Raw genomic sequence first — 230,686 nt, forward strand, 5'->3', positions numbered from 1 at the left:
ATGACCGATTTGTCCGTCCATCTGCCTGAAACGTCGCGCCGTTCGGTGCTCCGCGCCCTCGCCGGACTGCCGCTGCTGCCGGTCGCCGGCATCGGCGCCGGCGAGCTGCTGTTCGCCTCGGGCGCCGAGGCCGCCGCCGCCAAGGGCGCGCCGGTCGCCGTCGAGTTCGTCGGCATGGCCGCCCCCACCGCCGCCGCGGCGCAGGCGAAGACCACGGTCGAGTCCAGCATGGTCGTGACCTGGGCCGACGGCTCCAAGCAGAGCTTCGCGCTCGGCTACCAGCCGCTGTTCATCACCGGCGACATGGTTCCGGACGGCAAGGGCGGCACGATCCTGGCCGGCGGCTATGTCGACATCAACGGCAAGCCGATCGTGGACGCCTCGCTGGCGACCCCGGCGCAGTTCTTCTCCGACTGCCCGGACGGCTGCAACCTGCTGGCCCCGGTCCCCGGCGCCAAGGTGGCCGGCGTCACCGGCAACACGCTGTTTGCCGTCGTCCAGTTCGAATACACCACCCGCGATTCCAAGGACGCCTCGATGTACGGCAAGCTGCCGTCGCCGATCGCCGTCCTGACGCTGGACCAGAACAAGGAGACCGGCGCGCTCAAGCTGGTGCAGTACCACAATGTCGACACCAGCGGCGTGCACGGCCTGTGGATCACCTGCGGCGCCAGCCTGTCGCCCTGGAACACCCACCTGTCGAGCGAGGAGTACGAGCCGGACGCGGCGGCGCTCGACGACCAGTTCCGCGCCTACAGCAAGAACCTGTTCGGCGACGAGACCAAGGCCAACCCGTACCACTACGGCCACCTGCCGGAAGTGACGGTGAACGCCGACGGCACCGGCAGCATCAGGAAGCACTATTGCCTGGGCCGCATCTCGCACGAGCTGGTGCAGGTGATGCCGGACGAGCGCACCGTGCTGATGGGTGACGACGCCACCAACGGCGGCCTGTTCATGTTCATCGCCGACAAGGCCAAGGACCTCTCCGCCGGCACCCTCTATGCCGCGAAGATGGAGCAGGAAGCCGGCAAGGACCTCGACAAGGGCGGCGCCTTCGGCCTGAAGTGGGTCAAGCTGGGCCACGCCACCAGCGCCGAGATCGAGAAGCTGGCCGACAGCCTGAAGGCCGCCGACATCGTCGAGGTGAAGAAGGAGGATCCGAAGGACCCGTCCTTCACCCTCATCCCCTTCAGCGGCAAGACCCAGTGGGTCAAGTTCAAGCCGGGCATGGAGAAGGCCGCCGCCTTCCTGGAGACCCACCGCTACGCCCCCACCGTCGGCGCCACGCTGGCGCTCACCAAGCTGGAAGGCGTGACCGTCAACGCCAAGGACAAGACCGCCTACATGGCGGTGTCCTACATCTACAAGTCGATGAGCGACGGCAAGAGCGGCATCAAGGTCGACGCCATCAACGCCGGCGCCGTCTACCAGCTGCCGATGAAGGCCGGCCAGACCGACACGGCCGGCGCCGCCATCGCCAGCGAGTGGGTCCCGGTGCATTTCAGCCCGGTCCCCGCCCTGGTCGGCCGCGACCTCGCCAACCCGGACGCGCTGGGTAACACCGCCGACGCCGACCGGATCGCCAACCCGGACAACCTGAAATTCTCCGAAAAGCTGCGCACCCTGTTCATCGGCGAGGACAGCGGCAACCACGTCAACAATTTCCTGTGGGCCTACAACGCCGACACCAGGCAGCTGGCCCGCCTGCTGTCCTGCCCGGCAGGTGCAGAGTCGACCGGCCTGCAGGCGGTCGACGACGTCAACGGCTTCTCCTATATCATGAGCAACTTCCAGCACCCCGGCGACTGGGAGAAGGGCCTGCACGACAAGGTCAAGGACAGCGTCGCCAGCCTGATCGACGACGCCTACCGCAACCGCCGCAGCGGCGGCGTGGGCTACATCCACGGGCTGCCGCAGGCGGTCTGAGAAACACGGCCCGACAGGGTCCCTTCGGGGGCTGGACGGACAGGGAAGAGCGCGGCCGGGCAACCGGCCGCGTTTTTTCATGCCCGCATCGAAAGAAGTAACACTACCGCCAAATCGTGCAGTGGCGTTTTTCTTGGAAGAGGTAATCACCAATCGACCTAGGACCAATCGGTGATCTTAACACCTCGTTAACTGGCGGGATGGCTCAATAAGCTCATCAGAACGGGCAATAGCCTCCACCTCGAATACAGGGATCGCCACCATGTCCAAGATCGAATGCGCCGCCAGCATCTTCGCTTCTGCTTCCCTGCACCTGGATATGGTCGATGAGTTCATCGCGATCACCCAATCGAAGCTGGACGGCAGCACCAGCGATTTCACCCGCGACAGCCTGACCGACCTGCTCGCCGGCCTGACCGAGCAGCGCGAGACCTACCGCTCCGTCCTGGCCGCCGCCGAACCCGCCATCACCGCGCTCGCCGCCTGATCCGGCCGCTCCTGCCGCTCCTGCCGCCGCCCTCTCCCTTCCGCGAAAGACCGCCATCATGACCGCCCCGATCGCCGCTCCGATTGCCCAGGACGTCCTCGCCTCCGCCACCTTGCACCTGGACGTGCTGGAGGAGTTCATCGCAGTCGTCCGCCGCCGGCTGGCTTCGACCACCGACATTTTCGCCCGCGACAGCCTGACCGACCTGCTGCTGAACCTGACCGAACAGCGCGACGGCTATCAGGCCTTCCTGCCCCTCGCCGCCGCCGAACCGGTGTGAGGGCTCAGAAAGCCTTCAGCTTCTTCCAGGCGAACACCACCATGCGGGCGAGCAGCCAGCCGTGGGTGAAGCGGGAGATCTGGGTTTCGCCATAGCTGCGGTCGGCGTAGCGCACCGGCACCTCGACGATCTTCAGGTTCTGCTTGGCGGCACCGAAGATCAGGTCGAAATCGCCGAACGGGTCGAAATCGCCGAAGTAATGGCGGTTGGCGACGATGGTCTCGTAATCCTTGCGCCACAGCACCTTGGTGCCGCACAGCGTGTCGGTGAAGCGCTGATTCAGCAGGAAGGAGAAGATGCGCGCGAAGGCCCGGTTGGCCAGGAAGTTCAGGAAGCGCATCGCCTCCGGCGCCATCGGGTAGACCAGCCGCGTGCCGTTCACGAACTCGCCGCGCCCCGACACCATGGCCTGATAGAATTTTCCCATCGTCTCAGGCGGCACCGTCAGGTCGGCGTCGAGGATGATCAGGATGTCGCCGCGCGCCACATTGAAGCCGGCGCGCACCGCGTCGCCCTTGCCCTTGCCGGGCTGCTTCATGACCTTGATGTCCCAGTCGGGATAGGCGTCGCGGACGCGCAGGCACTCCTCGTAGGTATTGTCCTGGCTGTTGCCCTCGACATAGATCACCTCGACGTCGGGAGCGAAGCGGGGCAGCCGGCGGATGGCGTTCTCGATGTTGCCGCGCTCGTTGCGGCAGGGGATCAGCACGGTGACCGAGGCCGGCTTGCCGTCGACCGTCACCGCCTCGACGGTGGGCTGCGGCCGGGCGACGACATAGTTGCGCACGCACAGCCGGCGGATGCCGGGCAGGGGGGCGATGTAGCGGTTGACCAGCGTGCCCAGACCGAACAGCCGCTTCGGGATCAGCTGGCGCCATTCGCGGCGCACCGGCTCCCAGCCGGCCAGATCCAGCAGGTTGACGATGTCGCTGGTCGACAGCCAGTTCTGCTTGCCCTGCGGCATGCGCATCCCGAGATTCTCCGCCGCCCACAGGATCGGCTCCCAGACGCGCGAATGGTAACTGACGATGATGCGGGTCTTCGGATCGGCGACCCGGCGCAGCAGGCGCAGCGTCTCCTCGATGTCGTCCAGGAAGCCGATGGTGCCCGACAGCAGGATGTGGCTGAACGGGCCCTCGATGCTGTCGATGGTCGCCGGATCCTCGGCGTCGGCGGCGATCAGCTCCAGCTGCGGATGGCGGCCCTTGGCCTCGGCGATGGTCGCCGGGCTGAGGTCGATGCCGACGCCGCGCGCCGGCTTCAGCGCTGCCAGCGTGTCGCCGACGCCGCAACCGATCTCCAGCACCGTAGCCCCTTCCGGAATCAGGAAGCGCAGATAGGCGCGGTCGGCGTCATGGAAGGCGCGGTTGCGCTCGGCCCAGCGGTCGCGCAGGGGGGCCATGGCGTCGAACAGCGAACGGATGCGCTGCTGGCGCGGGGAGAGGCCGCGCGTCCCGGCAGCGGTGTCCGGCATGAGGGCGCCATCCGCGGCGGCAGTCACGGTGACGGGCTGGGAAAGCGTCGAGGTCGGCTGGTCGGTCATCGCGAAAAATCCGTGGGAAAGGCCTCAGCCCCGCCGGGAGCGGTCTGAAGGGACGTCTGGTCGGCCGTCTGGGCCGGTGTCTGGGCAGTTGTCTGGACGGCGGTCTCGTTGCGCAGCAGCAGCCAGAAGACGCCGCCGGGCAGCGACAGGACGGCAATCGACAGTCCGATCAGCAGCGAGACCAGAAGGGCCGCGTCGGCATTGAAACCGAGCAGCGCGAAACCGGCGACCATCGCGCCCTCGCGCACGCCCCAGCCGCCGAGCGAGACGGGCAAGGCCGCGGCGACGATGGCGGCCGGCACGATGGCCAGCCCGTCGAGCCAGCCGACCGGCAGCCCGACGGAACGGGCGAACAGGATGGTGGCGCCGATGGTGGCGAGGTGGACGCCGATGCTGTGGCCCAGCGCCGCCCAGGCGGCCGGGTTGCCGCCCATGGCGCGCAACTGCGCCACGGCGGTCCACACCGTCCGCCCCAGCGCTCCGTCGCGCAGGCGCTTGGGAACCGGCAGCCGGTCGCGCGGGATGCGCCCGGCCAGCAGCAACAACCCCATGGCGACGGCCAGGACCAGCGCCCCGGCCAGCACGGTGGCGGCGACGGCGGGCGGCGCCACCGCGGCCAGATGCGGCAGCCCGACCAGCCCGATCAGCACCACCCCCAGCAGAGCCATCAGCCGGTCGACCAGCAGGGCCAGCATCACCGGACCGGCGGGATGGCCGAGCCTCCAGGTGAACCAGCCGCGCAGCAGGTCGGCCCCGACCGACCCCGGCAGGATCTGGCCGAGGAAGCCGCTGGCCATCTGCAGGCGGAAGGCGGTCCAGCGGGTCAGCGAGAATCCGGCGGCGCGGCCGACCGACCGCCACCGCTGCGAGGCGAAAGGCAGGGTCATCGCCTTCACGGCGAATCCGGCGGCGAACAGCAGGGGATCGGCGGCCGACAGGCGCGCGGCGATGCCGGTCCAATCGGCCCCGGCGGCGAGCGCTCCCAGCACCGCGACCGTCACCGCCAGCTTGACCAGCACCGGCCACCGCCGTCCGGCTGGCTTCCCCGGATTGGGCAGGCCTGGGCTGGGCTGGGCCGGACCGGGGGCAGAGCCGGAACCGGGCTTCGCCGATTGGGCGAAGGGGGTGTCGAGAAGAGCCTGGGCCATCATCCCCGCATGGAAATCCGGGTGCCGCGGGACAGCGGCGCCGAACGGGCCGTTGTAACGGCTCATGCCCGGCTTGTCACCCGGTCAGGCGGGAGAGAGGGGCAGGCGGGAGACGGCGTCAGCCGGCCGTGCGCCCGGCCGCCCCTTCCTTGAGGATCGACATGACAGTATCGACCAGCTTGCCGGCATTCTCCTGGACATAGCCCGGTTCGCTTCGTAAGCGTTGCGAGCGCACCCTTTAACGATCCGCCGCGATTACCGCATGGATCTGTTGCGGCGGGCCTTGAAGTGTTCGCGCAGGTCGAGGATGGCCTTAGCGAGGGCGGGGACGTCGGCGTCGGCGATGGGTGCTGTGCTGATCAGAAGAGGATGCAGGGCCTGGAACGTGGCGTGCTCTGGTTTGTCTGGGTTGGCCATGCTCTTCCAGGCGCGCGGCGCTAGCCGGGTTGCCATCAGGAAGCCGAGGGACCAGAAGATCGGGTCCAAGCCCCCGGCATGGTGTGTTGGCAACTGCGGCCGGTACAGATACGGAAACTGCGCCATCGTCTCCGATAGGCGGTTGTGGTGATGCGCCACAGCCTGGATGGCCAGGTACTCCCGGGTCTCCTCCGTGGCGAGCAAGGCGCGCTCGCCCAGAAGTTGGCCGAGCCAAAGCTGAGGATCGATGAACTTCGGCCCGATCAGAACAGCGGTCAGGTAGCCGTCGAGCCCGTCAAGGCACGACACCGGAGCCGCCCGGCCGCGAGCCCGCAGATAGGCTTCAAGTTCGTCAGCACTCAGCATCGGTTTGGCCGCCATCGTGGTGGCGTTTGCGCCAGACTTGCTCATGCCGCCCGGACCTCGACAGCGAGCGCGGTTTCCCGCTCCGCCTTCCACGCCCAGGGCAGCAGGCGGTCGAGGTCGTTGACCTTCACCGCGCCGGATACGATGCGCTCCAGCGCGTCGGCAAGGTAGGTGAACGGGTCGAGGCCCATCAACTTTGCGCTGTTGATCAGAGAGGCCAGGATCGCCCAATCCCGGCCACCCGCTGCCGAGCCGGCGAATAATGCGTTCTTCCGGCTCAATCCGATCGGGCGCATGGTGCGTTCCACGGCATTCGTATCGACATCGATGCGACCATCGTCGAGGAAGGCGATCAGCCCATCCCAGTGGCCCAGCGTGTAGGCGATCGCCTTGGCCAAGCTCGACTGGCCGGAGATTTCGCTCCGCACCTCCATCAGCCGGGCCTTCAGCGCCGCCATGATCGGCCGGGCTTCGGCCTGCCGAACCAGCCGGCGGGTGTCCGCTGCGGTGCCGCGGATACGCTCCTCGATGGCATAGACCGCGCCGATGCGGGCGATCACGTCACGCGCCACGTCCGATTTGGTGGTCTTGAACACCGCCACGAACTTGCGACGTGCATGCGCCAGGCAGAAGACGAGGCGGATACCAGCTCGCTTACGGCGGCGGACCAGCGCCTTGTAGGCGGCGTAGCCGTCGACCTGGAGAATGCCATCAAAGCCCGCCAACTGCTCCTGAACAGCGGCCGTATCCCGCCCCTCGGCGTAGACGTAGCCAACCGCCGGCATGGCGGGGCCTTGCCAGGGACGGTCGTCCACCGCCTGAGCCCACAACTGGCAGACCTTGGTCCGCCCGCGTCCCGGATCGAGCCGGGGGAGCGGCGTCTCGTCACAGTACACCCGCTGCTGAGAGCGGATGTAGAGTAGCAGCCGATCATACAGCGGCCTCAGCCACCAGGCGGCTCGGCGAACCCAGAACACAAGCGTGCTCCGGTCCAACACGATGCCTTGGCCGGCAAACATCTGCGCCTGTCGGTACAGCGGCAGGTGCCAAGCAAACTTCGCCACCACGACGTGGGCGACCAGCGCGGTGGTCGCCATGCCGCCGTCGACCACCCGCGGTTTGGCCGTGGCCTGGACCACGGTGCCGGTGCAGCACCGGCAAGCATACTTCGGCCGGACGGTGCGCAGAACGCGCACAATGGCCGGGATCACATCCAGCGCTTCGGCGACGTCCTCACCGATCCGGTGCATCGCCCCCGCACAGCATGGGCACGCGGTGTTGTCTGGCTCGATGGTTGTTTCCACCCGCGGCAGATGCCGGGGCAGTGCTCCGACATTGCGGGTCGCTGGGCTGCGAGGCTGCTGTTTCGCCTTTCCGGCTGTCCGGTCTGCATTGTCGTTGGCAACAGGAGCGGGCTCAACGGTGAGGTCGCCGAGGTCAAGGAGACCTTGTTCAGGGTCGATCACCGACGCCTTTTCCGATTTTGCCCCGAAAATCAGCGCCGTCAGCGTCTCCACCCGCGCCTGCAACGCCGCGTTCCTGGCCTGTAGATCGCGGATGATCCGGACCAGTTCGGCAGGGTCTGTGGGGAGCGGGTTGGGAGGCTGGACCATGGTCTGGAGTATACCGCAGAGAAGCGGCAGAACCCAGGCGTTTCAATGCTTTCAGCCCATCCAGCGAGGCGTTTTGATCGACGGTGGCGAGGCTGTGCACCACTCCAATCCATCGAGCAGCAGCGTGAACTGAACAGCACTCAGACGGACCATGCCGTCCCGGATCGGAGGCCAGGAAAATCCCCCATCCTCCAGCCACTTTGTTGCGAGAATAACCCCGGTGCCGTCCCAGACCAGGAGCTTGAGCCGATCCTTGCGCTTGGAACGGAAGACGAAGACGTCACCACAATAGGGATCGGCCTTCAGCGCCTCGGCCACCAGGGCGACCAGGCCGTGAACGCCCTTGCGGAAATCGACCGGCTGCGTCGCCACCACGACCTTGAGGTCGGGGCGCAGAGGAATCATCCCCGCCCCCGCGCCGCTGCAACAACCGCCGCCGCAAGGCCGGGATCAACCGCGCCGTGGAACACGAGCCGTCCGCTTCGCAAGTCCATCTCGATCCGGCCCGGCACCGTCTCCCGGGCTGTCGGACGTCGATCTTCTGAATGAGGAGGGGGCTCCTCGGCAACTGTGACAGGGACGAACAGCGGCGTCTCCACCGGAGCCGCTTGCGGGACGATGCCCGCCTCCCGACGCCAGACCGTGAGCAGACCGCGGTTCACCCCGTTGCGCCGCGCCACCTCGGAGATGTTGGCATCCGGCGCCGCGCTCTCAGCCACGATGCGCGCCTTCTCCTCCGCCGTATACGAGCGCCGCTGCCGCCGCCCCGTGATCACCTCAATCCGCCGATATGGCCTGCCTTCATCCATGGCTTCAAGTCTGGGATGAAGCCTGACGCCTTCTCCCATCGTGCCCTCCGTCTCCCGTGAACCCGCGCGCAATCTCGGCTACGGATGACGCTTCGGGAAGAAGGGTGCGCTCGTAGCGCTTACGTTCGCTTCTCGACTGGATCATCAGCCAGGGCTGGGCGCTCGTCCCCTGCTGGGGATCGAAGAAGCCGAGCCGAGCCTTGGATTGCTGGTATTCTGGGTGGTACCGGCTGTCCGTCCGCATCGCCGCGCCAAACGCGCCGTCGTCCACCGCCACCTGGGATGCCGCGGCATCGGGGCCGTTCAGCATGTCGACCAGACCGGCCTTGACCTCGTCGGCCGACATCTTCCCCAGCTTCTCGAAGGCCCGGTTGTCCAGCCAGATCTCCACCTGCTTGTCGTCGGTTCCCTGGGATCCCGGAAGGAACAGCGTGATCAGGGAGGATTTGTCCCAACCTTCCGGCGGTACCGACGCTTGCGACTGACGCTCGGCCTCCCAGTCCTTTACCTCCTGGGACTTCTCCGGCATGGCGCGCCCTCTCGACTCCATCTGCCGCTCGGCGACCTTGCCGATCTCGCCGGACAGCATGAGATTGCCGCCGTTGCCGTCCGGGTCAAAACCGAACTGGCCGCACAGCGATTTGATGGTGTCACGCGTAAAGTCCATTCGCGCCGAGTGATACTCCATGACCTTCTCGATACGCGCGCTCGTTGCCCTCAGATCCGTGAAGCTTAGCTCCCCCACGATCTTCAGCTGCACCGGCGGCTCGGCCGGCCCGGCGGCGGACACGCTCATCTTCGAAACCGCCTGTGCCGACAGCGATACCGTATCGGTCGCCGGCTTCTTCGCGGCAGGGACCGGCGACGCGGTCGAGGGGGATGCAGGAGGGGAGGATGGGGCAGGAGGAGACGCGGCAGCTGATACCGATTTCAGCTTCGTCAGCAACGAGAGCGGTGACATGGCGCCCTCCTGCACAATCTTCGCAACCATGCCACCCTCCCCCGAAAGGATACATCCGAGGAAGGATAACGCTTACAACGGCTAACAGAACATTAATTTCTGCAATCATAGGTAAGGGTCGCCGCAGCCGAACGGCGCCCCGCTTCCATGATGTCGTTCATGCTCACCCCATGCCGGCGGCGGCCAGCATGGCGCTGTCCGGCGGCAGCGCCGCGGCGGCGCGGGCAGGCGGAGCAGCGGGGCTCAGCGCCCGGCCTTCCAGCCGGCCGTTCAGGATGTAGTGCCGCATCGCCGCCGTCAGGTCGCCCCCAGTGGCCGCCGCCACGTCGGCATTGGCCGCCAGATAGGCCGAGGCGTTGAAGCCGGTGCTCCGCCCCTCGGCCCTGCCGCTGCCCAGGTAATGCAGATCGGCCCTGGTTGTGTCGGTGCCGAAGGCGGCGGCGAGGTCGGGGTTGGCCGCCAGATAGGAGAGCGGGTTGAAGCTGACCGTCCGCCCCTCCGCCCGGCCGCTGCCGATGTAATGCATCGCCGCCGCCGTCCGGTCGGTGCCGAGCACTGCCGTCAGGTCGCCGTAGGAGGCGATGTAGGCCAGCGGATCGAAACTCACGCTCCGCCCCTCAGCCCGGCCGCTGCCGATGTAATGGGCCGCCGCGGCATCGCCGTTGGTGCCGAAGACCCCCGACAGGTCGGCGTAGGAGGCGATGTAGGCCAGCGGGTCGAAGCTCACCGTCCGCCCCTCAGCCCGGCCACTGGCGGCGTAATGCGCCGCACCGGCGGCGGCGTTGGTGCCGAAGACCCCCGACAGGTCGGCGTAGGAGGCGATGTAGGCCAGCGGCGAGAAGGCCAGCCCAGCCGCGGCCGCGGGGGCGCCGCCCGTGCCGGTCGCCGGAGCGGTCCCGCTTCCCGATCCCCCACCGGTGCCGGGGCTGGGGATCCCCGGCACCGTCAGCGGCGCGAAGCCCATCCGCCCCCAATCCAGGTCATGGATCCCCAGCGCTGACGCGGCACCGCTGCCCAGCCGGAAATCGCCGGCCGCCGGGTTGGCGAACAGCCCGGACGACACCGTGTCGCCGCCGTTCAGCCCGCGGATTCCCTGTACGAGGTTGCCGCTGACGGTGTAGGAGCCGGGGGTCCAGAACTCCCAATAGTCGGTTCCGGTGGACGAGGAGATGACGTTGCCGGTCACCCGGTTGTTGCTGAGCAGCCCGATGGTGCCGGCGCTCGGCACCCACTCCAGCCGGATGAAGCGTTCGCGCGGGTTGGACAGGGTGGCGAAGTTGTTGGTGACGGTGTTGGAATCGCCGCCATGGATGAAGACGCTGGCCCAGCCGGTGTTCTGGATGAAGTTGTCCTGGACGGTGACGCCGTTGGCCATGTCGTCCAGATAGATGCCGAAGCTCTTCTGGCGGTCGAGCCAGCCCGACCCGTCGGTCGCCAGCCCGCCGACGTTGCGGATGTCGTTGCCGCGGATGGTCGTGCGGGTGTCGACGTTGGACCGGCCCAGCATCTCGATGGCGCCGCCGTCGGCGGTCTCGGTCATCGTGTTGTAGAGGCGGTTGTATTCCACCACCGTGTCGGTGTTGACGGTGGCGCCGTCCCAGTTCTTGATCGAGATGCCGTAGCGCGCGCTGTTGCGGATGTCGTTGCCAGAGATCAGCGTGCCGCTGGTGCCGTAGAGCTGGATGCCGGCGACGTCCTTCAACACCTCGCCGATGCCGTCCATGCTGTTGGCGCTGATGCGGTTGCCGTTGCTGCCGTAGGTGACCTTGATGCCGCCGGCCCCCAGATGCTCCATCCGGTTGGCTTCGATGGCGTTGGCCGACGATCCGGTCAGCGTCATCCCGGTGCCGACATTGACGAAGCGGTTGCCGGCGATGCTGTTGCCAGACGCATTGGTCAGCGTCAGGGCCGAGCCGTCCCAGCTGGTGTCGGCGAAGGTCAGCCCCTGGAGGGTGACGCCGCTCGCTCCGTTCAGCGACAGCAGCGTGCCCAGCCGCGCCACCATGGCACCCTGGCTCAGCAGGGCGCCGGGATCCTGCGGCTTCACCACCAGCCGGCCGGTCTCGGCGCTCCAGGCGAATTCGCCGGCGTCGCGGATGAAGGCGTCGTCGTTCAGCAGGCGGTAGGTGCCGCCGCTGCGCAGGGCGTATTTCGCTCCTTGCGTGAAGTTGACGGTCCGGCTGCCGGCATCGATGGAGGCGACGCCAAGGATGTTGTCGGACAGCCGCTCGGTGTCGAAGGTCTGGACCATGGTGCCGGGCTGCACCCCGGCGGCCAGCACCGCCGCCATCGCCCCGTCGCCGGCGCCGATGCGCAGGCTGGTCCTGCTGGCGCCGCCGGCCGCCGCCTCCAGCACCGACCAACCGGATTTGGCGTCGCCGGCGTTCCAGTCGCCGGTCTGCGCCACCTTCTGCCGCACCCCGCCGATGGAGAGATCGAGACCGGTCGCGGAGGTCGCCGCGGCATAGAGCCCGCCGCCGATGGCGGTGAAGCCGCCGACCCGCTCGCCGCCGCTGAACACCGGCGTCTCGCCCGGAAAGGCCATGATGCGCACGCCGTTGTCGGCCGCGGTCAGCGTCACCGTGCGCGCCATGGCATAGCTGCCGCCGCGCACATAGGTGTCGCGGATGCCGGTCGCCCGCATCGCGCTCTGCGCGCGTTCCAGCGTGGCGAAGGGACCGTCGGTGCCGTCGGCGTTGGGTGCCGCCAAACGCCCCGACCAGGAATCGTTGCCGTTGGTCGCGACGTAGAAAGCCTGCTGAGTGTCTGTCATTGCCGGATTGCCTTGCCGATACCGGGCAATCTCACGGCAGAAACACTTAATAAGGAGGTAGTCCTATCCTTTCGGAGATACCCTTTCGTACGAAAACGCAGTGTTCATTTCGTGACAAATGGTCGCGCCGCCGCAGTTGTCACTTGCCCTATCCTTCGCGTTGTTTCGGCAGCACTCCACTCAACCCGGTCAGCGCAGATCGACCCTCCGCTCCTCCCGCAACACCGTTTCATCGCCATGGCGCAGCGTCACCGTCACCCGGTAGGGGCCGGTCGCCCAGGGGCCGCTGGCAGGCTTCTTCACCTCCGCGCCGAAGAACAGCACGGCCAGCGGACGCGGCACCGCACCCTCGTTGCGGAACAGGCGACGGCCGTCGGGGCCGGTCACCTCCAGCGTCACCCGGTCGCCCTGGCGTCCGCCCATCAGTTCCGTCCACACCCCCAGCACCGGCGTGTCCGCCGGCAGCGGCCTGCCGCCATAACCACCATTCCGGGCCACCTCCGCCTTCGGTGCCTCGGGTGCCAGACCGGCGCCGAGCACGGCGCTCGGCCGGTAGGCGAGCGTCCGGCGCGCCTCGTCACTCCACAGCGTGCCCGACGGCACCGGCGCGGTGCCCTGATCGGTGCTGCAGGCCGGCGCCTCCGCGGTCCCGACCTCCTTGCCGGTATAGGGGTCGAGGGTGCGGCCGTCATGGCGGATGCCGAAATCGACATGGGGGAATTCGGTGTTGCCGGACAGCCCGACCTGGGCCAGCGGCGTGCCTGCCTCCACCCGGTCGCCCGGCCTGACCACGATACTGCCGCGTTTCAGGTGGCTGTACTGGGTCTCCCAGCCATTGCCATGGTCGACCACCACCGCGTTGCCGGCCTCGCGCCCGGCCGGCGCGCCGCCGCTCTGGCGAATGCTGACGTCGTCCATCCCGTCGCGCACGCGCGTCACCGTTCCGGGCGCGGCAGCCACCACCGCCACCCCGCGCCGCATCGCCTCCAGATCGGGCAGCCGGAAATCGGTCCCCTTGTGGCCGTCATAGGTCAGCCGCCCGCAGGCGAAGTCCCGCATCCCCGGCCCCGGATCGGCATCGACGTAATTCTGGACGAAGCAGTCCGCCCCGATCCGGCAGCGCACCGGCACCTCCAGCGCCGGAGCCCCGGCGGAAAGGGCGGCGGGAGAATCGGCGAAGGCCGTAGATGGCAGGAAGGCCAGGGCGGCGAGACCCCAGCGGTAATGGACCGGCACCCTCATCCAAACCCCTCGCACCATACAGCTCCAGCTTGCTTGATCGTCCCCAACAGGTGGGATGCCTGAGGACATGGGCCAATCTCTGCCGGCTTTCCATTGCAATGTACATTGCAAAGAGCAATAATTTTGCTATGCACACGATCAGATACACCGCAGCCGCCTTGAAGGCTTTGCGCCGGATGCCGCGCAACGTCGCGGATCTGATCCGTCAAAAAGTGCAGGACGTGGCGGCAGACCCAGCGACAGCCCGAAACGTGAAGAAGCTCAAGGGCCGCGACGGCTACCGGCTGCGCGTCGGAGACTGGCGGGTCGTCTACGACATCGAGGATGGGGTTCTGGTGTTGATCGTGATCGATGTTGGACCGAGAGGAGGCATTTATGACTAGTCCGGCGCAGATCATCCGCGACGGCAACGGCAAAGCCGCCTTCGCCGTGCTGCCGATTGCCGAATATGAACGCCTGCTGGAGGCCGCCGACGAAGCCGCCGCGATCCAGGCTTACGATGCCTACCGGAATTCCTCTCCGGAAACCTTTCCCGACGAGGTCGCGGAACGGCTGCTAGGAGGAGAGCATCCAGTGAAAGTGTTCCGCGACCACCGCGGCCTGACGCAGACGCAGCTCGCCGAAGCCGCCGGCCTCAAGCAGTCCTACGTCTCGCAGATCGAAGCCGGCACGCGGAATGGCTCGGTGGACGCCTTGAAGCGGATCGCCGAAGCCCTGCGTGTGGAGTTGGACGACCTGACCTGATCTCCATGCGCCCTCTATGCGCCGTCGCATAAGGGGCACCACGCCCGAAATCCGCCCCGTCCTTATCATCCGAAGGCCACATCGTCAGCCCGCATACTCCGCCCCGCATCTTCATCGACGACGGCAGCAGGACGGGACCGACAGCATGGCGAACAGCACCTATACCGGCCGGGGCGAGACGGTCGTCGTCATCGACAGCGGATGGTCGCCGACCTGGGAATCCGCCGCGCGCATCGTCTATCAGCACGACTACGCCAACAACGACGCCGATGCCCGCAACCCCAACGCCGACACCCATGGCGCCCTGGTGACCTCCAGCATCCTGTCGCAGGCGCCAGACCTCAACATCGTCGCGCTGAAGGTGATCCCGGACAACACCTCCACCGCGTCGGGGGCGGCGATCGAGCAGGCTCTGCAATGGGTGGTCGCCCATGCGTCCGACTACAACGTCGTCGGCGTCAACCTGTCGCTGGCCGGCGGCTCCGCCACGTCGGAGATGACGACCCTGCTGTCGGACGAGCTGGCGAGCCTCGCCGCCAAGCGGGTGCTGGTGTCGGCCGCCGCCGGCAATGCCGGGCAGAACGGGACGGCGACCGACGTGTCCTATTTCGCCGCCGACCACAACACGATCTGCGTCAGCGCATCAGGCGGCGACGGCACCATGCCGGGCTGGGCCCAGCGCAATCCGGGCATCACCGACCTGTGCGCCGACGGCACCGACATCCGGCTGACCGATCTGGCCGGGCGGACGGTGACGGCCAACGGCTCCTCCTTCTCCGCACCCTCGGTGACCGCCGCAGTGGCGCTCGCCCAGCAGGAGGCCATCGCGTTGCGCGGCAGCGCCCTGACCCAGGACGAGTTCCTGTCGCTGGCGAAGCAGACCGGCACGCCGGTCGCCGGCACCGGCTACACCGACCTCAACACCCAGGCGCTGCTGGCGAAGATCGGCCAACTCTATGGTACGACGGCGACGCCGACGGTGCCGGACCCCACCCCCGGCCCCGGCCCCGGTGCCCCCGCCACCACCACGGCCGCCATCCTGGTCAACGCCAAGGGCACCGCGGCGGCCGGCGTGAACGCCCACTTCACCCTGCTGGTCGACGGCCATGCGGTCGGCAGCGCCACGGTGGGCGCCGCGGCCAAGAACTACGCCTTCACCGCCACGGTGTCGGCCGACAGCGCCCACAAGGTGCAGATCCAGTACGACAATGACGGCTTCGCCGGCGGCCAGGACCGCAACCTGTTCGTCAACAGCGTCAGCGTCAATGGCCACGGCTATGCCGCCACCGATGCCGCGGTGACCTACGACAAGGGCGCGCTCGACGGGCACGACGTGGTCAAGGGTCAGAGCGGCCTGTGGTGGAACGGCACGCTGGTGGTCGCCGCCGACAAGAGCCTGTTCGGGGTGCAGGCCCCCGCGCAGGCGCAGGTGGCGGAGCTTCAGGCCAGCGACCTGCTGGGTCACGCCGTGTCGGCCAATGCGGCCACATACGGGACGGACGCGCACGAGACGGCGGATGTCGCCGGCTGGACGCCGGACCTGCTCCCGGCCTTCCAGTATGCCGACCATGGCCTGCACGCTTGGCACGACGCGCACGACATGGCGCATGGGATGGCGGCGTAACGGGACCCGTACAGGAGCAGCGTTCCTCTCACCGAGGGGGCGCTGCTCCTCCGGGAGGAGAGATTACCGCTCGTGCATGGCCTCCTGGGCGCTGCGCGAGAGGGGGGAGAGCAGGTAGTCGGCGATGCGGCGGCGGCCGGTCTTGATCTCGGCGCTGACCGTCATGCCCGGCTGCAACCGCGTCTGCTTGCCGTCGACGTCCAGCGTGTCGCGGTCCAGCGCGATGCGGGCGGCATAGACCGACCCGGCCTCCGGCGTCTTCGCCGCGCTCTTGTCCGTCCCCTTGTCGGCCTGCTGCTGCTGTTGCACGGCGTCGCTGGACAGCGAGGCGACGCGGCCGGGAATCAGTCCGTATTTGGTGAAGGAAAAGGCCTCCACCTTCACCTCGGCAACCTGACCGGTCTGGACGAAGCCGATGTCCTTGTTGGGGATGAACGCCTCGACCTCCAGCCGGCTGTCCTCCGGCACGATAACCATCACCGGCTGGGCGGTGGTCACGACACCGCCCACCGTGTGGACGGCCAGCTGCTGGACATAGCCGTCCACCGGGGCGGTCAGCCGCAGGAGGTCGACCTGCTGCTCGGCCTTGGCAAGCTCCTGCTCCAGCGAGGCGGCCTTGCGCTCGGCCTCGGCGAGGTTGGTGTAGAGCTGGCGGCGGAACTCGGCCTCGGTCTGGCGGCGCTGCTCGGCGGTGGCGGCGATGGAGGCGTCGGCCTCCGTCAGCTTGATCTTCTGGACCAGAAGCTCCTGCTCCTGCCCGACCAGATCCTGCTGGAGCTGGAGATACTGGAAGCGGGACGAGGTGCCGCGCTTCGACAGGTCGTACAGCGCCTCCGCCCGCTCGCGGATCAGCGGCAGGGTGGCGTTCAGCTTGGCGATGGTCTGCACCACGGTGGCGCGGTCGGCCTCGCGCCGGGCCTGCTCGCGGTCGAGCGCGGCCAGCTTGGCGCGCTGCTCGGCGATCTGGCTGGCGAGAAGCTGGCCCTGCATCCGCGCCAGTTCGGGCGACAGACCGGCCGGGGCGGCGAATTCGGCGTCGGGGTTGCCGTTCACCACCTCCAGCGCCGCCCGCAGCCGCGCCGCCTCGGCCTTCGCCGCCGACAGGTCGGAGCGGATGCGGTCGCGGTCGGCGGCGGCCTCGGTCGGGTCGAGTTCAATCAGGGTCTGGCCGGCCTTGACCAGCTGGCCGTCCTCCACGGCGATGGCGCGGACGACGCCGGTCTGCATCGGCTGGATGGTCTTGGTCCGGCCGCTCGGCACCACCCGGCCCTGCGCCACCGCCACCACGTCGACATGGCCGAACCATGCCCAGGCGCAGGCCGCGGTGAAGGCCAGCATGATGACCGCGGTGAAGGTGCGCGCGGTGGGAGAGGGCGGCCGTTCCAGGATCTCCAGCGCGTCGGGCAGGAAATCCATCTCGTCGCGGCGCCGCTTCTGCGGCCGGCCCTGGAATTTGGTCGGTGGACGCGGCCCACCGGGGGTGCCCGGCGCGTTGGCCGGCGGCCTGACGCCCGGAGGGGTGGCAGGAGTGGGAGTACCGGGGGTGGTCTTCACCGCGGCGGTCGTCTTGCTCATGGCGTTCATTCCCCCTTAGCCCGCAGCCCGCTGTTCGATCAGCCCGTCCGTGGGCGGAGCGCTGCCCGGCAGCTGCCCCATCTGGCCGCGGAACAGCGTGGCGTACCGCCCGCCGCGGCGCAGAAGCTCGTCGGGCGCGCCGTCCTCGACGATGCGGCCGCGCTCCACCGTGACGATGCGGTCGGCGATGGCGACGGTCGACAGGCGGTGGGCGATGATCAGCACGGTGCGGCCGGCGCAGATGCGGCGCATGTTGGCCTGGATGATCCGTTCGGATTCATGGTCGAGGGCCGAGGTCGCCTCGTCGAAGATCAGGATGCGCGGGTTGGTGACCAGCGCGCGGGCGATGGCGATGCGCTGCCGCTGCCCGCCCGACAGGCTGGCGCCGCGCTCCCCCACCACCGTGTCGTAGCCGTCGGGCAGCTCGACGACGAAGTCGTGGGCTCCGGCCAGCTTCGCCGCGGCGACGACGCGGGCCATGTCCATGGTCGGGTCGGTCAGCGCGATGTTCTCGCGGATGGTGCCCGAGAACAGGACATTGTCCTGCAGCACCACGCCGATCTGCCGGCGCAGCCACACCGCGTCGGCGGTGGAGAGGTCGGTGCCGTCGACCATCACCCGCCCGCGCTCCGGCACATGGAAGCGCTGGAGCAGCTTGGCCAGCGTGCTCTTGCCCGAACCGGACGTGCCGACGATGCCGACCACCTGCCCCGCCGGGACATGCAGCGACACGTCGCTCAGCGTCTCCGGCCCGTCATGGCGGTAGCGGAAGGTGACGTGATCGAAGCTGAGGTCGCCCTTGATCGCCGGCATGGCGGCGCGGCCGGCGCTCTGCAACGGCTCGGGCGCCGTGTTCAGGATGTCGCCGATGCGGTGCATCGACAGCCGCACCTGCTGGAAGTCCTGCCACAGCTGGGCGATGCGCAGCACCGGCTGGACGACGCGGCCGGCGAACATGTTGAAGGCCACCAGCTCGCCCACCGTCAGACTGCCCTCGATCACCAGCTTCGCCCCCAGCCACAGCACCAGCATGGTCGAGATCTTGGAGACGAACTGCACCGACTGGCTGGCGACGTTGTTCAGGTTGCCGGCGCGGAAGCCGGCCCGGACATAGCCCGACAGCTGGTCCTCCCAGCGGCGCTGCATGCGCGGCTCGACCGCCATCGCCTTGACCGTCTCGATGCTCGACACCGTCTCGACCAGGAAGCTGTGGTTCTCGGCGCCGCGGGCGAACTTCTCGTCCAGCCGGCGGCGCAGGATCGGCGTCGCCACCAAGCTGATGGCGACATAGACGGGGAAGGAGGCCGCGACGATCGCCGTCAGCATCGGGCTGTAGACCAGCATGACGCCCAGGAACACCACGGTGAACAGCAGGTCCAGCACCAGCGTGATGGTGGAGCTGGTCATGAAGTTGCGGATCGTCTCCAGCTCGCGCACGCGGGCGACGCTGTCGCCGACCCGGCGCGACGCGAAATAGCCCATGGGGAGCGACAGCAGCCGCTGGTACAGCTTGGCCCCCAGCTCCACGTCCAGCCGGTTGGCGGTGTGGGCGAAGGTGTAGGTGCGCAGGCCCCCCAGCACCGCCTCGAACAGGATGACGGCCAGCATGCCGGCCATCAGCACGTCGAGCGTGCCCAGGCTGCGATGCACCACCACTTTGTCGACCACCACCTGGAAGAACAGCGGCGTCACCAGCGCGAACAGCTGGATGAAGAAGGAGGCGAGCAGCACCTCGCCCAGGATGCCACGGTATTTCCAGGCGACCGCGCCGAACCAGCGGGCGTCGAAACGCGGCTGGCCCATGCCCATCGTGCCCTTGCGGCCGAGGCAGATCAGCCGGCCGGTCCACAAAGGCTCGAAGCCCTCACGGTCGAGGATGCGGGTCTGGTTGGTCGCCGCGTCATGCACCAGCACACGGTCGCCGCCGGCCTTGGCCAGCACCAGGAATCCGCCGTCGGGGCCGGGGACCAGCGCCGGCAGCGGCGTGCGCTCCAGCCGCTCCCACTTGGTCTTCACCACGCGGGCCTTGGCGCCCAGCCGGTGGGCCTGGCGGACCAGCCCGGTCAGGTCGGGGGATTCGCCGCCGCAGGCATGGCGCACGCCGTCATAGTCGGCTGGAATGCCGAGGATGCGCAGCGCCGACACCAGCCCGGCGATGCCGGGATCGAGACGGGGGCCAGGATTGGGGCCGGAATTGGGGCCGGGGCTTGGACCTGTTTGGGCGCCAGGGGGAGGGGAGGAGGTGTCCCGCACCGGATCGGCCGGCGATCCGTCTCGCATCTGTTCCATGAAGGCTTCCCGGTTCCGAAACTCTAAGGGGTGGCGCCGAACGGCTGCGGCCAACCGAAGGTGAGCATCGGGTCCCCGCGCGGCCACCCGAACGATGGGGTACCCCGCATCGTTGGTGTTCGAAGGGAGGGAGCCGAAGGGCCACCGGGCGCTCTTCCGTGGTTTCCCCTATGGTCCACCTCGCCAGTCTGCTTTTTCTAGACCCGGTGCGGTGCTTGGGAGTAGGCATGCAGGACAGCCGGGCCAGCGGGACCGGCGCCGTTTTCCCTACGCCGGAAAAAGCCGCCTTGTCGCCGATCCCCCAGCTCCTGCGCCTTCTGATCCTGCTGCTGACGCCCTTCTGGCTGTCGCTGGCGGTGGAGGGGCTGGGCCTGTACGGGTCGATGCCGTCGCTGCTGTCCAGCTGGCGCCGCCCCGCGGACGTGGACACCGCCACGGCGCAGCCGACCGGCTGGCGGGAACGCGCCTATCTGGCCGCCAATCCCGACGTCGCCGCCGCCGTCCGCAGCGGACAGCTCTCCAGCGGCTACGCCCACTATGTCCAGCAGGGCCGCGCGGAAGGCCGCCGCGGCGGCTTCGTGGAGCAGGTCAGGAAGCCGGCGGAGGCGCAGCCCGCCGCAAGCCAGCCGGCTCCCGTCCAGGCTGCTCCCAACCAGGAAACTCCGGCCCAACCGGCTCCGTCTCCCGCCTCCGTCCCGGCTGCCCCGCTGCCGGCGGCAAAGCCCGAACCGCAGGACGCCGCCCCCGCCCCGCGGACGGAGCCGGCGGTGGAAATCCTGCGCCCCGGCGTCAAGCCGGTCCCCGACGCGCCCGCCCGCCCGAATCCGATCCAGACCGTGGCAAGCACCGCGGCTCCCCGCCATGTGGAGCGCATCCGCACCGCCAACGGCGGCGACGGGCTGCGCGTCGTGATGGATTTCGACCAGGAACCGCGCTTCGAAACGCCGGTGCGCCGCCCCGACGGCCGGCTGGAGATGACGCTTCCCGGTACGCAGTGGCAGGCCCCGGCGGCGGGCCGCCTGCCGGCGACGGCGCTGGGCTACCGGGCGGAGCGCACCGGCAGCGGCACCCGCCTGCTGTTCAGCGACGAGGATGGCGGAAGCGACGGCAAGGGGGATGGCAAGGGGGATGGCAGGGGGGACGCCAAGGGCGAAGCGGTCCGGCTTCTCGCCGTCTCCACCCTGGCCCCCGAGAAGGACCGCGGCCACCGTCTGGTGATCGATCTGATGCTGCCCTCCATGGCGCCCTCCACGGCGAAGCCCGACCGCAAGAGCCGCTGAAACACCCGCTGGGCCAAGCTGTGCCGGCGGCGCTTGGCCGCGGCCATACCCCCATCGTCTTCGGGGTTGTGCTGTTTGGCCGGATCGGTTAGCTGTCTGTCAGTCGTCAGTCACACTGGCCGTAAGCGTTCAACGTCAACCAACGCACTCAACGATCCCCAGCGGTCGGAGTGCGTTCGCTTGTTCGGAACGCGCGTCGACCGCGGACCAGTGTGGAGCACACCATGCGTCCCCAGCCGACATACGATCCGGCACGCGGCCAGCCGCAAAATCCCTCGCACGACACATCGCCGGACCGGTCCCAGGCCCGCCTGTTCGTCCTGGCCGCCATCCTGTTCGTCTCCTATCTCTGCGTCGCCATCTCCCTTCCGGTGACGCCGCTGTTCGTGACCCAGACCCTGGGACTGGGCAATTTCTGGGCCGGGCTGGGCGTCGGCAGCGCCTTCCTCGCCACCATCCTCACCCGCAGCTTCGCCGGCAATTTCGTGGACGGCGGCGGCGCCAAGCCGGCGGTCGCCCGCGGACTGGCGCTCTACATCGCCGGCGGGCTGGTCTCGCTCGGCGCCGGCCTGCTGCCGCACCTGCCTTGGGCCGGACCCTGGACGGCATTCGCCGTGCTGGTGGCGGGACGCCTGCTGATCGGGCTGGGCGAGAGCCTCGTCGGCGTCGGCGTGATCGCCTGGGGGATCGGCATCGTCGGACCGCAGCGCTCGGGCAAGGTGCTGGCCCTGGTCGGGGCGGCGCTGTATGGCGCCTTCGCGGCGGGCGGGCCGCTGGGCCTCCTGCTGCTGGACGGCATCGGCTTCGCCGGCACCATGGCGGTCGGCGCCCTGCTGCCGGCGCTGGGGCTGCTGGCGATCCGCCCGATGGCGGGGGTCGCGGCCCATCCCGGCGCGAAGCGCCCGCCCTTCCGCAGCGTGCTCGGCCGGATCTGGCTGCACGGCGCCGTCGTCAGCCTGCAAGGCATCGGCTTTGCCGCCATCGGCGCCTTCTTCACCCTGCACTTCGTCCATGAATCCTGGCCGTTCGCCGGGCTCGGCCTAACCGCCTTCGGGGTCGGATTCGTGCTTGTCCGCTTCGCCTTCGGCCATCTGCCGGACCGCATCGGCGGCCTGCCGGTGGCGATGGGGTCGCTGGCGGTCGAGGCGGTCGGCCAGTTGCTGGTCTGGAGCGCCGGTGACCCCACGCTTGCCCTGGCCGGCGCCTTCCTGACCGGGCTCGGCTGCTCCCTGGTCTTTCCCGCCATGGGCCGGGAGGTGGTGCATCTGGTGCAGCCGCATCTGCGGGCGACGGCGCTCGGCGCCTTCGCCGCCTTCCAGGACGTGGCTTATGGCCTGACCGGCCCGGTGGCCGGACTGCTCGCCGACCGGGCCGGTTACGGCAGCATCTTCCTGCTGGGCGGAGCCGCGGCGGCGGTCGGCTTCCTGACCGCGCTCCATATGCGCCGGACCCTGGTCGCCGCCAGCCCCCCGCCGGTTTGACGGCGATCTCGGGGCCGCTTCAGCAAGCCGGATCGGATCGCGCGAAACCAAAGAAGCCTTGAAGCGTAAGAGGCCGGAACTTCCAGCGCATCACATCGAAAACGGGAAATTCCGGCAGCGCTTCGCCGTGCTGCCATGGCATGATCGCCCGCTTCCGCAGCCCCTTCCGCCGGACCGTGACGCCCTCCATGAAGATCCTGTTCATCCACCCCGCCTTTCCCGGCCAGTTCAAGGCCCTGGCGCCGAGCCTGGTGCAGCGCGGGCACACGGTCCATGCCCTGAGCCGGACGATGGAGGTGCCGCCCGGCTGGGGTGGGGTCACCGTGGTTCCCTACGCACCGTCACGGGCACCGGCTTTCGGCGTCCATCCCTGGGCCGCTGACTTCGAAATCAACACGATCCATGGCGAGGCCCTGTTCCAACGGGCGCTGACGATGACGGCGGAGGGCTATGTTCCCGACGTGATCGTCGCCCATCCCGCCTGGGGCGACAGCCTGTTCGTGAAGGACGTCTGGCCGCAAGCCCGGCTGGGCATCTATTGCGAATATTATTACCGGGCGGAGGGCGCGGATGTCGGCTTCGATCCCGAATTCCCGGTGCGCGATGCCGGCGATCCATGCCGCCTGCGCCTGAAGAACGCCGCGAACCTGCTGCAGTTCGAGACCGCCGACGCCGGACTGTCTCCCACCCGCTGGCAGGCCGACGGCTTTCCCAGCCTCTTCCGCGACCGCATCACCGTGGTGCATGACGGCATCGACACCGAGGCGGTGGCCCCGAACCCCGACGCCTGCGCCACCCTGAACGGCACGCTCACGCTGACGCGGACGGACGAGGTCGTGACCTTCGTCAACCGGACCCTGGAGCCCTATCGCGGGTATCACAGCTTCATGCGCGCCCTGCCGCGGCTGCTGGCCCGGCGTCCCCGGGCCCATGTGCTGATCGTCGGCGGGGCCGGGGTCACCTATGGGGCGCCGCCGCCGTCGGGAAGCTGGCGGGATGTCTTCATCGAGGAGGTGCGCGGCTCCATTCCGGAGGCCGACTGGTCACGGGTGTTCTTCCTGGGCAACATTCCCTACGACCATTTCGTTCCGCTGCTCCAGCTTTCCTCCGTCCACGTCTACCTGTCCTACCCCTTCGTGCTGAGCTGGAGCGTGATGGAGGCGATGAGCGCGGGCGCCGCCGTGGTCGCCGGCGATACCGCTCCGGTTCGCGAGGTCATCGAGCATGACCGGACGGGATGGCTGGTGGACTTCTTTGACCATCGGGCACTGGCCGACAGCGTGGCCGATCTGCTGGCGGACCGGGCGGCGCGCGACCGGCTGGGCGCCGAGGCCCGCGCCTTCATCCACGCCAACCACGATCTGCACACCGTCTGCCTGCCACGCCAGTTCGCCTGGATCGATGAGTTGGCGGACGGACGGGGCTAAGGGGGCCTGCCATATATTCATGAAATCATTATATAGAATAATGGGCATAAACCTTGCTTTGTGCCGGCTTCCTCCCGCCCGGATGCGGGGACCGAGGCATTCGCGCCACCCCATCGGCTGAGGCGGCGGCTTTCAAAAAAGAAGGGCGGCTTGCCGCCGCCCCCATGGTTCCAACACGATAATTCCAACCGACATCCACCCGATGTCCGCCGGCGGCCATGGGCTGCCGGCGGACAGGCGGGAGGGGGTTTACGCCGGAAGCTCCGTCCGCTGCCGGGTGGAGAGCCCGCCGTCGCCCGCCGCCAGCAGGCCGGACGCCGTGCCCGACGAGGCATCGTGGAAGCCGCCGTCGATGCCCTGTGCCTGCGACCCGGTCATCCCAGCCGCCAGCATGGTGACGGCGATGGGCGCCTCTCCGTTGGCAGCCGCCATGGCCTCCGCCGCGGTGGAGGTGCTGCGCTTGATGTAGGCCAGTTCGACCGCGGCATCGCTGGTGCCGAACTCCGAGGCGATCTCCGGATGGCTCGCCAGATAGGCCGTCGGGTTGAAGGCGGTCAGCGACCGGTTCTCGGCATAGCCGTTCTGGACATAGTGGATCTCCGCCGCCTGGACGTCGGGACCGAAGGCCTGGATCAGGTCCGGGTTGCTGGCGATGTAGCGCAGCGCGTCGAAGCCCTGGGCCGGCCGGCCCTCGGCCTGGCCATGCTCGATGTAATGGCGGGCGGCGGCGTCCGCATTGGTGCCGAAGGCGACCGCCAAGTCACGGTTGGCCGCGAGGTAATTGTAGCCGTCGAAGGTCGCGGTCCGCCCCTCGGCATAGCCGCTCTCGATGTAATGCCGGGTGCCGGCATCGGCGTTGGCGCCGAAGGCCGCCGACAGGTCCGGGTAGGAGGCGATGTAGGCGAGCCCGCTGAAGTTGGGGTGCCGCCCCTCGGCCTGGCCGTGCTCGATGTAGTGGCGGGCGGCGGCATCCGTGTTGGTGCCGAAGGCGGAAATCAGCTCGGGGTAGGAAGCGGTGTAGGCCAGCGGGTTGAAGGTCACCGTCCGCCCCTCCGCCTGCCCGACCTGGAGGTAATGCTGGGTCGCGGCGTCGGTGTTGGTGCCGAAGGCGGCGATCAGATCCGGGTAGGAGGCGATGTAGGCGAGGGCGTTGAAGCCGGCCGGCAGCCCGCCGGCGGCCGGCGGGGTGGTGGAGGCGGGATCGGCCGCGGGCACCACCTGCAGGGCGATGCTCTGCGCCGCGACACCGCCATGGCCGTCGGCGACGATGTAGGCGAAGGACCCGGCATCGCCGGCCGCACCGGTGGCCAGGAAGGTCAGCCCCGGCAGGTCGGCCGCCGTCAGGGTCTGGTTCGCCGTCACGGTGCTGCCGTCGGCCATCCGCACGATGCCGCCGCCGGGCAGGCCGGCCACCGTCACCGTCAGCGCGTCGCCGTCGATGTCGGCGGGGGCCGCGATGCCGAGCGACACCGCCGTCCGGTCCTGGGCGCTCACCGTCTTGTCGGCCTGCACCGTCGGAGCATGGTTGACGGCCGGCTCCACCACCGGATCCACGACCGGATCCGGCGAGGAGGTAACGGGCGGCGGCGGGGGAGGGGGCGGCGGGGGCGGCGAGACGATCGGTGCGGCCTCCACCGTCAGGGCGACGCTCTGGGCCGCCGAGCCGCCATGGCCGTCGGCAACGCTGTAGGAGAAGGCCCCGGCGTCGCCGACCGTACCGGAGGCGGTGAAGGTCAATGCTGCGAGCTGGGCGGTGGTCAGGCTCTGGTTCGCCGTCACCGCCGTGCCGTCGGCCAGCCGGATGATGCCGCCGGCCGGCAGGCCGGTGACCGTCACGGTCAGGGCGTCGTTGTTGGCGTCGGTCGGGGCGGCGATGCCAAGCCCGACCGTGCCGCCGGCCTGGGCCGTCATCGTCTTGTCGGCCTGCGCCACCGGGGCGGCGTTCACCGTCAGGGCGACGGTCTGGGCCGCCGTGCCGCCATGGCCGTCGGCGACGCTGTAGGCGAAGGACCCGGCATCGCCGACCGTGCCGGCGGCGGCGGTGAAGGTCAGGGCCGTCAGCTGGGCGGCGGTAAGGCTCTGGTTCGCCGTCACCGCCGTGCCGTCGGCGAGCGCCAGCGTGCCGCCGGTCGGCAGGCCGGTCACCGTCACGGTCAGGGTGTCGTTGTTGGCGTCGGTCGGGGCGGCGATGCCCAAGGCGACCGGCGTACCGGCCTGGGCCGTCACCGTCTTGTCGGCTTCGGTCACCGGGGCGGCGTTCACCGTCAGCGCCACGGTCTGGCCGGCGGTGCCGCCATGGCCGTCGGAGACGGTGTAGGCGAAGGAGCCGGCATCGCCGGCCGTGCCGGCGGCGGCGGTGAAGGTCAGGGCCGACAGCTGGGCAAGCGTCAGGCTCTGGTTGGCGGTGACGGCCGTGCCGTCGGCCAGCTGGATGGCGCCGCCGGCCGGCAGGCCGGTGACCGTCACGGTCAGGGTGTCGCCGTCGGCGTCGGTCGGGGCGGCGATGCCGAGAGCGACCGGAGCGCCGGCCTGGGCCATCACCGTCTTGCCGGCCTCCGCCACCGGGGCGTTGTTGGCTTGAACGATGGTGACGCTGCCGCCGCTGCCGACCTGGAACTGGCTGGCCGCGAAGCTGCCGGTCAGCGTCACCGCCAGATCGCTGCCGACCCGCAGGGTGGTGGAAGCGGCGCCCGTCTCGACCTGCATGGTGCTCAGATCGGCGCCCGTCATCACCAGCCGGTCGCCGACGGCGGCATCGGCGATGGTGACGGCGCCGGTGGTCCCGGCGGCGATGCGGATGACGTCGTCGCCGCCATTGCCGGTGACGGTCGCCCCCGCCCCGACGGTCAGGTCGTCGGCGCCGGCGGTGCCGGTCAGGGCGACCCGGCCGAAGCCGGTGGCGCCGGACAGATCCACCGAGGCTCCGGTGCCGGACGCGGTCACGGCGAGCGCATTGCCGTTGCCGGTCAGCGCCAGCCCGGCCAGCTGCGAGGCGGCGAGCGTCAGGGTGGCGCCGCTGCCGGTCACGTCGATGGCCTCGATGCCCGACATCGCCACCCCGGACAGGTCGGCGCTGCCGGCGATGCGCAGGGTGTCGGACGCCGCACTGCCGGCGATGACCTCGAAGCCGGCCGCCTGGGCGCCGGTCAGGGTGACGTCATGCGCCTTGCTGCCGGTCAGCTCCAGCCGCTCCACCCCGGTCAGCGTCATCCCCGTCAGGTCGATCGCGGGGGAGGCGACGGCGGTGTAATATTCCAGGTCGTAGCCGTTGTAGCTGCTCAGGTCGTCGGAGTGGATCTCCAGCGTGTCGGTGCCCTCGCCGCCGTCGAAGCTGACGGTGCCGGCATCGTACTGGCTGACCACGATGTAGCGGTCGTTGCCGGCCTCGCCGAAGATCTGGTCGGCCTGGGCCTGGCCGTAGCTGCCGGCGCTGACGATGCCGGCGAGGATGGTGTCGTCGCCATCGCCGCCATGGATGGTGTCGCGTTCCCAGTCGCCCTTCAGCAGGTCGTTGCCGTCCCCGCCATAGATCAGGTCGGCACCGCCGCCGCCGGCCACCGTGTCGTTGCCGGCGTCGCCGTGCAGCTCGTCATTGTCGGCGCGGCCATAGATCAGGTCGTTGCCACCGCCGCCGAAGACGGTGTCGTTGCCGTCGCCGGCCTCCAGCGTGTCGTTGCCGGCCCCGCCATGCTCCAGGTCGTCGCCGCCATGGCCCCAGAACCAGACGGCGGTGTCGCCGGCGGTCAGGCTGTCGGCATGCTCCGACCCGACCCAGCGCTGGATGTCGACGAAGGTGTCGCCCGCCGCTTCGCCGGTGTTGTTGGCGCCGTCGGTCAGGTCCAGCGTGACGCCGGTGGTGGCGTTCTCGTAGGTGACGATGGTGAAGCCGTTGCCGCCGACATAATGGTCGGCGCCCAGCCCGCCGTTCAGCGTGTCGCCGGCCGACTGGCCGCTGTTGCCACCGCCGACCAGCGTGTCGTCGCCCAGCCCGCCGATCAGGCTGTCGTTGCCGGTGCCGCCGACGATGCTGTCGTTGCCGGCCCCGCCATTGATGGTGTTGCCGGTGTCGTCGCCGATCAGCGTGTCGTCGCCGTCGCTCGGCGTGCCGGTGTAGGCCAGCCGGTGGACCCAGGCGTCGGTGTCGGAGACGGGCAGGGCCGCGGCGACGGGCCCGGTGGTCACGTCGAGATCCCAGGAGGCGCCGAGCGACGGATGGCCGACCGGATGGCTGGCGGCGGCGACGCGGGCACCGGTCGCCTGGGCGAGCGCCTGGACGAACCGGCCGCCGTCGGCGCCGGTGTCGCAGGCATGGATCAGGATCTCGGTGTCCGGGGCCTGCGGCCAGGTCCGTCCATCCGCCTCACGGCCTGACAGCGCCGCGATGTCGAGCCGGCCGGCGCCCAGCCGGACCGCGCCCGGCTCGCCATGGGCCAGCAGATGGATGGCGGCGGGACGGTCGGCGAGTGCGGCGGCGAGAGCCGCCCCGCCATCCTCATCGGCCGCGACCCGGACGATCCGGACATCGGGCCGGCAACGGTCGAGCAGCAGATCGAGATCGTCGAGGCTGGCGTCCGCAATCAGTACGTCGCGCACGGATGGTCCTCCTTGATGGCGGCAGGGCAGAAAAGCTGGCAGAGGAGCTGGGACAGGGCAGTCCATCGGCCGTCGGTCCAAACCGCATTCGGTGATGATTATTGAGGCCAATCGGCCGTATTCACCCAAATGTGAGGAGGAAGACGCCGCTAACAACTCAATAAAGCGGAGTATCTCCGGCAAGAATGGGGGAGACTTGCAGTTAAATAAAAAGAAGGCAGGCTCATGCGCATGCGGGGATTTCGTCTTTTCTCCATACCACCCAGAGATATTCCAAAAAATCCGCCTTCTGATAGGGAACCTTTTTTCCCACACGAAAAAGTGGTATGTCGGTCCCGGCCGGAGGCTTGGCCCGGAACCGCCACAAGGCGGACCGTGACAAAGGGAATCGAAATAAAGAGGGGGCCGCGACAAGGCTCCAAAGTTCAGCGGCGCAATGTCCGGCCCCAACCCCATCGGGGGTTGCGCAGACAAAGATCCCCGCAGCACATCGCCGGTCCTGGACGCCGGTCTGCAACCCGGATTGTTGGCTTCTGCCGGGATGTCGGTATGGTGAGCGGCAAGACGGGCAGAGGCAGGCGATGCACAGCTGGTATTTCGTCGGTGACAGTCATGTTCAGGCTTTTGAGACTGCCGCCACGCTCGGTCTGCTCCGCCGCCCGTCCCGGTTCCTCATCGTCCCCGGCGCCACGGCCGTCGGCCTGCGCAATCCTGAAAGCCACACCCAGGCCATCGCCCATTTCCGGGAGGCGCTGCTGCCCGCCCTGCCGGACGTCGTGCCGGTCATCCAACTCGGCGAGGTCGATTGCGGCTTCGTCATCTGGTGGCGGGCGCAAACGCTGGGCGAATCGGTGGAAGCACAGTTGGCCGCGTCCATAGAGGCTTATGCCTGTTTCATCGACACGCTGATCGATGCCGGCTACAGACGGGTCGTGGTGACCGGAGCCGTCCCTCCCACCATTCCCGATGGACATCGCCAAGGTGCCGTGGCGCGCGCCCGCCACACGGTGACCGCAAGCCTGCGCGACCGCACCGAGCTGACGATGCGCTACAACCGGCTGCTTGCGGCGGAAGCGGCCCGGCGGCGAATTCCCTATACCGACATTTCCGCCCATGTCCTCGATGCCGGAATCGGCCTGATCGCCGACGCCTACCGCAGCCCCAACCCGCGCGACCACCATCTGCATCCGATCCGGGGTGCCCACGCCTGGGCCGAGGCGATCAATGGCCTGGAGAATGACCAGGAGGCCCGGCTGGACAGGCAGCCGGCAGAGTGCTGACGTCCTTCTGACGGCAGGCCATTCTCAGACCGCGCCGCGCCGTGACGGCGAACGGGTTTCCACCACCGCGAAGGCGATCAGCAACCGCCGCTCGCAGGGGGCCGCAACCGGCTCCACCCCATGGAACGAGCGGTCGGACGGCGCATAGACCAGCAGATGGTTGGGACGGTATGGAGCCTGGGCCACCAGCTCGAAATCCGCGCGCGGGTAGCGGTCCATCCCCCGTCCGCGGAAATCGGGATCGCGGGGCCGGTACAGCGCCGTACCCAGAGAGGATGCCTGCGGGTTGGGCGGGCCGCTGTCCGCCGGCATGTAGAGCAGCATCGAGAACATCGTCGCCTCGATGTCCGTGTGCGGCAGCATGGCGTGGCCGGTATGGTCCTCGATGATGCGCATGTTCGGCACCGGCGGCGCATCGACCCAGCCCAGCTTGTCGCGGACCTGGGGAAAGCGCTCGGCCATCGACGCGACGATGGCGGGGTTGAACAGGCAGTCGCGCACGTCCCGCCACACCGCCGCCTGCTCCCCGTCGCAGCGGGACAGCCAGCTTTCGGTCAGCGGCACCTGATGGCGCGCCGGCAGATCGCCGGCTTGAAGGATGCCGAAGGCAGCGGGCTCCGGCCATTGGGCGCAGGCCCGGGCGTAGAGGTCGGCGGGCAGGAAGTCCGGCACGACCAGATGGGGGAAAGGGTCGGTGCTGATCGCCGTATTGGACAAGCGGTTCAGAGCGTGCAATGCGGCGGTGGTCATTCATCCTCCCGATACTACCGGAGGAACAATAGCAACCCACGCCTAGTCGGGCAACGGGCCGGGCAACGCGCCTGCTCCGTACTCCTCATGCACGGACGGCGAGGGCCTGCTGGCTTTCAGCCCTGCCGCGCCTCCCCGCAAGGGGCGGCAAAAAACACATAAGAATGCTTATGGAAAAATATGTTTCCGCCGGTCCGCGCCCGTTCATTCCCCGCCGCGCTCGACCACCGCCTGTCCACGGGAAATGTCGGTGACCAGCCGGACAAAGGCATCGGACCGGTCCTGGGGAAGCGTGACCAGAAGCTGGACCCCGTCGGCGGTGAAGCCGGTGGTCTCCACCCGCGCGCCGGGGAAGTTGCCGAGGCTGGAGCGGATGCGCGCCTCCTCGGCGAAGCCGCAGGCGACGGACAGGGTGGCATAGGCGACGATGGGCTCGCGCTCCGCCGCCTTCAGGCAGCTTGCCGCCGTGCCGCCATAGGCGCGCACCAGCCCGCCCGCCCCCAGCAGGATGCCGCCGAACCAGCGGCTGACCACCACCGCCACCCGGTCCATCCCCTGCCCTTCGATGGCCTGGAGGATCGGCCGACCTGCCGTCCCGCCCGGTTCGCCGTCGTCGCTGAAGCGATAGACGTCGCCGACCCGCAGAGCCCAGCAATTGTGCCCGGCATCCGGCATGCTGGACGCGGCGATGAAGCGGCGCGCCTCCTCCTCGCTGCCGGCCGGTGCGGCCTGGGCCAGGAAGCGGCTCTTCTTGATGTCCTGTTCGAACCGTTCGGTCCTGATAAGGGTGAACATCGCCGGCCTACAGCACGAAGTCGAAGGCGGAGAAGCTGTAGTTGGCGATGTTGACCTGGATGCGGAAATCGACCGTCCGGTCGCCGTTCACATCGCCCTCGATCAGCGTCACCGAACCGGACGCCTGATAGCGCAGTTGGCCCGCCGCGCTGAAGGCGGCGGTGCCGATGAAGGTGAAGGCGTCGTTCGCGGTGGTGCCGGCGATGGCGTCGATCTCCGACAGGTCGATGCGGTCGCCCTCGGCGCCGGCGGTGGCATAGCTCGCCAGCCCCTTCAACGCCTCCGCCGCCACGACGGCGCCATTGAAATTGACGATCACGTCGGGGGCGGCCAGGGTGGATTCGTTCGGGTTGCGGATGGAGAAGACATCCGCCCCGGCACCGCCGTCCAGCAGGTCGGCGGCATAGCCGCCGATCAGCGTGTCGGTGCCGTTGCCGCCCAGCAGCACGTCCTCGTAGCCGGTGACGGTGTCGTTGGGATTGACCGAGATCTCGTGGCTGCGGTCGGAATAGACGTCGCCGAACAGCACGTCGTCGCCGCTGCCGCCGCGCAGCACGTCGCTGCCCAGCCCGCCATAGAGCGTGTCGTTGCCGGCGCCGCCGTCCAGCCAGTCATTGCCGGCCCCGGCGTCGAGCCAGTCGTTGCCGTCCTCGCCCAGCAGGGTGTCGTTGCCGACGACGTCGATCACGTCGCCGCGCATCAGGTCGTCCCCCGCACCGCCGAACATCAGGTCGTTGCCGGCCCCGCCCTCCAGCTGGTCGGCGCCGTCGCCGCCCAGCAGGACGTCGTTGCCGGCATTGCCGAACAGCGTGTCGTTGCCGGCCAGTCCGGCGATGGTGTCGTTCCCGCCGCCGCCGCCGATGGCGTCGTTCTGAAGCCCGCCCACCAGATAGTCGTTGCCGGTGGTGGCCGCGGCCGAGACGGTCAGCCCGCTCAGCGAAGGCTGGGAGAAGCTCACCAGGGACCCCAGCGGATAGACCCCGTCGGTGGCCTGCAACAGCTCGATGCCGGTCAGCGTGTCGGTGCCGTCGGGACCGCTGACCTGCAGGGTGCCGCTGCCGTCGAAGGACAGGCTGTAGGAGGCGAGCGCGCCGGTCAGCACGAAGCTGTCGATCCCGGCAAGCCCGTCCACCGCGTCGCTGATCGGGTTGCCCAGCGCGTCGTAGGCGGCGCTGCCGCCCAGCGTGTCGTTGCCGGTCGTGCCGGTCACCGCCACCGGCGCACCCTGCGGGATCAGCAGGTCCGCCGCCCAAGCCGGGGCGGCGGCGGCCATGGCCAGCCCTTCGGCGGCAGCCGTCACGGACCGGCCGGGCGTCACCCGCAGCGGCCGGCCCTCGCTGCGGCCGAAGGAGAGGTAATGGAGCTTGGCCGCGGTGGCGTCGCCGCCGGTGGCCGCCGCCACATCGGTGTTGGCCGCCAGATAGGCGGCGGCGTCGAAGGTGACGCCGCGTCCCTCGCCCCGGCCGAAGCGGGCATAATGGACCACCGCCGCCGCCGGATCGATGCCGACGGCGGCCAGCACGTCCGGGTTGGAGGCGAGATAGCCGTAGGGGTCGAAGCCGGCCGTCCGCCCTTCGCGGGCGCCATAGGCCAGGTAATGCCGGATGGCAGCCCCGGCATCGAGGCCGACCGCCGCCAGCACGTCCGGATTGGCGCCCAGATAGCCCAGCGCGTCGAAGCCGCCCAGGCTGCGCCCCTCGTTCCGGCCGTTCCAGGCGTAATGGGCCGCCGCGGCGATCGCGTTGTCGCCGAAGGTGGCGGCAAGGTCGCGGTTGGCCGCCAGATAGCTGCGCGCATCGAAGGCAAAGGCCGCCGGGGGGGCGGTGCGGCCGTCGACGGTCAGCAGCTCGACATCGGTCAGGGTATCCGTGGCGAGGCTCGACACCACGGCATAGCGCCGGCTGTCCAGCGCCACCACCACCGGCGTCTCCGCGCGGTAGCTGCCACCCTGTGCGGCATAGCGGCGCGGGTCGGCGGTGTAGATGGCGCGGTCGGTGCCGGCACCGCCGTCGAAGCTGCGCCCGCCGGGGATTCCCAGATAGACGCTGTCGTTGCCGTCCGCCCCGACGAAGCCGTCGATCTGCTGGAAGATGCGGGCGCCGAGCCGGTCGAGCGTCCCGCCGGTCAGGGCGACATCCAGCCCTTCGATGCGATAACGCAAGAGCCCGGCCGCATCGCGGTCGGTCAGGCCGGTGAAGCGGACGGACGCCGCCGCCCCGCTGCCGGCGGAGGCATAGTCGAGCGTGGCGGCATGCGCCCGGCCGGCGACCGTGCGGGTGACGGTCTGGCTGCCGGCACCGGCGGCGATGGAGGAGGCATCCGGCACGGTGGTGAAGGCATCGGCGACGAAACCGTTCGCCAGCCGGGCCTCATCCAGATCGAGGGCGAAGCCCTGCCCCGCCACCAGCCGTGCCATGCACGCTCCCCCAAACCCCTACCGCAGGACGGCACCGGCCGCCGGGTCAGGGCCGATCACGCAACGCCAACCGGATGACGCGATCAGATGACGCGATCAGATGACCTGGAGATAGGCCGGGTCGAGCGCGCCGTGACGGAACGGGATCCAGTCCTTGTGGTCGGCGCGGTACTGCAGGCCGTAGGGGTTCTTGAAGAAGATCTTCTGCAGCGGCTGGCCGCCTTCGGCGCGGGTGCGCTCCAGGTCGATCAGCGCCGACGAGGCGAACACCTTTTCCCACAGCTCGGTGTTGTCCACCTCGCGGCCGGCGTTCTTCACGTAATCGCGCGCGGTGTCGCTGAGCTGCCAAGCCTCTTCGACCATCGCGTAATAGTCCACAGTACCCTCGGCCATGGCCTTCGAACTCCAACCAGCGTTGCACAGAGTTTCCGCTCACATAGCGCATTTTCGGCGGCAAAGGAACCACCTGCGCGCCGCAGCGGCCGGGCATGGCCGGACCCGGCCGGCGATGCCCCGATCAGGATGTTACGGGCGGTCCGCCGCCGCTCCGTCGATGGCCTGCCCGTTCATCCGCGGTGCCGGCAGCGCGGCGGGCAGCGGGACCGCCCGGTTCTTGCGCAGCGGGGCGGCCAGCTTTTCCCAGGACCGGGTCCGCAGCAGCCGGCCGGCGACCCCCAGCCCGACAGCCAGCAGGCCGGTCAGGCTGATCGCCGCCCCGACCGGTCCGCCGACCAGGAGGCCGGCCAGCCCGGCGACCCCGGCCAGCAGGGCGCGCAGGCCGATGGTCAGCGCCACCGTCCCGGTCCCCGGCGCCAGCCGCGGCAGCAGCACCAGCAGAAGCCCGCAATCGACCGCCGTACGCAGGCTCCAGGCCACGGCGGCGCCGACCGCGCCATAGCGCTCGGCCAGCAGCCACAGCACGCCGAGATAGACCGGCAGCTCGGCCAGTTGCAGGCGCGCCGTCACGTCGACGCGGCCGACGCTCTGGATCAGCGTGTTGGGCACATAGGCGGTGGCGTTGAAGAAGACGCCCAGCATCAGGATCGACAGCACCGAGGCGCTGTTGGCGGCGAAGGCCGGCCCCAGCCACAGCTCCAGCGCCGTCTCGCCGCCGACGATGGTGGCGGCCTGCATCGCCAGGAACACCGCGAGCGTCAGGTGGCCGCCGGCATCCAGGATACGGCCCAGTGCCGGCGGATCGCGCCGGAACAGGCTGGAGGCCAGCGGGAACAGCGCCAGCGACAGGGCGCCGGGGATCACCATCAGCCGCGACAGCAGCTCGAACGGGGTGGTGTAGAAGGCGACCATCGCCGCCGGCACCAGGCTGAGCAGGATGAAGCGGTCGGCATAGAGCATCGCCGGGCCGACCAGATTGTTCAGCATCATCCAGGCGCTCATGGTGAACAGCCCGCGCAGGGCGGGGCGGCCCCAGCGGGCGGGGCGCAGCAGATCCGGCACTTGGCCCACCGCCAGCACGCCATAGCCGACCAGCCCGATGAAGCGCCCGACCGCGATGGCGGCGATCACCGGCACCAGGCTCTGGCTGAAGGGCAGCACGAAGAGCGGGCTCAGGTAGTTTAGCACCCCCACCGTCATCCGCACCAGGCTGATCGGGCGGAAGCGCTGGTGCGCCTCCAGCACGCCGCGCAGACCGGCGGAGATCAGCGCGATGGGCACGATGGCCGCCGCCACCAGCAGGCTGAGCCGGATCTCGTCCGGCGAGGTGCCGGTCTCCAGCTGGAAGCGGTCGGCCAGCAGCCCGGCGCCCAGCGCCACCGCCCCGCCGGTCAGGATGCCGATGGCGCCCATCAGGGCGATGGCCGGCCCGGCGATCCCTGCCGTATTCGCCAAGCCCTGCCCTGCCTCCTCAAGCGTCTCCCCGGGCCCGCCCGCATGGCCGATCCGGTCGGCGACGACCTGCACCAGCGACCGTCCCAGCCCGAGGTCCAGCACGCCCAGATAGCCGAGCAGCGCCCAGATCAGGGTCAGCGCGCCGAAGCGCTCCATCCCGACGGCGGAGATGAGCAACGGAATCGACAGCAGGGCCGCCGCCATGGGCAGCCCCTCGCCGAGCAGATTCCAGAGCGTGTTGCGAAGCAAATTCGGAGGTCCGTACGCGAAACACTGTGAAGAGGCGTTCGGGACGACCCGACCCCGGTCATCCGGCTCTCCAGCCGTTCGACCTAGGTCTATGCCCTCCTGACGACGCCATTGTTATCGGTCCATCCTGTCCAAAACGCTAACGGAATCGCTTGGGCGAAACGGTTAGGACCCTGAACGGCCGCCCGTGTTCCGGGCTGGACACCCGTCAGGACAGGACCCGTTCCAGCGCCGCGGCGACCCGGTCGACGTCGCCGTCGGCCATGGTCGGGAACAGCGGCAGCGACAGCGTCTGGGCGTAATGGCTCATGGCGCCGGGCAGGGCGAGGTCGCCGTAGCGGCGGCGCCAGTAGGGTTGGCGATGGACCGGGATATAGTGCACCTGGGTGCCGACGCCCAGGGCGCGCAGGGCCGCCATCACGGCCGAACGGGTCCGCCCGGCCGCTGCGAAATCGATGCGCGCGGCGCACAGGTGCCAGGCCGGCCGGCACCAGGGCACCAGGGCCGGCGGCCGCACCAGCGGAGCCAGCGGCGCCAGCCGTTCGGCATAGAGCGCCATCAGCCGCGCCCGCCGTTCGACGAAACGGTCGAGCCGGCCGAGCTGGCTCAGCACCAGTGCGGCATGGATGTCGGACAGGCGGTGGTTGAAGCCCGGCTCCGCCATCTCATAGTACCAGGGGTTGGCGTTTCCCTCCGCGTCCAGGGCGGCGTCGGGATCGGCGAAGCCCTCCCCCGGATCGGGCGTGCGCATCATGCCGTGGTTGCACAGGCGCCGCACCCGCGCCATCAGCGCCGGGTCGCTGCCGGTGACCGCCCCGCCCTCGCCGGCCGCGATGGTCTTGACCGGATGGAAAGAGAAGACGGTCAGCGATCCCGCCTCCACCTCCGGCCGGCCGGCGCCGACCGGCACCTCACGGCCGCCGGACAGATCCGCCGTGCCGATGGCATGGGCGGCATCCTCGACCAGCGCCAGCCCCTCCGCCTGCGCGAACGCCGCCAGCCCATCCATCGGGGCGGTCTGTCCGGCATAATGGACGGGGGCGAGGGCGCGGACGCGCCAGCCGGCCTTGGCCGCGCGGTCGATGGCGGCCTCGGCCTCGGCGACGCCCATCAGGCCGCTGTCGGGATCGACGTCGGCGAAGGCGACCTCGGCGCCGGCATGGCGGGCGGCCGATGCGGTGGCGAGGAAGGTGTTGGACGGCACCACCACCGCGTCGCCCGGCCCGATGCCCAGCGCCGCATAGGCCAGCCGCAGCGCCGCGGTGCCGTTGGCGCAGGCCACCGCGTCCGCCGCCCCCACCCTCGCGGCGAGCGCCCGCTCGAAAGCGCCGACCGCCGGCCCCTGGGTCAGCCAGTCGCCGCGCAGCACCGCCGCCACCGCGGCGATGTCCTCCTCATCCACCGACTGGCGGCCATAGGGAAGGAAGGGCAGGTCCCCTGTCGAGGGGCTCGCCATCAGGGCGCTTCCGCCAGCAGGGTGCGCAGCCGCTCGCCATCGAGCCAGTCGTCGTTGCCGTCGCTGGCATACCGGAAGCCGTCGGCCACCGGGCGGGCGTTCAGCCGCTCGTACGGCGCATGCTGCCAGAAGGTGAAGGCCGGCTCGATGACATAGCGGTCGGCCAGCTCGTAGGTCTGGCGGGAATCGTCCTCGGTGATCATCACCTCGTGCAGCTTCTCGCCCGGCCGGATGCCGACGATCCTCTGCGGCAGGTCCGGCGCCATGGCGCGGGCGAGGTCGGCGATGCGCAGGCTGGGGATCTTCGGCACGAAAATCTCGCCGCCCTGCATCATGGCGAAGCAGGACAGCACGAAATCGACGCCGTGCTGCAATGTGATCCAAAAGCGGGTCATCCGTTCGTCGGTGACCGGCAGATGGTCTGCCCCCTCGGCGATCATCTTGCGGAACAGCGGCACGACGCTGCCGCGCGACCCCACCACATTGCCGTAGCGCACCACCGCGAAGCGGGTGTCGAGCGCGCCCGACAGGTTGTTGGCGGCGATGAAGATCTTGTCCGACGCCAGTTTGCTGGCGCCATAGAGGTTGATCGGGTTGGCCGCCTTGTCGGTCGACAGCGCGACAACGCGCCGCACCCCCATCGACAGCGCCGCCCGCACCACGTTCTCCGCCCCATAGACGTTGGTGTGGATGCATTCCATCGGATTGTATTCGGCGGCCGGCACATGCTTCAGCGCCGCGGCATGGACGCAGAAATCGACGCCGCGCATCGCCAGCTCCAGCCGCTCGCGGTCGCGCACGTCGCCGATGAAATAGCGCAGCGTCGGCGCCCACTCCGCCGGCATGCGCTGCTGCATCTCGTACTGCTTGAACTCGTCGCGGGAGAAGATGATGACCCGGCGCGGCTTGGCATGGCGCATCACCGTCTCGACGAAGCGGCGCCCGAAGGAGCCGGTTCCCCCCGTCACCAGGACCGACCGGCCGTCCAGCATGCGCAAGCCCGCCTCGAGCCCGGTGCCCGACATGTCGGACCCATCCGCAGGGATCCCCGGCTTCGTCGCGCCCGCCTTGCTGGAATGTGTCGTCACCGCCGGTTCCGTCCTTTAAAGCCACATCGCTCGAAGCCGCCGCACCCGGTGCCCACCGGCCCGATCCGGGACGGGTGCTGCGTCGGGATCGAAATGAACCCCGACCGTAACCGGCGCTTTCTGACAATCGGGTTAATTCACTCCGCCCCCCGGTGCAAGGTCCGTCGGCATCCGTCCCGCCTGCACATCCTCCAGCAGGCGGGCTTGCGCCGGCAGGCAGACGGTGGCGAGGTCGAACCGCTCCACCGCCGTCCTCCTTGCGGCGGCCGACAGGGCGGCGCGCAGTTCCGGGTCGTCGAGCGCCGTCTCCACCCGGTCGGCGAGCGCCATGGGATCGTGGAAACCGGTCAGCAGCCCGTTCACCCCATCCTCGATCACCTCGGCGACCGGCGGCGTGTCGGACCCGACGATGACGGCGCCGCAGGCCATCGCCTCCAGCATCGACCAGGACAGGACGAAGGGGAAGGTCAGGTAGATGTGGGCGCGCGAGATGCGCAGGACCGACAGGTAGCTGTCATAGGGCAGCTTGCCCAGCACATGCAGACGCGAGGATTCCGGCCTGGGCGCGCCGGCGGCGTCCAGCATCGTCTCCCGCCACATCGTCTCGCGCCAGGTGCCGCCGCCTTCCGGCGGCGCGCCGTAGCTGACCTCGTCGCCGCCCACCATCAGGATGTGCAGCTTCGGCCGGCGCCGCAGCAACTCCGCCGCCGCCCGCATGAAGGTGGGAAAGCCGCGGTAGGGTTCCAGGTTGCGGGCGACATAGGTCACCACCTCGTCCTCGCGCGACAGGGTGCGGCCGTCGGGCAGGGTGACGGTGGCGGCCGGATCCGGCCGGCAGACCGCGGTGTCGACCCCGTCATGGATCACCGAGATGCGCGGGCGGAAGGCCTCGGGATGCTGCTGCCGCTGCCACCGGGTCGGGCTGACGCCCCAGTCCATCGCGTCCAGCCCGGTCAGCAGGGAGGTGTTCTTGGTGCGGATGCGGCAGCGCGTCTCCAGCGTCACCGGCCGCTCCGGGTCGAAGCCGACATCCGACCCGTCGGCCCGATAGAAGAACTCGCAATAGAGCAGCAGCCGGGCGTCCGGGAACAGGTCCTTCAGGAACAGGGCCTCGCCCCAGCCGGGATGGGCGCAGATCACGTCGGGGGTGAAGCCCTCCTTCTGCAGGGCCAGCCCGGCACGCACGGCGCCCTGCCCATGCAGGACCTGCCCCTCGAACATGCGGATATAGGGGTGGGTGTTTTCCCCCGGCTCGCGCGTCGGCCGGTAAAGCGCCATCTGCACGCCGCCCGGCAGTTCGCGCCGGACCTTGCCGATGAAGGCGACCCGGTGGGCCGGATCCGCCGCGAAATGACGGACGAGATGCTTGTACTGGCCAGGGGTGTTCTGATGGACGAACAGGATCCGCATGGAAAGACAATGCCCGGAAAACGGAGGAATGGGGCGACAGCCTGCAACCATCCGTCACCGCTGTCGATGGCTAAGACCATCCGCTTCATCGGGGTGCCGGGCGCAGGCGTTCGCATCAAGCCCCGGAAGGACCCGTTTCCCCCCTGCCGCCTTGCGCCTATAAGGTCCTCTTGTCCGCCGGCCCTGCCCGGCCCATCGCGCGACGGAGCGCCGACGCCCCTTGCCCTCGTCCCAACACTCTTCCTCCCTGCCCTCCTCGCCCTGGCGTTTCCTGTGGATGTTCGTGCGCGACGGCTTCCTCGGCCGCGCCATCCTGCTGAACCTCGCCGCCGCCGGCGGGATCGGACTGATGGGGCTGGAGCCGGTGGCGATGCGCGGTCTGGTCGATGCGCTCACTGGGATATCGGGGGCGGGGATATCAGGGGCTGGACTATCGGGAAACCACCCCTCCGGCTCCCCCGCCTGGACGGCGGAGGTGATGCGCTGGTTCCTGCTGCTGGGCGGGCTGTGGATCGCGTCGGCCCTGTTCAACCGCCTGCGCGAGCTGGTCGACCTGCACACCTCGCCGGCCTTGCGCCATGCCATCCAGGTCCGGCTGTTCGACCACCTGATCGACCATTCACCGCGCTACTTCCAGGACAATTTCGCCGGCAACCTGGGCCAGAAGGTCAAGCAGGCCGGGCAGAGCGCCATCCAGATCCTGGAGATCCTGACCAACGACATCATCCGCATCGTCATCATCCTGGCCATCGGCCTGACGCTGCTGGCCTCGGCCCAGCCCCTGTTCGCCGGGCTGCTGGTCGGCTGGACCGTGGCGCATCTGGCTCTGTCAGCCCTGCTGGCGAGACGCTGCCTGCGGCTGTCGCACGCCTTCTCCGAGGAGGTATCGTCGACCACCGGCCGCATGGTCGACATCATCGCCAATGCCGAGCTGGTGCGCGCCTTCGCCCGCCGCCGCCAGGAGCTGGCCGGCCTGTCCGACGCGCTGACCGGCGAGATCGACCGGTCGAAGGAACTGCGCTGGTTCCTGAACAAAATGTGGTTCTGGCTGTTCAACGCCCTGCTGGTCTTCCAGATCGTCCTGATCGGCCTCGCCGTGTCGGAGGCGATGGCCGGCCGCATGAGCATCGGCGAGTTCGCCATGATCTTCTCGCTGGCCAGCATCGTCGGCACCAATGTGTGGGGCCTGTCGACGCGCATGCTGGGCTTCTTCGAACAGCTGGGTGTCCTGTCCGGCGCCCTGGATCTGATCGTCCGCCCGCACGAAATCCCGGATCCGTCGGGCCGCCCCGACCTGACCGTCGGCGACGGCGCCATCCGCTTCGAAGACGTCCGGTTCGCCCATCCCGGTTCCGATCCCGAGACAGGGGGAGCCGTCTTCGACGGCCTGTCCCTGACCATCCGGCCGGGAGAACGGGTGGCGCTGGTCGGCCCGTCGGGGGCGGGCAAGAGCACGCTGGTCCGCCTGCTGCGCCGGCAGTTCCCGTTGCAGGGGGGCCGCATCCTGATCGATGGGCAGGACATCGCCGCGGTCAGCCTCGCCTCGCTCAACCGCGCGGTGGCCGAGGTGCCGCAGCTGCCCAGCCTGTTCCATCGCTCCATCCGCGACAACATCGCCTATGGCAGCGAGGGGGCCAGCGACGAGGCGATCCGCGCGGCATCCGCCCGCGCCCATTGCGACCGCTTCATCGAGGGGCGCGCCGCCGGTTACGACACGGTGGTGGGGGAACGCGGCATCCAGCTGTCGGGCGGCGAGCGCCAGCGGGTCGCCATCGCCCGCGCCTTCCTGAAGGACGCGCCGGTCCTGGTGCTGGACGAGGCGACCTCCTCGCTCGACTCCGAGACGGAGCATCTGATCCAGGACGCGCTGCTCGGCCTGTTCGAGGGCCGCACGGTGATCGCCATCGCCCACCGGCTGTCGACCGTCACCGGCATGGACCGCATCCTCTATATGGAGAAGGGCCGGATCCTGGAGGACGGCGACCACGCCACCCTGCTGCGCCGCGACGGTCCCTATGCCCGGCTGTGGCGCCGTCAGGTCGGCGGCTTCCTGCCGGACGATGCCGGCTCCATCACCGATATGGAGGAGGCGCGATGAGACGGATCCTGAACCGGTTACGCCCGTCGCTGCAGATTGCCGCCAGCCTGTTCATCCTCGCCGCGGAGGCCGCCGCCATGTCGCCTGCCAATTCACCCTTGCCCTTCTTCCAGCGGATCGAGCGCGTCGGCCTGCTCTGCGCGGTGGATGCCGAGGGCGGCCCGGCCATGGATGTCGGGGATGATGCGCTGTGCGGCCGCGCCGCCGCGGTGCTGTCGGGCCTGCTGGCCTCCGGTCCGGCGGTCACGGCGCTCGCCCCCAACGATGCCCGCATCGCCGAGCCGGGCACCCTGCTGGTGCTGGTCCATGCCACGCTGCGGCATGAGGAGGGGCGCCGTCTGCTGGCGCTCGCCGCGACCCTTCAGCGCAGCGGGGCCGCCGGCGACGCCCCGTTCTTCATGATGCCGCCCCAGGCATTGGCCCTGTCCGGCAGCCTCGATGAAAGCCGTCTGGATGCAACGCTCCGCCGTCTGCTGACCCCGTTGGGCGGAGCGCTGCGCGCCAATCCCTGAGCGGTTGGGGTGCTGCGGAGTTTGGAGTCTTGTCGCAGGGGGGTGAGGCTGCCGTTCCAGTCCGGAATATTTGCAAGCCGTCAGTCCGGCGCAGACGGGAATCCAGCCATATCAAGCACTTGACAGGAAACTTGGATCCCCGCCTCCGCGGGGGTGGCGACTGCACGGATAGGGTGCAGACGCGGATCGGGCGCTGAACGCGTCTTGCGTCAGCGCCCGATCCACGGAATTCATCCGCAAAATCACCGGCAAAGCTGGGCGAACTTGCGTTCCGGGATCGGCGGCGGTGAGGGATGAAGCATCAACCCCTGCTCTTCCACATCGACCCGCGCGTCCGGGTAAACCGCAAGCGCCAGTTGGAGCGCCTCGATGAACCGCTTCCTGAAATCGCGCAGGCGGCTGTATCCGGCGCCGAACTGCTCGAACACCGCCGGCCAGGTGATCGGGGTGGAGCGGTTCAGGCTGTGCAGCCGGTAGGCCAGCCAGATATAGATGTCGATGCTGGTGCTGTTGTTCTGGATGTGGCGCAGCGCCGGTTCCCAGATCGGCACCGGGTGGGCCTTCAGCTCGCGGAAGAAGGCCTCGGACAGCAGGACGCGGTCTTCCCACAGCGACCCCTGGCCCGGTTCCGCCCCGGCATTGGTCGAGAAATGGATGCCGCCCTTGACGATCGACCCTTTTTCGAAGCCGATGCTGTGGGCATCCTCCCAGGCGAAGGTCAGGTTGCAGGCGGCGATGCGCGAGGCCTGCTCGCGGATGTCGCGGTAGGTCTGGCCGCCCACCGACAGGCCCATACGGTCGAGCCATTCGTGCATGCTGCGGCCCAGTTCGACCTCGCGGCTGTCGGTCTGGATCGCCCGGGTTTGCAGGTATAGCAGGATCATCCGCGCGCGGCTGCCGTACGGAACACCGTAAAGCTTAAAGCCACCGTTGCGGATCGGCAGTCGTCCAGGCTCGATCAGCAAGCGGATCTTATGTCCGCGACGCTCCCACGGCTGGTCATCGGGAAGACGACGATGCGGAAGAGCCGTCAGCGCAAAACCCGAATAGGTGATGCCAAGCTCCTGCCGCTCCTCTTCGAGGACGGCAGCAGCCACATCGACTAGCGAACGCTGATCCGGATCCGTCTGGAGCGCCTTCGCCTGGTCGCGTCCCAGCTGGGTAATCAGGGTGTGTATCTGTCCCATATCGAGCTGACCTTGGCACGACTTTGCGGTCAACGCTATATCACGGTCGGTTAGTGCCAGCAATTTGGAGTCTTGTCGCTCAAACTATTTGTACGGTTATTTGATTCAGTTAATAGTTTGCGCGACAAGACTCCAGTAGAGAATCGCGAGTCGCGCGACAAAACTCCAGAACTCCCGCGACAAGACTCCAGCGGATAGTCCGTGTTGCCTGTGGATTTTTCGGCAGACGCGACAAGACTCCAGCCGGGACATTTCGATTCGACCCCGAATCGCTTCCGATTCGCTTATTTCCGAGTCGTGGAGGCGAATCTGCCACGACTCGCCGGTGATTCGCCCCCTGCGCCGATGTTGTCGGCAGCCGGATTTGGAGTTCTGTCGCGCCCCACCCCGCCCAGCTTTGCCCCGATTGCCCGCCAGATCCGCCTCCCGCCGCCTCCCGCCTTTGTCCGCGGGGGCCGGACGGCAGGGGAGCTGGGAGGGGGGCGCGACAAGACTCCAACCTTGACCCTGGCCTCGACGCCGACCGGTCGTTGCCGGAGGGCAGGGTGTTTGGAGTCTTGTCTCGCCCCCCTCCCGGAAGAGGCGCTCCGGTCGGGTGGGTCTCGGAGGGGTGCTTGTGAAGGGCGGAAAGCGCGGTCTATAACGAACCGCCATGGCGCCGGCCCGCAGGTTTTGCCCCTGTGCGGCTGCCGGCGCCCGACCACATGCTCACACAACAGATGGCGGCAGGATGAACGGCAATTCCGCGCAGAAGATCGTCCCGGTGCTGCTGTCCGGCGGTACGGGGTCCCGTTTGTGGCCCTTGTCGCGCGAACTGTATCCCAAGCAGTTTCTGCCGCTCTGCTCCGACCGGACGATGCTCCAGGACACCGCTTTGCGGGTCAGCGCGCAGCTTGGCTCCCCGGCTGCTGCTGCCGCAGAGGCCGTCTTCGCGGCTCCCCTGGTGATCTGCAACCAGGAACACCGCTTCCTCGCCGCCGAGCAGCTGCGCCAGTCGCGCTGCACGCCGCGCGGCATCATTCTGGAGCCGGCCGGCCGCAACACCGCCGCCGCCTGCGCGCTTGCCGCCCTGGCGGTCGCGGCGGACGATCCGGACGCCCTGCTGCTGATCCTGCCGGCCGACCACGAGATCCGCGACGCCGAGGCCTTCCGCCGCGCCGTCGGCATTGCCGCCCGCGCCGCCCAGGCCGGCCGGCTGGTCACCTTCGGCATCACCCCGACCCGGCCGGAGACCGGCTACGGCTATATCCGCCGCGGCCATTCGATGGACGAGGCCGACGGCGCCTACAATGTCGCCGCCTTCGTCGAGAAGCCGTCGCTGGAGGTGGCCGAGCGCTACCTCGCCGAAGGCACCTATGCCTGGAACAGCGGCATGTTCCTGTTCCCGGCCTCCCGCCTGCTGGCCGAGCTGGAGCGCCACGCCCCGGCGGTGCTGGCCGCCTGCCGCGAGGCGCTGGAGCAGGGCTCCAAGGATCTCGACTTCTTCCGTCTGGACGCTGCGGCCTTCGCCAAGGCGCCCAGCATCTCCATCGACTATGCGGTGATGGAGCGCACCGACCGCGCCGCCGTCGTCCCCTGCGAGATCGGCTGGACCGACGTCGGTGCCTGGTCGGCGCTGTGGGACGTCGGCAACAAGGACGGCGAGGGCAACGTCATCGTCGGCGACGTGCTGCTGGAGGGGGCCCGCGACTGCTACGTCCGCAGCGAGAACCACCTGACCGCGGTGGTCGGGGTGGAGAACGCCGTGGTGGTGGTGGTTGACGACGCCGTGCTGGTCGCCGACCGCTCCCAGGCGCAGGACGTCAAGCGCATCGTCGACCGGCTGAAGGCCGAGGGGCGCAGCGAGTCCGTCAGCCACCGCCGGGTCCACCGCCCCTGGGGGTCCTACCAGTCGCTGCACACCGGCGACCGCTTCCAGGTGAAGAGCCTGACCATCGCCCCCGGCTCGCGCCTGTCGCTCCAGAAGCACCATCACCGTGCCGAGCACTGGGTGGTGGTCAACGGCACCGCGCTCGTCACCCGCGGCGAGGAGCAGGTGATGGTCTACGAGAACCAGTCGATCTACATCCCGATCGGCACGGTCCACCGGCTGGAGAACCCCGGCAAGGTGCCGCTGACCATCATCGAGGTGCAGTCCGGCTCCTATCTGGGCGAGGACGACATCGTCCGGCTCGAGGACGTCTACGGCCGCAACTGAGCGGCAACGGCCGTTGCCGCCGGAGGGCCGCGACTGCGGCCCCGCGGGCACATGCCCGCGATAGCCAAGCGGGCGAACGCCCGCGCCGGCGATTGAGGTCAATGATGACAAGCGACGCCTCCGCGCAAGCGGAGGCGTCGCTTGTGTCTCTTTGCGGTTGCGGACATTGGCGGCTTGGTCCGGGTCGCCGACTTCCGGTAGAAAGGGGGCGCGAGGGTGCTGCAGCGGCGCCCCGCCTTCTGCTGCCGGGACCATCATGACCATCGATCCGCCGCCGGACGACCGCATCCCCGAACTCTATGCCGACGGGGTCTTCGACATCGGCTTCGGCAACGGCATGGTCCGCATCGACCTGTTCAGCCTGTCGGCCCTGCGCAAGGACGGCAACGGCCAGCCGCTGCCCGCCATCCGCCAGCGGGTGGTGATGAGCCTGCCGGGCTTCCTCGCCAGCCTCTCCGCGCTGGAGGGCATGCGCCAGCGGCTGGAGGCCGCCGGCGTGCTGCCGCCCAATTCCGGCGCCGGGCCGGCTTCCCCTCTCGCTCCGTCCGCCGCTCATGCCTTCCAGAGCCCGGTGCAGGCCCCGGTCCAGCCGGCCTTCCCCTCCCAGGCCCCCTCCCAGGCGGCACCGGCCGCTCCACCCACCCGGCCCCGCTCGCCGAATTTCGGCTGACCGATGCCGGACGCCAGCACGACCGTCACGCCTCCGCCTCCCGGCCGCGAGGCCGCGCCGAACCACGACGAGAGCACCGCGCTGCGCTGCCTGACGCTGGTGGCGCGCCATCACGGCCTGTCGGCCTCGCCGTCCGCCCTGCGCGCCCGTGTCGCCACCGGAGGACCGGACGGCGAGCCGTCCACCGCCGATCTGCTGCGCATCGCCGCCGCCACCGGCTTCAAGGCGACCGCCCGCCGGCTGGACTGGAAGGGCTTGCAGTCCCTCCCCCCCGTCTTCCCGCTGCTGGCGCGGCTGTCCAACGGCAACACCGTCATCCTGGTCGGGCTGTCCCGTCCTGCGAACTCCACCGAGGGGCCGGCGGAGGAACCGATGGTCGGCGTCGTCGATCCGCTGGCCGACCGGCTGGACGTGATCGACGTGCCACGCGACCGCTTCCTGGAGCGCTGGAGCGGCGAGCTGGTCTTCCTCAAGCCGCGCCACGGCCTCGCCGACCCGCGCCAGCCCTTCGGCCTGCGCTGGTTCGTGCCGGAGATCCTGCGCCAGAAATCCGCCTTCCGCGACGTGGTGGTCGCGGCCCTGGTGCTGCACGCGCTTGCCCTTGTCGTCCCGGTCTATTTCCAGATCGTGATCGACAAGGTGCTGGTGAACGAGACCGTCGCCACCTTGCAGGTGCTGACCATCGGCGTGCTGGGCGCCCTGCTGTTCGAGGCGGGCTTCCGCTTCCTGCGCCAGTTCATCCTGCTGGCGGCGGCCAACCGCATCGACATCCGCCTGCTGAACCGCACCTTCGGCCATCTGCTCGACCTGCCGATCACCTTCTTCGACGGGCATTCGGCCGGCGTCACCGTACGCCACATGCAGCAGGTGGAGCGCATCCGCGAGTTCCTGACCGGCAACCTGCTGTCGACCGTGCTCGACAGCTTGGTGCTGCTGGTCTTCCTGCCGGTGCTGTTCTTCTATTCGGTCAAGCTGACGCTGGTGGCCCTGCTGTTCGCCGGCCTGATCGCCGGCGTGGTGGTGGCATTGGTGCCGGTCTATCGCAGCCGCTTGCATGACCTCTACAACGCCGATGCCGAGCGGCAGGCCATGCTGGTGGAAACCATCCACGGCATGCGCACCGTCAAATCCTCCGCACTCGAACCGCAGCAGCGCCGCAGCTGGGACCGCAAGGCCGCCCGCGCGGTGACCAGCCATTACCGGGTCGGCCGCATCTCCATCGCCGCCCGCACGGTGACGGAGTTCCTGGAGAAGGCGATGATGGTTGCGGTGGTCGCCGTCGGCGCCTTCGACGTCTTCGACCGCCAGCTGTCGTTCGGCGCGCTGATCGCCTTCCAGATGCTGTCGGGCCGGGTGGTGACGCCGCTGGTCCAGATCGTCTCGCTGATCCACCAGTATCAGGAAACAGCACTCTCGGTGCGCATGCTGGGCGAGGTGATGAACCACCCGGCCGAGCCCAGGCGCGAGGGCAGCGGCGCCTGCCCCGCCCTGATCGGTCGCATCGAGATCGAAGGGCTGGGGTTCCGCTACGACCGCAACCGGCCAGCGGCGCTCGATGGCGTCACCTTGACCGTGCCGGCCGGTTCCGTCGTCGGGCTGGTCGGGCGCAGCGGCTCGGGCAAGAGCACGCTGATGCGGCTGCTCCAGGGCTTTTACCCGGTGCAGGAGGGCAGCATCCGCTACGACGGGCTCGACATCCGCGAGCTGGATCTGGCCCATCTGCGCCGCTCCATCGGCGTGGTGCTTCAGGAGAATTTCCTGTTCCGCGGCACCATCCGCGACAACATCGCCATGACCATGCCGGAGGCCAGCCGCGAGGAGATCGTGGAGGCCGCCCGGCTGGCCGGCGCCGACGAGTTCATCCACCGCCTGCCCGACGGCTACGACACGCTGGTGGAGGAGGGGGCGAGCAACCTGTCCGGCGGCCAGAAGCAGCGCATCGCCATCGCCCGCGCCCTGCTGCCCCAGCCGCGCCTGCTGATCCTGGACGAGGCGACCTCGGCGCTCGACCCCGACAGCGAGGCCATCGTCATGGCCAATTTGCGGCGCATCGCCCATGGCCGCACCGTGCTGATCGTCACCCACCGGCTGTCCACCCTGACCGGCTGCGACACCATCGCCGTGCTGGAGCAGGGGCGCCTGCTCGACCTCGCCCCCCATCCCCTCCTGCTCGACCGCTGCGCCGAATACCGGCATCTGTGGCAGCAGCAGAACCGGGGGCGCTGAACCATGCCCGACACGCAGATGCCCGAAGCAGGGGTGCCCGAAATCGACCGCCGGGACGCAGCACGGGCGGAGACCGGCCGCGAGGTCGTTCCGGCCAAACCCGCCCCCCCATCCTCTCCGTCGCGCCGCCGTGCCGCCCTGCCCGCCCCGTCGGCGCCGCCGCCGGGCTTCGCGCTGGACTATCTGCCGGACGGGGCGGCCATCGAGCATGCGCCGCTGCCGCGGGCGGCGCGCTCCACCCTCTATGTGCTGGCCGGACTGCTGGTGGCGCTGGTGCTGTGGGCCGGCTTCGCCCAGGTCGACCGCATCGTCACCGCCGGCGGCCGGCTGCTGACCACGGCGCCGCTGGTGGTGGCCCAGCCGCTGGAGACCGCGGTGGTGCGCGGCGTCGACGTGCAGGTCGGCGACCGTGTGCGGGCCGGCGACCGGCTGGCGACGCTCGACCCCACCTTCGCCGCGGCGGATCTGGCCGACCTGACCGCCAAGCTCGCCAGCGTCGAGGCGCAGATCGGCCGACTGCGCGCCGAGCTGGACGGCGGCGACTTCCTCCCCGCCGCCGGCAATCCCGATGCGGCCGTGCAGGCCGCCATCCTCGAGCGCCGCCGCGCCGAATACCGCTCCCGCCTCGCCTCGCTCGACGAGAAGGCCGGGCAGCTGGACAGCGCCATCGCCGCCGGCCGCCGTGCCCAGGCCGGGCTTGCCGAGCGCCTCGCCGTGGTGGGCGAGGTCGAGGACATCCGCCGCCAGCTTCAGGAACGCCAGACCGGGTCCCGCCTGACCTGGCTGGAGGCGCGGGTCGAGCGGCTGCGCATGCGCGACGAGCTGACCGCCCTTCAGGACCGCGAGCAGGCGAGCGCGCACGAGCTGCGCGGCGTCCAGGCCGACCGCGCCGCCTTCGTCGACGAATGGCGGCGCAAGACGGCGGAGGAACTGGTGGAGCAGAGCCGCCAGCGGGCCACGCTGGTCGAGCAGATCGCCAAGGCCGAGCGCCGCCGCTCGCTGGTCACCCTGACCGCCCCGGTCGATGCGGTGGTGCTGGAGGTGGCCAAGCGTTCCGTCGGCTCCGTCATCCGCGAGGCCGAGCCGCTGGTCACCCTGGTGCCCGCCGACGTGCCGCTGGAGGTGGAGGCGGAAATCCCGTCGCGCGACATCGGCCTGGTCCGCGTCGGCGACTTTGTGCGGGTGAAGCTGGACGCCTTCCCCTTCCAGCGCCACGGCACCCTGCCCGGGGAGATCCGGACCATCAGCGCCGACGCCTTCACCCACGACCCCTCAGGCGCCCAGGGCGCCGCCGCCATCAACCCGGACGGCCCCCGCCCGGCCGCCGGCGCCGTCTTCCGCACCCGCATCCGCCTGACCGACACCCGGCTGGAGGGGGTGCCCGCCGGCACGCTGCTCAGCCCCGGCATGGTCGCCTCGGCCGAGATCCGCGTCGGCACCCGCTCGGTCCTGTCCTACTTCCTCTACCCTGTCATCCGCGCGCTGGACGAAAGCATCCGCGAGCCGTAACGGGCCGGGTCCGTCCCCAGCCCCTTCCCTGCTGCGTCAAAGTTTCCAAGTGGCGCCTGCCCGGCGGATGGGGTACCCACCCACCAGCCCCTTCAGCGACAGGTCTGGTGATGCAGCGGATAGGTCCGTTCCTCTTTGCCGTTCTGGCAACCCTCTCGGCATTCTTTCTGGTCTGGAGCCTGCCGCCCTTCCAGACCGCCGACGAGCCCGCCCACATCTACCGGGCCAACATGATCACCCATGGCTACTGGGTGGCCGCCAAGGTTCAGACCGACGGGCGGATCGCGGCGGGCGGCCCGTCCGACGTCGCGATCATCGAGGCCTATTTCCCCTTCCACCACGTCCCCTTCAAACCGGACGAGAGGGCCAACCTGGAGGATTTCGCCAAGTCCTTCACCGCCCGCTGGGACGGCCGGGTCTTCAACGTCGCGGCGGAGAACACCGCCCCCTACCCCCCCTTCTTCTACCTGCCGCAGGCCGCCGCCATCGCGGTCGGCAAGGCCATCGACCTGCCGGTGGTGCAGACGCTCTATCTGGCGCGGGCGGCCAACGCGCTGACCTGCATCGCCGTCGGCTTCTTCGCCCTGCTGCTGGCCGGCCGGGCGCATCTGCCGCTGTTCGCCGTGCTGCTGCTGCCGATGTCGGTCTCGCTCTACGCCTCGATGAGCCAGGACGGGCTGGTCATCACCGTCACCGCCCTCGGCATCGCCTTCCTGGCCCGGGCGCTGTCCGAAGGCCGGCCGCTGCGCAGCGCGGAGGTCTGGGCCAGTGCGGTCTGCTTCGCCCTGGTGGGCATGACCAAGCAGCCCTATGCCCTGCTCTGCCTGATGCCGCTGGCGGTCCCGGCCGAGCGGGCGGCGGTGAAGCGTCTCGCGGTCGCCGCCTCGCTGGCCGCCGCCGTCGGCTGGGCGGTGTGGATGGCGCTTGCCGTGCAGACGCCGCTGATCCGCCAGGACGCGCCGACCGACGCCATGGGCCAGCTCCGCTTCCTGCTCGACAACCCGCTTGCCGTTTTCACCATCGCGGTGAAGACCTTCCAGGTCTGGGGCAACGAGTATTACCAGCAGTTCGTCGGCATCCTCGGCTGGGTCGATACAAGGCTGCCCAAGCCCTATTACAGCGCCGCCTATCTGGTTCTGCTGCTGTCCTTCCTGCCGCTGCTGCTCGGCCGCCGGGCGGCGGACTGGTATTCCGGCGCGCCGGCGCGGGCCTCGGCGGTGACCGCGGCCGTCGTGCTGGCGACCGGGGCGCTGCTGTTCGGGGCGCTCTACATGGTGTGGACGCCGGTCGGCCAGCTGTGGGTCGACGGCGTGCAGGGGCGTTACTTCCTGCCGCTGGCGGTCCTGCTGCCGCTGGCCTTCGCCAGCGGCCGGCAGGAACCGGCTGGCGGCTGGTCTGCCGGCGGCTGGTCTGCCGGCCACTGGTCTGCCGGCATGACGGGCGTGCTGGAGCGCGGCCTGACCTGGATGGTCTGGCTCTTCCCGATCGTCAGCATCCTGGTGGTCCAGCGGACGGTCATCCTGCGCTACTACCTCGACTAGCGCCCCCCGCTCTCCATCCGGCTGCCCATCGGGGTGGAGCGGGGCGTTGGAGGCCGTTCGAATGATGTCGCCCGTTCGGCGGAAAAGCCCGCAGTGCAGCATGGGCGGGCGACTATCTTCCGACTCTGCCCCATCGACCCCAATCGAAGACGAAGAGCGGACATGACCACGAGCGACAACGCGACCGTGCTGGTGACCGGCGGCGCCGGCTATATCGGCTCCCATGTGGTGCTGGCCCTGCGCGACCAGGGACGCGCCGTCGTGGTGCTGGACGATCTGTCCACCGGCCGGCGTTCGGCCCTGCCCGATGGGGTGCCGCTGGTCGAGGGCGACGTCGGCGACAAGCCCCTGCTGGCCGACACCTTCGCCCGCCACGGCATCGGCACCGTGATGCATTTCGCCGGCAGCATCGTCGTGCCGGAGTCGGTGGAGCGGCCGCTCGCCTACTACCGCAACAACACGGTGAAGAGCCACGCCCTGGTGGAGGCCTGCGTCGAGGCCGGGATCGGCCGCTTCATCTTCTCCTCCACCGCCGCCGTCTACGGCATGCCGGAGCGGCTGCCCATCGACGAACAGACGCCGACCAGCCCGATCAACCCCTACGGCTCCTCCAAGCTGATGACGGAGTGGATGCTGCGCGACACCGCAGCGGCGCATGATCTGAGATATGTGGCGCTGCGCTATTTCAACGTCGCCGGCGCCGATCCGCAGGGCCGCTCCGGCCAGGTGTCGAAGGTCGCCACCCACCTGATCAAGATCGCCGCCCAGACCGTCACCGGCCAGCGGGCGGAGCTGCAGATCTTCGGCGACGATTACGACACGGCGGACGGCACCTGCGTGCGCGACTACATCCATGTCAGCGACCTCGCCGACGCCCATGTCGCCGCACTCCGCCATCTGGAGGCGGGCGGCGCGTCGGAGGTGATGAACTGCGGCTACGGCCGCGGCTATTCGGTGCGCGAGGTTCTGGCGATGGTGGAGCGGGTAACCGGCAAGCCGCTGCCCATGCGCATCGGTCCGCGCCGCGCCGGCGATCCGCCGGCCCTGGTGGCGGGCGTCGAGCGCATCGGCCGTACCCTGGATTGGACCCCGCGCCATGCCGACCTGGAAACTATCGTCGCCTCGGCGCTTTCCTGGGAGGAACGGCTCATGAGCCCCTCTCCCTCCCGCTAACGCGCAAACGAAGTTTGCGCTGACGCGACAGGCGGACCTCCGGTCCGCTGAAAGCGGGGTTAGGGGGGATGCACTGCGTGCTTTCCCGATAATCCGCCTATTTCAGATTATGCGTCACTGAGCCAGTCCTCGGACATCAGACCATCGACGCGTCGGAATTCACCCAGGTTGCCGGTAATGACGGTCAGGCCCCGGCTGCGCGCGTGCCCTGCGATCATCAAGTCGTACGGGCCGATGATCGTTCCGCGTCGTTCCAGATCCGTGCGGATCTCGCCATAATGCCCCGCTGCAGTCTCGTCGAACGGCAGCACCTCCAACCGGCCAACCAAGCGCTCGACCTCGTGACGCTGCTCCACCGGTCGTGCCGATTTGGCCGCGCCATGCAGCAGCTCAGCCAACGTGACGGTGGAGATGCAGAGCGCGCCCGCTTCCGCGTTGAACCGCTCGCGCAGGCCAGGAGGCCGGTCACGCAGCACGCGGATGCACAGGTTGGTGTCCAGCATGTACCGCAGCATCACAGCGCTTCGCGCTCCTGCATTGCCGGCTGGTCCCGATCCGGAAACGCAACCCCAGGAGAGTCGAAGAAGTCGTCCCATGCACGGTCGGCGGGGACGATGATGCGCCGGTCGCCTTCGCGGACGATCAGCACTTCGCGCACATCTCCAGGGAAGGCGACATCCTTCGGCAGGCGAACCGCTTGGGTCCGGTTGGACTGGAACAAGGTCGTGCGGACGGCCATGGCGCCCTCGCAGTCTTCAGGAAATCCAGACCGTATATCCCAAACACGTATATGTCAATTGTATATCCAAAAGCGGGTGTCCGGCTGCCCCTCGCCTCCTCAGGCGAAGAACCGCCCGCGGAAATAGGCGATGGTGCGGTCCAGCCCCTCGTCCAGCGGCACGGCCGGCTCCCAGTCCAGCAGGGCGCGGGCCTTGGCGATGTCGGGGCGGCGCTGCTTGGGGTCGTCCTGCGGCAGCGGCATATGTTCGATCGTCGAGGCCGAGCGGGTCAGGCGGATCACCTTCTCCGCCAACTCCAGCATGGTGAACTCGCCGGGATTGCCCAGGTTGATCGGGCCGGTGACGCCGGCCGGCGTGGCCATGAAGCGCAGGAAGCCTTCGATCAGGTCGTCGGCATAGCAGAAGGACCGCGTCTGCTGGCCGTCGCCGTAGATGGTGATCGGTTCGCCCTTCAGCGCCTGGATGATGAAGTTCGACACCACGCGCCCGTCGTTGGGGTGCATGCGCGGGCCGTAGGTGTTGAAGATGCGGATCACCTTGATGTCCAGCCTGTGCTGGCGGTGATAGTCGAAGAACAGCGTCTCGGCGCAGCGCTTGCCCTCGTCGTAGCAGGCGCGCGGGCCGATGGTGTTCACGTTGCCCCAATACTCCTCGGGCTGCGGATGCACCGCCGGGTCGCCGTAGACCTCCGAGGTCGAGGCCTGCATGATCCGCGCCCCCACCCGCTTGGCCAGCCCCAGCATGTTGATGGCGCCGTGCACGCTGGTCTTGGTCGTCTGGACGGGGTCGTGCTGGTAATGGATCGGCGAGGCCGGGCAGGCGAGATTGTAGATCTCGTCGACCTCGACATAGAGCGGAAACGTCACGTCGTGGCGCATCAGCTCGAAATGCGGGTTGTCCAGCAGGTGCAGGACGTTGTCGCGGCTGCCGGTGAAGAAGTTGTCGACGCACAGCACGTCGTTGCCGGCCGCCAGCAGCCGCTCGCACAGGTGCGAGCCCAGGAAGCCGGCGCCCCCGGTGACGAGCACGCGCTTGCGGTTTGTCAGGGCCTGCATGGCGTCCATCCTGTCTTGGCTGTGGGTGCGGGGAGCCGCCTGATGCTAGCCCAGCAGCCCGAGCAGATAGCGCCCGTAGTCGTTCTTCTTCAGCGGCTCGGCCAGACGGCGGACCTGCTCGGCGTCGATCCAGCCGGAGGTGTAGGCGATCTCCTCCGGGCAGGCGATCTGCAGGCCCTGGCGGTGTTGGATGGTGCGGACGAACTCCGCCGCCTCCAGCAGGCTGTCGTGGGTGCCGGTGTCGAACCAGCCATAGCCGCGGCCCATCTGCTCGACCGACAGTTTGCCGAGATCGAGATAGGCGGCGTTGACCGAGGTGATCTCCAGCTCGCCGCGCGCCGACGGCTTCACCGCGGCGGCGATGTCCAGCACGTCGTTGTCGTAGAAGTAAAGCCCGGTCACCGCCCATTTGGAACGCGGGGCGACCGGCTTCTCCTCGATGCTCAGCGCCCGGCCTTGCGCGTCGAACTCCACCACGCCGTAGCGCTCGGGATCGCGCACGGCATAGGCGAAGACGCTGGCGCCCTCGGTCTTCTCGCCGGCGGCGCGCAGGATGTTGGTCAGGCCGTGGCCGTAGAAGATGTTGTCGCCGAGAACCAGCGCGCAACTGTCGTTGCCGACAAACTCGCGGCCGATGATGAAGGCCTGGGCCAGCCCGTCGGGCGAGGGCTGGATCGCGTAGGTCAGGTTCAGGCCCCACTGCGACCCGTCGCCCAGAACCGTCTGGAACAGCGGCTGGTCGTGCGGCGTGGTGATGATCAGGATGTCGCGGATGCCCGCCAGCATCAGCGTGCTGAGCGGGAAATAGATCATCGGCTTGTCGTAGATCGGCAGCAGCTGCTTGCTGATCGCCCGCGTCACCGGGTAGAGGCGGGTGCCGGACCCGCCGGCCAGGATGATGCCCTTCATGGTCTTCGTCCTCACGCCTGCGGCGGGTTGGTGAACAGCTCGTCGATCACGCGGTCGACGCTCTCCTGCCACGGCGGGCAGGCGACGCCGAGACGCTCCCTGGCGCGGGAGCAGTCCAGCCGCGAATTGGCCGGGCGGCGCGCCGGGGTCGGGTAGTCGGCCGTGCCGATGGCGGTCAGCCGCGGCCGCTTGCCGGTGCGCTCTTCCAGCCGCCGGAAGATGTGCTCGGCGAAATCGTGCCAGGTGGTATAGCCGCTGCCGGTCAGATGGTAGGTGCCCCAGGTCGCGGCGCCCGTCTTCTCTATCGTCCCGGCGATCTGCACGATGGCGGCGGCGAGGTCGGCGGCGGCGGTGGGCGAGCCGTGCTGGTCGGCGACCACCCGCATCTCCTCGCGCTCCTTGCCGAAGCGCAGCATCGTCTTGACGAAGTTGTTGCCGTAGGCGCTGTAGACCCAGGAGGTGCGCAGGATGACGTGTTCAGCCGTCGCCGCCCGCACCGCCTCCTCGCCCGCCGCCTTGCTGGCGCCATAGACGCCCAGCGGGTTGATCGGGTCGTCCTCGGTGTAGATACCGTCCTTCGTCCCGTCGAACACATAGTCGGTCGAGACATGGATGAAGGGGATGCCGCGCGCGGCGCAGGCCTCCGCCATGGCGCCCGGCCCGTCGCGGTTGATGGCGAAGGACAGGTCGACCTCGCTCTCGGCCTTGTCGACGGCGGTGTGGGCGGTGGCGTTGACCAGCAGGTCCGGCGCGTGGGCGGCGACCGCCTTGTCCACGTCGCCCGGCCGGGTCACGTCGAATTCGGGATAGGGCAGGCCGACCACATCGGTGCCCGGCGCCCAGTTGGCGCGCATCAGCTCGAAGCCGAGCTGGCCGTTGCTGCCGAGGATGAGAACTTTCACGACGCAGCTCCCTCATCGGTCAGGCCGAGCCGCTCGCCCTGGTAGGAGCCGTTGAGGATGGCCTGCCACCACCCGCGGTTCTCCAGATACCAGGCGACCGTCTTGCGCAGCCCGCTCTCGAAGGTCTCCTGCGGGGTCCAGCCCAGCTCGCGCTCGATCTTGCCGGCGTCGATGGCATAGCGCTTGTCATGGCCGGGGCGGTCGGTGACGAAGCTGATCAGGCGGTCGTGCGGAGCGCCGGCCGGGTCCATCTCGTCGAGATGCGCGCAGATGGCGCGGACGACCTCCAGGTTGGTGCGCTCGTTGTGGCCGCCGATGTTGTAGCTCTCGCCGACCCGGCCCTTCTCCAGAACCAGCCGCAGGGCGCGGGCATGGTCCTCGACATAGAGCCAGTCGCGGATGTTGTCGCCCTTGCCGTAGACCGGCAGCTTCTCGCCCGCCAGACCCTTCAGGATCATCAGCGGGATCAGCTTCTCCGGGAAATGGTAGGGGCCGTAATTGTTGGAGCAGTTGGTCAGCACCACCGGAAGCCCGTAGGTCTCGTGCCAGGCGCGGACCAGATGGTCGCTCGACGCCTTGCTGGCCGAATAGGGCGAGTTGGGGCTGTAGGCGGTGGTCTCGGTGAAGAAGCCGTCGTCGCCCAGCGTGCCGAACACCTCGTCGGTCGAGATGTGGTGGAAGCGGAAGGCCTCTTTGCGGTCGGCCGGCAGGGCCGACCAGTAGCCGCGCGCCGCTTCCAAGAGGCGGAAGGTGCCGACCACGTTGGTCTGGATGAACTCGCCCGGCCCGTCGATCGAGCGGTCGACATGGGATTCGGCGGCCAGATGCATCACCGCGTCGGGCTGATGGGTGTCGAACACCCGCCTCAGCTCGGCGGCGTCGCAGATGTCGACCTTCTCGAAGGCGTAGCGCGGGTTGCCCTCGGCGCCCGGCAGGGAGGACAGGTTGGCCGCGTAGGTCAGCTTGTCGACATTGACGACGAAGGCGTCGGTTTCGGCGAGAAGCTGGCGGACCACCGCCGAGCCGATGAAACCGGCGCCGCCGGTGACGAGAATGCGCGTCATCAAACCACCTTACCGCCGAAAATCGGGGCCGCCCGCGGCCCCCGTTGTGCAAAAGCTTTGAGTGCCCCGAACCCGGAGCCGCCAACCGGGACCCGCCGTCAGAACAGGTCGGTCAGCTGCGCCAGGGTCGGATGCTTGTGGTCCTTGTCCGACAGCCGCGCCTTGTCCGCCGACACCGGCCAGTCGATGCCGAGATCCGGATCGTTCCACAGCAGGCCGCGGTCATGCTCGGGCGAATAATAGTTGGTCACCTTGTAGATGACCTCGGTGTCCGGCTCCAGCGTGCAGAAGCCGTGGGCGAAGCCGACCGGCACCAGGATCTGGTTCCACTCCGCCGTGCTGATCACCGCGCTGACATGCCGGCCGAAGGTAGGGGAGCCCTTCCGGATGTCGACCGCCACGTCCAGGATGGCGCCGCGCACCACCCGCACCAGCTTGTCCTGGGCGAAGGGCGGCAGCTGGAAATGCAGGCCGCGGATGGTGCCGACCTCGGCCGACAGCGACTGGTTGTCCTGGACGAAGTCGTAGTGCAGCCCGGCCGCCTCGAACGTCTTCTTGGTGTAGGTTTCCGAGAAGAAGCCGCGATGGTCGCCGAACTTCTTCGGACGGATGATCTTTACGTCGGGAATGTCGAGGGAGACGACGTCCATGGCTCAGATGCTTTCCTTCAGGCGTTCTTTGCGCAGCTCGGGGCAGGATTTGCGCAGCCAGGGCTTGACCGTGCGCGGCGGGAAGGCCAGCCCGAAATTCTCGGCGTCCAGCGTCAGGTTCGGGTTGTAATAGGGGTCTTCCAGCAGGCTGTCGCCCCAGCGTTCCTGCATGTAGGCGACCTCGCCCATGAAGCGCTTGACTTTGTCGGGGGCGGTGTCCGGCCCGCGCGAGGCCGATTCCAGATGGTACAGCTCGGCGAACGGCGTCCAGACGACCAGATAGCCCTTCTCGCGGATGCGCAGGCAGAAATCGACGTCGTTGAAGGCGACTGCCAGCTTCTCGGAGTTCAGCCCGCCGACCTCGTCGAAGATCTCCTTGCGCAGGATCAGGCAGGCGGCGGTGACGCAGGACAGGTCCTGGGTCAGCTGGGCCCGGCTGAAATAGCCGTAGGCGTCGCGGGTCAGACCCTTGTGGACATGGCCGGCCACGCCGCAGATGCCGGTGACGACGCCGGCATGCTGGATGGTGCCGTCGGCGTAATAGAGCTTGGCGCCGACGGCGCCGACCTCCGGCCGAAGGGCATGGGAGACCATCTCGGCCAGCCAGCCCGGCTCCATCACCTCGATGTCGTTGTTGATCAGGCCCAGCACCTCGCCGGTCGCCTCGGCGGCGGCGAAGTTGTTGATCGAGGAGTAGTTGAAGGGCGCCTTGTAGGTCAGCACCCGCACCCGCGGCTCGTCCTTCAGCGTGTCGAAATAGGCGAAGGTCGCCGTTTCCTCGCTGTTGTTGTCGACAATCAGGATCTCAAGGTCCGGATAGTCGGTGCGGTGCAGCAGCCCGTCGACGCAGCCCTTCAGCAGATCCACCTTGTCGCGCGTCGGCACGATCAGCGACACCCGCGGCAGCTTCGCCGGCAGGGCGTAGCGGATGCGGGTGAAGCGGGCGGTCGACGGCGAGGTCTCCACCGTGGCGTCGACGCCGCGGCGCTGGAAATGCTCGGTCAGCGCCTTGTGGGCGGCGGCGGTGGCGCGCGGCAGCTCGACCGTGGAGAAGGCCGCGGATTCGGGGAAGACGCGCCAGTGGTAGAGGATCGCCGGGATGTGGCGGATGCGCGCCGGTTCCGTCGCCTCGACCGCGCGCAGCGTCAGGTCATAGTCCTGGCTGCCCTCGAAGCCCAGGCGGAAGCGCCCGGCCTGCTCGATCAGCGAGCGGCGGAAGACGCCCAGGTGGTTGACCATGTTCTGGCCGTGCAGCAGGTCCAGATTGAAGCCGGACTTGAAATGCGGGTCGTAGCGCTCGCCGTCCGCATCGATCTTGTCCTCGTCGGAATAGAGGATGTCGGTGTCGGGATGCAGCGCCAGCTCGGCGGCGACCGCATAGAGGGCGTGCGGCGGCAGCCGGTCGTCATGGTCCATCAGCGCCACGAAATCGCCGGTCGCCAGATCCAGCGCGCTGTTGCTGGCGGCGGAGATGTGGCCGTTGGTCTCGCGCCGGACCAGCTTGATCCGGTTGTCGCGCGTCTTGTACTCGGCCAGCACCGTCTGCACATGCGGGGCGGTGGAGGCGTCGTCGGCGATGCACAGCTCCCAGTCCGGATAGAACTGGGCCAGCACGGAGTCCAGCGCCTCGCGCAGGTAGGTCTCCGGCGTGTTGTAGACCGGCATGACGACGGAGAAGCGCGGGCGCGCCGGCAGGCGGGCGATGTCGGCCTTGATCGCCGTCGCGTCCTCCGGCGTCAGGGTGTCGTACATCCGCACCCACGACTTGTAGTCGGCCGACCAGCGGTTCGGCTGCAGTTCCTGCAGGACGCGCTGCTTGGTCGCCTGCCAGCCATGGCGGCGCAGATAGTCCAGCACGCGCGCCGGCTGGTTCTGCCGGACATAGTCGAGCAGGATGTTGGTCTTGCCGATCTCGCGGATCGTGAAGTCGGCGATCTCGAAGGACACCGGCCGGGTGGCCGGGTCGAAGCGCAGGGCCTTGACCGTCTGCGGCAGCAGGGCCAGCTGGCGGAACTCGCCCACCGTGTCGACCGGCAGGCGGATCATCGTCCGCTCGTCGAAGCCGTTGCCGTCGTCGACATAGATCACCGGCACCAGCGGGGCCGAGGCGCGGACCACCCGGTAGGAGATCACGCACCAGTGGCCAGGCAGCCGGCCGCGGTCCGACCGCAGCAGGAAGGCGGGGTCGCTGCCGGTCGCCTCGTAGCCGCCCTGCGGGCTCGGCGCCACGTCGTGCAGCGGCTCCAGCGTGATGCTGTGCAGGCGGCGGCGGTAGAAGCGCCCGGCCTTCTGGGTCAGGCGGCCCAGCTTGCGCACCGGCGCCGACAGCTTCCAGGAGGTCGAGTTGACCAGGCTGTGGATGTGCTGGTCACGGCTGGCCACCACGCCGTGCAGATGGGCGATGGCCTGTTCGCGGGCGACCAGTTCGCGGGCATGGGCGGCGAGGTTGCGCTCGCGGTCGGCCAGCTCGTGCTCGCGCTCGGCCAGCTCCTGCGCCATTTCGGCGAGCGCATCGCCCTGGCGGCGGATTTCGGCCTGATGGTCGCCGAGCCAGCCCTGGATGACGCCGATGTCGCGGTCGCGCGTCGCGATCATGCCCTTCAGGTCTTCGCTGTGGGCGATCTGGTCGTCCAGCACCTTGCGGACCATCGCCACCTCGGTGCGCAGGTGCTTCTCCTGCTCTTCCAGGCGCTGGATGGTCTCGGCCTCGATGGCGGCGTCGCCCAGCCGGTCGAACCAGTTGCGGACGGCCCGCAGCCCCTCGCCGCCGGCCTTCTGCACGGCGAACAGCTCGCGCACCGCGTCCGGCAGATCTTCGCCGACGCCCAGCACGCCAAGGCCGTTGGAATGCTGGAAGCTGAAGGACGGTCGGTCCCGGGTGATCTCGTCCCACAGGCGCCAGACGCCGAAATCGTCCTTGCGCACATTGATGTCGTGGAACAGCACCACGCCGCGGCGGCTCATCTTCGGCAGCCACGTCTCGAAATCGTGGCGCACCGCCTCGTAGGTGTGCAGCCCGTCGATGTGCAGCAAATCGACGCTGCCGTCGGCGAAATGGAGCAGCGCGTCGTCGAAGGTCATCCGCAGCAGGCGGGAGAAGCCGGCATAGCGCGGGTCATGGTAGGCGGCGAGTTTGTTGTAGATGTCGTCGCCGTAGAAGCCGGCCTGCGGGTCGCCGGCCCAGGTGTCGACGGCGTAGCAGGAGGTCGGCAGCCCGACATGGCGGACCGCCTGGCAGAAGGCGGCATAGGAGTTGCCGGTGTGCGTTCCCAGCTCCACCAGGCTGTCCGGGCGGAGCGCCTCGACGATCCAGAAGGCGAAGGGGACATGGCCGAGCCAGGAGGCCGGCGCCGTGACGAGATCCGGGGTCAGGAGCGTGATCGGCCGGCAGATGCGACGGAGAGCGTCCGATCCCTGGTCCTTCAAAAACGAATCCACCTGTGCCTCTTCTTCTGCCTGGCTTCGCGGCGGGGTGCGGTCCATCGGGACACCGTTTCAGGCCCGGCGGACGGTCCCGTCACAGCCGCCGACACACATACGCTGACACCAAGCCGGAATGCAAGCCGCTGTCCGGAACCCGCTTTGCGGTGCCCAACAATGCCCGGAACTGCGGTTTTCCTGCCTCAGTCCGGGGGGTATTCGCGGCCTGTCGCTATTTTGTCGCGGGGGTCGGTTGGGAGGTTGGCTGGGGGGCCGACGCCCCTTCCGCTTCCAGGGTGATCGCCAGCATCGGCATGCCGACCAGCCCGCGCACGACGTGGCTGGCATGGACCTTGAAGAACAGCGCGTCCTCGACCCAATGGTGCTGGACGTGGTCCTCCTGCGTGCCCTCGGCGAGGGCCACGGTGATGGAGAAGTCGCCGCTGGGCAGGTAGGGCATCTGGAAGCGGAAGCGGGCGGCGAAGTCCTGGCCGGCCGGGATGGTGACGGGGTCGAGCTGGTAGCTGAGGAAGGTGTTGTCGCCGAACAGGTTCTGGCCCAGCTTGTCCTTCACGTAGAAGCCGACGATGGGGCGGTAGACCTGCTGGTCGGCCCGGCAATCCACCTTCAGCACGATGACCTCGCCGCCCTCCAGCACGCTGAGCGGCTGCTCCTCGGCATCCAGGATCGAGACGTTGGCGATGGTGGCGCCGCGGTTGCCGAACCAGGGGCCGCTGTCGTTGAAGTCGAACAGCTCGATGGCGTTGCGGAGCTGCGAGCCCTTCAGCAGCTCGGCGCGGGCGTCCTCCACCGGCTCCTCGCGCCTGGCCTGGGGCAGCGCCTGGCGCGCCCCGCCGATGCGGAAGCCGCGCGAGGTGTCCTGGTCGCTGTAGAGCGCCGCCAGATAGTCGTGGCAGACCTCTTTGGCCGGGCCGATGGCCCGCACCGACCCGTTGTCCAGCCACACCACCCGGTCGCAGAGGTTCACCACCTGTCCGGTGTCGTGCGACACGAAGAACAGGGTGCCGCGCTCCTTGAAGCGGTGGATGAAGCGCATGCATTTCTGGGTGAAGGACGCGTCGCCGACCGCCAGGATCTCGTCGACGATCATGATGTCGGCATCGACATGTGCCGCCACCGCGAAGGCGAGGCGGGCGTACATGCCGCTGGAATAGAGCTTCACCGGCTGTTCGATGAAGTCGCCGATGCCCGCGAACTCGGCGATGGACTCATAGCGCTCGGCGATCTGCGCGTTCGACAGGCCCAGCACCGAGGCGGCGAGATAGACGTTCTCGCGGCCGGTGAATTCCGGGTTGAAGCCGGCGCCCAGCTCCAGCAGCGCCGCGATGCGCCCGTCGACCGCGATGCGGCCGGAGGTCGGCGTCAGCGTGCCGCAGAGCAGCTGGAGAAAGGTCGACTTGCCCGAACCGTTGCGGCCGATCAGCCCGACCGTCTCGCCGCGGCGGACCTCCAGGTCGACGCCGCGCAGCGCCCAGTACTCGTCGTAATATTTGCGCCGGCCGCGCACCAGCATCTGCTTCAGCCGGTCCTGCGGGCGCTTGAAGATGGCGTAGGCCTTGCCCAGCCCCTCGGCGCGGATGACGACAGGGGTATCGGCGGCCGTGGCGGAGGTATCGGTCTCAGACGACATCGGCGAACCCCCGGCGGGTCTTCATGAACCAGAGATAGCCGAGCCACGCCACCGCCCAGGCGCCCAGCGTCGCCAGACCCCAGTCGACCGGCGACGGGACGCGGCCCCAGAACAGCAGGTCCTTCGACTGCTCCAGGATCGCGGTCATCGGATTGAGGTGCAGGATGGCGCGGAAGCGCTCGGGGATCGCGGTCATCGGATAGAAGATCGGGCTGAGGAACATCAGCACCGTGACGGCCACCCCCACCACCTGCCGCAGGTCGCGCAGGAACACGCCGGCGGCGGCGAAGAACCAGCTGAGACCCAGCGTGGTCAGACACAAGGGCACCAGCACCAGCGGCAGCAGCAGCGCTGTCGGCGGCGGCAGCCCGGCCACCATCAGATGGAACACCACCAGGATGACGAAGCCGATGCCGGCGTTGAACAATGCGACCGCCAGCGACACCAGCGGCAGGATCTCCAGGGGGAAGACCACCTTCTTGATGTAGCTGACATTCTCCAGCAAGAGGCCGGGCGCCCGGCTCAGGCATTCGCCCAGCACGTTGAACAGGATCAGGCCGGAGAACAGCAGCAGGGCGAATTCGGTGTTGCTTCCCCCCGTCGCGCCCCAGCGCGCCTGGAACACCACCGAGAAGACGAAGGTGTAGACCGCCAGCATCAGGATCGGGTTCAGCACCGCCCAGACGATGCCCAGCACGGACCCGCGGTACCGGGCGTCGATCTCCCGCCGGGCCAGCCGCAGGATCAGCGACCTGTGATGCCAGGCGGTCTGGAAAAGGGCAAAGGGACCGGCGCCGAAACCCGCTACCGTAGGGTTTCCCGACTGAGAGTTAAACAATTTAGAGTATTCCCCGTCTGCGGCCGGCCGACCATAACCCCCGCTCCGGCGGCGTTCAAGCGAAAGCATCGGCCCGGCCGGAGGGGTGGCGGAAGGGCATGGAAGAGGCGGTCCGTTCCCAAAAAGAGCGGCTGGGGGAACGGACCTTCGGTTTTCCTCGTTTACCCGAAAGATCGGAGAGGTAGTGAAACAGTCCAGGAATTTTCGTTATCACGAAGGAAAATAATAAAATAAACATTCGAGTGATTCGTGCTGTACGGGCTAATGCCACAGATAAAGCAGGACGTTCCCGCCCTATGCGTATCAGTAAATGACGAGTATAGATCAAACGTGACTTCTCTATTGTGAAGATAGAGACATGCCTTCTCATGTGGTTTCCACGTAGACTCCGGTCCACCATTGAGGATTGCATCCGTATATTTGTAAGCCCATGGGGTTAAATCCGGATTAGAGCTAAAAAAGCTTATCCGGCAGGACCATAACTAGCCTTGAGAGAGGGCGCTTGGCCGATTTTCAGGAAAGACGCACCGATTGCCGAGGTCGCGGGGAAGACGGATCGCCCGGAGACGCGGTGATGCAAAAGGAGGCTGTTGTGTTTTGGAATGGAAAGACCCTGGCAGCCGATCATTGTGCCACGTCGTTAAGGCATCATTTCGGTGACGGTGCGGTTCATCGTCTTCAAAAAGAGATCGGGTTCGTTGGGAAACGGCTTCTCCGACTTCCAAGCACCGAAAGATCGGCCTTCTTCGATCCCTGGTTCACCGAGGAGAACGCCCGCCATCTGCGGTCGGTCGCCCGATCCGTCCGTGGGATGGCGTCCGATGCGCCGGCCCTGGCGCCAGCTTTTGCGTCTGCCCCCCGCATCGTCTTCCTGCACGGCGTGATGCCGCGCAGCGGCACCAACTATCTCCAGAGCCTGCTGGAACTGCATCCCGACGTGCTGGTCAATCCCTATGGCATCCGCGAGCTTCCGTTCCTGAACACGCTGGAGGATGCGCGGACCTACGAGGGGCGCTTCCTGCGTCTCTACCGGCGCAACCGGGAGTCGTTCAGCGATCTGGAAACCTTCTGCTATATGGTGAACGGCTTCCTGCGCCGGATCGAAGCCGACTTCCCGGCCGGCAAGACGGTGGTGATCAAGTCGCCCCACACCCGGATGATGCGCTATTTCCCCTACCTGTTCCCGGCGGAGCGCTGCCTGATCGTGCTGCGCGACGGCCGCCGCGCCGTGCAGTCCACCATCGACACCTGGCCGCTGCGCTTCCTGGGCCGGACCTTCGCCGATGTCTGCCGGGAATGGAGCTTCGGCACCGAGGCGGCGCTGGAGGCGCAGAGCCGGATGAGCGCCGACGCCTGCCGGCTGGTCCGTTTCGAGGACGCGGTGGCCGCCCCCGACGGCACGGCCCGCGACCTCATGCGCTTCCTGGATTTGGACGAGGGCCGCTATCCGTTCGAGCGGATCGGCGACCTTCCCATTTTGGGATCGTCCCGCGCCTCGCGCAGCAACGGCGAGGTCAGCTGGACCCCCGTCACCAAACCCGAAGGCTTCGACCCGTCGAAGCGCCCGATCCAATGGTCGCGCAAGCGTCGGACCGTGTTCGACGCCGTGGCCGGAGACATGCAGAAGAAGGCCGGCTATGCTGCTTGACCCACTGTTCGACACCCGCCCCGCGGCAAGGGATCTCCCCCAGCCCGCTTCCGGTCTTGAGGACGTGCTGCCTGCCATCCTGACCACGCCGGCCCGCCTCACCCACCTGCAAAGGCTGGAGGCGGAGAGCATCCACATCATGCGCGAGGTGGCGGCCCAGTTCCACAAGCCGGTCATGCTCTATTCGGTGGGCAAGGACAGCTCGGTCCTGCTGCATCTGGCGATGAAGGCCTTTTATCCGTCGAAGCCGCCCTTCCCGCTGCTGCATGTCGACACGACCTGGAAATTCCGGGAGATGATCGCGTTCCGCGACCGCATGGCGCAGGATCTCGGGTTGGACCTGACGGTCCACATCAACCGGGACGGCGTGCGCCAGGGCATCGGCCCGGTCAGCCATGGTTCGGCCGTCCACACCGACGTGATGAAGACGCAGGCGCTCAAACAGGCGCTCGATGCCCATGGCTTCGACGCCGCCTTCGGCGGGGCGCGCCGCGACGAGGAGAAGAGCCGCGCCAAGGAGCGCATCTTCTCCTTCCGGACATCCTCCCACCGCTGGGAACCGAAGAACCAGCGGCCGGAGCTGTGGAGCCTCTACCAGGGCCGCATCCACAAGGGCGAGAGCATCCGCGTGTTCCCGCTGTCGAACTGGACCGAGCTGGACATCTGGCAATACATCCACCAGGAGGCCATCCCGGTGGTGCCGCTCTATTTCGCCAAGCCGCGCCCGGTGGTGGAGCGCGACGGCACGCTGATCATGGTCGACGACGACCGGCTGCCGCTGAGGCCCGGCGAGGTGCCGGAGATGGCCTGGGTGCGCTTCCGCACGCTCGGCTGCTATCCGCTGACCGGGGCCGTGCGCAGCACCGCCGCCACCCTGCCCGAGATCATCCGCGAGATGCTGCTGTCCACCGGTTCGGAACGGCAGGGCCGGGTGATCGATCAGGACGCCGCCGCCTCGATGGAAGCGAAGAAGCAGGAAGGCTATTTCTGATGCTGACGGATCTCGATCCCGCCACCGCTCCTGCGGATGCCGCCCCCTCTGAGGCCGCCCCCTCCGATGCCGCCAATGAGGTGCAGGAGTATCTCGCCCGCCAGAACGGCAAGGACCTGCTGCGCTTCATCACCTGCGGCTCGGTAGACGACGGCAAGTCGACGCTGATCGGCCGGCTGCTCTACGACTGCAAATGCCTCTTTGAGGACCAGCTGGCCAGCCTGGAGGCGGACTCCGGCCGCTTCGGCACCACCGGCGCCGGCCAGCTCGACCTTGCCCTGCTGGTCGACGGGCTGGCGGCGGAGCGCGAGCAGGGCATCACCATCGATGTCGCCTACCGCTTCTTCACCACCGAGCGCCGCAAGTTCATCGTCGCCGACACGCCGGGCCACGAGCAGTACACCCGCAACATGGTCACCGGCGCGTCCACCGCCGACGCCGCGGTTCTGCTGGTCGACGTGCGCAAGGGGGTGCTGACCCAGACCCGGCGCCACAGCACCATCGTCTCGCTCTTGGGCGTCCGCCATGTCGTGCTGGCGGTCAACAAGATGGACGCGGTCGGCTGGAGCCGCGAGACCTTCGAGCGGATCGCCGCCGACTACCGCGTCTTCGCCCAGCGCATCGGCATCGACGAGGTCACCTGCATCCCGGTCTCGGCGCTCACCGGCGACAACGTTACCAAACCATCGGAGCATATGGGCTGGTACGGCGGCCCCACCCTGCTCGGCCATCTGGAGAGCGTCGACGCCGCGGCGGAGGAAAAGCTCGGCTCCTTCCGCATGGCGGTGCAGTGGGTCAACCGGCCCAACCAGGATTTCCGCGGCTTCTGCGGCACGGTGGCCGGCGGCGCGCTGCGCACCGGCGACGAGGTCGCCATCCTGCCCGGCGGGCGGACCAGCCGGGTGGCGCGGATCGTCACCATGGACGGCGATCTTGGGACGGCGCTGCCCGGACAGGCGGTCACGCTGGTGCTGGCCGACGAGGTCGATGCCAGCCGCGGCGACATGATCGTCGCCGCCGCCGGCCGGCCGGAGGTGGCCGACCAGTTCGCGGCGCATGTGGTGTGGATGGACGAGCAGCCGCTGCTGCCCGGCCGCTCCTACCTGCTGCGGGCCGGCACGGCGACGGTCGGCGCCCAGGTGACCGAGCTGAAGCACACCATCAACGTCAACACCCAGGAGCATGCCGCCGCCAAGCATCTGGACCTCAACGACGTCGGTTTCTGCAATCTGGCGCTCGACCGGCCGATCCCGTTCGACGCCTATGCCGACAGCCGCGAGACCGGCAGCTTCATCCTGATCGACCGGTTGACCAACGCCACCGCCGGCTGCGGCATGATCCGCTTCCCGCTGCGCCGGGCCTCCAACATCCACCGCCACGCCTCGAAGCTGGACAAGGCGGCACGGGCGGGGAACTTGCAGAAGCCCTGCGTGCTCTGGTTCACCGGCCTGTCCGGCTCCGGCAAATCCAGCGTTGCCGACCGGCTGGAGCAGGAGCTGCACCGTCTCGGCCGCCGCACCATGATCCTCGACGGCGACAATGTCCGCCACGGGCTGAACCGCGATCTGGGCTTCACCGACGAGGACCGGGTGGAGAACATCCGCCGCGTCGCCGAGGTGTCGAAGCTGATGGTGGACGCCGGGCTGATCGTGCTGGTCAGCTTCATCTCCCCCTTCCGCGAGGAGCGCCGGATGGCGCGCTCCCTGGTGGAGGACGGCGAGTTCGTCGAGATCTTCATGGACACCCCGCTGGAGGTCTGCGAGGCCCGCGACCCCAAGGGGCTCTACAGGAAGGCCCGCGCCGGCCAGCTCCCGCACTTCACCGGCATCGACAGCGCCTACGAGCCGCCGGACGCGCCGGAGATCACGCTGAAGGGCGCCGAACACGGCACCGACGCGATGGTCGCCCAGGTGATCGGGGAACTGCGGCGGCGCGAGGTGATCTGAGGGGGAGAAGAGAGGATGGGTTTCGCTCCTGCTCGTCCTACAAGACAGTTTGCTTTCTAAAAGATCCACAAATATTGTATGAGGAGAAGCACAAAAAATAGGGTATTTTGAGCCATCAATGGCGGAGCCAACTTGGGCAAGCTGACGACCTTCGGAAAGTTGCGGGTGGTCGTCCAGGGGCGCGACCACAATCCGCCCCACTTCCACGTCAAAGGGCCCGACGTCAACGCCTTGGTCGGTATCGATCCCGTCATCGTCATCCGCGGCAAGGTGCCGTCCGACCTGTGGCCTGAAATCCGGACCTGGGCCGTCATGCACCGTGCCGAACTGATCGCCGCCTGGAATACCCTCAACCCGCACAGCCCCACCACCTGAAAGGGAGGTTCCATGTCAGAAGGCTTCGTTATCGGGACCGACCCCCGCCCCGTCCCGCTGATTGCTGCGGTCGAGGCCGGCCCCGGAACCATCCTGACTGTCGATTGGGTCGGTGGGGGCGGGGTGTCCGTCGATCTGGCTGGCTGGATCGCCTTGCACAAGATTGACGCTCTGCGCGTGCCCACCATCTTCGCAAAGCCCGAGATCGGTGAAGACGGCGACACTATCCAATGGGCCGGGGACGAGGACCTGTCGATCGACAGTGTGCATCTGGAGTTGCTGGCCGAACAGCAAGCCGTCTTCGGCGCGGCCGAACTGTCGGAGTGGCAGGACCGGCATGGTCTGTCCAACACTGAGGCGGCCGATCTGTTCGCGCTGCATGTCAACACCTGGATCAACTATCGCACCGGTGTCAGTTCGGTTCCTCGGGCGCTGCTGATCGCCTGCCGCGCCATCGACCGAGACCCCCTGCCTCTGGCCGCCTTCCTGCGCCCTCGCCGCCCCGGTCGCCCGCCGGCGGCGGCTGAGTGAAGCACCATCACTCTGGATAACTTTTCATCGACACAAGCCGTCAACCCGCCCCCGCCACCATCTCCCGTGCCCGCCGCAGGTCGGCGACGAAGTCGCGATAGGCCTGCTCCGCCCCCTCGCCCGCCGGCAGGCGCAGCAGGTAGGACGGGTGGACGGTGACCAGCCCCTCCCAGTCGCCGAACCCCATCGGCCCGCGCTCCCGCAGGACCGAGACGCTGCGCCCGGTCAGCGCGAGCGCCGCGGTGGCGCCCAGAGTCACCACCAGACGCGGGCGGACGAAGCCCAGCTCCTTCATCAGCCACCAGCGGTAATGCTTCACCTCGCCGGCGGTCGGCGACTGGTGCAGGCGGCGCTTGCCGCGGGCGACGAACTTGAAATGCTTCACCGCGTTGGTCAGGTAGGCGGCGCCGCGCTCGATCCCGGCCTCCTCCAGCGCGCGGGTAAGCAGCTGCCCGGCCGGGCCGACGAAGGGCCGGCCCTCCACATCCTCGTGGTCGCCGGGCTGCTCGCCGACGATGGCGATGGCGGCCCCCACCGGCCCCTCGCCCAGCACGGCTTGCGTCGCCCCCGGCACCAGGGGATCCGCCGCCCGGATGATGCGGTTCAGCTCGGCCAGCGTCGCCGGCTCCTGCCGGGCCATGGCGGCGACGGCCTTGTCGGGGTTGCGGCGCCGGGGCGCCGCGGCCTCCGCCTCGATCATCGCCTGGACGCGGGCGGGGGCGGAGCGGATCATTCCGGGAATGGCCGCGGCTTCCGGCAGGTTGGCCCAGTATTTCCGCGGCATCTCCGCCCGCATCGCCGTCGGGTTCACCCGCGCGGGATTGAAGGTGCTCTCGTAATAGCGCTGCCAGCCCTCGGCGAAGCGGTCGTCGCGGTCGAGCCCCTCCGGCCTCAAAGCCGCCGGCCCGACCGTCAGCGAGCGCCGGTCCCACTGCAGCGAACCGACCGGCGTCAGGATCGTCCAGACCAGGCTCTCGAACCGTTCGACAAAGAAGGGGGCGGTCGCCTCGACGATGAAATTGTCGGGCTCGAACCACGCGACGTAGCGCTCCCCGCCATCGGGATCCCGAACTTCGCGGAAGCGCAGGAAGGCGTGCATCTTGTGCAGGTCGCGCCGCACCGCCTTGTCCAGCATCGCCAGCCGATGGACCAGCGGGTCGGCATGGTGGTCGAGGATGTCGCGCTCCCCCCGCACCACCCGGCAGACCAGCCGGTGCAACAGGCCATAACGCTCCGGATCGCGGTGGCAGACCACGCTTTCGATCAGCGCCCCCACCGGCCGGGGCAGCGGAACCGGCGGCGCATCGGCCGGCAACGGGGCGGCATCGCCGAACAGCGACGGCGCCGCCCCGCCGCTCCACACCACCCCGTCCGGATCGGCGCCGAGCGCGACCAGCCCGCGCAGGGCGCGGCGGAAGCCGTCCAGATCGGCGCCGTCCTTCAACTCCACATGCCGCATGGCTCGGCCCCTCAGAACAGGCTGAGCTGCTTGGGCGGCGCCACCAGCCGCTGCCGCAGGTCGGCGCGGTCGGTCAGCCCGCCCGGATGGTGGTCGGCGGCGATCAGGAAGGCGCGCGCCCGCTTCAGCCCCGACGACAGCCGGGCCACATCCTCCAGCCGCAGGGTGGTGTGGCGGCGCGCCTCGACGATCTTGTCGACCGCCCGCGCCCCCAGCCCCGGCACGCGCAGCAGCATCTCGCGGTCGGCGCTGTTCACGTCGACCGGAAAGCGCTCGCGGTTCTTCAGGGCCCAGGCCAGCTTGGGGTCGACGCCCAGATCCAGCATCCCGCCCTCGCCCCCGGCGGCGATCTCGTCCACCGTGAAGCCGTAATAGCGCAGCAGCCAGTCGGCCTGGTACAGCCGGTTCTCGCGCTGGAGCGGCGGCGGCTTGGCCGGCAAAGCGGAACTCGCCTCCGGGATCGGGCTGAAGGCGGAATAATAGACCCGGCGCAGCCCATAGCGGCGATAGAGCGTGTCGCTGGTCTCCAGCACCGACAGGTCGGTGGAGGCGTCGGCGCCGACGATCATCTGGGTGCTCTGACCTGCGGGGGAGAAGCGGCGCTTTTCCTCCTTGGCCTCCAGGATGCGTTCGCCGACCTGCCCCATCACCGCCTTGATCGAGGTGCCGTCCTTCTCCGGCGCGAACTCCTTCAGGCTGCGGTCCGACGACAGTTCCAGGTTGATCGACAGCCGGTCGGCCCACAGCCCGGCCTGCTCGATCAGCCAGGGGCTGGCCTCCGGAATCGTCTTCAGATGGATGTAGCCGGCGAAGCCATGGTCGCGCCGCAGCGTGCGCGCCACCAGCATCAGCTGCTCCATCGTGTGGTCGGGCGAGCGGATGATGCCGGAGGACAGGAACAGCCCTTCGATGCAGTTGCGCTTGTAGAAGCCCAGCGTCAGCTGCACCACCTCGTCGACGCTGAACCGCGCGCGCCGCACGTTGGAGGAGCGGCGGTTGATGCAGTAGGCGCAGTCGAACAGGCAATAGTTGGTCAGCAGGATCTTGAGCAGCGAGACGCAGCGCCCGTCCGGCGTATAGGCGTGGCAGATGCCGGCCCCGGTGGTCGAACCGATGCCGTCCGGCCCGCCCGTCCGCCGCTTCGCCCCCGACGACGCGCAGGAGGCGTCGTATTTCGCCGCATCCGCCAGGATTTCGAGTTTGTCGAGCAGCGCGTCATCCACCGCGATGGCTTCCCTCTTCCTTTCAGGATGTTCGCAATATGTTCTTATCTAAGGAAAAGGCAAGCGGGGTGTCTTGAAAGCGGGCCGGAACGGGGCCACGTGCTCTACAACCGGATCCGGGCCCCTCTGGCGACTTAGACGTGGTCGCGATGTCGGATCTCTTCACCTGCTTTTGCGCCGACGGGCGTGACCGCACTTGGAGGGACTGATGCCCTTACCCCTGAGACAGGGCCCCCGGCATTCCCTGCTCCCGGCCTTATCCCCAACGCGCCGCCCCTCCGGCGCGCCGCACGGCTGTGCCGCCGCTCCTGGCGGTCGCCCTCTGGGCGGCCGGCTCCGTGCGCCTGCGGGGCGTCGGCGCCGGGCCCAGGGCCGAGACCCTGACTCCTTCCCCCGCCTCATTCCCAACCTTTTGATGAAGACGAGCATCGCCATGGACCACACCGAACGCCAGATCATCGACGACTTGTTCGCCAAGCTGCATCAGGCCGAGGCGCAATCCGGCCCGCGCGATCCCGAGGCCGAGGCGCTGATCCGCGAGCGGATCGCCCGCCAGCCGGCCGCCCCCTACCTGATGGCGCAGGCCATCGTGATGATGGAGCAGGCGCTCGCCGCCTCCCAGGGCCGCAACGAGGAGCTGGAGCGCCAGCTGCGCGAGCGACCGGCCGCCCCCGCGGGCCCGGCCCAGCCCGGCGGCGGCGGCCTGTTCGGCAGCCTGTTCGGCGGCAGCAGCCGTCCTGCTCCGCAGCCCTCATATCCGGCGTCTGCCCCGGCCGCAGCCGCTCCGGCCGCTGCCATGCCGGCCGGCTCGCCCTGGGGCCGTCCGCCGGCAGCATCAGGCACGCCCGCCTATGGCGACCCGCGCGTCGCCGGCTATGCCCAGCAGCCGCGGGCCGGCGGCGGCTTCATGGCCGGCGCCATGCAGACGGCGGCCGGCGTCGCCGGCGGCATGCTGATCGGCAGCGCGCTCTCCAGCATGTTCTCCGGCGGCGAGGCGGTGGCGGCCGAAGCCGCCGGTGCCGCCACCGATGCGGCCACCGCCGCCACCGATCATGTCGAACAGACGGTCGAGGACAGCGGCTGGGGCGATTTCGGCGGCGAAGAGGAGTTGTAAGTCCATCCCTGATGGCGGCGCTCCGTTGAACTTGACGCCGCCTCAGGGGAACAAATTCCTATAGAATGGCGTAGGACTCACCGTTGCGGAGCCGACGCCATGCCTTCCCCTCCCCTCTGTTCAGGATCGCCTGCGCCAAGGCATGGCAGGGGGCATGGCAGGGGGGCCTCCCCGACCGATGGAACGCCGCCGTCCGCCCTGTTCCACAGCGTTCCATCCGGCCCCGCCGCTGGCCCCATCTCGGACCCCGGTGCCGGCCCGCCGGATGGAACGGCAGCGCTTGGCGTGTTTCACGCTGTTCCAGCCGTCTTTCCCGTCGGCCCCGTCGATGGAACGCCGCCGCCCGGCACGTTCCACGCTGTTGCAACCGCCGTCCGCTGCGCCCCGCCCTCAGGCCTTCACGATGCGGTCGGCGAAGCCCTCGACGGCGCGCATGGCGTTGCGGGTGTCGACCACCAGCGGGCAGTGGGCGGCGAGGCCCTGCCAGTCGATGCCGTCATGGTCGGTGACGATCACCGCCGCGTCGAAGCCGGCGAGCCGTTCCGCCGTCCACTCGACGGACCGGCGGCCGGCGAGTGCGGCATGCTCGCGGGTGACCGGCAGCACGGGGATGAAGGGGTCGTGGTACTCGACCGCCGCCCCGCGCTCCAGCAGCATCTCCATCAGCCGCAGCCCTGGCGATTCCCGGCTGTCGTCGACATTCTTCTTGTAGGCCATGCCGACCAGCAGGATGCGCGACCGGCTGAGCCCGATCCCGGCCTGCCGGTCGAGCGCCAGGGCCAGCCGATCCACCACATGGCGCGGCATCATCGTGTTGACCTCGCCCGCCAGCTCGATGAAGCGGGTGGAGATCTGGTACTCGCGCGCCTTCCAGGTCAGGTAGAAGGGGTCGATCGGGATGCAGTGGCCGCCCAGGCCGGGGCCGGGATAGAAGGGCATGAAGCCGAAGGGCTTGGTCTTCGCCGCCTCGATCACCTCCCAGATGTCGATGCCCATCGGTTCGAAGACGATCTTCAGCTCGTTCACCAGGGCGATGTTGACCGAGCGGAAGATGTTCTCGGTCAGCTTGGTCGCCTCCGCCGCCCGAGTGCCCGACACCGGCACCACCTGCGGCACCACCTGCTCGTAGAGCGCCACCGCCAGCCGGCGCGCGCCCTCGTCGTCGCCGCCGACCACCTTGGGGATGGTGCTGGTGGTGAAGGTGATGTTGCCGGGATCCTCGCGCTCGGGCGAATAGGCCAGGAAGAAGTCGCGGCCGCTGGCCAGCCCGGTCTCCTCCAGGATCGGCCGCATCACCTCGTCGGTGGTGCCGGGCCAGGTGGTCGATTCCAGGATCACCAGCTGGCCGCGGCGCAGCCGGTCGCGGATCAGCCGGGTGGAGGCCTCGACGAAGCTCAGGTCCGGCTCGCGCTGCGGCGACAGCGGGGTGGGGACGCAGACGATCACGGCATCGCAGGCGGCGAACGCGTCGGCATCGGTCGTCGCCCGGAACCGCCCGGTCGCCGACGCCTGGGCGACACGGCTGTCGGCGATCTGCCGGATGTAGGAGCGTCCGCCGTTCAGCGCCGCCGCCTTGGCCGGGTCGATGTCGAAGCCGGTGACCGTGAAGCCGGCCCCGGTCAGCGCCAGGGCCAGCGGCAGTCCGACATAGCCGAGCCCGACCACCGCCACCCGCGCGCTGCGGCCGCGATAGGCGCTTTCCAGGGACTGGATGTCGGGTGCCTGCATGTCGGGCTGGGTGTCCGCTGTGCTCATCGTGCCGTTCCGTTCGAAAGGACTGGACCGCCCGGACAGGTGTCCCGCCTGCGGTCGCCGAATGTGTGACGGGCGGGATGGCTTTGCGCAACCCCCCCTTCCGCCGGCAAGACCCGTCCATGGGGGCCTGGGGTCGGAAACTCTGGCGCCGGGACCGGCAAGGGTGCCAACCTCCCCGGACACCGCTCGTCCGAAACTTGCCGTCCAAAACCCGATCTGCCATGACAGCCCGGCACCCGCCCCTTCTTCCGCAACAGATCGCCCCGGTGGACGACCGCCAGTCGGCGTTGACCGCCCTCCATCTGGGCGGCGACCCGGCGGCCCTCTTCGGCTATTTCATGGCGCTGCGCGAGGAGAGCGACCGGGCGCTCGCCGGCCTGCCGCCGGCCGGCGGCAAGCCCTATCCCTATGGCCGCTGCGAGGAGATCACCCGCGACCTCTTCGCCCGCCTGTCGCTGCGTCTGGCCCAGCCGGCCGGCCCGGTGGAGCGCGCGCTGCGCGCCTTCGTCGAGGGGGGCGGCGTTCTGCAAAGCGTCTGGGGCGTCCTGCGCGGGCAGTATTTCCAGAACGCGCTCCAGATCGGTGCGCTCTATGTCGACGTGTCGAACGACACGGTGGTGGTCACCAAGCCGAAGGTGGAGATCCTGCCCATCGCGGAGTCCGGTCTGGTGCCGGTGCGCGACCTCGATCATTTCCGGCAGACGGCGGAGCGTTACTGGGGGGCGACGCTCTACGCCAACCATCTGGCACCGACGCTGGCCCCGCTGCTGCCGGTGCTGTCGGTCAGTCCCGGCCGGCTGGCGCCCGGCCTGCAATCGGCCTGCGACTACATGATCGCGCTGATGTGCCGCGACCGGTTCGAGCAGGCCGAACGCTGGCTGGAGACCGGCCCCGCCCCGCCCGCGGACCTCGCCGCCGCCTGTCTTGCCGCCATCCCCGCCGACCTGCGCCCGCTGACCGGCCAGCCCCGGTTGGAGGCGGTCGCCGCTTGCCGCCGCGCCCGGGAGGCCGCCTGCTGGGCCGATCCCGACTGGCGCACTGCCCGCGTGCTCGACTATCTGCGGCTCATGCGCGGGCCGGGAGGTTAACCCTCTTCCCGGCCCTCATCCTCTCACAGCCGGTCCGTGCTGAAGGTGTCGCAGGCTTCCAGCCGGCCGCTTTCCATGCCGGTGCGGAACCAGCGGACGCGCTGGGCGGAACTGCCATGGGTGAAGCTGTCGGGGCTGACGGTGCCGCGCGCCTGACGTTGCAGGCGGTCGTCGCCGATGGCACTGGCGGCGGTCAGCGCCTCCTCGACGTCGCCGGGTTCCAGCATCCTGCGGTCGCGGTTGGCGTGGTTGCCCCAGATGCCGGCGAAGCAGTCGGCCTGCAACTCCAGCCGCACCGACAGGGCGTTGGCCTCGGCCTGGCCGCCCGCCCGCTGCTGGGCCGCCTGCACCTTGTCGGAGATGCCCAGCAGGTTCTGCACATGGTGGCCGACCTCATGGGCGATGACATAGGCCTGGGCGAAGTCGCCCGGGGCCTGGAAGCGGTCGCGCAGCTCGCGGTAGAAGCCGAGGTCGATGTAGAGCTTGCGGTCCATCGGGCAGTAGAAGGGCCCCATCGCCGCCTGCGCCCGGCCGCAGCCCGACGACACCGTGCCGGTGAACAGCACCAGCGTCGGGTCCTGGTACTGGCGCCCCATCTGCTGGAACAGGCCCTGCCAGGTGTCCTCGGTGTCGGCCAGCACGACTGAGACGAAGCGCTTCAGCTCGTCGTCAGCCTGGCTGCGCGGAGCGGCTTCGCCGATCTGGGTGCGGTCTGCGGTGGTCCGGTCTCCCTGCTCGCCGCCGCCCAGCAGCACCGTGGGATCGACCCCCAGCACCATCGAGACCAGCAGCACCACGATGACGCCGCCGACGCCCAGCCCGCCCGGGCCGATGCGGATACCCCCGCCCCCACCGCCGAACCCGCCGCCGCCCGGGCTTCCCTGTCCGCGGCGGTCCTCGACATTCTCGCTTTCCCGTCCGCCCTGCCACCGCATCGCCACCCTCCTTCGGCCGCCCGTCCCGATCGTCAGGTCCGGTTGAGACGAAACCATCAAGGGCTTCCCGCGTTCCCTGCGGGTCCGGCGGTAAGACGGGGAACCGGTGCGGAACGGCTTGAAAATCCGACCCCGCTCCCCATCTGGAGAAAAGCCGAAGACCGTCTGGGCAGAACCGCTCGGGCTGTGCCGCCCCCACCTTTTCCGCCCTGGCGGGAGAGAGCCTTCGTGGGGGCGCCGGCCGTTTGGAACATGCCCATACCGGGGCCTGTTTTGCTTTATCGGAGCCTCCTGCAGCGGTGTTGCGCCGCGGCGGCTCCCGTTCACGACGCCACACAAACAAGAGCCGGCCGGCACCGAAATCCATCGGTCCGCCCATCCGGCCTGGAGGATTTTCATGACGACCCCGATCGTTTCCGCCCTTTCGCAGACCGCCGGCCATTTTGCCGCCCAGCCCGCCTTTGCGCCGGTCCAGCGGGCCTCCACCCGCCTCACCGCTGGCCAATTCGCCGCAGTTGAGAGCAAAAAGCCCGATTTTCGCTCCAGTCCTGAGCCGTCCGGCTTGACCCGGGGCGAACTGCGGCAGATTGTGCTCGACATCCTGGGCTGATCCTATCGGCCCGGGCTCGTCCCTTTCTACCCATCCACGACCACAGGAGATCACCATAGCCAAGCTCTACGACGCGGACCCCGTCCGCGAAGGCCCGCGCCTCAACCGTGAAATCACCGCCCGTATGGTCCGCCTCGTCGGCGCCGACGGCGAGATGGTCGGCGTGGTGCCGCTCCGCCAAGCGCTGGAAGCCGCCGCGGATGCCGACCTCGACCTCGTCGAAGTGGCGCCCCAGGCGGATCCGCCTGTCTGCAAGATCCTCGATTACGGCAAGTTCCGTTTCGAGGAGCAGAAGAAGGCCAACGAGGCGCGGAAGAAGCAGAAGATCATCGAGCTGAAGGAAATCAAGCTTCGGCCGAACATCGACGATCACGATTATGACGTGAAGATGCGTTCCGCCATCCGCTTCATCGAGGAAGGCGACAAGGTCAAGATGACCATGCGCTTCCGCGGTCGCGAGATGGCGCACCAGGATCTCGGTCTGAACGTGCTCGTCCGCGTGCGTGACCAGCTCCAGGACATCGCCAAGGTCGAGCAGATGCCCCGGGTCGAAGGCCGCATGATGGTCATGGTGCTGGCCCCGCGCTGAGCTTGTGCCAAAGGGATCTCGCGGGGCGGTCCGCCGCCCCGCCCCTTTCTCGCGCCCGTCTCTTTCTCCCAATGTGTCTTCCGACGGCCGCTTTTCCGTACCGGCTGTAAATTCCCCCGCGAATTTCTTCGCCCTCAAATCGCGCCGGATGAATCCCGGAACATCCCGCGTGATGCGGCGGAATAATACCAGACTATTCGCATTGGGTTATTGACCCCGTCGGCATCGAACGGGAATCATCGGACTTCCCGTGTCTCACTCCCCCTGTGTTCCGGAAAGTCGTTGTTATGAAGGACGAACGTGTCGAGCCCGCCTGGGAGCCCATCTCCGGCGAACGGCAGTTCCGCCTGCTGGTCCAGAGCGTGGTCGACTATGCGATCTTCATGCTCGACCCCACCGGCGTCGTCCGCAGCTGGAATGCGGGGGCGGCCCGGATGAAGGGCTATGCCGCCGACGAGATCATCGGCCGGCATTTCTCCAGCTTCTACACGCCGGAGGACCGCGCCGCCGACATGCCGCAGCGCGCACTCGCCACCGCCCTGTCGGAGGGCAGGTTCGAGGCGGAGGGCTGGCGCCTGCGCAAGGACGGCACCCGCTTCTGGGCCAGCGTCGTCATCGACCCGATCCGTGACGAGACCGGGACCTTGCGCGGCTTCGCCAAGATCACCCGCGACATCACCGAGCGCCGCAAGGCCCAGCAGGCGCTGGATGAGGCGCGCGAGGCCCTGGCCCAGGCGCAGAAGATGGAGGCGGTCGGCCAGCTGACCGGCGGCGTCGCCCATGACTTCAACAACCTGCTGCAGGCGATCAGCAGCAGCCTGGAACTGATCGACCAGCGGCTGTCGGCCGGGCGCAGCGACATCGCCCCCTTCACCGCCACCGCCCGCGCCGCGGTGGACCGGGCCGCCACCCTGACCCGTCGCCTGCTGGCCTTCGCCCGGCGCCAGCCGCTGAGGCCGGAGCGCGTCGATTTGAACGCGCTGGTGGCCGGTTTGTGGGACCTGCTGGGCCGCTCGGTGGGCGAGCAGATCCGGTTGGAGCGGCAGCTGGGGGAGCCGCTGTGGCCGGTCCATGCCGACGTGAACCAGATCGAAAACGCCCTGCTGAACCTGGTGATCAACGCCCGCGACGCCATGCCGGACGGCGGATGCGTGACGGTGGAAACCGCCAACGCCGCGTTCGCACCGGCCGACCTCGTCAACGATCCCGGGGTGGAGGCCGGCGACTATGCGGTGCTGACCGTGCGCGACAGCGGGACCGGCATGCCGCCCGACGTGCTGGCCCGCGCCTTCGAGCCTTTCTTCACCACCAAGCCGATCGGCCAGGGCACCGGCCTGGGGCTGAGCCAGCTCTATGGCTTCGCCCGCCAGTCCGGGGGCTTCGTCCGCATCGACAGCGCGGTCGGCCGCGGCACCGCGGTGCATCTCCACCTGCCGCGCGATCATGCCGCCGCCGCCGCTTGCACCGGGCGAGCGGAGCCCGCCGCCGTGCCTGCGCTGCCGCCCGGCCGGACCGGCCGGGGCACCGTGCTGGTGGTGGAGGACGAGGAACTGGTCCGCATGCTGCTGGTGGAGGTGCTGGAGAGCGACGGCTACACCACGCTGGAAGCCGCCGACGGCACCTCGGCGCTTGCCCAGCTGACAAAAGCCCAAGCGGGAACCAAAGGCGTGGCCGGGGCAAATCCGCCGGTCGACCTGCTGGTGACCGATGTCGGGCTGCCCGGCCTGAACGGCCGTCAGCTGGCGGAGGCGGCGCAGGCGCACTATCCCGATCTGAAGGTCCTGTTCCTGACCGGCTATGCCTTTCAAGCCCTGGACGACAGGCACGGCGACGGCGAGGATGGGCTTGGCCATAACATGCGCATGCTGGCCAAGCCTGTGGCGGTCGACGCCTTCCGCGCCATGGTGCGGAAGCTTCTGTCCGATGGCCTTTCCGACAGCCCTTCCGACGGCCCGGCCGGCGGATGACGCCCGTTGCCCTGTCCCATCCTGCCCCGCCTTTCCCCCGGCATCTAGGGAGACCTGAGACGATGCACCCGCTCGCCCGCGTCTCGACGCTGCTGCTCTCCCTGACCGTTCTCACGGTTCTGGTCGCGGTCCTGCTGACGCCCTTGCCGGCCTTGGCCAAGCGCTCGGCGAAAAAGACCTCCGGTCCGGTCGCCGCGGAGATCCTGATGGACGCCGGCAGCGGCAAAGTCATCCAGGGGCGCAATGCCGACACCCTGACCTATCCGGCATCACTGACGAAGATGATGACGCTGATGCTGACCTTCGAGGCGCTGGAGCGCGGCTCGCTGCGGCTGGACCAGAGCCTCGTGGTGTCGCAGCATGCCGCGTCGATGCCGCCGTCGCGGCTGTGGCTGGCCCCCGGCAGCACCATCACGGTGGAGCAGGCGATCCTGGCGCTGGTCACCCGCTCGGCCAACGACGTCGCGGTGGTGCTGGGCGAGGCGCTGGGCGGCAGCGAGACGGCCTTCGCCGCCAAGATGACCGCCCGTGCCCACGCGCTCGGCATGCGCCGCACGGTCTTCCGCAACGCATCGGGCCTGCCCGACCGGCTGCAGCGGACGACGGCGCGCGACATGGCGATCCTGTCCCGCGCGCTGATCCGCGGCCACGCCCGCCATTACGCCTATTTCCAGCGCCGCAGCTTCGACTGGCAGGGCGACACGGTCTATGGCCACAACCGCCTGATGGCGCGCTACCCCGGCATGGACGGCATCAAGACCGGCTATATCGCCGCCTCTGGCTTCAACCTCGCCGCCTCGGCGGTGCGGGACGGCCGCCGCCTGATCGCGGTGGTGATGGGCGGCCACAGCGCCAACTCCCGCGACGACCGGGTTGCCGACCTGCTGGATGCCGGCTTCAAGCGCCCGACCAGCCCGGCCAGGCCGGCGCCCGTGCAGCCGGATCTTCTGATCACCAAGAACAGCGCCTCGATCGCCCAGCGCAGCACGGCGGTGAGCGTGGGCGCCCCCGCGGTGAAGCCGCCCCCCGCTGCGAAATCCACCGGCGGCCCTTCCACCGGTGGTCCCTGGTCTATCCAGGTCGGCGCCTTCGCCAGCCAAGCCGCCGCACAGAGCATCGCCCGCGCCACGGCCAAGCGCCTGGGCGCCCTTGCCGCCGGCACCAGCCCTGCGGTCGTGCGTTCCGGCGGCCTTTACAAGGCCCGGCTGACCGGCTTTGCCGCGACGAAGGCCGATGCGGCCTGCACCGCCCTGAAGACGGCCGGGAAGGGCTGCTTCGCGCTTCAGGACCGGTGAGGCTCCGCCTGCGACGTCAGCACCCGACGTCAGCACCCATGGCGGCGCGGGGGTCCTGCAGTGCCGTCCTGATATGACCGATCAGGGCCGATGGCGGGATGGGTTTGGACAGGATGCGGATGCCGGGCTCGCGCCCCAGATCCTGCAGCACCGCCTTCTCGGCATAGCCGGTGACGATCAGGACCGGCAGTCCGGGGCGGCGGCGGCGGACGAGGCGGGTCAGGTCGGCACCGGTCATGCCGGGCATGGCGAAATCGGTGACCAGCACGCCGATGCCCTCGTCCGCTTCCAGCAAAGCCAGGGCCTCCTCGCCGCTGGCGGCCTCCGACACCATGAGGCCGGCCTCGTCCAGCACCGCCGCATTCGCCATGCGCACCAGGGCGTCGTCCTCGACCAGCAGGATGCGCAGGGCGGCGGACGGCACAGGCAGGGGTTCGGTTCCGGTCGAGGCCGCCGGGCTGCCGGGCGCGTCCACCCTGCTTCCCGGCCTGATTTCTGCCCTGATTTCTGCCGGGCTTTCCGCCGGAGCGTGGGGCAGGTACAGCGTCACCGCGGTGCCCAGGCCGGGATGGCTTTCCAGCCGGATGCCGCCGCCGGACTGGGCGGTCAGGCCATGCACCATGCTCAGCCCCAGCCCGCTGCCCTGCCCGACCGGTTTGGTGGTGAAGAAGGGATCGCAGGCCCGCGCCAGAACGTCGGGCGGCATGCCGGCCCCGCTGTCGCGCACGGTCACGGCGACATAGCCGCCGGGCGCCAGGGCGGGGGAAGCCTCCTCGCACGCCATCCCCGCCTGTAGGCTGGCGATGGGCAGGCTGCTGACGGTGACGGTCAGGGTGCCGCCGTCCGGCATGGCGTCGCGGGCGTTGATGGCAAGGTTTAGCAGGGCGATGTCGAACTGATGGGGATCGACCAGCGCCGGCGGCACATCGGCGTCGCGGTCGATGCGGATGCGGATGGCGCCGCCCAGCGTGCGTTCCAGCAGCGTCGCCATCCCCCCCACCTGGGCGCCGAGATCGACCGGCGCCGGTGCCAGCCGTTGGCGGCGGGCGAAGGCCAGCAGATGCTGGGTCAGGGTGGCGCCGCGGTCGACCGCCTGGCTCGCGACCTCCAGGGCCCGGCGGCTCTCCGCCCCGCGCAGCTCGCCGCCCGCCTCCAGCATGTGCAGGCTGGAGCGCACCGCCTGAAGCAGATTGTTGAAGTCGTGGGCGACGCCGCCGGTCAGCTGGCCCAACGCCTCCATCTTCTGCAATTGGCGGACATGCTCCTCCGCCTCGTCGCGGGCCTCCACCGCCTGCCGCCGCTCGCCGAGCGCGCGGTTGGCGGTCTCGTAGGCCAGGAACTGGCGGGCCATCGCCCACAGCATCAGGGCGAGCGCCACCGCACTGACCAGCCCGGCGGCGGCGATGACGACCGCCTGACTCTCCCAGCGCGCCAGAATCTCCCCGCGCGTCCGGCTGACCGCGACGACCAGCGGGTAGTTGCGAAGCTGCTGGACCGACAGGATGCGGTCCTCGCCGTCGATCGAACTTTTCAGGGTGGTCGCGGCGATGCCGGACTGGGAGAGCTGACTGTCGATGATCGGGTCGGTGGCGACGGTCCCGATCCTGTCCGGCGTCGGTGGGAAGCGCGCCAGCAGCATGCCATCGCGCCACCACAGGCTGAAGCCGCTGCCCGGCGTCACATGGAGGCTGCGGTAGAACTGCTCGAAATAGGACAGGCGGATGACCCCGACGACCAGCCCGGCCAGCCTGCCGTCCGGGTCGTTCACGCGCCGCGCGATGTAGAGCGTCCATTCCCGGGTGACCAGGCTCTGCGTCGGCCGGCTGAGATAGGCGCGTCCCGGATCGGCATCCTTGAGCGCCAGATAATAGTCGCGCTGGGACAGGTCGAGCACCGGGGCCGGGAACTGGCGGGTGAAATTGACCAGGGTGCCGTCGGCGGCGATCAGGCTCAGTGCCTCCATCTGCGGCAGGCTCGACGCCTTGGCCTTCAGGATTTCGTAGACCTGCCGGTCCGTCCGCAGCTGGCTGAAGGCTTCGGGGCTGCGCCGGTTCTCAAGCGGGATCTGCTCGGCGATCCCGCTGACGGTCAGGTCGATCCCTTCGATGGTGCGCGCCGTCTGCTCGGCCAGCGAGGCGTTGAGCGTGCGCAGGCCCAGCATCGCCTCGGTCACCGTCTCGCCATGCAGCCGGTCCAGGACCATCGCGGTGCCGCCGCACAGCACCGCCAGCAGGCCAATGCCGAGCGCCCCGATTCGCTGGAGCGGGCGGTTTTCCTTCAGAAGCCGCAGCATGACGCCCGCTTCCGGTCCGCCTTTGCCGCCGCTCCCCCACTCATCTCCGAGCCTGCTCCCTCTATCGTCGCCATGGCGATCCGATCCTCCTGCAGGCCACCCTGTGGCGCCTGCCGGAGTTACGGAAGGTTTCGACACTGCATGAGTTTGACTATAAGCCCCGTGGCCCGCCGGGCAACCGGTTACAGGTCATAGCGCGCGTCCGCCCGCTGCGGCGCTTCGTCCCGGCCGGGGTTTTCAGCGCAGCCAGGGTTTCAGTGCCGGTCGTGCAGGCAGTGGGCGTGATCGGCCAGCACCTCGATCACGTGGCAGCTGCGCACCTGATCCTGGGCGCAACCCTCCACCATCCGCCGCACCTCGTCGCGCAGAGCTTCCAGTCGGGCGATCCGGGACTCGATCTCGGCCAGATGGGTGCGGGCCAGCAGGTCGGCTTCCCGGCAGGGCTGGCCCGGATCGTCGGCCATGGCCAGCAGCTGGCGGATCGCCTCCACCTCGAACCCCAGCTCGCGGGCATGGCGGATGAAGCGCAGGCGGCGGACCGACCCGCCGTCGTACGTGCGGCGGTTGCTGCCGGTGCGCGGCGCTTCCGGCAGCAGGCCGATGCTCTCGTAGTAGCGGATGGTCGGGATCTTCACGCCGGTCTGCTTGGCGAGCGCCCCGATGGTCAGGGGCGATGGCGGGGTGGCGGGCAGGCTGGACATGGTCGGCATTTCCCTCTTGATCCTCCAGTCACTGGAGGATCTAGGCTTTGGAAGAGCTGCCGGCAACGGCCATGATCGAGGAGCTTCTTCCATGCACGGACCGATTTCCGACTCCATTCCCGATCCCCTGGCCGATCCTCTGGCCGGAACGCAGGCCGGCACCGCCCTGCGCACCAGCCGCTACCGGGTTTCCGGCATGGATTGCGGCTCCTGCGCCGCCAAGATCGAAACGGCGCTGCGCCGGGTGCCGGGGATCCATGAGGTGCGGGTGTCGGTGCCCGCTGGGACGGTGACCGTCTCGCATGAGAGCATGCTGGGCGCCGATGCGGTGGTCCGTCCGCTGACGACCCTCGGTTACGGCGCCACCCCTGCCGATCCGGTGGTGGAGGCCGGACCGTCAAACTGCGGCGGGGGCTGCTGCGGGGCCGAGGCCCAACCGCATTCTCACGCTCACTCCCACTCCCATGATCATTCCCACAGCCATTCCCACGGCCACGACGATGCGTCCGAAGCGCCCTGGTGGCGGGGCCGCAAGGCTCGGCTGACCCTGGCGGCCGGTGCGGCCCTGGCCGCCGCGACGGCGCTGGGACTGCTGGTGCCGGCGGCGGAGCCCTGGGCCTTTCCGCTGGCGCTGCTGGTCGGGCTGGTTCCGGTCGCCCGCCGCGCCCTGGCGGCGGCACGGGCCGGAACCCCCTTTTCCATCGAGATGCTGATGACGGTCGCCGCCATCGGCGCGCTTTTGATCGGCGCGGTGGAGGAGGCGGCGACGGTTCTGGTCCTCTTCCTGGTCGGCGAACTGCTGGAGGGGGTGGCGGCTGGTCGGGCGCGGGCCGGCATCCGTGGCCTGACCGCGCTGGTTCCTGACACGGCGTTGCTGGAACAGGACGGCGGCGCCCCGCACTCCGTTCCCGCCGCCGGGCTGGCAGTCGGCTCGGTCATCCTGGTGCGGCCGGGCGACCGGGTGGCGGCCGACGGCATTGTGCTGTCCGGCCGCAGCGCGGTCGACGAGTCTCCCGTCACCGGCGAAAGCGTGCCGAAGCCGAAGGCCGAAGGCGACGAGGTCTTCGCCGGCACCATCAACGCTGACGGCGCGCTGCGCGTCCGCGTCACCGCCGCGGCGCGCGACAACACCATCGCCCGCATCGTCCAACTGGTGGAGGAGGCGCAGGCGAGCAAGGCTCCGACCGAGCGGTTGATCGACCGCTTCGCCCGCTTCTACACGCCGGGCATCGTGGGGGTGGCGGCGCTGGTCGCCGTGGTGCCGCCGCTGCTTTCCGGCGGCGATTGGACGGAGTGGATCTACCGCGCCCTGGCGGTGCTGCTGATCGGCTGCCCTTGCGCGCTGGTGATCTCCACCCCGGCGGCCATCGCCGCCGGCCTGTCGAACGGCGCGCGGCGCGGGCTGCTGCTGAAGGGCGGTGCCGTGCTGGAGGCGTTGGGCCGCATCACCACCGTCGCCTTCGACAAGACCGGCACCCTGACGGAAGGCAAGCCCCGCGTCACCGACCTGATCCCCTTGCTGGGCAGCGAGGCGGAGTTGCTGACCGATGCCGCGGCGCTGGAGGCCGGATCGAGCCATCCGCTGGCCCGCGCCATTTTGGCCGCGGCGGCCGAGCGCGGCATCGCCCCGCCGGCGGCCGGCGAGGTCACCGCCCTTCCCGGTGCCGGCCTGACTGGCAAAGTGGATGGCCGCCTGGTCGCCCTGTTGTCGCCCCAGGCCGTGGCATCGTCGCTGAGCGCGGTACAGGCGGATCGGGCCGCCGCCTTCGCCGAGGCGGGCAAGACGGTCTCGGTCCTGCTGGTGGACGGCATCCCCGCCGGATTGATCGCCATGCGCGACGAGCCGCGCCCCGATGCCCGCAGCGGGATCGCGGCGCTGGAGCGCGCCGGCATCCGCTCGCTGATGGTGACCGGCGACAATGCCCGCACCGCCGGGGCGGTCGCCGGGATGCTGGGCATGGCGGCGCATGCCGAACTGCTGCCGGACGACAAGCTGCGCATCGTCCGCGATCTCCAGGCCAGGGGGCAGCGGGTGGCGAAGGTCGGCGACGGCATCAACGACGCCCCGGCGCTCGCCGCCGCCGATGTCGGCATCGCGATGGGCGGCGGCACCGACGTGGCGCTGGAGACGGCCGATGCCGCCATCCTGCACGGCCGGGTCGGCGACGTGGCGGCGCTGGTGGCGCTGTCGCGCCGCACCATGGCCAACATACGTCAAAACATCGCACTGGCTCTGGGCTTGAAGGCGGTCTTCCTGCTTACCACCGTGCTTGGTGTCACCGGGCTGTGGCCCGCGATCCTGGCGGACACCGGCGCCACCGTGCTGGTCACCGCCAACGCCCTGCGCCTTCTGTCCGTCCGCCCGTGAGCGTGATGGACAAGGCATTGATTCTGTTAGGAGAGGTTCTATGAACATGACACGGCGGACGATGATGCGGGGGGCGGCGCTCGCCGTCCTGGCGCTCGGCCTCGGGTCCGTGGGGCTGCCGGGCATGGTCCGCGCCGCCGTCCCGACCGGCAACGCGGCGGTGGAGGTCTGGAAGGCGGCGAGCTGCGAATGCTGCGAAGGCTGGGTGCGGCACATGCGCGCGGCCGGCTTCGACGTCACCGTCCACACCGTCGACGACGTGACGCCGATGAAGCGGATGGCCGGCGTGCCGGACGATCTCGCCTCCTGCCACACGGCGCGGGTCGGCGGCTATGTGCTGGAAGGCCATGTGCCGGCCGCGGACGTGACGCGGCTGCTGGCCGAACGGCCGCAGGCCCGCGGGCTGGCGGTCCCCGGCATGCCGCAGGACGCCCCCGGCATGGATATGGCCAGCGGCCAGCCCTATCAGGTCATGCTGTTCGGTGCCGCCGGCGGCCCGCAGGTCTTCGCCCGCCACTGATCGCCTTGCCGGACCGGGGTGGCGGGCGAAGCGCCATCCCGGCCGGGGAAGAGCTTGTCTTTGACTCTATCCCCTCCAGGGGGATAGGATCTGAACATGAGCAAGCACCACTCCCATCCCGACATCGTCAAGCGCCTGAAGCGTGCCGACGGTCACCTGCGCGGCATCATCGAGATGATCGAGGCCGAACGCCCCTGCCTGGACATCGCGCAGCAGCTCCACGCGGTGGAAAGCGCCGTGCGCGAGGCCAAGAAGGTGCTGATCCACGACCATCTCGACCATTGCCTGGACGCCGCGGTCGATGCCGGACCGGAGGAGTCCCGCCGCTCCGTCGCCGAGTTCAAGGCGATCACCAAATACCTCTAAGGGGGCTGGAATGCCGGATTTCGCTGCCCTGTTGCAGCAGGGAACCGGGCAGGCCTGGCTGTTCGTTCCCAGCGCCATCCTGCTGGGCGCCCTGCATGGGCTGGAGCCCGGCCATTCGAAGACCATGATGGCCGCCTTCATCGTCGCCATCCGCGGCACGGTGTTGCAGGCGGTCCTGCTGGGGCTGGCGGCGACGGCTTCGCACACGCTGGTGGTGTGGGTGGTGGCGCTAGCCGGACTGCAACTGGGCCAGGGCTGGGACGCTGCGACGACCGAACCCTATTTCCAGGTCGCCTCGGCGGTGCTGATCGTCGGGGTGGCGTTGTGGATGATGGCGCGGACATGGCAGGAGCAGCATTCCCATCACCATCATGACGGCCATCACCACGATCATGAGCACGACCATGATCGCGGCCATCATCATGGTCACCACCACCATCATGACGACGAGCCGGAGGATGCGCACGCGCGGACGCATGCCGAGGAAATCCGCCGCCGCTTTGACGGCCGGCCGGTCACCACCGGCCAGATCGTCCTGTTCGGCCTGACCGGCGGCCTGATCCCCTGCCCCGCCGCCATCACCGTCCTGCTGCTGTGCCTGCAATTGAAGGAGGTCGCCCTGGGCGGTGTGCTGGTGCTGTGCTTCAGCATCGGGCTGGCGCTGACCCTGATGTCGGCCGGCGTGGTCGCGGCGCTGGGGATGCGCCATGCCGAGCGCCGCTGGTCCGGCGCCTTCGGCCGCATCGCCCGCCAAGCCCCCTATGTCTCCGGCGCTTTGATCCTGGCGGTCGGGCTTTACGTCGGTCTGCACGGGCTGTCGGGGCTGGGATACCATCTCGCCGGCTCGCCCTCCCTTTCCTCCGTCGTCCAGCGGGCGGGATAGGCCGGACAGATCATGCTCTCGGCGGCAAAGAGATGGGCGTGTGCGATCAAGCGCGACGTGCTGGCGATCTATCTGGCGGCGCGCGACCCGCGCATCCCCTGGGGCGTCCGGGCCCTGGCGATGGCGGTCGCCGCCTATGCGCTGAGCCCGATCGACCTGATCCCCGACTTCATCCCGGTGCTGGGCTATCTGGACGACCTGCTGATCGTGCCGCTCGGCATCCTGCTGGTCGTCCAACTGATCCCGCCGGAGCTTCTGGCCGAACACCGGGCCGCTGCGGCGCGCCGGTCCGCCCGGCCGGTCAGCGTCGCCGCCGCTGGGGTCATGGTCGCCCTCTGGCTGGCGGCGGGCATCCTGCTGTGGCGGTGGCTGTCGCCGTCGTTCGAAGGCTGGCTGGCCTAGCCGTTACGCTCTCACGCCATCCTCGTCAGGATCCCGGCCACGACAGCGTCGAGGTCGCCACCGCGGTAGAGCGTTCCCTCGATGCCCGCCCGCTGTGCCGCCTGCACGTCGGTGTCGCGGTCGCCGATCAGGAAGCTGCCCTTCGGCTCCACCGGCCATTCGGCCATCGCCTGCAGCAGCATCCCCGGCTCCGGCTTGCGGCAGTTGCAGTCGGTGCGGTAGGGCGGCTCGCCATGATCGGGATGGTGCGGGCAGTGATAGAAGGCGTCGACATGGGCGCCAACGGCGCGCAACTCCTGCTGCATCCAGCGATGCAGGGTGCGGACATGCTCCTCGCTGTACAGGCCACGGGCGACCCCGCCTTGGTTGGTGACGACGAAGACCAGGAAGCCGGCGTCGTTCAGCCGCTTCACCGCCTCCCTGGCTCCCGGCATCCAGGTGATCTGGTCGGGACGGTGGGCGAAGCCGATGTCTTCGTTCAGCACGCCGTCGCGGTCGAAGAAGGCAGCCTTGCGGCGTCCGGCATTCCGTGCTTGGGGGGATGTGTCGGGCATGATGGCGGCGGGGCTCTTAAGGGGCGGTGGGGTTGAGAAGCCGCTTGGGCAGCATCGTTGTCAACCCGGATGCCACTTTCCCAAACAAATGGCATGTCTTCATGAAAACATGTGGTGAGACCATGCTATTGTCTTATCCCCGTTCGATGCGACGGACGCAGCCGAGCAGCAATTCCTCCAGATTGAGCGGCGGCATGTCGATGTGGATGGCTTCGAAGCCGCGGTTCCGCGCCCGGACCATCAGGTCGTGATTGGCCGCGGCGATGGACAGTAGGACAGGGCGGACGGCACTGCGCATCGCGGTCAGCCGGTCGAAGACGGATGGCCACGGCCCTCCGGCTTCCCGGCGCTCCGGTCCGGTCTCCCCCAGCACGATCAAGTCGGGAACAATGGGACTGGACAAGGCGGCAGGAGACTGCGCCAGCAGAGCCAGCCCTTCCTCCATCGTGCCGCCCGCCACGACCTCCCAGCCCAGCGTCTCCAGGTAAAGCCGCAGCCCCTCGCGCAGCAACGGATTGCGGTCGGCGACCAGGACCCAGCGCACCCGGCCTCCGGTCGCCCAGTGCTGCGGCGATGGGCCGGCATGATCCATTCGGCCGTCATCGATCATGGACGCGGTCATGGGGGCGTGCTCCGGTTCGAAGGCTCCTGTCTGCGGCAGGGATTCTGTCCGGTGACTTTTGAGGAAAATTTCGGGGATCGCATCCTCCACATGACGGAGGAGGCGTTCGGATGATGGTCATATGCAACCGATGGCGCTTGAGCGCGCGACGTTGTCTACGGGAAATTGATCGGAAACGGAGGATTTCCCTGTAGTGGACGCTGCTGACCAGCTGATCGAGGACATCTACGACGCGGTGACCTTCCCGGAGCGCTGGGGAGGCGTCCTGAAGCGGCTCTGCGCCTTGACCGATGCGACGCACGGCTTCCTGTTCACCGCCGCCCCCCGCCATGACAGCCTGACCGCCGCGTTGTGGGCCCGCCACAACATCACGGACAGGCAACTGGCCGACTACACCACGCATTTCCGCCACCGCGATGTCTGGGCGAACGCCGCGGCGGCGCGCGGTCTGCTGAACCGCTGCGCCGTCCGCCGCGGCGAGGAGCTGGTGCCGGATGCGGTTCTGCGGCGCTCGGCCTTCTTCAACGAGCTGCTGCGGGATCACGGCATGGGCCGGCTGTGCGCACTCACCCTGTCCGACGGCGGCGAGCTTTCGTCGGTGCAGCCGGTGCTGAGTCTCCATCGGCCCCCCGACGCTTCCCCCTTTCCCGACGAGACGGTCCGGCTCCTTCAGGACTGCGCCCCGCATCTCCAGCGGGCGATGCGGCTGCGCGTCCGGTTGCTGGCAGGCCGGGACGGCCGGGAGGAGGCCCGCTGGAGCGGCCGCGCCATCGACCGGCTGCCGATGGGGGTCGCCCTGCTCGATGCCGCCGGGCGGGTCGCCGGCCTGAACCGGGCCGGGCAGGCGATGATCGATGGGCGGGACGGCCTGCGGCTTGTGCAGGGGCGGTTGCAGGCCGAACAGGGGGGCGAGGCGCGCCGGCTTGCCCATCTGCTGGAGGCTGCGGTGTCGTCGGGCGGAAAGGGGGCGTCGGCGCGCCGGGGGGATGCGGCCGATCTCCGGGTGTCGCGTCCCTCCGGCCGGGCGCCCTATCTGCTGAGCGTTCTGCCGTTGTCGCCCGAGGCTGCTGGGCCGTTCGACGATGCGGATGGTGGGGGCGGCGGTGCGCGCATCCGGGCGATGGTCTACATCGTCGATCCGGCCGCGGTGGCGCCGGGGCTGGGGAGGCGGCTGGGCGCCCTGTTCGGCCTGACGGCGGTGGAGGCCGGCCTCGTCGCCGACCTGCTGGCCGACCTGACCCCGGCCGAGGTCGGCGAGCGTCGCGGCGTGGCGATCAGCACGGTGCGCAGCCAGCTGCGCAGCGTCTTCGCCAAGACCGGAACCACCCGCCAGAGCGAGCTGATGAATCTGGTGAACCGCTGTCTTATGCTGCCGGAAGAGCCGTGATTGCCGCAGCCGTGACGGTCAAGGCAGTGCCGACATCACCAGGAGGCCGAGATAGATGCCGATGAACAGGCCCAGCACGATGCCGTAATCGGCCTCCGTCATCGGGTTGGAATCAGGGTCGAACTGCCGCATGAATACGCCTTCTGCGCCGTTGGTCCTGCCTGAATAACAATGGACAGCGGCGGAGCGTTGCGACATCGGCGTGGCATAGGGCGCGCGCCACGGGAGGCGGGCCATTCCGGGACCGGATCCCTGCGAACCGGTCCCGTCTGCGATAAGGGCGGCGATAAGGATCGTCTTGCGCCCGCTTCAGGTGGAGCTTTCCGCCTGCCCGGTGATGGCGGGCTTCGCCGGCATCTCCTCGGCAAGGGCGCGGTAGGCCAGCCCGCCCGCAAGGCCGCCGGCCAGCGGGGCGAGCCAGAACAGCCAGAGCTGCTGAAGCGCCCACCCGCCGACAACCAGGGCCGGACCGGTGCTGCGCGCCGGGTTCACCGAGGTGTTGGTGACCGGGATGCTGATCAGGTGGATCAGAACGAGCGCCATGCCGATGGCCAGCGGCGCGAAGCCGGCAGGCGCCCGCCGGTCGGTGGACCCCAGGATCACCAGCACGAAGAAGAAGGTCAGCACCAGTTCGATCGCCAGGGCCGAGGTGATGCTGTACTGGCCGGGCGAATGCGCGTCGTACCCGTTGGCGGCGAGGCCGTTGACGGCCAGGCTGTAATCGGCCTTCCCGGTGGCGATGACATAGAGGACCAGGGCCGCCGCGAAGGCGCCGACCAGCTGGGCCAGCACATAGGGCAGGATGTCCTTGGCCGGGAACCGCCCGCCGGCCCACAGCCCGAACGTGACCGCCGGGTTCAGGTGGCAGCCGGAGATGTGGCCGATGGAATAGGCCATGGTCAGGACGGTGAGGCCGAAGGCGAGCGACACGCCGAGCAATCCGATCCCGACCTGCGGAAAGGCGGCGGCGAGGACGGCACTGCCGCAGCCGCCGAAGACCAGCCAGAATGTCCCGAGAAACTCAGCGGAGCTGCGCCTAATCATACCCATGCCAACCTCCCACTGCTGTCAGGGTTGCCGAAGGCCGGCGGATGCCGGTGCGCAGACGAGGATAAATCCACTCCCACGGGAGAGAGTTCGCGCGTTCGGGCAGGGGGATGTGGCAGAAGAACAGGGTGGGTGGACCAACCGGATCGGGATATCGCCCACGGGTCCGATGCCCTGCCGAACCTTCATCCCATGGAGCCCTTGAATGGACGGGGCACGTCTCCTTGCCGGAATGCAAGCCGGCCCTTTCCCCCACCCTGCGACAACGCTTTGTTTAAGCTTGATTCCCTATAGAATTGATTGCCAGGATATGCAGCATGTTCTCTGGCCGTTCGACCGATCCCGGGCGATCGATGGGGGGAGTTCGCAATGGCGGAGCAGGGTGAGCGCGACATGGACGGCGAGGCATCCGCCGATCCCAGGCCGGGCGCTTTCCCCCTGTGGCCGGGCGACGGCAGCGTGTGCGGCATGGATGGAGCCGGCGTGCTGGACGCGCTGTTCTCCACCAACGCCGCCCCCATCCTGCTGATCGATCCCGGACGCGACGGCGCCATCGTCGATGCCAACCCGCGGGCCGCCGTCTTTTACGGCCACAGCCGGGACCGGCTGCGCAGCCTTCATGTCTGGGACATCAACCAGCTCGGGCGGGCGATCCTGCCGGCGATGCGCGAGATCGCGTCCTGGGAGGGCGGCCATTACCCGCAGCGTTTCCACCATCGTCTGGCCGACGGGTCGGTGCGCGATGTCCAGGTCTATGCCGGCCCCATCCACCTCGGCGGGCGCAAGCTTCTGCTGTGCATCATCCACGACATCACCGCCGTGATCGAGGCCGAGCAGTTCAATCGCCTGCTGCTGGAGAACGTGCAGGTCGGGGTGTGCGGAATCGACCGCTCGGGTGCCGTCACCTTCGTCAATCCCACCGCCACCCGCGCCTTCGGCTTCCGCCACGAAAGCGAGCTGATTCGCAGCCATATCGGACGCTTCCTGTTTCCTGCTTCTTCCCGCGCCGCAGCCGATGGGAGGGGTACGCCCCATCCGGTGTTCCGGGTTGCGGAGGCCGGAGAGCCGGTGCGCGACATCGAGACGGTGCTGTACCGCGGCGACGGCACGTCCTTTCCCGTACGCCTGACCGCCAGCCCGATCCGCAACAATGACGGGATCGTCGGCGTGGTCATCAGCTTCTTCGACCTGACGGAGGAGCGCGAGCGGGAAGCCCAGGCGAGCGATCTCGCCAATGCTCTTCCGGGTGCGGTGTTCCAGGCTGAACTCCATCCCGGCGGAGGCTTGCGCGCGACCTATTTCAGCACCGCCGCAGCCTCCCTGTTCGGCGTGCGGCCGGATGCCGACCTGACTGCCGCGCGGACTCTGGCGCCTGTGATGGCGATGAAGGGGTGGGCGCGGGTCCGGCACGGCCTGCGGCAGGCCGGCCGGGCGGGCCGGGTCTGGGAAGGCGAGATGGAGATCGCCGGCGGACGCTGGGTGCTGGGCCGCGCCCAGCCGCGCCGCCGGAGCGACGGCACCGTGCTGTTCAACGGAGTGCTGCTGGACATCACCGACCGCAAGGGCCTGGAGGCGGAGTTGCAACAGGCGGCGATGCACGATCCGCTGACCGGGGTGTGGAACCGCCGGCGCTTCCAGCAGGCGGTGGGCGAGGCCGCGGCCAGGCTCGAGCGGTACGGGCGCCCCTATATCCTGTCGTTGATGGACATCGACCATTTCAAGCGCTTCAACGACACGCATGGGCATCAGGCGGGCGACGATGCCCTGCGCGTGGTCGCCGCCACCTTGTCGGACCGGCTGCGCCGCTCGGACGCGTTGGCGCGCTGGGGGGGCGAGGAATTCGCCCTGCTGCTGACCGAGACCGACCTGCCCTCCGCCCTGGGCGTTCTCGAAGCTCTGCGGCAGAGGGTGAGCGCGCAGCGGATGGCGTGCGGCAGGGCGGTCACCATCAGCATCGGCGTCGGCCAGGCCAGGGCCGGCGAGGATATCGACAGCCTGCTCCAGCGCGTCGATGCCGCGCTGTACAAGGCGAAAGCCGCCGGCAGAAACCGCGTCGAACAAGCCTGAGCGGCGGGATCGGTCTGTCCTGCCGGGGCATGCCGTGGAGCGGACGGACCGGGCTTCGCTGACCGTCCAAGGGGAAAATCCACGTCACCCCCTTGTTCTGGAAAGCTTTTCCAAAAACATATGGCGCCTGCCCACGCGGTAAGATAATCATCCGTTTAAAGGAATTATGTCCTTTGAACGGATGAAGGTCCAATGGGACGAATGCCCTCCCGCCATTCGCCTCCCCCCTGACCGTCTTATCGGAGTCCCGACGCCATGCTGCTGCACGCATTGCTCAAACACGTCGAAGCCGAAGGGCTGGGAACCGAAGGAGGGTCCCTGTTCCTTGGCCGGGCGCCGCAGGACACCGCCACCGGATCGGTCTTCCTGCCGAGGGGCGGGACCCGCCGCGACTATGCGCAAGGCCTTCGCCGGCTGTCCTTCCAGGTCCGCACCCATGATCCCGACTATCTCGCCGGGGAGGCCCGCGCCCTGGCGATCGCCGACGCCCTGACCCTGCGGGCGGTCCCCGCCGGTGGCTGTTTCGTCATCTCGTGCCTGCCCCAGCACGAGCCGCTGATGCCCCACGACGAGGCGGCAAGCACCTTCACCTTCATCGTCAACTACCGCGCCGACTGGCGTGTCGCCTGATTAGGAGATTGTACCTATGGCTATCACCACCGAAGACATCGCCCTCGGCATCTGCGACATCACCTTCGACGGCATCGATCTCGGCTCGACCAAGGGCGGCGTCGAAGTGACCGTCAAGACCACGAACTATCAGGTCAAGGCCGACCAGATGGGCGAGACCCCCATCAAGGACGTCATCACCGGCACCGAGGTGTCGGTCAAGGTGCCGATGCTGGAAACCAACCTGACCAAGCTGCTGGCGGTGATGCCGCAGGCGGTCGGCGTCGGCGCGGCCGGTGCCGAGGTCGGGGTCGAGATCCGCTCCGGCGTCAACATCGACCTGCTTGCCATCGCCGCCCCGCTGAAGCTGCACCCCACCGCCCTGCCCGCCTCCACCACCAAGGACGATTTCGTCGCCTTCAAGGCCGCGCCGCTGCCCAACTTCACCTTCAAGTACGAGAACGGCGGCGAGCGCGTCTACGAGGTCACCTTCAGCTGCTATCCGGACGGCACCGCCGGCAACCGCATCGCCGCCTTCGGCGCCCCCGTCGCCGCCTGACCGCGATGGTCAACGGCCGCGGGGGCTTTCGTCCCCGTGGCCGCCCTCGCGGACCTTGCCTGCCACCAGCGACCGGGACCCTCCATGCCCCAGCCCACCATCCTGAACCTTGATGAGTTCCGCATTTCCCGCAGCGTCGTCATCGGCGGGCGCGAGCGCATCCTGAAGAACATGACCGTCGAACAGTTCCTGCAAGCCGGGGACATCGAGCGGAAGCTTGAGGAGGCCGGCAGCGAGCGGGCGCAGATCCCGATCCTGGTCGATGTGATCGCCGGCCATCTCGAGGACACCCCGCGCGAGGAGATCCTCGGCCTCGATCTGGGTCAGCTTCTGGTCCTGCTGGCCTTCATCCGCGGGATCGATCCGGCGGGAGACGGCCAACCGGAGGAACGCCAGCCGGGGGAGCCGCGGGCGGGCAAGCGGGGGAGCCGTCGGGCCCGCTGAGCAGGCTCGACTTCGCCTACTGCTTCGCCCGCGTCAGCCGCTTCTACGGCATCGACCCGTTGCGCCTGCTGGCGCTGCCGGTGCGGATGTTCTGGACCCTGTTCAACGAGATCGACCGGCTGCGCGCGGAAGAGATGGCCGACTGGCTGCCCGTGCATCTGACGGCGGCCGGCGTCGGCGCCCGCGAACTGCACGACCGGCTGCGCCAGCGGGTCGGCACGCCGTTCGCCTTCGCCGACCGGCCCGATGGCGGCCGGGCGGATGGGGAGCCGGGCCTGACCGAGAAGGCCAGAACCAGACTGCGTGCCCGCTTCGGCTAACAGAAAGGGAAGACCATGGCTGAAAACGCCGCCGGCCCAGTCGAAAAACTGGTGATCGAAAGCCAGAATTTCACGATCTCCATCAAACGCCTGGATGGAACCATCAGTAATCTTACGGTGCAAACCGATTCCCAAATGGATAATTTGCATCGGCAAATCGATGAGATGCATAAGGCTGCTGAAGAGCTGATTACACCGCACGAAGTGGCCGGCCGTATCGCAGCATCCTACAGCGCGGCGGGACCTCTTGCCCAAGAGCAGACCGATGCGAAGGCTGCGCAGGGCGCTCCGTCGGACGCACCCGCGCAGAAGACAGACGAGGCCGCCAAGAAGTACAATCAGGTGATGGGCTCTGCCTCGCGTCCGCTTGGCGAACGTGTGAAGGCCAGCTTCGGCGACGGCGTGCAAAGCCTGCTCGGCGGTTGGAGCGACGGCGTGCTGAGCGTCGTGACCGGTAAGCAGCAAATCGGTCCCGCCTTTCAGAAGCTGTTCACCACCATGCGGAACCAGCTGCGGGATTTCCTCGTGAAGTCGATTGCGGAGCAGACCGGCGCCGGGCTGCTCAACGTGCTGGGCTTCAAGACCAGCATCCCCGAAAGCGGCAAATCCGCTGCGAAGGCCGGCGATCCGTCGGCATCCGCCCAAACGGACAAGAAGGACGAAGCCAAAGCATCCTCCGACACGTCCGCGAATGGAAATGGGGCAGCTGGTGGCGGATCGGCCGGCACCGGCAACGGACTTTTCAATTTCATAGACTCTCTCTTCACCTCCGACAGCCTGCTCGGCACCATCTGGTCGAAGGTATCCTCGCTTTTCAAATCGGATGGGCTGCTCGGCGGCCTGATGTCCAGCATCTCCGGCCTCTTTTCCTCACTGCTCAAACCCGAAGGGCCGCTGGGCGGCATCCTATCGGGCGTCGCCAGCTTCATTTCGGCGCTCTTCCACACCGGCGGCATCGTCGGTGAAACCGGCCGGCCGGGGCGGATGGTGTCCGCCGGGCTGTTCGCCGGCGCTCCCCGCTTCCACACCGGCGGTCTGGTGGCGGGCGAGGTCCCGATCATCGCCCGCAAGGGCGAGGCCGTCTTTACGCCGGAACAAATGACGAACGCTGACCGCCTGATCCAGGCGGCGCAGGATGGCGGCCCTGCGGTGACCCAGTCGGTGACGGTGAATGTCGCCGGCGGCTCCACCGGCGACCGCGAGCAGGACAAGGCGCTCGCCGAGCGGATCGGCGCGTCGGTCAAGGAGCAGCTGCGCGCGATGATGGGCAACGAGCTGCGCCAGCAGATGCGGCCCGGCGGCATGCTGAACAACATGAGCTACGGAGGCTGAACGATGGCCGGCGAAACCACGAGCCAGAACACCACGAGCCAGAACGGCGTCCCGGTCTTCCTGCCGCCCTGTCCGCCGGTGACCGGCAGCACCATCGAGCCGGAGGTGAAGGTGCTGACCGCCGGTTTCGGCGACGGCTACACCCAGCGGGCGCCCGACGGCATCCACAACATCCGCGACCAGTATTCGCTGAGCTGGGAGTATCTCGACACCGATCAGGCGCGGGCGATCGAGGAGTTCCTGCGGGCCCGGCGGGGTGCGGAAAGCTTCCTGTGGAAGCCGCCCGGCGAACCCGACCGCCGGCGCTGGATCTGCAGCAAATGGAAGCGCACCCGCACCCATTACCTGTTCTCCAGCATCTCCGCGACCTTCGTCGAGGTCTTCGACCTCTGACCCCGCGCGGCCGCTTCGCTCCCTTCGACGGCGGGGGCGGCGCCCATCCAAGGAATCCCCATGAGCCAGACCAACATCCCCAAATGGGATGAACGGCCGGCGCTTGCCGCCGCCGCCCAGTCGCCCGATCCCGGTGCCTATGTGACGCTGTTCACGCTGGACCTGACCATGTATCCCGGCGGCACGATCCATCACTTCACGCCCTCGGGCAGCGGCGGCGAGCCGGTCCTGTTCGGCGGCATCGCCTATGTCCCGGTCGAGATGGAGACCGAAGGGTTCGAATGGACGGCGACCGGGGCGCTGCCGACGCCGCGCCTGCGCATCGCCAACATCAACCGCCAAATCTCGGCGCTGATCTACCAGTTCTCCGACCTGCTCGGCGCCAAGGTCAGGCGGCTGCGCACCTTCGACCGCTATCTCGACGGCCGGGTGGGGGCCGACCCGCTCGCCTTCTTTCCGCCCGACCTCTACCGGATCGAGCGCAAGAGCGCCCACACCGCCACCCATGTCGAGTTCGAGCTGTCGGCGGCCATCGACCAGGAGGGGGCGATGCTCCCCGGCCGGCAGGTGCTGCGCGACGGCTGCACCCGCCGCTACCGCCATTGGACCGGATCGGGATGGTCGGCCGAAGAGGTCGATTGCCCCTATTCCGGCGGCCTCTGCTTCACCGCGACCGGCGAGCCCACCGATCCGGCGAGGGATGCCTGCGGCAAGCGGCTGGCCGACTGCCGCCTGCGCTATCCCAACTCGACCGATCTCCTGCCTTTCGGCGGCTTTCCCGGCGTCTCCCGGATCCGGGTCTGATGCGGGTGCCCCTCCCCTCACACTCAGAGGAGCCAGCAGCGCATGTTCACCGCTGACGCGATCCTCGCGATGAAGCGCCACGCCCTGGCCGACTATCCGCGCGAGAGCTGCGGTCTGGTGGTTGCCGGCACCTACCGGCCCCTGTCCAACCGCGCCGCCGATCCGGCGGCCCATTTCCGCATCGACGATGCCGACTACCTCGCCCATGCCGGCGCCATCGACGCCATCGTCCACAGCCATCCGGATGGGCCGCTCCACCCGTCGGCCGCCGACATGCGCGGCCAGATCGACAGCGCGGTCCCCTGGGCGATCCTGGCCACCGACGGCGAGCGCTGCTCCGATCCGATCCTCTGGGGCGACGGCGTGCCGGCGCCCGATCTGATCGGCCGCGAGTTCCTCCATGGCGTGACTGACTGCTACGCCCTGGTGCGCGACTGGTTCCAGCTGGAGCGGGGCATCCGGCTGCCGGATTTTCCCCGCGACGACGAGTGGTGGCACGCCGGCAAGAACCTCTATCTCGACCATTTCGCCGATGCCGGCTTCTCGGTGGTCCGTTCCGGCGAGGCGACGGCCGGCGACGTCGCGCTGATGACCGTGCTGTCGCCGGTGCCCAACCATGCCGGCGTCGTCCTCGACGGCGGCCTGCTGCTGCACCACCTGCCGCGCCGCCTGTCGCGCCGCGAACCGTTCGGCCCCTGGCACCGGCAGATCGTCCACATCCTGCGTCACAAGGATCTCGCTCATGGCTAGGATCCATCTGCACGGCGCGCTCGGCCGCCAATTCGGGCGCCTTGCCGACTATCAGGTCCGCGACGCCGCCGAGGCGATCCGGGCGCTCGCCGCCAACCATCCCGATTTCGAGAAGGTCTTCCGCGAAGGCTCCTACCGGCTGGTCCGCGGCCCGCGCTCGCGCGGCGGTGTCGACCTGACCCTCGACACCCTGGCGCTCGGGCTGGGCAGCGCCGACCTGCACATCATCCCGGTTCCGGCCGGCGCCAAGAGCGGCGGCGCCGGCAAGGCGATCATGGGCGCGCTGATCATGGTCGTGGCGATCTATGCCGCGCCTGCTGTTGTCGGCGCGCTCGGCCCGACCCAGGGACTTGGTGCGGCAGCAATCTCAGCGGGCAGTTTCTCCGTCTCCTACGGCTCAATCGCCCTGTTCGGCGCATCGATGATGCTGTCCGGCATCAGCCAGATGCTGTCGCCGACCCCCAAGGCCAACCTGCCCGACAGCAAGCAGAGCTACCTGTTCTCCGGCCCGGTCAACGTCACCGAACAGGGCGGGTCGGTTCCCCTGGTCTATGGCCGCTGCTGGGTCGGCTCGACCGTCATCTCCTCCGGCATGGATACGGAGCAGGTCGGAACCGTCCAGCCCCAGCCGGCGGTATCGGCCGTCACCGCCGCTTCGGCTGAAGGTCCGGCAGGCGGCATCCAGGGGGCCAAGGGCGGCAAGTCCGGCCGCGGCGGTTCCGGCGCCACGGAGGACGCCAACAGCCTGCAATCCGCCGCGACCGCCCGGGTGATCGACCTGCTGGGCGAAGGCGAGATCGTCGGGCTGGTGAATGAGGGGAAGAGCATCTATTTCGACGGCACGCCGCTGATCGCCTCCGACGGGACGGAGAACTTCAAGGGCGTGAGCTGGAAGCTGCTCAAGGGACTGCCCTCCCAGGACGCCGTCGAGGGCTTCACCGACAGCGAGACCTCCGTCGCGGTCGGCGTCGAGGTGAAGAAGGACAGCCCGGTCGTCCGCACCATCCACAGCGACGAGATCGACACCGCGCGCATCGTGCTGCGTTGGAACGCGCTGACCGAGCAGGACACGTCCAGTGGCGATCTGCACGGGTCTTCGGTGGAGCTGACCATCGAGGGACGGGCGGCCAATGGCAGCTGGACGCACCTGCTTGGCGACACGGTGAGCGGCAAGACCACCAGCGCCTATGAACGGTCCTACAAGGTCGGGCTGCGCCGGCTGGGCAAGGCGCCCTACGACATCCGCGTCACCCGCGTCACCCCCGATGCGACCCGCGCCTCGGTCCAGAACAGCTTCTCCTGGTCCCATTATGCCGAGATCGTCGAGTCCAAGTTCGGTTTCGACAATTCGGCGCTGGTCGCGCTGACGGTCAAGGCCGAGCAGTTCGGAAACTCGATTCCCGAGCGGGCCTATGACGTCAAGGGCCTGAAGATCCGGGTTCCATCCAACTATGACCCCGAGACGCGGACCTATTCCGGCCGGTGGGACGGCAGCTTCAAAACCGCCTGGAGCGACAACCCGGCCTGGGTGCTCTACGACCTGCTGACCAACAGGCGCTACGGCCTGGGCCAGTCGATCTCCGAAGCGGCGGTCGACCACTGGTCGCTCTACACCATCGGCGTCTATTGCGACCAGCCGGTCAAGTCGGGCCGGCTGGACGCCAGCCGCCGCGACATCATGGAGCCGCGCTTCACCTTCAACGGGGTGATCTCCGGCCGGACCGAAGCCTACCGCGTCCTCCAGTCCATCGCCTCGACCTTCCGCGGCCTGATCTTCTGGTCGGCCGGCGGCGTGCTGGCCCGCGCCGACATGCCGGCCGATCCGATCAAGCTGGTCACCCCGGCCAACGTCATCGGCGGCAGCTTCACCTATTCCGGCACGGCGCTGAAGGCCCGCCACACCGCGGCGCTGATCACCTTCAACGACCCCGACGACGGCTACCGCCCGACGGTCGAGGTCGTCGAGAATGCCGGGATGATCCAGCGCTACGGCTGGCGGCCGATCGAGGCGACGGCCTATGGCTGCACCCGGCGCAGCCAGGCCCGCCGCCTCGGCCTGTGGATGCTCGACAGCGAGCAGCACGAGACCGAGACCGTCACCTACCGCTGCTCCTTCGACCATCTCGACGTCATGCCGGGCGACGTGGTGAAGCTGGCCGACCCGAACTGGGCGCTGGTGCGCACCGGCGGGCGGCTGGTCGCCTACGACCCGGAGCGGCAGGTCGTCACGCTCGACGACACGGTGACACTGGAAGCCAACCAAAGCCACGTGCTGGCGCTCACCCTGCCGGACGGGCGGCTGGTCGACTGCCCAGTCCGCCGCCCGGTGCAGTCCACCGAGGAGCACACCACCGGCCAGCTCGCCATCGATGCGGCTCCGCTCGGCGGCGCGGTGCCGCAGCCGCATGCGGTGTGGATCCTGACCGCCACCAACCTTGCCCCGCGCCTGTTCCGGGTGCGCGCCGTCACCGAGAAATCGCCCGGCGTCTACGAGGTCACTGCCCTTCTGCACGAGCCCGGCAAATATGCCCGTGTCGAGGAGGGCGTGCAGATCGAGCCGGTGGCGACCCAGAGCGCCGCCAACGCCATCCCCTCCCCCGCCAACCTCGCGGCGGTGGAAAGTGCCTATTGGGTCAACGGCCTGCCGCAGGCCCGGCTGACCGTCAGCTGGACGCCCAGCGACGATGCCCGCATCTCCGGCTACCGCGCCGACGTGATGACGCCGGGCGGCCAGTGGCAGGAATGGAAGGTCACCCGCGCCGGCAGCTTCGACATCGAGCCGGCGGCGGAGGGCGTCTACACCCTCCGCATCACGGCATTTGCCTACGACAACCGCCGCTCGGCGCCGGCGGAAATCCGGGCCACGGTGCGCGGCAAGGGCACGCCGCCCGGCCAGCCGGCCGGGCTGGTCGCCAAAGGCGGGCTGCGCCAGATCGCCCTGTCCTGGGTCAATCCGCCCGACACCGACCTCTCCCACATCGAGGTGCTGGAGGGGGCGGCGAACGATCTGTCGGCCGCCGCCGTCATCAGCACGGTCAAGGGCAACGCCTTCGTGCGCGCCGGGTTGGGCGGGCTGGTCACGCGCTACTACTGGGTGCGCGCCGTCGATCTCGGCGGCAATGTCAGCGACGTCAATTCCAACATCGGTACCGGCGCCACCACCGAGCAGATTTCCCACGACGACCTCGCCGACAAGCTGGTCTCGGAATCGAAGCTCGCTCCCTTCATGGCCGAGCGCATCACCGGGATCGAGAAGATCGCCGAGACGGTCACGTCCGGTCTGGTGCGCGTCAACGACAGCTATGGCCGCATCCGTAGCGAGATCGGCAGGCGCGAGGCCGACGTCGCGGAGGTGAAGGCGGATGTCAGGCAGGTCCAGGACGACACGCAGTCGCTGGCGAGCCGGGTCACCACCGTTGCCGCCGAGTTCGACGGGCAGATCGCCACCGTCAAGGAGGAGCTGACGGCGCTGGTGACGGCGGACGAGGCGACGGCGACGCGCATCGACACGGTGGTCGCGACCTGGGACGGAAATCTGGCCGGCGTGCAGGCGAAGCTGACCGCGACGGCGAACGATACCCGGACCAACGCCGAGCGCATCGACAGCGTCGTCGCCGGCTACGACAAGAGCTTGGCCGGCTATGACAGCCGCATCACCGCCAACGCGACCGCGACTGGCGCGCTCACCACGCGCCTCGATACCATCGGTGCATCGGTCGACGGCGTGAAGGCGGGGCTGACCAGCGAGCAGACTGCCCGTGCCGACGCCGTCGGTGCTCTCGCCAGCCGGATCGACAGCGCGTATGCGCATATCGACGGTGTGTCGGGGGCGTTTCAAAGCCAAGTCAACATTGCGGTCGACAAGGCAAAAGCCGCTGCCGACAGGGTGGACGAGCTGAACACCACCGTCGGCAAGAACACGACCAGCATCAGTCAGCACACGGCGTCGATCAACGGGCTGTCGGGGCAGTGGACGGTCAAGATCGACAACAACGGCGCCATCAGCGGGTTCGGCCTTTCCTCGGACCCGGCCGATGAGAGCGGGGTGCGATCCGAGTTCTATGTGCGGGCCGACCGTTTCCTGATCGGCATTACCGGCCCTGGGGGCAGCATCGACCATCCCTTCGTCATCGGTCGGGTGGATGGGGTGCCCCGCATCTCCATGTCCGCCGCCTTCATCCAGGACGCCTCGATCAACAGCGCGAAAATCCAGGATGCCTCGATCAATAGCGCGAAGATCAGAGATGCAACGATCTCCAGCGCGCACATCCAGGATCTGACGATCCGGGGCCAGAAGATCGAGGACTTCGCCACCGGCAACATGACCGGCGTCACCGGGGCGGTCCAGTTCCGGGAAGGCATCCCGATCACCATCGCCACCACCGGCAAGCCGGTGGCGTTGATCGCCACCGTCACCGGCGTGCCCCCGCGCAGCGGCGGTGGCGAAAACTCAACCTTTGATCCGGGTTTCGACGCCCGCGCCCGCGCGCTGGTGATCGGCACGGCACCCGGCGTGAACACCTATCGGGCCTGCGACATCCTCGGCACCTACCTGCCGCCCAACGGGCAGGTCGAATGCACCATCATCGCCATCGAACTGCGGAAGTAGCCCATGCCCAGCATCGCCGACCCCTTGCCGCCGTTGACCGGAATGCTCGGTCTGTTCGACCCTTCCTACGCCGCCTTCACCGTCTATGACGGCGAGGGTCGCATCCATGGTGCCGGCACCTGCGCCGCCGACGTGGTCGAGATGCAGACCGGCGGCCGCCCCGGTCTCGCCGTGATCGCCGCGGAAGCGCATCACCTGAGCGATTATATCGACCTGTCGGGCGAGGCTCCGGCGGTGCGTCGCCGCCCCACCATCGCCGGTCTCGACCAACTGCCGGATGGGGCGGTGGTGGAGGTGCGCTGCCTCATCACCGGCTCGACGAAAAGCTACACCGTCGACGACGGCTCCTTCCAATACGACGACCTGCCCGGGACCTATCGGGTGACGGTGCGCCGCTTTCCCTACATGGACTTCGTCACGGAGATCCGGCTGTGAAAGTCATCAACACCCGCACCCGCGACGAGATCGCGAAGCTGCGCCAGCAGGCCTACCTCGCCGCATGGCCGGCGGCCCGGCAGCTGGAAGCCCAGCAGGACATGCTGAACGGCGACCCCGTCAAATGGGAGCGCATGCGCGCCGACTTCTCGGCGATCCGCGCGCTCTACCCCTATTCCGACACGACCCCCAGCGAGGAGAACTGACATGGCCGGCTGGTATCGCCAAGGCACCGTTGCCCTGACCCCCGGATCGGCCGCCGTCGCCGGCGCCGGCACCATGTGGATGGGCGTCGTGCGTCCTGGCTCCGCCTTCACCACCGACGGCAGGACGCTCTACGAGATCCGCGAGGTCGCCAACGACCGCACGCTGACCCTCGACCGCCCCTGGGAGGGCGAGACGGCGGCGGCGTCCGCCTATGCCGTCATCGCCGCGTCGGCGACCCTGTCCAACGCCGAACTGGCCGGCGAGATCGCAGCGATGGTCGCGAAATGGGCGGTGCGCGAGGACCAGTATGACGACTGGCTAGGCGGCTCCCCGAACGGCGGCCCGAATGCCGACGGCAAGTACCCGCTGACCGACAGCAAGGGTGTCACCCGTCTGGTCGAAAGCCCGGCCCGCCTGCTCCAGCTCCTCGACGACGGGGTGGTGGAGCATGCCGCGCAGATCATTGCCGCCATCGAGGATGACGTGGCGATGGCACGGCAGGCCGCCACTGCCGCCACGGCGGCGATGACGGCCGTCGGCGCCGACCGGCAGGCCGTAGCGCAAGCCGCCGCGACCGTCGCTGCGCAGACCGGCGAAAGCACCGCCGCCGCCGCGACCGCGACCGCCCAGGCGGCCATCGCCGTCCACCATGCCGATGAAGCCGCCAACAGCGCCGCCGCTGCCGCCGGGCTGGAGGCGTCCGCCACCGCGGCGCTTGCCACCGTGGAAACCGCACGCGACATCGTGCTGGCGGCGCGGACCGAAGCCGGCACGGCGGCGACCGGCGCCCTGTCCGCCAGAACGACGGCCGAGGCGGCGCGCGACACCGCGACCGCTGCGCGGGATGCTGCCCAACAGGCGCGCGACGCGGCGGTGACGGCGCGGACGCAGGCACAGGACTGGGCGGTGAAGACCGATGCCCCGGTCTCCGGCAGCCTGAAATCAGCGCTGTCCTACGCCCTGGACGCAGCCTCCCAGGCTTCCGTCGCCACCGGCAAGGCGATGGAGGCCGCCGGCAGTGCCGCTGCCGCCGCCGCGAGCGCTGCCGCTCTCGACACTGCGGCAACCGCTGCGCAGGCCGCCGCCGGCGATGCCGCGACCGGCGCCCAGACCGCGACCGCCAAGGCTGCCGCTGCTGCCATCTCCGCTGACACCGCCCGTTCGGCCGCACAGCAGGCGGAAACCGCCGGGTCCGGCAGCGCCACGGCCAGAGCCGCGGCGGAGGCGGCCCGCGACAGCGCGGCCATTGCCATGACGGCGGCGCAGGTCGCGGCCTCCCAGGCCGGCCAGTCGCAGACCAACGCCGCCAACAGTGCGCAGACCTCGGCAACGGCGGCGGCGGACGCGATCTCGGCAAAGTCCGATGCCACCGCCGCCCGCGATCTGGCCGTGGCCGCCCGCACGGAGGCCCAGGGTGCCCGCGATCTGGCCCAGGCCTTCGCCCAGGGTGCCGTCGGCTATCAGCCCAGCCCGGGTGTCTATTCCGCTTTCCATTGGTCTGAGCAGGCCAAGGGCCATGCCCAGACCGCCGCGACCATCGTCGGCGGCTCCAATTTCGGCATCGTCGGCGACGGCACCTCGCAGCGCTTCGCCGCGGAGAACCCCGGATCGCTGCTGAACCTCGTGCAGGCTCCGGGCGGCAAGCTCACCTTCAACCCGGGCAACCGCGCGGTCTCCTTCGGCTTCGATGCCACGACGGCGCCGGTGGCGGCATCCGGCAACATCACCGCCGGCACGGTGCAGGGAGCGCTGGAGGAGATCGACCACCGGCTGTCCACCCTGTCGCAGGACAACATCGCCAACGGCGGCGGCTCGGTGCGGGTGACGGAGGACGGAGCGGTCGAGATCGTCCCGGCCGCCGGCCGGCCGGCGACCTACAAGGGTGGCGAGCTGCACAGCTCCGTCACCGCCTACGGCAAGGTGGAGACGGATACCGCCATCGCCACCATGATCGCTGCCGGGCAGGCGGCCGGTGCGGCCAAGCTGACGACGCCCCGCACCATCGCTTTGTCGGGCGGGGCGACCGGCACGGCGACCGCGTTCGACGGCACCCAGAACATCGCCATCCCGGTGACGGCGGTGGCGGCGTCGGCGCTGACCGGCACCATCGACATCGCCCGTCTGCCGACAGGGGCGCTGGAACGCCTGTATCCGGTCGCCAGCGATGCCGAGCGCTTCGCTTTGACCACCGCCCAGGTGCAGAAGGGCGACACGGTGCAGGTCGGCGGCACCGGCGGCCTGATGTATCTGGTCGTCGACGAAAGCAATCTCGGCAACGCAACGGGCTACCGGGCCTACACAGCGGCACGCGCTTCGGCGGTGGACTGGTCCGGGGTGGAGAGCAAGCCGGCTCTGCTGACCGCCCTCGCTTCGCTCGACGCTGGCAGCGGCGTCCTGGTGCAGACCGGGGCGGGCGCCGCCGCCAAGCGGGCCGTCGGCGTCGCCAGCGGCACGGACATTCCCGACAGGGCGGCAGCGGATGGGCGCTATGCGCAGCTTGCCGCCGATCCCACCTTCAGCTCGACTCTCAGCATCCAGAACTCTGCGCGGGCCGAGGCTCTCCATGTGGGAAATACCGGCGGATCGAAGTACACCTTCGTCGGATGGCATGACGCCAGCGGCTTCGGTCGGATTGGCGCTTACGGTTCCGGCGCATGGCAGAATTTCGCCATCTCGGAGGGAGGGTCGCTGACCGCCGTCGGCACGACCGCGATGCCGACCGGCGGGGCCAAGCTGAACGTCGCCGGCGGCATCCAGGTGGACAACAAGGATGTCTGGCACGCGGGCAACCTCGTTCCGGGCAACTATGCCACGATTGCCTCGGCCAACACTTTTAACGGCAAGCAGACGATACTCGGAACCGGCGCGAATTTGCCGTCCAACACCGGCATCGCGTCGGCCATCGGCAACACCGCCGGTTTCGAGATTCAGTCGCAGGGCACCGGCACCCCCGCCGGGGCCGCGTTCATGTCCTTCCACCGCCCCGGCAACTATGCGGTGCATGTCGGTCTCGACACCGACAACGAGCTCAAGATCGGCGGCTGGTCGATGGGCGGGGTCGCCCATAAGGTCTGGCATGCGGGCAACCTGCCCGTGACGATCTCCGGCAACGCCGTCGATTTCAAGGCCAATCCCACAGTCAACGGTGCTCCACTCGTCACCAACAGCGGTACCAACACCGTCACCAAGTCGGCCGTCACGGTTCTCCCCGCCACCGGCAGCCTCGACGTTCCCGCCAAATCCATCCTGGGGGTCTACAGCCAGTTCGTCGGCCAGGCTTTCAACGTCGATTACAACACCGAGGCCAACTACACCCAGGAGAACGCCGCCACCGGCACCGATCAGGTCGGCGGGGCTTTCCAGCTTTACAACACAGCCGGCGCTCAGATCGACAGCGCCACCAAGCTGCTGATCCACGCCGATGGCGCCAACGGCTCGACCGAGATCATCGATGAGCGCGGCATCACGCCGTTCGGCACCCATTGCGGCTACATTCCCAAGGACTCGTCGTTCCTGGCGAGCAAGTCCTTCAAGCTGGCGTTTGGCGCTTCGCAGAACTTCACGATGGAAGGCTGGGTTCGGATCAATCCGCAGGCATCAGGTGGGGGCGACTCCCATATTCTCGACTGCTCCGATACCTCTGCGGACAGCGAACAGCGCCTGCGCATTGGCTACATCGTCGCTCAGACCAGATTTTATTTCGTTGTGAACGGAATCCAGGTCAACGCCAGCACGACATCGACCTATGACGCTTGGCATCACGTCGCCGTTGTCCGCTACAATGGAACGATGACCTTGTACGTGGACGGCGTGTCGGTCGGGTCCACCACGACGGCCTTCACGTTCCCGGATGCCCGCCTGCTGATCGGGCAGAAGAGCGGTTCGACCGCGCATGGTCTGGATGGCTGGATCGACCAGCTGCGCGTCTCCAAGGTTGCTCGCTACACCGCCGGCTTCACGGTGCCGAGCACCGCCTTCTCCACCGATGCCGACACCGTGCATCTGTTCTCCTTCGACGACGGCCATGGCGGGCAGGTGCTGAAGGATCGGGCCAACAGCGGTCATGAAGTCGGCGTTATTGGAAACGCCACCATCTCCAACGTTTGGGCGAAGTTCGGCACGACTTCCCTGCGCCTGCCTGGAGATAATGGCGTCCGGGTTGCGCAGTCAAAGGGACACTCCGACTTCAGCCTGGGGTCCAACGATTTCACTATTGACGGCTTGGGGCGGTTTGATGCCATAGGGCAGCAGACTTTGATCAATATGGGCACACCCAGCGCACATATTGGGCTGTTGCTCCGTAGTCTTGCCGATGGGACGTTGCGCTTCTACCTGTCGTCCAATGCTTCCTCTTGGGATTTGGCAAGCGGTGTCTTGGTCGGTACTTACGCGATCAACACTCCCTTCCATTGGGCGATCACCCGCAGCGGCTCGAACATTTATCTGTTCAAGGACGGCGTGCTGCAAAACACGGTTGTCGTCAACACCTCCAGCATCACCACCCTGACCCAGGCAGTGATCGGCGGGCTCACCGCTGCCGCGTCCGGTGACAACATGACCGGCTACATCGACGAGGTTCGCATCAAGCGCGGCGAGGCTGTGTGGACCTCCAACTTCACCGTGCCTACCTCTGCCTATACTGCCGATGACCGCACAATCCTGTTGCTGCACTTCGAAGGGGCCGACGGCGACAAAGTAACTTTGGACAGCAGCGGGGCGAGCTACAGCACCAATGTCTTCGGCGACACGACGCCGCCGAATATGCTATATAATGGGTCGCCCAGCCTCTCGGCCACCAATACGCGGGGCGGACACGCCACATCCATTGCCCTGTCCGGAGCCCCGCAGTGCTTCTACATTCCATTCGCTACGCCCACCTCGGGTCATCCGATCTACTTCGGAGCCAACGCCAAGCTGTGCATTGAAGCGTGGGTGTACTTGCCCAGCATCCCCAGCGGGACCGCTTATGAACTCTTCTCGTTGATCAGCGCGTCCAGCACCGTCGCCAATATGCGCTGCTACGTCAACTCGGGCAGCGGAACTGTGTACGCCGTCATCTCCGGCACGCCTGCTACAAACAGTTCGACAGCGGTGTTGGCAGGATGGAACCATATCGCACTTATCCGCGACGGCCGGGGCTGGGCCATCGCTGTGAACGGCTCAGTTGGCTCGTTCTCCAACCCGCACCTCAATCCCACCTATGTCAGCGAGGGCTATAATTTCAACTTCGGGGTGTTCAACAGCGGCGGCAGCCTTATCAATTACTGGATCGGCGCTTTCGATGCCATCCGCGTCACCAACGGCCAGCCCCGCTACACCGCCAACTTCACCCCGGCAACGTTGGTCGCCGACGACATGACCACGCTGATGTGGGAGTTCAACGGCGCGGTCGGCCAGAAATGGGTCAAGGAACTGTCTGGCAACAGCGCGCTGATCTCCGCCGCCAACAACGCCCGTACGGTGAAGGATGGGGTCTACATCGCCCCGACCGTCGTTTCGGGAAACAGCTCCCTGTCGGTCTCGACCGCCCAGACCAAGTTCGGGTCCGGCAGCCTGTGCGGCAACGGCTCCAACGGCAACAAGCAGATGCTGTCGAACGCCCCCTGGATGTCCGGGGCGAACGCGCTGACCATCGAGGCGTGGGTCTACCCCACCACCTCGACCACCAACATCATCGCGCAGAAGTGGGACGGCACCAACGAAACCTGGCAACTCTGGCTGGAGTCCGGCACCAATTACCCGGTGTTCCGCTGGAACAACATGGCGAACAACTGCAAGGAGTTGACCGCCATCGCGTTCAACACCTGGACCCATCTGATGGTCACGGTGGGGGCTGACGGCGTCGTCACCCATTACATCAACGGCGTCAAGAAGACCACGGTGAGCGGGCCGGTCGTGCGGACCGACACGTCCGGCGCCCTCTATCTTGGCGGCGCCTACGACGGCACCGGCAATTTCGTCGGCTACATCGACGAGATGCGGCTGTCCTCCACGCTGCGGCAGACCGCCACCTTCAGCCCGGCGACCATCCCCTACGGCGCGAGCTACGTCACCGGCCCCTTCTATGTGGCGACGCTCGACAGCAGCCGCATCGACGTGTCGGATTGGAGCACGATCCACTCGGCGACGATCACGCAGACCACCCCGCCCGGCACCAGCATCAAGTGGCTGGTCAGCTTCGACGGCCGGGCGACGTGGCGGAAGTGGGACGGATCGGCCTGGGTTGTCGTGCCCCTCAACAGCGGGGCCAGCATCGACACCAACGGCAACGATTATCTGACCCTGCAGAATGCCCTCAAAAACCTGAATGTGGAGAGCTACGGCACCATCGACTTCGCCTTCTCGCTGAAGACGGCCAATCCGAACTTTTCGCCCAGCGTCGATGCGGTGACTCTGGCCCGCGACGAGTACGAGCTCGGGGCCGCCAAGATCGACTACACGATCAAGCGCAACGGTGCGGCCGGGGCCGAAATCCACCGCATCACCAACCTGAAGCCCTACCCGGTCAACGTCGTCTACGACTACGTCGCCTGACGCGGGCGGTCCCGGGGCCATCCCCGGGACCCTGGCCCCGATCCGGTGGAGCGCTGTCGCCCTGACGGTCCCGGCAGCGCTCCGCCGGATCCGTTCCCACCCTGTCTCCCCACCTATCGCCCGGGAGTCCCGATCCATGCCCGATCCGATCTGCAAGGCCGCCATCGACCTTGTGAAGCATTTCGAAGGCCTGTCGCTCGACGCCTATCTCTGCCCGGCCGGCATTCCGACCATCGGTTACGGCCACACCGCCGGGGTGACGCTCGGGCAGAGCATCACTGCCGCAAGGGCCGAAACGCTGCTGTCCCGCGACCTCGCCGCCGCGGCGGCCGTGGTCGACAGGCTGGTGACTGTGCCGCTGAATGGCGGGCAGCGCGGCGCGCTCGCCAGCTTCGTCTTCAATCTGGGACGGGGGAACTTCCAATCCTCGACCCTGCTGAAGCGGCTCAACATGGGGGACCATGAGGGGGCCGCCGGCGAGTTCGGCCGCTGGGTCTACGCCACCGTCAATGGCAGGAAAACGCAGCTTCCAGGTCTGGTGAAGCGCCGGGAGGCCGAGGCACTGCTGTTCCGCCGCAATCTTTTCCTGACCAGGATCGCCGCGGCCGATCCGATGCCGCAGGCCCTCAAGGAGCCCGCATGATCCCGTGCTTTTCCCTCGTCGCCGGTCCTGCCGCCAAGCCGGGGTGCAGAAGGCTGACCGCCCGCTACGCGCTCTCCGGCTTTCGCACCATCCCCTGATCCCGGGCGCGATCCAACAGGTTCTTCACCGACGACCGGCTCCAGCGCAGACCGCCGCGCGGCGTGCGCTGTCCCATGCTTTGCAGCCGGCGCGCGATGCCATCGAGTGTGATGCCGGGCTCGGCCCGCGCCAGCCCCGCCACCATCAGCACGAGGTCGTTGCTGTCTACCCGCTTGGGCGCCGCATCGAGAAGGTTCTGACGAACCAGCCCCGCTGCGGCCAGCCGGCGGATGGCGCGGATCAGGCTGTTGGGAGTCCATGGCTTGCGATCCCACGGCCGGGTCCGCCCCTGCGCCTTCAATGCCCGCACGACCTGATCCCATGGTGCCGTCGGGCGCAGAGCCTCGACGGTCGGCAGGAACTCCTGGGCGTGTGCGACGACCAGCTCGTCGCGAGCGGCCTCACGGCCCTGCCGTGCCTTTTCCAGTGCCGCCGGGTCCCGTCGGCGCAGGCCGGGATTGCCGGGCTCCTTCCCCCTGGCCACCGCGGCCCTGAGCCCGGCGATCGAGCGCTCGCGGATCAATGCCCGTTCCAACTCGGCCGCGGCACCGAGAACCTGCAGGGCAAAGCGCCCCTGCGGGCTGGTGGTGTCGATCGGGTCGCTCAGCGACTTGAAGGCGACGCCGCGCTGCCCCAGCCCGTCGATCACCTCCAGCAGATGGAACAGCGAGCGTGCGAGCCGGTCGATGCGCGCCACCACCAGCGTGTCACCTTTCCTCAGGCTGGCGAGCGCCTTGGCCAGCACCGGCCGGTCACGGTCGCCACCCGAGGCATGCTCCTCGAAGATGACCGTGCAGCCGGCCTGCCGCAGGGCGAGCAGCTGGGAGTCGGTGGATTGGTCTTCGGTGGAGACGCGGGCGTAAGCGACGAGGGCCATCGGGATGTCCTGGGCATTCTGGGCGGAGACGCACCTGTCGGGCTCTTTGTACAGAGTATCAGTCGATTTCATCCACCCGGATGAACATGGATGCAGGATGCGAAGGTGGAAAACTGCCCCGGATTGCGGCCCCGGAATCCCTCTTCCGGTTCCGGCATTTGGTGCGCGACAAAAGGCCAGGATCGCCGGCGGGGGCGGGGCGACGCCAGCGTGAGCACCGACATCCCGAGCGTTGATTGCGTCGCGCGGAAGCGCTTGGAATCGCCCGTTTCCGATACCGGGTGTATTGGACAGGTTCCCGAATTTTCATTATCAAATATCGATAACTGACTGTTATATAAAGATATGAAGGATTTGCGCCTTTCCGACCCCCTCCTCCTTCTCGGTCCCTTGGAGCGAGCAGCCAAGGCTGTCGGGCGGCTGGCCCAGGCAACCACCGGCAGTCCGGTTCTGGCCGCCTGGCTGCATCGGTCGCGGGTCGAGGCTGTTGCCGACATCGCCGACAGTCAGGGGCGCCGCGTCGATCCCAACCGACTGCGCACTCTGCTGGCTCAGGTGCCGACACGTGCTCTGCGCGACTGGGGGGCCACCATGCTGGCCCTCGACCTGATGCGGCAGATGCTCTCCGACCCCAGCCCGCCGGCATTCGCTCCGACCAGTATGGACGGGGCGCTCGCCCGGATGGAGGAAGCCCATGCCACAGTTGGACCGGCGGTGCTGGTCGCGTGCGGAGTTGGCTTCTTCGCCCATCTGGAAGCCGGCGGCGACCGCAGCGGAGCCTGTCTGGCTGTTTCCCGTTTCCTCGCCGCTCAAGGGATGACGCCGCTGCCGCTGCCCTGCCTGAACGGGGTCGAGGCGATCCGCCGCGCCGAACCGGACGGGATGTGGCTGGTCGCCTTCCTCGACGGCATCGCCCGGCAAGCGGAACAGGGGGAGGATGGTCTCACCGCTCTGCTGCATCGCTGGCGCGGCTGGCGCCGGCGCGTCGGCGACCGGCGCAGCGACGCCCGTATCCGCCGGGCCGTCGATGCGGTGGCGGCGGAAGGGGTGATCGGCCCGGCCCGGTTGGCCGCCCGGCTGCGTTGCGCCACCAGTGCCGCTACCGACCTGCTGGAGGAATTGCAGCGGCTGGAGATCGCCGTGGAGATCACACGCCGGCGCACCCACCGTGTCTTCGTGGCGGAGGATCTGGCGGCGATGCTGGGGGAGGTGGCGCCGCGGTCCGCGGTGGCGGCGGCCGGAGCCGTTCCTGGGATCGCGCCCGTGGCTCCCGCCGAACCGGACCGGTGGGTGGAACCGGCCGAAGGCGTCGACGATGCGCTTGCGAACCTGGAGCGTATCCTGAAGCGGCAGGATCCATTGCTGGCGCGTTATGGCCGGATCGCGGGGGCATCAGGCGAGGAGTAGGGGGGACGGCACGGTATTCAAACCGGCAAAATCCCCACCTCCCCTCTCCCGTTCCCTGTTGTGGGGGAGCCAGATTGCGCTGGACAGCTTGCATGAACCGTTGGCAATCAGCAGCTGTGGTTATGCGATACCCGCCTCGTTTCCCTGCTGCGGCGCTCTCTGAAGGGAACGGAGGTGGTGGGGCGGGATGCCGATCCCTCTGCCGTGTCGACATCCGCTCTGGTGGATGACTGTGTGGCACGGGTTCCGGTCGGTGACCTGCCGCGGTATCTGCGGCGCCGACCGGAGGATTTTGCCGGCCAACGCCCCTATCTGGTCGCTGATCCACAGCGGGTTGCCGCCTTGCGGGCCCGTCACCGCGATGTCCAGCTGTGTATCGGCCTCTCCTGGCGCTCGGTTGCCAGTGCAGAACGCTCGCTCGGTCTGGAGCAGCTTTTGGCGGCCCTCGCTCCAGGGGGGGCGGCAGCCGGAGGGCGGCTCATCAGCTTGCAATACGGTGTCGACGACCAAGAGCGGCGCATCGCCGGCCTTTTTCATGAAACAAGCGTTGACCCATCGGGCGATCTCGATGGCTTTGCCTCCCTGGTGGCGGCGATGAATTTGGTCATCACCATCGACAACACCACGGCGCACATGGCCGGTGGGCTTGGTGTTCCAGGCTGGGTGCTGCTGCCGTTCATGCCGGCGTGGTTCTGGGGGGTGGCTGCGGCCACATCCCCCTGGTACCCGAGTTTGCGGCTTTTCCGCCAGACGACGCCCGGGGATTGGAGGGGCGTGCTGGGCGAGGTGGGCCGGGCGTTACGGTCCGTGGGAGGAACGCCATGAGGACGGGGCGTCAGGCATGAGCGGGAAATTGCCTGACGCCGTGAGCACAGCGGAACCACTCCGCTCCGTCCCGACGCTCAATGGCCGCGTCCGATCTCAGGTCCTGAGCGCCACCAGCTGACGCAGGGCCTGTTCGGCGGCGGCGAACACGCTGTCCCAGTCGCCCGGGGTGGTCTGGCGGAACAGACGCATCGACGGGTACCAGGGGGTGGTGTCCGCCCACTCGCCCTTGCCGTCGCCATAGACCCAGTAGGGCATGAACTGCAGCAGGTTCCAAACCGGGCGGCCCAGCGAGCCGGCCAGATGGGCCACCGAACTGTCGGTCATGATCACCAGATCGAGCCGTTCCAGCACCGCCGCGGTATCGGCGAAATCGTTGAAATGCTGCCCCAGCGGCGTGATCAGGGTGGAGGTGCCGAGCGTCTCCAGCTCCGTCTCCGGCGGGCCCTTCTGGATGCTGTAGAGCCGCACATTCGGCACGTTGAGGAAGCGAAGGAAACGGCTGAGCGTGGTGGCGCGGCGCGCGTTGTCCTTGAAGGTGACGCGGCCGGACCAGATGATGCCGACCTTGATCGTGCCGTCCGGGCCGGGAACCAGCCGGGCGGCCTTCTCGCGTGCCTCGGCCGGAACAGTCAGGCGGGTGGGCGGCGGCACCGTGTCGATGGTCGTGCCCAGCCGGTGCGGCAGGCTCATCAGCGGGCAATGGACGTCATAGTGTGGATAAGGAGTGCCGGCGCGCACGAAGCCGTCGATGCCCTCCAGCCCGGACAGCAGGCGGTGCAGCTCCGGATGGCATTCCAGCAGGACCCGGCCGCCGCGCGCCTTGACCATCGGCGCATAGCGCGCGGTCAGCAGCACGTCGCCGAACCCCTGTTCGGTGGTCAGCAGGATGGTCTTGCCGTCGAGCGGCCCGCCATCCCACATTGTGCCGTCGGCGATGCGGTTCTGGTAGCTGGGCAGCGACAGGCGGGAATCGTAATCGCGGAAGCCTTCGGCATAGCGGCCGACCTGAAGCAGCGTCAGGGCGCGGTCCCACAGCAGCCCCGGGTCGTTGGGCCGGGCACGCAGGGCGACGTCCAGGATCTCCAGCGCGCGGTTGAACCGGCAGCCGTGCCGCAGCGCCACCACCAGGTTGGACAGCAGGTTGGCGTTGCCGCCCGACAGCACCACCGCATGCTCCTGTGCGGCGATGGCATCGGCATATTGCTCCACGTCGCCCAGCACGTTGCCGAGATTGGTCCAGGCGCCGACATGGCGCTGATCGATCTCCAGCGCGCGCCGCTGGCAGGCAATCGCCGCCTCCGGCTTGCCGGCCTGCCGCAGTAGGGCGCCCAGCGCGCTCCATACGTTGGGATCCCGCGGCTTCTGCTCCAGCATCCCTTCCAGCATCTTGATGCTGAGTCCGTGGGAGCCCTGGCTGGCTGCCGGAGTTGGGGCCGGAGTTGGGGCCGGCACCGGTGCGGGAGCCGGCGCCGATGATACCGGAACCGACGATATCGGATGCGGCGAGGCCTGAAGGGGCAAGGCTGCCTGGGAGGACGGCGCCGGGGCGGCCTGGGTGATGTTTGCCTTCATCTCTCGTCGTCGCTGGTGGTCTGCAGTCGGTTTGGAGCAGGAGCAGAGCGCGGGTAGGGCATAGACGGCTACTCATGGAGAGTCAAACCGTCCCTTCGGCTGCACTTGTGTGCTTCTTGAGGCCGCCCGGCGCTCATGCGGGAGGCTTAGCGCCGCCGCAGATCCTGAAGGTCGATGTCGTCTATCCGGAAGCCAGCCTGCCGAAGCGCCTTCAGCACGATCACCTTCTGGGCGGTGCCTTCGCGCGCGGCGGCCTGGCGCAGCTCCTCAACCAGATAATCGGGCAGCATCGCCTGCCACGGCCGGGTCGGCGCCGGACGGACGATGGTGGGCGCTGGAGCCGGCTGGGGCGCGGGCTGAACGGCGGGCTGGACAGCGGCCTGGGAGGTGGGCTGGGAGACGGTCGACGGCGATGCCGGCGGCTCCGTCTCGGTCGGCAGGAAGCCCTTGCTCAATCCGTACTGGCGGATCGGATCGATGTCGTTCGCGCCCAGTCCGCCGACCCCGATCCCGCCCAATGGAGGACGAGCCGGCTTGGCGGCAGGCTTAACGGTCGGCTTGGCGGGGCTGTCGGTCGACATGGGCACTCCGGTCAGGGCGATGCCGGCTCCAAGAGGGCCGGCCGAATAAGCCATGAAGCATTATCATGACTTGGTGTCCTGTCTTCGCGACATATGGCGGGTGGCCCCTGTGCCATGACGGAAAGCCGACCGGCGTGGCGCGGGGAGCACAGGGGGATAGCAAGGCATCATTCCAACACAAAAAATCATGACATAAAAACATGAGAACAAGTGCGGTCTCGGAGACTCCAAGAGGGGGCGGGCCGGCCATCGGTGGAAGAGGGATGGTCTTTCCGTCTGGAGCGGAGGCATCGCCGGCGAAAAAGCCGGGCGGGAAGGCCTATATGAATGGCTATTATGAAAACGAATCATGAAATGATGTACTGTGAGCTTGGCAATGTGGGGCCGGGCTGTGCCGGTTGTCCGGCATGCCCGCGGCAGTGGGACCGCGAGAAAGGCAGATGCCGTTGCCCGCATTGGCGGGGGTATCCGGTAAGACGCGATTGTCCTGCCCCGTCCGGCCGTTCCTCGGTCAGAATTGAATCTTCGCAGGGGTGGGCGATCATGATTTGGCGGATAGCGCCTTTCCGGGCGCCAGCGTTATCGAGATTCCATGAAATGATGAAAAGCCATGCTTTGGTCGGTTGAGTTGTTGTGCTTCTCCGGTCGCGTCGACGCGACCTCGCTTCAGCCTCATGCCTTCATCAACTTTCACCCTGACAAGAAGTCATGCCTAAAAATCATGATATGATAAACGGCAAGGAGATGCCGATCCTGCCCGCCCCGCTGCCGGGGTGATGGTGCCCCTTGCATCTGCCGGAGGGGAAGCCAAGCCAATCTCTCCGCTGATCCGCACCGGAACCGCCCACCGGTTTGAGGCCCCGCTCCCGATGCGCCCAATCCGCAAAAACGCAGCCCCGCCTTACCCTCAGGTCGCCGGTTATGCGATAAAAATCATTTCATGAAATATCTAAACAAATACATGATATGATCTCACGTCCTGAAACCGCGACTGCGCTCCCCCCACACCCTCCGGAAGCCGCCCGGTCCGCCTCACCCCCGCGGGATCAGTGGATTGGCCGGGGAGCTTTCCAGGAAGGCGACGAACTCGTCGGTCAGGGCGCGGACGTTCAGGTCGGCGTTGCTGTCGGGATTGACCTCGCCCGGACCGTGGCCGGTATAAGTCATCTCCTTCAGGAGGGAGCGCTCGATCAGTTCGGTGCGGAAGGCCGGGACGCCATGTTCGTCCAGCAGGCCGCGGGCATGGCGGTCGACGCGGGATTCGATGGCCGCCTGGGTGCGGACGATCACCACGCTGGAGGCCGGGGTGTGCTTCAGCACGCCGACGGAATCCGCCACCACCTTGAAGGTGCGCACCGTCTCCTTCACGTCCATGAAGGACTGCTGGGTCGGGATCAGCACCCCGTCGCTGACCGAGAAGGCGTAGAGCATGGTCAGGTTGCCGAAGCCGGCAAGGTCGATCAGCGTGTAGTCGAAGCTCGGCGCGTTCTCCTGCACCGTCTGGCGGACGTTCGATTCCGTGATCTCGTCCAGCACCCGCACCCCGGCATCGTTCCGCCGCCGCGCCCATTCGGCCAGATGCCGGTTGGGGTCGCAGTCGAGCAGAAGCACGCTTGCCTCGCGCCGGCGCAGTTCGGAGGTGAGCGCCATGACCAGACTGGTCTTGCCGACGCCGCCCTTGGTGGAGGCGAAACTGATGATCCGAGCCATGCGGTGGTTCCCGGTTGCAGAGGGGGAAAGCGGGGTGACCCGAGCGGGAGCTTTGCGGATTTACACGCAAGAACAGGAAAGATGGAAGTGGTTTCACGTCATGAAGAAGAAGCATGAAATCATGATATTTAAATATAAAATGGCTTTACGGTGGGCGGAAGGGATGCCGGGATGGCGGTTCTTCCCTGCCCCGGCGCTTGTCAGCCCCGGCGTCGCCATGGCATAGCCACCCGGCCCAGCCGTTGCGCCTCCCAGCCGGCGGCAAGCTGTGCCGTGCCCGGATCGACCGCTGCCTGCCTGCGGGTTCCGTGTCCAGCCCGCTCATCCCTCCGTCTCAGCCATTCCGTCGCCAGGATCCGCCGCATGACAGACGCCAGCTTTCTCCAGGTCCGGACCGATGCCGAAGCGGGGCGCCCCTGGCACGCCATGGAAGAGCTGCGGCGCATCCTGCAGCGGGATCCCGGGAATGCTGACGCGGTCAGGCTGTCGAAAACGGTCCTGACCGACATCTTTGCAAAGGGGAGCGACGCCTACCGGCATGGCCGGCTTGAGGTGGCGGTCTGGTGTTTCGTCCTTCTCTCGGAGTATGGCGCGCCGCGCGACACCCTTCGCACCAACTGCGAAGCCATGATTTCCATGATCCTTCAGCGCGCCACGGAGAATGCGAATGCCGGGCGGGCCGGCGACGCCAGGCGCGCCTGCCGGCTGCTGCTGGTCCTCGATCCGGCAATCGCCCAGGCGCATCTGCTCGTCGGGCAGTTCGAGCGCGGCGCCGACGGCGACGGGGCGGGGGCGGTCATGTCGATCGCCCGGGGCTTGCTGCTCGCCCCGGGGACGGCCCATGCCGGCCAGTTGCGCGACATCGCCATCCCGGCCGGCATCCGCGCCCTTGCCGAGTGGCTTGGCCGTGACCGGCCGGCGGCTCCGCTCCTGGGCGCGCTCGGCTGGCTGTGCCCGCCCGGTCAGGCGGAGGCTCTGACCCGTTGCCGCGGGATGACGTTTCAGGCGGAGGCGTGGCAGGGCGCCGGCCGAACGGAGGCACGCCGGCAGGCGGCCGCGGCCGCGATGCATTGGCTGGGAGACCTGCAGCAGGAGCGGCAGGGCTACCGCGACGCCCTGGAGGCCCACAGTCGAGGCTTCGACCTGTGGAACAGCCCGGCCGGACTGGAGCGCAAGGCGCAGGCCCAGCAGTATCTCGTCATCGAGGGGCTGCTGGAGAGCCTGAAGGGCTTCGCCTACGCCTATATCTACGACATGGACCGGCAGGCCGCGGCCCGTGCCTCCTTCGACAGCCTGTCGGCAACGATGGAGCGCCTGCTGGAGGCGCCCCGCATCGACAGCTGGACCCGCACGCAGCGCTGGACGACCCTGCTTGGCATGCGGTCGCTCGTCGGCTATGCGGCGGCGCTCGGACGCAACCCCACTCTTCCGCTGTCCGGCAATCCCTTTGCCGAAGACACGGCCACCAAAGACATGGCCGCCGAAGACATTGCAGGGGGACCGGCCGTCCCGGCGGAAGCAGCATCCCGGCGGGTCTTCGACTGTTGCACCTTCTTCAACGAGGCCGAGATCCTGGAGGTCCGGCTGGCCGAACTCTACGACGTGGTCGAGCGCTTCGTCGTGGTGGAGGCGTCCCACACCCATTCCGGCGAGCCCAAGGCGCTGACCTTCGGCGACCATCGCGAGCGGTTCCGGCCCTACATGGACAAGATCCGCTACGTGGTGGTGGACGAGCTTGTCGGCACCTTCTCCTGGCAGCGGGAAGCCTACCAGCGCGATGCCATCCTGCGCGGGCTGGACGGCTGCCGCGACGACGACATGGTCATCGTCTCCGACGTCGACGAGATCCTGCGGCGCGAGGTGGTGGAGCGGCTGCGCGGCGGCGGGCCGGCCTTCGACACCGTCTTCACCACTGAACTCGACCTGTTCTTCTACCGGCTGAACTATCGCTTCTCCCGCGACTGGCGTGCCGCCGGGGCCGCGCCCTTCCGCTTCATCCGGCAGATCGGCCCCAACGCCGTGCGCTACCTCGCCAAGCAGAACATCGGCCACCTCATCCGCGACGCCGGTTGGCATTTCAGCTGGATGGGCGATGTGTCGCGCTTCGCCGCCAAGCTGAACGCCTACGCCCATCAGGAGCATGCCCAGTCCTTCGGCGAAGGCAACATGGCGGATGTCGCCAGCTTCCTCGACGGCGGCGGCATCCTGCCCGAAGGCGCCCCCGGCGCCCGTGAAGGGTATGAGGTCGTGCCGCTCGACCGTCATCCCCGGCTGGTGCGCGACAGCCTCGACCGCTTCCGGGAGACAGGCTGGATCCGCTAAGACGGGCCGGCGCCGCCCGGCCTTATCCGGGCTTGACGTCGGCGGTGGTGCCGGCCCGGCGCTTCAGCCGGTGCATCGCCTGCTGGCCGCCGCCGGTGGCACGGACCGAATAGAAATAGGCGCTGTCGTCGGTCCAATAGCGGCCCTCGCCATCGACCATCACCGTGCTGCTGTGGATGTCGGCCGGATAGACGGTCAGGCGCGGTGCCGCCTCCGTCGTGAAGCCGGCCAGATGCACGGCGGCGAGCGCCGCCTGGTCGAGGAACCAGACCGGCAGGCCGCGATCCAGGAAATGGCGGATATAGCGCCGGGTCAGGTCGAGGAAACGCAGCGCCCCCATGGTCGGCCGGATGTGCAGCACGTCGGCGTAGAGCAGGCTCCAGATGTCCAGCCGCTTCAGCGCATGGCTCATCATCCCCAGGTCCGAGTGGGCGGAGGCCGCCAGCAGCGGGTTCAGGTCGCGGATCGCCATCAGGTCGACGTCCAGCATCAGCACCGGCCGCCTCCAGCGGGACAGCAGGTCGGGCAGCACCAGGAAACGGCTGCAGGCGTAATAGGTCTTGGCGTTGTCGCCCAGCGGCGTCAGGTCGATGGTCTCGCGCAGGACGATGAAGCGCCCGGCGCCATGGGCAGCGGCCAGGGACGCCACCGTCGCCTCGGCCTCCGCGTCGGGATTGATCAGGTGCAGGGCGATGGCGCAGTCCAGACCGCTGTCCTCGACGATGGACCGCACCATGGTCGGCAGGAACTTGCGCGCATAGACCGCGTCGCAGGATGCGTAGACCACCAGCGGCCGGTCGGCGCTTCCCGCCCCTTCGGCCAGCGTGGCGCGGATGCCGGCCGGCGGCGGCCCGTCACGCAGGGACGCCAGGAAGGCCGGGGCGGTGCGGGTGACGGCATCGCGTCCGCCATGGCGCTCCGCCGCCCGGAGGAACAGGGCGTCGGCCTCTTCCAGCCGGTGCTGTTCGGCGCACAGGCAGGCCAGCCGGCTCAGCGTGAAGGAGACTTCCGGATACAGCTCCAGCGCCCTGCGGTAGGCACGTTCGGCGCGCAGCCCCTGCCCGTCGCGGCGCAGCGCGTTGCCCAGCGCCACCAGCCCGACGCAGTCGTCGCGGCCCTGGAAGCGGTCCACGTCGTCGGCTTTTCCTAAATGGGTCAGAAGCTGCCACAGGTTGGAGCGCCGGGTCTGGTCGGCGGGCGTCAGCCGCCAGGAGGCGAGCGCATGGCCGGCCGCCTCCGCCATGTCCTGTCCGACCAGCAGTCGGGCGAGCGCGTCATGGGCCACCGCCATTCCGACTCCGCCCTTTTCCGCGTCACGTTCCAGCACCCGGCGGTAGAGCGCCATGGCGGTTTCGGGTCCGCCCGTCCGCTCGGCGTCGCGGGCCGCCTGCAGGTCGGCGAATGCGGTGGAGGGAGGGACAGAGGGCATCGGGATCGGCCTCGCAGGCTGGGGCGGGTTTCATCCCATGACGCCCCGTCCCTGACAAGCTGCCGGCGCATCCCTGCTATCTTCTCTCGAGTCGCGGTCTGCGAAGCCCGAATGCGCCATCCCGGGAGGATAGCCGATGCTCTAAATACGGGTCTGTAACCGTCCTGCGAAAATATTAAGGCGGTACCAAGCCAAAACATGGCCGTTCGAGGAGAACGCGCTTGAACAGCTCGCTGAATATCATCAAATGTCTGTATGGACCCAGGAAAGGGTTCCAGCCGAAACTGTGCCACGCCGGTCGCTCCGGCGTGGCACTTTTATATTCGCACCGCCGAAACGACGGTGGGACCGTGACCGGAGTGTGAGCCGTGAGCATTGCCGACGGCCTTAAGATCGCTTTCGACGTCCATCTGTCCGGAAATCTGGAGCGGGCGGATGAGTATTACCAAGCCATCCTGCGCGTCAGCCCGGGCCACCCGATGGCGGCGACGCTGCTGGGGCTGATCCGGTCCCAGCGGACGATGGTCCGCCAAAGCAAGCACAAGACGCTGGCCCTGCTGCGCGGCCGGGGCTTCCGACCCGCCACGGTGATCGATGTCGGGGCCCAGACCGGCACGCCGCCGCTCTACGAGGTCTTCCCCGACGCCCACCATGTGCTGATCGAGCCGGTGGCGGAGAACGAACCGGCGCTGCAACGGCTGTGCGCGGAGCTGCGCAGCGCCGAATACCGCATCGCCGCCGTTGCCAGCCGGGATGGCATGGTCCTGCTGGAGGTGTCCGACGACCGGCTCTACTCCTCCGTCGTTCCGGAGGGTGCGGACGCCCCGCCGGGCCTGCGCAGCGTGCCCGGTGTCTCGCTCGACACCCTGTGTGCCGAAGGCCGCTATGCTGGGCCGATGCTGGTGAAGGTCGATGTCGATGGTCTGGAACTGGAGGTGCTGGCCGGCGCCGTCACCCTGATGCGGCCGGACGCCGTCTTCGTGATCGAGGCGACGGTGGCCGGCAATGATGCCCGCCTGCCTCGCATCATCGACGCAATGGCACCTTACGGTTTCCAGGTCTGGGACATCGTCGATCCCCTCTATCGCCCCGGTGACGAGCGGATGTGGCAGGTGGATGTGGTGATGGTCCACCGCGACGGCCCCTACGCCGCGCTCTGATCCTTAGAACACCTTGCTCTGTCGAATGCCTCGCGGTCTGACGGAGTGATGCCCATCTGCCGGGTATCATGGAAAATCATCTGCTGTGCTTTGCGCGGCTGGCCCATGCTGTGGCGCGCCGCGCGCTTCCCGTACTTCTGAGCAAGTACGCCCGCCCTACCTATCGGCCTTCCAGCCTGTTTGCCGCTCTGCTCGTGAAGGAGCATCTCCGCCTGAACTATCGCGGCTTGGAGGACCTGCTGCGGATCTCAGGCCAACTTCGTTGCCTGTTCGGCTTCCTGAGCGTCCCCGACCACTCCACCTTCTGGTGGTTCGCTCGCCGCTGGCTCAGCGCCGAACTGGTGGCGTCGGCTTTGGCGGAGACCGTGCGCCGGGTCAAACGCGATGGCCAGCGGTGCCAAGTTGCCCTGGACAGCACAGGGCTCTGGCTCAGCCATACCTCACGGTATTTCGAGTGGCGGGCCAATCGCGAGCGCGGTCAGCGTGGATGGCTGAAGTGGGCGTTGGCGATGTGGGTGGGCCCGCAGATGCTCTTGGCGCAACGGGTTCGTCCAGGACCAGCGGGCGATTTCCCCGATCTGGTCCCGCTGGCGACTGACGCCTCTGCGGTGATGGCCTTCGACGAGGTGATCGCGGATGCCGGATACGACAGCGAGGCCAATCATCGCTTCTGCCGCGAGACATTGGGCGTCCATTCCCTCATCCCGGCGAAGAAGCGGCGCTCGATCAAGGTCATCGCAACCACCCCATACCGGCAGGAGATGCACCGACTGCTCAATGACCCAGGGGATGCTGCCAGCAAGCGCGCTTACCGGCAGCGCTGGAAGGTCGAAATAGTCCTTCCGCAAATGACAAAAACGCCCGCGCTCGCCGTCCGGGCTGAGCGGGATGACGTAGCGGATTTCCACCTCACATCCGGTAACGACGATGCGGTCGATCAGCAACTCCACGAGTTGGCGGCGCCGCGCGAAATCAGCGTCAGCCAAGCCGGACTGCATCCGCTGGCAGAAATCGGCTGCCGAAGCGGCCCAGCCAGCGAGCTTCATGTGACGGCCGGCTTGAGCGTCCAACTGTTCTGCTTGGGTGCGCAAACCTTGCATTCGCTCATCCGCCACCTGACGCCGGCGTTGATATTCCGGCAGAGGGATCACGCCGAGCAGATACGCGTCCGTCAGGCGCTCCATCTGCTGCTCAAGCCCACACTGACCTTTACGTAGCTGTTCGCGTCGGGCTTGCAGTTCCTGGGGCAGCCAGCCTCCGCCATGCGCCCGGCTGAGGGCTTGGGCAATCTGCTCAGGGGCGGTAAGGAGTGCACAGAGATCCTTCCAAACCAAATCATCGAGCTGCTGAGCCGGAGCGTAGCGTGCTGAACAAGAGGTTTCTCGCCCGCTGGTGATCGCATCGCCTTTGCCACGGCAGACATAGTAATTGTATCCTGGGTGAACGGTGCGGCACACACACCCTGACTGACAGACGCCACAGCTTACCAACGCCCGCAGCAGATACTCATGTCGGGTGTTATGACGCCGTGCAAATGCTTGGTTTTGATCAAGTTTATCCCGAGCCTGCTTGAACTGTTCCTCACTGATCAAAGCCGGGATGTTCGCCACCGGCATCCACTGTTCTGCTGGCGTCGGGATCGACGAATCCGAAGGGCGGCCGATGGGGTGAGTGGCCGACCGACGGCTGCGGGGTGGACGGCTGCGCCACCGCCCGGCGAAGACTTGGCCGGTATAGCTGGGGTTGGTCAGAATGCCGCGCAGGGTGGTTGGGGACCAATGCGGCCGGCCAGTCTGAACCGCTCCGGGTTTGTTGGAGGCTCCATTTCTTGAGAAGATGGAGTCATCATGACGAAGCAGAGATCAGCGAAATACGCCCCTGAAGTCCGCGAGCGCGCGGTTCGGATGGTGTTCGAGCATGAGGGGGATCACGCCTCGCAGTGGGCTGCGATCGGCTCGATCGCGTCCAAGATCGGCTGCACGGCGGAGACACTGCGGGGCTGGGTCCGGCAGGCCGAGCGCGACCAGGGCAAGCGGCCCGGCCCAACGACGGACGAGCAGGAGCGGATCAAGGCGTTGGAGCGTGAGGTGCGGGAACTGCGCCAGGCGAACGAGATCCTGCGCAAGGCGTCGGCGTATTTCGCCCAGGCGGAGCTCGACCGCCCGTTCCGGAAATGATCACCTTCATCGACGCGCACCGCGCCGTCCACGGGGTCGAGCCGATCTGCAAGGTGCTGCCGATCGCCCCGTCCACCTATCGCGCCCATGCCGCCCGGCGGGCCGATCCGGCCAAGGCGCCGGCCCGCTCGCGAAGTGACGCGGAGCTGAGGGAGGCTATCCGGCGGGTCTGGGACGCGAACTTTCAGGTCTACGGGGTACGGAAAGTGTGGCGACAGTTGCGGCGGGAGGGCACCGACGTGGCGCGCTGCACGGTGGCCCGGCTGATGAAGCACATGGGTCTGAAGGGGGCGACACGCGGCAAGGCGGTGCGCACCACGATCAGCGACCGCGCCACACCATGCCCAGCCGACCGGGTGAACCGCCAGTTCCAGGCGCCGCGCCCGAATGCCTTGTGGGTGGCCGACTTCACGTACGTGGCCACATGGCAAGGCTTCGTCTACGTCGCCTTCGTCATCGACACCTTCGCCCGCAAGATCGTGGGCTGGCGGGTGTCGCGCACCGCCCACGCCGGCTTTGTCCTGGATGCCCTGGAGCAGGCGCTTCACGACCGCCGGCCAGCCAAGGGCAGCGGCCTCATCCATCACTCCGACCGCGGGTCGCAATATGTCGCTGTCCGGTACACCGAGCGTCTCACCGACGCCGGCGTCGAGCCATCCGTGGGCAGCGTCGGCGACAGCTATGACAACGCCTTGGCCGAGACCATCAACGGCCTCTACAAGACCGAACTGATCCGGCGCCGAGGACCGTGGCGCACCCTGGAAGCCGTCGAGTTCGCCACCCTGGAATGGATCGATTGGTTCAACAACCGGCGCCTTCTCGAACCCATCGGCAACATTCCGCCTGCCGAGGCCGAAGCGCGCTACTATGCTCAAACCGAGGCCGTCGCTATCGCGGCGTGACTCAAACCAAATGGCCTCCGACAAACCCGGAGCGGTTCACCTGCACCGTGTCCTCTTGGATCGGCTGGGCTATGCCAACGCGATCAACTGGGAGCGAGCCGCCGTGGACAGCGCCGCAGTCCCGGCAAAAAGGGGGGCGAAGCGACCGGGCCGAACCCGACGGACCGTGGCAAGCCGGGTTCCAAGCGCCACATCCTCGTTGATGCCAACGGCATCCCGCTGGCCGTGAGGATTTCTCCAGCCAACCGGCATGACAGCAAGCTCCTGGAGACGTTGGTCGATGCCGTGCCGGCAATCCGCCAATGTGCGGGCCGGCCACGGCGCCGACCAGCCAAACTGCACGCCGACAAGGGCTACGACTTCGCCCACTGCCGGCAGGCGCTACGCCGGCGGGGGATCATTCCACGCATCGCCCGGCGTGGCATCGAGAGCAGTGAGCGCCTTGGCCGACACCGATGGGTGGTCGAGCGGACGCTCGCCTGGTTTGCCCGCTTCCGCCGCATCGCCGTCCGCTATGAACGGCGCGCCGATATCTTCACCGCCTTCCACCACATCGCTGCCAGCCTCATCTGCTGGAGATTCGTCCAGAGATGGTTCTGTTAGGCGCTCTTATTCGGCAGCGCGCTCACGCAGGGCCTGCTCCAGCCGGTCCATGGCGTTGTTCCAGGAGCCGGGCCGGTCCTGGCGGAACAGGCGCATGGTGGGGTACCAGGGGCTGTCGTCGCGGTCGAGCATCCAGCGCCAGTCGGGGGCGAAGGGGACCATGACCCAGACCGGGACGCCGAGGGCGCCGGCGAGATGGGCGACTGAGGTGTCGACGCAGACGACGAGGTCGAGGCCGGCCATGATGGCGGCGGTGTCGGCGAAGTCGCGGATGTCGGGCGACAGGTTCAGCAGGGGGAAGCCGCCGGGCGGGTTGGCCGCCTGCCCTTCGGTCGGTCCTTTCTGGATGGAGACGAGGCTGATGCCGGGAATGGCGGCCAGCCGCGCGAAGGGAGCCAGCCCGATGGAGCGGTTCTTGTCGTTGCCGTGGGTCGGCGATCCCGCCCAGACGATGCCGACCTTCAGACCGCTCAAGCCTGCCAGCCGCTCGCCCCAGCGCGCCGCCAACTCCGGCTCCGCCGACAGGTAGGGAACGCGGGACGGCACGGTTTCCAGTCGGGTGTCGAACAGCGCCGGCAGGCTCAGCACTGGGATCTGGACGTCGAAGTCGGGCAGCGGCCCGCCGGTCTCCACCGGGATGGTGCCGGGCAGGCTGCGCAGCACCGGCAGCAATGCCCGCTGACATTCCAGATAGACCGGCTGTCCCCCCGTTCCTCCCCCGGCTGTTTGGGCCAGCAGCGGCAGATAGCGCACGAACTGCAGCACGTCGCCGAAGCCCTGTTCCCAATAAACCAGCAGCCGCCGGCCCTTCAGCGGCGAGCCGTCCCAGCGCGGCCTGTCGAAGCTGCGCTGGGGTGAGGGCAGGCGGCCATGCTTCCAGCGCCATTCATAGCCCCGCCAGCCCTTGACGAAATCGCCCAGCAGCAGCCGGACCAGGGATTCGTTCCAATGGGCGCCGGCGAAATCCGGATCCAGCCGGGTCGCCCGCCGGAAGGCCAGCAGCGCCTCCCAGAAGATGCCCTTATCCTTTAACGTGGAGCCCAGGTTGCTGTAGGCCCCGGCATAGTGAGGATCCAGCACGATGGCGCGACGGAAGCGTGCCGCTGCCTCGTCCACCCGGTGGTCCATGCGCAGCATGGCGCCGTGGTTGTTGGCGATCTCCGCATTGTCGGGCGCCAGGACAAAGGCGCGGGCGAAAACGTCGCAGGCTTCCTCCGGCCGTTTCAGCCGCTCCAGTTGGACGCCAAGCTCGTTGAGCAGGGCCGGCTGGTCGGGTTTCAGCCGGATCGCGGCGCGATAGGCCCTTACCCCCTCCTCCAGTTGGCCGAGGCGGACCAGCAGCGCCCCCAGGTTAATCCAGCCGTTCAGCGAGTTCGGCGCCAAGCTCAGGGCGCGACGGAGCAGGGCCAACGCTTCCCCATCGCGGCCGGCGTCTGCACGCAGCAGTCCCAGATTGTTGACGGCGGGGGCGAACTGGGGGGCGACGGCGACGATCTCGCCATACAGCCGGGCGGCCTCCCCGGCCTGGCCGCTCTGCTGGAAGCCGAGAGCCGTGGCGAAGGCTTGCTGGATATTCATGAAGGACAGCATTGCCCCGGTTGAGGAACTGGTTTTGGACAGCATCGGGAACCGGCGTGATCAGTAGCAGAGATGGCCAGTGCTGGAAAGGACTGGCGCCGGCCGGACGGAGGTGGGGTGGCAGGGGGGCCGGTTGACCGCTTGCATTGCCGCCGTTCACCGCCCATCAATGGCGCTCGTCGAACGGGGAATGTGGCGCGCGGCATGGCACGGCTTCTGCTGATCAATTACGAATTTCCGCCGCTGGGTGGCGGAGCGGCCAATGCCACCGACAACACCGCGCGCGAACTGGCAGCATTGGGCGAGGAGGTGCTGGTGCTGACCTCCGCCTTCGGCAACCTGCCGCGGGTGGAGCGCCGGGCCGACGGGGTGGAGATCCACCGCATCTCCACCCTGCGCCGCCGCCGCGACCGCAGTTCGGTGGTGGAGATGCTGGCCTTCCTCGCCAGTTCACTGGTGATGGCGCCGTGGATCGCTGCCCGCTGGCGCCCGGACGCCACCATTGCCTATTTCGGCCTGCCCTGCGGCCCGGCGGCCTGGATGGTGAAAGCACTGTCCGGCGTGCCCTATGCGGTCAGCCTGCGCGGCGGCGACGTGCCGGGCTTCCAGTATGACGGCATCTCGCTCTATCACCGGCTGGCCGGGCCGGTGATCGGCTGGCTGTGGCGCCGGTCCTCGGCCGTCGTCGCCAACAGCGAGGGGCTGGCCGACCTCGCCCGCCGCTTCGCCCCTGACCAGCCGATCGCCATCATCCCCAACGGCGTCGATGCCGCCCGCTTCTTCCCCGCCGATACGACAAGTGCCGGCGACCGCCTGTCGCTGCTGTTCGTCGGCCGGGTGGTGCGCCAGAAGGGGTTAGACGTGCTGTTCGAGGCGCTCGCCAACCTGTCGCCGACTCTGCGTGACCGCATCGGCCTGACCATCGTCGGCGATGGCCCTGCCCGGTCGGAGCTGGAGGCGCAGGCCGCCCGGCTCGGGCTGTCGGAACGCATCGCCTTTCGCGGCTGGCTCGGGCGCGACGAGCTTCCCGCCGCGTATCGCGCCGCCGACGCCTTCGTCTTTCCATCGCGCGACGAGGGCATGCCCAACGTGGTGCTGGAGGCGATGGCCGCCGGCCTGCCCGTGGTGGCGACCCGCATCGCCGGCAACCGCGATCTGGTGGTGGAGGAGGAGACCGGCCTGATGCTGGATGCCGACGACACCCCGGCGCTCGCCGCCGCGCTCGCCCGTCTGGCCGGAGACCCGGCCCTGCGCCGTCGGCTGGGCGAGGGCGGGCGCCGCCGGGTGGTCGAGCATTTCTCCTGGCGCGCCGTCGCCGCCGCTTACCGCGATCTGTCGCTCGCCGGTCACGCCGCGGCGGGACATGTTCGGTCGGCGCAGGCGGACTGAGCGGCGTCGCTTGACGTGCTGTTGACATCCGATGGCTTTCGGGAGCGTATGGCGGCGCGGCAGAGCGGATCGGACAGCAAGGGATCGGACAGCGTGGCGGAACCGGTGAAGACGGCGGAAGGCAGGGGCGGCACCCCGGCCGGACCATCCGCCCTGGCCTTCGATTTTGGCGAGAACTGGGACCATTACTCGCGCACGGTGCTGGACGAGCCGCGGCTGGTGGCGGCCATCGACAGCCTGAAGGGGCTGGTCGGGACCGACCGGCTGAAGGACGCCAGCTTCTGCGACGTCGGCTCCGGCTCCGGCCTGTTCACCATCGCCGCCGGCAAACTGGGCGTCTCCCGTGCGCTGGGCTTCGACGTCAACCCCACCGGGGTCGAGGTCGCCCGCCGCAACCTGGGCCGCTTCGCGCCGGATTTGACCGACCGCATCGAGTTCCGCCGCGGGTCTGCGCTGGACAGCAGCTTCGCCAGCTCGCTCGGCCGCTTCGACGTGGTCTATGCCTGGGGCTCGCTGCACCACACCGGCTCCATGTGGCCGGCGATCGAGACGGTAGCGCCGCTGGTGGCGCCGGGCGGCACCTTCGTGCTGGCGCTTTACAACCGTCACTGGACCTCGCCGATCTGGACCCTGATCAAGATCGTCTACAATCTGTCGCCGGGCTTCCTGCGGAAAGTCTGGGATTGGACTCTGGGCTCGCTGATGTTCCTGGCGACCTGGGCGATCACCGGGGCCAACCCGCTGCGCAAGGAGCGCGGCATGGAGTTCTGGGTGGACGTGACCGACTGGCTCGGCGGTTACCCCTATGAATATGCCAGTGCCGACGAGGTGCGGGCGCGGATGGACGCGCTCGGCTTCGACATGCTGGAGGTCCGTCCGCCGCGCGTGCCGACGGGCTGCAACGAATTCATCCTGCGCCGGAGGCCCGCATGAGCGACGACGCATTCAAGTCCGCCACTCCCCTCTCCACTCCCTTGCCGGCGGCGGCGGCTGACCATCCCGGCGGCGTCGATTACGACGACAGCTGGGAGCGTCGCTGGAACGACATGCGCAAATACGGCCCGACCGGCCGGCATCTGCGCCGCATCGTCACCGAGATGGTGCGCCCGCTGAATTACGACAGCTTGGCTGACGTCGGCTGCGGCCAGGGCTCGCTGCTCGCCACGCTGATGCCGCTGAAGCCGCAGGCCAGCTACACCGGCCTCGACTTTGCCGCCAAGGCCATCGACGTCGCCCGCCGCAGGGCGCCCAATGCCGAGTTCGGCCTGCTCGACGTCGCCGCCGGCCATCTCGACCGCCGCTTCGATCTGGTGGTCTGCACCGACGTGGTCGAGCATATCGAGGACGATGTCGCGGCACTCCGCAACCTTGCCGCCATGACCGGCCGCTACCTGCTGGTCTCCACCCTGCAAGGGCGGATGCGCGACTTCGAGCGCACGGTCGGCCACCACCGCAACTATGCCCGCGGCGAGTTGCAGGCCAAGATCAAGTCGGTCGGGCTGGAGATCGAGCGGGTGGTGGAGTGGGGCTTCCCCTTCTTCTCGCCACTCTACCGCAACGTCCTGGGCGCCGCCAGCGGCCAGGGCACGGAAGGCGACTACGGCCCCGGCCGCCGACTCATTGCCGAGGCGCTGTACCACATCTTCCGCCTGAACTCCTGGTCGCACGGCGACTACATCTACGTGCTGGCTCGCCGGCCGGGGTCGTGAGTTCCCTGCCTCTCCCCCATGCGCCCGGCGGGTCTTCGCTCCGCCGGGCGCATGGGGGAGAGCATGATCTTCTTTCATCACGTCATGATTTCATGAAAAGGTGTCTTTAAATGCGTCCCCGCCTGAAGGCCCTGGTCAGCGCGCTGCTGGTCGCCCTGCTGCTATGGCGGGTCGATGTGGCGGAGGTCGGGCGGGTGCTGGCGGTGGCCTCGCCGGGGCTGATGGCGCTCGCCGGCCTGCTGTTCTTCCTGATGCATGTGCTGAACGCGCTGAAGCTGCGGGTGCTGCTGCCGGAGCTGCGGGCCGGGCGGCTGCTTGCCTACACGCTGGTGGCGCAGCTCTATGCGCTGGTGCTGCCGGGCCAGCTGGCGGGGGAGGCGGTGAAGGCCTACCGGCTCAGCCGTGACGAAGGGCAGGGAGAGATCGGCGGCGGCCGCATCGTCTCGGCGGTGGCCTTCGACAAGGTGACGGGAATCGCCGGGCTGCTGCTGTTGACCGGCGGAGGGCTGGCGGTGCAGTCGGCGCGCTTCGGCGACGGGCTGCTGGTGGCGGTGGTGCTGGTGCTGGCCGGGCTGGCCGCGGCGACCGCCTTTCTGGCCTGGTCGCCGGCGCGCACGCTGCTCCTGGCTCTGCTGGGCTGGCGCGCCGGGCCGAAGCGCGAGGCCTGGCTCCTCGGCCCGCTGCGCCGCTTTCTGGAGGCTTGGCGCGACCAGACACGCCGGCCGGGGCGGGCATTGCTGTCTGTCGCCGTCGGGATCGCGGTGCAGGTGGCGGCGGTCGCCGGCAGCCAGTCGCTCGGTCTGGCGGTCGGCATCGACCAGCCCTTTTCGGTGTGGAGCGCGGTGATCGGGGTGATGTCGGTGATCGTGCTGATGCCGATCACCGTTGCCGGCATCGGCCTGCGCGAGGCGTCGCTGGTCGGGCTGCTCGATCTGGTCGGGGTGCCGCACGCCCAGTCGCTGGCGCTAGGCTTCGGCATCCTCGCCTTCCAGGCGATGGTCGCCTTGCTGGGTGCCGTCATTGACCTGACGGTCTTGCGAGAGCAGCGGACATAACTTTAACCTGAATGCCACTTCTTCCCCTGGCTCTTCGGGCTTGCGATCCAGCCGCTCGGTTGGCGATGTCGGAAGGGCGGAGAAGAAGGCCTCCCAACCTCAGGCTTTGAGCAATGGTTTTTCCGAAGATCCTAAGTTACTCTTTTTGCAGGAACCACCATACGTCGCCTCTCCCCCGCCCGAAGGATTCTTCGATGTGTCCGATGTCCTCTGCATGATGCTTTATAAATTGTGGTGGTAGGTTGAGAAAACTCTTTATAAATTTCCTGTTCTGGCTGAGAGAATGACGAAGATTATTAAAAACGTTGTCTGTGTTGCGACGCTCAAGGACATCCAGGTCTGGATTCACGCGTCATACGCTATTCCCCGGCATATCAAGGCTGAACGTTACGTTGTTGTCACGCCCGAAAAATATACTCGCATCTTCAAAGCGGTGGGAAACCCCCGCTTCGAAGTCATCGCGGAGACTGTCGTGGCTCCCAACATCGATCTGGAATATGTCGCCAAGCGAATGCCGGAGGGGAACCGGTCTCGGGCCGGCTGGTATTATCAGCAAATCCTGAAAATCAGCAGCCTGTTGCACCTGCCGTCTGCTCCGGACGATGTACTGCTTATCTGGGATGCTGACACGATCCCCTTATGCGATCTGAATTTTATTCAGGACGATAATCTTATCTATTTCAAGGGAAGAGAAAAACACCACCTTCCCTATTTTCAAGCCATTCGAAAGCTGACCGGTTTAGAGAAGCGCGTAAATTTCAGCTTCATTGCCCAGTGCTTTCCCATTTTCCGGGAGTGGCTCGACGAGTTTGTTGCAGTCGTCGAGAACAGGCACGAGGAACGCTGGTGCGACGCGATCTTGTCCGCGACCGACCTGTCTGAAGTCTCAGGCTTCAGCGAATACGAAACGATGGGAACCTTCCTCGCCAACACTCGGCCTGAACGCATCTATGTCAACCACATGGCTTGGGAGCGCTTCGGCAATCGGATCTGCCCGGTCGAGCGGGCGCGTCCAGATGTTCTGGGAACGGGATGTGCTTTCGTGTCTTATGAATCCTGGGCGCCTGCCCAGCACCCCGCGGACAGGCGGGAATTGCCGATGCCGAAGGATGAGCAGGGTTTTATCGACCTGTTCTTCAACAGGATGACGGGTTCTCGAGGTGTGATCCAGATCGGCGCCAACGATGGGATGATGGAGGATCCGCTTCACCGATATCTGTCCGACGAACGGCACAACGCCGTTTCCGCAGTCCTGATCGAGCCGCTGGGCTATTACTTCGACAATTTGGCCAGACTTCATGCTACCCGGCCGAATACGCTGATGCTGAAAATGGCGGCGGGCATGAGCGAGGCGGAACGGAAATTCTACCATATTCTCCCGGAAGTTGCCGATGAAATGAATGGTGATGGGCCGTCGAACAATTGGGCACACGGACAGGGCAGCTTTTTTCGTGAAAGCGTTGAATTCTGGATCCGGCAGAACCAATTCCGGGGCGAGGTCTATCAGGCGAACATTGGCCGCTATCTTGCCGCTATCCACGAAACCGTCGTCAATGTCATGCCGCTGCGTTCCCTTGCGTTGGGCGGGATCGACAACCTGCTACTCGTGATAGACGTGCAGGGGGCGGAACTCGATGTCCTTCTGGGCGTGGATTGGCGCAAGCGTCCGAACTGGCTGATCTTCGAACAGGATATCGCAGTGGTCGGGTTGATCGAGGAGCTTCTTACCGCTCTTGGCTACGTCTACATCTGTGGCACCAGCAATCCTGTTTGGGGGCTGGCGGAGGCTCCGGTCCAATTCGTGAGGTGATCTGGAACGCCTACCAGACAGGTATCCTCCCTCCTCTCGGCGATGGACGCGGGGTTGCCGAAAGCGTGGCGCCCGATTGTGTGCCCTTCCCCGATCTTCCGCCCAATTAGCCGTTGCGCTCGCCGGATCCTGCGGCCATACCATGGCCCGGCATCGCACCCACAGATGACAGCAGCCTCCGGACCCGTTCGATGACCCTCCTGCTTGCCCCCGGATCCGCCACCACGGACACCGGCACGGTTTCCGTCTCGGTCCTGATTCCGGTCTATAACGAGGAGGACAACATCGCCCCCCTGTGCGGCCGGCTGATCCCGGCGCTCGACGGGCTGGGGCGTAGCTTCGAGGTCATCTTCGTCAATGACGGCTCCACCGACGGGACGGAGGCGGAGTTGCAACGGGTGGCGTCCGACAGCCGCATCCGCGTCATCAATTTCCGCCGCAACGTCGGCCAGACCGCGGCGATGATGGCCGGCATCGACCATGCCCGCGGCGACGTCATCGTGCCGATGGACGGCGATCTCCAGAACGACCCGCAGGACATCGCCGGGCTGCTCGCCAAACTGGACGAGGGCTACGACGTGGTGTCGGGCTGGCGCGCCGACCGGCAGGACGGTTTCCTGCTGCGCACGCTGCCGAGCCGGATGGCCAACAAGCTGATCTCCACCATCTCCGGGGTGAAGCTGAACGACTATGGCTGCACGCTGAAGGCCTACCGGCGCCAGATGCTCCAGGGCTACCGGCTCTATGGCGAGATGCACCGCTTCGTGCCGATCTACGCCCGCTGGCAGGGCGCCAAGCTGACCGAGATGCCGGTGCGCCATCACCCGCGCCGCCACGGCCAGTCGAAATACGGGCTGGAGCGGGTGCTGAAGGTCGTGCTCGACCTCGTGGTCGTGAAGTTCCTGACCCAGTACGAGACCAAGCCGATCTACATCTTCGGTTTCGCCGGCCTGATGTTCATGGGTCTGTCGGTGCTGGCCGGCATCTATGCCATCTACCTGAAGCTGGTCGACGGCATCTCCTTCATCCTGACGCCGCTGCCGCTCCTGGTGACGATGGGGCTGGTCACCGGCGTGATGTGCATCCTGATGGGGCTGCTGGCCGAACTGCTGGTCCGCATCTATTTCGAGAGCCAGGGCAAGAGCCACTATTCGATTAAGACCATGCTGAACTTCGACGGGCCGCCCCCGCCGGACCGTAGCCTCCGGGACTGATCGGTCCCGATAAAGAAAAGGCCCCGCACCGGGAACGGTGCGGGGCCTTTTCGCATCAGGGCGTCGCCGCCACCCCGCCGGGCGGCGTCAGTTCCTTCAGCCCGCCGTCATGGCCCAGCACGAACAGCCGCACCCGCTGGCCGGTCAGTTCGGCCGGAACCGCCAGGCTGAAGCCGCTGTCGGTCATCCGCCCGTCCTTCAGCACGGCGGCGACGTCGGGCCGGGTACCGCCGGTCGGGGATGTTGCCACGATGCGGTCGCCGACACCCAGCAGGACGAAGGCGGCCGGCGCCGGCACCGCCGTATCGACCGCCCAGCCGAGTGCGGCCAGCGAGCCGGAGGGAAGCTGCGTGAAGCGGTCGAGCGAGCCGAGCAGACCGCCGTTGCGCGGCGATGTTTCCAGCCGCAGCCGTGCCGACGCCTCATCCAGCTTGCCGGCTTGCAGCAGCGTCGCCAGCATCGCCCGCTCCGGCCGGCTGGCGTCATCGGCCAGGATCGTCTGCACGAAATCGGCCTTCAGGTCGTAGGCGGCGTGGAGGAAGGGCGCGATGTCGCGCGGCGAGGCCGAGGGGCAGACCAGCGGCTGGTTCCAGTCCATCCCGTCCGGCCTGCGGATGGCGTGCAGATAGGTACCGACGCAGCGTTCCGCCGCCGCGTCGCGTTCCGCCACCATGCGGTTGAGGCCGGCGACGCTCCAATGCCGCCAGAAAGCGTCCGTCCCGGCGCCATGGCCGCCGGCGAGCGCCGCCACCAGCACCAGACCGGCAAACGCTCCTGCCCCCGCCCCCGCCCTCGTGCGGCGGCCGAACAGGAGAGTCCAGCCGGCCACCGCGGCGGGGAAGGCCAGCAGCACCGGATAGGCGTAGCGTGGGATGGTGCCGCAGCGCATGGCGTTGGCGATGCCCTCGCCGCACAGCCCGGCCCGGCCCAGAGCGGTGGTCATGGTGACGATCACCGCCCCGGCGATCAGCCCGGAAATGGCGAGGGCGGCATTGCGCTTCTCCCGTCCGGCGCGGCCCAGCAGCAGGCCCGCTGCCGGGATGAGGCAGAGCGCCAGGGCCACTGCGCCCGCCGTCAGCGACAGCGGTGCTCCCACCGCCTCCACCGGCAGGCCGGCGGCGGTGGCGAAGGCGCCCAGCAGGAAGGCCCAGAAGCCGCTGTGCCAGGGCAGCACCAGAGGCTGGCCGGTGTGGTTGGCGTAGGAGCCGTGGAAGGTCATCCACAGCATCGCCGCGGTCAGCAGCAGTCCGCCGCCGACCGCCACCAGCGTCCGGCCGTCCAGGCGATCGCGCCATTCCTCCTGGCGCAGGGCCAGCACCGCCCCGGCCCCGGCAGCCCCCAGGGCATAGCTGGCGCCGAACACCCCGGTGGAGCCGAAGGCCAACAGTAACAGCGTCGCCATCACCAGCCGCCCGCGGGCCAGCGTGTGGAGGAACAGGAACAGGCAGGTGAAGAAGATCGGCTGGGCCAGCCCCATGTGCTGGTAATAGAAATACTCGTTGTTCAGCGTGCCGGTCAGGAACAGCCCGGCCGCCACCACCGGCACCCCATCCCAGGCCGAGCGCACGCAGTCCCGCAGCAGCACCAGGGCGTAAGCGGCGAGCATGGCGGCGAAGGCCAGCCAGCCGACCAGCCGGAAGGCGAGGAAATCGACGCCGATGGCCTGCCACAGCCCGTGGGTCAGCAGCTTGAAGACGGGCGCGACATGGTCGCTGTCCTTGGCGAAGATCGACTGGACGGTCAGCGGCTGCTGCACGCCCTGGGCGGTGCCGAAGAAATAGCCCCAGTCGTCCCAATAGGGCAGGCCGGTGCTGGCATGCATGTTCATGCCGAACTGATAGGCGACGATCAGCGCCCCCAGCCCCAGCAGCAGCCCGACCAGGATGCGGGCGGGCGACGAACCGCGGCCGGCGGGGACATCGGAGCGGGCAGCATCGTGCATGTCCGCTCCCCCGTGCGTCCGGGAGAGCGAACGGTCCAGACTGTCTAGGCTCATGCGGCGTTTTCCATCGGTGCCGGGGTCGGTGCCGGGGCCGGGCGGTCCAGCGCAGTGGCGAGCGCGGTCCAGGCCCACAGCAGGCCGCGGTGGTCGGCCTGCCCGCTGCGGTGCTCGTCCCAGCGCGCCGCCAGCCACTTGCCGTCCACCCCGATGCGCGCCGCGGTCTCCAGCGGCGGCTGGGGCAGGTGGCGCAGCCAGCGGCTCAAGGGGATGCCGAAGCCTTTCTTGGGCCGCGACAGGATCGCCGGCGGCAGCAGCGGGGCCATCGCCTTCTTCAGGATCCATTTGCGGGTGCCGGCCCGGATGCCGTTCGGTTGCAGCTTCACGCCGGCCGGCAGGCGGCTGACGAAGGCGACGAGGTCGCGGTCGAGGAAGGGCGAGCGCGTCTCCAGCGAACAGAACATGCTGGCGCGGTCGGCCTTGATCAGCAAATTCTCGCCCAGATAGAAGCGGCCGTAGAACTCGATGGAGCGGTCGACGTCGTGCCGGCTGGCGCCCGAGCGCCACAGGGCGTCGGCCTCGTCATACAGCTCGTCGGCGGTCAGCTCGGCGCCGAACAGCCGCGACACCTCCTCCACCGACGCCGGACCCAGCCAGGCCGGCATCCAGTGCGCCGGCCGGTGGCCCAGCCCGCGCAGCGCCCGGCGCAGCTTGAAGTCGAAGCTCATGTTGCGGTCCGAGCGCGGCAGTCGGTGGGCCACCGCCTCCGCCAGCCGGTGCAGCGGGCGGGGGACGGCATGGTGATAGAGCCGCGCCGTGCGCAGCGCGTCGAAGGTGTCGTACCCCGCGAACAGCTCGTCGCCGCCGTCGCCGGTCAGCGCCACCGTCACCCGTTCGCGGGCGAAGCGCGACAGCAGATGCGTCGGCAGGATGGAGGGATCGGCGATGGGATCGTCCAGCCGGCCCAGCAGCTCCGGCAGCATTCCCGCCGCGGTGTCGAGGTTCAGCGTGCGGCAGGCATGGTCGGTGCCGTAATGGCGTGCGGCGTCGGCCGCATAGCCGCTCTCGTCGAAGCTCGGCTCGTCGAAGCCGATGGTGAAGGTCTTCATGGTGGCCGGGTCGCGGTGGTGGGCCGCGAGCGCCACAATGGCGGCACTGTCGATGCCGCCGGACAGGAAGAAGCCGACCGGCACGTCGCTCAGCATGCGGCGTTCCACCGCGCGGTCCAGCAGCTCGCGCAGCTCCTCGGCCCACTGGTCGGGACCGCCCGGCGGCTGGTCGTCCACCACCATGCGGTATTCCCAATAGCGGCTGGCCGACAGCCGGCGGCTGGCCAGGTCGTAGACCATGCTGCAGCCGCCCGGCAGCTTGCGCACCGCGGCATGGGCGGTCAGCGGCGCCGGGATGAAGCCGTAGGCGAAATATTTGACCAGCGCGGTGCGGTCGAGCGTGTCCGGCACCGACGGGTGCGACAGCACCGCGGTGGCCTCCGACGCGAAGACCAGCCCGTCCGCCGTCTCGGCATAGAACAGCGGCTTCTTGCCGAAGCGGTCGCGGCCGAACACCAGCCGGCCCCGGCGGCGGTCGTACAGGCAGAAGGCGAACATGCCGTTCAGCCGCTCCAGCATGTCCAGGCCCCATTCCCGATAGCCGTGCAGCAGCACCTCGGTGTCGGAATGGTCGGTGACGAAACGGTGCCCGGCCTGCTCCAGCGCGCGGCGCAGTTCCGGCGCGTTGTAGATCTCGCCGTTGTAGACGATGACCAGATCGCCCTCCGCCGTCGCCATCGGCTGATGGCCGCCCTCGATGTCGATGATGGCGAGGCGGCGGAAGCCCAGATGCACGGCCAAGGCGCCGCCGGTGTCGATATGGACGCCGTCGTCGTCGGGACCGCGGTGGCGGATGATGCTGGTCATGACGGCGAGGTCGCGCTCGCCGCCGGGTCCGGCGAAGCCGGCGAAACCGCACATGGGGCTGCTCTCCCGAAGGGACTGCCGAGGGTGGCGACGGGGGCTAGGTGTAGCGCCTCGGTCGGCCGGGGGCCATGACGAAATACCGAGGTCGAAAGGTCCAACCGGGAATCGGCAACGCTGCGGGGCTAACAGTAAGCATCCGGTGAGTGCCGCTGTCAGGCCACTTTCGTCTGCTCGCGGATTGCCTTCCAGTTCCAGGGCAGCAGTTCGTGCAGGCGGGTTTGGGGGATGTCGTTGATGCGGGCCAGCACGTTGGCGAGCCACACCTGCGGGTCAACGTCGTTGAGCTTGGCCGTGGTGATCAGGCCATACATGATCGCCGCCCGCTGCCCGCCGCGATCGGAGCCGCAGAACAGCCACGCTTTCCGGCCCAAAGCGATCCCACGCAGGCCGCGTTCGGCGGCGTTGTTCGTCAGGCATAGCCTGCCGTCGCCGAGGAACCGAGTGAAGCCGTCCCATCGGGTCAACATGTAGTCCATCGCCTTGGCCACGGGGGCATGGCGGGAGAGCCGGGCGCGCTCCGTCCGCATCCAATCCTCCAGCGCGGCTACCAGGGCGACGCCGTGCTCCTGGCGGGCCGCCAGCCGCTCGGCCGCCGGCTTGCCGTTCAGGGCGCGCTCGAGATCAAAGATGGCGTCGATGCGCTTCACGGCTTCCAGTGCCAGCGGTGAGAGCGGCGGGGCGTCCTTGCCGCGCCTGGTGTTCGCGGCGATGTCGGCCAGCTTGAAGAAGCCCCGCCGGGCATGCGCCCAGCACAGCACGTCGCGGATCGGCCCCGGCTTGCGGTCGGGTTCGTACAGCCGGTTGTAGCCGGCGAACGCATCGGCCTGCAGCCAGCCCGTGAAGCCGGCCAGGTGCCGTTCGGGATGCTCGCCCTTGCGATCTCGCGAATAGTGGAACAGTGCTGCCGGTGGGGCTTGGCCGGCAAACGGCCGGTCATCACGCACATACACCCACAGCCGCCCGGTGTCGGTCTTGCCCTTGGCCAGCACCGGCACCGGCGTGTCGTCTCCATGCAGGCGATCCGCCGCCATCACATGCGCGGCGATCAGGTCGTGCAGCGGCTTCAGCACCGCGGCGGCGGTGCCCACCTGGTCGGCCAGGGTGGACAGGCTGAGCGGCACACCCTCCCGCGCGAAGCGTTCGGCCTGCCGGTTCAACGGCTGATGCTGGCCGAACTTCTCGAACAGGAGGGTGGCCAGCAGGTGGGGGCCGGCCCAGCCCCGCGGGGTGGTGTGGAAAGGCGCCGGCGGCTGGCTGATCGTCTCGCAGGCCCGGCAGGAGAACCGCTCGCGCACCGTCTGGATCACCTTCCATTGGCGCGGGATCACCTCCAGCGTCTCGGTGATCGTCTCGCCCAGCTTGCACAGCTTGTCCGAGCCGCAGCACGGGCAGCTCACCGGAGCCGCCACAACGACGCGCTCGCGCGGCAGGTGGTCGGGAAAGGGCTGGCGCGACGGCCGCTTGCGGGTGAAGGCCGCCACCGCGGTGGTTTTGGCAGCGGCCTGCTCGGCCGCCAACTCGTCCTCGCTGGCCGTTGCTTCCAGCTCTTCGAGCTGGAACTCCAACTGATCCAGCAGGCGCGCCTTACGCTCGGAGCGCGTGCCATAGAGTTCGCGCCGGAGTTTCTCGATTTCCAGCTTCAGGCCGGCGATCAGCGCCTCGGTATTCGACGCTATCGCCTTGGCCCGCGCCGCTTCGGCTTCGGCCGCGTCCGCCCGCGCCTCGGCCTGCGCCAAGGCGGCGCGCAGGCTGGCAATGTCGTCGGGCAAGGCGTCCATAGGGCCGGATTATACCCTGAAACCCGTATCAATCCTTGCTCTTCCTGCCGGATGACGGCGGGCTGATTCACTGTGCCGCAGCCTATCCGGCCGAGCGTGGCCTCCAGGTTTGCTGGGGATTGCGCCAGTCGATTGCGTCGAGCAGATACGCGAGCTGAGACGCGGAAATGGCCACGGCTCCGTCAGCCGGACTGGGCCAAATAAAGCGGCCTCGCTCAAGCCTCTTCGCGTACAGCGACATGCCGAGCCCATCGTGCCACAGGCACTTCACCATGTCGCCGCGACGCCCACGGAAGACGTATAGATCGCCGGCATGAGGGTCCCGGCCAAGCCCTTCCTGGACCTTCAGCGCCAGCGAGTTCATTCCACAACGCATGTCGGTGACCCCGCCGGCCAGCCAGACCCGCACGCCTGACGGCACCGGGATCATGCTGACCGTCCCGACAACGCGGCGATCACCGTTCCGACCAGAGCCGGATCGGCCGGGCCGGTGATCCGCAGGCGGGCCGCAGCGAACTCAACCTCGATGATGCCGTCGGGCGGAGTGCAGGAGGCTGGGGTCGGTTCCGGCGCGTCCTCCAGCGACGGCTCATCGGTGGCGACGGTGATCGGCATGAAGGCCGGCAGCCGGGGTTGCGGACCGAAGAACTGGCGGCGCCAGCGGTACAGCAGGCTGACGTCCACGCCTTGGCGTCGGGCAACCTCAGTCGCTTTGACGCCGGGCTGGAACGCTTCTTCGACCAGCCGCAGCTTCTCCTCATCAGTGAACTGCCGCCGCTTCTCCAGACCCGTAATCACCTCGACGCGTTGGATAGTCATAGGGACTGCCATAGGGATAGCCATAGGGACAGGCCCCATGATTCAGCTTCCCCGCTCGGTCACAAGGCGGCGCTCGGCGGAGGGGTACCCTCATCAGTGAACTGCCGCCGCTTCTCCAGGCCCGTAATCACCTCGACGCGTTGGATAGTCATAGGGACTGCCATAGGGATAGCCATAGGGACAGGCCCCATGATTCAGCTTCCCAGGGCCGTCACAAGGCGGCACTCGGCGGAGGGGTACGGCTAACAAGAGCACCGTCTGGCAATGCGGGCAGCTCTCGGCCAAGCGGCGCTCGGTGCGATCGGGATCGGACGCGAGCGGCCGCGCGACGCCGGGACGTGATGGCCGTGCTTTACGGCACCGCTTCGCATTGCCGGCCTTGCCCTCAGGGCCATCCTGCGAGGGCGGGATGTGCGAGTTCGCCGAGGTCCTCTTCGGCTTGGCGACCAAGGCTTCCAGTTCGGAGATCCGCCCTGCCATGCGCTCGATCAGCGTCGCCTGTTCGACCAGCAGGGCGTCCTTCTCGGCGTCACTCAGGCGATAGCGTGGCGGAACCGTAATGGAGACGTTGACTCATGTCCGCCCTCTCAAACGCAACACCGGTTTGCTGGCCACCCCCAATACGCAAAATGCCAACGGCCGAGGCCCGGTCAGCCAGTCCGGTGAGCAGTTAGCATTGATCGGCGTTTGGTGTACCCTATGCTTGACCACCAGTTGCGACACCATCAGTTCGCTTCGGATCGTTTCCAGCGCCACCTTCGTCTTGAACTCTGTCGAATACCGTTTCCGTTTCCCCGTCATCGGGTTCGTCCTTCATCCTAGGCTAACCAAGCTTCTGCGACTGACCGGGAAACGGTGACTAAACTCACTTTCCACATGCTACATATATTGTTTGCACCTATAGAAGTGTTAATTAGTTCTAATTTTTCAGAAAGTGCAATAGAATTTCTCCTTCTTTCGATATTTCAGCACGGAATGGTTTGCCAAATCTGGCAATATTTTCTAAAGTCTCATTAAAATTTTTTAGAGTAGAAGCGCTTGCAATAAATTGCTTTGGGTGCACCAAACTTGCTGGTGCCTTTGGGTGGGTTGCTGCTGAAATGTCCTGCAATTTTTTGCTTTTCATAATTCCATTTTGATTTGCATAAATAATGCAATTTTGAGAGTACCAATATTGAACATCATTATCATTCCATATTTCAGGCCTAATGATGTCAAATGCTCTATACCCCCGCTTCATAAATTTCTCATACCAATATTCTGGCCATTGTTCATTTACATGATGCTCGCCTCCTTGATAGGGAGTGGCAGCTGAGAATAAAATAGTGTCTCCATGAAGACAAAGCATATCAATAAAAGAGTCTGATTTGTTTTCATAGAGATGTTCTGCCACTTCCAATGAAACGACAAGATCAAATCTGCGATTCACTTTTGCCAAAACGTTTAGATCATGGCTAATGAACCGTTCTTCTTCAATCATGAGCTTGTCCCTGGGGACATAATCTCCATCAATCCCAGTTATGTCGAAAACACCGTTTTCTTTGAAGCATCGAAGAAACGTACCTACTCCACACCCAATATCTATAACAGAATTTATCTCAAAAAGCTCTTTGACAATTGGCACGATGCGACAAGCTGACTTATATGATCCGTTCATTTGCTCATCATAAAAATTTCTGTCATAATTTCCAATACTCATTCTTCTTCCCTCCTTAGATTGACATTAAAGATATTCAATTATAAACAAGATTGATGCAGGCGTAAACGAAAATCCATAATCGTCCATTTTCAAATGGAAATTCACCTTCTGAATCTCCATAAGCGTTTCAATTTTATATATTCAGGATTGTAATCTTAAGTCGCTGTCCTCCAAATATGTTTCTTTAAAAATCCATTGTAGGAGGTTTTTATCTGATCTCAACTGTTGTTGATGATAAAAAAATCCATCAAGCACACCGCGCTGAATTTCCGATTGCACAGAATCCTCTGGTGCAGGGGAAAAGCGTGGAGCAAGCGCATGAGGGTTATCTGGTAGTTTTCCATATTTCCTTGTTGCCACATAAGAAAATGTAACTCCTTCGCTAAAATGACGTTTATATATATAAGGAATAGTCAAGCGCTCAGAGCTGACCCAATGGTTAACAGCTGCTAATGGTGAGTAAATAATACGTCCACCTTTTTGGGAAACAGCTTGTGACAAAGCTGTTTCTCCATCTCCACGATATTGCAAAAAATTCTGCGGCAAGGAGTCAGGGTGGAAGCCGCCAAGTTCTTCAACTTCTTTGCGGACGATAGAGTAATTGCAACCAAACGCTAGCTCTGCTGGAATCTGAAGCCATTGGTCGCCAAGATCAATAATGCTATAGCTAGCCAGATACCATGCGTCTGGAATTTGAGGAATTTTCTCCTTGAGAGTTTCAACCCAGGCGGGTGGAGTGTGCTCATACTCTGGCCGGCATGGGCCGGTAGCCAAAGTTGCCCCCGCACTCTTAAATGCACCGGCAATTCCATTCAGCCATGTAGGTTCACATCGGATATCATCATCACCGAATATCACCACATCTCCTTTCGCAGCTCGTAATCCTGTATGACGGGCTGCATGAAGGCCAGGCGCGGCTTGGTGAGTATAAGAAAATTTATCAAATTTTGAGGAAAATCCCTCGGCAACTTGCCGTGTTTGGTCTGTTGACCCGTTATCTACCACAATAACTTCAAATTCATCAGCATTGAAAGACTGATTCAAGATTGAGTCTAAAGCGCGAACAAGAAGATGTTGGCGATTGTATGTGGGAATAACAATTGAGAAAAACATCTTGTTCTCTGCATTCTTTCTTTATTGGTCTAGCTTGAGTTCCTGCGTTTTCCATAGTTTGATAATGCAGGAAAGGAAAATCCCCCTATGCTATATCTATATAGCTTTTGCGACACCTATTATATTCCATGAATTTTCGTCAGCAGGTTCTTTGTAGTCTGGAAAGCCGCTCAATTTGATCAATTTCAGTCCGGCGTAACCAAGGGCCAGATCAATCTCTTGCGGGAAGAAAAAGCGCATAACGTGTTCCTCATCCTGCTCATCAATAATATGCCCATTCTGGATACATAGCACTCCAAAATGTACATGACAGCGATGGTGTTGGGTGTCGACACGAGTTTCTGTAGTGCGAATGATACGAGTACCATTCTGATGCACTGTACGCACTCGTTGTCCTGGCTTGTCCGTGAGTACAGCCAAACCATTCCAAACATCAAAAATAAATAGACCACCAGGCTTAAGGTGTGATCGAACCGTAGAGAGTGTTGCCATCAGATCAGTATTCTCGTGCTGATACCCTAATACAGCAAACATCATCAAAACAGCGTCAAATCTTTCGTTAAGATTTAGGTTGCGAACGTCGCCATGGTGGAAAGTTGGAGAAATTGTGTCACCAGTCTCTTTTATTTTTTCTGCCTTCTCATAAGCCAAGGCTAACATGTCATGCGAACGGTCCACACCCGTTAACGTGTGACCACGTAGAGCCAAGGGAAAAACGTGATTCCCAGTTCCACAACCAAGATCAAGAAGGTGAATCGGGCCGCAGAATCCGTTCTCTTTCAAAATACTTTCGATAAGATCACATTCATTTTCATAGTCTTTGTCCCGATACAGAGCATCATAGGCCGCTGCATAACCCGCTCCGAAAACGCCATTACTCATGACATCACCTCACGCACTGCATTGCAGACTTTGTCGATTTGGATTTCCGTCAGCGGCAGGCCTGAAGGCAGATAGAGGCCGCGCCGGGCCAAGCGTTCAGTTTGCGGATAGTGTTCATCCACGAATAGGCCGCGGTCGTGGAAGACCGGCTGCTCATGCATGCCGAGAAAGAAGGGGCGCGTGTCGACGCCGCGCTCACGCAGGCGCCGAGCAAACTCGACGGCGTCGAAGGGCACATCATCGTCCAGTACCACGCCATACATCCAGTAGACGTTACGGACATCTGGCCGTTCCACCGGCAAGGCAAGGCCGGGCAGGTCGCCAAGGCGTTCAGCATAGAGTGCTGCCATACGCCGCTTGCGTGCCAGATGATCCTCGATCCGCTCGACCTGCGACACGCCGATGGCCGCCTGCACATTGGTCATGCGGTAGTTGTGGCCGAGCTCGGTATGCAGGAAGCGGCGGTCACGGCGGAAGCACAGGTTGCGCAGCGAGCGCATGCGTTCGGCAAGCGCCGCGTCGGCGGTCACCACCATGCCGCCCTCGCCGGTGGTGATGATCTTGTTGGCATAGAAGCTGAAGCAGCCCAGCGTGCCCATGCCGCCGGCCCGGCGGCCGCGGTACTCCGCTCCATGCGCCTCGGCTGCGTCCTCGACGACCGCAAGGCCATGGCGTTCGGCCAGTTCCAGCAGCGGAGCCATGTCCACTGGATGGCCGTACATGTGCACCGGCATGATGGCACGGGTGCGTGGCGTGATCCTGGCCGCGACCTGTACCATGTCCATGCACCAAGTGTCTGGTTCGCAATCGACCAGCACCGGTACGCAGCCCGCTTCGATCACTGCGAGAACACAGGAAATGATGGTCAGGCTGGGCAGGATAACTTCAGAACCGGGCTCCAGCCGAAGGGCTTCCATAGCAACCTGCAGCGCTACCGTACCATTGCATACGGCTACGCCATGCTCCACGCCGCAGTATTCAGCCCAGCGGCGTTCGAATTCAGGAATGAAGCGGCCGTCAGAAGATACCCAGCCTGTGCTGACGGCTTCCTGTACATAAGCGCATGCGCGCTCGTCCAAGAGCGGTTCTGAAACCGGAATCATGTGGTTGAACGCTCCTTTGGGAGGGCTGCCTGTCATCGGGTGATGGCGATCAGAGCCGTACGACGCGTGCTTGGTCGCGGCCGATACCAGCGAAACGGGTTTTGTCGGCCTCACCGGCATAAGGACCTTGCTTGACCTCGATCATCTCGACCTCATCCAGGATCTCGAATCCATGTCCGCCGGTGGCCAGCAGGATCACGTCGCCCGGGCCGAGCTCGCGGCTTTCGAGATAGGAACCGGCCTGAGTGTAGAAATCCACGCGTAGCCGGCCCCGGCGCAAGAACAGCACCTCCTGGGTGTATTGGACCTCGCGAGGCACCGGATTGTGGATATGAGGAGGGATAGCGTGGCCGGCGGGGTGGCGCATGTAGGCCAACTGCTGCGACAGATGGCTCGGCGTGAAGAAATGGACACCTGGCTCCTGGAAGCTGCTCCGTACGATCAGGGCAAGCTGTTCGCCGTTGAACTCGATTCGCTCGATCATGATTTTTGAGTACCCAACATAGACGCTTCCAGGATTGGCGCATCCTTCCTTTGTCGAGGCGCCCAACACAAGTCATATTTTGTGGGCGTGCTTGCCTACCGGAGGAGGTTTGCAGTTTGGTGGCGCCGTGGGCAGGGAACGGGAGATGTGGTCAAAAACCGGCATCGGGATAGCGTGGGGCGCGACCGTCGCGCAGCCTGGCACTGGCCTCCTCGATGACGGACGCTACCTGGGCGACGAAGGCGTGCCAATTGCAGGATGCCAGCCGCTTACGACCCCGCTCGCCCAGTTCACTGCCGAAGGCCTCGTCCTGCCAAAGCCGCAACATGGCATCACACAACTGCTCTGCAGAACGCGGGTTGACGAGTAGTCCCGCATCCCCCGTCTGTTCACGCAGGCCTGGAATGTCGGAGGTGATGACAGGGCGCCCGTAATTCCATGCCTCCAGAGCAGGGATGTTGCTCGGGCCGAAGAAGGTCGGCATGACCAGGCCGGCCGACAGGGCGTAGAGCGCAGGCATGTCCTTATCGGGAACCCATCCCAGATAATGGATCTGGTCACGCACGCCCTGTTGCTCTGCGAACTCCATCGTTTCTTTGAAGGTGACTGCGCGGACGTAGTCCATATAGGTACCGCACAGCACCAGAGGGATTTTTTCCCCGGTCTGCTCCTTGAGCCGGCACAGCGCTTGGATAATCAGGTGATGATTTTTATGGCGCCAAAACTGGGCCGGGTAGAAAAAATAGCGGGAAGGAAGATTATATGCGGCGGCTGTCCGGCGCAATTCCTCTTCGCTCGGCATGGTCCCTGTCCGTACCGGGGGATAAAGCGGCAGGATGCGGATGCGATCCTCCCTGATCACATCGCCATAGAACCTCAGCACGTCCTGCTTGCCGTGTTCGGACTCCACTAAGATCAGCGTGGCATAGCGGCAGGCGTTCCGATACAGATAATCGCGATAAGCGACTTGGCCGTAGGCGCTCACCTCGGGAAATTCTGGCTGCAGGCGATGCTGGAGATCGTGGATTGGCATCACGAAAGGCATCAGGGCTGAAAAGGCTGTAACGCTTGGCTGAAGCTGAAACAGCCAATCGACCTTTGCTTGGCGGAATTGCAGGGCCGCTGGCCGGTCTAGATAAATAACGTTGGAATCCAGTTCCGGCAGGACTGGCGGGCCCTGATTGAGGTAAGTCTCCAGCGGCCCCTGCTGGAAAGAAGACTCTCCCAATGATTGTAGCGGGAGACCGCCATAGGTCATGTTGCCGGTCGCAACCAAGTTATGGAGATTGTCTTCCGGGCGGTTGAGGCAGACAAGATGGTCGGCAGAGTTTTTGGCCAATGCAGCCAGGGCGTCCAGAAGGACCATCTCATACTGGAACGCTCCGCCAGCATACCAAGGCATGGAGCGATAGATCCCGACCCGCATGGAACTTCTCCGCTTTCATCGAGCGCACCCGCGCCCGGCCAGTGCCGAATACCAGCTCGTTATCTCAGGCTCAATCTCTTCTGCAAACTTTACGCCCTTGCCCGCACCCAGGCCTGGTACAGCCCGCCGAAGATCATCGTATGCTCCGCCTCCAACCGGTCCCGGTGCCCGAGCGAGGTCATCGCCGGGTCTTCGGGGAAGCGCTTGCGGTAAAGCGCCGCCACGGCAGGATCGGCCTGCCGCACCATCTCATACTGGACGCTCCGCTGGCATACCAAGATATGGAGCGGCAGGTCCCGACCCCTATGGAACTTCTTCACATAGAACGGCTCCATGTCATCTGGCCCCTCCGCACCTGCACCCGATGCGGTCGTTTGACGGTTATCGGGCATAACGCCTGCGGTGCAGTGCCTCCATCGCCGTCGCCGGAGGTCAGCCGTCCAGCCGGGTCCAGCGGTCTGGTACCAAGTCGCGGGTGTCATGCGGATAGGCGCCGAACCAGCGTTGCGGGGCACAGACAATCTGTCCCGGCTTTTCGCCCAGCCAAGCACCCCACCAACTGAAGCTGCTGTTGGCGATGATGTGATGACGGCACAGTGTCATCAAACGAAGATCCTCTACCGGAGCATCCTGGTTCTGTGTGACGAGATAGGCTGGGAAATCCAGCTTCAGCTTGGTACGTGTCCAGTCAGGGTCGTCGGTGAACACGAAAAACTCCGGTTTTTCCACCCGTGCCGCGACATAGGCTACCGCAGCCCGGTAATATTCAAGCGAACACACCCCGTGCAGGATGTTGACTTTCGGGTCGCAGATGTAGTCACCGCGGCGCACATGCAGGCTGACTGCGTTGCGGGCGGCAATCGCCCGTGCAACCTCCAGATTGGCGCCAGTCAGCGGCTGCTTCGGGGTGAACTCCAGCCGGATCAGCGGCGCCACGTCGTCGAAATGTCGTTCCGATTGCCAATAGCCGGCGAAATAGCCGGCCGATGACACTTGGACGACGTCGGGGCTGTAATGGAAATGCGGTTCCCGGACAACCGGTTGACTCCACCAGGGTTCGTCGGGGCTGTGCGGTCGGGTGATGACGCGGTGCGCCTCTTCATCGGTGACGAAGGTTTCTTCGGTCAGGAAATGATGAAGCTCGTAGCGGCGCTTGCGCTCGACCCGGTAGGCTGACACATCTAGGCGCAAGGGCACGCCGCGCCGTGTCGACAGAGCGCGGCCAAACGCGTACTGGAACATTTGGTTCCCGAGCCCGTCGGACAGGCGGACGATGATCATCGGGCGCTCCTCGGCACCGTCAGTGAGCGCGCATTGGCGCGCAAATGGTGATGGTTGATCTCGGTGCCGTCTGTAACGGTCTGTTTCCCAGTCATACGTCGTTCTACCCCCGAGCCCGCACCCAGGCCTGGTACAGCCCGCCGAAGATCATCGTATGTTCCGCCTCCAACCGGTCCCAGCGCCCGAGAGAGGTCATCGCCGGGTCTTCGGGGAAGCGCTTGCGGTAAAGTGCGGCCACCGCCGGATCAGCTAGGCGGAAGCCCAGGAACTCCAGCTTCAGTGCGGCAAGCGCGTCGGCCAGCCAGGGCAGGGTGACGTGCAGTTCGTGGACATGCATCAGCAGGTCGCGGCAGGCGCTGGTGCCGTAAAAATCCGGGGAATGGATAACGGCGCGCGCCGGATGACCCTCCGGCAGGGCCAGGATGTCGCGGCGGACATGGCGGATGCCGTCCAGGGTCGGCGGGTGGCCGCGCTCGGCGATGAACTGGCGGGCAGCCAGGATGGGGCGGCGGGCGGCGGCGCTGTAGAAGCCGATCTCCATCACGCCATGCGGACTCATCATTCCGCGCAGCACGCGCAGGCCCGCCATCGGGTCTTCCATATGGTGCAGGACGCCGACGCTGTGAATCACGTCGAAGCGGCGGCCCAGCGCCCCCAGCTCCAGCAGGTCGGCCTGGGCGAACTCGATGGATTTCAGGCCCAGGCGCCGGCTCTGGCGTGTGGCGTAGGCAAGGCTGCGGCGGCTGAGGTCGACCGCCAGCACCCGTGCATTCTTCAGGGTGGAGGCCGCCCACACCGCCTCCCGCCCGGTGCCGCAGCCGGCGACCAGCACCTCCGGCGCCTCCCAGCCCGGCGCGTTCCAGGCGGGGGCTGCTGGCAGGGCGGCATGCGGGAACAGGGCATGCAGGAAGCGGGACAGCGGCATCGGCTCCGGCAGCAGCCCGGTGTTCATCCAGCGCGGATAGGGATTCTCCTCGTACTGGACGCGCACGCCGACCGACACCGGATGGCTGATCGGGGTCAGTTCCGGCAGCTCCGCCTGGATCGCCGCCTCGGCCAGCGGTTCGGCGACCTGCCGGTTCAGCAGCCGGGCGATCTCCTCGGGCCAGGACAGCGCCTGCAGGGCCTCCGCCCGCTCCCAGCGGTAGAGCGGACGGTAGGCGCCGAGCAGCGCGACCAGCACCGCCGGCGGCTGTTCGCCGCTCGCAAGCGCCGCCTCCGCCGCGCGGAGCAGCACCGCCAGGACCTGGAACTCGCCGTCGGTCTCGGCGAAGACATATTCGTTGAGGAAGCACTGCTCGGCGATGGCGGCGCACAGGGTGCGCCAGGACGGCCGGTCGGGCAGGCCGGGGCCGGTCAGCGCCAGCAGCAGAACCCGGCGCAGCCGGGTCAGCGCCCGTTCCAGCGCCAGATCGCAGACCGGCGCGGTGCGCAGATGGGCCAGCAGCAGCGCATCTTCCGCCAGCCCGGCGAGCGAACCGTCGGCCAGCAAGGCGCGGCTGGCATCGTCCAGGGCCGGACCGTCATTCTCCGGCAGGGCGGCGAGGGTCCTGATGACGGGCGAGCCCATCAGCACGCCGGCGATGGCGCGCGCCAGCCCGGCGCCCTCCACCTCCGGCCGGCCGAGCGCCGCCAGCAGGTCGGCGCGCAGGCCCTCGTCAACGCCATTGGCGGGCTGCGGTGGCGTGGCGTCGCGCAGCGCCTCGACAAAGGCGATCCAGTTGCGCGGCATGTCGGGGGCGAGACGGATCGCCTTGCGCACATAGGGCAGGGCCTGGTCGCGCCATCCCCCCTGCAGGAACAGGGCTGCGATGCCGAAGCACAGCTCCGCGTCCTCCGGTGCCGTGCGGGCGATGCCGAAGGCCTCCGCCTCCGCCTCGGCGGTGCGGCCGGCGGCGACCAGCAGCGACAACAGGGCGCGGCGCAGCGCCAGGGGCAGCGGCTGGCTGGCTGGCCGGCCGGCGGTGGCGCGGCGCAGCTCCTCGATGGCGGCATCGGGGTTGCCGGTCTCCTGGTGCAGGCGGGCGAGGTTGTTGTGGACCTCCGGCAGATCGGGAGCGAGGCGCAGCGCCTCGCGGTAGGCGTCCAGCGCCCCGGCGGTGTCGCCGCCGGTCTGCAGGGCGGCGCCCAGATTGGCCAGCAGCGGCGTCCGGCCGGGGTCGTCCGGGTTGGCGATGCGGGCCAGCCCGTCGCGGCAGACGGTGGCCGCCTCCTGCCAATGGCCGGCGACGCGCAGGCTGTCGGCCAGCCGCAGCCGGGCGTCGGAATGGCCGGGATCGGCCGCCAGCACCCGGTGGAAGGCGGCAATCGCCGATTCCAGATGGCCGGCGCGGTGGTGCAAGGTGCCGATCAGGTGCAGGGTCCCCGCCAGACGCGGACGCAGCGCCACCGCCTGTTCGGCCTGCTCCAGCGCCTCCTCGTCGCGGCCCAGCCGGGCCAGCAGCGAGGCGTGGTTGCCCAGGATCTCCGGCAGGACCGGCCGGTGGGAAAGTGCCCGGCGGAACAGTGCCTCGGCTTCATCCGCCCGGCCTTCCAGCATGCGGATCAGCGCCAGGGTGCCCAGCGTCTCGGCCCGCGCTTGACGCACGGCCTGTGCCGGCTGCGTGACCGCGTCGGCAAGGCGCAGCGCCGTGTCGCAGGCCGCCGCCGCTTCGGCCAGCTGGCCGCGGCGCAGCCGGGCGAGCGCCTGGGCGCGGTGGGCCTGGATGGCCGCCGTTCCGGCCCTCGGCTCCCCGCTCCCCGTCCGCCGCAGAGCCTCGGCCGCCGCGGCATAGCCGTCGTCGGCACGGCCGGCGGCGATGAATGCCAGGGCAAGCACGCTCCAGCCGTCTGCCCTGTCGGCTTGCATCCGCACCGCCGCCTCGGCCCACGCCACGGCGTCGGCCGGCCGGGCCAGGATGCGGGCGGCTTCGGTCATCGACAGCAGCCCGGCGGCATCGCGCGGCGGGTTGCCGCACAGCGCGCGATAGGGCCCCTCCGCCTCCTCCGGCCGGCCGGTCCGGCACAGCTCCAGAACCTGCGACAGGCGCTGTTCCACGGCGAGACGATCCGGGGCGCTCTGCTCGGTCGGAAGGCTGACGGTCTCGGTGGCGGTTTCGGCGGCGGTCATGGAACAGGACCCTTCGGTTGGAGGGGAAGAGGGCTGTCGGGTCTCAATAGGCCTGGTAGGATTTTTCCTCGACCAGCTCGGAACCGAGCAGGCGGTTCAGGTCGCGCTTCAGCGCCGCGCGGCGGTCGTTGGTGTGGTAGACCTGCCGGGCCAGCTCGACGAAGCGCGGGCCGAAATCCTTCGCGCGCTCGCAGTCGCGGATCTCGTCCTCGACCTCCCACAGGGTGGTGTTGACCGCGCGCAGGTTGTCGATCAGCGTTGCCACCTCCGACCGCGTGGTATCGGCCTGCGCCGTCACGGCGATCAGCGCCTCGCGCTCACGCCGGACATTGGCCAGCTTGTCGGCGTCGGTGATACGCTCCGCCTTGATGTCGAGGATGGTGATCTTGTCCAGCAGTTCGCCCCAGGAAACGGGCGCCAGGATCGGCATGTCGGAAGGTCCTGTCCGGGTGTGGGTGGAATGAGCGGCATGGCTGCGCAGGGCCTGCTCGAGCCGGTCCATGGCGTTGTTCCAGGAGCCGGGCCGGTCCTGGCGGAACAGGCGCATGGTGGGGTACCAGGGGCTGTCGTCGCGGTCGAGCATCCAGCGCCAGTCGGGGGCGAAGGGGACCATGACCCAGACCGGGACGCCGAGGGCGCCGGCGAGATGGGCGACGGAGGTGTCGACGCAGACGACGAGGTCGAGGCCGGCCATGATGGCGGCGGTGTCGGCGAAGTCGCGGATGTCGGGCGACAGGTTCAGCAGGGGGAAGCCGCCGGGCGGGTTGGCCGCCTGCCCTTCGGTCGGTCCTTTCTGGATGGAGACGAGGCTGATGCCGGGAATGGCGGCCAGCCGCGCGAAGGGAGCCAGCCCGATGGAGCGGTTCTTGTCGTTGCCGTGGGTCGGCGATCCCGCCCAGACGATGCCGACCTTCAGACCGCTCAAGCCTGCCAGCCGCTCGCCCCAGCGCGCCGCCAACTCCGGCTCCGCCGACAGGTAGGGAACGCGGTGGGGAATGGTGTCCATCTGGGTGCCGAACACCTCGCCCAAGCTCAGCATCGGCAGATGCAGATCGAAGGCGTCGGTGGGCAGTTGGCCGCTGACAAAGCGCTCCACGCCGGGCAACCCGGCCATCACCCGCTCCAGCGCAGCCGGCAATCCCAGGATGACCCGGCCGCCGCGAGCGGCCACCAGGGGGATGTAGCGGCAGAACTGTAAAGCGTCGCCCAGCCCCTGTTCGCCGTGCAGCAGGATGCGGCGGCCGTCCAGTGGCTCGCCCGCCCAGCGCGGCTTGGGCATGACGGCTTGGGTCGGGGCATCCTTGCAGCGCAGCCGCCACTCATACTCGCGCCAGCCCTCTTCGAAGCGGCCGGCGACCAGCAGGGCCATACCGAGATTGCGGCGCGCGTCCGGGCTGGCCGGATCGATGGCGACGGCGCGACGGAAACCGGCGATGGCCTCATCTGGCCGATTCTGGTTCAGTCGGGAGTTGCCATGGTTGGCATAGGCGCCGGCGAAGCCCGGGTCGACAGCGACGGCGCGGGCATGGGCGTCCGCTGCCACCTCCAGCCGTCGCTGTTCCTGCAGGGCCAGGCCCAGGCTGCTGTAGCCGGCGGCGAAATACGGGTCGAGCGCCACGGCGCGGCGGTGCCACGCCGCCGCCGCTTCCGCTCCGGATCCCGTCTTATCCAGCCCGCGCAACGCGATGCCCAGGTTGTTGCAGACCGCGATGTGGGCGGGGTCGAGGGCGAGGGCGCGGGCATAGGCGGCGATGGCATCCGGCAGGGCGTCGCATTCCTGCAGGACGTTAGCCAGCCCGGCATGGCCCTCGACCCTGCCGGGGGCGAGCTTGACCGCCCGGCGACAGGCGTGTTCGGCATCGGTCAGACGGGCCAGCCCGCGCTGCAACCCGCCCAGATTTTCATAGGCTGCGGCGAAGTCCGGGCGCAGGGCGATGGCGTGGCGATAGGTTGCCACCGCCCCGGCCGCATGCCCCTGGTCGCGCAGCAGGTTGCCCAGGTTCAGCCGGGTTTCCGCCATGGCCGGATCGATCCGCAGGGCGCGGGCGATCAGGCGGAGCGCCGCCGCCCACTGGCCGGCGCGCCGGGCGACCAGTCCCAGCAGATGCAGGGCGTCGGGCTGGTCTGGCGCGATCTCCAGAATACGGCGGTAGATCCGCGCTGCCGCGGCCAGCTGACCGCCCTGATGATGCCGCACCGCTGCGGCGAGCGCGTCCTGAATGGTCGCCATGCTCGATCGGTCGTCCCTGGCCCTTGGATGTCATATGTGGCGGCTGTCCGGCGGCGCCTGTCGCCGCAAGGGAATAGCGGGTGTTCCCGAATTCTCCAAGCGCATCCTCGCTGCGGCGACAAACGAAATACAGGCCGTGTTATCAACTTGTAACAACGGGGCCGTCATTGCCGAAGCCAGGGCTTGACCGGTCATCGGCGACGAAGTTGTGCAGGTTGCACAAGTCTTCGTCGCCTTTCATTCGATTCGGGGATGTCGCCTCCTTCTTGTGGCCAAGCTCCAGCCTGGAAGCCAACTGAATAGTGGGTGCCACCAACTTTGCACAGCCTGTGGCGATTTCGCCATACCAGGTATTTTCCAAGTCATTGCAAAGACTTGGAGAAGGTTGGCTCGACCTTTCAGGAGCCCCCTTCAGGGGGGGCGCGCGACACCGGCCGCTTTGGCTTACCCACTTCGGTAGAAACGGATTGCCATAGGCGCAGTCCTTCGGATAACAAGGGCACAGTGTGTTAGTCCGCGCTAGGACTGAGTCTGTCTGCCTGCAGGCAGTGTGACGCACGCTTTAGAATGGTTCATCCGCCGGCGAACCAAACCTGAAGGGGATTACTAATGGCTGGAACCTATCCCGTAGGCGTAACTACGGGTGCAACCGTATCCTTGGGTACTTATGATGCAATCATCGGCAACTCCGGCAACGATGTCCTGACGTTCGGAACTGACGGTGGCACGGTATCGATTTCGTTGCTTGAAACCGTGATTGGTAACATCGGGACCGATTTCATCACCTTGACTGCCGGTTCCACCCTCCAGGTTTCGCTGCTGGAAACCCTGGTGGGCAGCAACACCACCGACGTGGTGTCGATCGGCACGTCCGGTACCACCATGCTGGTGAGCCTGCTTGAGACGATCACCGGCGGCGTGGGCACCGACGTGATCACGGTCGGCACGTCCGGTGCCACCATGCTGGTGAGCCTGCTTGAGACGGTCACCGGCGGCGTGGGCACTGACGTCATCACCCTGGCCACTGGTGGCAGCACCGTCACGGTCGGCGCGATCGAGACCCTGACCGGCACGACCGCCCTCGACGTGGTCACGCTGGGCACGACCGGCAGCACCCTGCTGATCAACGCGGTTGACACGATCACCGGCGGTGTCGGCACCGATGTCGTCACCCTGGGCACGGCCGGTAACACCCTGCTGATCGGCGGCATCGAAGCACTGACCGGCAGTGTCGGCACCGATGTCGTCACGCTGGGCTCGGCCGGCAACACCCTGCTGATTTCGGCTCTGGAGACCTTGACGGGCGGTGTCGGCACCGACGTCGTCACGCTGGGCATCGGCGGCAACACCCTGTTGATCAGGGGCATCGAAGCACTGACCGGCGGTGTCGGCACCGACGTCATCACCCTGGCCTCTGGTGGCAGCACCGTCACGGTCGGCGCGATCGAGACCCTGACCGGCACGACCGCCCTCGACGTGGTCACGCTGGGCACGACCGGCAGCACCCTGCTGGTCAACGCGATCGATACGATCACCGGCGGTGTCGGCACCGACGTCGTCACCCTGGCCTCTGGTGGCAGCACCGTCACGGTCGGCGCGATCGAGACCCTGACCGGCACGACCGCCCTCGACGTGGTCACGCTGGGCACGACCGGCAGCACCCTGCTGATCAACGCGGTCGACACGATCACCGGCGGTGTCGGCACCGACGTCGTCACGCTGGGCACGGCCGGCAACACGATTCTCGCCGGCGCGCTCGAGACCCTGACCGGCGGTGTCGGCACCGACGTGGTCACGCTGGCCTCGGCCGGCAACACGGTCCTGGTTTCGGACCTTGAGATCCTGGTCGGCGGTGTCGGCACCGACGTGGTCACGCTGGGCACGGCTGGCAACACGCTGACCGTCCGTGGCATCGAGTTCCTGACCGGTGGCGTCGGCACCGACGTCGTCACGCTGGGCAACACCGCCAACACGCTGACCGTCGGCGGTATCGAGACCCTCACGGGCGGTACGGCCACCGACGTCGTCACGCTGGGCACCGCGGGTAACACCCTGCTGATCACCCTGGTCGAGACCCTGACCGGCGGTGTCGGCACCGACGTCGTTACCCTCGGCTCGGCTGGCGGCACCATCCTCACCGGCCTGCTGGAGACGATCACCGGCGGCGCCGGTTCCGACCTCGTCTACCTCGGCGCCACGGGCAACACCGTCCTGGTTTCGGGCGTCGAGATCCTGGTCGGTGACACGGCTTCCGACGTGGTCACCCTGGGCACGGCCGGCAACACGCTGACCGTCCGTGGCATCGAGTTCCTGACCGGTGGCGTCGGCACCGACGTCGTCACGCTGGGCGACACCGCCAACACGCTGACCGTCGGCGGCATCGAGACCCTGACGGGTGGTGCGTCTACCGACGTCGTCACGCTGGGCACCGCGGGCAACACCCTGCGCGTCACCCTGGTCGAGACCCTGACCGGCGGTGTCGGCACCGACGTCGTTACCCTCGGCTCGGCTGGCGGCACCATCCTCACCGGCCTGCTGGAGACGATCACCGGCGGCGCCGGTTCCGACCTCGTCTACCTCGGCACCACGGGCAACACCGTCCTGGTTTCGGGCGTCGAAATCCTGGTCGGCGGTGTCGGCACCGACGTCGTCACCCTGGGCACGGCCGGCAACACGGTGCTGCTGCGCGGCATCGAGGTGCTGACCGGCGGTGTCGGCACCGACGTCGTCACGCTGGGCGACACCAGCAACACGCTGACCGTCAGCGGCCTCGAGACCCTGACCGGCGGCACGGCTTCCGACGTGGTCACGCTGGGCACGACCGGCAGCACCCTGCTGGTTTCGGGTCTGGAGACCCTGACCGGTGGCGTGGGCACCGACGTCATCACCATCGGTTCGGCCGGCGGCACGATCCTCGCCAGCCTGCTGGAGACGATCACCGGCGGTGCGGCGACCGACGCCATCACCATCGGCACCGCAGGCGGCACCCTGCTGGTTTCGGGTCTGGAGACCCTGACCGGCAGCACGGCGGTCGATGCCATCATCCTGGGCACCTCCGGCAACACCTTGCTGACCTCGGGCATCGAGTTCCTGCAGGGCGGCGCGGGCAGCGACCTGGTCTTCCTCGGCTCGGCTGGCAGCACCTTCCAGACGGTCGCCCTTGAGTTCCTGATCGGCGGTGCGGGCTCCGACGTCGTCACGCTGGGCTCGGCCGGCAGCACCACCACGGTCCGTGGTCTGGAGAGCCTGACGGGCGACGTCGGCACCGACGTCATCACCATCGGCGACACCGGCACCACCATGGTGGTTTCGGGCATCGAGACGCTGGCTGGCGGTGCGGCGACCGACGCCATCACGCTGGGCACGGCGGGCAACACCCTGCTGGTTTCGGGTCTGGAGACCCTGACCGGTGGCGTGGGCACCGACGTCATCACCATCGGTTCGGCCGGCGGCACGATCCTCGCCAGCCTGCTGGATACGATCACCGGCGGCACGGGTTCGGAACTGGTGTTCCTGGGCACGGGCGGGTCGACGGTCTCGGTGTCGGGCATCGACATCCTGATCGGCGGCGTGGGCACCGATGTCGTCACGCTGGGCAGCTCCGGCAACACGGTCCTGCTGCGCGGCATCGAGTCGCTGACCGGTAACGCTGGCACCGACATCCTGACGCTGGGCAACACGGCCAACACCGCGACGGTTTCGCTGTTCGAGACGATCATCGGCGGCACCGCCTCCGACGTCATCACCTTGGGCACCAGCGGCAACACCGTCTTCGTCTCGGCCGTCGAGACGCTGACCGGCAATGTCGGCACCGATGTCATCACCCTCGCCTCGGTTCTCGGCAACACCACGCTGGTGTCCGGCATCGAGACGCTGACCGGTCAGGCCGGTAACGACGTCGTCACCCTGGGCACCGCCGGCAACACCGTCCTGGTGTCGCTGCTGGAAACCCTGACCGGTGGCGTCGGCACCGACGTCGTCACGCTCGGCACCGTGGGCGGCACCCTGCTGGCCTCGGGCATCGAGACGATCACCGGCGCTTCGGGTACGGACCTCGTCTTCCTGGGCTCGGCCGGCAACACGGTCCTGGCTTCCGGTCTGGAGTTCCTGATCGGCGGCGCGGGCAGCGATACGGTCACCCTGGGCACCTCGGGCAACACGGTCATCGTCCGTGGTCTGGAGAGCCTGACGGGCGACGTCGGCACCGACGTCATCACCATCGGCGACACCGGCACCACCATGGTGGTTTCGGGCATCGAGACGCTGGCTGGCGGTGCGGCGACCGACGCCATCACGCTGGGCACGGCGGGCAACACCCTGCTGGTTTCGGGTCTGGAGACCCTGACCGGTGGCGTGGGCACCGACGTCATCACCATCGGTTCGGCCGGCGGCACGATCCTCGCCAGCCTGCTGGATACGATCACTGGCGGCACGGGTTCGGAACTGGTGTTCCTGGGCTCGGGCGGGTCGACGGTCTCGGTGTCGGGCATCGACATCCTGATCGGCGGCGTGGGCACCGACGTCGTCACGCTGGGCAGCTCCGGCAACACGGTCCTGCTGCGCGGCATCGAGTCGCTGACCGGCAACGCCGGCACCGACGTCCTGACGCTGGGCAACACGGCCAACACCGCGACGGTTTCGCTGTTCGAGACGATCATCGGCGGCACCGCCTCCGATGCCATCACGATCGGCACCACGGGTGGCACCCTGCTGGTTTCGGGTCTGGAGATTCTGACCGGTAGTGCGCTCTCCGATGTCGTCACGCTGGGCTCGGCCGGCAGCACCCTCGCGGTGACGCTGCTCGAGACGCTGAGCGGCGGCACGGGCACCGATGTCGTCACGCTGGCCGGCACAGGCGGCAACACCCTGCTGGTTTCGGCTCTGGAGACGGTCACCGGTTCCTCGGCCACCGACCTGATCACCATCGGCACGGCCGGCAGCACGCTGCTCGCCAACCTGCTGGAGACGGTCACCGGCGGTTCGGGCACCGACGTGATCTTCCTGGGCTCGGCCGGCAACACGATGCTGGCTTCGGGCATCGAGATCCTGGTCGGCGGCACCAACACCGACATCGTCACGCTGGGCACGGCCGGCAACACCCTGATCCTGCGTGGCCTGGAGACCCTGACCGGCTCCGTCGGCACCGACGTCGTCACCATCGGCGACACCGGCACCACCATGCTGGTTTCGGGCATCGAGACCCTGGCCGGCGGCGCAGGCCTCGACCTGATCTCGCTGGGCACGGCGGGCAGCACCCTGCTGGCTTCGGGTCTGGAGACCCTGACCGGTGGCGTGGGCACCGACGTCGTCACGCTGGGCACCGTGGGCAACACCCTGGTGGTCAACGCGCTGGAGACCATCACCGGCGGCACGGGTTCCGACCTCGTGTTCCTGGGGTCGGGCGGTTCGACGCTGCTGGCGTCCGGCCTCGAGATCCTGGTCGGCGGCACGGGTGTGGATGTCGTCACGCTGGGCACAGCCGGCAACACGGTGCTGCTGCGCGGCATCGAGACGCTGACGGGCTCTGCCGGTACCGACGTCATCACGCTGGGCAACACGGCCAACTCGCTGATCGTCGGCGGCATCGAGACGCTGATCGGTGGCCTCGCCTCCGACATCGTCACGTTGAGCACGGCGGGCAACACCCTGCTGGTGAGCGGCATCGAGACGCTGACCGGTGGCGTGGGCACCGACGTGGTGACCATCGGCACGGCCGGCGGCACGCTGGTGGCGACCAACATCGAGACGCTGATCGGCGGCACGGGCCTTGAGGTGATCTTCACCAGCACGGCTGGTTCGACCCTCATGGTCTCGGGTGCGGACTACGTGATCGGCTCTGCCGGCACCGACGTCCTGACCCTGGGCTCGGCCGGCAACACCACCATCATCCGCGGCATCGAGACGCTGATCGGCGGTGCGGGTTCCGATCTGGTGATCCTGGGTGACACCGGCAACACGCTGACCGTCGATGTCATCGGTGCTGCTACCAACGGCCTCGAGATCCTCGTTGGCGGCGCTGCCACCGACGTGGTGACCATCGGCACCTCGGGCACGACCCTGCTGACCCGCGGCATCGAGACGCTGATCGGCGGCGTGGGCACCGACGTCATCACCCTGGGTGACACGGTGAACACCATCACCGTGACGGGCATCGAGACCCTGACCGGCGGTGCGAACACCGACGTCGTCTTCACCGGTTCGGCCGGTGTGACGATGACGGTCTCGGGCGTCGAGTTCCTGGTCGGCGGCACCGGTTCGGATGTCGTGACCCTGGGCTCCTCGGGCAACACGGTCATCACCCGCGGCATCGACACCCTGTCGGGCGGTGCGGGCAGCGACCTGGTGTTCCTGGGCGACACCGGCGTCACCATGACGCTGGGTTCGAGCATCGAGATCCTGGTCGGCGGCGCGGCCACCGACGTCATCACTCTCGGCACCTCGGGCAGCACCCTGCTGACCCGTGCGGTCGAGACGCTGATCGGCGGCGTGGGCACCGACGTCATCACCCTGGGCGACACCCCGAACACGGTCACCGTGACGGGCATCGACACCCTGGTCGGTGGCGCCAACACCGACATCGTCTTCACCGGTTCGGCCGGCGTGACGATGACGGCCTCGGGCGTCGAGTTCCTGGTCGGCGGCGCCGGCTCGGATGTCGTGACCCTGGGTGCGACGGGCAACACCGTCATCACCCGCGGCATCGACACCATGATCGGTGGTGCCGGTAGCGACCTGGTGATCCTGGGCGACACGGGCGTCACCATGCGGGCCGAGAGCGGGATCGAGATCCTGGTCGGCGGCGCCGGTTCCGACCTCGTCAGCCTTGGCGATGGCGGCAACACGGTCCTGCTGCGTGGCATCGAGACCCTGACCGGCGGCACCGGCAACGACGTGATCACGCTGGGCAACACCGGTGTGACGATGTCGGTCTCGGGCATCGAGACGCTGATCGGCGGTTCGGGCACCGACGCCATCACGGTGACCGGCGGTTCGGGCATCCGCTTCCAGGCCGGCACGGGCGACAGCCTGAGCCTGGCTTCGGGCAGCGGCACCGACACGGTGGTGTACTCGTCCTTCACCGACATCTCGGCGTTGGGCGCGAACACCGGCTTCGTCTCGGTCTCGAACTTCCAGTCGGGCACCGACAAGGTGGAGCTGACCGGTACGGCCCGGACCACTGCGGACAAGAACGGCGATGCCTCGCTCTCGACGGCCTCTGCTGCGACCAACGGCGTGAACATCGGCTCCAACGAGCTGGTGAGCCTGACCTCGGTCGTCAGCGGCAGCCTGACGGACGCTTCGCTGGCCAGCTTCCGCTCGGCCCTGGGGACGCTGACGAACTCGTCGGCTGGTGCAAGCACGCTGGTTCTGGCCAACAACGGCACCAGCTCCGGCCTGTACCAGGTGGTCGACACCAACGGCGACGGCCAGGTGGCTGCCACCGAGGTCCGGCTGCTCGGCGTGTACAACGGCACGGTCCTCTCGCTCTCCGACATCAACCTCGGTTGATGACGGGGGCGTGAGCCCAAGCACGCTAAAGGGAGGGGGCGCCCGTAAGGGCGCCCCTTTCTCTTTGTGCAACTGATGCTTCAATAAGCATCAGACAGGCTCTAAGGTCGGCCATGGGGCCGCACAGGTGACGGCGACCCGGTTTCGCCTCCACTCTGTTCCGGCTCCCGATGGCTTCGATCCAAGATGCTTTCACCCATGCCCAGCAGCTTCATGCCGCCGGGCACTTCGCCGAGGCGGCGGTGCTCGCGCGGGCAGTGCTGCGGCTGGCGCCCGATCATGCCGTTGCCCGGCATATGCTGGGCACCGCCTTGTGCGCCTCCGGCCAAGGCGAGGAGGGGCTGAGCCACATCGGCTCGGCCATGCTTCTCGATCCTGCCCAGCCGGTCTACACGGTGAACCAAGCCATCCTGCTTCAGTCCCTTGGCCGCAGAGCCGATGCGGCGACGGCGTTCCATCGCGCCTTGCGGCTGCGGCCGGCCGATGCCCGGCTGCTCGACGGGTTGGGAAGCTGTCTGGCCGACCAGGGCGACAACCCGCAAGCCCTCATTCCCTTCAAGCACCGGCTGGCGCTGGAACCCGGCATGGCGGAGGCTTACCGCAAGGTTGCCATCGTTGCCCAACGTGCCGGTCGGCTGGATGAGGCCCGGCGGGCTTACCGCCGGGCTTGGCAGCTGGGTGGAGGAGACGGGCTTCTGGTGCGCGAGGCGCTGAGCTTGCCGGTCATTCCCAGCTCAGCCGCGGAAATCGAGGAAAGTCGCGCCCATTGTGCCGAAGTGCTGCGGCTGGCGCGCGAGCACGGCCTGTGCATCACCGACCCGTTGCGCGAGGTCGGCATCACGTCCTTTTTTCTGTCCTATCATGGGCTCGACAATCGCGCCTTGAACAGCGAGCTGGCCGCCTTGTATCGGGAGGCTTGCCCCTCCTTGCTCTACACCGCCGCGCATTGCCGGGAGCCGCATTATCGGCAGTCCGGCGAAGCGGAGGAAAGGGCCGGTCGGCGGCGGCGCATCGGCTTCATCTCCGACTATTTCCACAACCACACCATCGGGATGCTGAACGAGGGGCTGATCGAGCGGCTGTCGCGCGAGCGGTTCGAGGTGGTGCTGTTCTTCACGCCGGGGCCGGAGGACGAGCTACGACTTCATCTGCGTATGGTGGCGGACCGAACTGTCGATATTCCGGGGGATCTCGATGCCGCGCGGCGGATCATCGCCGATGTGCAACTGGATGTCCTTTACTACACCGATATCGGCATGTCGCCCTTCACCTACTTCCTCGCCTTTGCCCGGCTGGCGCCGCGGCAATGCCTGACCTGGGGGCATCCGGATACCACTGGCATTCCCACCTTGGACTGCTTCTTGAGCTGCGATGCGATGGAGCCGGAGGATGGTGAGGCGCATTACAGCGAACGTCTGATCCGTCTGCCCGGCCCGACTGTCTGCTATCGGCGCCCGCGGCTCGACGAGCCGCACAAGACCCGCATTGACTTTGGCCTGCCCGCCGAGAGCCGTCTCTACCTCTGTCCGCAGAGCCTGTTCAAGATTCATCCTGACTATGACGACGCCCTGATCGCCATTCTGCGGCGGGACCGTGATGGCATCCTCGTCTTCGTCGATCCGCGTAGCCAAGGCGCTGCTTTGGTGCGGCGGCTGGGCGCCAAGGGACCCGATGTGGCCGGCCGCATCCACCTGCTGCCGGGGCTGGGGACCGCGGATTTCATCGCACTGACCGCCGACGCCGATGTCATGCTCGATCCGTTCCATTACAGCGGTGGCAAGACAAGCTTGGAGGCTCTGGCCTTCGGCACGCCGGTGGTGACCTGGCCCGGCGCCTTCATGCGCGGACGCCATACCCTGGGTTTCTACACGCTGATGGGGCTTAACGACTGCGTGGCGAGCGATCCGGCCGATTATGTTGACCGGGCGGTCCGGCTCGGCACCGATTCGCGGCTGCGCGCCCAAGTCCGGCAGCGCATCCTTGAGCGAAGCGCCGTCCTGTTCGACGACGGGACGTCGATCCGGGCGATCGAACGTTTTTTTGAGACATCCTGACTGGAGCGCGGCCAAGCCGTTTGGGGGGATCAGTGTGCGGGCAAGGCCGACAGGCGGTCGGCCATCCGCAGGACGCCCTGAGCCAGCCGGACGATGGCGGGGGAGCCGATGAACAGCTCGCGCAGGGCCGCCCCTTCGCCGAAGCGCAGGACAAAGCCGTTCGGGTTGAAGACCACAGCGACCTTGGCCGTCTCCGACAGGACATGCTGGGTGCGGCCCTGGAACACGGCATCCAGGATCGACCGCGCAAGCTCGCGGGCGTCCTCGACGTCCAGGGAGGCTATCTCCGGCCCCAGCCGGCTTTCGTTGAACAGGAAGACACCCTCCAACCGCAAGGCGCCTTCGCCGTCCGCCGCTTCGCCTTCATGCAAGGCGATGTGGGACAGGAACTTGCCGTCCGGGAACAGGACGGTGCGGTCGTCCACCTCGATGTTGATGACGAGCTTGCTCCTGGCCGACATGGGACGGGCTTTCTTCGGAAGGCTGTTCCGGACGGGTGAGGGTCTCGGAAAGCGAATTGGGACGGGGGCTCAGGCGACCGACCGGCGTGCCATTTCGGCATCCGCCAGTCCGGTGACCACCTGGGCCATGCGGCGTTCGGCACGCCATCCCAGCATCCGTTCCGCCTTGGCGGAGTTGCCCACGCTGAAGGCGATGTCCGAGGGGCGGAGCAGGTCCGGATTGCCGCTGACATGACGGCGCCAGTCCAGGCCGAAATAGGAGAAGGCCTGGGCGACGAACTCCTCCAGCCGGTTCGCTTCGCCGGTGGCGATCACGAAATCATGGGGGTCATCCAGAGCCAGCATGCGGGCCATGGCGTCGACATATTCCGAGGCCCAGCCCCAGTCGCGGGCGATCGACAGCGTCCCCAGTTCCAGGACGTCGGTCTTTCCCTCGGCGATGTCGGCGGCCCCGCGGATGATCTTCTGCGTGACGTAACGGGTGGGCCGCAACGGCGATTCATGATTGAACAGGATGCCGGAGCAGGCGAACAGGCCGTAGGCCTCGCGGTAGTTGGCGACCGCCCAGAAGGCGGCGGCCTTGCCGACGCCATAGGGGCTGCGCGGATGGAAGGGGGTGGATTCGTCCGCCGGCGCCTCGGTGTTGCCGAAACATTCGCTGGAGCAGGCGCTGTAGAAGCGGGTGTCCAGCTTCAGGAAGCGGATCGCTTCCAGAATGTTGATGGTGCTGGAGATGGTGCTGTTCAGCGTCTCGACCGGCTGGTCGAAGGACAGCCCGACCGAGGCCTGGCTGGCGAGATTGTAGATCTCGGCCGGCCGGACACGGGCGATGACCTCGACCACGCTGCGGAAGTCGGTCAGTACGGAGGAGTGGAGGATCACCCGGCCGAAGATGCCGAGCCGCCGCAGGTTGGCGAAGCCCGCCATCTCCCGGTCGCGCGAGGTGCCGTGGACCGCATAGCCCTTGTCCAGCAGAAGCTGGGAGAGATAGGCACCATCCTGGCCCGAAACGCCGAAGATCAGTGCGGTCTTCGGCTCGCTTCGGGTCACTCCTCCAATGGTCATCGGACGGCGCCTACATCGATTGCCGGGCGGTCACTGAGCGGTCGCGGGTGGCGGTGTCAGCGGTGATCGTCGCCGCCAGCCAGGAGACGCATGTCGGACTCGACCATCTCCCGGACCAGATCGCGGAAGGCGGTGGTGTGAGTCCAGCCCAGCTTCTCGCGCGCCTTGCTGGGGTCGCCCAGCAGCAGGTCAACCTCGGTCGGGCGGAAATAGCGCGGGTCGATGCGGACCACCACCTTGCCGGTCTTCTGGCAGATGCCTTCCTCGTCCACGCCTTCGCCGCGCCATTCGATCCCGCGGCCGATGTGGCCGAAGGCCAGCTCGACGAACTCGCGCACGCTGTGGGTCTCGCCGGTGGCCAGCACGTAGTCGTCGGCCTCGTCCTGCTGCAGGATGCGCCACATGCCCTCGACATAGTCGCGCGCATGGCCCCAGTCGCGCTTGGCGTCCAGGTTGCCGAGATACAGGCAGTCCTGGCGGCCCTGCTCGATGCTGGCCACCGCGCGGGTGATCTTGCGGGTGACGAAAGTCTCGCCGCGGGTCGGGCCTTCATGATTGAACAGGATGCCGTTGCTGGCGTGCATCCCGTAGGCCTCGCGGTAGTTCACCGTGATCCAGTAGGCGTACAGCTTGGCCGCGGCATAGGGACTGCGTGGGTAGAAGGGCGTGGTCTCCCGCTGCGGCGTCTCCTGCACCTTGCCGTACAGCTCCGAGGTGGAGGCCTGGTAGAAGCGCGCGGTCTTCTCCAGACCCAGGATGCGGATCGCCTCCAGAAGACGCAGCGTGCCGATGCCGTCGGCGTTGGCGGTATATTCCGGCGTCTCGAAGCTCACATGCACGTGGCTCTGGGCCGCCAGATTGTAGATCTCGGTCGGCTGCACCTGCTGGACCAGGCGGATCAGGTTGGTGCTGTCCGTCAGGTCGCCATAATGCATGAAGAAGCTGACGTCCTCCTCATGCGGATCCCGGTAGAGATGCTCCACCCGCCCCGTGTTGAAGGACGACGACCGGCGCTTGATGCCGTGGACGATATAGCCCTTCCCCAGCAGAAGCTCGGCAAGATACGCGCCATCCTGGCCGGTGGCGCCGGTGATGAGGGCAACTTTGCGCAAAGGACCGACCCTTGATCTGTACGGCGTTAATGATCGGGCACTATCCTCAAAGGATCCTGGCAAGGCAAGGGGCGTTGCGCCCGATCCCAGATAAGGCACGGGCATTGTGCCGTATTATCGGCTTTCCGGCAGGGCGATGGAGAAGCCGGGGGCGGCACGAACGGAGTTGAAGCGCCTGTCGCGGAACGATAGGGTGCGCGCCGAACGGGCCGGCCATCCCCGGCGGCCCCGGTCGGGTGCGGCCGTGGAGCCGGGGCCGGAGGCCGCACAGCACGGATTGTCATGGCTACCGTCGCCGAAGCATTGCAGATCGCCGTGGGACTTCAGCGTGCCGACCGCCTGGACGAGGCGTGCGCGGTCTATCTGCGCATTCTGGAGGTCGATCCACGCAATGCCCATGCCCTGCATCTGCTGGGGTTGATCGAGCGGCGCCAGGGCCGGCGGGACAAGGCGCTGGAGTTGATCCGGGCCGCCCTCGACATCGCGCCGGAGATGGCGGACGCCGCCTGCAACCTTGGCAGCACCCTGTCCGAATTTGGCCAGATCGATGCCGCCGCCGCGGCGTATCGCCGGGCGATCCAGTTGGATCCGTCGCTGGAAGGTGCGCATCAGGCGCTTGCCGCGCTGTTGGGCGGGCGTGGCGGGCCGCGCGACTGGGCGACGGCCGCTGTGGCCTATCGGCGTGCACTGCGGCTGAACCCCTACCATTCCGAAAGTTATCACGACCTCGGCATCGCGCTGCGGCAGGACGGGGCGGTGGAGGAGGCGCAGGCAAGCCAGCGAAACGCGCTCGTCCTGCATCCGGGATTTGCCGGCGCCCACATGAACCTGGGCAACCTGCTGGTCGAGATCGGTCATCTCGACGAGGCGCTGACCTGTTTCCGCCGCGCCCTGCTGATCCAGCCGGGGTATGGCAGCGTGCTCTACAACCAGGGCAATGCCCAGCATGCCGCCGGACTGGCCGATGCGGCGGTCGACAGCTATGCCGGCGCGGCGCGTGCTGGCGTCACTCTGGCGCTGACCCGGCTGGCGGACGTGCTGACCGGCCTTGACCGGCTGGGCGAGGCGGAGCAGGTGCTGCGGCTGGCGCTGACCCAGCCGGGCAGCGACGTGCCCGGTGCCATCGACATGCTGTCGGCCCTGCTGGCGCGCCAGGGGCGGCATGAGGAAGCCCGGCGCTTCTTCGCCGAATACCGCTATCCACATGCCGCCGATCCCGCCATGTTCCGCATCGAATGCCTGACCGCGGTCGCCGAGAACTGGCTGGCCGCCGGCGAGACCGACCGCGCGGTGGAGGTGCTGGCCGGGGTTCATGGCCATGGCAGCCGCTTTTTCACCGTGAAGTCGATCGCCGGGCTGCAGCAATCCCTGGCCCGGCAGGGCCGTCGGCTGGAGCGTCCGGCCAACCCCGACCCGTCCCTGCCGCGCATCTGTTCGTCCACGCTGGCGACCCATGGCCGCTTCGCCCACAACGCCCTGGAATATGTGCTGCTGCGGCTCTATGCCGAGAAGTTCGGCTACCGGCTGGAGACGCCGGACTGGGTCGGCGGCCATTACTTCGATCTCGACGATCCCAGGCCCGGCGGCGGGCTGAAGCCGATGCATTTCGGCCGGCGCATCCTGAACGACCTGGTGACCGGGCGGCGCGACGACCCGCGCCCCGGCGTCGACATCCTCTCGCCGCTGTTCCTGTTCGACTACCGCGAGGAGTGGCGCGAACGGGTGCAGTCCTGGCTGCGGCCGCGGCCCGACTGGCTGCCTTATGTCGATCCTGTGATGCAGGCGTTGAAGGCGCGCGGCAACACGGTGGTGGCCCTGCACATCCGCCGCGGCGACTTCGTCTGGTTCCGCTACACCATCACCGAGACCTCCTGGTACGTCGACTGGCTGAAGGCGCTGTGGCCGACGCTGGACCGGCCGGTGCTGTACATCGCCACCGACGACCCGGCGACCATCGGCGACTTCGCGGAGTTCGCTCCGGTTTCGCTCGACGATCTGGCGAAGGACGGGGTGGTGGAGCCGTGGAAGGGGCTGGAGTTCCTGCAGGATTTCCACGTGCTGATGAACGCCGACGTGCTGGGCGTCAGTGCCCAGAGTGGTTACAGCCAGCTGGCGGCCCTGCTGAACCGCAACGCCCGTCTGTTCGTCGAACCGGATGCGGCGGCGCAGCGGATCAGGCCCTATTCCCCCTGGACGAGTTCGTCCGGCACCCCTTAAGACCACCACCATCACGATCAACGCGACGCCCTCAGCGGGCGGGAGGGCAGCCCCATGGATCTCGCGACCAAGGAATTTTACGACGACTTCTGGCCCCGTTTCGTGCCGATCTACGACGAGACCAAGAAGTACATGCTGGAGACGCTGACCGAGCGGCAGATCGGCCGGGCGCTGGATGCCGGCTGCGGCCACGGCATCTGCTCCGTCATCCTGTCGGAAATGGCGGAGCAGGTGGTGTCGGTCGACGTCTCGTCGGACAGCCTCGCCACCGCCCGCCAGCAGGCCCAGCGCTTCGGCCGCGACAACATCGAGTTCCACCACCAGGATCTCCAGGAACTGGACACCGACCTCGGTCCGTTCGATCTGGTCTGGTGCTGGGGTGTCGCGATGATGGCGCCCGACCCGATGAAGGTGATGCGCAACCTGATGGCCGTCACCAAGCCGGGCGGCACCGTCTATCTCGGCCTCTACCTGAAGACCTGGCTGTCGCCGGTCCATGAGGGCGTGCGCCATTTCTGCCGCGCCTACATGGACACGCCGGCCCGGCGCAAGCTGGTCGGCGGCTTCTTCACCGGCCTGACCAAGGTCGCCTGCGCGCTGAAGGGGCAGGAGATCAACCGACGCGCCGACAACGTGTCGATCCAGGCCCAGGTCGAGGATTGGTACTATCCGCCCTACAAGACCTTCTATTCGATTGAGGAGATCGTGGCGCTGTTCGAGCGCAACGGTTTCAAGGCAGACTGCATCCAGGACCGGCTGGGCCGGATGAAGAGCGCCACGATCTTCGTGATCCGGGCGACGAAGAATGGCTGAGGCGGCGGCGGGCCGGCAGGACCGGACGGCTCCGCCCGACTGGGAGGAACTGGGCCGGCTGCTGTCCCGCGGCTACATCGACAGCGGCTTCATCGGCGGCGTCACCCGCGTGCCGGTGAAGGACGTCGTGCGCGACATGCTGTCGGAGGCGCGCGCCGACGAACAGGTGGCGGAACTGCGGCGCACGGCCGCGGCCGCCGGCGTCGATGCCGACAAGGCCCGCATCCTGGAGGTCGGGTCCGGCTGCGGCATGACCGTGGTGCGCGGGCGCACGGCGCACGGGCTGGACATCCACGGCATCGAGCCCAGCATGGGCGAATACAGCTCCACGCTCGACGTCTGCCGCCGGCTGATCGACCATTACGGCCTGCCGGCCGACGCGGTGCGCGACGCCACCGGCGAGGCGATCCCCTTTCCGGACGCCAGCTTCGACATCGTTTATTCCTCCAACGTGCTGGAGCATGTCGGCGATCCGGCGGCGGTGCTCGACGAGGCGTTGCGCGTGCTGAAGCCGGGCGGGCTGCTGCTGGTTGTCGTGCCGAATTACGGCTCCTGGTGGGAGGGGCATTACGGCATCCTGTGGCTGCCACGGATGCCGGCCGGGCTGGCGAAGCTCTATGTCCGGCTCTTCGGCCGCGACCCATCCTATGTCGACACCCTCAACCTGATCGACCGTTCGTGGTTCGACCGATGGCTCCGCCGCCATCCCGGCAGGCTGGAGGTGCTGGATTGGGGCTGGAGCGTCTTCGAGCAGCGCCTGCGCACGCTGGGCTTCGGCGACTGGGCGGCGCTGTCGGTCGCCAAGCGCATCGTCACCTTCGTCCACGGCTCCGGCCTGCTGGAGCCGGCGATCTGGCTCGCCCGGCGCCTGCATTGGGAAACCCCGATCATCTTCGTAGCGCGCAAGCGGTAAGAACTGCGCAGCCAGAACCACGCAGGCATCCGGCCATGATGCCGTTTGGCTTAGAACACCTAACAAAACGGCGTTTGGGCTGTTGAGAGGTGTATGGCTTCCCCTGTCGTCTCCGACGCCCTTTGGGCGCTGATTGAACCGTTGCTCCCACCGGAGCCGCCCAAGCCGAAGGGCGGGCGGCCTCGGCTGGACAACCGCGCCGCTCTAACCGGTATCCTGTTCGTGTTGCGCTCGGGCATTCCCTGGGAACTGCTGCCGGTGGAGATGGGGTGTGGTTCGGGCATGACCTGTTGGCGCCGGCTGCACGAATGGCAGCAAGCCGGCGTCTGGGAGCGATTGCACCGCGTGCTGCTCGATCGGCTTGGCTACGCCAACGCCATCAACTGGGATCGCGCGGCGGTGGACAGCGCCAGCGTTCCAGCAAAAAGGGGGGTGAGGAGACCGGGCCGAACCCGACGGACCGCGGCAAACCGGGCTCCAAGCGCCACATCCTCGTTGATGCCAACGGCATCCCCCTCGCCCTGAGAATTTCGCCGGCCAACCGGCATGACAGCAAGCTCCTGGAGACGTTGGTCGATGCCGTGCCGGCAATCCGCCAATGTGCGGGCCGGCCACGGCGCCGACCAGCCAAACTGCACGCCGACAAGGGCTACGACTTCGCCCACTGCCGGCAGGCGCTACGCCGGCGGGGGATCATTCCACGCATCGCCCGGCGTGGCATCGAGAGCAGTGAGCGCCTTGGCCGACACCGATGGGTGGTCGAGCGGACGCTCGCCTGGTTTGCCCGCTTCCGCCGCATCGCCGTCCGCTATGAACGGCGCGCCGATATCTTCACCGCCTTCCACCACATCGCTGCCAGCCTCATCTGCTGGAGATTCGTCCAGAGATGGTTCTGTTAGGCGCTCTAGAGCGCGGCTCAAAACCTCTCCTGGGATGATCAAAATCAATGGCTTGGAACCACAGAGGCGAGATTTTGATCCGCGCTCTATGGCCGATCCGAAAATCTTCACATCTTCTGCAATGACCCGGTATTCAAATCATGTACATAAAATTCAATCACAAATGTACAGATCAGGATAGCCGCTACGGTTTCAACGTGAACGAAAGCCCTTGCGTGGTTTCTGTTGGGTCATTCACGTATTTCTCCGATCCTCTTGAACTCGTTACCTATGGAGAGCCGGGAAAGATCGAGATCGGGAAATTCTGCTCGATCGCAGATGGGGTGCGTATTTATTTTGGCGGCATGCATACCATGGATGGCGTCTCGACCTACCCGGCAGAAATGCTGGCGGAGTGGATGCCTGAACTTGCCGGGCCGAACAGCACGTCCAGCAAAGGTCCCGTCGTCATCGGCAATGACGTATGGATCGGAGAAGGGGCATCCATACTCTCCGGCGTCATGGTGGGCGATGGAGCCATCATCGGTGCGCGCGCCGTCGTGTCCCGGAACGTCCCGCCCTACGGCGTGGCGGTCGGCAACCCGGCAAGGGTCGTCCGTAAACGGGTGCCGGACGCCGATGCCGACTTCCTTCTGTCGATACGCTGGTGGTCCTGGCCCAACGATAAAATCCGCAGGTTCGCCCGCCTTATATTCGGCGGCGATGTGGAGGCGTTCCGCCTTGCCGTAAGCCGCGAACCCGAAGACCTCCAGGACTGACCAGGGTCCCGCGTTCCGGTGGCCGGAACGCAGCCAGGTCAGCGCCCCGTCCGGTAAAGGGCGATCAGTGACTTCCATTCCAGAGCGCGGTTCTCCCAGCGGTAATTGGCGCCGATCGTCTGCCGCTGGTGCCGGAGCGAGGCCTGGAGGTCCGCTCCGTCGCCGTCGCTCCACTGCCCGATCTTGGCGACCAGGGCATCGGTGAAGGCCTTTTCGAAGTCTTCCCCGCCCTCTGCATAGGGGACCATGGTGGCGAAGCCGGCCGCGCTTTCCGGCAACGCGCCGCGGTCCGTGCAGACGAGGCTGCAGCCGGCGGCGAGCGCCTCGATGGGGGCGATGCCGGAGGTCTCCTCGAACGCGGTGGGGTAGGCGACGACGGCGGTGTTCAGCAGCCGCTCGGTCAGGCGGGCATGGGACAGCGGGCCGCGATAGTCGACGCCTTCCATCTTCATGCCGCTGAGGAGGCGGTGGATCGGGTCGTCGGCCTGCGCGACGCCGTAGATCGACTGCCCGGAATAGACGGCCAGCGTTGCGGCCGGGCATTCCGCCCGCACTGCCGGCCACAGCTTCAGCAGGGTTTCCAGCCCGCGCGTCGGCGCCGAGACATAGGCCACCTCCAGCGCCGCCCGCTTGGCTGCGAACAGCCCCGCCTCGTCGTCACGCCGCCGCAGGACGAAGGGGTTGCAGGCGTTGCGGATCACATGGCACCGCTCCGCCGGGACGGTGTCCTTGAACCGCTCGATGAAGACCCGCTTCTGCCATTCGCTGACGAACACGATGCCGTCGGCGGAGCGCGCGTGGTCGGTGTCCAGATAGTGGGCCAGGCATTTCAGGTCGTGAAACCACACGTCGTGCTGGATGTGGACCCACAGGAAGACGGGTACGGAGGGGAGAAAGCGCTTCACCGCCGTCACGTTGTCGGCGTTGTTGCTGACGATGACCGCGTCGGTCCCGGTCAGGTCCCCGGCGGTGACCTTGGTGCAGTCGACGATCCTGACCCCACTACGGCGCGTATCCTGGTCGCCGGCGATGGCGAGCAGAACCTCGTGCCCCTCGGCTGCGAGGCTATCGGACAGGTAGATCAGCGACGAGGCGATCCCGCCCATTCCTTCCGTTTCGCTGTAGGCATCGCTCGCCTTCGAGACACGGGAGTCGATGATGAGGAGCTTCATGGGTCGAAAAGTCTCTTCGGAAGGACATCGGGCGGCGGATGGCACCCACCGGTGCGGTTCACGAGTTATAGGCTGCCTGCGCGCCGGTTTCATAGCCTCTCCATCCGAGGGGCGGGCAGTCGGACTGGGTGGTGGTCTAGACAGCTGGCGTCAGGTGTCCCTGCATCCGGAAGTCTCCTTCCAGGAAGGCCGCTGAGGGGCCAGCCCCAACGCCATCCCAACGCCGGCCCTGGGTCGATTGACCGGCCAAATCCGCCTGTGCTATCCCGCCGACACCGCCGAAGGACCGGCAAGGCGCCGTTTTCTTTGCCCCACATCCTTTGTCCCAGCGCCTCTCCCCACCATTCCCGGTCAAGGCCACGCCATGGAACAAGACACCGCCCGTGCCATCGAACTGTACAAGGCCGGACATGGCGGGGAGGCGCTAACCCTGGCAGAGCAGGCGCTGCGCACCGATCCCGCCGATTGCAACGCCCTGAACCTGGCAGGCGTCATCCTGTTCCAGGCCGGCCGGCTGGAGGAGGCGGAGCAGCGGCTGAGGCAACTGCTGGCGCATGAACCGCTGTTCGCGCAGGCCCGCATCAATCTGGCCGTGGTGATGCAGGAACGCGGTGCCCGGCGGGAGGCCGCCGCCCAGTTTCGCACCGTCTGCCTGCTGACCCCCGATGATGTGGAGGCGCAGAACCGGCTGGGCGGCCTGTTGCACAGGCTTGGCGACTATGACGGAGCCGTGCGCCACCTGCGCATCGCCGCCCGGCTTCTTCCCGGGAACCCCGACCAGAAGGTCCTGCTGGCGGTGGCGCTTCTGTCGAGCGGCGCCCACGCCGATGCGGTCGAGGTGCTGACCGAAGCCCTGGCGCAGCAGCCCGACCATGACGATGCCCGCAACCATCTGGCTTCCGCCTGGCTGTCTCTCGGCCGGCCGGAGCTGGCGGAAGAGGTCCTGTCGGCGAATGGCGAAACCACGGCTGGGGAGGAGGCCGCCGCCACGCTGGCCCGTGCCCGGCTCTACCGGTGGCTTGCCGAGGAGGCCTGTCTGCCGCATGCACCTGAAGGGCTTCTGGTGCGGGCGCCCTTCTCCGTGCTGTCGGGTTACGGCGACTTCGCCCAGCATTTCGTGCGCAGCCTGATGGAACGGGGAACGACGCTGCGGCTGGCCGGGCTGAAGGGCGAGGAAAGCTGGCGCCCTGCCTTTGCCGATCCGATCCTGCAGGCGGCGGCCCGGCGGCTCGGTACCCCGGTGCGGGCGAGGCTGGCGCTTACCGTGCTGACCCCGCCGCTGGTCGAACCGGTTCCCGGTTTGCCGACGGTCAACTACACTATGTTCGAGGGGCCGCGCATTCCCCCCGCTTGGGCCGCCTGCAGCCGCGGTCACGATCTGGTCGTCGTGCCGACCGACTCCTCGCGGCTGGCCTGGATCGCCGCCGGCCATCCGGAAGACCGCATCCGCGTCTGTCCGCCCGGCATCGCCCCCAATCCCGCCGATGCGGCGGCACAGCCGCTGCCCATCATCGGCCCCCGCGGGCGGGCAGTGATGGACTACCGGGTACGGGTTCTCAACATCTCCGACTTTGTCGCGCGCAAGAACCTGGGCGGACTGCTGCGGGTCTGGCTGCGCGCCACCCGCGCCGACGATGACGCGATCCTGATCCTGAAGGTGGGGAAGGGCGGGGCGGCGCTGGCCGGCGAAATGCGCCGGCTGGTCGAGCAGGGGATGCGCGCCGTCGGCCGGCAGCTGGAGGCGGCGGCGCCCATTGTCCTGCTGACCGAGCGCTATGACGAGGCGGGGATCGCCGGCCTCTATGTCGTGGCGACCCACTATCTCAGCCTGTCGCATGGCGAGGGCTGGGATCTGCCGATCACCCGGGCGGGTTGCCTCGGCGCCGGCCTGATCGCCCCCCGGCACAGCGCCTATACCGCCTATCTGGACGACCGTGTCGCCCATCTGATTCCCTGCGTCACCGGCCCAGCGCTGATGCCCTACAGCAGCGACTATTATCCGCCCTTCCACGGGCTGGACTGGTGGCACCCGGACGAGGACGCCGCGGTCGACATCCTGGCCCGCGTCATCCGCGATCCCGAGGGCGAGCGCCGCGACGCCGCCCGCCACCTGATGGACAACTTCACCTGGGACGCCGCCGCGCAGCGGCTGCTCGACGCGCTGGATGGGGTGGGAGGCTGACGGCGGAGCCGCGCATCGGCAGGCCGGAAACAGGAACTGAACCGCGCCGGGTTTTCCGGATGCCCCATCATCTGAGAGAGTGGGGTCATCATGACGAAGCAAGCATCGCCCAAATACGCCCCTGAAGTCCGCGAGCCCGCGGTTCGGATGGTGTTCGAACACGAAGGCGAGCATGCCTCGCAGTGGGCGGCGATCAGCTCGATCGCGGCGAAGATCGGCTGCACTCCCGAGAGGCTGCGGAACTGGGTCCGGCAGGCCGAGCGTCACCAGCGCAAGCGGTCAGGTCCGACAACGGACGAGCAGGAACAGATCAAGGCGCTGGAGCGTGAGGTGCGGGAACTGCGCCAGGCGAACGAGATCCTACGCAAGGCGTCGGCATATTTCGCTCAGGCGGAGCTCGACCGCCCGTTCAAGAAATGCCCGTTCACGAAATGATTGCCTTCATCGACGTGCACCGCGTCGTTTACGGGGGCGAGCCGATCTGCCGAGTGCTGCCGATCGCCCCGTCCACCTATTATGCCCATGCCGCCCGGCGGGCCGATCCGTCCAAGGCGCCAGCCCGCTCGCGAAGCGACGCGGAGCTGAGTTTGGCTATCCGACGGGTTTGGGATGATAACTTCCAGGTCTATGGGGTTCGCAAAGTCTGGCGGCAGTTGCGGCGGGAGGGTATCGACGTGGCACGCTCCACGGTAGCCCGACTGATGAAGCAGGTGGGCTTGAAGAGAGCGATGCGTGAAGGTGGTGCGCACCACGATCAGCGACAGGGCGGCGCCCTGTCCCGCCGACCGGGTGAACCGCCAGTTCCAGGCACCACGCCCGAATGCCTTGTGGGTGGCCGATTTCGCGTACGTCTCGACATGGCAGGGCTTCGTCTCCGTGGCTTTCGTCATCGACGCCTTCGCCCGCCGGATCGTCGGCTGGCGGGTGTCCAGCCCTCCGTCGGCAGCGTCGGCGATTCGTATGACAACGCCTTGGCCGAAACCATCAACGGCCTCTACAAGACCGAGGTGATCCGCCGCCGCGGGCCACTGCGTACCCTGGAAGCTGTCGAGTTCGCCACCCTGGAGTGGGTCGACTGGTTCAACCACCGGCGCCTGCTCGAACCCATCGGCAACTTTCCGCCCGCCGAGGCCGAAGCACGCTACTATGCTCAAACCGAGCACGTCGCCATGGCGGCGTGACTCAACCAACCCGGCCTCCGGGAAACCCGGCGCGGTTCAGTACCGCGAGTACTTCGAAGCCAAGGGGCATCTGAACCTTCCCAGGCAGGAACCTCCCAGAGCCGGAGGCAAGGTCCTCCTGCTGGATTTGCTCGGGACCGTGTTCCACAAGCTGGCGGAGTTGTTCGGAGTGGCATCGGAACTGTTCCAGAAGCTTCTGGGTATGGCGAAGCGTCTGTTCTGAGCCGGTCCTTGCCACCGGAAACAACCGGTGGCAAGGGCGGATACCGGAGGCCGTCGGGATTTCGGCGGCCTCCTCCTTCCTATTGCATGGCGTCGACGAACGCCTCGGCGAAGGCGCGCCAGCTGCGCTCGGTGCGGATGAAGGCCTTGGCGCGCGCGGCGCGCGCCTTGGCTGCGGCACGGTCGGCGTAGAGCCGCTCCAGCGCCTCCACCAGCTCGTCGACCGAGGATTCGCCCCAGCCGAAGCGGCTGCCGTCGCGGTCGGCGACCGGAACCTGACGGTCCAGCGTCAGGCACAGGTCGTCGCCCTGGGTCGGGCTCTTCAGCAGGTCGCGGTGGCCGGTGTTGTTGGACAGAACCACCGGAACCCCGCAGGCCATCGCCTCCATGGCGACGAGATTGGTCGCCCCCTCGCAGCGGTTGGGGAAGACGGCCGCGTGGCAGTCGGCGAGGATCCCGGCGATCTGGTGGCGGCCGAGGAAACCCAGATCGACGAAGCCCTCCTCGTCGGCGCCGTTCTCCATCGCCCAGCTCTTCACGTCGATCATGTTGTTGGGCAGGACCCGCGGCGGCTTCGGCGCCAGCGGCGATTCCGCCATCGTCATGCCGACCTCCGGCCAGGCGTTCTGCCAGGCGGTGACCAGCAGCGCGTCGGGATGGCGCTGACGGAAGGCGCGGAAGGCGGCCAGCACGATGTCCTGGCCCTTGCGGAACTCCAGCTTGCCGCCGGAAAAGACGACGAAGCGGTCGCCGAAGCGGCCGCTCGGTTCCGCCTCCACCATTTCGGTCGGGTCGATGCCCTGAAAGGCGAGGCCGACATTGTCGAAGCCCCAGATCTCCAGAAGCTGCTTGTTGTAGGTGGAATGCACGACGATGCGGTCGTACTGGCGGGCGCGGGCCATCACCTCGGGCGTGAAGCGGGTGTCCTCATAGGCGATGACGCCGATGTTGCGCCGGCCGCGGAAGCGCGTCGACGGACCGCCTGCTGTGAAGCCGTTGCCCAGCGCGTGTAGGACGTCGAACTCCTTCAGCAGCAGCATGTGGCCCTTGGCGTTGTCGGCCATGGTGGCGATCTGCTGGTAGGGGGCTTCCAGCGGCTGCAGCTTTTCGCGGTTTTCCGGGCGCAGGGTGCCCATCAGCGGCTTTTCCAGCAGCAGCAGCGGCCGCCCGACATCGGCGAGGTAGAGGGCGGTGTGGACACCCACCAGTCCCCAACCGTGGACCTCCGTGAGCTGCCAGGTGAAAGCCAAGTTCGGAATCATGATGGAAACCCCAATTCTGGGAGCAGGTCCGCCAGCCCAGGCGGGCGCCGGGCGGGCGCCGAGCGGCGGGAAGATCCCGCGCCGGGGCGGCGCTTGTCAAGCCGAGCGGAGCGGACTGGATTCCCTGCCTGCCCGATGCTACGACAGCGGCGGCTTTCCATAGCGGGATGGTGCTCAAGGTGCGGACGGAATCGCTTTTCTCCCTGGAGGGCAAACGGGTCTGGGTGGCCGGGCATCGCGGCATGGCGGGCGCCGCCGTCGTCCGCCGGCTGGAGCGCGAACCCTGCGACCTGCTTACCGTTGGGCGCGACCGCGTCGACCTGCGCCGCCAGGGGCAAGTCGAGGACTGGATGGCCGAAGCGAAGCCGGACGTGGTCTTCGTCGCCGCCGCCACCGTCGGCGGCATCCTCGCCAACTCCACCCGGCCGGCCGAGTTCCTCTACGACAATCTGGCGATCGAGACCAACATCATCCACGGCGCCTACCGGACGGCCGTGAAGAAGCTGGTCTTCCTGGGATCCTCCTGCATCTACCCGCGACTGGCCGAGCAGCCGATGCGCGAGGACGCTCTGCTGACCGGCCCGCTGGAGCCGACCAACGAGTGGTATGCCATCGCCAAGATCGCCGGCATCAAGATGTGTCAGGCCTACCGGCGCCAGTATGGCTGCGACTTCATCTCGGCGATGCCGACCAACCTCTACGGCCTGAACGACAATTTCGACCTGCAGGGGGGGCATGTCGCCGCAGCATTGCTGGCCAAGATCCACCGGGCCAAGGTGGAGGGGCTGCCCTTCGTCGAGCTGTGGGGCACCGGAGCGCCCAGGCGCGAATTCCTGTTTGCCGACGATCTGGCCGATGGCCTGGTCTTCCTGGCCCAGCATTATTCGGGCGAGCCGCACGTCAATGTCGGCACCGGAAGCGAGGTGTCGATCCGGGAACTGGCCGAGCTGATCCGCGACGTCGTCGGCTATGAGGGCGAGTTCCGCTACGACACCTCCAAGCCGGACGGCAGCCCGCGCAAGCTGATGGATGTCAGTCGGATGAGCGAGATGGGCTGGACCGCGCCCACGTCCTTGCGCGACGGCTTCGCCACCACCTACCGCTGGTTCCTGGAGACTATCGACCGCGGCGGCCTGCGGGGGGTGTGACCGCCAAGGCCACCGTGCAGGGCATCAGAACCTACGTCTGCTCCCTCGGCCCGCCGACGGCGACGGCATCCGGCGTGCTGGGCAGCAGGTTGGGGGCGTGGCCGGCGTGGATTGCGCCTGGATCGGCTCGGGCAGCGACCCGTATGGTTCAGCAGGAGAGAGGCATAGCAGAGCCCTTCCGTCAGCCCAGCGCCGCCTCCAAACCGGTCGCGGCGATCAGGCCGGCGCGGTAGCGGCGAAACATCTCCCGCCGCTGGGGAGAGGGGCTGAACGTCCGCGCCGCCTCGACCTGATCCAGGATCAGGCTACGGGCCGACGGGTCGGCCATCGTCCCGGAGAAGATGGCGTCGGTCCACTCCTGGCTGCCACAGTAGAGCAGCCCGAACCCGTCGCATCGGCGCCTGTAATTGTCGAGGAAGACTGTAGGGTCCACCGCGTCGACGTAGTGATTGGCCCCGGAAATAGCAAAATTTTGGCCGGACAGGCTCTCTTCACGGACCAGCGTGACCCTGCCGTTATAATGTGGACGACCAATCAGGAAGTAATTTTTCAGTATCCAGAGATAGAGCGCCACATACTGCCAGTATATGGGCCTAGCCATATTGTAGCGGATGACGCCGACGCGGTCGGGCTGGCCGCCGTAGGTCATGTGCAGGACTTCGCCATATTCTTCCAGAAGGGGGAAATGGCGGGAGAACGGATAGCAATAGCGCCGGATTTCGGCGGAGGATGGGATGTTGGGCAGGCGTTGGTCAGGCCGGTCCAGGAAGAAGTTGTTCAACTCGAATGACATGTCGAAGTTGCACAACTGCATGGCGTCGTGGCGCGTCGCCAGGAACAGCAGGTCGTTCACGTAGAAAGGGGAGGTCGCTTCGAACTGCGGTACCCAGACCCGGCGTTCGAAGACGAAGGGATCGCGGCACGGCGGCGGCGCATCCATCAGGCGTTGGGCGAGCGCCGGCAGGGCGTCCAGATCGAACAGGATGTCCGGCCGGCTCTTCAGCACCAGCGCGTTGGTCGGCAGGACCCGCAGGGCGCCGTACAGCAGCGTCATCTGGTGGAAGTAGCTGTGCGGCACCGTCACGCCGGACGGCGGGTTCAGCCCGATCACCTGGATGCCCGGATGCCGGAACCGTTCGAGCAGAGAGGCGTGGGCCTCGACCTCGCTGTGCCAAGTGGCGATCACCGCGCCTGCGACCTGACCGCGCTCGATCAGCCCGACGACTTGGCGCAAAGACAGTTCGAACAGATGCGGTGTGCGGATTTGCCCGCAGAAGGCAATGTGAAGTGCGCTCATCCTGCTCCTCCGGTTCGGGCGTCACGCCCCGGCGATGAAGTCGGACAGACGCCCGACGTTGCGGAGGATGTTCACCGCCTCGGCAGACGGGTAGGGGTTGGACGGCGCGAAGTCGTTGACCAGCACCCGCGGGCCGTGGTGGCACCCCATCACCAGCGCGTGCCAGGACAGTCCGGCTTCACGGAGCACCGCCTCGACCTTGGCGCGCAACTCTTCCGGACGGGCGGTGACGAAGACGAACTGGGCGCCTTCGGCCTGCAGGCGGCGCAGGGAGTCCACGTTCTCGGTGATCGGCTCGTCGGGATCAGTCCAGTAGGGCGGGAAATATTGGCCCTTGTTCTTGACCACCACCCCGTCGAAGTCGAGGAAGAAGGTGCGCATGCGCTGCTGCAGGTCGGTCCATTCGCGCAGGGTGCCGGCATCGACCAGCCCCTCCACCTCCACTCCCAGGAACACCGAACCGTCAAGAACCGCCTGGGAGATCAGGTGCGAGATGAAGATCTCGCTGTTGCGGTCGTTGCGCATCAGCGCATCGAAGATATCGCAATATTGCCTGGCCGAATTCCAGACATAACCTCCTACGTTGATGAAATTGGACTCGACCGACTTTTCCCAGATGTTGGCGACGATGCCCTGTTCGTTCAGCGAGACGAAGCTTTTACCGGCGACGTTGGTGACGCCGGGGTTTCGCCGCAGATCTGCGATGCAGACGAAGTTGCTGTCCTGCGGTACGTTCGGCAGCGAGAACCAGCTGTCGGAATCCTTGATGATCACCGGCCCGTCGACCCCGGCGCGCCGGATCATCTCGTAAGCGGTTTCGGCCGGACCGCGCGTTACCTCGTCGAAGACGACGATCTCCACATCCTCGCCCAGCGCCCGGTGGATCCCGGCGGTGGCGGTATAGCGTTCCTCATGCTCGCGCAGGATGCCGACGACCACCCGGCTGCGGGCGACGCCTTCAAGCGAGTCCAGTGCCCGGCGCAGCATCAACGCGCCGTCGGGCGTCGACAGCATCCATTTCGGTCGCATGTTGGGATAACGGCTCGACCGTCCGGCGGCCGGGAGAAGGATGGTGTATCCGCTCATGGGAAGGTCGCGTCCTTGTCGATGTCTCGGATGCGCCGGAGAACGAAGGCGAGGACTTCGTCCGACCGGCAGTAGGGCACGATACGGAAAAGCTGGAACTGGGTCAGCACCGGCAGCCGTTCGCGCAAATCGGGCCAGAGGGGGTGGGTGTGGCCGTGCAGCAAAGCGGCCAGCTTGGCGGCGGCGATACGGAGGCCACGGCCGCGCGGGCCGGATCGTTGTTCGTCCGGTAGATTGCGCAGGAACCAGTGGCCGCACAGGTCCTGGTGCAGCTTGGCGACATCGAGCCAGCAGGAGTTGAGCGGCCCGTCGAGGAAATCGATGAAGCAGAGCCCACCGTCCGGACGCCGCAGCACGTTTTCCACCGTCATGTCACCGTGCCCCTGGGAGGCAGGGATGCCGCTCCAGTCATGGGCGGCGAGGCGGGCGGCGGTCTCGCCAATCACCCCCCGCATCCCGCCCGGGTCGTTCCCGCCCTCCAGGCAGGGCGGAACGGCGGCGGCGACGGCGGCGATCTTGTCCAGGAACAGGCCGGCAGGCAGGCAGCCGGACGCGGTCGCCGCCAGCCCGCGCAACGTGGCGGCAAGCGAGCGGGCGACCGTGTCGAACAGGGCGCTGTCGCCATGCTCCAGCACGTCCCCCAGATTCTGGCCCCGCACATACTCCATATCGAAGCAATAGCGCCCGTCCAACTCGCCGCCCTCCAGCAGTCCGTCCTTCAGCACCGCAGGGCAGGGCAGGCCCAAGGCCGCCATCTCGCCCTGCTTGTGCCGCTGGTCGCGCAGCCGGGCGTTGTAGTCGGCGGAGCCGGAGATTTTGCGTACGCGGTAGGCATCGCAATCGCGCTCCCGCAGCAACAGCAGACGGCAGCCGGAATGCCCGTGCAGCTCCTTCACCAGGATCAGCCGGCCGTCGTCGTCCGGCAGAGCCAGCCTAGCGGCGGCGGTATCGGCGGCGACCGTCCCTAGCCCCTCCCCAACCTTTCCATTCACTGCCGTCCCGCTCATCACCCTTTGGCCACCCAGTCGCGCCACATGGCGCGGTAGGCCGCCTCGACCCCGCGGGCGAAGCCCTTGTAGTCGGTCAGCGGGGCGGCGTTCAGCCGGCTGCGCATCGTCCGGCGCAACTCCGTCAGACGGTCCGCGTCGCCGGCAAGCGCCACTGCGGTGGCGATGTAGCCCTCCATGTCGGAGGCCACCAGTTCCGTCAGGCCGCAATGGGTCAGCAGGCTGGCGCCGACGCGGGCGACATGGTTGGCGCCCGTCACTGTCACCACCGGCACACCCATCCACAAGGCCTCGCAGGTGGTGGTGGTGCCGTTGTAGGGGAAGGGGTCGAGCCCGATGTCGATGCGGTCGTAGGCGCGCAGGTGCCCGTCGGCCGCGTCGATGCGGGCCAGAAGCTCTATCCGGCCGGCGTCGATCCCCCACTGGACGAAGGTGTTCAGATAGCGCCGGCGCGTCTCCTCGTCGCCCATCTGGGCGCTCTTGACGATCAGGCGCGAGCCCGGCACCCGCTTCAGGATCTCCGACCAGGCACGCACCACCTCCCCCGTCACCTTGGAGGTGTTGTTGAAGGAGCCGAAGGTAACATGGCCGTTGGCGCGGAACGGCGGTTCGGCCGGCGGGGCGACGTCCAGCGGCGGGCGGTAGCTGTGGAAGCCCTGCGGCAGCCTGACGATGCGTTCCGCGCTCAGCCGGTCGGCCTCGCCCGGCGGCTCGGCGATGGCGTCGCTGAAGCGCCAGTCGATGGCGCGCATGCCGGTGGTGTCAGGATAGCCCAGCCACGTCGCCTGCACCGGCGCCGGCTTGCGGGCGAACAGGGTCAGCCGGTTGTTGGCGGTGTGGCCGGTCAGGTCGACCAGGATGTCGATGCCGTCCTGCTCGATCAGCGCCGCGGCGCGGGCATCGTCCACCCCGACCAGCGACCGCCAGCCGTCGGACAGCCCCTTCAGCCGTTCGGTGACCATGTCGCAGCGTGAGGACGCGGGGTAGCAGAAGACCTCGAAGTGCCCGCGGTCATGCTCGCGGATCAGCGGCTCCGCGAAGAAGGCGACCGAATGGGCGCAGAAGTCGGGCGAGACGTAGCCGATGCGCAGCCGGCGATCGGGATCGCGCAGGTTGGCATGGCGCCTGCCGGCGGGCAGCAGCGGGTCGGCATGACGCTGTGCCCATGCCATATGGGCCCTGAAGATGGTCTCGGGCGGAACGGCCGGGGTATAGTGCAGGGCCAGCAGCAGGTTGGAATGCATCAGGGCGTGGGCGGGGTGCGCCTCCAGCCCCTTCTGGAAGACGGTGACCGCCTCCTCGATGCGTCCCATCTCCTTCAGCGTTTCGCCCAGGTTGTTCCAGGCCTCGGCCGACTTTGGATCGGCCTTCAGCGCGGCGACGAAGCACTCCACCGCGCGGGTGAGTTCGACCGCCCCCTTGTGCAGGTCGCCCAGGTTGCACAGCGCCGCCGCCATGTCCGGCTTCAGGCGCAGCGCCTCGCCATAGGCGGCCTTGGCCGCCTCGCGGTCGCCGCGGTTGCGCAGGATGTTGGCGAGGTTGAAATGGGCCTCGGCATACTCGGGCTTCAACCGGATGGCGGTGCGCAGCGCCTCCTCCGCCTCGGCGCTTCGGCCCATGTCCTGCAGCAGGCAGCCATGGTTGCTGTGGACGAAGGGATCGGCCGCGTTGCGGGCAAGCGCCCGGCGGTAGCAGCCCAGCGCCTCCTCCCAGTCGCCGCGGGCGCGCAGGATGATGGCGAGGTTGTTGTTGGCGTTGGCGTGGCCCGCATCGGCAGCCAGCACGGCGCGGTATCCGGCCTCCGCCTCGGCCGTCCGGCCTTCCCGGTGCAGGCTCAGCGCCCGGCCGAAGCCGGCGTCCCCTGCCGAAACCGCCGGAGCCAAACTCTGCGGGGAGGGGGCCGGAATGGCCGGGCGCTTGGCCCTGGCCTGCTTGTGTGAAGGCTTTTTCATCGGGCTGACCGCTTGGCGTTAAGTCTTCGTCGGCAGAAGAGCCGTCCTGCCGGTCGATAGCAATGACCATGCGCTGCCGCAAGCGGCATCTCGTCTCCGGATGGATGTGCCGCAACGGCCACATGGGGTGGAGACATATGATGGATGGCGGATGGGGCCTGGGACAGATGGCTTGCCGCTGTTGGGCCAATTCTGCTATCTCAACGGGATCGCGTGGCTATGCATCGTTCGCAAGTGGCGGACTCTACGCGCTTCGTCGCGCCCTGGGCCCCAAGGAGCGCATGGTCGATCGAAACCGGGTGACCGAACGGTATGAAGACCTTGCCTTCGCGACGCATTTCACATTTTTCACGGCGGTTCCCATGACCCTAGCTGCGGAAGTCCCCTGCGCCCACACCGGGCTGCATTCCCTGGCTGTCGTCGCGCGCCAGCGTGGCCTCGACGTTTCGGCCGAGCGGCTTCAGCACAGCAACGTCATCGGAAACGAGGAGCTGGACACCGCGCGCCTGCTGCGCGTCGCCAAGTCCATCGGCCTGAAGGCCGAGGCGGCGACGCTGGACTGGGACGATCTGGGCAAGCTCCATGATGCCTTCCCCGCCATTCTGCGCCTGCGCAACGGCAACTCGATGGTGGTGGTCGGCTTCGGCAAGCAGGGCGACACCGACGTCGCCATTTTGCAGGATCCGCTGGCTGGCCAGGAGTTGATCCTGCCGGTCGACCGCATCCGCCTCAGCCAGGCCTGGGCCGGCGAGGTGGTGCTGCTGAAGCGCGACTATGGCCTGACCGACGCCGAGCAGCCTTTCGGCCTGAAATGGTTCCTGGTGGAGATCCTCCGCCACAAGCGCATCTTCCGCGACATCGGCATCGCGGCGATCCTGATGAGCCTGTTCGCGCTCGCCGTGCCGATCTTCTTCCAGCTGGTGGTCGACCGCGTGCTGGTCCACCGCAGCATGGGCACGCTCGGCGTGCTGATGATCGGCATGATCGGCGTCATCCTGTTCGAGGCGGCCTTCTCGTACCTGCGCCAGTACCTGATGCTCTACGCGACGAAGAAGATCGACGCGAAGATGAACGTTCAGGTCTTCAACAAGCTCGTCGGCCTGCCGATGCATTACTTCGAGCGGGTATCGTCGGGCGAGATCGTCAAGAACGCCCAGCAGGCGGAGCGCATCCGCAACTTCCTGACCGGCCAGCTCTTCATGACGCTGCTGGACACGGTCTCGCTGGTCGTCTTCCTGCCGATCATGTTCATGTACAGCGTGCCGCTGACCTTCCTGGTCCTGGCATTCTCGATTTTGATGGCGATCAACATCGGCATCATGATCCCGCTGATCAAAGGCCGGATGAAGGACCTCTATCAGGCCGAGGTCCGTCAGCAATCCTTCCTGATCGAGAACATCCACGGCATGCGTACGGTGAAGTCCCTGGCGCTCGATGGCCGCCAGAAGCTGGAATGGGACCACCGCGTCGCCCGTGCCGCCGAACAGCGTTTCGACGTTGGCCGCATCATGATCATCGGCCAGACGATCGCTCAGCCGCTGAATCAGCTGATGATGGCCTGCCTGCTGGGCCTGGGCACCTATCTGGCGCTGAACGGCGATATGATGATGGGGGCCTTGATCGCCTTCTACATCCTGGCCGGTCGCGTCACCCAGCCGCTTCTGCAGATGGCCCAGCTGGTGCAGCAGTTCCAGGAAGTGTCGATCTCGGTCCAGATGCTGGGCACGATCATGAACCACGCGCCGGAAGAGGGGCGCACCGGCCGCGGCCTGCGCACGCCGCTGCGCGGCACGGTGGAGTTCCAGGAGGTGCGCTTCCGCTATGCGCCCTCCTCGCCGCCGGCGCTCGACGGGGTGTCCTTCACCGCGTCCGAAGGCACCATCCTTGGCGTCATGGGCCGCTCCGGTTCTGGCAAGACCACCGTGACCAGGCTGTTGCAGGGCCTGCACCGGGCGCAGGAAGGCCTGATCCGCATCGATGGCCGGGATCTGCGCGAATACGACCTGGATCACCTGCGCGCCTCGATCGGCGTGGTGTTGCAGGACAATTTCCTGTTCACCGGCACCATCCGCGAGAACGTCTCCGCCGCCAAGCCGGGTGCGACGACCGATGAGATCCTGAGGGTGATCCATCTGGCCGGCGCCGACGAGTTCGTGGAGCGGCTGCCCAAAGGCCTCGACACCATGCTGGAGGAAGGCTCGTCCAACCTGTCCGGCGGTCAGCGCCAGCGTCTCGCCATCGCCCGCGCGCTCCTGACCAACCCGAAGATCCTGATCATGGACGAGGCGACTTCGGCGCTCGACGCCGAGAGCGAGGCGATCGTCCAGGCCAACCTGATGAACATCGCCCGCGGCCGCACCATGATCATCATTTCTCACCGCCTGTCGTCGCTGGTGCCGTCCGACACCATCCTGGTGATGGACCGCGGCAAGGTGGTGGACAGCGGCAAGCATGACGAACTGCTGGTGCGCTGCGACATCTACCAGCATCTCTGGCACCAGCAGAACCGGCACATCTAGGAGCGCGTCCCCTTGACCGCACAAAAGCTTGCGAAAATTGAGACGGCCCGCGTTCCCGCCAACGACGTGGCGTCCCGCGCACCGGCCTCTCCGCTCGACAAGCGGGCCAAGGCACGCGGGAAGGCGGCCGTCGGCGCTTTCCAGAAGGACACGGAGGCGATTCAGAACGCCCCCGATCCGTTCCTGGCGCGTGTCACGCTGCATCTGCTTGGGTTGTTTGTCATCGGGGTGATCACCTGGGCGTCGCTGTCCTACCTGGACAAGATCGTCGCCTCCCAGGGCAAGATCATCTCGACCGATCCCAACGTGATGGTCCAGCCGCTGGAGATGGCGGCGATCAAGCAGGTCCTCGTCCGTGCCGGCGACGTCGTGCATCAGGGGCAGGTGCTGGCGACGCTGGACCCGACCTTCACCCAGGCCGACGTCCTGCAGCTGGAATCCCGCCTCGCCAATGCCGACGCGCAGATCGCCCGGCTGGAGGCCGAGCATGACGGCAAGCCCCTCGTGCCGGTCGTGGATCGCTATGGCTACGGCACGCTGCAGCAGGCGCTGTGGCGTGAGCGCCAGGCGCAGTACCAGTCGCAGATGCAGAATTACGAGGAGAAGCTCGCCCGCCTGCAGTCCAACGTCTCCAAGTACGAGATGGACCGCCTGCACCTGAACGAGCGGCTGAAGGTGGTGCGCGAGATCGAGAACATGCGCTCGTCGCTGCTGGCCACCCAGGTCGGCAGCAAGCTGAACCTGCTGCAGGCCACCAGCGACCGCATCGACATCGAGCGCAATCTGGTCCTGAACCAGAACGAGCTGCAGGGAAACCGCCACGATCTGCAGGCTCAGCTGGCGGAGCGCGACGTTTTCATCCAGCAGTGGAACGGCAAGATCATCGAGGAGCTGACCACCCAGCGCAATGAGCGCGAGGCGCTGCGCGAGCAGCTGACCAAGGCGCGCAAGCGTCAGGCGCTGGTCCAACTGGACGCGCCGGTCGACGCCATCGTGCTGGAGGTCTCACCCAAGGCCACCCCCGGTTCCATCGCCAAGGAAGCCGAACCGCTCTTCACCCTGGTGCCGGTCGGAGCTCCGCTGGAGGTCGAAGCCAACATCGATGCCCGCGACCTCGCCTTCGTCCAGATCGGCGACAAGGTGCGCGTCAAGCTGGATGCCTATCCATACATGCAGCACGGCTCGCTGGAGGGCGAGGTGGCGACGATCAGCGAGGATTCCTTCTCCAACAAGGACAATGCTGGCGGGATGCTCTTCTACCGGGCGCGCATCAGGCTGCTGACCACCACGCTGGACAATGTCCCCTCCAACTTCCGCCTGATCCCCGGCATGCCGTTGGTGGCCGACATCAAGGTCGGCGAACGCCGCATCATCACCTATTTCCTGCGCCCTATCCTGCGCGGGTTCGACGAAAGCCTGCGGGAGCCTTGATCGTGTTCGGCAAGCGGAAACGCACCACCTCCACCGTGTTCAAAAAGCCGGATTTCCAGCGCGGTCTCGCTGCCTTCGAGGCGGAGGACTATGCCGGCGCCGTGGCCAACTGGCTGCCGCTGGCCGAGCATGGCGATGCCGAGGCGCAATTCCGCCTGGGCCAGCTCTATACCCGCGGCCAGGGGCTGGTGCGCGACTTCGGCGATGCCGCCCACTGGTTTCGCAAGGCGGCCGAGCAGGGCCATCGGGAGGCCCAGTTCTCACTCGCCCTGTGCTACGCCAACGGCGAAGGGGCGGCGCAGGACAGTGCCCTGCCGGTGCGCTGGTACAAGACAGTGTCCAAGGCCAGCCCGCCGACGGCCGAGGCCAACCTCGCGCTGCTTTATCCCAACGGGCTGGGCATCACGCCGGACATCGCTCAGGCCCTGCACTGGTATAGGCTGGCGGCCGAGGCCGGCCATGCCGAGGCGCAGCACCACATGGGCCTGCTGCATGCCTTCGGGCAGGGAGTGCCGCAGGATCTTGCCGCCGCCGCCGACTGGTACCGGCGCTCGGCCGAAGGCGGCTATGCGGTTGCCCAGCATGCGCTCGCCTCCTTCTACGCCAATGGCCAGGGGGTGGAGCGCGACATCGGTCAGGCCATCGCCTGGTACGGGCGTGCAGCCGACCAGGGCTTTGCCAACGCGCAGCTGGCGCTCGCCATCATCTACGAGCACGGCACCGGGGTGGAGGCCGATCCAGCCCGCGCGGCGGAGTTCTATCGTCAGGCGGCCGAGCAGGGCCATCCGGTGGCGCAGGTCAATCTGGGCCTGCTCTATGCCCGTGGCCAGGGCGTGCCCAAGGATTACCGCGAAACCCTGAAATGGTGCCGCCTGTCGGCCGAGAAGGGCAACGTCAACGCCCAGTTCAACCTGGGCCTGATCCATTCCAACGGACTGGCCGGCCAGCCCGATTATGCCGAGGCGGCTCTCTGGTACCGCAAGGCGGCCAACCAGGGGAATGTCGGCGCCCAGGTCAATCTGGGGCTGATGCTGATCCATGGCTGGGGCGGGCGACCCGAGCTGGGCGAAGGGGTGGACTGGCTGCGCAAGGCCGCAGCGCAGGGTCACACCGGCGCCATGAGCAACCTCGGCGCGCTCTATGCCGATCAGGGCGGCAAGGCTTACAACCCTGTCCAGGCCTATGTCTGGACCATCATGGCCGCCGCGGCTACCCAACCCGGCTCGGAGCGCGACGGGCTGGAAGCCAAGGCCCATGAGTTGGGCAACCAGCTGACCAGCGAGGACCGCCAAAAGGCGCAGGTCATCATGGAAAATTGGAAGAAAAACCCGAAGCTGATGGTGACGGGCTGATTCCAAACAGAGGCCGCCGTGGCAGTCCAGGGCAAAGTCGAGGCAGTTGAGCGGCTTCCCGGGATCGGCTGGGTTGCCAGGGGCTGGGCCGTCGACCTCGAGGCACCGAACGAGCCTGTGCGCCTTGCCCTTGCTTTTGAGAAGGGCATGCTGGGCGAGTTCAAGGCCGACCTGTTCCATTCCGGGTTGGCGGTTGCGGAGGCTGGCCGGCACGGCTTTGCCGTCAAGCTGCCAGGGGAACTGCTGGATGGCCGTCCCCACCTGATCCGGATCCTGGTCAGAAAGGATGGAACGGCGCTCGCCCACGATGGCGAAGAGATTTTCTTCCCGCAGCAGCTGCATGGCCAAATCGAGAGTCTTGAGCATGCGGCGCTGCGCGGCTGGGCGTTCAACGAGCTTGCGCCCAACCGCTCCTGTCTTCTCGACATTGAGATCGATGGCCGTCACGTGGCCATGGTGCCATGCGACCAGCCACGGTCCGACCTGGCTGGGTTCCTGGCAAGCGACGGCCGCCATGGTTTCCGGTTTCCCCTGCCGGCTTGCGTGTTCGACGACCGCCCGCATCGGGTCGTCATCCGCTTTGCCAACACGGACCGGCAGCTTATCGGCAGTCCGTTGGAGGTGCGGTTTCCAAGGGGGCTGCTGACCGCGCGGCGGCGCCGGCTCGACGAGCTGGCGGTGGAGCGGGGCGTTGCCCTGGAAGAGGGACTGAACGCTCTGACCGTCGAGCCGCTGCGGCGCATCGCCGATCCGGCGACGTACTCGGCGTGGCTGGAGCATCATGAGAAGGCAATCGAAACTGCGCTTGCCTCTGTGGGTGCGCAATCCGGTGGCCGGGGCGGTGGGCATCTGGGAAAGCCGACGGTGGAGGTTGTTTCTCTGCCTGGACCAGGGTCGGAGGTGAAGGAGTTTGCGGCGTCGATGGCCGGCATCTCGGCCGACGCGGTGGTTCTGCTCGAGCCTGGCGCCCGGTTGCACCCGGCCTTCCTGCCCCTGGTCCAGACCGCCCTGGCCGAAGACGGCATCGGCTTGGTCTACAGCGACGAGGACAGCCAAGACGCCGACGGCGGGCGGGTCCAGCCGCATTTCAAGCCCGGCTGGGATCCCGACCGCTATCAGGCTTTTCCTTATGTCGGCTTTGCTTGTGCGATTGCCCGCGACTGCGTGCGCCGGGCGATTGCCCTGGTGAGCGAGGTGGAAAGGCCAGTCGATTCCTGGGCCTGGGCGAAAGCCGTGGTCGATACCGCGCTGCTCTCGGCGGTGCCTGGGCGGGTCCGGCAATTGCCCTTCGTGCTCTATCACCGCGGTCCTGCGTCTGTGGAGCACCTGCCACGGGCGGTGCCGGAGCGGGCAACCCGGGTCCAGGCTCATCTGGATCGGATCGGCGCTCCGGCCGATGCTGAGTTGGATGGACCCGAGCGGGTGCGGGTGCGGTGGCGGCTGCCAGCTTCCCCTCCCCCGGTGACCCTCATCGTCCCGACACGCGATCGGGTCGACCTGCTCAAGGCCTGTCTGGAGAGTGTGCTGTCCAAGACGACCTACCCGCGCTACGACATCGTCATTATCGACAATGACAGCAGGGAACCGGAGACGCTGTCCTATCTGGAGAGCTTGGCCCGGCGGCCGGGCGTTTGGGTCCGACGTTGGCCGCAGCCTTTCAATTATGCAGCCATGCACAACGCAGTGATCGAGGAAATCTCCAGCCCCTATGTGGCGCTGCTCAACAACGACGTCGAGGTGATCGCGCCGGAGTGGCTGGAGGAGATGATGGGGCATGCCGTTCGCCCGGAGGTTGGGGCGGTCGGCGCCAAGCTGCTCTACCCGGACGGCATGATCCAGCATGGTGGGGTTCTCGTTGGTCAGCATGGGGCCGCCGATGCTACTCAGCGGGCCTTCTCCGGGGATGAGGAAGGTTATTTCCACTCGGCGATGCTGGTCCAGACTGTCTCGGCGGTGACCGCGGCCTGCCTGGTGTGCCGGCGGGATGATTATCTGGCGGTTGGCGGCATGGATGCCGAATGCTTCTCGGTCGCCTTCAATGATGTCGATCTGTGCCTGAAACTGCAGGCGCGTGGCCGGCGCATCCTATGGACGCCGCATGCGCTGCTTTACCATCGCGAGTCGGCAACCCGACAGACCGGACGCTCGCCTGAGGCACTGGCGCATGAGCAGCGCGAGGTGGCCCACCTTCGCTCGAAATGGAGGACTGAAACCTTCGTCGACCCCTTCTACAGCCTCAACCTGACCCGGGGGCTGCAGACGCACGTTGATTTCAACTGGCCGCAGCCTTCCGCTTCGGACCAGGCATGAGCAAAGCGGAGTCGATAAGAATTCAGGACAACAGAAAATGAGGCTGCATGCATCCTTTTGAGCAGATCTTTGAGCAAAAGGTGATGTCTGCGTCATAGTTCCTTTCTTTCTCATTTTTCTAAGAAGTATGTTTTTGCTTTATATTTTTTGTAAATACTTTCATTTTTATTTAATTGATGGCCGCCGTTGTTGTCGTTTGTCCACCCATGTATCGTATGGGTCATACCAGTTCAGAAAGCGATGGTGGCCTGAACCGGGAGATCAGGAGAGGGTCCGCAAGTGACTGCCAAGTCCCCTTTCGACACCCGTCCCGGCGATCGTCAAGGAAGGCGTGGCGCGTGCCCGCTGCCGGCAAAGTCCGTCCGCTGTCGTGATGACCGGCCGGCAATGCCATCCGCTGGCAAGCAGATCAGCCACCCCCCATTCCGACGGAGATGCTGTAGATAATAGTGTTCCGCTGCTTCGCGGCTCTCGAACGATTTCAGTGGATGGTCGTTGAACTCGGACGTCATCCACCATGCTCCATTGTCATACCGGAGCGTGTAGCGGCGACTTTGCAGCATGAGCACCGTCCATTTGTTTACCGGTTTAAGGATATGGCAGAAGATGGCCGCCGACAGTGACACGCTGGACGTAGTTCGGTCGGAGGAAGGGGCGCGCGGCACAATTTCCCATGGCGTAAGCTGGGAGAAGCGTCAGTGCTCACTTCATGGGATGGTAACCATGCATTCAGGGGCGACGCGCTTGGCCAAACATCATTGTTACTACCATACGCTCAGACAAGATTTGTAATATGCATGGTTGCATGTGTAATATGCATGGTCGCATGTGATGGTCAGCGCCATTGCGTATTCAACTTTAGATAAAAGAACGGATTGGAGCGATGGTTGAGGGGCTGCCCTTTGTATTAGAGGGGTATGTTGAAGGGTTATCCGGCCAGAGTTTCCGTGGATGGATATGGTGTGTTGGTCGTCCCGATATAAAGCCTTCAATCCATATCAATATCGATGGAAATTTTTTATATCTAAGCGTCGCTGATATTTTCCGTGAAGATCTTCTTGGCGATGGAAAGTCGGATGGGCGGGCTGGGTACCAGTTCTCCCTGCCGGCAGAGATTTTCGATGGCCGCAACCATAAGCTCGAGCTGCGATGGGAACTGCTTTTTGACGGAGAAACTTATTCAGGCGTAATCGACAGCGTGGAACTGGCCTGTCCTGCCACGCTGCCGGATCCGGCGGATGCCCCTCCGCCCTCCCATCCGTCTGTGCTCATGGAAAGCTATTTCGAAGGGATTCGGGAGCGCACGCTCAACGGCTGGGCCTGGTGTGTCGACCATCCGTCGGTCAAGCCGACCATCGATGTCATCGTCGATGGCGAACGGATCGGCAGCACCGTTGCGTCTGACTACCGAGCGGACCTGCAGGATGCCGGAAAGTCCGATGGGAGCGTCGCCTATTCCTTCACGTTGCCCACCCATCTGCTCGATGGGCAATACCATGACATCATGCTGACTTGGAGCGTTCCGCTGGACGGCGAGGTCCATCGAGGCCCCCTTCTCGGCGAACCGATCCGAATTCAGGTTCCAAAAGCCAACCGGCTTCTTGAGCAGTGGCTGCTGCACCGGACCTTGCCGGCGGCAGGAGACGAGGGCCCGGACCTTGCGCGGGGGAGCGAGGCTGCGTCCATTCCACAGACGGCCGGCACGCTCATCCTTTTATCCCGGCAGCAGCCGGTCACGGTGGTCGTCCATCTCGATGAGCAGGCGGAACTGTCCCAAACCTGCCTGGATGCGCTGGTTGCCCACACATCCTATCCCTGCAAGGTCGTCATCGTCGACGATGGCACGTCCAATGCGCGGATCGCCGATCTGATCGGCTTCCTTCAGGCGCGATCCGGCATGGTCGAGGTTCGGCGCAACCTCTGTCCCCTCGGTTTTGCGGTCAGCGTCAGGCAAGCCATGGCGGATACGCCGGGCGACGTGGTTCTTCTCAGCAGCAGGGTCCGGGTCACGCCCCATTGGCTGGAGGGGCTGGTGCGCGCCGCTGCCCATGCCGCCGACATCGGCATCGTGGCCCCGCTGTCCAACCGGCTGGCTTGGCTTGGCCTGGACGACGCTGTCATCGACGACGCACTGGCGCGGCAACTTGCCCGCTCCAGCGAGCGGCTCTTGCCGGCGGGCCACGGCTTTCCCCTGGACTGCGTGTTTATCCGCCGGGCCCTGATCGACGAGGCTGACCCGTCCGGTGCGGCCGATGAGCCCGACGCCGAACAGGCCGCGAGGAGCTTCTTCGCCCGCCTGACCGGGCTGCAATGGAGCAGCGTGCTGGCCGACGATGTCCTCGTCCATGTGGCCGGCACGCCGGCCATGGTGGGCGGGGCGGAGGATCCGGCCCATCACCTGCTGGTCAAGCGCCTAGCCGGATCGGATGCCGGCAGCCAGATCGCCCATGCGGTGGCGCAGGCGACGAAGCAATGCGGCGCAGCGATGCGTCCCCGCCTGCTGTACGTGCTCAGCCCCCCCGACAATTCGGGAACGCCGTTGATTTCCCTGTCGCTGGCGCGGCGGATCCGCGATGCCTATGAGCCCTGGTTCGTCTGGGGCGACGGGGACCGCATCAGCCTCGCGGTCATGAACGATGCGGGCGATGTCGAACCGGTCGCCACCTGGAAGGTCAACGCGACGCTGACCCCGTGGGACTTGAAGCGTGGCGACGTCGATACCGTTCTGTTCAAGATCCTGCGGGATTTCGACATCGCGCTCGTCCATTGCCGTCAGGTGATCCAACTCGGGCTGTCGGTGACCAGGGTGGCGCAGGCTCTGGGCGTTCCCGTCATCCTCTCGTTCCACGACTTCTATCTCGCTTGTCCGACGGTAACGCTGCTGGACGGGGAAGGGCGGTTCTGCGCCGGCCACTGCGACAAGGGGAGTGGCGACTGCCGGTCCTACTTCATCCCCGAACACAGCCTGACGCTGCGCGACGGCTGGACGCCGGCCTGGCAACGCTTCGTCGCGTCCATGTTCCGGTTCGTCGATGTGTTCGTCACCACGACGCCGTCCGCTTATGACGTGCTGACCGGCGTTTATCCGGAGTTGCGGCAGCGCGAATTCCGCATCATCGAACATGGACGGACCTTCCCCGAACGCTACGGCATCCTGACCGCGCCTTCGCCCGGCCGACCGGTGAAGGTGATGTCCCTCGGCAATTACAACACGGCCAAAGGTCTGCGCACGGTGCGGGCCTTGGCCGAACTGGACCGGCAGGCTCCGGATGGGGCGCGCATCGAGCTTCACTGGCTGGGCGAGGTTCCCGGCGGCATCGCCGCCGTGCCGGTCGGGATCCATCACGGTCCCTACCAGCCGGACGAGGTGCTGTCCAAGATCGGGGAGATCGGCCCCGACTTCGTCCTGCTGCTGTCGACCTGGGCAGAGACCTATTGCCACACCCTGAGCGAGGCCTGGGCGGCCGGCATCCCTGTCATCGGGTCGCGGCTGGGCGCCATCGGTGCGCGGATCGAGGAGCATGGCGGCGGCTGGACGGTCGACCCCCACGATGCCGCCGCCATCCGCGACCTGATCCTCCGCCTGTCGGCCAACCAGAAGGAGTATCGGGACGTCAGCGGGCGCATCCCGCGGATCCCGATCCGCCCCACCGAAGACATGGCGGCCGATTATCTGGCGCTGTACGCCGACACCGTCAGGCGCCGTTTCCCGCTCGCGCAAGCCGGCCAGCCCGGCGGTCCCAGCTTTTAAGAATATTTTCTTGAGCGTGATACGCAGCCTCGGATAGGCTTTCGGCAGTCAAGGGACACATGTGTCATCGAACAGCCCGCCCGGCATTGCCGCGGCGGGCTTTTTCGTCCCTGTGCAACGGCAATCCGGGAGAAGGCGATGCAAGGATTTAGAACCTATAAGGACGATATGGGGGAGAGGACCGCGATCGCCCAGCCATCCAACTGCCGCTATGCCGTGGCGTTGACGGCAGGGGTGGGCGAGACAGTCACCGTTCCGGCGGAGGCGACCAGCGTGGTGTTCAATGCCACCGCCCCGTTCTGGGTGCAGTATGGCGCTCCCGCCACCCTCCCGGCCGGCAGCATCCTGGACGGCAGCGCTCCCGAACTGGCGCCGCAGGCCCGTCGGGTCAAGGCCGGCAGCATCCTGGGGCTGATCGCCCCGGCCGCTTGCCTCGTCTCCCTTTCGTTTTTCGGAGGGCGCTGATGACCGGCTCCTATCACCACTCGATGCTCGTTCCCCAGCCGCTTTCCGGCATGCAGGTGGCGGCGGGTACGGCGGCGGCGCCGTCGGTCAATTTCGCCAACGACGCGGACACCGGCGTCTTCTCCCCCGCCGCCAACACCCTGGCGCTCTCCACTGGCGGCAGCGAGCGGGTGCGGGTGGACAGCAGCGGTCGTGTGGGGATCGGGTGCAGCCCCTCGGTTCCCCTGGAGATTCGTCAGGCCGCTCCGCAGATCCGTCTCTATGACGGCAGCGTCGTCGATGCCCGGTGGTATACGGTGTCCGGCAGCGGGGCGACCATCTTCGGGAATCTCAGCGGCCATGCGCTTGCCTTTTACACCGCCAACGCCGAGTTCATGCGCGGCCAGCCTGACGGTAAGGTCGGCATCGGTACGGTTTTCCCCAGCGCCCGGCTGCATGTGAACGGCAGCGGGCCGGCCTTGTGGGCAGTAACCAGCGATTCTGCATCGCCTGCCCTCCGTGGCTATGCCACCCACGCCAGCTATGCCAGCCAAACCCTTCTGCTGGACGCGGATCGTCCTGCCGCCAGCGGGTTCGCTTTCCTGTTGGCGCGATCCGGTGTCGCGTCGTCCCCCGATACCAAGTTCAAGCTCCTGGGCGACGGCAACGCCTATGCCGACGGCGCCTGGACGGGCGGAGGCGCCGATTACGCCGAGTTCTTCGAATGGGTGGACGGCAATCCGGACGGGGAGGACCGGCGCGGGCTTACCGTGGTTCTGGAGGGTGAGCGGATCCGTCCGGCGACCGACGCCGACGCGCCCGAGCGGATCGTCGGCGTGGTCAGCGCCACCCCCACCGTGATCGGTGACGCCGCCTGGAATCACTGGTCCGGCAAGTATTTGCGCGACGAGTATGGCGGCCTGATCACCGAGGAGTACGAGGTCGTCAGTTGGGAGGACGAGGAACCGTCAGAGCTGGGTGGGGAACCGGTCCGTCACCAGCGCAGCTTCCCTGGCGATGCGGTTCCCGAGGGCGTCGTCGTTCCCGCCGATGTTCACCGGGAAATCCAGCATCGGCCCATCCTCGATCCGGCGTTCGATCCGAACCGCCCATATGTCCCTCGGGCCGGGCGCCGCGAATGGGCGGCCATCGGCCTGATGGGCAAACTGCGCATTCGCCATGGGCAGCCGATAGGAGATCGGTGGGTCAAGCTACGGTCGCATGCCCCGCTCATTGACGAGTGGCTGGTTCGTTGAACCCTATCCCATTTTCTCAAAATACATCATTGGAACCGAAGGATTGAACGGCCGTATCGTTGTATGCTTTCTCTCTCGAAATCGCTATTTCAATGAAGAGAACGATATTGGCGACTATCATATCCGATAGAATCCGATGATGAGTTGATGCTTCGGCACGACGGACCTTGCTTGTCGCGCCGAGGCATTCAGCCCCACGCGCTGGAGCGAAAACTAGCTTTACCATTTTGTATATGTGCATTATTGGTTCAATTAGATATTCCCTGTATAGCGCAAGGGTCCGCTTTATGAGCTTGTTTCGCGTATCGCAGGAGCTTAAAGCCGCTCTCACTGAAGCTGGCGTAGAAAACTTCTGGACCCCCGGTTCCACGAATGCGCCACTGGCGGCAGAGTTTGAGCCTCCGTGCAATGTTCAATGGATGAATTGGGCATATGGCGGCTCTATGGGCGCTTTCAGCTATGGGGTTAGCGGCTATTATTTCGGCACTCATATTGGACGATATTGTTCTTTTGGTGAGCTTGTTCAATGCGGCCGTGGGAATCATCCCATGAATTGGTTGAGCACAAGCCCTTTCCAATATTTGGAAAGTTTTCGTTTTCAAGTTGGGCGATCTTTTGAACACGCTGACGAATACCACTCATATAGAATTCCGCCGCAGCCTCATTCTGATCTTGGTGGGCCGAAAGACACCATTATCGGTAATGATGTCTGGATTGGACATGGTGCTTTCATCAAAATGGGTGTGAAAATCGGTCACGGTGCTGTAATTGGTGCAGGGGCTGTGGTTACTCGGGACGTTCCTCCATACGCAATTGTCGTAGGAAACCCAGCTGTGGTGAAAAGATATAGATTCTCAGAAGAAATTATTGAAGATCTTCTAGAAATCTCTTGGTGGGACTATGCACCCTGGGATCTGGTGGATGTTGATTTCTCTAATATTGAGAAAGCAATAAATCAAATCCGTGAGAAGAAGCTCGGTAGTTTAATAAAGCCTTATCTTCCAAAAAAATTTACCATTCAGTCCCTGGTTGATGGAATGTCGAATGAAAATGTAAAGTAAGATAAATTGTGGTTATGTGGGGGGGGTGGTGTAAAATCAGCGCTGCAGGTGAATTTTTCATCTTATTCTTGATAATTTTCAATTGAATTCAATTGCAATTCAGATCCGGTCTGAGGTTGAAGAAAATAAACGGTTTCAATTCCTCAGACCGGCTTTTGATAAGAATTATTAGACAATTTACTCAGAAGGCCGTTTTAGAATTTTTCCTATATTATGATCTCTTTTCCGCGAGCAGCATCCGTCTGTTTCTGCTGCCGTATACTGGACTTGGAAATTTTGCCAAGAGAGAGTCACTGGGCAAAATCTCTACAACAGAGTCAAAACCGACTTGATATAGAGCATCAATCATTCCCCGATAAGTTGGATGAAGCTCAACGATTTTGCGTGTATCGTTTGCATGACCAAGGTGGGCGAACTTTACATGTCTGGAGATTGTTTGTATCCATCCGGAAAAAGCAAAGTTGTGAATAATCGTATCCACCAAGACAAATCTCTTTGTCTTTTCATGCATTAGTTGCAAGAGACCAAGTGGGTCAGAAAGATGGTAAAATATTCCAAGGGCAGATATAAAATCGTAATTAGAAGTGTTTTTACTTTCTAAGTATTCATATGCATCGGCGACATGAAATTTTGAATTGTAATCATTCATCAAGCTTTTTAAAAAATAAGCCTTCTCGATGTTGACATCTCCAATGTCAATTCCAGTCACCGACAGATTTTTTCCCTGACTAAGCATCAAGGGAATGATTCCGCTGTTGGTCGCGATATCGAGCCATGAGCCTTCAATCGAGAATTTTTCCAGCGTGTAAGACAGCATACTCATTCTCAAAAGGTAGTCATTTCGACCTTCTGCGGAAATGTTGCTATCAAACCGGCCCCGATCAATGGAATCTGTGGATATCTCGGGAGAGAGGTCAAAAGAATATCCCCAAGGCGCAAGCCTTGAGGCTCTATCCTTCTCGCGTTCTCCAAGTTCTGTCAAAGAAACTGGTAAATTTTTGTAAGAATTTTCTGTCGTAACCTCAAAAACCTGAACAAGCTTTTCAAATTCTTCTGGATGTTTGAGCTTGAACTCGCGGAAGCCAGCTTCGACAACGTCGACGTTGCGGCGTGTTTCTTTTTCGAAAACCATTTCCATCATCACCTTTGATGTGATCTATTTAGTTCTGCAACTTTCAGAGAAAGTCAGACTTTGGACTTCTGTCTGGCATCATCTTTTCTCTTTGCAAAGTACCGCTGCAATCCGGTTTCGATCAGTTCGGGCGCGAGTGTCACCACCCGGGCAATCGAATCAGCAGCAGCGACATAGACCGCCCATCGGCTGCGCCATTCTTCGATGGAGGTGACGTCGCTGGCGACTCCGTCGCCATTGTCCAGCATGCGCAGGCAGGCGTTGCAGACCTCGGGGGCCGGCAGGCCGCAGGGGTCGCCACGATAATTGCGCAGAGTCCGACCCGGGCAGAGCAGGGTGTAGTCGCTCAGGACAAGGTGGAGCGCGATCCGTGCCTGCGCCTTCTGCTCCGCCAGCAGCTTGATCGCGGCGTTGACGAGGGTGTTCTCCGGCAGGTCGTACACCGTCACGTCGGTGATGTTGAGGAGCTTCAGCAGCTTGATCAGTGCCGCCGGGGACGAGGTGTGGAAGGTGGTGGCGATTTCCTGAACGAACACCGAGACCTGGACGCTGGGACCGCTGGCCGCGCCGATCCAGACGCAGACGCCGCCCTGTTCGCACGTCTCGACCTTTCGGTTTAGCGCCGGGGCCGATGCGTGGGCGGTGTCGACGACGATGGCCCGGCCCGGTGCCTTCAGTTCCCCGGTGACGAGCCGGGCGGCGACCAGCGTGCGCAATCCCGCCATGGGGTCGGCGGCGAAATACGACATCACCATCCCGTGATATTCGGGGAAGCGCGAATGGATGGTCTTCAGGTTGCGGGCGATGAGCTGGCGCTTCTCCTCCGCCATATAGACGCCGCCATGCTTGTGCCAGACATACATGTTCGGCAGCAGGATGTTGCGATAGCCCAGGCGATGCGCCTTCAGGCACCAGTCATTCTCCTCGCCATAGCCGAAGCCGTAGGTGTCCGCGTCGTAATAGCCGATGCGCTCGAGGACGGCCTTGTTGTGCGCCATGCAGAACCCGACGCCCGACGGCAGGGTGACGCCGCCGTCGGGCCAGGCGATGCCCTGGAACGCCCGGTCGATCACCTCCACCGGCTGGTCGCGGAACCGCAGATTGTCCTCGCCGACGATCGGGAAGCTGCACACCGTGCCGGCGTTGGTGAAGGGGGTCACCGTCGCAATGTCGTCGTTGTCCAGAATCGGCTGGATCAGGCGCTTGAGCCACCCCGGCGGCAGCACCAGGTCGGTGTTGAGGACGACGACATGGCGGCCGCGCGGAGCGGCTTCGTACGCGGCGCAGATCCCGCGGATGTAGCCTTCGTTCTCCTCGACGCGGATCAGGCGCATCCGCGGCTTGTAGCGCTGGTGCGCCTTCTCCAGGAAGGCCACGACCTCGGGATCGGTGTTGCCGTTGTCGACGACCGTCACCTCCATGGGATGGCCGGGGGCGGCGAACACGGATTCGAAGAAGGGATCGAGGAAGTGCAGCCCCTTGTAGACGGACACCAGGACGTTGACCGGTTCCTGTTCCGCCTGCGGCCGGCGCTGGGAGGATTGTGCCGGGGCGCGCGCCTGGAGGCGCTCGATCTCCACCGCCAGATCGCGCCGGGTGGTGCCGGAGGCGACAAGATCGATGTGCGGGGAAACGAACGGCGACAGCGGCTGGATGCGCGGCTGTCGCCGGCCGCCCTCGTCCTCGCTGACATAGAACAGCGCCAGCGGCACTTCCACGGCGGAGCCGTCCTCGTAATGCAGGCGCAGGTCGATCTGCGCCTGCGGCTCCACCATCAGTCCATACACGCGGAAGCAGGACTTCAGCGAGGCGTCGGAGCGATGCGCCTCATAGACGTCGTTCCGGACGAAGCCCCAGTTGGCCACGCGCACATCGGTTCCGGATGCGGTCGTCGCACGCAGCTCGAGCCGCGTGATGACCTTGTCCGCATCGAAAAGCCAGCCCTGCAGGTGCAGCAGCCCGTCGTACCGGATGTTCTCGACATAGAATTTCATCTGGCTTCGGTCCTGACTCAAAGGCTGCCGGAAACGCCGATACGGCGGAGATAGTCGTCCCGATACTCATCGCGTGAGACGCCGATGTGCACCGGAACCGCCTTGTTCAACGAGGACCGCTGGCGGTAGGCCTCCAGCAGGGCATCCCCCAGATGCTCGGGCGAGGACGGGTATGGAACGGCGATGCCGCCCTCCATGGCCCGGATGCGGTCGCCGATCGCCCCCATGTCGTAGCCCACCGGAGTGAGCCCTGCCGCCAGGGCCTCGGACAGCGTGTAGCAATAGGTTTCCGGCCAGATGCTGAGGAACAGGGCGATCTGGCAGTCGGCCGCGGCCAGGATGCCGGGCAGCCGGTCGCGGGCGTATCTCCCATGGAAGGCCACATTGCCCAGGCCGTTGAACCGCCTGGGATCCGGGACCGATCCGATCACATGGAACTGCAGGGGCATGTTCCGCTTGTCGGCCCACCGCGCCAGCCGGATCAGCTCTTCGAAGCCCTTGTGGACCCCGATGCCGCCGATCACCGCCACGCCGATCCGGTCCGCATTGGCGATCCTGCGGGTATGGACGGTGGAGGGAACCGGCTCGGCATGTCCCAGGATCTGGAGATTCGCCGACGGGTAGTACCGCTTCATCCGGGCCAGCACGTCCGCCGCCGGCACGAAGACCGACCTTGCGGACTCCAGCCGCAGGGCGTGGTGCCGGCGCCAGGCCGATACCGTTCCGCCCACCTCCGTGTAGCGTTCATCCTCGCCCGGATAGACGCCGGCGAAGGAAACGCATTTCTCGCAGGCGCTCAGCGCCGGCTCGCCGCAATAGCGCTCGGTCTCGTCCATCAGCGTGACGCGCGGGCAGATCCAGTAATAATCATGAACCGTGATGTCGAGAGGAACGCCCAGGCGCTCGTTGAGCGTCCAAAGCTCGTCGGAATGTCCGAGGATGTGGTGAAGGTGGACCGAGCGTACGTTCAGCGCCCTGGCGGCCTCGACCAGCCCATCGATGCCATCGGCCACGTCGATGCGGCGGGCGATGTTGCCGACCGGGTCCATCAGCAGCACCGACTGCCTGTTGTCACCGCGGACGAACAGCGAGCGCACCCCCGCTTCCGCCGTTATGGCGGCGACATCCTCGCAGTGGGTCACGATGCCGCCGCCCAGCCCGTGCAGGATGTGCAGGATGGTGGGGCGCTGGTCGGCGCACATCTGCCGCTCCGCGATTCTGTCGGTCATGGCGAGATACGCGGCATGATCCTCGGAGGACAGGAAATCCGCGGGCTGCAACGTGCCGGTGACAGGCAGGCAGGCCAGATCGGACAAGCCGTGCAGGGCCCCCTTGGCGGACTGCGCGTCCGCCCAGCGGACCAGGGCATCCGCCAGCGTGGTCTCCGGCGGCAGGTCCAAGGCGGTGCTGCTGCCCTTCAAACACACCGCGTCCAGGCGGGGACGCTTGAGGAAAGCGAGTCTCGGCCGTTCGGAGTCCAGGACCGTCTTCCCGGATCCGGCAGGCTCCGATCCCGATGCATCGGTTCGCTGCGGCAGGATGGCCTGCGCATCCGCCCACCCCATCATCGACAGCGATGCCAGCAGGGGATTGGTCGCGAGCTGCCGTTGCCACGCCAGAACGATGGTGGGCAGAGGGACGCAATCCGCCTGGACGATCAGAAGGTTGACCGGGGACTCGGCGGGACCGGCCAGATGCCGCCGGATGAAGTCCCCTTCCGTCAGGCAGGCCAATCCGGCCGCTTCCAAGGAGGCGCGCAGATCGTCCGTTGCCGGGCCATGCGTCCCGGTCATGACCACCTGCGGAGCGTTCTGGAGGCTGCCCACCTCCTTCAGCGCCGTGACGAGCGTGTCCGGGTTCAGGCGGTCCGCCGTGCCGCCATCGACCACCACGGCCATGAGCAGTTCCGGCTTGTAGTTTTTCCGGGGTGCCAGGCGCAGTGCGCATCCGGGTTGGAGGCGGAATATATCCTGCCCCTCGACCAGCGACGAGGCCTGGCCCACCATGGAGAACAGCTCGGACATGTTGACCTTGACGCCCACGGTCGTGGTCTGCAGTGCATCCAGGACAGCGCACGCCATGCGGGCCTTGAGGCTGCTGTAGCCACGCTCCGTGTAAAGCAGCAGCGGCTGTTCCGTGAGGTGCATGTCGGTTCCATGCACCTTGATGGTCACGCTCAGCGCGTCCTGCTCCCGAAGAGACTTCGGGAGGTTCAGAAGAAAGCCATGGAAGACCGTCTCGAAGCGTGAGGCAAGGTCGCCGCGTTCCCGATTGGCCTCGACCATGAAGGTCTGGCCTCCGAGCTTGACGTCGAGCTTGACGGGAGTGTTCGGCGCTGTCTTTTCGATCACCCAGCCGGAGATCCGGTCGGTGGTCAGGACCTCGACGAACCCTTCGTAATCCGCCTGATAAACCTTGGGAGACCCGCCGAGCGCCAGCCCCTGGCAGCGCACCTCGACCGTATGTGGCCGGCCATCGCTGCATATCTTGGGAAGTGGAATGGAAAAGGCGGAACGGCCGATGTGGATGCCGAGCAGGGCGATGTCGGCGCGCGGCTGGTTCGCCGTCGCTTGCCCGTGCAGCACGCCGTCCACGTACAACTCCACGGTCTGAGGCTTTGCCGTCAGGGACCGGGAACAGCACCATCCCTTGGCGGCCCCCTCGGAGATCAGGTCGAAGCAGCCGTCTATCTGACCAGGCCCCAGTTTCTGCAGGCTTCCATGCAGGGGGGCATACCGGTTCCCGCCCATCACGGCAAAGGCGCTGACCTCATGCTCCTGGCCACTGAAAAAACGGGCGGGAAGCGGAATTTGGAAGTGGACATGCGCATGGCCCTCTTCCAGTTGCGGCCCGGGGCGGTCGGCGGTGCCCTGGGCAACGATCGTTCCGTCCACGCTTATCGCGATGTCGACCGGCTGCGATGTGCTGCCGAATGCCCATCCCACTGCATAAACACCCTCGAATCCATTGAAGCAACCTTTGATGTTTAAAGATTGCGAGGCGACCGCCTTGGTTTTCATTTGAACTTCCCTAAGGGTGCTATGCTTATGCTTAGATGGCTCTAGTCTTGATTTGATAGTATTGCGCTAGATTGTCCCAGGATTTGCTCTCGCTCCAGCCGAGCTTGCCGATGTCGGGCAATTCGGTATTGGTCCGGACCATCGGCTCGCTGAAATCGGCCTGCTCGGCAAGCTCGACCGGGGTGTCGATGCCGAGCCGCGACCCGATTTCCCTTGCGAAGCGCAAGGCAAAGGCGCCTTGCGTCTCCACATAGCCGCTTGGATTGTGCCGTGCGGCACCATGGCCGGCGGCAACATCGGCGGCGAAGGCGGCATAGCTTCGGGCCAGCAGATCCACATGGATGTTGTCACGCACGTAGCGGGGCGTGAGCACGGACGCGGTCTTCCCCGCGACCCAGCACCGGATCAGGTGGGCGCAGAAGCGCGGCTCCTCGAAGGGGCCGAACGGATTGGGGATGACGAACTTGCCCAGCCCGACGCCGAGCACGCCCGCCCAATACTCGAACATCTGGCCCGTCAGCCCCTTGGAAAGCCCATAGGGGGAGAAGGCCCGCACGGGCTGGGTGCCTGTGCCTTCCCCCTGCTCGAACACGCTGCCGGTCAGTACGACGCTCCGGCCGCCATGTTCCGCGAAACGGCGGAGGACGGCCGGCAGATTGCGCGTGTTGTCGGCAAGCGCCGCGGCCACGTCGAAGTCCATGCTCCGGTAGTTGGTGACATTGGCCCCGTGGTGGCACAGCAGATCCCATTGGCCGTCGCCGAGCAAATCGAGGAAACGCTCCGTGCCGAAGGCGGCGTCCGGAACCAGTTCGACCTCGTCCCGCAGCCCGTGCACGCGTTCGGCACGGATCCCGTCATAGCCTTCCAATGTGCCGCGAAGCGGCGCCACCACATGGTGGCCGGCGGCGGCCAGCGTCCGGGCAAACCAATAGCCGGTGAAGGAACTGGCCCCCGTCAGCAGGATCCTCACAGCAGCCCCCGCATCGTGTCGACACCATGCCAAGCCGGATCGAAATCAGGCCAGTTCCTGTCCTTTTCGGAAACCTCGCTGGGGGTGATCGGCCACTCGACGGCGAAGGAGGGGTCGTCGTACCGCACGCCGCGCTCGCTGTTCGGCCCGTAATAGGCGTCCACAAGGTAGAGCGCTTCGGTATTGTCCTGCAGCGTGATGAAGCCATGCGCGCAGCCTTTCGGCACGAACATCATCAGGCGGTTGTCTTCGTTCAGCTCCGCGCCGAACCACTTGCCGAAGGTCGGCGAATCCGGACGCAGATCCAGGACCACGTCGTACAGCCCTCCCTTCAGGCAGCGCACCACCTTGGACTCCGCATCCGGCGGAAGCTGGTAATGCAGGCCGCGCAGGGTGCCCGCGGAAACGCTCAGCGAATTGTTGATCTGCAGGAAGCGCGACGGCAGGCCGGCCTCCGCGAACTCCCGCTCGCAAAAGAAGCGGGCGAAGAAGCCGCGGTCGTCGCCGCGCTTCTCAAGTTCGATCAGGCGGACACCGGCGACCGGCGTGGTGTGGAACTTCATCGGAAAATACCCTCGTCCGGTCAGCCGGCGATCCAGTTCAAGTCATCGCCCAGGCGGCCTTCCGCCATGTGGCGCTCCAGCACCTTGAGGCGCATGAACTGCGAATTGCGGAATGCCGCGTCGCGGAAGTTCATGCCTTCCAGCCCGTCGCGCAGCCCGGCGATGGCCTTGGCGAGCGTGACCTGCGGCTGATGGTCGACGGCCAGCTGACGGAACAGCGAAAAATCGACCTGATAGGACCGCTTGTCCGGCGGAGCGTCGGTGTTGATGCTGACCCGGCTCCCCGGAATGGCTGCGGCGACCGCGTTGGCGAGGTCGTGCACCTGATAATTCCACTGGTCGCTGCCGGTGTTGACGGCAAGCAGGCCGCCGCCCTGATCGGCGGTGCGATGCAGAGCCCAGTCGATGGCGCGCGCCATGTCCTCGACATGGATCAGCGGACGCCAGGGGGAACCGTCGCTCAGCACCGTGATTTCGCCGGTCGCCAACGCACAGGCGACGAAGTCGTTGAGAACCAGGTCGAGACGCAGGCGGTCCGACATGCCGCAGGCGGTGGCGAAGCGCAATGCCGTCACCACCATGTCGCCACGGTCCATCGCCTGCAGCCCCCGTTCGGTCGCCACTTTGGAGCGGGCATAGGCGGTCAGCGGATTGAGGGCGTCGGTCTCCTTGCGCGGCCCTCCCTCGGCGGCGCCATACATGCTGCAACTCGACGCGAAGACGTAGCGCTTCACGCCGCAGTCACGGGCAAGTTCGGCCACGCGTACCGCGGCACGGTGGTTGATGTCGTCGGTGACGGCCTCGAAGCGGTTGCCCATCGGGTCGTTCGACACTGCGGCCAACTGGACGACGGCATCGACGCCCTGCAGAAGCTCCTTCGGAAGAGTGCGGACATCGCCGAAATACTGGGCATCGAGCCGTGCCTCCGGCAGCAGCTCCGAACCGGTCAGGCAATGCCCGAAGAAGCCGCTGTCGAAGCCGATGATGTTGGCGTCGGGGTGTCGGGCGCGGAGATGTCGAACGAGCACCGGACCGACATAGCCCATGTTGCCAGTGACGAGGATCTTCATGTGCTTTTCTTCCGTCAGGAATTTCAGTCGGGCCGGTTACCAGACCTTCCAGGGGGCCTTGCCGGTATCCCAGAGTTCTTCGAGGTATCGCTTGTCGCGCAGCGTATCCATCGGCTGCCAGAAGCCGCGGTGGAAATGGACGCTGAGCTGATTGTCCCGCGCCAGTCTCTCCAGCGGCTCGCGTTCCCACACGCTGGAGTCGCCTTCGATGTAGCTTCCGACATTCGGGGAGAGCACGAAGAAGCCGCCATTGATCCAGCCGCCATCGCCGAGCGGCTTTTCCTCGAAAGCCACCACCCGCGTTCCGTCGTAGCGGATCGAGCCGAAGCGTCCCGGAGGCTGCATCGCCGTGACGGTCGCCAAACGGCCTTCGCGCTTGTGGAGGTCGATGACTTGGCGGATGTCGACGTTGCCGACACCGTCGCCGTAGGTGACGCAGAACGCCTCATCGTCCCGGACATAGGGCAGGATACGCTTGATGCGTCCGCCGATCATCGTGTCTTCGCCCGTATCGATCAGGGTGACGCGCCACGGTTCGGCGTTGTTCTGATGGATTTCCATCCCGTTGTTACGCATGTCGAAAGTGACGTCCGACATGTGCAAGAAGTAATTCGCAAAATATTCTTTAATGAAATACCCTTTGTACCCTAGACAAACAATGAAATCATTGATGCCATTGGCAGAGTAGATTTTCATGATATGCCAGAGAATCGGCCGGCCGCCGATTTCGATCATGGGCTTGGGCCGGGACGTCGTCTCTTCCGAAATCCGAGTTCCAAGACCGCCCGCTAAGATGACTGCCTTCATAATGGGTCAGACCCTCGAAATCATTGTCTAGGGGCTGTCGATCGACAGGGCTGGCCCCAGTTCGCTTTTTGAAAGCTCTGACACACCGTGCCCGTTCGACCGGCGCACGAAACCGTCAGGTATCTGCAGACCACGACGGATCACGATGGCCAGGAGTTGCTTCTGCACGTCATAGCCTCAGCCTGAGGGAAGGCAGCGTTACCCGGTCGAAGGCTTGGTTGAGGAACGGGTCCGTAACGTATTCCCCCCACTCGGATCGCAGTCTTCGCAGCTCAGTCTGGTGAAGGTCATGTGCCGCCTGTCCAAGCGCATAGCCGCGCGTTTTGGATTCATGGTGGTACAGGCAAGTCTTCGGATCGTAGACCACCCGCCAGCCGGCCTTGCGCGCCGCCAGGCAGTAGGTGATGTCGTTCCAGTTTACGGGCCAGCTGGCATCGAAGCCGCCAATCGCTTCGAAAACCACTCGAGGCGTGATCAGGCAGGCCCCGGTCACGGCAGCGGCAGAGCGCAGCACTTGGACGCGCCCGAGATAGCCGCCCTCGTGCCCGGGCATGCCGATCCCTTCGTGCACCGCCCCATGCTCAAAGCTGGTGACCACGCCGGCATGCTGGATGCTGCCGTCGCCATAGAGCAGGCGCGCGCCCACCACGCCAACATCGGGCAGGCCAAGCGTTGCCACTGCACGGGTGAGCCAGCCGGAATCGGTGGCCAGGGTGTCGTCGTTGAGGAAGACCAGCACGTCGCCGCTGGCTTGCTCAGCGGCCAGATTGTTCATCATCGCCCAGTTGAAGGGCCCTTTGTAGGGCATCATGTCGACGCCGCGCTGTGCCTGCATGGCGGCGATCAGGGCGACGCTGGCGGGGTCCTCGTTCTGATGGTCGATCACCAGGATCTGCAGTGGCCCCGGATAGGCCTGACGGGTGTGCAGAAGCGAATCCAGGCAGTTGCGCAGCAGGACCGGCGAATTGCGGGTCGGCACGATGACGCTGACCGCCGGAAAGCTTGCCGGACGACATTCGAACTCACACGGTTCGACCAGCGTCTGGATACCGTCCTCGTCTTCGCTGATCACCAGCGTCTGCCGCACCTCGGCCACCATCCCCCGGCGCGCGGCCCAGCCCGTCACCGCCTCAGGCTCGCCCACCAGCAGCCGCGGCAGATTATCGGGACTGCGCAGGTCGATGGGCTGCTCCAGGCTGTAGAGCACTGACGGGATGTGACGGATGGCGCTCGCCGGCACACAGTCGCTCACGCGCAGCATCAGATCATGCAGGCTCGACGGTGGCATCCCGTCGGCGAGGACGCACGCCTTCAGCAGGACCTCCGGCGTCACCAGAACCATCGGTCCGGCATAGTCGTAAGCCAGCAGCATCACCGGGTCGAAGTCCGGCTTGAGAATTGGCCGAAGTTGCGCCGGCTTGCCCTTGTTGGCACCGAACAGAGTGTCATGGTCGCTGTAGGCGACAGAGGCCGGAGTGGCCGATGCCGGCGCCAAGGCTGCCAGGAAGGCCGCCAGCGCGTCCGGACGCAGGCTTCCGGCTTGGCCGACCACCAGATGGGCGCCGGCGGCGCTGACGAGAGCGTGGGTGGCCAGGAGGCGCGGCAGGGCTGCCGGTGTTGCCACCACCGCCCGGGCCTCGTCACCAAGCGCCGCGGCGGTCAGCGGCCGGATCAGCGCGCCGACCTCGTTGCCGAGCGTCTCTGCATTGGCCAGAACGGTCAACGTCCAGCGCTCCTGCGTCTGGCCGTCCAAGGAGGCGAGCAGGCGGCGCAGGGAAGCCGGCTTGAGGGCGGATTCCAGCAGGATCACATTGACGGCGAGGCCGGCCACCGCCGCGGCGGCTTGTCCGTCCAGCGGGCGGTGGCAGGCGAGCAGTCCCTGGGCTTTCAGGCTGCCATAGGCCGAGAGCGGAGGGCTGATGTGCTGGAGTGTGTGCGGGAGCTGCTGCTCGATGCTGGCGAGCATCGACTTCATCGATTGGATGGCGTTGAGCATGCGGCCGAGATCATCAAGGGCGGCCGGCAGGTTGGTCTTGAGGTAGATGTCCGCACCGAAGGGCGCCTTGGATTGGGCGTCACGGATGCGCAGCATCGCTCCGCGGGCGACCAGATCGGCATGGGCGGCGGGGATGTCGAAAGCGAAGCCATGGTCGCCGCAGCTGCCGATACGCTCGGCCAAGCCGGGAACGAAGCGCTCGCAGCGCACAGCCCCGATAAAGCGGTCGCCCAGATGCAGTTCGAGCACGACGCGCTCGGACAGGTCGCTGGCATTGGCGCACCAGCCCATGACGGTGCCGGCCCCGTTGTGCGAGGCTTCGCCGATCAGGCGGCGGGTGGGAGCGAGTTCAAGCGCCGCCAATCTGCCCTGCAGGCCGGATGCCGCCAGCCACTCGGCCACTGCGGCGGGCAATCCAGCGCGGAAATCCTCATTGCACAGGATGGTCAGCAGCCAGAAGCGCCAGGAGCGGCTGGAGGCAAGACGGTCGCGCGCGGCAGCCGACAAGGGCAGGCGCTCCAACGCCCAATGCCTCAAGCCCTCGTCTGGAGCCGGAGCCAGGGCGATGTGCGGCAGCACGGCCGTGCCGGTGAGGCTGGCGACGACACCGGTAAGGAACTCGCCGCGCATCAGGTAGTGGCCGAGGAATTCGCCGAGCGTGCAGTTGGTGGCGGCCGTGATCTCCTCGACACTGGCCGGGTGGCGGCCAAGGAAGAGGCGATAGCCGTTGAACGCGTCCTCAAGGTTGGTGTGCACCAGGGCATTCCTGCCTTGCGCCGGCACCGCCGTGTCCCCACCCAAGCTCAGACCGCCATCCATTCTCGTCTTCCCCACCGGCCTGCACCATCCCAGCGGAGACATACCGTAGGATGCAGCACTTGGCATCCAATACCTCTTTCCGAGGAGTCGACGCCGCTCTGCTGATTCTGCTGCGAGCTTTTCACCCTATGCGAAAGCGCTAATCAGAATGTCCAGGAAAACCATAATCGGTCTATAACCAAAGCACGTAAGAAAAATCAACTTTGTTGTGCGGTTGTGGAAGTTATGTCGCAATACACGCGTTTCTAATGCAAAAAATTCAATCTTAGGTTAAAGTCTATGCCGTCTTGAGTTTGGAGAATGATCAAGGAAGCGCTGCGAGTTGAAGACAGTACAAAGAGGCGTACTGGTAAAATCCTGAAAATCTTTATCTCAAATTGGATAGCTCAGTGAAACGGGTGGGCTGGCGCGCGGCATGCTGTCGCATGGGCCATCGGCTGCTCAGGCCTCCACCATGGCGGGGGCGCCGCTTTCCAACACGGCATGAAGCCGGGTGGCATAAAGTTCCTGCAGCACCGGACGGGCAAAGCGGCTGCGAACCAGGGCGGTGCCAGACGCTGCCCGCCTTGCGGTCTCACCCCGGTCCTCCCACACCCGCCGCATCGCCTCGGCGGCCGCACCGACATCGGGCTCGTACCAGCGGGCGCCGGGAGTGACGCCGAGATACTCGTCGCTCTCCAGATAGCGTTCCCGGCCACCGACCAGGAAGGCGGTCTCCTCCGTCATATAGTCGAGGTTGGCGGAATAGCGGGAGGCGATCACCGGCTTGCCCATCATCATCGCCTCCACCATGGTGTAGCCGAAGCCCTCTGCCCGGTGCAGCGAGACATAGGCATCGCAAGAGCGCATCTCGGCCAGCGAGTCGGCGTAGGACAGCTCGCGATCGCGCACGACGATGCGGGGATCGCTGCCGACCAAGCGGTCGAGCTCCAGCTTATGGGCGAGGTCGGCGACGCTCCGGCTGCTCTGGGGATGGCGGATGCGCAGAACGAGCCGCACCCTGCTTTCGGCAGGAAAGGCTTTCCGGAAGGCGCGGACCACCGCGAGCGGGTTCTTGCGCGTATACCAGCTGCGGGCATCGAAGCAGAAATAGAAGGTGAAGGGCTCAGCCTTCGGCCGCTCTTTGGTGCCGGCGTTCAACACGCGCTCGTCGATGCAGTTGGGCACGACATGGATGGGACCGGTGAAATGCTGGGCCAGGGCGTCGGCGCAGAAGCTCGACATCGTCCACAGCTCGTCCATCATCTCGAGCGCCAGATGGGCCGAGCGGGGCAGAGCGCTGGTTTCCCACAGGAAGAAGCCGATGTTGTAAGCCCCGGCGAAGCGCTCCAACCCATGGTTGATCATGTCGCTTGGTGCGCCCAGCAGACCGAAGTGGATCAGATTGACCGGATAAAGTTCCTCGCCGGCATGGCGGCCGGGCATCGCCATCATCGGCATCGTCACGCCGAAGCCGGCATCCTGCAGGATGTCGCGGGAGAACAGGGCGTTGCGGCTGATCCCGGTGCTGCCGTCGAAATAGCCGAACAGGTTGACGCCCTTGGCCTGGGCCGTCCGCGGCAGGTGGCGCACCAGGGGCGCGCGTTGACGCTGGCAAAGCGTCGAGAGGCTCAATGCCTGCGTGTCCGGCACGCCAAGGCGGGTATAGAAATAGGCAAGCCCATTCAGAACCTTGCCTTGATGATGAACCGGGGCATCAAGCAGGGCCCGCACCTGCGGGGTCAGGAACAGGTCGTCGAGGTTCCAACGGATCAGCCACAGCGAAATCGCCAACAGCAGGGGGAACAGCGCTTGCTCGTCAGAGGAGTTGAAGGCGGAGGCAAGGGCGCTGTCCCGGGCATGCATTCCGGCATAAAAGCACGAGATCAGCCCGTGGGGATCGAGCCCCGCCGCAGCGTTCAACGCCTCCACATGGCGGGTTGCCAATGCCTCCTTGGGCAGGCGGGCCTTGCCGAACATCCAGTAGGTCAATTGGCACAGCGCGTCCGCTCCGCTGCCGACCGTCTCACCGGCTCCCGTCTGATAGGCTGACAGCAGGCGGGAGCGGAACTGGCCTGCGGCATCTTCTTCGCCTGAGGCGAGATAAGCCGTCACATCGGCCGGCAGCGGACACCAGGCATGGTCGGCAAGATTGAAGCGGTCTGCGCAGCGCACCAGGAAGCGGGTCAGGTCGACGGCGCTGCGCAAATGGAAATTTTGCGTCTCCTGCAATCGATGGAGTTGATGCGCCAGGAAGCTGCCGACCGTCAGCTCTGCCTCTTCGAAGCCGTCGGCGGGGCAGAGAAGCCGCGCATCCCTTATGCGCTCCCGGCCGCGCTTGGTCTGGTTCACCGTTTCGCTGAGCGCACTCACGCACAGGGCCTGACGCTCCAGCGTTATGCCGGAAAGCGCGGTATCGATCACCGCGCGGTGGAGGCTGGTGACGATGGGGGCCCCTGGAATGGATATCCTTGTGCCGTGGATTTTGACATCCACGCAGCAGCGATCAACCGAGAGAAGTCCAATGGGCAGTGGAATGTTGAACGCAAGAAAGCCGTTGCGTCCCGGCAGATCGGTCAGCGCCTTGTGATGCTCGTTGCAGGCATGGGTTCCGAGGAAGCGTCCGTCGACATAGAGGTCGACCAGACATTCCTCCGCAGGATTGCTCTGGTTGTGCAGCCAGCCGTAGATTTTGTTGGTGGTGACGAATTCCAACCCGCCCCGGTAGGTGGCGCTTGTGCCGATTTCGGACTTGATCGGGCTGATCGCATTCATTGTGCGTCCTCCGGCACAGCTGTCCTGCCCCCTTCAAGAGGATGGACAGACGAAGCGGACGAACAGACGCTCACCCCAGACGGAACCGGAGAGTTGTTGACGATCCAGAGAAACTTAGGACTCGAAGCAATAACCGCCATCTGGTCCGCCATACCAACAAAGCAATACCTGCCAAAAGGTATGGTATCAAAAATACCCACAATTGGGTTAGCCCTTTCACTCCTTGTTGCAATTATGAAATATGGGAGCGTTCATTTCGGCATACCGGGAGATGCAATGCGCTTTTCCCTATGAGGCTCAGCCGGCCGGCAGGATGAAGCCTTGCGGCGGCTTGCCGGCCTTGTGCAGCGCCCACATGACCTGATAGGCGCGCTCCAGATTGCGGGTGAAGCGGTGGCTGTCGAACAGCGGCGCCGTCATCCGACCGTCCTCCAGCCGCTTGCGGAAACCCGCGCGCCGGGCGGGATCGACGGCGAGCGCCACCGCCAACTCCTCGTAGCCGGACAGCGAGCGGGTGATGGTGTCGGGCAGGCCGGCCGCGTTCAGCAGGCTCGCCGCCACCCTGGACGCGAAGCTCCCGCCCAGGCAGGTCACCACCGGGCAGCCGGCCCACAGCGCGTCGCTGGTGGTGGTGTGGCCAGTGTAGGGCAGGGTGTCGAGCGCCAGATCGGCGACACGGTAGCGGGCGATGTGGTCGGCCAGCGGGCGGGGCGGGGCGAAGACCAGCCGTTCGCCGGCGACGCCCTCGGCCTCGGCCGTTTCTTTCAGATTGGCTGCGGCCTGCGGATTGGCTTCGAACAGCCACAGCACCGATCCGGGCACGCGTTTCAGGATGCGCATCCACAGGGCGAACATGGTCGGGCTGATCTTGTAGGCGGTGTTGAAGGCGGCGAAGACGACGCCGTCCTCCGGCAGGCCGCACTGGTCGCGCGACGGCACCTGCTCGGGCAGCGGCCGGCGGCGGTCGTTGATCTGATAGGCATCGGGCAGGATCGCCAGCCGCTCGGCATAGAAGGGCTGGTGCTCCGGCGGGGTGACGAAGCGGTCGCCGATCACATAATCCATGTACGGGCAGCCGATGGTGCCGGGATAGCCCAGGTAACTGACTTCGACCGGCGCCAGCCGGCGCGACAGCAGGTCGAGCCGGGTCTGCTTCGTGTAGCCCTTCAGGTCGATCATGATGTCGACGCCGTCGTCGGCCATGCAGCGGGCGACGGCATCCAGCGGCACGCTGCGGATGTCGCGGAAGCGATCGAAGGACTTCACCAGCCGCTGGCGCATGGCGCTGCCGTCGTCGGGACCGTAGGAATAGGCCAGCACCTCGAAGCGCTCGCGGTCGTGCAACTCGAACAGCTCGGCTGCCAGATAGGCGGTGGCGTGTTCATGGAAATCGGCCGAGACATAGGCGATCCGCAAGCGGCTGTCGGGCCGGCTTTCCGGCCGCGCCGGCATCGGCGGGGCCGAGGGGCGCTTGACCAGCCGGTCGTAGAACAGCCGGGCGGACCGGTCCTGCTGGGCCGGCGTGGTGTCGATCGACAGGGTGGCCAGCGGGATGACGACGCCGGCATCGTGGTCGATGGTCTCCGTCACCCGGGCGCACAGCCGGTCGTAATCGCCCCAGGCGCACAGCGTCTGCTTGAGGTAGAGGTGGTAGCACAGGGCTTCGGTCTTGGCCGGCGTCAGCGTCACCGCGTGGGCATAGGCGGTCTCCGCCTCGCCCAGGCGGCTCAGTTCGCGCAGGGCGTGGGCATAGCCGAGCATCGCCTCGCCATTGCCGGGCTCGATGACCAGCGCCCGCGTCAGGGCGCGGATCGCCTCGGCCATCCGCTGCCCCTCGCGGAGCGCCACGCCGAGATTGGCGGCGGCGAGCGTGTCGATCGGCCGCAGCCGGAGCGCGCGGGCGAAATCGGTCGCAGCCCCGTTGCGGTCGCCGAGCGCCAGCCGGGTCGATCCGCGGTTGACGTAGCCCTCCGGCGTGCCGGGGGTCAGCTGGACACAGCGGTCATGGGCGGCCAGGGACTCGCCCATGCGGCCCAGCGACTGCAGCACGGTGCCGAGATTGCTGTGGCTGTCGGGCAGATCGGGACGGATCGCGATCGACTGGCGCAGGAGGGTCTCCGCCTCCTGCGGGCGGTTCTGCAACATCACCACCGTGCCCAGCAGCTGGGTGACCTCGCCCTGGCCGGGAACGGCGTTCAGGATCGCCCGGCACACCTGCTCCGCCTCGGCCGCACGGCCGGCCCGGAAATGGTCCAGCGCCAGACGGAGCGCTTCGTTCAGCGTCATCGCCCGGCCTCCCCGGCGAGAACGCCGTTCCGGCTTCCGGCCTCGGCCGTTACGGCCGCCGTCACCCTGGCCATCACCTCGGCCCAGTCGTTGGATCTTGCCTGTCGGAACAGGCGCATGGTCGGATACCAGGGGCTGTCGAGGCGGTCGCGCATCCAGCGCCAGTCGGCGAACCATTTCAGCACCACCCAGGTCGGCCGCCCCATGGCGCCGGCCAGATGGCAGACCGAGGTGTCGCAGGTGACGATCAGGTCCATGTTGGCCATCGCCGCGGCGGTGTCGAGGAAGGCGTCCGGTCCGGCGTCGAAATCCGCCCCCAGCTCGGTCACCGCCACCCGGTCGCGCAGCCGCTCCAGATGGTCGAGGCCCGACACCTTCTGCAGGCTGTAGAGCCGGACGCCGGCGAGCTTCCCCATCGCCTCGAAGCACTCCAGCGGGATCGACTTGCCGGTCTCGTTGCCGTGCCAGTTGATGCCGATGCGCAAGGCCGGGCGATTGCCGCCCTCCAGCCGGTCCAGCCGCTCCGCCCAGCCGGCCTGCAGCTGCGGCTCGGCCCGCAGATAGGGCACGCCGCCGGGGACGCTGTCCGGCGTGGTGCCGAGCCGGTTCATCAGGCTCATCAGCGAGATGTGGTAATCGTAGGCCGGCAGCGGTTCGCCCAAGGCGAACAGCCCGTCCAGGTCGGGGGCGGTCGACAGCACGCGCTTCAGCGCCGGCTGGCATTCGTAGAGCACCCGTGCGCCCATCCGCTTCAGCACGCCGGCATAGCGGATGTACTGGAAGGAATCGCCCAGCCCCTGCTCGAAATGGACCAGCAGGGTCTTGCCCGCCAGCGGCTGGCCCTGCCACAGGACGCCCGGCATGTTGCGCTTGCGCCAGACCCCCTGCTCCAGCCGGCCCTCATAGGCGACGGTGCCGTTGGCGTAGTCGCCGGCCATCAGCAGGCAGGTGCCGAGATTTTTGCGGTATTCCGGCTTGCCGACGTCGATGGCGAGCGCCCGGCGGTAGGCCAGCGCCGCGTCTGCCAGATGGCCGAGGCTGAGGCTGACGGCACCCAGGTTGTTGTGGTTGACGGCCACGTCCGGCTCGACGGCCAGCGCCAGCCGGTAGACGCCGCGCGCCCGCTCGCCGTCACCGCTGAACATGAACAGGTTGCCCAGTGTCAGCAGCGCTCCCGGATAGTCGGGCTTCAGCCTCGCCAGTTCGCGGAAGGCGATCAGCGCATGCTCGATGTGGCGCTGGTCCAGCAGAATGCCGCCCAGCGCGTTCAGCGCGTCCAGATGGTCGGGCTTCAGCCGCAGTGCCTGACGCAGCGGTTCCATCGCCTCGGCTGGCCGGCCGGAGGCACGCAGGCACAGGCCCAGCGCACCATGCAGCGTGGCGCCACGCGGTGCCGCGATGTCCGGGTTTTCGTCGATCAGGCGGCGGTAGACGGTGGCCGCCTCGTCGAAACGGCCGGCCTTGAACAGCGCCGCACCGGTGTTGTAGGCCTGGACGAAGGCCGGCGAGAACTCGGAAATGGCAACCCCCACAACGCTTGGCCGCGCAAATGACCGGCGGCGCGGAACCGGGGTTTCTTAACCCAAGACCCCGGCCGTCAGCAATGAAGGGCTGCCTTCTTCATTTCTTTGATCTTACCCCTGCGGCCTCCGGAACCTTATCCCTGCGGCCTCCGGCCGATGGCAGCCCAGGAGATCTCGTTGACCCAGGCGAGTTGCACGTCTTCCAGCCCGGCGCCCTTCATCAGCGCCTCAACCTCGTCGCGGCGCCAGTAGTTGGCGATCTTCGGCAGCATCTGGTCGAAGACGATGGAGCGCAGATGCGCGAAGTCGAAGCGGCGGATCAGGCGGAAATATTCCAGCCGGTCCAGCCCCAGCCGCAAGGCCAGCCACAGCAGGGCGGTCGGCGGCAGGGACAGCGCATGCACCAGCCCGATCGGCAGGCGGCTGAACAGCGCCTTGCGCAGCGGGTCGGCGAAGTGGACGATCCAGCCGTTGTTCTCGCGGCCATAGACCCAGACCATCACCCGTCCGCCGGGTTTCACCGCACGCGCCATGTTGGCGAGCGCCGTTTCCGGATGGGCCAGATGGTGGATGACCCCGATGGAGAAGGCGAGGTCGAAGCGCTCAACCTCGTTCAGCTCATAGGCGCTCTGGCGCCGCACCTCCATCGCCGGATGCGGCGCCAGCGTGGCGCGGGCCGAGGCAAGGCTGCGCTCGTCGATGTCGATGGCCAGCCCGCCGGCGGCACCGTAGCTCATCGGCCAATGGCTGTTGCGCCCCATGCCGCAGCCGACGTCGACGAAGGTCAGGCCGCGCCAGTCCTCCGGCTTGAGGAAAGGCGTCCAGCGGCGGAACTGCTCTTCGTAGATACCTTTCAGCTCGGCATAGCGGCCCCACTCATAGCCGAAGCGGTCGGCCGACCCGCTGTGCACCGCGGATGCGGTGTCGGGGGCGGGGGAAGAAGACGGCGCTTCGCTCATCGCGGCGGTCCGGTGTGGTGGAAGGGGAAGACGGCGCTATCGGTAGAAGCCGGAGGGCGGGCTTGTCAAGCAAGGGGCAGGCAGGGCGGCCCGGGCAGGGCAGGGGGCAGGGCAGGTGCGGACAGGCCGGTTCCTCCCGCCGCCGCGGACGGCTACCATGCCGCCCCTTGCCGTGGGACGAAGCCGCCCTTCCGGCGCTGGGCCTCCTCTGCGACCGCTTCGTGGAGATCTTCGCCGACAAGCCGAGGCTGCACGCCCTGGGCGACCGTTTCCGCATCGGTGGCCGGCCGCGGGCCCAGCCGCCTGTAAAGCAGCCGCCTGTTGTGGATCAGCCGCCTGTGGACCGACTGTCCGACCGGCGCCGATCGCACCAGCGCTGCCATATCAGCCGGTAGGCGGTTTCCAGATTGCGCATGAAGCGCCCCTCGTCGCACAGCGCCGATGCCCGCAGCCGCTCGCGCATGCCCATGCGCAGCCGCATCAGCCGGGTCAGGTCGCCGGCCAGACCGGCGGCGATGGCTGCGTATTGCTCGGGGGTGCCGGCGACCAGTTCGGGCAGGCCGACGGCGGCCATCAGGCTGGCGCCGACGCGGGCGGCATGCCGGCTGCCCGCCAGCGTCACCAGCGGCGCCCCCATCCACAGCGTGTCGCAGGTGGTGATGGTGCCGTTGTAGGGATGCGGGTCCAGCGCGATGTCGATGCGGTTGTAGGCGGCCAGATGGCCGGCGGCATCCTTGATGAAGCCGACGAGGTCGAGCCGGGCCGGGTCGATGCCGGCGGCGGCGAAGCGCGCGCGCATCGCCGCCGCGGTGCCGGGGTCGGACAGCGGCCGGTCCTTCAGCAGCAGGCGGGAGTCCGGCACCCGCCGCAGAACCTCGGCCCACAGCGCGACGGTGCCGTCGGTGATCTTCGACAGCTTGTTGAAGGACCCGAACGTGACGGCTCCACTGGCGCCTGCCGGCAACGGAACCACCGGCGGGGCGGAGGCCGGCGGGCGGAAGCACAGGAAGGGGGCGGGCAGCCGGACCAGCATTTCCACCGCATGGGTGTCGGTCGGGCCGACCGGGTCGCTGATCGGATCGACGATGCGGTAGTCGACCGAATCCATGCCGGTGCCGTTGGGATAGCCCAGCCAGGTCACCTGCACCGGCGCCGGGCGCCGGGCCAGCATCGGCAGCCGGTTCAGCCCTGAATGGCCGGCGAGGTCGACCAGGATGTCGATGCCGTCGGCACGGATCTGCGCTGCCAGCGCCTCGTCGTCGAGATGGCCCACGGTGCGCCAGCCGTCGGCCTGCGCCTTGAAGCGGGCGGTGTGGGCGTCGGCATGGGTGTCCGGCAGGATCGAATAGCAGACGATCTCGAAGCGGCCGCGGTCGGCCGCCTCGAACAGGGGCGTCAGGAAATAGGCGCCCAGATGCTCGCGGAACTCGACCGACAGATAGCCGATGCGCAGCCGCTTCTCCGGATCGGGCCGGTTGGCGTGCGGGGCCGCCGCCGGCAGCCGGCCGTCCTGCCGGCCGAACCGCTCGTCGAAGCGCCGGTGTTCGGCCAACAGGCGCTCGCCGGACAGATCCAGGTAGTTCAGGCACAGCAGCCGCTGGCTGGCGATCAGCGGGTCGGCGGTAGACAACCGTTCGGCTTGGTCGAAGCACAGGGCCGCCGCATCGGCATTGCCGCGCATCTGGTGGGTGACGCCCAGATTGAACCAGACGCCGGTGTCCTGCCGCGGATTGGCGGCAATCGCCCGGCTCCAGCGCCGGACCGCCTCGTCCAACCGGTTGGCGCCGTAGGCGCTGCTGCCCAGCCCGACCCAGGGTTTGTCGTAATCCGGCCGCAGGACCAGGGATTTGCGCAGCGCCGCCGCCGCTCCGTCGGGCTGGTTCAGATCGGACAGGATGACGCCCAGGTTGTTCCAGACGTCGGCGGCCGTGCCGTCCTGCGCCAGCAGAGCGCGGCAAAGCGCCGCCGCTTCCTCCAGGCGCCCGGCGCTGAAAGCCTCCAGCGCCTGCCGCTTGAGCGTTTCCTGAACGGGGGCGGTCATGAACGCGCTCAGGCGAGCCGGGCTTCGACCTGTTCGCACAGGTAATGGTACAGGCAGATGTGGACCTGCTGGATCAGCGGGGTGGAGCGCGACGGCACGTCCAGCAGGATGTCGCTCAGCTCCGCCAACTTGCCGCCGCCCTCGCCGGTCATGGCGATGGTGGTCATGCCCAGCCGCTTCGCCACTTCGAAGGCGGCGATCACGTTGCGCGAGTTGCCGCTGGTGGAGATGCCCAGCAGGACGCCGCCCGGCTCGCCATAGGCCTCGGTCTGGCGGGCGAAGACGCTGTCGTAGGAATAGTCGTTGCTCCAGGCGGTCAGGACGGCCGCGTTGGAGCTGAGGCAGATCGCCTTCAGCCCGCGGCGCTCCTTCAGGAAGCGGCCGACCAGTTCGCCGGTGATGTGCTGGGCATCCGACGCCGAGCCGCCGTTGCCGCAGACCAGCAGCGCCCGGTTGGCGCCCAGCGCGGTGGCGACCGCATCGACCGCCGCCTCGACCTGCGCCGGATCCAGGCTGTCCATGGTGCGCCGCAGGACGTCGATGGCGGCGGTGAGGCAGCCGTGCAGCGAGGTGGCGGAGGTGGCCTGGGAATCCATGGGCGGAATACCTTTGCGTGACCGATGATGTGCGTCGGCGGTGACGGGACGGGGCGGACCCTGCGCGCGTGCCCCATGTGCAGCGGCCAGTGCATCCTATGGATCGCGGGGGCCTGTCAACTGCAAGCCGCGCAATGACGGCTTTCCCATACCGCTGGGAAAGCCTATTTTCGGTCCCGTGCCCCGGCGGCGGGGCTTAGGATGCCAAGGGTGGCCTATGACGACGCGGACGGTCCGGCTGGGCCCCCTCAGCGTGAAGATGTATTGTGCGATCGGCATGATCGCCGTGTCCTGGGCGCAGTTGGAAGACATGGTTTCGCTGTGCATCTCGCGCCTTCTCGGCACCGATCACACCGATTTCCTGCCGATTGCCTCCAACATGCAGGTCAAGGCGCGCTTCGACGCGCTGAAGTCCATCGCCGGCCTGCGCCTGCCCGCGGACGAGGCCAAGGCCCTGGTCGCCCGCTGCGACGAGGCGCTGGAGCTGGGGCGCGAACGCAACAAGATCCTGCACGGTTCCTGGATCCAGGGCGAGACCGACGATGTCGCCATCCGCCTGAACTACCGCGCCCACGGCCGCATCTCCACCGACGCCCCCGTCATCTCCGCCCGCGAGATCGCGGAGATCAGCGACCGCATCACCATGCTGACCGAAGGCTTCGCCCAGACCCTGCAACGCCTCGGCCTGTTCGATCCCAAGAACCCGATGCGCAGCCCGGTGCGCGATCCAGGCAAGACGCCGGAGCCGTCCCTCGATTGAATGCCGGCCTCCGCAGCCTCCCGCCAGCTCCCCCGTCAGCTCCCCGACCGATGCCGGTGACGGCACCGGCGCCGTGATCCCGGTTTTTCCAGACAGGCCATGCCTTCCATCCACGATATCCTGACCAAGGCCGTCACCCTCCACAACGGCGGCCAGCCGGAGCGCGCGGCGGCGCTCTACCGAGACGTCCTGGCGGTGGAGCCGGCCGAGCCGCATTCCCTGCATCTGCTGGGGCTGCAAATGCGCCGTGCCGGCTGCGAGGCGGAGGGGATTGCACTGATGGCGCGGTCGCTCCTGCTGGCCCCCACCCTTGCCCCCGCCCTCTTCAACCAGGCGCGCGCCTTGCAGGATTCTGGGCGGCTCGACGAGGCCATCGCGCATTTCCGCCGCAAGCTGGAGGTGGACCCGGACTGCGGCGTGACGTCGATCGTTTTGGGAAGCGAAGCGCTCGCCCATGGCCGGCTGGACGAGGCCGAACGGATTTTGCGCCGCGCCGCCGCCCTGGAGGCGGGTGGCGCCTTCGCATCCCGGCTGCGCCGGGCGCTGGAGCGCGTCGCCACCGCCCGCGGGATCGCCCGCGATGCCGCCGACCCGTCGCTGCCGCCGGGGCTGGTGGTCCGCGGCGCCTTCCGCGACAGCAGCGGCTATGCCCACAAGGTCCGCCAGTTCGTCCGCCATCTGGTCGATGCCGGAGTGCGGGTCCGGCTGGTCGACCTGAACCATAGCGATGTCGACAATCTGCCCGACGACCAGATCGATCCGCTCCTTCACACGCTCGACCGGCCGGTGCGGGCCAAGGCGGTGCTGAGCTTCACCACGCCGCTGGTGGTCGAGGCGGTGCCAAACCTGAAGACGATCAATTACACCGTGTTCGAGGCGCTCGACATTCCGCCCCTGTGGGCGACGCACAGCCGGCGCCACGACCATGTCGTCGTCGCCACCGACTCCTCCCGCCAGGCATGGCTCAATGCCGGCCACCCGGCCGGCCGCGTCCACGTCTGCCCAGAGGGGGTGGAACCGCTGGAGCCCGGCCGGGTGGCGCCCGCTACCCTCCAGGGTTTGAACGGGCGCCGGCTGGCCGACTATCCGGTGCGCATCCTCAACATCTCCGACCTCAACAGCCGCAAGAACCTGGAGGGGCTGCTGCGGGTGTGGCTGCGCACGACGCGGGCGGAGGATGGCGCCGCCCTGCTGCTGAAGGCCGGCAAGGGGGGAGGGGCGTCCGGCAGCATCCGCGATCTTCTGGTCCGGCTGACGGCGGAGACCGGCCGGACACTGGAGCAGGCAGCCCCTCTGTTCCTGATCGAGGGCATGCTGTCGGATGCGGAGATGATGTCGCTCCACGCCGCCGCCACCCATTATTGGAGCATGTCGCATGGCGAGGGCTGGGACCTGCCGATGGCGCAGGCCGGCGCCATGGGACTGACCCTGCTGGCTCCAGACCACAGCGCCTATCGCGCCTACCTGGACAGCCGGGTGGCCCACATGATTCCCAGCCGCGTCACCCCCGCCCTGGACGGCTATCGCGGCCGGGACTGGTGGACCCCCGACGAGGACGCCGCCGCCCGGCTGCTGCGCGCGGTCATCGACGATCCCGACGGCACCCGGCTTTCCGCCCGCGAGCATCTGCTGGAGCATTTCAGCTGGCGTTCCGCCGCCCACCGGCTGATCGACCTTCTGCGCGGGCTGGACGCCCTGTGACCGGCGGCCCCGACATCCGGCGCCGGCCTTCGGCATTGGCCCCGGCACCGGAGCGAGGGGCGCTTGCATCGTCGGTGGGAGCAGGGCAAAGAGCCCTCTTCGGCCTTAAAGTGTGATTCACGCTTCAAGCGGAATCGCTTGAAGCGTGAATCACACGGAAAACCAAAAGCCTGGAGTCTGTCTGATGCTTCTATAAGCATCAGACAGACTCCAGGCTTCGACACGCACCTTAACGCAGGCGGGTTTGCGCATGGATCAGCAGAAGTTCCGGCAGGTGATTGGCGGCATCGCCGCGGCCTGCGCAATCGACCATGCCGCCCTCGACCGCGAGCTTTGCGCCATCGAGGCCGCCGGCGACCGTCAGCGCCTCTACGACATCATGGCGCTGCTGATTTCCCGGATCGGCGACGGGGCGGAGAAGGGCCGGCTTGCCGACGCGCTGATCGGCTGCCGGCCCGATGACGAGGCCCTGTATCTCGCCCTGGCGCACCGGCTGGCCTATGCCGGCATGGGGGTTCTCGAACGCGATCCGGCCATCCCCCGGCAGGGCATCGACCTGCTCGGCCGGGCGCTGGACCGGGCGGCGCCCTCCCCCTTGCGGCCGCAGATCCATGCCAACCTGTCCTTCCTGCTCAACGAGGCCGGCCGCCCCGACCTGGCGGAGGCCCATGGCCGCGCCGCGGCCGGCTGCCCGAACGCCATCTTCCATCTCTGGCTCGGCGAAGCCCTGTTCCGGCAGGGAAAATACGCAAGCGACGGGCTCTGCGTCATCGACCTGTCGTCCCTGTCCTTCCGCCGGGCGGCCCAGGCTGTGGCCAAGGCGGATGCGGCGCCGCCCTTCGTCCCGGCCGGCCGGCATGTGGTGCTGGTGTCGGTGGACGGCGCCTATTTCAAGCGCTACGCCGCAGCGCAGATCCTGAACCTCCACGCGCTCGGGTCGGCGGTGGCCGTGCACTACCACATCGTCAACGGCGATGCGGAGGTCGCCCAGCTGATCGAACGGCTGCGGGGCATCGTCGGCGCCATGCCGGTCACCTTCTCGCACGAGCGCTGGGCGCTGCGGGGGGAGGCCATCGACAAGCCCTATTACGCGTCCTCCCGCTTCCTCATCGCGGCGGAGGCGATGCTGCTGCACAAGGCCGACGTGATCGTCTGCGATGCCGACGTGCTGTTCCGCGAGAAGCCGGAGGACATCGTCAGGCTCGCCGGCGCCGCCGACGTCGCCCACACCGATTACCGCGGCGAGCCGCTGTGCAGCCGCTACAACGCCTCCTTCGTCTATTTCCGCCACAGCCGCAGCGGCTATCTGACGCTGCTGATGATCGCGGACTTCCTGCGGACCAACTTCGCCCGCTGCTACATCTGGATGATCGACCAGGTCGCCCTGTTCGCCTGCGTCGAACGCGCGGCGCAGCTGCTGGGGAGCGAGATGACGCACGCCGCCTGGCCGGACAGCGTCCTGCCGCCGCGTGCTCCCGATGCGCTTCCGCTCGTCCTGACCGGCGCGCTCGCCGGAAAGCACGGCAACAGCCCCTACAGCGCGAAGCGGGACGAAATCCTGCGGGCATACGGCCTGTGAGGAGCGGGGGACAGCGGTCCGCCGGCCTGTCTTCGGCCGTGCATCGCGATTGTGGCTGCGGTAAGTAAGCGGCCATCCTGCCCGCGCCCGAACGGCCCGGCAGATGGATTGCCCCGACGGAGCTTTCATGCCGACCCTCGAAGAAGCCTTCCGCATCGCCGTCGAGCACCATCATGCCGGACGGCTGGCCGAGGCCGAGGCCGTCTACGAGAGCATCCTCGCGGCGGTGCCCGACCGGCCGGAGGCGATGTCGAACCTGGGCTACGCCCAGCAGATGCAGGGCAGGTTGGGGGCCGCGGCGGCCACTTACCGCAAGGTCCTGGCCAAATGGCCCGACCGTCCGCAGGCCCATATCCGGCTGGGCGAGATGATGCAGTGGACCGGCCGCTGGGGGACCGCGGTCGACTGTTACGAGACCGCGGCGGCGCTGCTGCCGAACGATGAGGGGCTGGCCGCCCAGCTCGACCATGCCCTGTCGCTCGCCTCCCGCCACCAAGCCCTGCGCGAGCCGCTGCGCCGCGGCGGACGGCTGGATTTGCGCGACGTCACCTTCCTGGTGCCCTGCCGGATCGAATCCCCGGACCGCAGGCGCAACCTGCGCATCCTGGTCACCTATCTGCGGCGGTATCTGGACACCAACATCCTGATCTGCGAGGACAATCCGGAGCGCCAGGACGTGCCCGGCATCATGGCCGAACTGGGGCTGGGGTCCGCCGACTACGGCTATGTCCACCTGACCGGCAACGACAGCCCCTACACGCACAAGGCCAAGCAGATCAACGTCATGGCGGCTGCGGCGACCACGCCGGTCCTGGTCGTGCAGGACACCGACGTGCTGGTGGAGCCGACCCAGTATGTGCTGGCCCGGCAGGCCGTCCATGACGGCGCGGCACTCGCCTGCCCGTTCAACGGCCTGTTCTTCGACGTCGCCCCCGACTTCGTGCCCGGCGTGGAGCGGACGCTGGCGGTGAACCAGATCGACCTGTTCGATCCGCGCAACGAGATGCTCTACAAGAACTCCTACGGCGGCTCGGTCTTCTTCGCCCGCCGGGTGTTCGACCGGCTCGGCGGCTTCAACGAGAAATTCGTCTCCTGGGGCTGGGAGGATTTCGAGATCTACCGCCGCCTGGAACTGCTGGGCGAGCGGGTGGAGCGCACGCTGGGGCCGCTGCTCCATCTCAGCCATGCGCGGTCGGCCAATTCGGTGACGGAAAACCCCTGGTACGCCCACAACACCGCCGAGTATGAGCGGGTGGTGTCGATGACCCCCGACCGGATCCGGGCGGAGATCGCCGGCGGCGGATTCCGCCGTCCGCTGGTCGGCGCGGACACCGTCCCCGGCTGGGGGGAACCGCCGGCCTCCTGATTCCGGCCCATGGCGCGGCGGGCATGGGTCCGCCGTTTCCCAACCCGCGTCCGAGACCTCCGCATGCCGCCGCACACGCAAGCCGCCTCCATCCTCCCGCAGCCGACAGCCGACGCTCCCCGCACGCTGTTCTGCTGCCTTGCCACGCCCGACTATTACCGCCGACCGCTGTTCTCGGAGCGCGAGGTGTTCTGCGGGCCCGACTGCCCCACGGTGGAAACCGGCGACGGCTTCGCGTCGCTGAACACCCCGCCCGGCGAATATGATCTGGTGGCCGTCGTCGCCCGACTGCCGGTGCACCAGCGTCCGGAGCTGATCGTGGTGAAGGCCGACGCCACCCGGCGCAACCTTCCCCGTGGGCTGGACCGGCTGCCGGGCACCAAGGTTCTGCTGGTCGGCGACACCCATCATTTCGCTGGCCCGCTGCGCACGCTGCTGGCCTATGGCGCGATGGAGAGCTTCGACGCGGTGGTTCTCGACCACACCCGCCAGCATGCCCATGCCTTCCTGGAGGCGGGGTTCGACCGCGTCTATTGGATCCCGGCGGTGGATTATGCGCTGCGCCGGCGCGACATTCCCACAGTCCCCGACCGTCCCCTCACCTTCGTCGGCCAGGTCGGCGCCTTCCATCCCTGGCGGCGTCATGTGCTGGACCGGCTGGCGGAAGCCGGGCTGCCGCTGACCGCGATGCGGGCGCCGCCGGAAATGGCGGCCGACATCTATGCCGGCTCGCAGATCACGCTGAACGTCTCGTTGAACGGCGACCTCAACCTGCGCGTCTTCGAGGCGCTGGGCGCCGGCGGCTTCCTGCTGACCGACGCGCTGTCGGCCGACGCCGGCCTGGAGCGCTGCTTCACCCCCGGCCGCCATCTCGCGACCTACCGTTCGCCCGGCGAGCTGGTAGAGATGGCCCGCCATTACCTCGACCACCCGGACCAGGCGATGGCGATCCGCCGGGCCGGGCAGGCACATCTGCTGGAATTCCACAGCCCGCGGGTCAAATGCGCCCAGTTCTACGCCGCGGTGTTGGACGACCGCGTCGATCCGGCGCTGGAGGTGCGCGGGGAGCGGCGCGGACTGTCGGCCCTGCCGGCCCGGAGCGCCGGCTTCCGCTGCCGCCTCGCCGCCTACGAGGCATTGCAGCGGCTGCAGCTGACCGCGTCGCGGCTGACCGTCCATGCCGCCGCGGAGGACGGCTTCGCCGCCGACCTGCGCCTCATGGCCCGCGATCTGCCGCGGGTGGCCTTCGCCGGACCGGGCGCCGCACCGGACGCCGGGGCCGACCCGGTTGCCCTGCCGCTGCCGCCATCCCCCGACCGGGTGCGGGATGATGCGGTGACGCTGCTGCCCTGGCCGGGTGCCGGTCCCGATAGGGCCGAAGCCGACCGCCTGATGGCCCGGCTGTCCGGCGCCTTCGTCCTCTGCCCCACCGCCTCGGCGCGCGACCATGCCGCGGCATCCG

The 230,686-nt window shown here is 67.1% G+C and carries 169 protein-coding genes, 5 pseudogenes and 2 other annotated features (1 of these 176 cut by a window edge); of the genes and pseudogenes, 86 read left to right on the forward strand and 88 right to left on the reverse strand.

Translation table 11 applies throughout. The features are described from left to right. The 3 genes from ABNQ40_RS08160 (at position 1) to ABNQ40_RS08170 (ending at position 2,696) form a co-directional block, all read left to right on the forward strand. Positions 1-1,929 carry a PhoX family protein gene (locus ABNQ40_RS08160; protein WP_391346177.1) on the forward strand — a complete coding sequence of 643 codons (1,929 nt, stop codon included), beginning with the start codon at positions 1-3 and terminating at the stop codon, positions 1,927-1,929. Positions 1,930-2,191: 262 nt separating this feature from the next. Beyond that, positions 2,192-2,416 (forward strand): hypothetical protein, encoded by a 225-nt coding sequence (locus ABNQ40_RS08165; protein ID WP_391346180.1) that lies wholly within the window; start codon positions 2,192-2,194, stop codon positions 2,414-2,416. 58 nt (positions 2,417-2,474) lie between these two features. Then, positions 2,475-2,696 (forward strand): hypothetical protein, encoded by a 222-nt coding sequence (locus ABNQ40_RS08170; protein ID WP_109047064.1) that lies wholly within the window; start codon positions 2,475-2,477, stop codon positions 2,694-2,696. Between the two features lie 4 nt (positions 2,697-2,700). Here the strand turns inward: ABNQ40_RS08170 and ABNQ40_RS08175 are convergent, their stop codons facing one another. The 9 genes from ABNQ40_RS08175 to ABNQ40_RS08215 form a co-directional block, all read right to left on the reverse strand. Beyond that, a complete protein-coding gene (locus ABNQ40_RS08175) occupies positions 2,701-4,239 on the reverse strand; it encodes a glycosyltransferase (RefSeq protein ID WP_391346181.1) in 1,539 nt (512 codons plus the stop codon). Further along, positions 4,236-5,453 carry a lysylphosphatidylglycerol synthase transmembrane domain-containing protein gene (locus tag ABNQ40_RS08180; protein ID WP_247879447.1) on the reverse strand — a complete coding sequence of 406 codons (1,218 nt, stop codon included), beginning with the start codon at positions 5,451-5,453 and terminating at the stop codon, positions 4,236-4,238. Before ABNQ40_RS08180 ends, ABNQ40_RS08175 begins: the two co-directional genes overlap by 4 nt. A gap of 189 nt (positions 5,454-5,642) precedes the next feature. Continuing rightward, the gene (locus ABNQ40_RS08185) at positions 5,643-6,215 is read right to left on the reverse strand and encodes a YecA family protein (protein WP_391346185.1); all 573 of its coding nucleotides are present in this window, start codon (positions 6,213-6,215) and stop codon (positions 5,643-5,645) included. Continuing rightward, positions 6,212-7,783 carry an IS66 family transposase gene (tnpC, locus tag ABNQ40_RS08190; RefSeq protein ID WP_391346188.1) on the reverse strand — a complete coding sequence of 524 codons (1,572 nt, stop codon included), beginning with the start codon at positions 7,781-7,783 and terminating at the stop codon, positions 6,212-6,214. The genes ABNQ40_RS08185 and tnpC (ABNQ40_RS08190) overlap by 4 nt, the downstream gene beginning before the upstream one ends. A gap of 51 nt (positions 7,784-7,834) precedes the next feature. Next, positions 7,835-8,188, reverse strand: a complete 354-nt coding sequence (gene tnpB, locus ABNQ40_RS08195; protein ID WP_391346191.1) for an IS66 family insertion sequence element accessory protein TnpB — start codon at positions 8,186-8,188, stop codon at positions 7,835-7,837. Beyond that, complete coding sequence (gene tnpA / locus ABNQ40_RS08200) at positions 8,185-8,631, reverse strand: IS66-like element accessory protein TnpA (protein ID WP_391346194.1); 447 nt, start codon at positions 8,629-8,631, stop codon at positions 8,185-8,187. The genes tnpB (ABNQ40_RS08195) and tnpA (ABNQ40_RS08200) overlap by 4 nt, the downstream gene beginning before the upstream one ends. Continuing rightward, a complete protein-coding gene (locus ABNQ40_RS08205) occupies positions 8,597-9,583 on the reverse strand; it encodes a hypothetical protein (RefSeq protein WP_391346196.1) in 987 nt (328 codons plus the stop codon). Before ABNQ40_RS08205 ends, tnpA (ABNQ40_RS08200) begins: the two co-directional genes overlap by 35 nt. Positions 9,584-9,716: 133 nt before the next feature. Beyond that, positions 9,717-12,326: a right-handed parallel beta-helix repeat-containing protein gene (locus ABNQ40_RS08210; RefSeq protein WP_391346198.1), complete on the reverse strand. Its 2,610-nt coding sequence runs from the start codon at positions 12,324-12,326 to the stop codon at positions 9,717-9,719. 189 nt (positions 12,327-12,515) lie between these two features. Beyond that, positions 12,516-13,568 (reverse strand): M23 family metallopeptidase, encoded by a 1,053-nt coding sequence (locus ABNQ40_RS08215; RefSeq protein ID WP_109047060.1) that lies wholly within the window; start codon positions 13,566-13,568, stop codon positions 12,516-12,518. 98 nt (positions 13,569-13,666) lie between these two features. Here ABNQ40_RS08215 and ABNQ40_RS08220 point away from each other — a divergent pair, with 98 nt between their 5' ends. From ABNQ40_RS08220 to ABNQ40_RS08230, 3 genes are all read left to right on the forward strand, one after another. Then, positions 13,667-13,951, forward strand: coding sequence for a type II toxin-antitoxin system RelE/ParE family toxin (locus tag ABNQ40_RS08220; RefSeq protein WP_247879446.1), 285 nt, complete (start codon positions 13,667-13,669; stop codon positions 13,949-13,951). Then, entirely contained in the window at positions 13,944-14,312 is a 369-nt protein-coding gene (locus ABNQ40_RS08225; RefSeq protein ID WP_109047058.1) for a helix-turn-helix domain-containing protein, read from the forward strand. The genes ABNQ40_RS08220 and ABNQ40_RS08225 overlap by 8 nt, the downstream gene beginning before the upstream one ends. A 145-nt stretch (positions 14,313-14,457) precedes the next feature. Beyond that, on the forward strand, positions 14,458-15,936 hold the full coding sequence (locus ABNQ40_RS08230; protein ID WP_348982883.1) for a carbohydrate-binding domain-containing protein: 1,479 nt from the start codon (positions 14,458-14,460) through the stop codon (positions 15,934-15,936). Between the two features lie 63 nt (positions 15,937-15,999). Here the strand turns inward: ABNQ40_RS08230 and ABNQ40_RS08235 are convergent, their stop codons facing one another. Together ABNQ40_RS08235 and ABNQ40_RS08240 are read right to left on the reverse strand one after the other, a co-directional pair. Next, a complete protein-coding gene (locus tag ABNQ40_RS08235) occupies positions 16,000-17,511 on the reverse strand; it encodes an HlyD family type I secretion periplasmic adaptor subunit (protein WP_109047097.1) in 1,512 nt (503 codons plus the stop codon). Between the two features lie 15 nt (positions 17,512-17,526). Next, on the reverse strand, positions 17,527-19,800 hold the full coding sequence (locus ABNQ40_RS08240) for a type I secretion system permease/ATPase (protein ID WP_247879445.1): 2,274 nt from the start codon (positions 19,798-19,800) through the stop codon (positions 17,527-17,529). 227 nt (positions 19,801-20,027) lie between these two features. On the opposite strand from ABNQ40_RS08240, the gene ABNQ40_RS08245 reads away from it, so the two are divergent. After that, positions 20,028-21,080, forward strand: coding sequence for a hypothetical protein (locus tag ABNQ40_RS08245; RefSeq protein ID WP_391346206.1), 1,053 nt, complete (start codon positions 20,028-20,030; stop codon positions 21,078-21,080). A 224-nt stretch (positions 21,081-21,304) separates the two neighbouring features. Next, on the forward strand, positions 21,305-22,561 hold the full coding sequence (locus ABNQ40_RS08250) for an MFS transporter (protein WP_109047057.1): 1,257 nt from the start codon (positions 21,305-21,307) through the stop codon (positions 22,559-22,561). Positions 22,562-22,580: 19 nt separating this feature from the next. On the opposite strand, the gene ABNQ40_RS08255 is transcribed toward ABNQ40_RS08250, so the two are convergent. Further along, positions 22,581-22,766 (reverse strand): hypothetical protein, encoded by a 186-nt coding sequence (locus tag ABNQ40_RS08255; protein ID WP_146255364.1) that lies wholly within the window; start codon positions 22,764-22,766, stop codon positions 22,581-22,583. Here ABNQ40_RS08255 and ABNQ40_RS08260 point away from each other — a divergent pair. Then, complete coding sequence (locus tag ABNQ40_RS08260) at positions 22,750-23,988, forward strand: glycosyltransferase (RefSeq protein WP_109047094.1); 1,239 nt, start codon at positions 22,750-22,752, stop codon at positions 23,986-23,988. The two genes, ABNQ40_RS08255 and ABNQ40_RS08260, sit on opposite strands and share 17 nt — an antisense overlap. Before the next feature lie 249 nt (positions 23,989-24,237). Here ABNQ40_RS08260 and ABNQ40_RS08265 read toward each other — a convergent pair whose 3' ends face one another. After that, complete coding sequence (locus tag ABNQ40_RS08265) at positions 24,238-28,581, reverse strand: DUF4347 domain-containing protein (RefSeq protein ID WP_391346210.1); 4,344 nt, start codon at positions 28,579-28,581, stop codon at positions 24,238-24,240. Positions 28,582-29,162: 581 nt separating this feature from the next. On the opposite strand from ABNQ40_RS08265, the gene ABNQ40_RS08270 reads away from it, so the two are divergent. Further along, positions 29,163-29,861 (forward strand): SGNH/GDSL hydrolase family protein, encoded by a 699-nt coding sequence (locus tag ABNQ40_RS08270; RefSeq protein ID WP_109047056.1) that lies wholly within the window; start codon positions 29,163-29,165, stop codon positions 29,859-29,861. A gap of 24 nt (positions 29,862-29,885) precedes the next feature. Here ABNQ40_RS08270 and ABNQ40_RS08275 read toward each other — a convergent pair whose 3' ends face one another. The 8 genes from ABNQ40_RS08275 to ABNQ40_RS08310 form a co-directional block, all read right to left on the reverse strand. Next, positions 29,886-30,611, reverse strand: a complete 726-nt coding sequence (locus tag ABNQ40_RS08275) for a hypothetical protein (RefSeq protein ID WP_109047055.1) — start codon at positions 30,609-30,611, stop codon at positions 29,886-29,888. Positions 30,612-30,815: 204 nt separating this feature from the next. After that, entirely contained in the window at positions 30,816-31,406 is a 591-nt protein-coding gene (locus tag ABNQ40_RS08280) for a YigZ family protein (RefSeq protein WP_109047054.1), read from the reverse strand. A 7-nt stretch (positions 31,407-31,413) separates the two neighbouring features. Further along, positions 31,414-33,822, reverse strand: a complete 2,409-nt coding sequence (locus tag ABNQ40_RS08285) for a calcium-binding protein (protein WP_109047053.1) — start codon at positions 33,820-33,822, stop codon at positions 31,414-31,416. A 96-nt stretch (positions 33,823-33,918) separates the two neighbouring features. Next, on the reverse strand, positions 33,919-34,215 hold the full coding sequence (locus ABNQ40_RS08290; RefSeq protein WP_098734685.1) for a hypothetical protein: 297 nt from the start codon (positions 34,213-34,215) through the stop codon (positions 33,919-33,921). Positions 34,216-34,347: 132 nt separating this feature from the next. After that, on the reverse strand, positions 34,348-35,922 hold the full coding sequence (locus tag ABNQ40_RS08295) for a flippase (RefSeq protein ID WP_109047052.1): 1,575 nt from the start codon (positions 35,920-35,922) through the stop codon (positions 34,348-34,350). 208 nt (positions 35,923-36,130) lie between these two features. Next, positions 36,131-37,378 carry an aminotransferase class I/II-fold pyridoxal phosphate-dependent enzyme gene (locus tag ABNQ40_RS08300; protein WP_109047051.1) on the reverse strand — a complete coding sequence of 416 codons (1,248 nt, stop codon included), beginning with the start codon at positions 37,376-37,378 and terminating at the stop codon, positions 36,131-36,133. Further along, complete coding sequence (gene pseB, locus ABNQ40_RS08305; RefSeq protein ID WP_247879444.1) at positions 37,378-38,403, reverse strand: UDP-N-acetylglucosamine 4,6-dehydratase (inverting); 1,026 nt, start codon at positions 38,401-38,403, stop codon at positions 37,378-37,380. Before pseB ends, ABNQ40_RS08300 begins: the two co-directional genes overlap by 1 nt. Before the next feature lie 195 nt (positions 38,404-38,598). Next, positions 38,599-39,876 (reverse strand): glycosyltransferase family 4 protein, encoded by a 1,278-nt coding sequence (locus ABNQ40_RS08310; protein WP_109047050.1) that lies wholly within the window; start codon positions 39,874-39,876, stop codon positions 38,599-38,601. Between the two features lie 277 nt (positions 39,877-40,153). Between ABNQ40_RS08310 and ABNQ40_RS08315 the strand changes: the two genes are divergently transcribed. Both ABNQ40_RS08315 and ABNQ40_RS08320 read left to right on the forward strand, forming a co-directional pair. Then, positions 40,154-41,974 (forward strand): ABC transporter ATP-binding protein, encoded by a 1,821-nt coding sequence (locus ABNQ40_RS08315; RefSeq protein ID WP_109047049.1) that lies wholly within the window; start codon positions 40,154-40,156, stop codon positions 41,972-41,974. Then, positions 41,971-42,486 carry a hypothetical protein gene (locus tag ABNQ40_RS08320; RefSeq protein ID WP_109047048.1) on the forward strand — a complete coding sequence of 172 codons (516 nt, stop codon included), beginning with the start codon at positions 41,971-41,973 and terminating at the stop codon, positions 42,484-42,486. Before ABNQ40_RS08315 ends, ABNQ40_RS08320 begins: the two co-directional genes overlap by 4 nt. A gap of 242 nt (positions 42,487-42,728) precedes the next feature. Here the strand turns inward: ABNQ40_RS08320 and ABNQ40_RS08325 are convergent, their stop codons facing one another. Further along, positions 42,729-43,673, reverse strand: coding sequence for a replication protein RepA (locus ABNQ40_RS08325; RefSeq protein ID WP_042695567.1), 945 nt, complete (start codon positions 43,671-43,673; stop codon positions 42,729-42,731). A 730-nt stretch (positions 43,674-44,403) separates the two neighbouring features. Here ABNQ40_RS08325 and ABNQ40_RS08330 point away from each other — a divergent pair. From ABNQ40_RS08330 to galE, 6 genes are all read left to right on the forward strand, one after another. After that, positions 44,404-45,870, forward strand: coding sequence for a mannose-1-phosphate guanylyltransferase/mannose-6-phosphate isomerase (locus tag ABNQ40_RS08330; RefSeq protein ID WP_109047047.1), 1,467 nt, complete (start codon positions 44,404-44,406; stop codon positions 45,868-45,870). A 256-nt stretch (positions 45,871-46,126) separates the two neighbouring features. Further along, entirely contained in the window at positions 46,127-46,540 is a 414-nt protein-coding gene (locus ABNQ40_RS08335) for a hypothetical protein (RefSeq protein ID WP_109047046.1), read from the forward strand. 3 nt (positions 46,541-46,543) lie between these two features. Next, positions 46,544-48,766: a peptidase domain-containing ABC transporter gene (locus ABNQ40_RS08340; protein ID WP_109047045.1), complete on the forward strand. Its 2,223-nt coding sequence runs from the start codon at positions 46,544-46,546 to the stop codon at positions 48,764-48,766. A 3-nt stretch (positions 48,767-48,769) separates the two neighbouring features. Beyond that, positions 48,770-50,275 (forward strand): HlyD family type I secretion periplasmic adaptor subunit, encoded by a 1,506-nt coding sequence (locus ABNQ40_RS08345; RefSeq protein WP_109047044.1) that lies wholly within the window; start codon positions 48,770-48,772, stop codon positions 50,273-50,275. Between the two features lie 110 nt (positions 50,276-50,385). Then, complete coding sequence (locus ABNQ40_RS08350; RefSeq protein ID WP_109047043.1) at positions 50,386-51,816, forward strand: DUF2142 domain-containing protein; 1,431 nt, start codon at positions 50,386-50,388, stop codon at positions 51,814-51,816. A 162-nt stretch (positions 51,817-51,978) separates the two neighbouring features. Beyond that, a complete protein-coding gene (gene galE, locus ABNQ40_RS08355; protein WP_109047042.1) occupies positions 51,979-52,989 on the forward strand; it encodes a UDP-glucose 4-epimerase GalE in 1,011 nt (336 codons plus the stop codon). A gap of 107 nt (positions 52,990-53,096) precedes the next feature. Here the strand turns inward: galE and ABNQ40_RS08360 are convergent, their stop codons facing one another. From ABNQ40_RS08360 to ABNQ40_RS08405, 10 genes are all read right to left on the reverse strand, one after another. After that, a complete protein-coding gene (locus tag ABNQ40_RS08360) occupies positions 53,097-53,504 on the reverse strand; it encodes a type II toxin-antitoxin system VapC family toxin (RefSeq protein ID WP_109047041.1) in 408 nt (135 codons plus the stop codon). Beyond that, entirely contained in the window at positions 53,504-53,728 is a 225-nt protein-coding gene (gene vapB, locus ABNQ40_RS08365) for a type II toxin-antitoxin system VapB family antitoxin (RefSeq protein ID WP_109047040.1), read from the reverse strand. The genes ABNQ40_RS08360 and vapB overlap by 1 nt, the downstream gene beginning before the upstream one ends. Before the next feature lie 99 nt (positions 53,729-53,827). Beyond that, positions 53,828-54,784: a UDP-glucuronic acid decarboxylase family protein gene (locus tag ABNQ40_RS08370; protein ID WP_199235188.1), complete on the reverse strand. Its 957-nt coding sequence runs from the start codon at positions 54,782-54,784 to the stop codon at positions 53,828-53,830. A 45-nt stretch (positions 54,785-54,829) separates the two neighbouring features. Next, entirely contained in the window at positions 54,830-55,693 is an 864-nt protein-coding gene (gene rfbA / locus ABNQ40_RS08375; RefSeq protein ID WP_109047039.1) for a glucose-1-phosphate thymidylyltransferase RfbA, read from the reverse strand. 11 nt (positions 55,694-55,704) lie between these two features. Next, on the reverse strand, positions 55,705-56,595 hold the full coding sequence (gene rfbD / locus ABNQ40_RS08380) for a dTDP-4-dehydrorhamnose reductase (RefSeq protein WP_109047038.1): 891 nt from the start codon (positions 56,593-56,595) through the stop codon (positions 55,705-55,707). Continuing rightward, a complete protein-coding gene (gene rfbB, locus ABNQ40_RS08385) occupies positions 56,592-57,659 on the reverse strand; it encodes a dTDP-glucose 4,6-dehydratase (RefSeq protein ID WP_109047037.1) in 1,068 nt (355 codons plus the stop codon). Before rfbB ends, rfbD begins: the two co-directional genes overlap by 4 nt. Positions 57,660-57,757: 98 nt before the next feature. Beyond that, positions 57,758-58,309: a dTDP-4-dehydrorhamnose 3,5-epimerase gene (gene rfbC / locus ABNQ40_RS08390; protein ID WP_109047036.1), complete on the reverse strand. Its 552-nt coding sequence runs from the start codon at positions 58,307-58,309 to the stop codon at positions 57,758-57,760. Between the two features lie 3 nt (positions 58,310-58,312). After that, on the reverse strand, positions 58,313-61,747 hold the full coding sequence (locus tag ABNQ40_RS08395; protein ID WP_247879443.1) for a glycosyltransferase: 3,435 nt from the start codon (positions 61,745-61,747) through the stop codon (positions 58,313-58,315). Between the two features lie 214 nt (positions 61,748-61,961). Further along, positions 61,962-63,380, reverse strand: coding sequence for an ABC transporter ATP-binding protein (locus tag ABNQ40_RS08400; RefSeq protein WP_109047034.1), 1,419 nt, complete (start codon positions 63,378-63,380; stop codon positions 61,962-61,964). Then, entirely contained in the window at positions 63,370-64,218 is an 849-nt protein-coding gene (locus ABNQ40_RS08405; protein WP_199235187.1) for an ABC transporter permease, read from the reverse strand. Before ABNQ40_RS08405 ends, ABNQ40_RS08400 begins: the two co-directional genes overlap by 11 nt. An 811-nt stretch (positions 64,219-65,029) precedes the next feature. Here ABNQ40_RS08405 and ABNQ40_RS08410 point away from each other — a divergent pair. From ABNQ40_RS08410 to ABNQ40_RS08430, 5 genes are all read left to right on the forward strand, one after another. Then, positions 65,030-65,866 carry a sulfotransferase gene (locus ABNQ40_RS08410; RefSeq protein ID WP_109047033.1) on the forward strand — a complete coding sequence of 279 codons (837 nt, stop codon included), beginning with the start codon at positions 65,030-65,032 and terminating at the stop codon, positions 65,864-65,866. Between the two features lie 139 nt (positions 65,867-66,005). Beyond that, positions 66,006-66,857, forward strand: coding sequence for a sulfate adenylyltransferase subunit CysD (gene cysD / locus ABNQ40_RS08415; protein WP_247879448.1), 852 nt, complete (start codon positions 66,006-66,008; stop codon positions 66,855-66,857). After that, positions 66,857-68,803 (forward strand): sulfate adenylyltransferase subunit CysN, encoded by a 1,947-nt coding sequence (gene cysN, locus ABNQ40_RS08420; protein WP_109047032.1) that lies wholly within the window; start codon positions 66,857-66,859, stop codon positions 68,801-68,803. Before cysD ends, cysN begins: the two co-directional genes overlap by 1 nt. Before the next feature lie 132 nt (positions 68,804-68,935). Beyond that, positions 68,936-69,178: a DUF4160 domain-containing protein gene (locus tag ABNQ40_RS08425; RefSeq protein ID WP_109047031.1), complete on the forward strand. Its 243-nt coding sequence runs from the start codon at positions 68,936-68,938 to the stop codon at positions 69,176-69,178. Between the two features lie 12 nt (positions 69,179-69,190). After that, on the forward strand, positions 69,191-69,709 hold the full coding sequence (locus tag ABNQ40_RS08430) for a DUF2442 domain-containing protein (RefSeq protein WP_109047030.1): 519 nt from the start codon (positions 69,191-69,193) through the stop codon (positions 69,707-69,709). 40 nt (positions 69,710-69,749) lie between these two features. Here ABNQ40_RS08430 and ABNQ40_RS08435 read toward each other — a convergent pair whose 3' ends face one another. Both ABNQ40_RS08435 and ABNQ40_RS08440 read right to left on the reverse strand, forming a co-directional pair. Continuing rightward, on the reverse strand, positions 69,750-71,168 hold the full coding sequence (locus tag ABNQ40_RS08435) for a UdgX family uracil-DNA binding protein (protein WP_109047029.1): 1,419 nt from the start codon (positions 71,166-71,168) through the stop codon (positions 69,750-69,752). A gap of 11 nt (positions 71,169-71,179) precedes the next feature. Then, entirely contained in the window at positions 71,180-72,391 is a 1,212-nt protein-coding gene (locus ABNQ40_RS08440; protein ID WP_109047028.1) for a putative DNA modification/repair radical SAM protein, read from the reverse strand. Between the two features lie 433 nt (positions 72,392-72,824). On the opposite strand from ABNQ40_RS08440, the gene ABNQ40_RS08445 reads away from it, so the two are divergent. Continuing rightward, positions 72,825-73,505, forward strand: coding sequence for a DUF2076 domain-containing protein (locus ABNQ40_RS08445; protein ID WP_109047089.1), 681 nt, complete (start codon positions 72,825-72,827; stop codon positions 73,503-73,505). Between the two features lie 390 nt (positions 73,506-73,895). On the opposite strand, the gene ABNQ40_RS08450 is transcribed toward ABNQ40_RS08445, so the two are convergent. Further along, positions 73,896-75,260 carry a nucleotide sugar dehydrogenase gene (locus ABNQ40_RS08450; RefSeq protein ID WP_109047027.1) on the reverse strand — a complete coding sequence of 455 codons (1,365 nt, stop codon included), beginning with the start codon at positions 75,258-75,260 and terminating at the stop codon, positions 73,896-73,898. A gap of 221 nt (positions 75,261-75,481) precedes the next feature. Between ABNQ40_RS08450 and ABNQ40_RS08455 the strand changes: the two genes are divergently transcribed. Next, positions 75,482-76,348 carry a hypothetical protein gene (locus tag ABNQ40_RS08455; protein ID WP_109047026.1) on the forward strand — a complete coding sequence of 289 codons (867 nt, stop codon included), beginning with the start codon at positions 75,482-75,484 and terminating at the stop codon, positions 76,346-76,348. A gap of 23 nt (positions 76,349-76,371) precedes the next feature. Here the strand turns inward: ABNQ40_RS08455 and ABNQ40_RS08460 are convergent, their stop codons facing one another. Then, positions 76,372-77,283, reverse strand: coding sequence for a neutral zinc metallopeptidase (locus ABNQ40_RS08460; RefSeq protein ID WP_109047025.1), 912 nt, complete (start codon positions 77,281-77,283; stop codon positions 76,372-76,374). A gap of 397 nt (positions 77,284-77,680) precedes the next feature. On the opposite strand from ABNQ40_RS08460, the gene ABNQ40_RS08465 reads away from it, so the two are divergent. The 4 genes from ABNQ40_RS08465 to ABNQ40_RS08480 all read left to right on the forward strand — a co-directional run bounded on the left by ABNQ40_RS08465 (position 77,681) and on the right by ABNQ40_RS08480 (position 81,744). After that, complete coding sequence (locus tag ABNQ40_RS08465) at positions 77,681-77,893, forward strand: hypothetical protein (protein ID WP_109047024.1); 213 nt, start codon at positions 77,681-77,683, stop codon at positions 77,891-77,893. A 124-nt stretch (positions 77,894-78,017) separates the two neighbouring features. Further along, positions 78,018-78,482, forward strand: a complete 465-nt coding sequence (gene infC, locus ABNQ40_RS08470) for a translation initiation factor IF-3 (RefSeq protein WP_014190042.1) — start codon at positions 78,018-78,020, stop codon at positions 78,480-78,482. Between the two features lie 287 nt (positions 78,483-78,769). After that, the gene (locus ABNQ40_RS08475) at positions 78,770-80,449 is read left to right on the forward strand and encodes a PAS domain S-box protein (protein ID WP_109047023.1); all 1,680 of its coding nucleotides are present in this window, start codon (positions 78,770-78,772) and stop codon (positions 80,447-80,449) included. A 62-nt stretch (positions 80,450-80,511) separates the two neighbouring features. Beyond that, entirely contained in the window at positions 80,512-81,744 is a 1,233-nt protein-coding gene (locus ABNQ40_RS08480; protein ID WP_391346236.1) for a D-alanyl-D-alanine carboxypeptidase family protein, read from the forward strand. Between the two features lie 16 nt (positions 81,745-81,760). Here ABNQ40_RS08480 and ABNQ40_RS08485 read toward each other — a convergent pair whose 3' ends face one another. Further along, positions 81,761-84,037, reverse strand: a complete 2,277-nt coding sequence (locus tag ABNQ40_RS08485) for a hybrid sensor histidine kinase/response regulator (RefSeq protein ID WP_109047021.1) — start codon at positions 84,035-84,037, stop codon at positions 81,761-81,763. Positions 84,038-84,291: 254 nt separating this feature from the next. Further along, a complete protein-coding gene (locus tag ABNQ40_RS08490) occupies positions 84,292-84,738 on the reverse strand; it encodes a helix-turn-helix domain-containing protein (protein WP_109047088.1) in 447 nt (148 codons plus the stop codon). Positions 84,739-84,934: 196 nt separating this feature from the next. Here ABNQ40_RS08490 and ABNQ40_RS08495 point away from each other — a divergent pair, with 196 nt between their 5' ends. The 5 genes from ABNQ40_RS08495 (at position 84,935) to ABNQ40_RS08515 (ending at position 89,277) form a co-directional block, all read left to right on the forward strand. Continuing rightward, a complete protein-coding gene (locus ABNQ40_RS08495; RefSeq protein WP_199235190.1) occupies positions 84,935-87,106 on the forward strand; it encodes a heavy metal translocating P-type ATPase in 2,172 nt (723 codons plus the stop codon). Positions 87,107-87,146: 40 nt separating this feature from the next. Next, positions 87,147-87,626, forward strand: a complete 480-nt coding sequence (locus tag ABNQ40_RS08500) for a DUF411 domain-containing protein (protein WP_109047019.1) — start codon at positions 87,147-87,149, stop codon at positions 87,624-87,626. 90 nt (positions 87,627-87,716) lie between these two features. Further along, positions 87,717-87,992 carry a metal-sensing transcriptional repressor gene (locus tag ABNQ40_RS08505; protein WP_391346274.1) on the forward strand — a complete coding sequence of 92 codons (276 nt, stop codon included), beginning with the start codon at positions 87,717-87,719 and terminating at the stop codon, positions 87,990-87,992. Positions 87,993-88,002: 10 nt separating this feature from the next. Beyond that, a complete protein-coding gene (locus ABNQ40_RS08510; RefSeq protein ID WP_109047017.1) occupies positions 88,003-88,875 on the forward strand; it encodes a nickel/cobalt efflux transporter in 873 nt (290 codons plus the stop codon). A 12-nt stretch (positions 88,876-88,887) separates the two neighbouring features. After that, positions 88,888-89,277 carry a YkvA family protein gene (locus ABNQ40_RS08515; RefSeq protein WP_109047016.1) on the forward strand — a complete coding sequence of 130 codons (390 nt, stop codon included), beginning with the start codon at positions 88,888-88,890 and terminating at the stop codon, positions 89,275-89,277. Positions 89,278-89,288: 11 nt separating this feature from the next. Here ABNQ40_RS08515 and ABNQ40_RS08520 read toward each other — a convergent pair whose 3' ends face one another. Further along, positions 89,289-89,831, reverse strand: coding sequence for an HAD-IIIA family hydrolase (locus ABNQ40_RS08520; RefSeq protein WP_109047015.1), 543 nt, complete (start codon positions 89,829-89,831; stop codon positions 89,289-89,291). A 133-nt stretch (positions 89,832-89,964) separates the two neighbouring features. Then, complete coding sequence (locus tag ABNQ40_RS08525; protein WP_109047014.1) at positions 89,965-90,453, reverse strand: response regulator; 489 nt, start codon at positions 90,451-90,453, stop codon at positions 89,965-89,967. Positions 90,454-90,646: 193 nt separating this feature from the next. Between ABNQ40_RS08525 and ABNQ40_RS08530 the strand changes: the two genes are divergently transcribed. After that, positions 90,647-91,840: a helix-turn-helix transcriptional regulator gene (locus ABNQ40_RS08530; RefSeq protein ID WP_109047013.1), complete on the forward strand. Its 1,194-nt coding sequence runs from the start codon at positions 90,647-90,649 to the stop codon at positions 91,838-91,840. A gap of 309 nt (positions 91,841-92,149) precedes the next feature. On the opposite strand, the gene aqpZ is transcribed toward ABNQ40_RS08530, so the two are convergent. Continuing rightward, positions 92,150-92,890, reverse strand: coding sequence for an aquaporin Z (gene aqpZ, locus ABNQ40_RS08535; protein WP_109047012.1), 741 nt, complete (start codon positions 92,888-92,890; stop codon positions 92,150-92,152). 366 nt (positions 92,891-93,256) lie between these two features. Between aqpZ and ABNQ40_RS08540 the strand changes: the two genes are divergently transcribed. From ABNQ40_RS08540 to ABNQ40_RS08605, 14 genes are all read left to right on the forward strand, one after another. Then, on the forward strand, positions 93,257-94,954 hold the full coding sequence (locus tag ABNQ40_RS08540) for a diguanylate cyclase (protein ID WP_247879442.1): 1,698 nt from the start codon (positions 93,257-93,259) through the stop codon (positions 94,952-94,954). Between the two features lie 255 nt (positions 94,955-95,209). Continuing rightward, the gene (locus tag ABNQ40_RS08545; protein WP_109047011.1) at positions 95,210-95,584 is read left to right on the forward strand and encodes a minor capsid protein; all 375 of its coding nucleotides are present in this window, start codon (positions 95,210-95,212) and stop codon (positions 95,582-95,584) included. A gap of 16 nt (positions 95,585-95,600) precedes the next feature. Continuing rightward, positions 95,601-96,122, forward strand: a complete 522-nt coding sequence (locus ABNQ40_RS08550; RefSeq protein WP_109047010.1) for a hypothetical protein — start codon at positions 95,601-95,603, stop codon at positions 96,120-96,122. Between the two features lie 84 nt (positions 96,123-96,206). Next, a complete protein-coding gene (locus ABNQ40_RS08555; protein WP_109047009.1) occupies positions 96,207-96,566 on the forward strand; it encodes a hypothetical protein in 360 nt (119 codons plus the stop codon). 59 nt (positions 96,567-96,625) lie between these two features. Further along, on the forward strand, positions 96,626-96,886 hold the full coding sequence (locus tag ABNQ40_RS08560; protein WP_247879441.1) for a hypothetical protein: 261 nt from the start codon (positions 96,626-96,628) through the stop codon (positions 96,884-96,886). 15 nt (positions 96,887-96,901) lie between these two features. Continuing rightward, complete coding sequence (locus ABNQ40_RS08565) at positions 96,902-98,218, forward strand: hypothetical protein (RefSeq protein ID WP_109047008.1); 1,317 nt, start codon at positions 96,902-96,904, stop codon at positions 98,216-98,218. Between the two features lie 3 nt (positions 98,219-98,221). Continuing rightward, a complete protein-coding gene (locus ABNQ40_RS08570) occupies positions 98,222-98,611 on the forward strand; it encodes a phage tail protein (RefSeq protein WP_109047007.1) in 390 nt (129 codons plus the stop codon). Positions 98,612-98,671: 60 nt separating this feature from the next. Then, positions 98,672-99,415 (forward strand): phage minor tail protein L, encoded by a 744-nt coding sequence (locus tag ABNQ40_RS08575; protein ID WP_109047006.1) that lies wholly within the window; start codon positions 98,672-98,674, stop codon positions 99,413-99,415. A gap of 42 nt (positions 99,416-99,457) precedes the next feature. Next, entirely contained in the window at positions 99,458-100,165 is a 708-nt protein-coding gene (locus ABNQ40_RS08580; protein WP_109047005.1) for a C40 family peptidase, read from the forward strand. Then, the gene (locus ABNQ40_RS08585; protein WP_247879440.1) at positions 100,158-104,774 is read left to right on the forward strand and encodes a phage tail protein; all 4,617 of its coding nucleotides are present in this window, start codon (positions 100,158-100,160) and stop codon (positions 104,772-104,774) included. The genes ABNQ40_RS08580 and ABNQ40_RS08585 overlap by 8 nt, the downstream gene beginning before the upstream one ends. Before the next feature lie 3 nt (positions 104,775-104,777). Next, positions 104,778-105,209 (forward strand): hypothetical protein, encoded by a 432-nt coding sequence (locus ABNQ40_RS08590; protein ID WP_109047004.1) that lies wholly within the window; start codon positions 104,778-104,780, stop codon positions 105,207-105,209. Then, complete coding sequence (locus ABNQ40_RS08595; RefSeq protein WP_109047003.1) at positions 105,206-105,415, forward strand: hypothetical protein; 210 nt, start codon at positions 105,206-105,208, stop codon at positions 105,413-105,415. The genes ABNQ40_RS08590 and ABNQ40_RS08595 overlap by 4 nt, the downstream gene beginning before the upstream one ends. 1 nt (position 105,416) lies before the next feature. Beyond that, entirely contained in the window at positions 105,417-111,950 is a 6,534-nt protein-coding gene (locus tag ABNQ40_RS08600) for a LamG domain-containing protein (protein ID WP_247879439.1), read from the forward strand. Between the two features lie 136 nt (positions 111,951-112,086). After that, a complete protein-coding gene (locus tag ABNQ40_RS08605) occupies positions 112,087-112,593 on the forward strand; it encodes a lysozyme (protein WP_109047001.1) in 507 nt (168 codons plus the stop codon). A gap of 64 nt (positions 112,594-112,657) precedes the next feature. On the opposite strand, the gene ABNQ40_RS08610 is transcribed toward ABNQ40_RS08605, so the two are convergent. Then, a complete protein-coding gene (locus ABNQ40_RS08610) occupies positions 112,658-113,569 on the reverse strand; it encodes a recombinase family protein (RefSeq protein ID WP_109047000.1) in 912 nt (303 codons plus the stop codon). A gap of 354 nt (positions 113,570-113,923) precedes the next feature. Between ABNQ40_RS08610 and ABNQ40_RS08615 the strand changes: the two genes are divergently transcribed. Both ABNQ40_RS08615 and ABNQ40_RS08620 read left to right on the forward strand, forming a co-directional pair. Further along, positions 113,924-114,976 (forward strand): hypothetical protein, encoded by a 1,053-nt coding sequence (locus ABNQ40_RS08615; RefSeq protein ID WP_146255362.1) that lies wholly within the window; start codon positions 113,924-113,926, stop codon positions 114,974-114,976. Between the two features lie 204 nt (positions 114,977-115,180). After that, complete coding sequence (locus ABNQ40_RS08620; RefSeq protein WP_146255361.1) at positions 115,181-115,801, forward strand: glycosyltransferase family 9 protein; 621 nt, start codon at positions 115,181-115,183, stop codon at positions 115,799-115,801. A gap of 96 nt (positions 115,802-115,897) precedes the next feature. Here ABNQ40_RS08620 and ABNQ40_RS08625 read toward each other — a convergent pair whose 3' ends face one another. The 3 genes from ABNQ40_RS08625 to ABNQ40_RS08635 form a co-directional block, all read right to left on the reverse strand. Then, a complete protein-coding gene (locus ABNQ40_RS08625; protein WP_247879438.1) occupies positions 115,898-117,190 on the reverse strand; it encodes a tetratricopeptide repeat protein in 1,293 nt (430 codons plus the stop codon). 332 nt (positions 117,191-117,522) lie between these two features. Further along, on the reverse strand, positions 117,523-117,957 hold the full coding sequence (locus tag ABNQ40_RS08630; protein WP_109047085.1) for a hypothetical protein: 435 nt from the start codon (positions 117,955-117,957) through the stop codon (positions 117,523-117,525). Between the two features lie 1,032 nt (positions 117,958-118,989). Beyond that, a complete protein-coding gene (locus ABNQ40_RS08635; protein WP_109046996.1) occupies positions 118,990-119,667 on the reverse strand; it encodes a ParA family protein in 678 nt (225 codons plus the stop codon). 363 nt (positions 119,668-120,030) lie between these two features. Between ABNQ40_RS08635 and ABNQ40_RS08640 the strand changes: the two genes are divergently transcribed. Next, positions 120,031-121,989 (forward strand): hypothetical protein, encoded by a 1,959-nt coding sequence (locus ABNQ40_RS08640; protein WP_109046995.1) that lies wholly within the window; start codon positions 120,031-120,033, stop codon positions 121,987-121,989. A gap of 22 nt (positions 121,990-122,011) precedes the next feature. On the opposite strand, the gene ABNQ40_RS08645 is transcribed toward ABNQ40_RS08640, so the two are convergent. Next, positions 122,012-123,418 (reverse strand): tetratricopeptide repeat protein, encoded by a 1,407-nt coding sequence (locus ABNQ40_RS08645; protein WP_109046994.1) that lies wholly within the window; start codon positions 123,416-123,418, stop codon positions 122,012-122,014. A 368-nt stretch (positions 123,419-123,786) separates the two neighbouring features. Between ABNQ40_RS08645 and ABNQ40_RS08650 the strand changes: the two genes are divergently transcribed. Then, positions 123,787-124,578 carry an FkbM family methyltransferase gene (locus ABNQ40_RS08650; protein WP_109046993.1) on the forward strand — a complete coding sequence of 264 codons (792 nt, stop codon included), beginning with the start codon at positions 123,787-123,789 and terminating at the stop codon, positions 124,576-124,578. A gap of 68 nt (positions 124,579-124,646) precedes the next feature. Continuing rightward, entirely contained in the window at positions 124,647-125,795 is a 1,149-nt protein-coding gene (locus ABNQ40_RS08655; protein WP_109046992.1) for a transposase, read from the forward strand. Positions 125,796-125,954: 159 nt separating this feature from the next. Here the strand turns inward: ABNQ40_RS08655 and ABNQ40_RS08660 are convergent. Beyond that, positions 125,955-126,437, reverse strand: a pseudogene (locus ABNQ40_RS08660) (recombinase family protein); the annotation flags it as partial. Here ABNQ40_RS08660 and ABNQ40_RS08665 point away from each other — a divergent pair. Further along, positions 126,426-127,657 (forward strand): IS3 family transposase gene (locus ABNQ40_RS08665; RefSeq protein WP_391346253.1). Its coding sequence is split into 2 segments (ribosomal slippage): positions 126,426-126,723 and positions 126,723-127,657, totalling 1,233 coding nucleotides; the frame shifts between segments, so codons are not numbered across the junction. The pseudogene ABNQ40_RS08660 and the gene ABNQ40_RS08665 sit on opposite strands and share 12 nt — an antisense overlap. Further along, positions 126,710-126,826, forward strand: a sequence feature (AL1L pseudoknot). It overlaps the preceding gene by 117 nt. Before the next feature lie 40 nt (positions 127,658-127,697). After that, a pseudogene (locus ABNQ40_RS08670) lies at positions 127,698-128,260 on the forward strand (IS5 family transposase); the annotation flags it as partial. 6 nt (positions 128,261-128,266) lie between these two features. On the opposite strand, the gene ABNQ40_RS08675 reads toward ABNQ40_RS08670, so the two are convergent. Continuing rightward, the gene (locus tag ABNQ40_RS08675) at positions 128,267-129,838 is read right to left on the reverse strand and encodes a tetratricopeptide repeat protein (RefSeq protein WP_391346254.1); all 1,572 of its coding nucleotides are present in this window, start codon (positions 129,836-129,838) and stop codon (positions 128,267-128,269) included. A gap of 204 nt (positions 129,839-130,042) precedes the next feature. Between ABNQ40_RS08675 and ABNQ40_RS08680 the strand changes: the two genes are divergently transcribed. The 6 genes from ABNQ40_RS08680 (at position 130,043) to ABNQ40_RS08705 (ending at position 137,015) form a co-directional block, all read left to right on the forward strand. Next, positions 130,043-131,227 (forward strand): glycosyltransferase family 4 protein, encoded by a 1,185-nt coding sequence (locus ABNQ40_RS08680; protein ID WP_109046989.1) that lies wholly within the window; start codon positions 130,043-130,045, stop codon positions 131,225-131,227. A gap of 15 nt (positions 131,228-131,242) precedes the next feature. Continuing rightward, a complete protein-coding gene (locus ABNQ40_RS08685) occupies positions 131,243-132,160 on the forward strand; it encodes a bifunctional 2-polyprenyl-6-hydroxyphenol methylase/3-demethylubiquinol 3-O-methyltransferase UbiG (protein ID WP_247879437.1) in 918 nt (305 codons plus the stop codon). Further along, positions 132,157-132,936 (forward strand): trans-aconitate 2-methyltransferase, encoded by a 780-nt coding sequence (locus ABNQ40_RS08690; RefSeq protein ID WP_109046987.1) that lies wholly within the window; start codon positions 132,157-132,159, stop codon positions 132,934-132,936. Before ABNQ40_RS08685 ends, ABNQ40_RS08690 begins: the two co-directional genes overlap by 4 nt. Before the next feature lie 110 nt (positions 132,937-133,046). Beyond that, on the forward strand, positions 133,047-133,991 hold the full coding sequence (locus tag ABNQ40_RS08695) for a lysylphosphatidylglycerol synthase transmembrane domain-containing protein (RefSeq protein WP_391346257.1): 945 nt from the start codon (positions 133,047-133,049) through the stop codon (positions 133,989-133,991). Positions 133,992-134,274: 283 nt separating this feature from the next. Further along, positions 134,275-135,801, forward strand: coding sequence for a DUF6492 family protein (locus ABNQ40_RS08700; RefSeq protein WP_109046985.1), 1,527 nt, complete (start codon positions 134,275-134,277; stop codon positions 135,799-135,801). A 191-nt stretch (positions 135,802-135,992) separates the two neighbouring features. Further along, positions 135,993-137,015: a glycosyltransferase family 2 protein gene (locus ABNQ40_RS08705; protein ID WP_109046984.1), complete on the forward strand. Its 1,023-nt coding sequence runs from the start codon at positions 135,993-135,995 to the stop codon at positions 137,013-137,015. A 55-nt stretch (positions 137,016-137,070) separates the two neighbouring features. Here the strand turns inward: ABNQ40_RS08705 and ABNQ40_RS08710 are convergent, their stop codons facing one another. From ABNQ40_RS08710 to ABNQ40_RS08790, 17 genes and pseudogenes are all read right to left on the reverse strand, one after another. Continuing rightward, a complete protein-coding gene (locus tag ABNQ40_RS08710) occupies positions 137,071-138,957 on the reverse strand; it encodes a hypothetical protein (protein WP_391346260.1) in 1,887 nt (628 codons plus the stop codon). Positions 138,958-139,007: 50 nt separating this feature from the next. Then, the gene (asnB, locus tag ABNQ40_RS08715; protein WP_391346263.1) at positions 139,008-140,924 is read right to left on the reverse strand and encodes an asparagine synthase (glutamine-hydrolyzing); all 1,917 of its coding nucleotides are present in this window, start codon (positions 140,922-140,924) and stop codon (positions 139,008-139,010) included. A 158-nt stretch (positions 140,925-141,082) separates the two neighbouring features. Further along, positions 141,083-142,708 (reverse strand): IS66 family transposase, encoded by a 1,626-nt coding sequence (gene tnpC / locus ABNQ40_RS08720; RefSeq protein WP_109047195.1) that lies wholly within the window; start codon positions 142,706-142,708, stop codon positions 141,083-141,085. Positions 142,709-142,790: 82 nt separating this feature from the next. Further along, positions 142,791-143,138: an IS66 family insertion sequence element accessory protein TnpB gene (gene tnpB / locus ABNQ40_RS08725; protein WP_109047194.1), complete on the reverse strand. Its 348-nt coding sequence runs from the start codon at positions 143,136-143,138 to the stop codon at positions 142,791-142,793. After that, positions 143,135-143,527 carry an IS66-like element accessory protein TnpA gene (gene tnpA / locus ABNQ40_RS08730; protein WP_158285515.1) on the reverse strand — a complete coding sequence of 131 codons (393 nt, stop codon included), beginning with the start codon at positions 143,525-143,527 and terminating at the stop codon, positions 143,135-143,137. The genes tnpB (ABNQ40_RS08725) and tnpA (ABNQ40_RS08730) overlap by 4 nt, the downstream gene beginning before the upstream one ends. Positions 143,528-143,755: 228 nt before the next feature. Then, positions 143,756-144,088: pseudogene (locus ABNQ40_RS08735) on the reverse strand (IS66 family transposase); the annotation flags it as partial. Positions 144,089-144,199: 111 nt separating this feature from the next. Beyond that, positions 144,200-144,328, reverse strand: a pseudogene (locus tag ABNQ40_RS08740) (IS3 family transposase); the annotation flags it as partial. Positions 144,329-144,446: 118 nt separating this feature from the next. Beyond that, positions 144,447-145,226 carry a class I SAM-dependent methyltransferase gene (locus ABNQ40_RS08745; RefSeq protein WP_391346266.1) on the reverse strand — a complete coding sequence of 260 codons (780 nt, stop codon included), beginning with the start codon at positions 145,224-145,226 and terminating at the stop codon, positions 144,447-144,449. A gap of 141 nt (positions 145,227-145,367) precedes the next feature. After that, entirely contained in the window at positions 145,368-146,339 is a 972-nt protein-coding gene (locus ABNQ40_RS08750; RefSeq protein ID WP_109047130.1) for a glycosyltransferase family 2 protein, read from the reverse strand. 96 nt (positions 146,340-146,435) lie between these two features. Then, positions 146,436-147,221, reverse strand: a complete 786-nt coding sequence (locus ABNQ40_RS08755) for a class I SAM-dependent methyltransferase (RefSeq protein ID WP_109047129.1) — start codon at positions 147,219-147,221, stop codon at positions 146,436-146,438. After that, positions 147,218-148,324, reverse strand: coding sequence for a DegT/DnrJ/EryC1/StrS aminotransferase family protein (locus tag ABNQ40_RS08760; RefSeq protein WP_109047128.1), 1,107 nt, complete (start codon positions 148,322-148,324; stop codon positions 147,218-147,220). Before ABNQ40_RS08760 ends, ABNQ40_RS08755 begins: the two co-directional genes overlap by 4 nt. Positions 148,325-148,373: 49 nt before the next feature. Further along, the gene (locus tag ABNQ40_RS08765) at positions 148,374-148,808 is read right to left on the reverse strand and encodes a hypothetical protein (RefSeq protein WP_109047127.1); all 435 of its coding nucleotides are present in this window, start codon (positions 148,806-148,808) and stop codon (positions 148,374-148,376) included. 151 nt (positions 148,809-148,959) lie between these two features. Continuing rightward, positions 148,960-150,234: a glycosyltransferase family 1 protein gene (locus tag ABNQ40_RS08770; RefSeq protein ID WP_109047126.1), complete on the reverse strand. Its 1,275-nt coding sequence runs from the start codon at positions 150,232-150,234 to the stop codon at positions 148,960-148,962. Between the two features lie 89 nt (positions 150,235-150,323). Then, entirely contained in the window at positions 150,324-150,569 is a 246-nt protein-coding gene (locus ABNQ40_RS08775; RefSeq protein ID WP_109047125.1) for a hypothetical protein, read from the reverse strand. Between the two features lie 97 nt (positions 150,570-150,666). After that, the gene (locus tag ABNQ40_RS08780) at positions 150,667-151,515 is read right to left on the reverse strand and encodes an alpha-1,2-fucosyltransferase (RefSeq protein WP_109047124.1); all 849 of its coding nucleotides are present in this window, start codon (positions 151,513-151,515) and stop codon (positions 150,667-150,669) included. Between the two features lie 103 nt (positions 151,516-151,618). After that, positions 151,619-154,624: a class I SAM-dependent methyltransferase gene (locus ABNQ40_RS08785; RefSeq protein ID WP_109047123.1), complete on the reverse strand. Its 3,006-nt coding sequence runs from the start codon at positions 154,622-154,624 to the stop codon at positions 151,619-151,621. A gap of 43 nt (positions 154,625-154,667) precedes the next feature. Beyond that, positions 154,668-156,854, reverse strand: a complete 2,187-nt coding sequence (locus ABNQ40_RS08790) for a tetratricopeptide repeat protein (protein ID WP_391346103.1) — start codon at positions 156,852-156,854, stop codon at positions 154,668-154,670. Between the two features lie 786 nt (positions 156,855-157,640). On the opposite strand from ABNQ40_RS08790, the gene ABNQ40_RS08795 reads away from it, so the two are divergent. Continuing rightward, entirely contained in the window at positions 157,641-164,363 is a 6,723-nt protein-coding gene (locus ABNQ40_RS08795; RefSeq protein ID WP_391346104.1) for a calcium-binding protein, read from the forward strand. A 170-nt stretch (positions 164,364-164,533) separates the two neighbouring features. After that, positions 164,534-166,417 carry a tetratricopeptide repeat protein gene (locus ABNQ40_RS08800; RefSeq protein ID WP_109047223.1) on the forward strand — a complete coding sequence of 628 codons (1,884 nt, stop codon included), beginning with the start codon at positions 164,534-164,536 and terminating at the stop codon, positions 166,415-166,417. A 29-nt stretch (positions 166,418-166,446) separates the two neighbouring features. Here the strand turns inward: ABNQ40_RS08800 and ABNQ40_RS08805 are convergent, their stop codons facing one another. The 3 genes from ABNQ40_RS08805 to gmd all read right to left on the reverse strand — a co-directional run bounded on the left by ABNQ40_RS08805 (position 166,447) and on the right by gmd (position 169,055). Continuing rightward, positions 166,447-166,878, reverse strand: coding sequence for a hypothetical protein (locus ABNQ40_RS08805; RefSeq protein ID WP_109047222.1), 432 nt, complete (start codon positions 166,876-166,878; stop codon positions 166,447-166,449). Positions 166,879-166,947: 69 nt separating this feature from the next. Next, positions 166,948-167,943 (reverse strand): GDP-mannose 4,6-dehydratase, encoded by a 996-nt coding sequence (locus ABNQ40_RS08810; RefSeq protein ID WP_109047221.1) that lies wholly within the window; start codon positions 167,941-167,943, stop codon positions 166,948-166,950. A gap of 56 nt (positions 167,944-167,999) precedes the next feature. Further along, complete coding sequence (gene gmd / locus ABNQ40_RS08815) at positions 168,000-169,055, reverse strand: GDP-mannose 4,6-dehydratase (RefSeq protein ID WP_247879457.1); 1,056 nt, start codon at positions 169,053-169,055, stop codon at positions 168,000-168,002. A 282-nt stretch (positions 169,056-169,337) separates the two neighbouring features. On the opposite strand from gmd, the gene ABNQ40_RS08820 reads away from it, so the two are divergent. From ABNQ40_RS08820 to ABNQ40_RS08840, 5 genes are all read left to right on the forward strand, one after another. Then, on the forward strand, positions 169,338-171,272 hold the full coding sequence (locus tag ABNQ40_RS08820) for a tetratricopeptide repeat protein (protein WP_109047219.1): 1,935 nt from the start codon (positions 169,338-169,340) through the stop codon (positions 171,270-171,272). Positions 171,273-171,326: 54 nt separating this feature from the next. Continuing rightward, positions 171,327-172,085, forward strand: coding sequence for a class I SAM-dependent methyltransferase (locus tag ABNQ40_RS08825; protein WP_109047218.1), 759 nt, complete (start codon positions 171,327-171,329; stop codon positions 172,083-172,085). Continuing rightward, entirely contained in the window at positions 172,078-172,998 is a 921-nt protein-coding gene (locus tag ABNQ40_RS08830; RefSeq protein WP_109047217.1) for a class I SAM-dependent methyltransferase, read from the forward strand. Before ABNQ40_RS08825 ends, ABNQ40_RS08830 begins: the two co-directional genes overlap by 8 nt. 93 nt (positions 172,999-173,091) lie before the next feature. Further along, a protein-coding gene (locus ABNQ40_RS08835) for an IS5 family transposase (RefSeq protein ID WP_391346110.1) occupies positions 173,092-173,897 on the forward strand; the annotation gives its coding sequence in 2 pieces (ribosomal slippage) (positions 173,092-173,419 and positions 173,419-173,897; 807 coding nt in all). Positions 173,898-174,037: 140 nt separating this feature from the next. Further along, positions 174,038-174,655 (forward strand): CatB-related O-acetyltransferase, encoded by a 618-nt coding sequence (locus ABNQ40_RS08840; protein WP_109047228.1) that lies wholly within the window; start codon positions 174,038-174,040, stop codon positions 174,653-174,655. 38 nt (positions 174,656-174,693) lie between these two features. On the opposite strand, the gene ABNQ40_RS08845 is transcribed toward ABNQ40_RS08840, so the two are convergent. After that, positions 174,694-175,827 (reverse strand): glycosyltransferase family 4 protein, encoded by a 1,134-nt coding sequence (locus ABNQ40_RS08845; protein WP_158285519.1) that lies wholly within the window; start codon positions 175,825-175,827, stop codon positions 174,694-174,696. 364 nt (positions 175,828-176,191) lie between these two features. Here ABNQ40_RS08845 and ABNQ40_RS08850 point away from each other — a divergent pair, with 364 nt between their 5' ends. The 3 genes and pseudogenes from ABNQ40_RS08850 (at position 176,192) to ABNQ40_RS08860 (ending at position 179,413) form a co-directional block, all read left to right on the forward strand. Then, complete coding sequence (locus ABNQ40_RS08850; protein WP_109047226.1) at positions 176,192-178,009, forward strand: tetratricopeptide repeat protein; 1,818 nt, start codon at positions 176,192-176,194, stop codon at positions 178,007-178,009. A 90-nt stretch (positions 178,010-178,099) separates the two neighbouring features. Beyond that, positions 178,100-179,190, forward strand: a pseudogene (locus tag ABNQ40_RS08855) (IS3 family transposase). After that, positions 178,384-178,515: a sequence feature (AL1L pseudoknot), on the forward strand. It overlaps the preceding pseudogene by 132 nt. Beyond that, complete coding sequence (locus ABNQ40_RS08860; RefSeq protein ID WP_146255356.1) at positions 179,156-179,413, forward strand: hypothetical protein; 258 nt, start codon at positions 179,156-179,158, stop codon at positions 179,411-179,413. Before ABNQ40_RS08855 ends, ABNQ40_RS08860 begins: the two are co-directional and overlap by 35 nt. A gap of 79 nt (positions 179,414-179,492) precedes the next feature. Here ABNQ40_RS08860 and ABNQ40_RS08865 read toward each other — a convergent pair whose 3' ends face one another. Next, complete coding sequence (locus ABNQ40_RS08865; protein WP_109046943.1) at positions 179,493-180,674, reverse strand: glycosyltransferase family 4 protein; 1,182 nt, start codon at positions 180,672-180,674, stop codon at positions 179,493-179,495. Between the two features lie 179 nt (positions 180,675-180,853). On the opposite strand from ABNQ40_RS08865, the gene ABNQ40_RS08870 reads away from it, so the two are divergent. Next, entirely contained in the window at positions 180,854-181,822 is a 969-nt protein-coding gene (locus tag ABNQ40_RS08870; protein ID WP_282187134.1) for a GDP-L-fucose synthase, read from the forward strand. Positions 181,823-182,003: 181 nt separating this feature from the next. On the opposite strand, the gene ABNQ40_RS08875 is transcribed toward ABNQ40_RS08870, so the two are convergent. Genes ABNQ40_RS08875 through ABNQ40_RS08890 form a run of 4 tightly spaced genes read right to left on the reverse strand, consistent with a single transcriptional unit; the run spans position 182,004 to position 187,164 of the window. Then, positions 182,004-183,119, reverse strand: a complete 1,116-nt coding sequence (locus ABNQ40_RS08875) for a hypothetical protein (protein ID WP_109046945.1) — start codon at positions 183,117-183,119, stop codon at positions 182,004-182,006. Positions 183,120-183,140: 21 nt separating this feature from the next. After that, positions 183,141-184,205 carry an NTP transferase domain-containing protein gene (locus tag ABNQ40_RS08880; protein WP_109046946.1) on the reverse strand — a complete coding sequence of 355 codons (1,065 nt, stop codon included), beginning with the start codon at positions 184,203-184,205 and terminating at the stop codon, positions 183,141-183,143. Continuing rightward, complete coding sequence (locus tag ABNQ40_RS08885; protein WP_109046947.1) at positions 184,202-185,212, reverse strand: phosphotransferase; 1,011 nt, start codon at positions 185,210-185,212, stop codon at positions 184,202-184,204. Before ABNQ40_RS08885 ends, ABNQ40_RS08880 begins: the two co-directional genes overlap by 4 nt. Next, positions 185,212-187,164 carry a tetratricopeptide repeat protein gene (locus ABNQ40_RS08890; RefSeq protein ID WP_109046948.1) on the reverse strand — a complete coding sequence of 651 codons (1,953 nt, stop codon included), beginning with the start codon at positions 187,162-187,164 and terminating at the stop codon, positions 185,212-185,214. Before ABNQ40_RS08890 ends, ABNQ40_RS08885 begins: the two co-directional genes overlap by 1 nt. Before the next feature lie 362 nt (positions 187,165-187,526). Between ABNQ40_RS08890 and ABNQ40_RS08895 the strand changes: the two genes are divergently transcribed. From ABNQ40_RS08895 to ABNQ40_RS08930, 8 genes are all read left to right on the forward strand, one after another. Further along, entirely contained in the window at positions 187,527-189,683 is a 2,157-nt protein-coding gene (locus ABNQ40_RS08895; RefSeq protein ID WP_109046977.1) for a peptidase domain-containing ABC transporter, read from the forward strand. Between the two features lie 12 nt (positions 189,684-189,695). Continuing rightward, positions 189,696-191,114 carry an HlyD family type I secretion periplasmic adaptor subunit gene (locus ABNQ40_RS08900; RefSeq protein ID WP_247879430.1) on the forward strand — a complete coding sequence of 473 codons (1,419 nt, stop codon included), beginning with the start codon at positions 189,696-189,698 and terminating at the stop codon, positions 191,112-191,114. A gap of 2 nt (positions 191,115-191,116) precedes the next feature. Beyond that, on the forward strand, positions 191,117-192,466 hold the full coding sequence (locus tag ABNQ40_RS08905; RefSeq protein WP_109046978.1) for an SEL1-like repeat protein: 1,350 nt from the start codon (positions 191,117-191,119) through the stop codon (positions 192,464-192,466). 18 nt (positions 192,467-192,484) lie between these two features. Then, on the forward strand, positions 192,485-194,776 hold the full coding sequence (locus tag ABNQ40_RS08910; RefSeq protein ID WP_146255357.1) for a glycosyltransferase family 2 protein: 2,292 nt from the start codon (positions 192,485-192,487) through the stop codon (positions 194,774-194,776). 883 nt (positions 194,777-195,659) lie between these two features. Then, positions 195,660-198,527 (forward strand): glycosyltransferase, encoded by a 2,868-nt coding sequence (locus ABNQ40_RS08915; protein WP_391346118.1) that lies wholly within the window; start codon positions 195,660-195,662, stop codon positions 198,525-198,527. A gap of 138 nt (positions 198,528-198,665) precedes the next feature. Then, a complete protein-coding gene (locus ABNQ40_RS08920) occupies positions 198,666-198,992 on the forward strand; it encodes an NAD/NADP transhydrogenase alpha subunit-like protein (protein ID WP_247879431.1) in 327 nt (108 codons plus the stop codon). Continuing rightward, on the forward strand, positions 198,992-200,227 hold the full coding sequence (locus ABNQ40_RS08925) for a peptidase G2 autoproteolytic cleavage domain-containing protein (protein WP_109046951.1): 1,236 nt from the start codon (positions 198,992-198,994) through the stop codon (positions 200,225-200,227). Before ABNQ40_RS08920 ends, ABNQ40_RS08925 begins: the two co-directional genes overlap by 1 nt. Before the next feature lie 287 nt (positions 200,228-200,514). After that, the gene (locus tag ABNQ40_RS08930; protein WP_282187135.1) at positions 200,515-201,288 is read left to right on the forward strand and encodes a CatB-related O-acetyltransferase; all 774 of its coding nucleotides are present in this window, start codon (positions 200,515-200,517) and stop codon (positions 201,286-201,288) included. Between the two features lie 211 nt (positions 201,289-201,499). On the opposite strand, the gene ABNQ40_RS08935 is transcribed toward ABNQ40_RS08930, so the two are convergent. The 14 genes from ABNQ40_RS08935 to ABNQ40_RS09000 form a co-directional block, all read right to left on the reverse strand. Continuing rightward, complete coding sequence (locus tag ABNQ40_RS08935; RefSeq protein ID WP_158285494.1) at positions 201,500-202,420, reverse strand: bifunctional 2-polyprenyl-6-hydroxyphenol methylase/3-demethylubiquinol 3-O-methyltransferase UbiG; 921 nt, start codon at positions 202,418-202,420, stop codon at positions 201,500-201,502. Positions 202,421-202,473: 53 nt separating this feature from the next. Then, the gene (locus tag ABNQ40_RS08940; RefSeq protein ID WP_391346123.1) at positions 202,474-204,414 is read right to left on the reverse strand and encodes a glycosyltransferase family 2 protein; all 1,941 of its coding nucleotides are present in this window, start codon (positions 204,412-204,414) and stop codon (positions 202,474-202,476) included. 17 nt (positions 204,415-204,431) lie between these two features. Beyond that, complete coding sequence (locus ABNQ40_RS08945; RefSeq protein ID WP_109046955.1) at positions 204,432-207,434, reverse strand: glycosyltransferase; 3,003 nt, start codon at positions 207,432-207,434, stop codon at positions 204,432-204,434. 31 nt (positions 207,435-207,465) lie between these two features. Beyond that, positions 207,466-208,404, reverse strand: coding sequence for an NAD(P)-dependent oxidoreductase (locus ABNQ40_RS08950; protein WP_109046956.1), 939 nt, complete (start codon positions 208,402-208,404; stop codon positions 207,466-207,468). Beyond that, a complete protein-coding gene (rfbC, locus tag ABNQ40_RS08955; protein WP_109046957.1) occupies positions 208,401-208,967 on the reverse strand; it encodes a dTDP-4-dehydrorhamnose 3,5-epimerase in 567 nt (188 codons plus the stop codon). The genes ABNQ40_RS08950 and rfbC (ABNQ40_RS08955) overlap by 4 nt, the downstream gene beginning before the upstream one ends. A 20-nt stretch (positions 208,968-208,987) precedes the next feature. Then, on the reverse strand, positions 208,988-210,037 hold the full coding sequence (locus ABNQ40_RS08960; protein WP_109046958.1) for an NAD(P)-dependent oxidoreductase: 1,050 nt from the start codon (positions 210,035-210,037) through the stop codon (positions 208,988-208,990). 36 nt (positions 210,038-210,073) lie between these two features. Then, complete coding sequence (gene rfbF / locus ABNQ40_RS08965) at positions 210,074-210,844, reverse strand: glucose-1-phosphate cytidylyltransferase (RefSeq protein WP_109046959.1); 771 nt, start codon at positions 210,842-210,844, stop codon at positions 210,074-210,076. A gap of 169 nt (positions 210,845-211,013) precedes the next feature. Continuing rightward, positions 211,014-213,659: a glycosyltransferase gene (locus tag ABNQ40_RS08970; protein ID WP_158285495.1), complete on the reverse strand. Its 2,646-nt coding sequence runs from the start codon at positions 213,657-213,659 to the stop codon at positions 211,014-211,016. A 441-nt stretch (positions 213,660-214,100) separates the two neighbouring features. After that, positions 214,101-216,413 carry a glycosyltransferase family 4 protein gene (locus ABNQ40_RS08975; RefSeq protein ID WP_109046961.1) on the reverse strand — a complete coding sequence of 771 codons (2,313 nt, stop codon included), beginning with the start codon at positions 216,411-216,413 and terminating at the stop codon, positions 214,101-214,103. Positions 216,414-216,710: 297 nt separating this feature from the next. Beyond that, complete coding sequence (locus ABNQ40_RS08980; protein WP_109046962.1) at positions 216,711-218,699, reverse strand: tetratricopeptide repeat protein; 1,989 nt, start codon at positions 218,697-218,699, stop codon at positions 216,711-216,713. Beyond that, the gene (locus ABNQ40_RS08985; protein ID WP_109046963.1) at positions 218,696-220,231 is read right to left on the reverse strand and encodes a tetratricopeptide repeat protein; all 1,536 of its coding nucleotides are present in this window, start codon (positions 220,229-220,231) and stop codon (positions 218,696-218,698) included. Before ABNQ40_RS08985 ends, ABNQ40_RS08980 begins: the two co-directional genes overlap by 4 nt. 125 nt (positions 220,232-220,356) lie before the next feature. Further along, the gene (locus tag ABNQ40_RS08990) at positions 220,357-221,181 is read right to left on the reverse strand and encodes a bifunctional 2-polyprenyl-6-hydroxyphenol methylase/3-demethylubiquinol 3-O-methyltransferase UbiG (protein WP_109046964.1); all 825 of its coding nucleotides are present in this window, start codon (positions 221,179-221,181) and stop codon (positions 220,357-220,359) included. 328 nt (positions 221,182-221,509) lie between these two features. Further along, positions 221,510-223,222 (reverse strand): glycosyltransferase family 41 protein, encoded by a 1,713-nt coding sequence (locus ABNQ40_RS08995; protein WP_109046966.1) that lies wholly within the window; start codon positions 223,220-223,222, stop codon positions 221,510-221,512. Between the two features lie 8 nt (positions 223,223-223,230). Continuing rightward, positions 223,231-223,743: an SIS domain-containing protein gene (locus ABNQ40_RS09000; protein ID WP_391346276.1), complete on the reverse strand. Its 513-nt coding sequence runs from the start codon at positions 223,741-223,743 to the stop codon at positions 223,231-223,233. 292 nt (positions 223,744-224,035) lie between these two features. Here ABNQ40_RS09000 and ABNQ40_RS09005 point away from each other — a divergent pair, with 292 nt between their 5' ends. The 5 genes from ABNQ40_RS09005 to ABNQ40_RS09025 form a co-directional block, all read left to right on the forward strand. Next, positions 224,036-224,578 carry a hypothetical protein gene (locus ABNQ40_RS09005; RefSeq protein WP_247879432.1) on the forward strand — a complete coding sequence of 181 codons (543 nt, stop codon included), beginning with the start codon at positions 224,036-224,038 and terminating at the stop codon, positions 224,576-224,578. Positions 224,579-224,677: 99 nt separating this feature from the next. Beyond that, entirely contained in the window at positions 224,678-226,279 is a 1,602-nt protein-coding gene (locus ABNQ40_RS09010) for a tetratricopeptide repeat protein (RefSeq protein ID WP_109046968.1), read from the forward strand. Positions 226,280-226,529: 250 nt separating this feature from the next. Beyond that, complete coding sequence (locus tag ABNQ40_RS09015; protein WP_109046969.1) at positions 226,530-227,858, forward strand: hypothetical protein; 1,329 nt, start codon at positions 226,530-226,532, stop codon at positions 227,856-227,858. Between the two features lie 127 nt (positions 227,859-227,985). Further along, positions 227,986-229,224: a glycosyltransferase family 2 protein gene (locus ABNQ40_RS09020; RefSeq protein WP_158285496.1), complete on the forward strand. Its 1,239-nt coding sequence runs from the start codon at positions 227,986-227,988 to the stop codon at positions 229,222-229,224. A 63-nt stretch (positions 229,225-229,287) separates the two neighbouring features. Further along, positions 229,288-230,686, forward strand: the beginning of a protein-coding gene (locus ABNQ40_RS09025; RefSeq protein ID WP_109046971.1) for a glycosyltransferase. Its footprint extends 1,664 nt past the window's final position; the window shows 1,399 of its 3,063 coding nt (coding positions 1-1,399); the start codon lies at positions 229,288-229,290; its stop codon lies off the right edge, out of view.

Source organism: Azospirillum sp. A23 (assembly GCF_042938965.1).
GTDB lineage: Bacteria > Pseudomonadota > Alphaproteobacteria > Azospirillales > Azospirillaceae > Azospirillum > Azospirillum melinis.

Coding starts and splice junctions, on each gene's coding strand:
- ABNQ40_RS08160 (WP_391346177.1), top strand. CDS start 1: ATGACCGATTTGTCCGTCCATCTGCCTGAAACGTCGCGCCGTTCGGTG.
- ABNQ40_RS08165 (WP_391346180.1), top strand. CDS start 2,192: ATGTCCAAGATCGAATGCGCCGCCAGCATCTTCGCTTCTGCTTCCCTG.
- ABNQ40_RS08170 (WP_109047064.1), top strand. CDS start 2,475: ATGACCGCCCCGATCGCCGCTCCGATTGCCCAGGACGTCCTCGCCTCC.
- ABNQ40_RS08175 (WP_391346181.1), bottom strand. CDS start 4,239: ATGACCGACCAGCCGACCTCGACGCTTTCCCAGCCCGTCACCGTGACT.
- ABNQ40_RS08180 (WP_247879447.1), bottom strand. CDS start 5,453: ATGAGCCGTTACAACGGCCCGTTCGGCGCCGCTGTCCCGCGGCACCCG.
- ABNQ40_RS08185 (WP_391346185.1), bottom strand. CDS start 6,215: ATGAGCAAGTCTGGCGCAAACGCCACCACGATGGCGGCCAAACCGATG.
- tnpC (WP_391346188.1), bottom strand. CDS start 7,783: ATGGTCCAGCCTCCCAACCCGCTCCCCACAGACCCTGCCGAACTGGTC.
- tnpB (WP_391346191.1), bottom strand. CDS start 8,188: ATGATTCCTCTGCGCCCCGACCTCAAGGTCGTGGTGGCGACGCAGCCG.
- tnpA (WP_391346194.1), bottom strand. CDS start 8,631: ATGGGAGAAGGCGTCAGGCTTCATCCCAGACTTGAAGCCATGGATGAA.
- ABNQ40_RS08205 (WP_391346196.1), bottom strand. CDS start 9,583: ATGGTTGCGAAGATTGTGCAGGAGGGCGCCATGTCACCGCTCTCGTTG.
- ABNQ40_RS08210 (WP_391346198.1), bottom strand. CDS start 12,326: ATGACAGACACTCAGCAGGCTTTCTACGTCGCGACCAACGGCAACGAT.
- ABNQ40_RS08215 (WP_109047060.1), bottom strand. CDS start 13,568: ATGAGGGTGCCGGTCCATTACCGCTGGGGTCTCGCCGCCCTGGCCTTC.
- ABNQ40_RS08220 (WP_247879446.1), top strand. CDS start 13,667: ATGTACATTGCAAAGAGCAATAATTTTGCTATGCACACGATCAGATAC.
- ABNQ40_RS08225 (WP_109047058.1), top strand. CDS start 13,944: ATGACTAGTCCGGCGCAGATCATCCGCGACGGCAACGGCAAAGCCGCC.
- ABNQ40_RS08230 (WP_348982883.1), top strand. CDS start 14,458: ATGGCGAACAGCACCTATACCGGCCGGGGCGAGACGGTCGTCGTCATC.
- ABNQ40_RS08235 (WP_109047097.1), bottom strand. CDS start 17,511: ATGAGCAAGACGACCGCCGCGGTGAAGACCACCCCCGGTACTCCCACT.
- ABNQ40_RS08240 (WP_247879445.1), bottom strand. CDS start 19,800: ATGGAACAGATGCGAGACGGATCGCCGGCCGATCCGGTGCGGGACACC.
- ABNQ40_RS08245 (WP_391346206.1), top strand. CDS start 20,028: ATGCAGGACAGCCGGGCCAGCGGGACCGGCGCCGTTTTCCCTACGCCG.
- ABNQ40_RS08250 (WP_109047057.1), top strand. CDS start 21,305: ATGCGTCCCCAGCCGACATACGATCCGGCACGCGGCCAGCCGCAAAAT.
- ABNQ40_RS08260 (WP_109047094.1), top strand. CDS start 22,750: ATGAAGATCCTGTTCATCCACCCCGCCTTTCCCGGCCAGTTCAAGGCC.
- ABNQ40_RS08255 (WP_146255364.1), bottom strand. CDS start 22,766: ATGAACAGGATCTTCATGGAGGGCGTCACGGTCCGGCGGAAGGGGCTG.
- ABNQ40_RS08270 (WP_109047056.1), top strand. CDS start 29,163: ATGCACAGCTGGTATTTCGTCGGTGACAGTCATGTTCAGGCTTTTGAG.
- ABNQ40_RS08275 (WP_109047055.1), bottom strand. CDS start 30,611: ATGACCACCGCCGCATTGCACGCTCTGAACCGCTTGTCCAATACGGCG.
- ABNQ40_RS08280 (WP_109047054.1), bottom strand. CDS start 31,406: ATGTTCACCCTTATCAGGACCGAACGGTTCGAACAGGACATCAAGAAG.
- ABNQ40_RS08285 (WP_109047053.1), bottom strand. CDS start 33,822: ATGGCACGGCTGGTGGCGGGGCAGGGCTTCGCCCTCGATCTGGATGAG.
- ABNQ40_RS08290 (WP_098734685.1), bottom strand. CDS start 34,215: ATGGCCGAGGGTACTGTGGACTATTACGCGATGGTCGAAGAGGCTTGG.
- ABNQ40_RS08300 (WP_109047051.1), bottom strand. CDS start 37,378: ATGGCGAGCCCCTCGACAGGGGACCTGCCCTTCCTTCCCTATGGCCGC.
- pseB (WP_247879444.1), bottom strand. CDS start 38,403: ATGTCGGGCACCGGGCTCGAGGCGGGCTTGCGCATGCTGGACGGCCGG.
- ABNQ40_RS08310 (WP_109047050.1), bottom strand. CDS start 39,876: ATGCGGATCCTGTTCGTCCATCAGAACACCCCTGGCCAGTACAAGCAT.
- ABNQ40_RS08315 (WP_109047049.1), top strand. CDS start 40,154: ATGTTCGTGCGCGACGGCTTCCTCGGCCGCGCCATCCTGCTGAACCTC.
- ABNQ40_RS08320 (WP_109047048.1), top strand. CDS start 41,971: ATGAGACGGATCCTGAACCGGTTACGCCCGTCGCTGCAGATTGCCGCC.
- ABNQ40_RS08325 (WP_042695567.1), bottom strand. CDS start 43,673: ATGGGACAGATACACACCCTGATTACCCAGCTGGGACGCGACCAGGCG.
- ABNQ40_RS08330 (WP_109047047.1), top strand. CDS start 44,404: ATGAACGGCAATTCCGCGCAGAAGATCGTCCCGGTGCTGCTGTCCGGC.
- ABNQ40_RS08335 (WP_109047046.1), top strand. CDS start 46,127: ATGACCATCGATCCGCCGCCGGACGACCGCATCCCCGAACTCTATGCC.
- ABNQ40_RS08340 (WP_109047045.1), top strand. CDS start 46,544: ATGCCGGACGCCAGCACGACCGTCACGCCTCCGCCTCCCGGCCGCGAG.
- ABNQ40_RS08345 (WP_109047044.1), top strand. CDS start 48,770: ATGCCCGACACGCAGATGCCCGAAGCAGGGGTGCCCGAAATCGACCGC.
- ABNQ40_RS08350 (WP_109047043.1), top strand. CDS start 50,386: ATGCAGCGGATAGGTCCGTTCCTCTTTGCCGTTCTGGCAACCCTCTCG.
- galE (WP_109047042.1), top strand. CDS start 51,979: ATGACCACGAGCGACAACGCGACCGTGCTGGTGACCGGCGGCGCCGGC.
- ABNQ40_RS08360 (WP_109047041.1), bottom strand. CDS start 53,504: ATGCTGCGGTACATGCTGGACACCAACCTGTGCATCCGCGTGCTGCGT.
- vapB (WP_109047040.1), bottom strand. CDS start 53,728: ATGGCCGTCCGCACGACCTTGTTCCAGTCCAACCGGACCCAAGCGGTT.
- ABNQ40_RS08370 (WP_199235188.1), bottom strand. CDS start 54,784: ATGCAGGCCCTGACAAACCGCAAGCGCGTGCTCGTCACCGGGGGCGCC.
- rfbA (WP_109047039.1), bottom strand. CDS start 55,693: ATGAAGGGCATCATCCTGGCCGGCGGGTCCGGCACCCGCCTCTACCCG.
- rfbB (WP_109047037.1), bottom strand. CDS start 57,659: ATGACGCGCATTCTCGTCACCGGCGGCGCCGGTTTCATCGGCTCGGCG.
- rfbC (WP_109047036.1), bottom strand. CDS start 58,309: ATGGACGTCGTCTCCCTCGACATTCCCGACGTAAAGATCATCCGTCCG.
- ABNQ40_RS08400 (WP_109047034.1), bottom strand. CDS start 63,380: ATGTCGTCTGAGACCGATACCTCCGCCACGGCCGCCGATACCCCTGTC.
- ABNQ40_RS08410 (WP_109047033.1), top strand. CDS start 65,030: ATGGCGTCCGATGCGCCGGCCCTGGCGCCAGCTTTTGCGTCTGCCCCC.
- cysD (WP_247879448.1), top strand. CDS start 66,006: ATGCGCGAGGTGGCGGCCCAGTTCCACAAGCCGGTCATGCTCTATTCG.
- cysN (WP_109047032.1), top strand. CDS start 66,857: ATGCTGACGGATCTCGATCCCGCCACCGCTCCTGCGGATGCCGCCCCC.
- ABNQ40_RS08430 (WP_109047030.1), top strand. CDS start 69,191: ATGTCAGAAGGCTTCGTTATCGGGACCGACCCCCGCCCCGTCCCGCTG.
- ABNQ40_RS08435 (WP_109047029.1), bottom strand. CDS start 71,168: ATGCGGCATGTGGAGTTGAAGGACGGCGCCGATCTGGACGGCTTCCGC.
- ABNQ40_RS08445 (WP_109047089.1), top strand. CDS start 72,825: ATGGACCACACCGAACGCCAGATCATCGACGACTTGTTCGCCAAGCTG.
- ABNQ40_RS08450 (WP_109047027.1), bottom strand. CDS start 75,260: ATGAGCACAGCGGACACCCAGCCCGACATGCAGGCACCCGACATCCAG.
- ABNQ40_RS08455 (WP_109047026.1), top strand. CDS start 75,482: ATGACAGCCCGGCACCCGCCCCTTCTTCCGCAACAGATCGCCCCGGTG.
- ABNQ40_RS08460 (WP_109047025.1), bottom strand. CDS start 77,283: ATGCGGTGGCAGGGCGGACGGGAAAGCGAGAATGTCGAGGACCGCCGC.
- ABNQ40_RS08465 (WP_109047024.1), top strand. CDS start 77,681: ATGACGACCCCGATCGTTTCCGCCCTTTCGCAGACCGCCGGCCATTTT.
- infC (WP_014190042.1), top strand. CDS start 78,018: ATGGTCCGCCTCGTCGGCGCCGACGGCGAGATGGTCGGCGTGGTGCCG.
- ABNQ40_RS08475 (WP_109047023.1), top strand. CDS start 78,770: ATGAAGGACGAACGTGTCGAGCCCGCCTGGGAGCCCATCTCCGGCGAA.
- ABNQ40_RS08480 (WP_391346236.1), top strand. CDS start 80,512: ATGCACCCGCTCGCCCGCGTCTCGACGCTGCTGCTCTCCCTGACCGTT.
- ABNQ40_RS08485 (WP_109047021.1), bottom strand. CDS start 84,037: ATGCTGCGGCTTCTGAAGGAAAACCGCCCGCTCCAGCGAATCGGGGCG.
- ABNQ40_RS08490 (WP_109047088.1), bottom strand. CDS start 84,738: ATGTCCAGCCTGCCCGCCACCCCGCCATCGCCCCTGACCATCGGGGCG.
- ABNQ40_RS08495 (WP_199235190.1), top strand. CDS start 84,935: ATGGATTGCGGCTCCTGCGCCGCCAAGATCGAAACGGCGCTGCGCCGG.
- ABNQ40_RS08500 (WP_109047019.1), top strand. CDS start 87,147: ATGAACATGACACGGCGGACGATGATGCGGGGGGCGGCGCTCGCCGTC.
- ABNQ40_RS08510 (WP_109047017.1), top strand. CDS start 88,003: ATGCCGGATTTCGCTGCCCTGTTGCAGCAGGGAACCGGGCAGGCCTGG.
- ABNQ40_RS08515 (WP_109047016.1), top strand. CDS start 88,888: ATGCTCTCGGCGGCAAAGAGATGGGCGTGTGCGATCAAGCGCGACGTG.
- ABNQ40_RS08520 (WP_109047015.1), bottom strand. CDS start 89,831: ATGCCCGACACATCCCCCCAAGCACGGAATGCCGGACGCCGCAAGGCT.
- ABNQ40_RS08525 (WP_109047014.1), bottom strand. CDS start 90,453: ATGACCGCGTCCATGATCGATGACGGCCGAATGGATCATGCCGGCCCA.
- aqpZ (WP_109047012.1), bottom strand. CDS start 92,890: ATGGGTATGATTAGGCGCAGCTCCGCTGAGTTTCTCGGGACATTCTGG.
- ABNQ40_RS08540 (WP_247879442.1), top strand. CDS start 93,257: ATGGCGGAGCAGGGTGAGCGCGACATGGACGGCGAGGCATCCGCCGAT.
- ABNQ40_RS08545 (WP_109047011.1), top strand. CDS start 95,210: ATGCTGCTGCACGCATTGCTCAAACACGTCGAAGCCGAAGGGCTGGGA.
- ABNQ40_RS08550 (WP_109047010.1), top strand. CDS start 95,601: ATGGCTATCACCACCGAAGACATCGCCCTCGGCATCTGCGACATCACC.
- ABNQ40_RS08555 (WP_109047009.1), top strand. CDS start 96,207: ATGCCCCAGCCCACCATCCTGAACCTTGATGAGTTCCGCATTTCCCGC.
- ABNQ40_RS08565 (WP_109047008.1), top strand. CDS start 96,902: ATGGCTGAAAACGCCGCCGGCCCAGTCGAAAAACTGGTGATCGAAAGC.
- ABNQ40_RS08570 (WP_109047007.1), top strand. CDS start 98,222: ATGGCCGGCGAAACCACGAGCCAGAACACCACGAGCCAGAACGGCGTC.
- ABNQ40_RS08575 (WP_109047006.1), top strand. CDS start 98,672: ATGAGCCAGACCAACATCCCCAAATGGGATGAACGGCCGGCGCTTGCC.
- ABNQ40_RS08580 (WP_109047005.1), top strand. CDS start 99,458: ATGTTCACCGCTGACGCGATCCTCGCGATGAAGCGCCACGCCCTGGCC.
- ABNQ40_RS08585 (WP_247879440.1), top strand. CDS start 100,158: ATGGCTAGGATCCATCTGCACGGCGCGCTCGGCCGCCAATTCGGGCGC.
- ABNQ40_RS08590 (WP_109047004.1), top strand. CDS start 104,778: ATGCCCAGCATCGCCGACCCCTTGCCGCCGTTGACCGGAATGCTCGGT.
- ABNQ40_RS08600 (WP_247879439.1), top strand. CDS start 105,417: ATGGCCGGCTGGTATCGCCAAGGCACCGTTGCCCTGACCCCCGGATCG.
- ABNQ40_RS08605 (WP_109047001.1), top strand. CDS start 112,087: ATGCCCGATCCGATCTGCAAGGCCGCCATCGACCTTGTGAAGCATTTC.
- ABNQ40_RS08610 (WP_109047000.1), bottom strand. CDS start 113,569: ATGGCCCTCGTCGCTTACGCCCGCGTCTCCACCGAAGACCAATCCACC.
- ABNQ40_RS08625 (WP_247879438.1), bottom strand. CDS start 117,190: ATGCTGGAAGGGATGCTGGAGCAGAAGCCGCGGGATCCCAACGTATGG.
- ABNQ40_RS08630 (WP_109047085.1), bottom strand. CDS start 117,957: ATGTCGACCGACAGCCCCGCCAAGCCGACCGTTAAGCCTGCCGCCAAG.
- ABNQ40_RS08635 (WP_109046996.1), bottom strand. CDS start 119,667: ATGGCTCGGATCATCAGTTTCGCCTCCACCAAGGGCGGCGTCGGCAAG.
- ABNQ40_RS08640 (WP_109046995.1), top strand. CDS start 120,031: ATGACAGACGCCAGCTTTCTCCAGGTCCGGACCGATGCCGAAGCGGGG.
- ABNQ40_RS08645 (WP_109046994.1), bottom strand. CDS start 123,418: ATGCCCTCTGTCCCTCCCTCCACCGCATTCGCCGACCTGCAGGCGGCC.
- ABNQ40_RS08655 (WP_109046992.1), top strand. CDS start 124,647: ATGGAAAATCATCTGCTGTGCTTTGCGCGGCTGGCCCATGCTGTGGCG.
- ABNQ40_RS08675 (WP_391346254.1), bottom strand. CDS start 129,838: ATGAATATCCAGCAAGCCTTCGCCACGGCTCTCGGCTTCCAGCAGAGC.
- ABNQ40_RS08680 (WP_109046989.1), top strand. CDS start 130,043: ATGGCACGGCTTCTGCTGATCAATTACGAATTTCCGCCGCTGGGTGGC.
- ABNQ40_RS08690 (WP_109046987.1), top strand. CDS start 132,157: ATGAGCGACGACGCATTCAAGTCCGCCACTCCCCTCTCCACTCCCTTG.
- ABNQ40_RS08695 (WP_391346257.1), top strand. CDS start 133,047: ATGCGTCCCCGCCTGAAGGCCCTGGTCAGCGCGCTGCTGGTCGCCCTG.
- ABNQ40_RS08700 (WP_109046985.1), top strand. CDS start 134,275: ATGACGAAGATTATTAAAAACGTTGTCTGTGTTGCGACGCTCAAGGAC.
- ABNQ40_RS08705 (WP_109046984.1), top strand. CDS start 135,993: ATGACCCTCCTGCTTGCCCCCGGATCCGCCACCACGGACACCGGCACG.
- ABNQ40_RS08710 (WP_391346260.1), bottom strand. CDS start 138,957: ATGCACGATGCTGCCCGCTCCGATGTCCCCGCCGGCCGCGGTTCGTCG.
- asnB (WP_391346263.1), bottom strand. CDS start 140,924: ATGTGCGGTTTCGCCGGCTTCGCCGGACCCGGCGGCGAGCGCGACCTC.
- tnpC (WP_109047195.1), bottom strand. CDS start 142,708: ATGGACGCCTTGCCCGACGACATTGCCAGCCTGCGCGCCGCCTTGGCG.
- tnpB (WP_109047194.1), bottom strand. CDS start 143,138: ATGATCCCGGTGCCGTCAGGCGTGCGGGTCTGGCTGGCCGGCGGGGTC.
- tnpA (WP_158285515.1), bottom strand. CDS start 143,527: ATGACTATCCAACGCGTCGAGGTGATTACGGGTCTGGAGAAGCGGCGG.
- ABNQ40_RS08745 (WP_391346266.1), bottom strand. CDS start 145,226: ATGAGTATTGGAAATTATGACAGAAATTTTTATGATGAGCAAATGAAC.
- ABNQ40_RS08750 (WP_109047130.1), bottom strand. CDS start 146,339: ATGTTTTTCTCAATTGTTATTCCCACATACAATCGCCAACATCTTCTT.
- ABNQ40_RS08755 (WP_109047129.1), bottom strand. CDS start 147,221: ATGAGTAATGGCGTTTTCGGAGCGGGTTATGCAGCGGCCTATGATGCT.
- ABNQ40_RS08760 (WP_109047128.1), bottom strand. CDS start 148,324: ATGATTCCGGTTTCAGAACCGCTCTTGGACGAGCGCGCATGCGCTTAT.
- ABNQ40_RS08765 (WP_109047127.1), bottom strand. CDS start 148,808: ATGATCGAGCGAATCGAGTTCAACGGCGAACAGCTTGCCCTGATCGTA.
- ABNQ40_RS08770 (WP_109047126.1), bottom strand. CDS start 150,234: ATGCGGGTCGGGATCTATCGCTCCATGCCTTGGTATGCTGGCGGAGCG.
- ABNQ40_RS08775 (WP_109047125.1), bottom strand. CDS start 150,569: ATGGAGCCGTTCTATGTGAAGAAGTTCCATAGGGGTCGGGACCTGCCG.
- ABNQ40_RS08780 (WP_109047124.1), bottom strand. CDS start 151,515: ATGATCATCGTCCGCCTGTCCGACGGGCTCGGGAACCAAATGTTCCAG.
- ABNQ40_RS08785 (WP_109047123.1), bottom strand. CDS start 154,624: ATGACCGCCGCCGAAACCGCCACCGAGACCGTCAGCCTTCCGACCGAG.
- ABNQ40_RS08790 (WP_391346103.1), bottom strand. CDS start 156,854: ATGGCGACCATTCAGGACGCGCTCGCCGCAGCGGTGCGGCATCATCAG.
- ABNQ40_RS08800 (WP_109047223.1), top strand. CDS start 164,534: ATGGCTTCGATCCAAGATGCTTTCACCCATGCCCAGCAGCTTCATGCC.
- ABNQ40_RS08805 (WP_109047222.1), bottom strand. CDS start 166,878: ATGTCGGCCAGGAGCAAGCTCGTCATCAACATCGAGGTGGACGACCGC.
- ABNQ40_RS08810 (WP_109047221.1), bottom strand. CDS start 167,943: ATGACCATTGGAGGAGTGACCCGAAGCGAGCCGAAGACCGCACTGATC.
- ABNQ40_RS08820 (WP_109047219.1), top strand. CDS start 169,338: ATGGCTACCGTCGCCGAAGCATTGCAGATCGCCGTGGGACTTCAGCGT.
- ABNQ40_RS08825 (WP_109047218.1), top strand. CDS start 171,327: ATGGATCTCGCGACCAAGGAATTTTACGACGACTTCTGGCCCCGTTTC.
- ABNQ40_RS08830 (WP_109047217.1), top strand. CDS start 172,078: ATGGCTGAGGCGGCGGCGGGCCGGCAGGACCGGACGGCTCCGCCCGAC.
- ABNQ40_RS08840 (WP_109047228.1), top strand. CDS start 174,038: ATGTACATAAAATTCAATCACAAATGTACAGATCAGGATAGCCGCTAC.
- ABNQ40_RS08845 (WP_158285519.1), bottom strand. CDS start 175,827: ATGAAGCTCCTCATCATCGACTCCCGTGTCTCGAAGGCGAGCGATGCC.
- ABNQ40_RS08850 (WP_109047226.1), top strand. CDS start 176,192: ATGGAACAAGACACCGCCCGTGCCATCGAACTGTACAAGGCCGGACAT.
- ABNQ40_RS08860 (WP_146255356.1), top strand. CDS start 179,156: ATGCTCAAACCGAGCACGTCGCCATGGCGGCGTGACTCAACCAACCCG.
- ABNQ40_RS08865 (WP_109046943.1), bottom strand. CDS start 180,674: ATGATTCCGAACTTGGCTTTCACCTGGCAGCTCACGGAGGTCCACGGT.
- ABNQ40_RS08875 (WP_109046945.1), bottom strand. CDS start 183,119: ATGAGCGCACTTCACATTGCCTTCTGCGGGCAAATCCGCACACCGCAT.
- ABNQ40_RS08880 (WP_109046946.1), bottom strand. CDS start 184,205: ATGAGCGGATACACCATCCTTCTCCCGGCCGCCGGACGGTCGAGCCGT.
- ABNQ40_RS08885 (WP_109046947.1), bottom strand. CDS start 185,212: ATGAGCGGGACGGCAGTGAATGGAAAGGTTGGGGAGGGGCTAGGGACG.
- ABNQ40_RS08890 (WP_109046948.1), bottom strand. CDS start 187,164: ATGAAAAAGCCTTCACACAAGCAGGCCAGGGCCAAGCGCCCGGCCATT.
- ABNQ40_RS08895 (WP_109046977.1), top strand. CDS start 187,527: ATGACCCTAGCTGCGGAAGTCCCCTGCGCCCACACCGGGCTGCATTCC.
- ABNQ40_RS08915 (WP_391346118.1), top strand. CDS start 195,660: ATGGTTGAGGGGCTGCCCTTTGTATTAGAGGGGTATGTTGAAGGGTTA.
- ABNQ40_RS08920 (WP_247879431.1), top strand. CDS start 198,666: ATGCAAGGATTTAGAACCTATAAGGACGATATGGGGGAGAGGACCGCG.
- ABNQ40_RS08925 (WP_109046951.1), top strand. CDS start 198,992: ATGACCGGCTCCTATCACCACTCGATGCTCGTTCCCCAGCCGCTTTCC.
- ABNQ40_RS08930 (WP_282187135.1), top strand. CDS start 200,515: ATGAGCTTGTTTCGCGTATCGCAGGAGCTTAAAGCCGCTCTCACTGAA.
- ABNQ40_RS08935 (WP_158285494.1), bottom strand. CDS start 202,420: ATGGTTTTCGAAAAAGAAACACGCCGCAACGTCGACGTTGTCGAAGCT.
- ABNQ40_RS08940 (WP_391346123.1), bottom strand. CDS start 204,414: ATGAAATTCTATGTCGAGAACATCCGGTACGACGGGCTGCTGCACCTG.
- ABNQ40_RS08945 (WP_109046955.1), bottom strand. CDS start 207,434: ATGAAAACCAAGGCGGTCGCCTCGCAATCTTTAAACATCAAAGGTTGC.
- rfbC (WP_109046957.1), bottom strand. CDS start 208,967: ATGAAGTTCCACACCACGCCGGTCGCCGGTGTCCGCCTGATCGAACTT.
- ABNQ40_RS08960 (WP_109046958.1), bottom strand. CDS start 210,037: ATGAAGATCCTCGTCACTGGCAACATGGGCTATGTCGGTCCGGTGCTC.
- rfbF (WP_109046959.1), bottom strand. CDS start 210,844: ATGAAGGCAGTCATCTTAGCGGGCGGTCTTGGAACTCGGATTTCGGAA.
- ABNQ40_RS08970 (WP_158285495.1), bottom strand. CDS start 213,659: ATGGATGGCGGTCTGAGCTTGGGTGGGGACACGGCGGTGCCGGCGCAA.
- ABNQ40_RS08975 (WP_109046961.1), bottom strand. CDS start 216,413: ATGAATGCGATCAGCCCGATCAAGTCCGAAATCGGCACAAGCGCCACC.
- ABNQ40_RS08980 (WP_109046962.1), bottom strand. CDS start 218,699: ATGACGCTGAACGAAGCGCTCCGTCTGGCGCTGGACCATTTCCGGGCC.
- ABNQ40_RS08990 (WP_109046964.1), bottom strand. CDS start 221,181: ATGAGCGAAGCGCCGTCTTCTTCCCCCGCCCCCGACACCGCATCCGCG.
- ABNQ40_RS08995 (WP_109046966.1), bottom strand. CDS start 223,222: ATGACCGCCCCCGTTCAGGAAACGCTCAAGCGGCAGGCGCTGGAGGCT.
- ABNQ40_RS09000 (WP_391346276.1), bottom strand. CDS start 223,743: ATGGACAGCCTGGATCCGGCGCAGGTCGAGGCGGCGGTCGATGCGGTC.
- ABNQ40_RS09005 (WP_247879432.1), top strand. CDS start 224,036: ATGACGACGCGGACGGTCCGGCTGGGCCCCCTCAGCGTGAAGATGTAT.
- ABNQ40_RS09010 (WP_109046968.1), top strand. CDS start 224,678: ATGCCTTCCATCCACGATATCCTGACCAAGGCCGTCACCCTCCACAAC.
- ABNQ40_RS09015 (WP_109046969.1), top strand. CDS start 226,530: ATGGATCAGCAGAAGTTCCGGCAGGTGATTGGCGGCATCGCCGCGGCC.
- ABNQ40_RS09020 (WP_158285496.1), top strand. CDS start 227,986: ATGCCGACCCTCGAAGAAGCCTTCCGCATCGCCGTCGAGCACCATCAT.